General features: G+C 57.1%; 202 protein-coding genes, 8 tRNA genes, 1 other RNA gene and 2 pseudogenes (1 of these 213 running past the window's edge). 118 read left to right on the top strand and 95 right to left on the bottom strand.

Annotated elements, in window-relative coordinates; genetic code table 11:
* The 3 genes from CKV99_RS11705 to CKV99_RS11695 all read left to right on the top strand — a co-directional run.
* Positions 1-137 carry the end of an aminotransferase class V-fold PLP-dependent enzyme gene (locus CKV99_RS11705; protein WP_092258925.1) on the top strand. Its footprint begins 1,108 nt before the window's first position, so only the last 137 of its 1,245 coding nucleotides appear in the window; its start codon lies off the left edge, out of view; it ends in the stop codon at positions 135-137.
* 192 nt (positions 138-329) lie between these two features.
* Entirely contained in the window at positions 330-1,670 is a 1,341-nt protein-coding gene (locus CKV99_RS11700) for an amidohydrolase family protein (protein ID WP_231910239.1), read from the top strand.
* An 11-nt stretch (positions 1,671-1,681) separates the two neighbouring features.
* Positions 1,682-2,938: an MFS transporter gene (locus tag CKV99_RS11695; protein WP_197697189.1), complete on the top strand. Its 1,257-nt coding sequence runs from the start codon at positions 1,682-1,684 to the stop codon at positions 2,936-2,938.
* Positions 2,939-2,948: 10 nt separating this feature from the next.
* Here the strand turns inward: CKV99_RS11695 and CKV99_RS11690 are convergent, their stop codons facing one another.
* On the bottom strand, positions 2,949-3,905 hold the full coding sequence (locus CKV99_RS11690) for an NAD(P)H-quinone oxidoreductase (RefSeq protein WP_092259256.1): 957 nt from the start codon (positions 3,903-3,905) through the stop codon (positions 2,949-2,951).
* 108 nt (positions 3,906-4,013) lie between these two features.
* Here CKV99_RS11690 and CKV99_RS11685 point away from each other — a divergent pair.
* A tRNA-Ser gene (locus CKV99_RS11685) sits at positions 4,014-4,101 on the top strand.
* Positions 4,102-4,197: 96 nt separating this feature from the next.
* Here CKV99_RS11685 and CKV99_RS11680 read toward each other — a convergent pair.
* The 11 genes from CKV99_RS11680 to CKV99_RS11630 all read right to left on the bottom strand — a co-directional run bounded on the left by CKV99_RS11680 (position 4,198) and on the right by CKV99_RS11630 (position 14,404).
* Positions 4,198-5,487, bottom strand: a complete 1,290-nt coding sequence (locus CKV99_RS11680) for a HipA domain-containing protein (protein ID WP_092258934.1) — start codon at positions 5,485-5,487, stop codon at positions 4,198-4,200.
* Positions 5,429-5,728 carry a helix-turn-helix domain-containing protein gene (locus tag CKV99_RS11675; protein WP_092258937.1) on the bottom strand — a complete coding sequence of 100 codons (300 nt, stop codon included), beginning with the start codon at positions 5,726-5,728 and terminating at the stop codon, positions 5,429-5,431. The genes CKV99_RS11680 and CKV99_RS11675 overlap by 59 nt, the downstream gene beginning before the upstream one ends.
* Positions 5,729-6,092: 364 nt before the next feature.
* Positions 6,093-6,650, bottom strand: a complete 558-nt coding sequence (locus CKV99_RS11670; protein ID WP_231910032.1) for an NYN domain-containing protein — start codon at positions 6,648-6,650, stop codon at positions 6,093-6,095.
* 465 nt (positions 6,651-7,115) lie between these two features.
* Positions 7,116-7,976 (bottom strand): prenyltransferase, encoded by an 861-nt coding sequence (locus CKV99_RS11665; RefSeq protein WP_092258943.1) that lies wholly within the window; start codon positions 7,974-7,976, stop codon positions 7,116-7,118.
* Positions 7,976-8,269, bottom strand: a complete 294-nt coding sequence (locus CKV99_RS11660) for a lycopene cyclase domain-containing protein (RefSeq protein WP_092258946.1) — start codon at positions 8,267-8,269, stop codon at positions 7,976-7,978. The genes CKV99_RS11665 and CKV99_RS11660 overlap by 1 nt, the downstream gene beginning before the upstream one ends.
* A complete protein-coding gene (locus tag CKV99_RS11655) occupies positions 8,266-8,574 on the bottom strand; it encodes a lycopene cyclase domain-containing protein (RefSeq protein WP_092258948.1) in 309 nt (102 codons plus the stop codon). The genes CKV99_RS11660 and CKV99_RS11655 overlap by 4 nt, the downstream gene beginning before the upstream one ends.
* On the bottom strand, positions 8,567-10,132 hold the full coding sequence (gene crtI, locus CKV99_RS11650; protein ID WP_092258951.1) for a phytoene desaturase family protein: 1,566 nt from the start codon (positions 10,130-10,132) through the stop codon (positions 8,567-8,569). Before crtI ends, CKV99_RS11655 begins: the two co-directional genes overlap by 8 nt.
* Positions 10,129-11,022 (bottom strand): phytoene/squalene synthase family protein, encoded by an 894-nt coding sequence (locus CKV99_RS11645; protein WP_231910030.1) that lies wholly within the window; start codon positions 11,020-11,022, stop codon positions 10,129-10,131. The genes crtI and CKV99_RS11645 overlap by 4 nt, the downstream gene beginning before the upstream one ends.
* Positions 11,015-12,037, bottom strand: coding sequence for a polyprenyl synthetase family protein (locus CKV99_RS11640; protein WP_092258954.1), 1,023 nt, complete (start codon positions 12,035-12,037; stop codon positions 11,015-11,017). The genes CKV99_RS11645 and CKV99_RS11640 overlap by 8 nt, the downstream gene beginning before the upstream one ends.
* Entirely contained in the window at positions 12,034-12,807 is a 774-nt protein-coding gene (locus CKV99_RS11635) for a glycosyltransferase family 2 protein (protein WP_092259262.1), read from the bottom strand. Before CKV99_RS11635 ends, CKV99_RS11640 begins: the two co-directional genes overlap by 4 nt.
* 97 nt (positions 12,808-12,904) lie before the next feature.
* Complete coding sequence (locus CKV99_RS11630) at positions 12,905-14,404, bottom strand: tryptophan-rich sensory protein (protein ID WP_231910028.1); 1,500 nt, start codon at positions 14,402-14,404, stop codon at positions 12,905-12,907.
* Between the two features lie 134 nt (positions 14,405-14,538).
* Here CKV99_RS11630 and CKV99_RS11625 point away from each other — a divergent pair, with 134 nt between their 5' ends.
* Positions 14,539-15,186: a CPBP family glutamic-type intramembrane protease gene (locus tag CKV99_RS11625; RefSeq protein ID WP_092258957.1), complete on the top strand. Its 648-nt coding sequence runs from the start codon at positions 14,539-14,541 to the stop codon at positions 15,184-15,186.
* Between the two features lie 147 nt (positions 15,187-15,333).
* Here the strand turns inward: CKV99_RS11625 and relB are convergent, their stop codons facing one another.
* The 4 genes from relB to CKV99_RS11605 all read right to left on the bottom strand — a co-directional run bounded on the left by relB (position 15,334) and on the right by CKV99_RS11605 (position 24,258).
* The gene (gene relB / locus CKV99_RS11620) at positions 15,334-15,543 is read right to left on the bottom strand and encodes a type II toxin-antitoxin system RelB family antitoxin (protein WP_169872638.1); all 210 of its coding nucleotides are present in this window, start codon (positions 15,541-15,543) and stop codon (positions 15,334-15,336) included.
* Between the two features lie 131 nt (positions 15,544-15,674).
* A complete protein-coding gene (locus tag CKV99_RS11615; protein ID WP_197697188.1) occupies positions 15,675-19,073 on the bottom strand; it encodes a helicase-related protein in 3,399 nt (1,132 codons plus the stop codon).
* Positions 19,074-19,075: 2 nt separating this feature from the next.
* Positions 19,076-23,233, bottom strand: coding sequence for an Eco57I restriction-modification methylase domain-containing protein (locus tag CKV99_RS11610; RefSeq protein ID WP_092258963.1), 4,158 nt, complete (start codon positions 23,231-23,233; stop codon positions 19,076-19,078).
* Positions 23,234-23,358: 125 nt separating this feature from the next.
* Positions 23,359-24,258: a hypothetical protein gene (locus tag CKV99_RS11605; RefSeq protein WP_092258965.1), complete on the bottom strand. Its 900-nt coding sequence runs from the start codon at positions 24,256-24,258 to the stop codon at positions 23,359-23,361.
* A 658-nt stretch (positions 24,259-24,916) separates the two neighbouring features.
* Here CKV99_RS11605 and CKV99_RS14355 point away from each other — a divergent pair.
* On the top strand, positions 24,917-25,072 hold the full coding sequence (locus CKV99_RS14355) for a hypothetical protein (RefSeq protein ID WP_157728451.1): 156 nt from the start codon (positions 24,917-24,919) through the stop codon (positions 25,070-25,072).
* Positions 25,073-25,579: 507 nt separating this feature from the next.
* Here CKV99_RS14355 and CKV99_RS11595 read toward each other — a convergent pair.
* Genes CKV99_RS11595 through CKV99_RS11580 form a run of 4 tightly spaced genes read right to left on the bottom strand, consistent with a single transcriptional unit; the run spans position 25,580 to position 28,791 of the window.
* The gene (locus tag CKV99_RS11595) at positions 25,580-26,629 is read right to left on the bottom strand and encodes a ThiF family adenylyltransferase (RefSeq protein WP_092258971.1); all 1,050 of its coding nucleotides are present in this window, start codon (positions 26,627-26,629) and stop codon (positions 25,580-25,582) included.
* Entirely contained in the window at positions 26,629-27,102 is a 474-nt protein-coding gene (locus tag CKV99_RS11590; RefSeq protein WP_092258974.1) for a molybdopterin synthase catalytic subunit, read from the bottom strand. The genes CKV99_RS11595 and CKV99_RS11590 overlap by 1 nt, the downstream gene beginning before the upstream one ends.
* Positions 27,092-27,568 (bottom strand): MogA/MoaB family molybdenum cofactor biosynthesis protein, encoded by a 477-nt coding sequence (locus tag CKV99_RS11585; protein ID WP_092258977.1) that lies wholly within the window; start codon positions 27,566-27,568, stop codon positions 27,092-27,094. The genes CKV99_RS11590 and CKV99_RS11585 overlap by 11 nt, the downstream gene beginning before the upstream one ends.
* Before the next feature lie 11 nt (positions 27,569-27,579).
* Complete coding sequence (locus CKV99_RS11580; RefSeq protein ID WP_092258980.1) at positions 27,580-28,791, bottom strand: molybdopterin molybdotransferase MoeA; 1,212 nt, start codon at positions 28,789-28,791, stop codon at positions 27,580-27,582.
* Positions 28,792-28,894: 103 nt separating this feature from the next.
* On the opposite strand from CKV99_RS11580, the gene CKV99_RS11575 reads away from it, so the two are divergent.
* Both CKV99_RS11575 and CKV99_RS11570 read left to right on the top strand, forming a co-directional pair.
* The gene (locus CKV99_RS11575) at positions 28,895-29,152 is read left to right on the top strand and encodes a MoaD/ThiS family protein (protein WP_092259268.1); all 258 of its coding nucleotides are present in this window, start codon (positions 28,895-28,897) and stop codon (positions 29,150-29,152) included.
* A 47-nt stretch (positions 29,153-29,199) separates the two neighbouring features.
* Complete coding sequence (locus CKV99_RS11570; RefSeq protein ID WP_092258983.1) at positions 29,200-29,754, top strand: hypothetical protein; 555 nt, start codon at positions 29,200-29,202, stop codon at positions 29,752-29,754.
* A gap of 175 nt (positions 29,755-29,929) precedes the next feature.
* Here the strand turns inward: CKV99_RS11570 and CKV99_RS11565 are convergent, their stop codons facing one another.
* Positions 29,930-30,955: a histidinol-phosphate transaminase gene (locus CKV99_RS11565; protein ID WP_092258986.1), complete on the bottom strand. Its 1,026-nt coding sequence runs from the start codon at positions 30,953-30,955 to the stop codon at positions 29,930-29,932.
* A 113-nt stretch (positions 30,956-31,068) separates the two neighbouring features.
* Here CKV99_RS11565 and CKV99_RS11560 point away from each other — a divergent pair.
* From CKV99_RS11560 to CKV99_RS11525, 8 genes are all read left to right on the top strand, one after another.
* A tRNA-Ser gene (locus CKV99_RS11560) sits at positions 31,069-31,158 on the top strand.
* A 1-nt stretch (position 31,159) separates the two neighbouring features.
* A tRNA-Arg gene (locus CKV99_RS11555) sits at positions 31,160-31,235 on the top strand.
* 151 nt (positions 31,236-31,386) lie between these two features.
* A complete protein-coding gene (locus tag CKV99_RS11550) occupies positions 31,387-32,880 on the top strand; it encodes an SLC13 family permease (RefSeq protein WP_092258989.1) in 1,494 nt (497 codons plus the stop codon).
* Complete coding sequence (locus CKV99_RS11545) at positions 32,881-34,800, top strand: ATP-binding protein (protein WP_092258992.1); 1,920 nt, start codon at positions 32,881-32,883, stop codon at positions 34,798-34,800.
* Positions 34,801-35,277 carry a response regulator gene (locus tag CKV99_RS11540; protein WP_092258995.1) on the top strand — a complete coding sequence of 159 codons (477 nt, stop codon included), beginning with the start codon at positions 34,801-34,803 and terminating at the stop codon, positions 35,275-35,277.
* Positions 35,278-35,392: 115 nt separating this feature from the next.
* Entirely contained in the window at positions 35,393-36,778 is a 1,386-nt protein-coding gene (gene mgtE, locus CKV99_RS11535) for a magnesium transporter (RefSeq protein WP_092258998.1), read from the top strand.
* 251 nt (positions 36,779-37,029) lie between these two features.
* Complete coding sequence (locus CKV99_RS11530) at positions 37,030-38,616, top strand: SLC13 family permease (RefSeq protein ID WP_092259001.1); 1,587 nt, start codon at positions 37,030-37,032, stop codon at positions 38,614-38,616.
* Between the two features lie 107 nt (positions 38,617-38,723).
* Positions 38,724-38,799: transfer RNA gene (locus CKV99_RS11525), tRNA-Arg, on the top strand.
* Between the two features lie 4 nt (positions 38,800-38,803).
* Here the strand turns inward: CKV99_RS11525 and CKV99_RS11520 are convergent.
* Entirely contained in the window at positions 38,804-39,832 is a 1,029-nt protein-coding gene (locus CKV99_RS11520) for a prephenate dehydrogenase (RefSeq protein ID WP_092259004.1), read from the bottom strand.
* Between the two features lie 39 nt (positions 39,833-39,871).
* On the opposite strand from CKV99_RS11520, the gene CKV99_RS11515 reads away from it, so the two are divergent.
* From CKV99_RS11515 to tgt, 6 genes are all read left to right on the top strand, one after another.
* Entirely contained in the window at positions 39,872-40,360 is a 489-nt protein-coding gene (locus CKV99_RS11515; protein ID WP_092259007.1) for a tRNA adenosine deaminase-associated protein, read from the top strand.
* Positions 40,347-40,823, top strand: a complete 477-nt coding sequence (locus tag CKV99_RS11510; RefSeq protein WP_408607563.1) for a nucleoside deaminase — start codon at positions 40,347-40,349, stop codon at positions 40,821-40,823. The genes CKV99_RS11515 and CKV99_RS11510 overlap by 14 nt, the downstream gene beginning before the upstream one ends.
* Before the next feature lie 78 nt (positions 40,824-40,901).
* The gene (locus CKV99_RS11505) at positions 40,902-41,117 is read left to right on the top strand and encodes a CsbD family protein (RefSeq protein ID WP_092259010.1); all 216 of its coding nucleotides are present in this window, start codon (positions 40,902-40,904) and stop codon (positions 41,115-41,117) included.
* 44 nt (positions 41,118-41,161) lie between these two features.
* Positions 41,162-41,249, top strand: a tRNA-Ser gene (locus CKV99_RS11500).
* A 131-nt stretch (positions 41,250-41,380) separates the two neighbouring features.
* Positions 41,381-43,810 (top strand): MMPL family transporter, encoded by a 2,430-nt coding sequence (locus tag CKV99_RS11495; protein ID WP_092259013.1) that lies wholly within the window; start codon positions 41,381-41,383, stop codon positions 43,808-43,810.
* Positions 43,811-43,812: 2 nt separating this feature from the next.
* Positions 43,813-45,105 (top strand): tRNA guanosine(34) transglycosylase Tgt, encoded by a 1,293-nt coding sequence (gene tgt, locus CKV99_RS11490; RefSeq protein ID WP_092259016.1) that lies wholly within the window; start codon positions 43,813-43,815, stop codon positions 45,103-45,105.
* A 16-nt stretch (positions 45,106-45,121) separates the two neighbouring features.
* Here tgt and CKV99_RS11485 read toward each other — a convergent pair whose 3' ends face one another.
* Entirely contained in the window at positions 45,122-45,796 is a 675-nt protein-coding gene (locus CKV99_RS11485; protein WP_092259019.1) for a queuosine precursor transporter, read from the bottom strand.
* Positions 45,797-45,814: 18 nt separating this feature from the next.
* Between CKV99_RS11485 and gluQRS the strand changes: the two genes are divergently transcribed.
* Positions 45,815-46,744: a tRNA glutamyl-Q(34) synthetase GluQRS gene (gluQRS, locus tag CKV99_RS11480; RefSeq protein WP_092259273.1), complete on the top strand. Its 930-nt coding sequence runs from the start codon at positions 45,815-45,817 to the stop codon at positions 46,742-46,744.
* Between the two features lie 237 nt (positions 46,745-46,981).
* A complete protein-coding gene (locus tag CKV99_RS11475; protein ID WP_094030721.1) occupies positions 46,982-48,781 on the top strand; it encodes a thioester-forming surface-anchored protein in 1,800 nt (599 codons plus the stop codon).
* Between the two features lie 883 nt (positions 48,782-49,664).
* Here the strand turns inward: CKV99_RS11475 and CKV99_RS11470 are convergent.
* Positions 49,665-49,750: transfer RNA gene (locus CKV99_RS11470), tRNA-Ser, on the bottom strand.
* Positions 49,751-49,879: 129 nt separating this feature from the next.
* Here CKV99_RS11470 and ffs point away from each other — a divergent pair.
* An RNA gene (ffs, locus tag CKV99_RS11465) (signal recognition particle sRNA small type) lies at positions 49,880-49,976 on the top strand.
* A gap of 98 nt (positions 49,977-50,074) precedes the next feature.
* On the opposite strand, the gene CKV99_RS11460 is transcribed toward ffs, so the two are convergent.
* Both CKV99_RS11460 and CKV99_RS11455 read right to left on the bottom strand, forming a co-directional pair.
* A complete protein-coding gene (locus tag CKV99_RS11460; RefSeq protein WP_092259025.1) occupies positions 50,075-50,302 on the bottom strand; it encodes a hypothetical protein in 228 nt (75 codons plus the stop codon).
* Positions 50,303-50,344: 42 nt separating this feature from the next.
* Positions 50,345-52,753 (bottom strand): cytochrome P450/oxidoreductase, encoded by a 2,409-nt coding sequence (locus tag CKV99_RS11455; protein WP_092259028.1) that lies wholly within the window; start codon positions 52,751-52,753, stop codon positions 50,345-50,347.
* A gap of 509 nt (positions 52,754-53,262) precedes the next feature.
* Here CKV99_RS11455 and CKV99_RS11450 point away from each other — a divergent pair.
* The 5 genes and pseudogenes from CKV99_RS11450 (at position 53,263) to recR (ending at position 58,785) form a co-directional block, all read left to right on the top strand.
* Positions 53,263-54,537: a PLP-dependent aminotransferase family protein gene (locus tag CKV99_RS11450; protein WP_092259031.1), complete on the top strand. Its 1,275-nt coding sequence runs from the start codon at positions 53,263-53,265 to the stop codon at positions 54,535-54,537.
* On the top strand, positions 54,538-55,116 hold the full coding sequence (locus tag CKV99_RS11445; protein ID WP_092259034.1) for a suppressor of fused domain protein: 579 nt from the start codon (positions 54,538-54,540) through the stop codon (positions 55,114-55,116).
* Between the two features lie 81 nt (positions 55,117-55,197).
* Positions 55,198-57,555, top strand: a complete 2,358-nt coding sequence (locus CKV99_RS11440) for a DNA polymerase III subunit gamma and tau (RefSeq protein WP_092259037.1) — start codon at positions 55,198-55,200, stop codon at positions 57,553-57,555.
* 135 nt (positions 57,556-57,690) lie between these two features.
* The gene (locus CKV99_RS11435; protein WP_092259040.1) at positions 57,691-58,035 is read left to right on the top strand and encodes a YbaB/EbfC family nucleoid-associated protein; all 345 of its coding nucleotides are present in this window, start codon (positions 57,691-57,693) and stop codon (positions 58,033-58,035) included.
* 124 nt (positions 58,036-58,159) lie between these two features.
* A pseudogene (gene recR / locus CKV99_RS11430) lies at positions 58,160-58,785 on the top strand (recombination mediator RecR).
* Positions 58,786-58,997: 212 nt separating this feature from the next.
* Here the strand turns inward: recR and CKV99_RS11425 are convergent.
* From CKV99_RS11425 to CKV99_RS14505, 4 genes are all read right to left on the bottom strand, one after another.
* The gene (locus CKV99_RS11425) at positions 58,998-59,756 is read right to left on the bottom strand and encodes a type 1 glutamine amidotransferase (RefSeq protein WP_092259046.1); all 759 of its coding nucleotides are present in this window, start codon (positions 59,754-59,756) and stop codon (positions 58,998-59,000) included.
* Positions 59,749-61,032, bottom strand: a complete 1,284-nt coding sequence (locus CKV99_RS11420; protein WP_092259049.1) for a MurT ligase domain-containing protein — start codon at positions 61,030-61,032, stop codon at positions 59,749-59,751. The genes CKV99_RS11425 and CKV99_RS11420 overlap by 8 nt, the downstream gene beginning before the upstream one ends.
* A gap of 18 nt (positions 61,033-61,050) precedes the next feature.
* Positions 61,051-62,049: a DNA polymerase III subunit epsilon gene (locus CKV99_RS11415; RefSeq protein ID WP_092259052.1), complete on the bottom strand. Its 999-nt coding sequence runs from the start codon at positions 62,047-62,049 to the stop codon at positions 61,051-61,053.
* 80 nt (positions 62,050-62,129) lie between these two features.
* Complete coding sequence (locus tag CKV99_RS14505; protein ID WP_092259055.1) at positions 62,130-63,692, bottom strand: hypothetical protein; 1,563 nt, start codon at positions 63,690-63,692, stop codon at positions 62,130-62,132.
* 427 nt (positions 63,693-64,119) lie between these two features.
* Here CKV99_RS14505 and CKV99_RS11405 point away from each other — a divergent pair, with 427 nt between their 5' ends.
* From CKV99_RS11405 to CKV99_RS11390, 4 genes are all read left to right on the top strand, one after another.
* Positions 64,120-65,274: an ABC transporter substrate-binding protein gene (locus tag CKV99_RS11405; protein ID WP_092259058.1), complete on the top strand. Its 1,155-nt coding sequence runs from the start codon at positions 64,120-64,122 to the stop codon at positions 65,272-65,274.
* 186 nt (positions 65,275-65,460) lie between these two features.
* On the top strand, positions 65,461-66,411 hold the full coding sequence (locus tag CKV99_RS11400; protein WP_197697187.1) for a FecCD family ABC transporter permease: 951 nt from the start codon (positions 65,461-65,463) through the stop codon (positions 66,409-66,411).
* Positions 66,408-67,214, top strand: coding sequence for an ABC transporter ATP-binding protein (locus CKV99_RS11395; RefSeq protein WP_092259061.1), 807 nt, complete (start codon positions 66,408-66,410; stop codon positions 67,212-67,214). The genes CKV99_RS11400 and CKV99_RS11395 overlap by 4 nt, the downstream gene beginning before the upstream one ends.
* Before the next feature lie 24 nt (positions 67,215-67,238).
* Positions 67,239-67,838 (top strand): class I SAM-dependent methyltransferase, encoded by a 600-nt coding sequence (locus CKV99_RS11390; RefSeq protein WP_092259064.1) that lies wholly within the window; start codon positions 67,239-67,241, stop codon positions 67,836-67,838.
* A gap of 80 nt (positions 67,839-67,918) precedes the next feature.
* On the opposite strand, the gene leuA is transcribed toward CKV99_RS11390, so the two are convergent.
* Both leuA and CKV99_RS11380 read right to left on the bottom strand, forming a co-directional pair.
* Positions 67,919-69,757 carry a 2-isopropylmalate synthase gene (gene leuA, locus CKV99_RS11385; RefSeq protein WP_092259067.1) on the bottom strand — a complete coding sequence of 613 codons (1,839 nt, stop codon included), beginning with the start codon at positions 69,755-69,757 and terminating at the stop codon, positions 67,919-67,921.
* Between the two features lie 291 nt (positions 69,758-70,048).
* On the bottom strand, positions 70,049-70,885 hold the full coding sequence (locus tag CKV99_RS11380; protein ID WP_092259279.1) for a DMT family transporter: 837 nt from the start codon (positions 70,883-70,885) through the stop codon (positions 70,049-70,051).
* Between the two features lie 166 nt (positions 70,886-71,051).
* Between CKV99_RS11380 and CKV99_RS11375 the strand changes: the two genes are divergently transcribed.
* From CKV99_RS11375 to CKV99_RS11365, 3 genes are all read left to right on the top strand, one after another.
* Positions 71,052-72,317, top strand: coding sequence for an aspartate kinase (locus CKV99_RS11375; RefSeq protein WP_092259070.1), 1,266 nt, complete (start codon positions 71,052-71,054; stop codon positions 72,315-72,317).
* 192 nt (positions 72,318-72,509) lie between these two features.
* The gene (locus tag CKV99_RS11370) at positions 72,510-73,541 is read left to right on the top strand and encodes an aspartate-semialdehyde dehydrogenase (protein ID WP_092259073.1); all 1,032 of its coding nucleotides are present in this window, start codon (positions 72,510-72,512) and stop codon (positions 73,539-73,541) included.
* Between the two features lie 212 nt (positions 73,542-73,753).
* Positions 73,754-74,209, top strand: a complete 456-nt coding sequence (locus tag CKV99_RS11365) for a hypothetical protein (protein WP_092259076.1) — start codon at positions 73,754-73,756, stop codon at positions 74,207-74,209.
* Between the two features lie 47 nt (positions 74,210-74,256).
* On the opposite strand, the gene CKV99_RS11360 is transcribed toward CKV99_RS11365, so the two are convergent.
* Together CKV99_RS11360 and CKV99_RS11355 are read right to left on the bottom strand one after the other, a co-directional pair.
* Positions 74,257-75,519, bottom strand: a complete 1,263-nt coding sequence (locus CKV99_RS11360) for a YkvI family membrane protein (RefSeq protein ID WP_092259079.1) — start codon at positions 75,517-75,519, stop codon at positions 74,257-74,259.
* Between the two features lie 126 nt (positions 75,520-75,645).
* Complete coding sequence (locus CKV99_RS11355; RefSeq protein WP_092259082.1) at positions 75,646-76,215, bottom strand: RNA polymerase sigma factor; 570 nt, start codon at positions 76,213-76,215, stop codon at positions 75,646-75,648.
* A gap of 128 nt (positions 76,216-76,343) precedes the next feature.
* On the opposite strand from CKV99_RS11355, the gene CKV99_RS11350 reads away from it, so the two are divergent.
* Positions 76,344-77,918: a catalase gene (locus CKV99_RS11350; RefSeq protein ID WP_092259085.1), complete on the top strand. Its 1,575-nt coding sequence runs from the start codon at positions 76,344-76,346 to the stop codon at positions 77,916-77,918.
* Between the two features lie 242 nt (positions 77,919-78,160).
* Here CKV99_RS11350 and CKV99_RS11345 read toward each other — a convergent pair whose 3' ends face one another.
* From CKV99_RS11345 to CKV99_RS11320, 6 genes are read right to left on the bottom strand one after another with little or no spacing between them, the layout of a single operon-like run.
* Positions 78,161-78,493 (bottom strand): Na+/H+ antiporter subunit G, encoded by a 333-nt coding sequence (locus CKV99_RS11345; RefSeq protein WP_092259088.1) that lies wholly within the window; start codon positions 78,491-78,493, stop codon positions 78,161-78,163.
* Positions 78,493-78,771, bottom strand: coding sequence for a cation:proton antiporter (locus CKV99_RS11340; protein ID WP_169872637.1), 279 nt, complete (start codon positions 78,769-78,771; stop codon positions 78,493-78,495). Before CKV99_RS11340 ends, CKV99_RS11345 begins: the two co-directional genes overlap by 1 nt.
* Before the next feature lie 2 nt (positions 78,772-78,773).
* Positions 78,774-79,175 carry a monovalent cation/H+ antiporter subunit E gene (locus CKV99_RS11335; protein WP_092259091.1) on the bottom strand — a complete coding sequence of 134 codons (402 nt, stop codon included), beginning with the start codon at positions 79,173-79,175 and terminating at the stop codon, positions 78,774-78,776.
* Positions 79,175-80,713 carry a monovalent cation/H+ antiporter subunit D family protein gene (locus CKV99_RS11330; RefSeq protein ID WP_092259094.1) on the bottom strand — a complete coding sequence of 513 codons (1,539 nt, stop codon included), beginning with the start codon at positions 80,711-80,713 and terminating at the stop codon, positions 79,175-79,177. The genes CKV99_RS11335 and CKV99_RS11330 overlap by 1 nt, the downstream gene beginning before the upstream one ends.
* A 3-nt stretch (positions 80,714-80,716) precedes the next feature.
* Positions 80,717-81,211, bottom strand: coding sequence for a sodium:proton antiporter (locus CKV99_RS11325; protein WP_408607538.1), 495 nt, complete (start codon positions 81,209-81,211; stop codon positions 80,717-80,719).
* A gap of 2 nt (positions 81,212-81,213) precedes the next feature.
* Complete coding sequence (locus tag CKV99_RS11320) at positions 81,214-84,219, bottom strand: DUF4040 family protein (RefSeq protein ID WP_092259100.1); 3,006 nt, start codon at positions 84,217-84,219, stop codon at positions 81,214-81,216.
* 129 nt (positions 84,220-84,348) lie between these two features.
* On the opposite strand from CKV99_RS11320, the gene CKV99_RS11315 reads away from it, so the two are divergent.
* A complete protein-coding gene (locus tag CKV99_RS11315) occupies positions 84,349-85,770 on the top strand; it encodes a YhgE/Pip domain-containing protein (protein WP_092259103.1) in 1,422 nt (473 codons plus the stop codon).
* A gap of 54 nt (positions 85,771-85,824) precedes the next feature.
* On the opposite strand, the gene CKV99_RS11310 is transcribed toward CKV99_RS11315, so the two are convergent.
* Positions 85,825-85,901 (bottom strand) — tRNA-Pro (locus CKV99_RS11310).
* 81 nt (positions 85,902-85,982) lie between these two features.
* Positions 85,983-86,894 (bottom strand): metallophosphoesterase, encoded by a 912-nt coding sequence (locus CKV99_RS11305; protein WP_092259106.1) that lies wholly within the window; start codon positions 86,892-86,894, stop codon positions 85,983-85,985.
* A gap of 44 nt (positions 86,895-86,938) precedes the next feature.
* Between CKV99_RS11305 and CKV99_RS11300 the strand changes: the two genes are divergently transcribed.
* On the top strand, positions 86,939-87,388 hold the full coding sequence (locus CKV99_RS11300; RefSeq protein ID WP_092259109.1) for a GatB/YqeY domain-containing protein: 450 nt from the start codon (positions 86,939-86,941) through the stop codon (positions 87,386-87,388).
* A gap of 25 nt (positions 87,389-87,413) precedes the next feature.
* Here the strand turns inward: CKV99_RS11300 and CKV99_RS11295 are convergent, their stop codons facing one another.
* Positions 87,414-89,831, bottom strand: a complete 2,418-nt coding sequence (locus CKV99_RS11295) for a transglycosylase domain-containing protein (RefSeq protein ID WP_092259113.1) — start codon at positions 89,829-89,831, stop codon at positions 87,414-87,416.
* A gap of 230 nt (positions 89,832-90,061) precedes the next feature.
* Here CKV99_RS11295 and CKV99_RS11290 point away from each other — a divergent pair, with 230 nt between their 5' ends.
* The 4 genes from CKV99_RS11290 to CKV99_RS11275 all read left to right on the top strand — a co-directional run bounded on the left by CKV99_RS11290 (position 90,062) and on the right by CKV99_RS11275 (position 92,009).
* Positions 90,062-90,418 carry a WhiB family transcriptional regulator gene (locus tag CKV99_RS11290; RefSeq protein WP_373370007.1) on the top strand — a complete coding sequence of 119 codons (357 nt, stop codon included), beginning with the start codon at positions 90,062-90,064 and terminating at the stop codon, positions 90,416-90,418.
* Positions 90,419-90,436: 18 nt separating this feature from the next.
* Positions 90,437-90,604: a DUF4177 domain-containing protein gene (locus CKV99_RS11285; RefSeq protein ID WP_092259116.1), complete on the top strand. Its 168-nt coding sequence runs from the start codon at positions 90,437-90,439 to the stop codon at positions 90,602-90,604.
* Positions 90,605-91,066: a RidA family protein gene (locus CKV99_RS11280; protein ID WP_092259118.1), complete on the top strand. Its 462-nt coding sequence runs from the start codon at positions 90,605-90,607 to the stop codon at positions 91,064-91,066. It abuts the gene before it with no gap.
* 127 nt (positions 91,067-91,193) lie between these two features.
* Positions 91,194-92,009 carry an MBL fold metallo-hydrolase gene (locus CKV99_RS11275; RefSeq protein WP_092259121.1) on the top strand — a complete coding sequence of 272 codons (816 nt, stop codon included), beginning with the start codon at positions 91,194-91,196 and terminating at the stop codon, positions 92,007-92,009.
* Here CKV99_RS11275 and glxR read toward each other — a convergent pair.
* Positions 92,006-92,689: a CRP-like cAMP-activated global transcriptional regulator GlxR gene (glxR, locus tag CKV99_RS11270; RefSeq protein ID WP_092259125.1), complete on the bottom strand. Its 684-nt coding sequence runs from the start codon at positions 92,687-92,689 to the stop codon at positions 92,006-92,008. The two genes, CKV99_RS11275 and glxR, sit on opposite strands and share 4 nt — an antisense overlap.
* 385 nt (positions 92,690-93,074) lie before the next feature.
* Here glxR and nth point away from each other — a divergent pair, with 385 nt between their 5' ends.
* The 4 genes from nth (at position 93,075) to CKV99_RS11250 (ending at position 96,483) form a co-directional block, all read left to right on the top strand.
* Positions 93,075-93,836, top strand: coding sequence for an endonuclease III (gene nth, locus CKV99_RS11265; RefSeq protein WP_092259128.1), 762 nt, complete (start codon positions 93,075-93,077; stop codon positions 93,834-93,836).
* 17 nt (positions 93,837-93,853) lie between these two features.
* Positions 93,854-94,441 carry a TlpA family protein disulfide reductase gene (locus CKV99_RS11260; protein ID WP_092259131.1) on the top strand — a complete coding sequence of 196 codons (588 nt, stop codon included), beginning with the start codon at positions 93,854-93,856 and terminating at the stop codon, positions 94,439-94,441.
* 31 nt (positions 94,442-94,472) lie between these two features.
* Positions 94,473-95,183, top strand: coding sequence for an NUDIX hydrolase (locus CKV99_RS11255; protein ID WP_092259134.1), 711 nt, complete (start codon positions 94,473-94,475; stop codon positions 95,181-95,183).
* Between the two features lie 106 nt (positions 95,184-95,289).
* Positions 95,290-96,483, top strand: a complete 1,194-nt coding sequence (locus tag CKV99_RS11250; RefSeq protein WP_092259137.1) for a MarP family serine protease — start codon at positions 95,290-95,292, stop codon at positions 96,481-96,483.
* Here CKV99_RS11250 and CKV99_RS11245 read toward each other — a convergent pair.
* Together CKV99_RS11245 and CKV99_RS11240 are read right to left on the bottom strand one after the other, a co-directional pair.
* Positions 96,462-97,406, bottom strand: a complete 945-nt coding sequence (locus tag CKV99_RS11245; RefSeq protein ID WP_092259140.1) for an alpha/beta fold hydrolase — start codon at positions 97,404-97,406, stop codon at positions 96,462-96,464. The genes CKV99_RS11250 and CKV99_RS11245 overlap by 22 nt on opposite strands.
* Before the next feature lie 120 nt (positions 97,407-97,526).
* Positions 97,527-98,039: a phage holin family protein gene (locus tag CKV99_RS11240; RefSeq protein ID WP_092259143.1), complete on the bottom strand. Its 513-nt coding sequence runs from the start codon at positions 98,037-98,039 to the stop codon at positions 97,527-97,529.
* A gap of 130 nt (positions 98,040-98,169) precedes the next feature.
* Between CKV99_RS11240 and CKV99_RS11235 the strand changes: the two genes are divergently transcribed.
* Positions 98,170-98,871 (top strand): hypothetical protein, encoded by a 702-nt coding sequence (locus CKV99_RS11235; RefSeq protein ID WP_092259146.1) that lies wholly within the window; start codon positions 98,170-98,172, stop codon positions 98,869-98,871.
* Positions 98,872-98,972: 101 nt separating this feature from the next.
* Here CKV99_RS11235 and CKV99_RS11230 read toward each other — a convergent pair whose 3' ends face one another.
* Positions 98,973-99,800, bottom strand: a complete 828-nt coding sequence (locus CKV99_RS11230; RefSeq protein WP_092259150.1) for an HAD family hydrolase — start codon at positions 99,798-99,800, stop codon at positions 98,973-98,975.
* A gap of 342 nt (positions 99,801-100,142) precedes the next feature.
* Entirely contained in the window at positions 100,143-100,712 is a 570-nt protein-coding gene (locus CKV99_RS11225; protein WP_157728449.1) for a DUF937 domain-containing protein, read from the bottom strand.
* Positions 100,713-100,912: 200 nt separating this feature from the next.
* On the opposite strand from CKV99_RS11225, the gene ssd reads away from it, so the two are divergent.
* The 11 genes from ssd to CKV99_RS11170 all read left to right on the top strand — a co-directional run bounded on the left by ssd (position 100,913) and on the right by CKV99_RS11170 (position 113,351).
* Positions 100,913-101,980 (top strand): septum site-determining protein Ssd, encoded by a 1,068-nt coding sequence (gene ssd / locus CKV99_RS11220; protein ID WP_231910026.1) that lies wholly within the window; start codon positions 100,913-100,915, stop codon positions 101,978-101,980.
* On the top strand, positions 101,977-103,140 hold the full coding sequence (locus tag CKV99_RS11215) for a TadA family conjugal transfer-associated ATPase (RefSeq protein WP_092259159.1): 1,164 nt from the start codon (positions 101,977-101,979) through the stop codon (positions 103,138-103,140). Before ssd ends, CKV99_RS11215 begins: the two co-directional genes overlap by 4 nt.
* Positions 103,137-103,916 (top strand): type II secretion system F family protein, encoded by a 780-nt coding sequence (locus CKV99_RS11210; RefSeq protein ID WP_231910025.1) that lies wholly within the window; start codon positions 103,137-103,139, stop codon positions 103,914-103,916. The genes CKV99_RS11215 and CKV99_RS11210 overlap by 4 nt, the downstream gene beginning before the upstream one ends.
* Complete coding sequence (locus CKV99_RS11205) at positions 103,913-104,515, top strand: type II secretion system F family protein (protein ID WP_092259162.1); 603 nt, start codon at positions 103,913-103,915, stop codon at positions 104,513-104,515. Before CKV99_RS11210 ends, CKV99_RS11205 begins: the two co-directional genes overlap by 4 nt.
* A 25-nt stretch (positions 104,516-104,540) precedes the next feature.
* Entirely contained in the window at positions 104,541-104,771 is a 231-nt protein-coding gene (locus tag CKV99_RS11200) for a DUF4244 domain-containing protein (protein ID WP_231910024.1), read from the top strand.
* Between the two features lie 47 nt (positions 104,772-104,818).
* Positions 104,819-105,112 (top strand): hypothetical protein, encoded by a 294-nt coding sequence (locus CKV99_RS11195; RefSeq protein ID WP_373370264.1) that lies wholly within the window; start codon positions 104,819-104,821, stop codon positions 105,110-105,112.
* Positions 105,112-105,480 (top strand): Rv3654c family TadE-like protein, encoded by a 369-nt coding sequence (locus CKV99_RS11190; RefSeq protein ID WP_092259168.1) that lies wholly within the window; start codon positions 105,112-105,114, stop codon positions 105,478-105,480. Before CKV99_RS11195 ends, CKV99_RS11190 begins: the two co-directional genes overlap by 1 nt.
* Positions 105,481-105,626: 146 nt before the next feature.
* The gene (locus CKV99_RS11185; RefSeq protein ID WP_092259220.1) at positions 105,627-106,328 is read left to right on the top strand and encodes a hypothetical protein; all 702 of its coding nucleotides are present in this window, start codon (positions 105,627-105,629) and stop codon (positions 106,326-106,328) included.
* A gap of 3 nt (positions 106,329-106,331) precedes the next feature.
* A complete protein-coding gene (locus CKV99_RS11180) occupies positions 106,332-106,997 on the top strand; it encodes a WXG100 family type VII secretion target (protein WP_092259223.1) in 666 nt (221 codons plus the stop codon).
* A gap of 93 nt (positions 106,998-107,090) precedes the next feature.
* Positions 107,091-112,412: a DUF6531 domain-containing protein gene (locus CKV99_RS11175; protein WP_092259226.1), complete on the top strand. Its 5,322-nt coding sequence runs from the start codon at positions 107,091-107,093 to the stop codon at positions 112,410-112,412.
* A gap of 24 nt (positions 112,413-112,436) precedes the next feature.
* Complete coding sequence (locus CKV99_RS11170) at positions 112,437-113,351, top strand: pentapeptide repeat-containing protein (RefSeq protein WP_143063445.1); 915 nt, start codon at positions 112,437-112,439, stop codon at positions 113,349-113,351.
* A gap of 77 nt (positions 113,352-113,428) precedes the next feature.
* Here the strand turns inward: CKV99_RS11170 and CKV99_RS11165 are convergent, their stop codons facing one another.
* Positions 113,429-113,851 (bottom strand): hypothetical protein, encoded by a 423-nt coding sequence (locus tag CKV99_RS11165; RefSeq protein ID WP_092259232.1) that lies wholly within the window; start codon positions 113,849-113,851, stop codon positions 113,429-113,431.
* A 153-nt stretch (positions 113,852-114,004) separates the two neighbouring features.
* Between CKV99_RS11165 and CKV99_RS11160 the strand changes: the two genes are divergently transcribed.
* The 3 genes from CKV99_RS11160 to CKV99_RS11150 all read left to right on the top strand — a co-directional run bounded on the left by CKV99_RS11160 (position 114,005) and on the right by CKV99_RS11150 (position 115,431).
* Positions 114,005-114,388, top strand: a complete 384-nt coding sequence (locus CKV99_RS11160; RefSeq protein ID WP_092259235.1) for a hypothetical protein — start codon at positions 114,005-114,007, stop codon at positions 114,386-114,388.
* 1 nt (position 114,389) lies between these two features.
* Positions 114,390-114,782, top strand: a complete 393-nt coding sequence (locus tag CKV99_RS11155) for a hypothetical protein (RefSeq protein ID WP_092259238.1) — start codon at positions 114,390-114,392, stop codon at positions 114,780-114,782.
* Between the two features lie 160 nt (positions 114,783-114,942).
* Positions 114,943-115,431, top strand: a complete 489-nt coding sequence (locus CKV99_RS11150; protein ID WP_092259241.1) for a hypothetical protein — start codon at positions 114,943-114,945, stop codon at positions 115,429-115,431.
* Between the two features lie 321 nt (positions 115,432-115,752).
* Here CKV99_RS11150 and CKV99_RS11145 read toward each other — a convergent pair.
* A protein-coding gene (locus CKV99_RS11145; protein WP_095114748.1) for an IS3 family transposase occupies positions 115,753-116,999 on the bottom strand; the annotation gives its coding sequence in 2 pieces (ribosomal slippage) (positions 115,753-116,717 and positions 116,717-116,999; 1,248 coding nt in all).
* A 70-nt stretch (positions 117,000-117,069) separates the two neighbouring features.
* On the opposite strand from CKV99_RS11145, the gene CKV99_RS14345 reads away from it, so the two are divergent.
* The 4 genes from CKV99_RS14345 to CKV99_RS11130 all read left to right on the top strand — a co-directional run bounded on the left by CKV99_RS14345 (position 117,070) and on the right by CKV99_RS11130 (position 119,483).
* Positions 117,070-117,504: a hypothetical protein gene (locus CKV99_RS14345; RefSeq protein WP_143063497.1), complete on the top strand. Its 435-nt coding sequence runs from the start codon at positions 117,070-117,072 to the stop codon at positions 117,502-117,504.
* 148 nt (positions 117,505-117,652) lie between these two features.
* Positions 117,653-118,078 carry a hypothetical protein gene (locus CKV99_RS11140; RefSeq protein WP_092261057.1) on the top strand — a complete coding sequence of 142 codons (426 nt, stop codon included), beginning with the start codon at positions 117,653-117,655 and terminating at the stop codon, positions 118,076-118,078.
* A gap of 109 nt (positions 118,079-118,187) precedes the next feature.
* Positions 118,188-118,943 carry a hypothetical protein gene (locus CKV99_RS11135; RefSeq protein ID WP_143063496.1) on the top strand — a complete coding sequence of 252 codons (756 nt, stop codon included), beginning with the start codon at positions 118,188-118,190 and terminating at the stop codon, positions 118,941-118,943.
* A gap of 237 nt (positions 118,944-119,180) precedes the next feature.
* Positions 119,181-119,483 carry a hypothetical protein gene (locus CKV99_RS11130; RefSeq protein ID WP_143063495.1) on the top strand — a complete coding sequence of 101 codons (303 nt, stop codon included), beginning with the start codon at positions 119,181-119,183 and terminating at the stop codon, positions 119,481-119,483.
* 49 nt (positions 119,484-119,532) lie between these two features.
* On the opposite strand, the gene CKV99_RS11125 is transcribed toward CKV99_RS11130, so the two are convergent.
* Entirely contained in the window at positions 119,533-121,875 is a 2,343-nt protein-coding gene (locus CKV99_RS11125) for a DEAD/DEAH box helicase (protein ID WP_092261052.1), read from the bottom strand.
* Positions 121,876-122,128: 253 nt separating this feature from the next.
* Between CKV99_RS11125 and CKV99_RS11120 the strand changes: the two genes are divergently transcribed.
* Both CKV99_RS11120 and CKV99_RS11115 read left to right on the top strand, forming a co-directional pair.
* Positions 122,129-122,332 carry a cold-shock protein gene (locus CKV99_RS11120; protein ID WP_018581751.1) on the top strand — a complete coding sequence of 68 codons (204 nt, stop codon included), beginning with the start codon at positions 122,129-122,131 and terminating at the stop codon, positions 122,330-122,332.
* Positions 122,333-122,442: 110 nt separating this feature from the next.
* Positions 122,443-123,147 carry a class I SAM-dependent methyltransferase gene (locus tag CKV99_RS11115; protein WP_157728447.1) on the top strand — a complete coding sequence of 235 codons (705 nt, stop codon included), beginning with the start codon at positions 122,443-122,445 and terminating at the stop codon, positions 123,145-123,147.
* A gap of 22 nt (positions 123,148-123,169) precedes the next feature.
* Here CKV99_RS11115 and CKV99_RS11110 read toward each other — a convergent pair whose 3' ends face one another.
* Entirely contained in the window at positions 123,170-123,796 is a 627-nt protein-coding gene (locus CKV99_RS11110; RefSeq protein WP_092261048.1) for a DedA family protein, read from the bottom strand.
* 288 nt (positions 123,797-124,084) lie between these two features.
* On the opposite strand from CKV99_RS11110, the gene topA reads away from it, so the two are divergent.
* The 4 genes from topA (at position 124,085) to CKV99_RS14580 (ending at position 129,073) form a co-directional block, all read left to right on the top strand.
* The gene (gene topA, locus CKV99_RS11105; protein ID WP_092261046.1) at positions 124,085-127,051 is read left to right on the top strand and encodes a type I DNA topoisomerase; all 2,967 of its coding nucleotides are present in this window, start codon (positions 124,085-124,087) and stop codon (positions 127,049-127,051) included.
* 6 nt (positions 127,052-127,057) lie between these two features.
* Positions 127,058-127,792, top strand: a complete 735-nt coding sequence (locus tag CKV99_RS11100; protein ID WP_231910023.1) for a hypothetical protein — start codon at positions 127,058-127,060, stop codon at positions 127,790-127,792.
* 92 nt (positions 127,793-127,884) lie between these two features.
* Positions 127,885-128,592, top strand: a complete 708-nt coding sequence (locus CKV99_RS14585) for an ATP-binding protein (protein WP_197697186.1) — start codon at positions 127,885-127,887, stop codon at positions 128,590-128,592.
* A 37-nt stretch (positions 128,593-128,629) separates the two neighbouring features.
* Complete coding sequence (locus CKV99_RS14580) at positions 128,630-129,073, top strand: hypothetical protein (protein WP_197697185.1); 444 nt, start codon at positions 128,630-128,632, stop codon at positions 129,071-129,073.
* Between the two features lie 235 nt (positions 129,074-129,308).
* Here the strand turns inward: CKV99_RS14580 and CKV99_RS11090 are convergent, their stop codons facing one another.
* Positions 129,309-130,835, bottom strand: coding sequence for an adenylate/guanylate cyclase domain-containing protein (locus CKV99_RS11090; protein WP_092261044.1), 1,527 nt, complete (start codon positions 130,833-130,835; stop codon positions 129,309-129,311).
* Positions 130,836-130,932: 97 nt separating this feature from the next.
* Here CKV99_RS11090 and CKV99_RS11085 point away from each other — a divergent pair, with 97 nt between their 5' ends.
* The 4 genes from CKV99_RS11085 (at position 130,933) to CKV99_RS11070 (ending at position 133,879) form a co-directional block, all read left to right on the top strand.
* Entirely contained in the window at positions 130,933-132,213 is a 1,281-nt protein-coding gene (locus tag CKV99_RS11085) for a DNA polymerase III subunit delta' (RefSeq protein WP_092261042.1), read from the top strand.
* A gap of 74 nt (positions 132,214-132,287) precedes the next feature.
* Positions 132,288-132,363 (top strand) — tRNA-Thr (locus CKV99_RS11080).
* Positions 132,364-132,583: 220 nt separating this feature from the next.
* Positions 132,584-133,246: a hypothetical protein gene (locus CKV99_RS11075; RefSeq protein ID WP_143063494.1), complete on the top strand. Its 663-nt coding sequence runs from the start codon at positions 132,584-132,586 to the stop codon at positions 133,244-133,246.
* A gap of 171 nt (positions 133,247-133,417) precedes the next feature.
* Positions 133,418-133,879, top strand: a complete 462-nt coding sequence (locus CKV99_RS11070; protein WP_231910022.1) for a helix-turn-helix domain-containing protein — start codon at positions 133,418-133,420, stop codon at positions 133,877-133,879.
* Here the strand turns inward: CKV99_RS11070 and CKV99_RS11065 are convergent.
* The gene (locus CKV99_RS11065; protein WP_197697175.1) at positions 133,874-135,208 is read right to left on the bottom strand and encodes an IS256 family transposase; all 1,335 of its coding nucleotides are present in this window, start codon (positions 135,206-135,208) and stop codon (positions 133,874-133,876) included. The genes CKV99_RS11070 and CKV99_RS11065 overlap by 6 nt on opposite strands.
* 67 nt (positions 135,209-135,275) lie before the next feature.
* Between CKV99_RS11065 and CKV99_RS11060 the strand changes: the two are divergent.
* The 4 genes and pseudogenes from CKV99_RS11060 to CKV99_RS11050 all read left to right on the top strand — a co-directional run.
* Positions 135,276-135,830, top strand: a pseudogene (locus CKV99_RS11060) (IS630 family transposase); the annotation flags it as partial.
* Positions 135,831-135,853: 23 nt separating this feature from the next.
* Complete coding sequence (locus tag CKV99_RS11055) at positions 135,854-136,105, top strand: hypothetical protein (protein ID WP_092260523.1); 252 nt, start codon at positions 135,854-135,856, stop codon at positions 136,103-136,105.
* Between the two features lie 37 nt (positions 136,106-136,142).
* Positions 136,143-136,304 (top strand): hypothetical protein, encoded by a 162-nt coding sequence (locus CKV99_RS14500; RefSeq protein ID WP_169872634.1) that lies wholly within the window; start codon positions 136,143-136,145, stop codon positions 136,302-136,304.
* Between the two features lie 499 nt (positions 136,305-136,803).
* Entirely contained in the window at positions 136,804-136,995 is a 192-nt protein-coding gene (locus CKV99_RS11050) for a hypothetical protein (protein WP_092260525.1), read from the top strand.
* Positions 136,996-137,711: 716 nt separating this feature from the next.
* Here CKV99_RS11050 and CKV99_RS11045 read toward each other — a convergent pair.
* Positions 137,712-139,388 (bottom strand): AMP-binding protein, encoded by a 1,677-nt coding sequence (locus CKV99_RS11045; RefSeq protein ID WP_092260527.1) that lies wholly within the window; start codon positions 139,386-139,388, stop codon positions 137,712-137,714.
* A 325-nt stretch (positions 139,389-139,713) separates the two neighbouring features.
* On the opposite strand from CKV99_RS11045, the gene CKV99_RS11035 reads away from it, so the two are divergent.
* The 5 genes from CKV99_RS11035 (at position 139,714) to CKV99_RS11015 (ending at position 145,495) form a co-directional block, all read left to right on the top strand.
* Positions 139,714-140,562: a GDSL-type esterase/lipase family protein gene (locus tag CKV99_RS11035; protein WP_092260529.1), complete on the top strand. Its 849-nt coding sequence runs from the start codon at positions 139,714-139,716 to the stop codon at positions 140,560-140,562.
* A gap of 49 nt (positions 140,563-140,611) precedes the next feature.
* A complete protein-coding gene (locus tag CKV99_RS11030; protein WP_092260531.1) occupies positions 140,612-142,657 on the top strand; it encodes a glycoside hydrolase family 3 protein in 2,046 nt (681 codons plus the stop codon).
* A 126-nt stretch (positions 142,658-142,783) separates the two neighbouring features.
* Entirely contained in the window at positions 142,784-143,884 is a 1,101-nt protein-coding gene (locus tag CKV99_RS11025) for an S-(hydroxymethyl)mycothiol dehydrogenase (protein WP_092260534.1), read from the top strand.
* Between the two features lie 38 nt (positions 143,885-143,922).
* The gene (locus CKV99_RS11020; protein WP_092260536.1) at positions 143,923-144,549 is read left to right on the top strand and encodes an MBL fold metallo-hydrolase; all 627 of its coding nucleotides are present in this window, start codon (positions 143,923-143,925) and stop codon (positions 144,547-144,549) included.
* 25 nt (positions 144,550-144,574) lie between these two features.
* The gene (locus tag CKV99_RS11015) at positions 144,575-145,495 is read left to right on the top strand and encodes an NAD-dependent epimerase/dehydratase family protein (RefSeq protein ID WP_092260538.1); all 921 of its coding nucleotides are present in this window, start codon (positions 144,575-144,577) and stop codon (positions 145,493-145,495) included.
* Here the strand turns inward: CKV99_RS11015 and CKV99_RS11010 are convergent.
* The 7 genes from CKV99_RS11010 to uriT are packed head-to-tail and all read right to left on the bottom strand — an operon-like array spanning position 145,492 to position 151,536.
* Positions 145,492-146,322, bottom strand: coding sequence for a DsbA family protein (locus CKV99_RS11010; protein ID WP_231910021.1), 831 nt, complete (start codon positions 146,320-146,322; stop codon positions 145,492-145,494). The two genes, CKV99_RS11015 and CKV99_RS11010, sit on opposite strands and share 4 nt — an antisense overlap.
* 54 nt (positions 146,323-146,376) lie before the next feature.
* Complete coding sequence (locus CKV99_RS11005) at positions 146,377-146,724, bottom strand: DUF2304 domain-containing protein (protein WP_092260542.1); 348 nt, start codon at positions 146,722-146,724, stop codon at positions 146,377-146,379.
* Positions 146,725-147,420, bottom strand: coding sequence for a glycosyltransferase family 2 protein (locus CKV99_RS11000; protein ID WP_092260544.1), 696 nt, complete (start codon positions 147,418-147,420; stop codon positions 146,725-146,727).
* Between the two features lie 18 nt (positions 147,421-147,438).
* Positions 147,439-148,260 (bottom strand): glycosyltransferase, encoded by an 822-nt coding sequence (locus CKV99_RS10995; protein WP_092260546.1) that lies wholly within the window; start codon positions 148,258-148,260, stop codon positions 147,439-147,441.
* 7 nt (positions 148,261-148,267) lie between these two features.
* The gene (rfbA, locus tag CKV99_RS10990; RefSeq protein ID WP_092260548.1) at positions 148,268-149,131 is read right to left on the bottom strand and encodes a glucose-1-phosphate thymidylyltransferase RfbA; all 864 of its coding nucleotides are present in this window, start codon (positions 149,129-149,131) and stop codon (positions 148,268-148,270) included.
* Positions 149,132-149,150: 19 nt separating this feature from the next.
* A complete protein-coding gene (gene uriH, locus CKV99_RS10985) occupies positions 149,151-150,089 on the bottom strand; it encodes a uridine-preferring nucleoside hydrolase UriH (RefSeq protein ID WP_092260550.1) in 939 nt (312 codons plus the stop codon).
* A complete protein-coding gene (gene uriT / locus CKV99_RS10980) occupies positions 150,082-151,536 on the bottom strand; it encodes a uridine transporter UriT (protein WP_092260552.1) in 1,455 nt (484 codons plus the stop codon). Before uriT ends, uriH begins: the two co-directional genes overlap by 8 nt.
* A gap of 311 nt (positions 151,537-151,847) precedes the next feature.
* Between uriT and CKV99_RS10975 the strand changes: the two genes are divergently transcribed.
* Positions 151,848-152,558 carry a hypothetical protein gene (locus CKV99_RS10975; protein WP_092260554.1) on the top strand — a complete coding sequence of 237 codons (711 nt, stop codon included), beginning with the start codon at positions 151,848-151,850 and terminating at the stop codon, positions 152,556-152,558.
* Between the two features lie 278 nt (positions 152,559-152,836).
* The gene (locus CKV99_RS10970) at positions 152,837-153,220 is read left to right on the top strand and encodes a hypothetical protein (protein ID WP_092260556.1); all 384 of its coding nucleotides are present in this window, start codon (positions 152,837-152,839) and stop codon (positions 153,218-153,220) included.
* A 43-nt stretch (positions 153,221-153,263) separates the two neighbouring features.
* Here the strand turns inward: CKV99_RS10970 and CKV99_RS10965 are convergent, their stop codons facing one another.
* Together CKV99_RS10965 and rfbB are read right to left on the bottom strand one after the other, a co-directional pair.
* Complete coding sequence (locus tag CKV99_RS10965) at positions 153,264-154,625, bottom strand: sugar nucleotide-binding protein (protein ID WP_092260558.1); 1,362 nt, start codon at positions 154,623-154,625, stop codon at positions 153,264-153,266.
* 35 nt (positions 154,626-154,660) lie between these two features.
* Positions 154,661-155,635: a dTDP-glucose 4,6-dehydratase gene (rfbB, locus tag CKV99_RS10960; RefSeq protein WP_177178140.1), complete on the bottom strand. Its 975-nt coding sequence runs from the start codon at positions 155,633-155,635 to the stop codon at positions 154,661-154,663.
* A 123-nt stretch (positions 155,636-155,758) separates the two neighbouring features.
* Here rfbB and CKV99_RS10955 point away from each other — a divergent pair, with 123 nt between their 5' ends.
* Positions 155,759-156,892 (top strand): HNH endonuclease signature motif containing protein, encoded by a 1,134-nt coding sequence (locus tag CKV99_RS10955; RefSeq protein WP_143063475.1) that lies wholly within the window; start codon positions 155,759-155,761, stop codon positions 156,890-156,892.
* On the opposite strand, the gene CKV99_RS10950 is transcribed toward CKV99_RS10955, so the two are convergent.
* The 5 genes from CKV99_RS10950 to CKV99_RS10930 all read right to left on the bottom strand — a co-directional run bounded on the left by CKV99_RS10950 (position 156,860) and on the right by CKV99_RS10930 (position 164,665).
* Positions 156,860-158,191: a hypothetical protein gene (locus CKV99_RS10950; protein WP_231910020.1), complete on the bottom strand. Its 1,332-nt coding sequence runs from the start codon at positions 158,189-158,191 to the stop codon at positions 156,860-156,862. The genes CKV99_RS10955 and CKV99_RS10950 overlap by 33 nt on opposite strands.
* Complete coding sequence (locus CKV99_RS10945; RefSeq protein WP_092260562.1) at positions 158,188-159,534, bottom strand: M1 family metallopeptidase; 1,347 nt, start codon at positions 159,532-159,534, stop codon at positions 158,188-158,190. The genes CKV99_RS10950 and CKV99_RS10945 overlap by 4 nt, the downstream gene beginning before the upstream one ends.
* A 19-nt stretch (positions 159,535-159,553) precedes the next feature.
* On the bottom strand, positions 159,554-161,584 hold the full coding sequence (locus CKV99_RS10940; protein WP_092260564.1) for a prolyl oligopeptidase family serine peptidase: 2,031 nt from the start codon (positions 161,582-161,584) through the stop codon (positions 159,554-159,556).
* 63 nt (positions 161,585-161,647) lie between these two features.
* The gene (locus tag CKV99_RS10935) at positions 161,648-162,781 is read right to left on the bottom strand and encodes an alpha/beta hydrolase (protein WP_092260566.1); all 1,134 of its coding nucleotides are present in this window, start codon (positions 162,779-162,781) and stop codon (positions 161,648-161,650) included.
* A 480-nt stretch (positions 162,782-163,261) separates the two neighbouring features.
* Entirely contained in the window at positions 163,262-164,665 is a 1,404-nt protein-coding gene (locus tag CKV99_RS10930) for an alpha/beta hydrolase (protein WP_092260568.1), read from the bottom strand.
* A gap of 134 nt (positions 164,666-164,799) precedes the next feature.
* Here CKV99_RS10930 and lpdA point away from each other — a divergent pair, with 134 nt between their 5' ends.
* Entirely contained in the window at positions 164,800-166,212 is a 1,413-nt protein-coding gene (gene lpdA, locus CKV99_RS10925) for a dihydrolipoyl dehydrogenase (RefSeq protein WP_092260602.1), read from the top strand.
* Between the two features lie 70 nt (positions 166,213-166,282).
* Here the strand turns inward: lpdA and ramB are convergent, their stop codons facing one another.
* A complete protein-coding gene (ramB, locus tag CKV99_RS10920) occupies positions 166,283-167,686 on the bottom strand; it encodes an acetate metabolism transcriptional regulator RamB (protein WP_092260570.1) in 1,404 nt (467 codons plus the stop codon).
* A gap of 451 nt (positions 167,687-168,137) precedes the next feature.
* Here ramB and CKV99_RS10915 point away from each other — a divergent pair, with 451 nt between their 5' ends.
* The 8 genes from CKV99_RS10915 to CKV99_RS14820 all read left to right on the top strand — a co-directional run bounded on the left by CKV99_RS10915 (position 168,138) and on the right by CKV99_RS14820 (position 175,353).
* Entirely contained in the window at positions 168,138-168,896 is a 759-nt protein-coding gene (locus tag CKV99_RS10915) for a succinate dehydrogenase cytochrome b subunit (RefSeq protein WP_092260573.1), read from the top strand.
* A 12-nt stretch (positions 168,897-168,908) separates the two neighbouring features.
* Positions 168,909-170,936, top strand: a complete 2,028-nt coding sequence (locus CKV99_RS10910) for a fumarate reductase/succinate dehydrogenase flavoprotein subunit (protein ID WP_092260575.1) — start codon at positions 168,909-168,911, stop codon at positions 170,934-170,936.
* Positions 170,936-171,685 (top strand): succinate dehydrogenase/fumarate reductase iron-sulfur subunit, encoded by a 750-nt coding sequence (locus CKV99_RS10905; RefSeq protein WP_092260577.1) that lies wholly within the window; start codon positions 170,936-170,938, stop codon positions 171,683-171,685. Before CKV99_RS10910 ends, CKV99_RS10905 begins: the two co-directional genes overlap by 1 nt.
* Before the next feature lie 96 nt (positions 171,686-171,781).
* Positions 171,782-172,153, top strand: coding sequence for a hypothetical protein (locus tag CKV99_RS10900; protein WP_092260578.1), 372 nt, complete (start codon positions 171,782-171,784; stop codon positions 172,151-172,153).
* A gap of 208 nt (positions 172,154-172,361) precedes the next feature.
* Positions 172,362-173,702, top strand: a complete 1,341-nt coding sequence (locus CKV99_RS10895) for a DUF445 domain-containing protein (RefSeq protein WP_408607537.1) — start codon at positions 172,362-172,364, stop codon at positions 173,700-173,702.
* A 150-nt stretch (positions 173,703-173,852) separates the two neighbouring features.
* Positions 173,853-174,416 carry a CGLAU_01105 family protein gene (locus tag CKV99_RS10890; protein WP_169872632.1) on the top strand — a complete coding sequence of 188 codons (564 nt, stop codon included), beginning with the start codon at positions 173,853-173,855 and terminating at the stop codon, positions 174,414-174,416.
* Positions 174,417-174,728, top strand: a complete 312-nt coding sequence (locus CKV99_RS10885) for a DUF2516 family protein (RefSeq protein WP_092260580.1) — start codon at positions 174,417-174,419, stop codon at positions 174,726-174,728.
* A 61-nt stretch (positions 174,729-174,789) separates the two neighbouring features.
* Positions 174,790-175,353, top strand: a complete 564-nt coding sequence (locus CKV99_RS14820; protein ID WP_231910019.1) for a hypothetical protein — start codon at positions 174,790-174,792, stop codon at positions 175,351-175,353.
* On the opposite strand, the gene CKV99_RS10875 is transcribed toward CKV99_RS14820, so the two are convergent.
* The 3 genes from CKV99_RS10875 to CKV99_RS10865 all read right to left on the bottom strand — a co-directional run bounded on the left by CKV99_RS10875 (position 175,350) and on the right by CKV99_RS10865 (position 177,550).
* Complete coding sequence (locus CKV99_RS10875) at positions 175,350-176,147, bottom strand: LmeA family phospholipid-binding protein (RefSeq protein ID WP_231910018.1); 798 nt, start codon at positions 176,145-176,147, stop codon at positions 175,350-175,352. The two genes, CKV99_RS14820 and CKV99_RS10875, sit on opposite strands and share 4 nt — an antisense overlap.
* Before the next feature lie 81 nt (positions 176,148-176,228).
* A complete protein-coding gene (locus tag CKV99_RS10870; RefSeq protein ID WP_092260582.1) occupies positions 176,229-177,041 on the bottom strand; it encodes a class I SAM-dependent methyltransferase in 813 nt (270 codons plus the stop codon).
* A 17-nt stretch (positions 177,042-177,058) separates the two neighbouring features.
* Positions 177,059-177,550 carry a DUF2505 domain-containing protein gene (locus tag CKV99_RS10865; RefSeq protein ID WP_092260584.1) on the bottom strand — a complete coding sequence of 164 codons (492 nt, stop codon included), beginning with the start codon at positions 177,548-177,550 and terminating at the stop codon, positions 177,059-177,061.
* A gap of 105 nt (positions 177,551-177,655) precedes the next feature.
* On the opposite strand from CKV99_RS10865, the gene CKV99_RS10860 reads away from it, so the two are divergent.
* Positions 177,656-178,672: a UDP-N-acetylmuramate dehydrogenase gene (locus CKV99_RS10860; RefSeq protein WP_231910238.1), complete on the top strand. Its 1,017-nt coding sequence runs from the start codon at positions 177,656-177,658 to the stop codon at positions 178,670-178,672.
* Positions 178,673-178,802: 130 nt separating this feature from the next.
* Here CKV99_RS10860 and CKV99_RS10855 read toward each other — a convergent pair whose 3' ends face one another.
* The 5 genes from CKV99_RS10855 to CKV99_RS14340 all read right to left on the bottom strand — a co-directional run bounded on the left by CKV99_RS10855 (position 178,803) and on the right by CKV99_RS14340 (position 183,257).
* Positions 178,803-179,639, bottom strand: a complete 837-nt coding sequence (locus tag CKV99_RS10855; RefSeq protein WP_092260588.1) for a carbohydrate ABC transporter permease — start codon at positions 179,637-179,639, stop codon at positions 178,803-178,805.
* Positions 179,636-180,706, bottom strand: a complete 1,071-nt coding sequence (locus CKV99_RS10850; RefSeq protein WP_231910017.1) for a carbohydrate ABC transporter permease — start codon at positions 180,704-180,706, stop codon at positions 179,636-179,638. Before CKV99_RS10850 ends, CKV99_RS10855 begins: the two co-directional genes overlap by 4 nt.
* A gap of 120 nt (positions 180,707-180,826) precedes the next feature.
* Positions 180,827-182,119, bottom strand: coding sequence for an ABC transporter substrate-binding protein (locus tag CKV99_RS10845; RefSeq protein WP_092260607.1), 1,293 nt, complete (start codon positions 182,117-182,119; stop codon positions 180,827-180,829).
* Positions 182,120-182,243: 124 nt separating this feature from the next.
* Entirely contained in the window at positions 182,244-183,026 is a 783-nt protein-coding gene (locus CKV99_RS10840; RefSeq protein WP_092260589.1) for a sulfite exporter TauE/SafE family protein, read from the bottom strand.
* Between the two features lie 57 nt (positions 183,027-183,083).
* Positions 183,084-183,257 (bottom strand): hypothetical protein, encoded by a 174-nt coding sequence (locus CKV99_RS14340; RefSeq protein ID WP_157728441.1) that lies wholly within the window; start codon positions 183,255-183,257, stop codon positions 183,084-183,086.
* Positions 183,258-183,641: 384 nt separating this feature from the next.
* Between CKV99_RS14340 and CKV99_RS15125 the strand changes: the two genes are divergently transcribed.
* The 3 genes from CKV99_RS15125 to CKV99_RS10825 all read left to right on the top strand — a co-directional run bounded on the left by CKV99_RS15125 (position 183,642) and on the right by CKV99_RS10825 (position 186,483).
* Entirely contained in the window at positions 183,642-183,872 is a 231-nt protein-coding gene (locus CKV99_RS15125; RefSeq protein WP_092260593.1) for a helix-turn-helix domain-containing protein, read from the top strand.
* Positions 183,873-184,394: 522 nt separating this feature from the next.
* A complete protein-coding gene (locus CKV99_RS10830) occupies positions 184,395-185,000 on the top strand; it encodes a TetR/AcrR family transcriptional regulator (RefSeq protein ID WP_092260595.1) in 606 nt (201 codons plus the stop codon).
* A 187-nt stretch (positions 185,001-185,187) separates the two neighbouring features.
* Positions 185,188-186,483 (top strand): MFS transporter, encoded by a 1,296-nt coding sequence (locus CKV99_RS10825; RefSeq protein ID WP_092260597.1) that lies wholly within the window; start codon positions 185,188-185,190, stop codon positions 186,481-186,483.
* 259 nt (positions 186,484-186,742) lie between these two features.
* Here CKV99_RS10825 and CKV99_RS14335 read toward each other — a convergent pair whose 3' ends face one another.
* The gene (locus CKV99_RS14335; protein WP_092260599.1) at positions 186,743-186,934 is read right to left on the bottom strand and encodes a hypothetical protein; all 192 of its coding nucleotides are present in this window, start codon (positions 186,932-186,934) and stop codon (positions 186,743-186,745) included.
* 373 nt (positions 186,935-187,307) lie between these two features.
* Between CKV99_RS14335 and CKV99_RS14995 the strand changes: the two genes are divergently transcribed.
* Together CKV99_RS14995 and CKV99_RS10820 are read left to right on the top strand one after the other, a co-directional pair.
* Positions 187,308-187,430 (top strand): hypothetical protein, encoded by a 123-nt coding sequence (locus CKV99_RS14995; RefSeq protein WP_256232276.1) that lies wholly within the window; start codon positions 187,308-187,310, stop codon positions 187,428-187,430.
* 39 nt (positions 187,431-187,469) lie between these two features.
* A complete protein-coding gene (locus CKV99_RS10820; RefSeq protein WP_095114742.1) occupies positions 187,470-188,570 on the top strand; it encodes an IS630 family transposase in 1,101 nt (366 codons plus the stop codon).
* Positions 188,571-188,589: 19 nt separating this feature from the next.
* Here CKV99_RS10820 and CKV99_RS10815 read toward each other — a convergent pair whose 3' ends face one another.
* Entirely contained in the window at positions 188,590-188,841 is a 252-nt protein-coding gene (locus CKV99_RS10815; RefSeq protein ID WP_092261063.1) for a hypothetical protein, read from the bottom strand.
* 159 nt (positions 188,842-189,000) lie between these two features.
* Positions 189,001-190,050 (bottom strand): ABC transporter ATP-binding protein, encoded by a 1,050-nt coding sequence (locus CKV99_RS10810; RefSeq protein WP_092261065.1) that lies wholly within the window; start codon positions 190,048-190,050, stop codon positions 189,001-189,003.
* A gap of 178 nt (positions 190,051-190,228) precedes the next feature.
* Here CKV99_RS10810 and CKV99_RS10805 point away from each other — a divergent pair, with 178 nt between their 5' ends.
* The 3 genes from CKV99_RS10805 to CKV99_RS10795 all read left to right on the top strand — a co-directional run bounded on the left by CKV99_RS10805 (position 190,229) and on the right by CKV99_RS10795 (position 194,436).
* A complete protein-coding gene (locus CKV99_RS10805) occupies positions 190,229-191,497 on the top strand; it encodes a Fic family protein (RefSeq protein ID WP_092261067.1) in 1,269 nt (422 codons plus the stop codon).
* 179 nt (positions 191,498-191,676) lie between these two features.
* Positions 191,677-193,119: a hypothetical protein gene (locus CKV99_RS10800; protein ID WP_143063499.1), complete on the top strand. Its 1,443-nt coding sequence runs from the start codon at positions 191,677-191,679 to the stop codon at positions 193,117-193,119.
* Positions 193,120-193,200: 81 nt separating this feature from the next.
* Positions 193,201-194,436, top strand: coding sequence for an MFS transporter (locus CKV99_RS10795; RefSeq protein WP_092261073.1), 1,236 nt, complete (start codon positions 193,201-193,203; stop codon positions 194,434-194,436).
* A 233-nt stretch (positions 194,437-194,669) separates the two neighbouring features.
* Here the strand turns inward: CKV99_RS10795 and CKV99_RS10790 are convergent, their stop codons facing one another.
* The 7 genes from CKV99_RS10790 to CKV99_RS10760 all read right to left on the bottom strand — a co-directional run bounded on the left by CKV99_RS10790 (position 194,670) and on the right by CKV99_RS10760 (position 202,826).
* On the bottom strand, positions 194,670-195,260 hold the full coding sequence (locus CKV99_RS10790; protein ID WP_092261075.1) for a hypothetical protein: 591 nt from the start codon (positions 195,258-195,260) through the stop codon (positions 194,670-194,672).
* A gap of 214 nt (positions 195,261-195,474) precedes the next feature.
* Entirely contained in the window at positions 195,475-197,232 is a 1,758-nt protein-coding gene (locus CKV99_RS10785) for an ABC transporter permease subunit (protein WP_092261077.1), read from the bottom strand.
* A 35-nt stretch (positions 197,233-197,267) separates the two neighbouring features.
* Positions 197,268-198,797 carry an ABC transporter substrate-binding protein gene (locus CKV99_RS10780; protein WP_231910016.1) on the bottom strand — a complete coding sequence of 510 codons (1,530 nt, stop codon included), beginning with the start codon at positions 198,795-198,797 and terminating at the stop codon, positions 197,268-197,270.
* Between the two features lie 128 nt (positions 198,798-198,925).
* Positions 198,926-199,690, bottom strand: a complete 765-nt coding sequence (locus tag CKV99_RS10775) for an ABC transporter ATP-binding protein (protein WP_231910015.1) — start codon at positions 199,688-199,690, stop codon at positions 198,926-198,928.
* Positions 199,687-200,388 carry an ATP-binding cassette domain-containing protein gene (locus CKV99_RS10770; RefSeq protein ID WP_157728439.1) on the bottom strand — a complete coding sequence of 234 codons (702 nt, stop codon included), beginning with the start codon at positions 200,386-200,388 and terminating at the stop codon, positions 199,687-199,689. The genes CKV99_RS10775 and CKV99_RS10770 overlap by 4 nt, the downstream gene beginning before the upstream one ends.
* Positions 200,389-200,445: 57 nt before the next feature.
* A complete protein-coding gene (locus tag CKV99_RS10765) occupies positions 200,446-201,510 on the bottom strand; it encodes an alpha/beta hydrolase (RefSeq protein WP_157728437.1) in 1,065 nt (354 codons plus the stop codon).
* Between the two features lie 62 nt (positions 201,511-201,572).
* The gene (locus tag CKV99_RS10760) at positions 201,573-202,826 is read right to left on the bottom strand and encodes an ATP-binding protein (RefSeq protein WP_092261084.1); all 1,254 of its coding nucleotides are present in this window, start codon (positions 202,824-202,826) and stop codon (positions 201,573-201,575) included.
* Positions 202,827-202,876: 50 nt separating this feature from the next.
* Between CKV99_RS10760 and CKV99_RS10755 the strand changes: the two genes are divergently transcribed.
* The 7 genes from CKV99_RS10755 (at position 202,877) to CKV99_RS14330 (ending at position 209,165) form a co-directional block, all read left to right on the top strand.
* Positions 202,877-203,323, top strand: a complete 447-nt coding sequence (locus tag CKV99_RS10755) for a hypothetical protein (protein WP_092261086.1) — start codon at positions 202,877-202,879, stop codon at positions 203,321-203,323.
* 54 nt (positions 203,324-203,377) lie between these two features.
* Complete coding sequence (locus CKV99_RS10750; RefSeq protein WP_231910014.1) at positions 203,378-203,686, top strand: transposase; 309 nt, start codon at positions 203,378-203,380, stop codon at positions 203,684-203,686.
* A 276-nt stretch (positions 203,687-203,962) separates the two neighbouring features.
* A complete protein-coding gene (locus tag CKV99_RS10745; protein WP_095114741.1) occupies positions 203,963-204,460 on the top strand; it encodes an IS3 family transposase in 498 nt (165 codons plus the stop codon).
* 23 nt (positions 204,461-204,483) lie between these two features.
* A complete protein-coding gene (locus tag CKV99_RS10740) occupies positions 204,484-205,818 on the top strand; it encodes an IS256 family transposase (RefSeq protein WP_197697175.1) in 1,335 nt (444 codons plus the stop codon).
* 23 nt (positions 205,819-205,841) lie between these two features.
* The gene (locus CKV99_RS10735) at positions 205,842-206,039 is read left to right on the top strand and encodes a hypothetical protein (protein WP_092261170.1); all 198 of its coding nucleotides are present in this window, start codon (positions 205,842-205,844) and stop codon (positions 206,037-206,039) included.
* Positions 206,040-206,979: 940 nt separating this feature from the next.
* On the top strand, positions 206,980-207,762 hold the full coding sequence (locus tag CKV99_RS10730; RefSeq protein WP_231910237.1) for an ABC transporter ATP-binding protein: 783 nt from the start codon (positions 206,980-206,982) through the stop codon (positions 207,760-207,762).
* A 2-nt stretch (positions 207,763-207,764) separates the two neighbouring features.
* Positions 207,765-209,165 (top strand): hypothetical protein, encoded by a 1,401-nt coding sequence (locus CKV99_RS14330; RefSeq protein WP_143063510.1) that lies wholly within the window; start codon positions 207,765-207,767, stop codon positions 209,163-209,165.
* Positions 209,166-210,014: 849 nt separating this feature from the next.
* Here CKV99_RS14330 and CKV99_RS14990 read toward each other — a convergent pair.
* Genes CKV99_RS14990 through CKV99_RS10710 form a run of 3 tightly spaced genes read right to left on the bottom strand, consistent with a single transcriptional unit; the run spans position 210,015 to position 211,931 of the window.
* Positions 210,015-210,143 (bottom strand): hypothetical protein, encoded by a 129-nt coding sequence (locus tag CKV99_RS14990; RefSeq protein WP_256232298.1) that lies wholly within the window; start codon positions 210,141-210,143, stop codon positions 210,015-210,017.
* 34 nt (positions 210,144-210,177) lie between these two features.
* Positions 210,178-210,630: a hypothetical protein gene (locus tag CKV99_RS10715; protein ID WP_092261164.1), complete on the bottom strand. Its 453-nt coding sequence runs from the start codon at positions 210,628-210,630 to the stop codon at positions 210,178-210,180.
* A complete protein-coding gene (locus CKV99_RS10710; protein ID WP_092261163.1) occupies positions 210,615-211,931 on the bottom strand; it encodes an LGFP repeat-containing protein in 1,317 nt (438 codons plus the stop codon). Before CKV99_RS10710 ends, CKV99_RS10715 begins: the two co-directional genes overlap by 16 nt.
* 442 nt (positions 211,932-212,373) lie before the next feature.
* Here CKV99_RS10710 and CKV99_RS10705 point away from each other — a divergent pair, with 442 nt between their 5' ends.
* The 3 genes from CKV99_RS10705 to CKV99_RS10695 all read left to right on the top strand — a co-directional run bounded on the left by CKV99_RS10705 (position 212,374) and on the right by CKV99_RS10695 (position 215,048).
* On the top strand, positions 212,374-213,279 hold the full coding sequence (locus CKV99_RS10705; protein WP_092261161.1) for a trypsin-like serine peptidase: 906 nt from the start codon (positions 212,374-212,376) through the stop codon (positions 213,277-213,279).
* 551 nt (positions 213,280-213,830) lie between these two features.
* Positions 213,831-214,139, top strand: a complete 309-nt coding sequence (locus CKV99_RS10700) for a transposase (RefSeq protein ID WP_231910014.1) — start codon at positions 213,831-213,833, stop codon at positions 214,137-214,139.
* A 276-nt stretch (positions 214,140-214,415) separates the two neighbouring features.
* Entirely contained in the window at positions 214,416-215,048 is a 633-nt protein-coding gene (locus tag CKV99_RS10695; protein WP_092260149.1) for an IS3 family transposase, read from the top strand.
* 398 nt (positions 215,049-215,446) lie between these two features.
* Here CKV99_RS10695 and CKV99_RS10690 read toward each other — a convergent pair whose 3' ends face one another.
* Entirely contained in the window at positions 215,447-224,710 is a 9,264-nt protein-coding gene (locus tag CKV99_RS10690) for a type I polyketide synthase (protein ID WP_092260151.1), read from the bottom strand.
* Between the two features lie 174 nt (positions 224,711-224,884).
* Here CKV99_RS10690 and CKV99_RS10685 point away from each other — a divergent pair, with 174 nt between their 5' ends.
* Positions 224,885-227,431 (top strand): hypothetical protein, encoded by a 2,547-nt coding sequence (locus tag CKV99_RS10685; protein WP_092260153.1) that lies wholly within the window; start codon positions 224,885-224,887, stop codon positions 227,429-227,431.
* A 47-nt stretch (positions 227,432-227,478) separates the two neighbouring features.
* On the opposite strand, the gene CKV99_RS10680 is transcribed toward CKV99_RS10685, so the two are convergent.
* The 3 genes from CKV99_RS10680 to CKV99_RS10665 all read right to left on the bottom strand — a co-directional run bounded on the left by CKV99_RS10680 (position 227,479) and on the right by CKV99_RS10665 (position 230,448).
* On the bottom strand, positions 227,479-227,739 hold the full coding sequence (locus CKV99_RS10680) for a metal-sensitive transcriptional regulator (RefSeq protein WP_092260254.1): 261 nt from the start codon (positions 227,737-227,739) through the stop codon (positions 227,479-227,481).
* A 74-nt stretch (positions 227,740-227,813) separates the two neighbouring features.
* Complete coding sequence (locus CKV99_RS10675) at positions 227,814-229,439, bottom strand: FAD-dependent oxidoreductase (RefSeq protein ID WP_092260155.1); 1,626 nt, start codon at positions 229,437-229,439, stop codon at positions 227,814-227,816.
* Between the two features lie 625 nt (positions 229,440-230,064).
* Positions 230,065-230,448 carry a roadblock/LC7 domain-containing protein gene (locus CKV99_RS10665; RefSeq protein ID WP_092260159.1) on the bottom strand — a complete coding sequence of 128 codons (384 nt, stop codon included), beginning with the start codon at positions 230,446-230,448 and terminating at the stop codon, positions 230,065-230,067.
* Positions 230,449-230,686: the final 238 nt, after the last annotated feature.

The raw sequence follows: 230,686 nt of genomic DNA, 5'->3' as shown, positions 1-230,686 counted from the left end.
CGGTCACGCCACCAACCGCGCTGCTGGCGGACATGGGTGTCAACGAGATCGGCGGTGCTGTCACCGTCTCTCTGGGGCCGTTCAATACCACCGCCGACATTGATCATCTGGTGCGCGTGGTTGCCTCCCTGGCTTAATTTTCTTGAGCCTTCTGTTTTTGGGGATGAAAACTATTATCTATTAATCAGGTAATTCTTATGAGATTCATCACAAAATATTAGTAGAAATTGGATTGACCTGCACATTTGCAAAACAGCGCCTGAATGTACCCTTTACTGTTCGAAAATCATACTTATGGTGGAGGGTGAAGGCGTGCTTGAGTGAAAACCATGAGTGGCAACGCAGTCTCTGCCCAGGTAGCACGCACGAATTGCCCAGATCACCCGAGTTTGCTAGGAGGCAAACCAATGTCCACCAAAAAGTTCACTAACCTCACCGTCTACCGCCAACCAGAGGCCAATGAAATCCTGGTTGAAGACGGCAAGTTCAAAGAAATTGGCACCAATCTCCCTGACGCCGATGAGACGATCGATCTCGATGGCAAACTAGTCGTCCCGCCATACGTCGATTCGCACCTGCACCTCGACTATATCGGTACTGGTCGCGACGATGAGGCAGCCGATAACCTCACCGGCACCCTCTTCGAGGGTATTGAGCGCTGGTCGCACATCAAGAAGAACCAAACCGTTGATGATGTCAAGCGCCGTGCGCTGCGTGGCATCTACGAAGAAATGATCCATGGTGTGCAGTACATCCGCACCCACGTCGATGTCACTGACCCTGAATTGATCGGCATGCAGGCAATGCTTGAGCTACGCGAAGAACTCAAAGACACTGTCAGCATCCAGATTGTGTCTTTCCCGCAGGAAGGTATGCACAACTACCCGAACGGTGCGGAACTGGTCGAAGAAGGCTTGAAGATGGGGGCCGATGTTGTCGGCGGCATCCCGCACAGCGAGTGGGCCCGCCAGTACGGCGAGGAGTCGGTCCACAAAACCGTCGATCTCGCGCTGAAGTACGACAAGCTGATCGATGTGCACTGTGATGAGACCGATGATCCGATGTCGCGTTTCGTCGAACTGCTCAACGCGCGCGTGCTTGCCGACGACTATGGCACCCGCACCACAGCATCTCACACCTGCTCCTTTGGTTCTGCAGATAATGCTTATGCCTTCCGCATGATGGGGCTGTTTAAGAAGTCCGGCATTAACTTCACTTCCCAAGGCACAGAAAACGCTTACCTGCAAGGCCGTGCCGATTCCTACCCGAAGCGCCGCGGTTTGACGCGGGTGAAGGAATTCCTGGAGGAAGGCATCAACGTGTCACTCGGCCAAGACTCCATCGTGGATCCTTGGTACCCAGCCGGTAACGGCAACTTGATGAACGTGCTGGATAACACCCTGCACTTGGCGCAGACCATGTCTTTCGCGGAGATGGAGGTAGCACTTGATCTGATTACTTACAACGGTGCCACCACCCTGTCCATCCAGGATGACTACGGCCTGGAAGTAGGCAAGGATGCAAACTTCCTGGTGCTCAACGCGCCAGATGCGTTGGAGGCAGTCCGCCAGCGTGCAGACGTTCTTGCGTCGATACGCGCAGGCGAGTACCTGTTCAAGCGTTCCATCACGCTGGAGCAGGATCTTGAACTGCCAGAAGTTGGGGCGTAGGTCGAGCAACGATGGCTTCCCAACCTCATGACAATTCAAGAAATCACACAACTGCGGCTGCTGATGCTGTAAACGCTGGGCCCACCACTGCGCGCACAGGAGTGTCTTTCTTCGTCCTAGTCTCCATGGCAACAGTGACGATGATGGCGATCCTGTCAGAGCTTGTGCCTTCGGGCATCTTGCCGCAACTGATGGAAGGGCTCAATATTACTGAAGCTCAGGCAGGCAACCTTGTTGGCGTTTACGCCATTGCGTCTGCCCTTTCGGCCATCCCGCTCATCGCGTTAACAGTGACTATGCCGCGAAAGCGACTGCTGCTGATCTTGCTGGTTGGGTTTGCCCTGTCCAACTTCATCGTGGCGATTTCCACCACCTATGCTATGGCCCTGGTGGGCCGCTTGCTTGGTGGTGTGTGCGCCGGTGTGCTGTGGCCGATGATCGCGGCCTTCGGCATGAAACTGGTACCCCAGGAACGGGCAGGACAAGCTACCGCAATTATCATGGCCGGTACTACCGTAGGTATGTCGATTGGTGTGCCTGCGATGACCTGGGTCGGCCTCAGCTTTGGTTGGCGGGTGGAGTTCCACACCCTGGGTGTCATGACGGTCCTCATTTTCCTGCTCATGCTGCTCGTCGTGCCTGAGGCCCCGGGTGAGGCCCGCTCCAAAGAAAACTCGGTGTGGACCATCATCCGCAACCGTGGTGTGCTGCTTGTTGTGCTGTTGACGCTGCTTGCAGTGGTGGCAAACTACGCCATTTATGTGTACATCACCAACCTGGTGGACACCATTGAGTTCCCCAGCTTGGCGTTGGCGCAGATCCTGTTTGGTATCGGCTGTTTCATCTCGGTATTCGCCGCCGCGCGCTTTTCGGACTCTCACTTGCGCCAGCTGATTACTGCCATGCTGGGCCTTGGCGGTTTAGCATTCCTAGTGTTCGCGTTTGCTGGTGGCACAGTTGTGCTGGCGCACATCTGCTTCATCGTGTGGGGCTTTGGTTTCGGTGCGCTAGTCTCGGTGTTCCAGGCTGCCACCACTCGCCAGGTGAAAAGCGGTAAAGCTGTGGCCACCTCGATTCAGTCGGCCACCTTTAATTTCTCCATCATGATCGCTTCTGCTGCTGGTGGTGCGATCTTGGCCCAGGCATCGATGATTACTTTGCTGATCATCTGTACGGTGCTGCTGGCGATAGCTGCAGTGATCACCTTTGCTTCCAAGGGTGCGCTAGCGCCTGAGCTTTACGACGAAGCGGAGATGGTCGCAGCGTAAGCACCAGCACCTACACCACGAGCACTAGTTTGCCGGTCACCGTGCCGGAATCTAGCAGCTCGTGGGCGCGTGCTGCGTCGGCAAGCGGAAGTGTCTTGTCGATCGTGGTGCGGATCTTGCCCTGCTCAATCAGTGTCCACACATGCTCCACGGTAGACGCGCAAATTTCCGCCTTCTGCTCCACAGGGCGTGCGCGCAGTGTGGTCGCGTGCACCGACTGGCGCCGCGGCATCATGCGTGCCACAGGCAGCGTACCTTTCGGCCCGCCTTGGACCGCGATGACCACCAGCGTGCCATCAAGACCCAGGCAGCGCACGTTGTCTTCCAGGTAGGGTCCGCCGATGATGTCCAAGATGATATCGCAGGAGCCTTTGAGCTTGTCGACGAATGACTCTTCCTTGTAGTTAATGGTGATATCCGCGCCCAGTTCGCGGGCGTGGGCGAGTTTCTCTGCCGAGCCTGCCGTGGTGGCTACTTCTGCGCCCATCGCCTTGCACATCTGGATTGCAAAAGAGCCAATGCCTCCACCTCCGCCGTGGATGAGCACGCGCATGCCTTCTGTGAGTCCTGCGAGCATGCCGACGTTCGACCATACCGTGGTGGCCGCCTCCACGATGGAGGCGGTGTCAGTAAGACTGAAGCCCTTGGGGATGGGCACGAGTTGGCCTACTGGCACCGCGACGTACTCGGCGTATCCGCCACCGGCGAGCAAGCATCCGACTTCTTCGCCGACTTCGCGTCCTGTGTCGCCGGCATCGGCGATGGTGCCCGCGCACTCCAAGCCGATGATCTCTGATTCGCCCTTCGGGGGTGGGTAGTTGCCCTGGGCTTGCACAAGGTCGGCACGGTTGACACCAGCAGCGGCGACTTTGACGAGGACTTCGCCCGGCTGAAGGGTGGGGGTGGCAACGTCGGCAAGCTCGAGGGAGCGCGGATTGTCCGGGTCAGTCTGGGTGATTGCTTTCATAGTTGTTGGAACGGTTGCTGGGATTGTTTCGCTCATGGGGACCAGATTAGCCATTATGGCGGGGGTGTAGGTTAGAATCTTTCAAGCACTGATTTTGGTCGGTGTTAGGGAGACGTGGCAGAGCGGCCGAATGCACTGGTCTTGAAAACCAGCGAGGGTCACACCTCCAGGGGTTCAAATCCCCTCGTCTCCGCCATATGTGCGCAACACCGCAGGCTGCTTCTGATCCAAGCAGCCTGCGGTGTACTTATCAGGTGCTTGCCGTACGGAGGCTATCGCGGGTATTGCCCCACTAGTTCATGAAGCGCACGGGCGAGAAGCGGGCAATGCCATCAAGGACCTTTTGGCCCAGCTCGTGTTCCCCTAGTGCATCGGCAGCGGCTTCAATACCGGTTGGGATGTTTGCTAAAACGCTGGAGACAATCTCGGCAGCTGTCTCGTCGGAAAGCCCGAATTGTACCCCTGCTTCTACTAGTCCGATTGGTGTCATCTCATCAAAGGCGTAGCTTTTACCAATCTTCATAGGAAAGTAAGCGCGTTTCTCACCAGTAAGCAATGTGGCAGCAGAGATGGAATCATAGAGCGGGGCGATTTCAAGCGCGCCTGCAGTCCCGAGCATGATGGAATAGTTTTTTGCATGAGCGTCCGTACCTAAAATCCCAACATTGTAGACAATCAGCATGAATAAGTCTGCAAGAACTTCCGTGCGATGAGCAGGGCTGACGTTTTTCTGGAGGGCATTCCGCATGTCGGCAAGTCCAGGGCCACCGTAGCGGTGCTGGTACTTCTTATCCGGCATCACACTGAGCGCTTGGCAGAAGTCCTCCTGGTGGAACCGATAGACTATGCCATCATCGGCTAGGTGGCGGTCATAGCGAGTCAAGATCGTGGCTGTTAGATCGCCGGAGGGGGCATGCCATCTACGAGCTTCAGTGGCAGGTAACCCGATGCGAAACGCTGCATCCAGACAGATCACCTCGAGGCTATCGATATCCCTAATGTAGTAGTCACTGCGTGGGTCAGCGGGTTTAATGATATGTGTAGTGGCGTGCTTCTTAGTTGGGGGGAGAAAAATTCCTTCCTGGTCGGCTGTTAAAGCAATTTTCGGTTGGGCTCCTGCGATGCTGAACGTGAAATCTGCGGCGAGGTTGGGTGAAGGTTGGCCGTGGTATCGTCTCAGCGTTCCAGCCAGGATTGTCTCTAGCTGATCGTCGGAAAGGCGGGCAGGGGTGTCAGTAGTGCTTATTCGCGTGGCATCGCGTGAAGCTTCACCTGAGGGCAATAGTTGAAGTGCTCCCGCTACGTCGCCACCGTGATAGTTTAAGAGGCCCAAAACAGAATTGGGCGAGGTTAATGCTTCCTGGGCCATGGCTGAGAGGGCTTCCTGGTTGTCTGGAAGTAAACCCCAGAGAAACGGGTAGGCGGCCCTGTTCTTGTGCTCGGAGGCGCTTAATGGCATGGATAGAGAAATAGGGAACGTTGCGCTTTCTGAGTATCGGAAGGTGATCTGGCCGTTGTGTTCCTCAAATCGGCCGATTGGGTGGCCGTCGACGTGCGCTTCCAGGAAACGGGTTGGGGGCATGGGCTGTCTCTGCCTTTACACTCAGTGTGATTTCCAGGCCTAAGACACTAATGGCATCAAGCACTGGGAGGAGTTCAACGGTGGTTTTTCCTTGTTCGAGGTCAATGACCCATTTCCTGCTGCAGCCGATTTTCTCGGCGAGCTGTTGTTGGGTCCAGTCTTGTTCAAGGCGTCGCTGCCTGATTGCTGCTGCAAGTTCGGCGACTGTTTCTACTGTTCGCGGGGTTGCTCTACGATCCATATGCGGCCCAACTGTAGTGAATGTCACCGAGCGGTGTCAAGTTGTAAAGTTATCGATCGGTGACATTCGGTAAAGTCACTGTACGGTGACTTGTTGGTGGCGGGCGCTTAACGACGATCAATTGACGACGGCCTCAGCAGACAATTTTGTCTTTAACCCGGAGAATTTTTACTCGATGATTTTCTTGAGTCTCAAAGTATTGATCCCCGAGACTATGAACTTAAGATGGCACACGCCGTGAATAGTAGGTAAGCAAGTTCTGGGCGGGCCTATTGGGCCTTGAACTAGACGTATGCAGCTTGTCGCTGATCCCCACAGTTGGAGCGCACTCCTCAAATCTTCTGATTTTAGAGCCGGGAAAAATTTAAAGTTCTTCTTCGTCGAATTCAACTTGCTCCGGGATCTCAACACTATGGTCCAAGGCTTCAGTATCCTCGTGCTCCACATGTAAAGGGTCGGTTTTGTTATTTGGTGGTTTAACGACGCATTGTCGAATCCCGTCGACATGTTCGCTCAAGCTTGGCGTTATGGGATTCCACATGGGATCAAGAATGAAGTCAATTCCCTCTCTTCTAGCATGCTTGGCAGCCGGAACGAAGTCACTATCTCCAGCAATCATCACTATTTGGTTGACGATTCCGCGCTCGGCAAGCGTCGCAATATCGAGACCAAGCCTCATATCGACCCCTTTTTGCACGATGTCGAGAGTGAAGTCAGATTCACGGAGGTCTTCGAGGGAGAATCCGGATTCCGGGTTCAGAAGTTTCTTGAGAGGGGTCGACTTTAACTGGTATTCATTTTGAGATTCCAACTGTTCGCCACGCCGTAGTGCAACTTTTCTTTTCTTAGTTAACTCGCTGAAGAACTCATTCGTCCACGCGTATGTATCAGTCTGGCGAAGATTGACCTGTTGTCGAGTCAAAGGATGGAAGACTACTTTATCGGAGGGAGGGCAGTCGTAGTAATAGATTCGATATAGCGAGCTTTGTGATTTTCTAATGTGTCGGTGACAGTACTTGAGCAACTCATCAGCGCGAGCGGCAGCACTCTTATCGCCGAAAAGGGAATAAGCCCTATAGCGATAAAATCCACCATCTACCAAGACTGAAGTAATTATTGGTCTGAAAGAGCGAACCATCTCTCTCCTAAAGAATATAAAACGCGCCTGTCATCGGCGCTCTCCTGAATAAGTGGAGGGTCAACGGCAGACGCGTTGTCCCCACTTTAGCAAATAGAGCGAGTAATTTAAATTGAATCGCCTAAGAGTTTACACAGTTCTTCCGGTAGCGATGTAAGCAAGTCAGGATTCAAGTTTCACCACAGCGGATCAACGAGACAGAGTCCTGATCGATCGGCAAAATTTATGCCTACCCGGCCACCCAGCGCCCTACCCAGCCAGCGCTGCCAGCAAAGCAATGGTCACTATCGCGCCAACAACGTAGTTGAGCCAAAGAAACACACGCCAGCCCTTGCGTGTGACTTCGCACTTCACATCGGTCACATTCCAAAAGCGTGCAGCATTGGCAACATACCCCAGACCCACCAGCGAGATAATCCACCCCGGAAAAGGCAGGAAAAGCAGCAGAGCAGAAGCAGCGGCATACAACACCACGGTCAAGCGTGTCACTGTGCGCGCCCCCAGCTCAGTTGCTATCGACGATAAACCCGCCTGCCGGTCAGCCGTGATGTCTTGCACAGCCCCGAAGGCGTGCGAGGCCATACCCCAGAGGAAGAATGCGCCAATTGCGCCCCAGAACACTAACCCCGGTGTTGGGACGACCATGGTGGCTCCGACCAGCGCCGGTGTGGTGAAGTGCGCGGAAGACGTCACTGAATCAAGCACGGGTTTTTCTTTAAACCGCAGGCCCGCGACTGAATAAGCAACAACCGAAAACATGGACACTGCAAGCCAAGCAGTAGACATCCACGTGCCCCCAATAACCAGCACAACCAAAAACGGCACGGTGGTGATCACTGAGGCCCACAGCACCGGCTTGTGCCACTTGGGGTGCAGCACAGAGCCTTCAATTCCGCCTTTGCGGGGGTTGCGCAGGTCGGATTCGTAATCAAAAACATCGTTGATGCCGTAGATCGCAATGTTGTAGGGAATAAGGAAGAACAGCGTGCCGACGATCAACTGCCACGTAAACCCACCGCCTACTAAAAGGTAAGCAGCGGCGAAAGGGAAGGCGGTGTTGATCCAGCTGATCGGGCGCGATGCGGCCAGGATAGTGCCAAACAGCGACATTAACGGCGCCTTTCTTGAGGTGGCCACACGGCGGTAATGATGAGGGTGGCAAAGAGTGGGTAGAACAGGTCTTCAATGGGCATCAGGCCAAGGTAGATGCCCAGATTTTGTTCGGTGCCGTAGTCGACGTTGCCAAAAGCAATCATCAGATTGTCAAAAATAATGGTGAGAACCGTGACGATCGCCAGCACGAGCAGAGTCACCGCGGGCTGCCTGCGGTACACATGGTGTCGCTGCACCCACACCAGTACTGCGACTATAAGAAAAGGCAGGGAGATGAGCAGGTAGGTCATCGGATCACCTGCCGGGCCCCAGAAGTTAAGTTCATCAGCAGATAAACCAGGAAGAACAGGAAAATCGGTTCTTCGATCGGCATTTCTGGACCCAACAAAATCCCAGTCATATAGTCAGCATCCCCGCGGTAGAAGGTGCCTGTGGCAATGCCGAGGACATCCCACAGCAGAAACGCACCTACCAGCACCACAGAAAGGATGGTGGCGCGCCGGGCATCGGCGAAAAATGCCAGCTTCCAGCGCCAGTCGCACAGCACCATGCAGCCAATCGTCGCGAGCAGAATAAACAGGTAGGCACTAGCCATTGATACTCTCCATGGGGGCGGCGTCGGTAGTGCCGTCGATACGCTTCAGCACGTTTTCGGCAGAGATCAAACACATGGGCACGCCCACCCCAGGCACGGTGGTTTGGCCCGCGTAGTACAGCCCTCGAACCTTGGATGAGACATTCTTGCCGCGGAAAAACGCCGATTGGCTCAGTATGTGCGCTGGCCCGATGGCCCCGGCGGACCAGGAGTGGTACCTGTCGGCAAAGTCTGCCGGGCCAATGGATCGCTTGACGACGACACGCTGCCCCAAATCTTCAATACCCGCCCACTGGCCGATCTGCTCTAGTGCTTCATCAACAATTGCCTCAACCGCTGGGCTTGCCTGGCCTGTATAGGCATCGCCATGGCCAAGCGAATCATCAGCAGCCACTGGGATGAGCACAAAGAGATTCTCGTGCCCGGTAGGCGCTACCGAATCGTCGGTAGCAGAAGGCTTGCAGATGTAGATGGAGCGTGACGCACCGCTCGGGCGCGTGGCCTGCGGCCCGTCGTAGACCACAGCGAAATCCTGCGACCAATCTTCAGAAAACATCAGCGTATGGTGCGGCAGCTCAGGCAATTCACCGCTGACCCCCACTAGGGCAAGCACAACTCCGAGGCCGGGGTCGCGCCGGGCAAAGTAGCGCTTGTTGTACGTGCGTAGTTTCTTCGGTAACAGCGAATTTTCGGTGTGGTTCAGATCGGCAGCACTGATCACGATATCGGCGCGAAGTTCGGCCACGCCGCCGTCGTTAAGCACCCGCACCCCGCGCGCCTGTCCATCCTCAACAACAATCGCGGTGGCCTCGGTGCCCAGCCGAATCTTGGCACCGTGGCGCACCGCCAACCGCTCTAAAGCACGAATGATCGAAACGAATCCGCCCTGTGGGTAGCGCACGCCCAAGGTGATGTCGGTGTGGCTCATCAGGTGGTACATGCTGGGTGCCTTTTTGGGTCGCGAAGACAGGAAAACCGCCGGGTATTGCAGGATTTGGCGCAGGCGAGTATCCGTAAATCGCTCATCGACGAAGCTTTTGAGCGACTCTGTCAGCAGCACCACCAGGCGCAGCGCTTGGGAAATCACGTCTTTATGCAGGAACGGCCGCAGGGAAGTGAAGGTGGTGTAGAGGAAACGGTCGAGAGCAATCTGGTACACCTCGTCGGCACTGCGCAGATAGTCCCGCAGCGCATCCCCGGCACCCTCTTCGATAGATTCAAACAGCTCGGCGGCAGCATCCACACCAAAGGGCAGGTCAATCGGCGGTTGGCCTTCAGAGTAGACGCGGTACCCAGGATCCAGCAGGGTCAGGTCTAGTTCGTCCTCGGTGGAGGTGCCCATCAGCTCAAAGAAGTGGTCGAAAGCCTCGGGCATCAGGTACCACGAAGGCCCTGCCTCAAAGCGGAAACCATCAACGGTGATCTCATCGACTCGCCCGCCAACATGATCATTCTTCTCAATCACGGTCACATCCATGCCGCGTTTCGCCAGCAGCCCGGCGGTGGCCAGCCCTGCGACTCCCGCGCCAATCACGATGGCAGAGTTTGGGGTTGTCATGATGATGATCCTTTCAGCAGGGGTGCACGCGCTACCGAGCGTGCGATAAGAAGTGCTTTACGACGAGCCGGCACACTGATTCTCGTGCGCACCAGTTCAGTAGCGTCGATATCGTCGATCAGCTCAGTAAGCTCAGTAAAAAGCTCAGTTGCGGCCAAAACCCCAGCTCGGGCAGACAGCGGAAGTTCGGGGATGACCCCGCGTGCAACCACAAGGTCTTTGCGGATACTGGCCACAATCTCATCTTTAGCAGCGTTGTTGAGCTGATGTTCTGTGCCGGGGAAGTAGGTGCGCCCAAGGCTGACGGTGTCCTCGCGGACATCGCGCAGGAAGTTAATCTTTTGAAAAGCGGCCCCCAGGCTGCGTGCCCCGTTTTCTAATTCGGCATATTGTTGTGGGCTGACAGTTCTATCTGCGTAGAACGCGGCCAGGCACAACAGCCCGATGACCTCGGCGGAACCATAGATATAGTCATCCAGGGTTTCATCGGTGTGCTGAGTTTGGGTGAGGTCGCGGCGCATCGAGCGGAAAAATGCGGCGACGTGCTCATCCTTGAACTTGCAGCGCCGCGCGGTTTGCGCGTAGGCGTGAACTACTGGGTCAGTATGAAACCGCAGGTTTGGGGCGTTGCGGATTTGCTGCTCATAGCTATCGAGGGCACGTGATGGGTCGGTGACACCTGCGGCTGAGGCAGTGCCATCGACGATCTCGTCGGCAATGCGCACCATCGCATACAGGTTACGGATGTCCCGGCGCACAGCAGGAGAGAGCAGATTGCTAGACATACCAAAGCTGGTGGAATACTCAGCGATAACGGCGGCAGCAGCGCGGTCAGCCATATCGTCGTAACGGCGCAAATAATCAGTATCAGATAAATCAGAATCAGACATAGGAACGTACCGATCTTTCCACTCGTGCAATCACATTGTCCAAACCAGCCCGGGTGACCGGAGTCAGGGCTGGTGACTGTACCGCCTGGCGGGCGTCAGCGATATGGTCGTAGGCCTCATCGGCGACAGCTTTAACAGCTTCGGTTAGTGACATTGTGTGAAGCCGCATGGTCAGCACCGTCCTGCGGCCCTCGGTGAGATCACCACCAGTAACCTTGCCGGTATCTTCCATCGGCGCGACCGCCCCGGCAATATCATCGGCAGCCTGATAAGCCTGGCCGAGTGGATCCGCCACCGCGGACAGCGCGTCTAAAGTGTCCGGATCATCACGGCCAGCCGCGAGAGCTCCGAGATGGAGCGGGGCAGTAAAAGTGTACAGGCTGGTCTTGAAAAAGTTGCTGGCACGCACGGTATCAAAGCTGGCAGCGCTGTTTGTTTCAGCGACGTCGGCGACGCGGATAGCGTCGCTGCCTCCGCTGGAAGCGGTGCGGTGGGAGACATCAAGCATCTCACCGTAAACCGTTTGCAGCGAAAAGCGGGCCATCATGGCACAGGCTTTCCGCACCATGGCGTCGGAAAGCTCTGAGCTGGATAAGGCTTGGAACATGGCCAAAAGCCCCATGTCTCCAGCAAGAATAGCCGCCGACATTCCCACATTGCGGTTACCACTTGCGGTGGCGATCTGTTCATGCAAGGTCGGTTTCCCACGCCGGTAAGGATCATCATCGATCAGGTCATCATGGACAAGCAAAGCCGCGTGGAGTAACTCCACCGCTCCACCAAAAATCACCGCGGTGGTGCGCTGGTCACCTGAGACATCACCCGCAGCAATATGGACCAAGCGAGGCCGCAGATGTTTGCCGCCCAGAGCATTGGTGCGCAACACCTCCAGAGCACTAAGGAACAGAGGCTCTGAGGAAAAATTCTGTGTCTGAGTGAAGTGCTTTTCTAAAAAAGAGAGTGATTCACTTATTCGCTTATCGACGAAGTCAATATCCAGTTTGTCGTCAGTCACCGGCTTACAATCTTTCCTCGACGTTGGAGACGTCGATGTGGAGGGTTGCTGCGGAAATTCGTGTTCATGGTGTGGAACCCGCGTTGAAAGCGGTGCTTGAGTTGTGAAATACCGCGCACAGCACGCGCATCCATGTCCACGCTCAGATCCGGCTGGTACCAGACGGTTTCATCATCGCGAACCGCAAAAGACAGGTGTAAATCATCATGGACTGCTGTATCAGCTAAATCGATGTTGTCTTTGATGCTGTGCCACCACTGTGTTTGAATTACGCAGTTAGTCCCATAAATCGGGTAGTGCCCCAGCGCGGATCCGGTTGTGTAATAGTAAGCGCCCAAATACAACGCCGAGATTGCGCGCCCAAGACCGCCAGCTAAATCGAAGCAAGCAGTGCCGGTCACAGCGACGACAGTTTTGTCAGCCGCAGCGCAAGATTGGCGTTCTATCAAGTCCCATACCTGATGCACCCGCCGAATATGATCCGGTGGCACCACCACATCAGCATCCGTACGGACAATGAGATCGCCTTGAGCGTGGGAGTAGCCGCAGGCCGCCGCCCACGTAATTCCTTGCCTGGGTTCCCTTACCACGCGCACCCGCGGAAAAGATGCGGCTACCTGCGCCGAGCTATCGGTGCAGTTGTTATCAACCACGATGATTTCATCTGCCAGGACATCTTGGTTGGCAAAAGAATTCAAAGCGCGTTGCAGAAGCTTCGCGTCGTTATAGCAGGGTATAACGACCGAGATTCGGCGAGGCGCTGAAGGCATGACCACGACGATACCAGAGTAAAGACAACCCACCCGGAGCTCAGTGACACACCACCCAAGGCCAAGCCAAGCTTCGTCGATAAGCGGCCCACGGGTGTTAAGCATTACGTTGTGCAATCGCGCCGCTAAGAAATGTCGCGAACGAGGTCCATACCGAGTAGGGCGCAAGAACTACCCCGCGCGCGGGGGCTGACTTCCACGCACGGCGGATTAAATCCCCAGTACTTACAGCCAGGGCCCCAGCCCACACAGTGGCCAACTTTTTTCTTGGTGAGCGGAAGAAAACTCCAGTCCAGCCCGCATTTAAAACGAGATTAGCGCCCAAGGCCAGAGCGTCGTTACGCGCTGCCTGCTTATTGTCTTTCTCCAGGTGGTCCGCTACAACCAGCGAGTTCACCACAGCAATATCGGCATATAACGCGGTCCACACAATCGGAAATAGGGCTGCCGGTGGCTGCCAGCTGGGAAGATCAAGGTGTTGATAATTCTTATTTTTCGGATCAGTCAAGACGGACCCCACGGTGGCACACAACGCAACTGCGGCACTAACCGTGCCAAAAACGCGCCTCCAGCGTCGAGTGTCCAACTTTTCGGTGGCCGCAAGCACTGCCTGTTGGAAAGCCTGGTTACCCCCAGAAGGCGTACCGATATAACCCTCAAGGTCGCGTTCTTTCACCACAGTGTCATGCATCAGGCTGCCGATCAGCGGTTTAGCAATACGCGCTTCCACCGGTGTGACCAAAGAAATCCACTGCGAAGCCAGCCCCGGGGTAGCAACCGGTGCTGAAAGAATCAGACGAGGCCCAAGATCTAAGGCTTTGGCGTACTCCTTCATCATGTCTGCGTACTCGAGAGTGTCTGGGCCCCCGATATCAAATGTTCGATTGACATCTTCTGGAAGATCAGCCGCACCTGCTAGGTAGAACATCACGTCGCGCACAGAAATGGGAGTGATGCGGTTGCGGATCCACTTCGGGCCGATCGCTCCAGGAAGCCGCTCCGAAAGGTGGCGCAGCATTTCAAAAGAGACGGAGCCATCGCCAAGTACAACGCCAGCTTGCAGCGCTGCCGTAGGAACAGTGGAATCTAAAAATACCTCTCCGACTGCGACACGGGAAGCCAAGTGTTCTGAGAGGACTTCGCCTTCTGGGTGCAGCCCACCAAGGTAAATGATGCGTTTAACACCCTGGTCTTCGGCGGCAGAGGCGAAAAGTTCTGCCATTTCAATTTCTGCATCTTTAAAATCCTCATCGTCTGACATGGAGTGCACGAGATACCAGGCCACATCAATGCCCTCGAGTGCTGCGTTTAGATCATCGCCCTGGGAAGCATCTCCCTCGTAGACTTCTACCTGCCCGGATCCCGCGCTTTCACCCTCGGGCACAATACGATCGCCCCACTCCATGTCAAGGGCTTTCTTGCGGCTGCGAGACAAAGTCCGCACAGCCCATCCGCGATCAAGCAGCTCTTGGGTCACGTGTCCACCCACGTAGCCAGTGGCACCGGTAACAAGTGCACGGCGCATTTGAGTGTTGTCGGTGGTGCCTTCTTCAAAGTCGGATTGGTGGGAAGATGGAGTGTCTTTGGGCTTATCCATTGCGGATATCCTTTCGGTTGGGTGGTGTCGTGAGTGAAACTCTGCAATAACTCGGGAGCATGCGTGCGACTTCCACCAGGCTACCCTAATTTTTATTAGCTCACTTTTATATAAGTTTGTGGGAAACTAGCCCTATGCGCTCTCGTTCCACAACGCCTGGCAGAGCACCACTGCTGGTCCGCGTCTTTATTCCCGCCACCCTTGGTGCGTTGGGGCTTCTGTTCTCTGCCCAAGTACCGCCAGCGTCACCAGGTTTCTACGTAGCCACCTTCGCCACGGCAGCGATCTGGTTTGTGGCCTGGTGGTTTTACGGTACCCGCGTGGATCTTCGGGGCAGTGTAAGCATAGAAATGGGGCGTGGTGTGGTCATCGGTGCTGCGTTGATAGCCCTCTTCATTGTTGGCGCCTTGGTTGTGCGCTTAATTCCTTTCCTGGCTGGGCCTGTCGACGATTTACTAGACAATATGCGCACCGGCACTGTACTTGTCACACTGCTCACACTTGTGGTCAACGGGATAGGTGAAGAATTGTTCTTCCGTGATGTTGCGCAGCGCGAATTGGAAAAACGCCTCGCTAGGTGGGGTGCAACTATTGCCCAAGTAGGGCTGTACATGGTGGTCACAGCCGCGATGGGGGTTCCACTATTGCTTGTTGCTGCGTTGCTGGTCGGGCTAAGTGCAACATGGGAATCATCCCGCTCTGGCAACCTCATTTCTGCTATTACCCTCCATCTGACATGGAGTGTGGGCATGGCTTTTCTCTTGCCCTTGTTCATTCACTAGGTGCGCAGAAACTAAGCCGTCAATGAGCTCTCGCTTGGCTTACAGGATCGACGCACTCGCCCAATTTTCAGGGCAACCTACTTGGTTCTGCGATCTGCGATCAGGGTGTGAATTCCGCACTATATCCGAGTGGCTTGGTAGGCATCGTTAAAGCTCGCCGAGAACCTCGTCGATACCGTATCTTTTGCCGTCGTCATTAGCGATTGCGTCGCGGAGCTGCTCAAGGCCGTAAGCATCCTCGATCTTTTCCAAAATTGCGGACCGGGCGAAGTCAGACATTGTCACGTTTTTGGATCCGGCGAACTTGCGGACAAGAGTAGCTTCATCGTCGGACATTCGAACAGTCAACGTGTTCATCGGAGGCTCCTTTCAGTTACTTGAGTACATTGTATTCAGGTAGGATGCCTTTCGATAAGGGGAAAGCTCCCTGCTTCGCTTAGTGTCTTTTGACTATTGGCCGTTTTAAGGTAAGCGCACTGGTACTGCGTCTACTCGGGAGTGATCGCTGTCCAACAGATTAGGTTAATATCCTCTGCATCGATTTTTGGCTGGCGGGTAGGTTGTACTGCGGGCGCAAGGTTATTGCGACGAACTACATCAGCCAGAGCTTGAACTTTCTCTTTATTGTTCTGGTCAGATTTGAGCACGTCCCGCACTTGGCGCTGGATCCGAGAGTTGTGAGGAGCCATAAGCCGGTTGGTGATGTCATTTTGGGCATCGCCAAGTTCTGCCCCGTGGTCGCGTAGCAATCCCATTGCTTCATGCATCACTCGAGGAATTTCGGGCCGAGTGTTTGCTGGGTCTGCCTGGAAGTTCCAGTGTTCGCGAATATCTTCCTGCGCGATTTCCCAGGTTGAAAGCGCCGCATCAACCATCTTGTCGTCGAGGTAGCGCTCTTTCGCCCCCGGATCTGCGTGGGAAAGAGCGGAAAGTTTGTCGCGTACGATGTCGGGCTTTAGTTGACCCGTATCATCTATCCACGTCAGTGGTTCCAGAGTGGCTGGATCTAGGGGAAGGTACCGGAACCACGGAGTGGGATGGTCTGCGATTCGGGCGCAGAATACAATGCCAGCTGTATTGCCCGGGCGTTTGAATCCTGAGCCACTGCCCCAGGGAAGATCTTCGATCAGACCGCGCGTGATGGAATTATCCAGCATCTTCTCTAATTGACGGCGGTAGTCTTCGCCTGAAAGGGCAGCGCCTCCGCCACCAGTGGCGAACAGTCCCGCATCTTCGCTACGGAGTTTCTCGATCTGTGTCCGAGTTTCGGTGAAAGTGCCTTCACGGCCCTCAACGCCTGGCAGGACACCCTTGCCTGCACCAAATGACGCATTGGCCAACTTGAGTTTGTTATGAATCCTTTCCTCCAACCCAAGCATCGCATCGAGGTGCTCGTCGGGAAAGAAGCAACGCATGTACACGGTGTCGTGTGGGGAACCGATGCGGTCGATACGGCCATGCCGTTGGACTAGCCGCATAGGGTTCCACGGAAGGTCGTAGTTAATGATATGGCGCGCTTGCTGCAAGTTCATACCTTCAGCAAGAACATCGGTGGTGATTACCAAGTCATACAGGTCTTCGTCGCCTTCTGAACCAGCAGTTTCGGGTGCGAACTTTGCAATCAGTGTGGCACGATTATCCGCGTTCTTTCCGGTGACAGTGAGGATTCTGTCGCGGAAGTCCGCCAACCGCTCATCTAGCGCGACAGCTTGCTGGATCTGATCACTTAAGTATTCAGCAGTGTCTGCGTAGTAGGTGAAGACCAGAACTTTGCGTTTGTTTCTGCGTTCTTGTTGGGTCCGGCCCTCGTGGTCTGCCTCGGCGGCGATAGTAGCGAGTTCTTCGACGAGTTGCTCTATCTTCGGGTCCTCGAGCTTCTCCAGCTCCAAAGCTTGCTCGTGAAGCTTCTTGAGCAAGCCTAAATCTGCTTTGCAGTATTGCTGTAGCCCGTCGACATCGAATCGCACGGCGGGCTGGAAGTTGCCCTCGTCGTAGTCACCATCTGCTAAAAATTCGTGGAGATCGTCGGATTCGCTTGCTCCCCAATCACGGAGCGCGCTTCCTGTGAGCACCACGCCCTTTGCTAGTGCCGCTAGGAACGTGTTATGGCCTTGGATCAGGGTTTCCAGTGTTTTCCGGTAGGCGATCGACGAGGATTCGAAGCGTTTGAGCAGGGCTGAGCGCAGCAGCCCAGCATTTTGCTGTTGGTATGCCTCGTCTTCGGTTTGTTCTTCCACAGAAAAGCGGGAGGGCACATAACGAGCCATGGTGAGCACTTCGCCTGGCGACGCTTCGATGAATCCGGCTTCGGTGGCGCTGTCGTCGACAAGTGCTCCTAAGGCAACGGCGACTGTATCGAAAAGATTGGGCATGGTCGCGTTGAGGTAATAATCCACGCGTAGGACCCGCGGATCGGGGAAGGTGATTGGGCGCTGTTCGCCATTTATCCATACGGTGTCGTTGGCGTAGTGGTTCTTCACAAACCGCCTTGTGCGTCGCACGGCGACTTGGTCGAGGACATCGAAGAGATACTCAGGCGAGAGCTCGTCTGGGTGGAGGTCGATCGCCGTTTTGAAATACTTCTGCAGCGATGGCACACCGACAGACACGAACTGTGCATCGTTGGTGACAAAGTAAGAAATCAGCGTGTATACGTCCCGCAGGCTGTTATTCACCGGAGTTGCGGTAAGCAGCACGATGTCCTTGGGGGATTTACCTTCGACGAGTTGGCGCATTGCTGCTGCGCGGAGGGAACTGGGATTACGAAGGCCGTGTGCCTCATCAACGACAACCATTGCGTAGTCATCCAGGGCTTGAAGCTTGGAGCTAGTTTTACCAGCTGTGTCGATGCTGTTTGATAATTCATCAAAAGAGACCACGTCTGTTTGGAGGTTGTGTTCGCGGAGGAAGGGCTTCCAGGTGGAATCACGCAGTGTTGCTGGGGCGATGATGAGGACTTTTTGGCGGCGCTCCACTATCGCTTCATTGATAATTTCACCAGCGAGGTACGTTTTTCCAAGGCCTACCTCGTCAGCGATGATCACGCCGTGGAGTTCCCGCAGGATACGTCGCGCGCGCCAAGCACCGTCTGCCTGAAACCGGGTAAGGCTTAACGACGACCCATCCCGGTCTTCTTTTTCTTGCTGTAGTTCGTCGTGGTAAAGCTCCCAGAGCATCCGGCCAAAAACGGTCTGTGGTGTGTGTGGCTCCCAGCGGGCCGAGTAGAGGGAGGCTAGGTCATACGGTTCTGCTTCTTCCCAGATTGAGTTGAACCATTCGGTGACTTCCTCGTGGGTATGAGGATCATACTGGCCTAGATTGAGCTCGCGATTGCTCAAAAGCCCCGCTGCTGTGAAATTAGATGACCCGGCGAAGACAGCGTCTGCGGATCGAGAATGCAGAATATAGGCCTTGCCGTGCAGAAAGTCTTTAGTCAGGCGCCGGACTTCGACGCGGGGCGCGCCATTCTCGTTAGTTGAGTTCAACCATTCCACCAGTTCCCTGGCTGTGCGGTCCGCCTCGAAGGAGAACCCGAGGAGGTTGCTGTCCAACCGGAGTTCCTCACCATGCTGTGCGATGGCGTGTTTCTGCTGCGCTGAGAGACGGTTGCGTACCCGCTGGCGACCCTGGGCCCGGCCATGCAGTGGTTTTACAAAGGGGGCATTGTCAGGTTCAGCTCCAAGCAGCAGGCGCACGTGGGACATTGCGCCTAGCGGTTCCTTCAACGCCTGAAAACCTCCAGGGTTGAAGTAAGCGGAGGCGATGTCCATGGACGGGGGTTCTTTGAGTTCCGCGATTTGGACGTTGAGGTGCCGTGCGAGAGTGCCACCGACCGTCATCTGCCTGGCCGAGTCGTTTGTCAGAAAAGTAGGGCGCTTGTCAGTCATGGTTAGTCTTCCAATGCCTCGAAGTATTCGAGCGTTCGGGCTAGATCGTCCTCATAGTCCCACCCGATGTGGAACGTGTGGAACAACACTTTCAGCTGGTCTGCTGTGAGGCCATAGAGCTTGGCCACGATCGCATCATTCTCCGCAATCAGTGCAGATTTCACAGCAGCATCATTTGCTGTAGCTACACCGACTCCCACCGCAGCTGCCCACTCAGTGAAGCGGTCATCTACTGCCGCTAAACGCCCTGAATTCTCAATCAGTCTGGTCTCGAGAACACCGGTGGGGTCCATTTCGGGGACGGGGAGCGAATTCAGAATTCCTAGGGAGACTTTGTTCTCGATAACTCTTCTCGCGTTCCAATCGAATGGTCTACTGCTCAAGACTCCCAGAAGTAATGCTTCTTGCATGGGGTCACCAGTGCGATTGAAAAGATAGGGCGCTTTCTCTACCAGGGCTACATCCCCTGGGAGGAGGCAGACGAGGAACGTGCGAGTGTCAGTCGCGCGCGCAACATCCCGAAAAGCGATCCGCGGATGTGCAAGCGGTAGCGTGTTGGGGTCTTGTGCCCAGCCTGGTGAGAATCCGCTGAAAGCTCCGTCTTGGCGTTGGATTTGCCTTATCCTGCGGGTTTGTAGGAAGTCCTCAATCTCTTTTCTCCACGCCTTAGCGTAGAGATCCCCCGTTCCCGGCGTCCATATGTTGAACGATCGTCCTGTCCAGATTTCGAGGTCTCGTGGCGAGTTCTCGATGTCGAAGTCGTAGTACTTCTTCTGGGCTGTTGTGTCCAATTCACGTACGAAACGGAAATCGTGGGAGATCGGGGCTTCCTTGAACGTGGGCGATTTCCGCATTTGCAGGAAGACATCGGACGCCTCAGGAGAAGGCACCAAAGGCACAGTCAAGTTGTCGGACCACGAGGCAAAGTCCTCCTCAGGGACATCAACACCGGGGTAGTTATCCCGGGCTTGGGCCTGCTCAAAATTGTCAAGGTTGTGGTACGGGCCGTGGAATCGGAAACGATCACCGCCGCCACGTTCAACAGTTGTGAGTGCGACCGTTGTGCGACCTGTTACGCCTTCAAAGACCCACTCGTTTGTGTTTACCAAGACGCAGATATCTTCGAAGGAGCCGTCGTTAAGCACTGCTCGTCGCCACGACTCGGTGCCAGCGCCGGACAGCGCCGCGCGGGGGACGACAACCCCGATGCGACCATCGTTACGGAGGATATCCCAATCCCTCCAGCAAAAAACCTTGTAAAGGTCCTGATCGCCGGAGCCGATGGGGTAGGGAAGCTTCTTCATCAAGTCCCGCAAATTGTCGGTGCGCTCTAGCTCCTCAGCGAAATTGTGGGCCAAGTCAGGCCGATCCTCTTTTGCTTTCTCAATAGCAGCGTTCTTGTCCTTTTGTGACATGCTGCGCAAACCAGGAATACGGATAGTCCACCAGGTATGTTCTTCAAGCTTGATCTTCTCCCACGGAGGATTACCCAAGACGACATCAAAACCGGGATTATCGCGCATCATCACTTCAGGGAACACCAGCGGAAGATGCAGCCGCCTCTGGCCTTCCAAAACTTCCAAAGGGCCACTGTCCAGGGTGAAGTCTTCATCCTCAAGATTAAAACCTGCCATATTGTTAGTGGTGAGATCCAAAGAGACGGCGAGAGACCAATCGAAAATTGAACGTAAGTGTTCCAGCTCATTCCAGATCGCGTCGTATTCCTCTTGAGCCTGCTTAACCTGAGCGATCGTGCCTTCGGAAGCCATCCCGAGCTTGCGCAGACGGTTGCCTGCCGATGTGAGTGCAGGTTCGATGTAATTCCGGGCGAAAGAGAACTGCGTGCCTTGATCCGGGTTGTTCAGATCCTCTGCGGTGTTGGGATCGAGGATCTCCACGACCTCCTCGTGGTGGGCAATGCCAATCAGTGCGTTGCCGTTGACAAGGCGCTGGCCGAGTGATGCCATCGGAAGGCCAGGGACGAAGGTGCGGATCCAGATAGCAAGGCGGGCAAGCTCCACCGCCATGAGGTTGAGGTCGATACCGTAGATACAACGCCGGGCGACTTGGCGGTTGAGAATGCGGTCGAAACTAATATCGACCGACGACGATTGGCTCGCTTGCATCTGCTCGGAGATACCAACGGCGTCGAGGGCATCGAGTGCCTGATTGCGTAGAGTCTCCAGTTCCCGAGAGACAGACGGAAGCTCATTGTTGGTTAAGAAATCGAGGAAAGCAGCACCGATCCGGTCAACGGCTGCGACAAGGAAATGCGCAGAGCCCATGGAAGGGTCGATGACGCGGAAGTCAAAAAGCATCTCGCCGACCTTTTCCGTCGGCTCACCCGCGTCCAACGCAGCTTTGACCTTAGCCAGATGCCTCTCCAACACCGGCTCAAGGGCATTGTCTAAGAGGTAATCAACAGCAAAGCTCGGGGTGAAATAAGAACCCGTCGCTTTCCTCTCGCCAGAGGCGGAGTGGAAGTAGATCGCTCCCTTCTTCACAGCAGCCTCCTGCGTGCCATCGGGGGCCGGGACATACACGCCCTTCGTCTTACCCTTCTCCGATACAACCAGGTCCTGGGCTGCAATACTCAGCTCAGATTCCAATAGACCCTCGTACAGAGTTCCAAACGCGGTGACATCAAGACTGCGGAAATCAACAGGGCCACGCTCCCCCGAGGATTCGTCGACAAGCAATGCCGAAAGCACAGGCTGCATGAAACTATTCGGAACACGCAGCTGACCGGACCAAGGGTTCTGTGGATCAGGGCCTTCCGGGCGGAACAGGCCGCCGTTATACGCAGGTACATTTAGTTGCGGGTTGCCTTGGTCGATAGCGGACCAAAGAACTTCCATCTGATCCCACAACTCGAACCCGGACGGATTATTGAACGCTTGCGGGTTCTCCGTAAGCTGACGGGCCAAACGGGTGATAGACACCTTGCGGTAGGACGCCGAGAGCGCGTAGGGCAGAAGGCCTTCGTCCTCGGCGTAGGCGACGAAAATGAGGCGGAAGAGGATCACCAAACTCCGGTGGTACGCGTGCTGCAATTCGTCCTGCGACTGAGCGCGAAGTGCCGTAGCAACACCTACCGACAAACCAGGAACCACGTCTGCGTAAACGCGTTCCTTCAGCCGGTCGATGAGATTAACAGCATGATTCTTCGAACTTTCCAGGATCTTGTCCGCAGAGCCTTCCGGCGCAAGCGACTCCGGGGTGAAAAGCAAGGTGAGGTAGCCGGCATCCTTAGGTTCCAGCTGCGCGAGGTCAAGCTGTAAATAACGGTCAGTCAAGGTTCCGCCGGCAACAGGTTGCGTCGGCTGGGTCGGGTACAGTCGGACGCGCTTGCCGCTTTGGACAATCACCCACGCAACGCCTTGCTCACGTGCGGTGGCCTGGGCAAGTCTTACCGGGGACTCCGAATTGAAACGGCTGAGCTGCTGATCAAAGCGCTCATGCCGTTCAAGCAGCGCGGCAACAGCCCGATTCGTACCATCCGCTTTAAGATACGTTAAAGAATTAGGGCCCTGCTCCAATGTAAAGCCCAGACGGGAAAATAGATCACGGCCCTCAAAAGAAAGATACTGCGCCCCTTTGGCGCAGGATTCCTCCCAATCTGGCCGACGCGGCACGCCGTGGGACAGCTCGTGGTTCGTGAACAAACCAGCGTTAATTAGAGCTGGAGCCGTATGCCCATCACGCAAGTTGCCCAGCATTTCCTGGGCACGCAGGATTGCGTTGTTAGGTTCTGTTTGAGCAAGCGTGGCCGCAAAGACATTCTCAGCGTGCCTAGGAGACAGGTCGTAGACAGGGGCATCAGTCTGGGTAGGCCCAGTGATGGCCACCTTCGTGCCCTCCTCATCCCCGTAAAGCACTGCAACAAGAAACCCGGCGGCACTTCGGCCAAGCGTCTTCCACAATTTCTCCATATTGTCGCGAGATGGGCGTGTCGCGGTTGCCGCATAAGCAGCCTCCACGGGCAGTGGCCCCTGGCTCTGAAAATTGGAGAACCGCCACTTGAGGTCGAAGTTGGATGCCCATACTGCATCAACGTTGTGCGCGGCGGGGTTGAACGCCCACTCAGTCTCGGAAATATTCGAGTTGTTCTCAAGAACCTCGCTGAGAAAATCCTCGACGAGACTTGGATCTGGGCGCATTGTGACCTCCCTGGAAGAAAACCTTGTATCGGTAAATGTACAGGGAATTTGCGCGAAATTGGACTTAAGCCACGGGCCTAGTCTTGGAGGCTAAACCCGTGGCTTAGAACAGGCGGATCCGAGGTCTACGCCGCGTCACCTCGCAGGTCATCACTAATCTTCTGGTTCACGAAAACCCGGAACCTCTTGATTAGATCCTCGTCTTGAAGCGCCGCCTCTACAGTCTTTTCGATATTTGCTGGGATCACCTCCTTTGCATATTCCCGGAACGCGGTCTTTGGAGGTCGATGTTGCGGATGAATGTCCTTTGGCAACATTTGGTCTCGAACATAGTCGAGAACCTCGACGCTGTAGTAGCGTCCAGCCCGCAGGGAGACGTCCTTCGCTGCCCAATCCCGAGGCACCAAAAGGAGCGGTTTGCCATTGAGAATGGGTAACCAGAAGTCCTTACGCTTCCACTGGTGGTCCGAGAGATCCCAAACCTCCAGACTAAGCTGCCCCGTCTGCTTTCCCTTCAGAGCGGGGAATTCTCCCATCATGTGCAGTGTGAACTCCGCCAGAACTTCACGGATGATCGCGGTAGTCATATCGGACATCCGATCAGCAGCAAAGCCCCGCAAGAAAAGAGGAAGGCACGCAATGTCAGCCAGCATGCCCACTCGGATAAGAAAGTCGAGGTTCTCGGAGAGTTCTTCCCAGAGCATCTCCGCATAGAAACGCCCGGATCCTTTCCCCGATGTGCTGCGTCGGCTGAACCCAAGTCGAGTTTCAGCTGGCTCGTGGAGACGCAACAGAGCACGAAAGGCCTTGGTTTTTTCGTCATTGTTTTCGCTGATCACGCCTTCTAGAAGGGTGCGGGAAAAATCTGCGATTAGATTCGAAGCCCTCTGCGCGAGTTGGCATTGGTCAGCTAGATACTGAACCCGTGCGGGATCGAGAAAAAGCCTGGTATCTCGGCCTGGGTCAACATCGACGAACGGCAATCCGTCCGGCGACAGGTTGTAAATTTTGGATAGTTTGGACATTTCTGTCCTTTCTCCGCCGACATTCGGCAAAAACCAAAATGAAACAACTCAATGGATGTACACTCGGTGACGAACTCGTTTGAGTTTTCATCAGTCGCCTCCTTCGGCGGTTGTTGGGAAGGGTGACCCGCTCCTCCTCCAAGATTCGTGGGTCACCCTTCTTGCGTTCCCAGAGATCTTTCTCTAGGGAGCCTCGTTTTGAGAACTCAGACATCACTCTACTGGACGTGACCTTCTTTGACGTGAGTGGAATTACATCACTGTTACTTAAATGATTGCCTTACCAGCGGATTTTAAGATTGAGTACATAAATAAGGCTTCGGCCCTGCCTATAGGAGTGATGTAAATCATATTTTTAGAATGATCTGTGGATAACTAAATCTAATTGTCCACAAGATTTGGGTATCATTGCGTGGGTTATCCATAAGCCGATCAATTGGATGACGTTCTCCGTCAACCAGCCACTCTGCCAATTCGGTGTTTAAGCGGTACCCTCGACTTTGCGCGTCTCCTAGGGGTGGGAGACCATCAACCCGGGGGACGTGTCTTCTTGCTCCTGTGTGCGGTTTTGTTGAAAGACAAGGTCAACCGCACCACGGTGCGGTTGATTCCTGCGCGCAGGAGTCTCAACCCACGACAAGGAGAAAGGAGGACCGAAATGCCAGGTGTTTCTAAACGTCCAGAGCACAGCTCTGACAACGGAAAGAAACGGACCCACCCAGCAAGAGCATTCGCTGAGCGGGTCCTGGCCGGAGTAGCATCCAAGTTTCTTGTGGATTTGATCCACAAGATCTGGAACTGGATGACCTCCTAGGTCAACTGAGGGGATCACGTGTTGGTAGCACGTGGTTCCCTCGTTTTGTTGAAGTGCCTGTCGACACACCCACAGCCTAACAGAGCCAGTCGAAAATACCACCGGAATATATGTGCCACATCGCGGCCAGCGAGTTTGTGTTGGTTTGGTGTGAAATATCGACTAAGCGTGCTCTGCCCACAATCTTTATGGACATTATATCTCTGTTCGAGTGCAGCTGGTAACGATTTGTCAAGCGACTCCAGGTTTTATCCCCACCAATCACGAGGAGCATCATGTGGTGGTTTCTCATTGAGTGCCTGCAGTGCCACGATCGGCAGACGGTTTCACGCGTGATCCTGCGGGTTTGGGAATCGGCTGTAACTCCTCCCGTGAACACGAGTGCACGTGGCGGTGGCCGCCGGGGAGTGCGTTGATACGCGACGAGTGGGTAAAACACCTCGAAACAAGCACGGAGATAGCGGAAGTCTAGGCTTGCGCTCTAAGTGCACTTTCAAGGAAAAAGGTTTAAGTGCTCTGCTGTTTATGCCAGGCATCGATCCCGCCACGCAGGCTTACCAAACCGGTAATACCGCGTTGTTCAAGGGCTGCTACCGCTTGTGCGGAGCGCACGCCACCGGCGCACTGCACGACGATTGGCTCCTTGGCAACAACCTCGTCGGGGGTGAAACCATCTAAGATCCGGCTGAGGGGCACATTGATCGCGCCGGGAATATGGAAAAGCTCGAACTCGGCAGGTTCGCGCACGTCGATAATGGTGGCACCGGCGGGAATGGCCTCTACCTCGTCGACTACAGGGGTGTCGCTTGCCTGGCGTGGGGGTGCCTGGTGGAGGATTTGCTCGGTGATCGCCGGATCCGGGGTGACCGGGATGTACTCCCATCGCCCGGACAAAGAATCGTAGTAGCCGAGCGTGCCGACGAGCGGCTCACCAACCCCCATGATGATCTTTAGCGCCTCCATCGCCATTGCGGACCCTGTCACACCCACCACCGGGCCGAGCACACCTGCCTGGGCACACGATGGCACCACGCCAGGGGCTGGTGGGGTGGGGAAGAGGTCCTCGTACACCGGGCCACGTCCGGCCCAGAAGACTGAAAGCTGGGACTCGTAACCCAAAATGGAGGCCCACACGTGAGGCACACCCAATCGGGCCGCTGCGTGGGAGGCGATGTGGCGGGTGTCAAAGTTATCGGCGCCGTCGAGGATGATGTCTACACCTGCCAAGATCTCCTCAGCGTTGTCCCATGTCAGGCGCTGCTCGAGCGGGATAAGTTCAACATCGGGATTCAGTGCTGCTACTGCCTGAGCTGACGAGGTGACCTTTGGGGCACCGATCCGGTCGGTGGTGTGAATCACCTGCCGGTGCAGGTTCGACAGATCAACCACGTCATCGTCGATAAGCGTAATCCTGCCCACACCAGCCCCTGCCAGATACAGCAAAGCAGGGGACCCCAGACCACCTGCACCAATCACCGCTACATGCGCATCGGACAGTTTCTGCTGCGCAGCAGCGCCGGTCAGGGTGATTTGGCGGCGGTAACGCGCGGTATCCATCAGTCCAACCCCACCCAATGCGTAGCACCGTCGATAAGCTCCTGCTCCTTCCAGATCGGCACCTCAGCCTTGACCCGATCAGCCAACTCCGAGCAGGCCGCGAAAGCATCACCACGATGCGCTGCGGCCGCGAGCACTAAAAACGCACCCTCGCCAATCGGGATGGGGCCGGTCCGGTGCGCCGTCCACACACGCACGTTGGGGTGCTTATCGACGATCTCTTGAGCCACGCGCCTTATTTCATCATCTGCGGACGGGTGGCAGCTGTAGCTCAAGGAAGCCACACGCTGGCCACCATCATGGTCGCGCACCACACCCTCAAAAGTAACCAGCGCACCCATCGCACGCGTCATTGTTGCCTCGCGCGCAGCAGGCATGAGATCCTCTAGGCGCTGCTGCGTCATGAACGCGTCAATGACCTTGCCGGTCTGCTCGGCAACATAGGCCGGGTCCTGCACGGGCTTAGTGCTCATGTTTTCCTTCCAACATCTCGCTGATGTGCACCAACAGCGGTTCCAATACGGCGCAACCATCTTTGACACCACCGCGGGAACCAGGCAACGTCATCACAAATGTCTGCCCTGTCACACCCGCGACGGCGCGGGAGATCACCGCTGTTGGCACATTTTTCATTCCTTCATTCCAAAACGCATAAACAATGCCAGGAATTTCCCGCTCAATATAGGGGGTGACATGTTCGACCGTGCGATCATCCGGAGTGATCCCCGTACCACCCGAGGTAAGAATCACATTCGGTAGCTCAGAACGCGAAAAAACCTCGTCGATAGTTGCCTTCATATCTTTGTCCGCCACCACGAGCGCATCCGGGGTGTCATAGCCCTGCGAGCGTAAAAACTCCACGGCAATGGGGCCCGACTTGTCCTCATACACCCCCTGAGAGGCACGTGTCGACGAGACAATCACTAAACCAGTACGCATACGATCAACTCCTAAAGTTCATACACCATCACGCGCCCGCCGGCCTGGATGGTTGAAGACATGGGCACCCGGATTAAACAATCAGCAGGCACGGCCTGGGAAATCAGGTGCGAACCCGCCCCACCTACCGGGGTTGCGTGCACCCGAGCCCCTTCGAGGCGCAGTTGGCCGCGCAGGAACTGGTCGCGGCCAGGCAAACCGGTGACCTCCTCGGTCAGCACCGCTTCCACCGCTTCGGGGGCCTGGCCCAACACCGGTGCAACATACAGCCGGAAACTCACCAGGGTAGACACCGGGTTACCGGGCAAACAGATCACAGGGGTAGAGCTGATCGTCGATAAGCCCTGCGGGCCACCGGGCTGCTGGTCCACATGCCCAAACCAGTCGGCAGGCTCAAGCACCTGGCGGATCACCTCGAACTTACCCGCACTAATACCGCCGGAGGTCACAATCGCATCAGGGGAATATGTGGCCACTGCCTGTTCAAGATCGCGCGTGAGCGCTGCCGGGTCATCATTAGTGCGCACATGGCCTACCACCTCCATGCCGTGATGGTGGGCCATCACCTGCATAAGCGGGGCATTCGCATCGGGGATGACGGCAGCGCCACTATCGCTCGTGCCAGCCGTACCGATTCCCGTACCGATTTCCGCGCCACCAGTCACAGTGACCAGGCGCGCCGGGCGGGTGACCTCCACTTCAGTGATGGACTGGCTGGCAAGCGTGGCCACCACCGGCGCAGTCACTGTCGTGCCCGCCGGAACGATCGTGGCACCCGCCTGAATATCAGAGCCGCGCTGCCGCACGAACTGGCCGTGTGGGGTGGGCGGGACCCGAATAAATTCACCCTCCGCGGCGAAGATGCCCGGGGTGCAATGCTCCACCGGTACGATCGCTGCGGTGCCGTGCGGGACCTTCGCGCCGGTCATGATCGGTACTATCGCGTTAGTAATCCCCTCGGGATACACCACGTCCGGGTCTGTACCAGCGGGAATCGTGGCACCCACGCGAAATTGACCCGGCGTGGCAGCCACATGCTCCACAGACAGCGCGTAACCATCCATTTGCGAGTTATCAAAGCGCGGTGAATCAAACTGCGCAGCAACATCCGCCGAGCTCACAGCCTTCGCACGTGCGGCTTCAACCAACGGAAGGGTCACTGTTGGGCGCGTGCCAACAAGCTTTTGGACCGCCGCAAGGTGTTGTTCCGGTGTGCGCGACATCAGGGATTCATGCCTTTCTTTTTCGACCCACAGTTAAGACAATGCTACCGGGAATAAACAGGGCTGGATTTTGCAAGCAAGTATTGCCATAGTGGGTGCTGATATGAACATTCACTATTTCGCTGCCGCGCGTGCTGCCGCTGGAGTTGATCAGGAAAGCTTGGGCGGCACGTTTTCTACGCTTAACGACGTGTTAACCCACGCTGCCAAGCTTCATTCCGGTACTACCGACGCTGGCATGACCTTGGCCGAAGTGTTCGAGCGCTGTACATTCTTAATCGATGGGTGCCGCGCTGAAGGTGACGCCTCCGTGGCAGGAGCCACCCGCGTGGACGTGCTGCCACCCTTTGCCGGGGGGTAGCGTGCAAGTTCGCTCACGGGAATAAAATGTTGTATCGGGGGAAGGATATGCAGGATTCAAAAGATCTGCCAAGACAAACAAGCGCAGCCACTGTGCGAAAGTATTTGCTGATTTCGGCAGGGATCTTATCGGCGGGGTTTGTTGGGTCCTGTGCTTTGATGCTGTGGTTAACCGATATCGGCTTTGTTCATTTCACTACCCAGTTTTTGCGCTACGTCGTTCCTGGTCTTACCCCGGTCGTAGCAGCCTTAGCGTTGTATTCCACATTCATGTCACTGGACCAAAAACGCGACACGGATGAAAGAAATCGCTACTACTCTCAGCTCCAATGGGCGATCGACAAAGTCGAAAAAGCAGATGATCCCGAAACTAAGGCACAAATGGTTGGATTTGTCACCGCAATTCTTCAATCACGATTGATAGCAGAGGAAGAAAGGCCCTTTGCTGAAAAAGTAGGGAACTATGTTGCGTTCGTAGAAAACGACATCAGGCGGGAAATAGAAAATAAGCTCGCAGAGCAGGATCGGGCATCGCGTGAAGTCGAACATAGAGGTAGACTGACATCAAGCCTGATAAAACTTTGGAGGAGGGGTTCACGTTGACTATGTCTACATGGCGCAGCCACCATCGCACGATGAGCGGTGACAAGGTGACCCTGGCAGAACTTCAGAGGGCTTTGGAGTCGGTCCAGCGTTCCCACCGAGAGGCTAAAGAATTTCTCGACAGCCGATACCCAGACCGGGTTGCGGGAGCCACGAGTGGTGGCGAGACTCACCCTTAGGTGCCCTGCACCGCATCCCATGCGTCGATCAGCTTTTGGGTTTCTTCTTCCGTGGTTACCGTAATCCGCAGGCCTTCCGGGAAGGCGCGAGTGAGCACGCCGTGGCTGGCTAACTTCGCTGCCAGATACTGCGCATCAACCCCGGGCAGCCACACAAAGTTAGCCTGGGAGTGTTGCGCGCCGACATGATCGGCAACCTGATCACGAATCCTCACGGTTTCCTCAGTGCGCTCCAGCAGCTCATCAGCCGCATTCAAGCTGGCCACCGCCCCTGCCTGCGCAACGGCGTTCACACCGAAGGGGATGGCCACCTTATTCAAAGCCGCAATGATCTCAGCAGCCCCAAACGCGTAGCCCACACGCACACCCGCCAGCCCATACGCCTTCGAAAAGGTTCGCAAGCCCACCACGTTCGGGTACTGCTCAATTGCCTCAGTTGCCACACAAGTGTCCTTAGCCCGGTTGAACTCAAAGTAGGCCTCGTCCAGGCCCACCATCACGCTGGCAGGCACCTTGGACATAAAAGAGTCGAACTCATCCTGATTAATCACCTGGCCAGAGGGATTGTTCGGATTACAGAGGAAGATCAGCGAGGTATGGTCGTCGATAAGCGATGCCATCGTGTCAAGGTCATGCTTACCGTTGTCCAGCAGGGGGACAGCGCGGGCTTGGGCCCCAACGACCTGCGCGAAAATGGGGTAGGCCTCGAAGCTGCGCCACGGGAAGATCACATTGCTTTCCGACGTCGACGTGATCTGCACCAACTGTTGGCACAAAGCGGAGCTGCCGTTGCCCACCGCGACCTGGTCGACGCTCACGTTGAGGTGTTCGGCCAGAGCCTCTTTAAGCTGGCTAGCGCCCATATCGGGATAGCGGTTCGCACCAGCGGCTGCCTCCGCCATCGCCTGGGCGGCAGAATCAAGCGGCGGAGTGGCCACCTCGTTGGAGCTTAATTTCAGGGCGGTGTCATTGCGCTTGCCGGGCACGTAGCCGGGGATGGTGTCTAGGTCTGGGCGAATCATGCGTGCAAGTCTAGTGCAGGCCTAATGTAGGCCGGTAGGCTGTGAACCGTGATGAAATTTCGGCCTGTGATTTGGGCCTGTGGTTGAGGTTCGGTAGTATTCTACAAGGCTATGGAGATGTGCCAGAGTGGCCGATTGGGGCTCCCTGCTAAGGAGTTGTCCGTTCACGCGGACCGCAGGTTCAAATCCTGTCATCTCCGCCATGCGCCCGTAGCTCAACGGATAGAGCACTTGACTACGGATCAAGAGGTTGGGGGTTCGAATCCCTCCGGGCGCACCAATTGAAACTCCAGGTTAGGTGGCTATAAAGTCGCACACCTGGAGTTTCTGCGTTTCGGGATAGAAAGACGAACCCCGAACCTCAGATTAGTGTTATCTATGGCACTGTAATTAGGCAGAATAAGATCACGTGGACTCATAGAATAGAAGTCATGTCTACCGCACAGCCATCGTCACCAATGCGCGTTAACCGTCGAGGCAGCGCAACCCGCAAGCCCCCAGCGCTGCAGCGGGCTCAAGGCGCTCGCTTTTCGAGGAAGCAAATCATAGGGTTTGTCCTCGGTATCGTCTTATTTGCCATCCCACTTGTGGTGGATATTCCGAATCTGGCTGAGCCCGGCGAGCGGATGCTGTCTATTTTTCTGCTGGCCATCGTGTTTTGGGTCCTCGAACCCGTTCCGCTGACCGCAACCGCTGTGCTAGTGATTTTCCTCGAAGTATTGATGGTCTCCGAGGGTGCGATTACAGACCCCACCGGCGGGGATCCCGCACTAGCAGACAACATCATCCCAGCTGCAGACTACTTCGCCGCACTGGCAAACCCAGTGATCATCCTGTTTTTGGGTGGCTTCATGATCGCCGACGGCGCGGCAAAATACGGCTTGGACAAGAACCTCGCCGCGGTGATGCTGAAGCCATTTCCGAACAAAGCGCGTCTGATTGTGCTGGGCATGATGATCATTACCGCACTGCTGTCGATGTTTATGTCCAATACCGCAACCACCGCTACTATGTTCGCGGTGGTTGCGCCGTTGCTGAAAATGCTGCCAGCAGGTAAAGCGCGAGCTGGTGTCGCCCTTTCCATCCCGCTAGCCGCCAACGTCGGTGGTATCGGTACCCCGGTGGGCACCCCGCCCAACGCCATCGCCATTGGTGCGCTGCAAGATCAAGGCATTTCCATTTCCTTCGTGGAGTGGATGATCATGGCCGTCCCGTTCATGCTGGTTGTGCTCGTATTTTCGTGGGTATTTCTGTGCCTGGTGTTCATCCCGGCAGACGCAGAGCTCAACATCGACATGACATCGAAGTGGAACACCTCCGGTTCAGCCGTCACCTTTTACGTTGTCGCGGGCCTGACGATCCTGCTGTGGATGACAGAGCCGCTGCACGGCATCTCCTCTAATATTGTGGGCTTCTTCCCAGTGGTCACACTACTGTGTCTGCAGGTGATGAAGGGTGAAGACATTAAGAAGCTGGACTGGCCGGTGCTGTGGCTGGTCTCCGGTGGTATCGCGCTGGGAACCGGAGTGGGCGCAACCGGCCTGGACGAGTGGCTGGTTGGCTCAGTTGATTGGGCATCCATGGGTGGGTTGGCCATCATCGCGATGCTGGGGGCGATCGGTTTTGGCTTGGCCAACGTGATCTCACACTCCGCGGCAGCCAACTTGCTGGTGCCGCTGGCGGTATCACTGGCGATGTCGCTCGATGGTATCGACCCGATCACGGCGGCAGTCATAGTTGCCATCGCAACCTCGCTGGGTATGTCCATGCCGATCTCCACTCCGCCGAATGCGATTGCCTACGCTACTGGCGAAATCAAGATCGGCCAGATGGCCTTGGTTGGCCTAGTCGTCGGAACGCTTGCCACCATCCTGCTGGTGCTTGTCATGCCGTCGTACTGGCAGCTCATAGGCGTGGTGGGATAAATGGTCCCCCATTCCACACTGGCGATCATCGGCAAATCCGACGCCTCCGTCGCTGTGCGCAGCGCCGTACATAAACGGCTCGGGCACATGCACACTGTCATCAGCCCAAACAGCCTCAACGACCTCATGGCCGACGACGCTCACCCAGACTGGTTGGCCAACCTCGCCCTCGTCACGGTCACGGTGCACGACGATGGCCTGGCTGCCGATCATCCGCTGGTGAACTTCATCAAAGATAAACGTTTTGACCATGTGCGCATCGTCGTGTTCACCACCGCCCCCAATGTGGCCGGCCTCGACATGCTGACCAACCTCGGCCGGCTCGACATGCTGATTTACCTCGGTGAAATTAAAGAAGGCGCACTGATTCACAACCTGCGCCACCAGCTACGTCGCTACTGGCACACCAGAGCTGCCACCGAATCAGCGCTGCGGGGAACGTACGAAGAACCCGAAAACTTCATCCTGAACCAAGACCTCGATGATAAGGAGATTATCGACGAAATCATCACAGTTGCCGACGAGCACTTGGGCTATCAGCCACGCATCACCATGCCCGCCGGAACCTACCTGACTCGCGAAAATGACACCGTCGAAGAAATCATCTTCGTGCTGTCCGGCACCGTGCGCCTCCAACGATTGACCGAGCAAGGCCCGAAGACAATGCACCACGCCTCTACCGGCAACGTCATCGGCCTGCTAGCGCTGTCCAACTCCATGGTGTCGTTTTTCACCGCACGCACGTCTAGCGAAGTGGTCGTTGTCCAGCTGCCAGTCGAACAACTCAACTATCTCATCAAAAAGGAGCCCTACCTCGCTCGCGTGCTCACCACACTGGTGGTGCAGTCCTACGATCGTCGCCTGCGCCGCGCCGAACACCTTCAGATTGAACAGTTTGAGCTGAAACGCCACGTCGAAACACAGCGCGCCAACCTCGAAGAAGCGCTGAATAATCTCGAGAGCGCCCGCCAAGAACTCATGGCGCAAGCCCGGTTCGCCTCCCTGGGCGAACTTGCCGCAGGTGTGGCACACGAACTCAACAACCCACTCGCCGCCATCGAAAGAACCGCAGAGCACCTTTACGACGACATCACTAACCTGATGCGCGAGACAAAGAACCGCAAATCGGTGGACAGTGCCCTCACAGCGATGCAGGCAGCCAAGAATTCTTCGTCGATAAGCACAAAAAATGCCCGGCAGCTACGCAATACCTTCGCCGAAATCACCGGAGACCGGGCCTTGGCCCAACGTCTGGTGCTCTCCGGCGTGCGTGACCCTGACTATGTCACAGAGGTTGCCAAATCGCGCCGGGTGAATTTTGACGCGGTGGAAAATGCGGCCGGCATCGGCACCAGCTTGCGCAACCTCAGTACAGCCTCGACACGGCTGACACAGCTGGTGGCGTCGCTGCGCTCCTATGCGCGCCCCGATGGCGACCCCATCTCTGACGTCGACGTGCACCAAGGCATCGACGACACCATCGACCTCATGAATCACAAACTGGGCACCATTGAGATCGTCCGCGACTACGCTGACCTGCCGAAAATCACTTGCACGCCCGGTGAGCTGGCCCAGGTGTGGACCAACCTGATTGCTAACTCGGCGGAAGCAATCACCGACTCAAATACAGGTTCAAAAATCACAATCCGCACGTCGCAGCCCCGTGATGGGTGGATCCAAGTGGAGATTTGTGACGACGGGCCAGGGATCCCCGAGGACAAAATGGCCCGAATTTTTGAACCTAAATTTACAACAAAACAAGGTCAAGTCCGGTTCGGCATGGGCATCGGCCTTGGTGTATGCCGCTCCATCGTGAGCAAACACCACGGCACCATCCAGCTAGAATCGGCGTTAGAAGGTGGCACGCGGGCGATCGTTGGGCTGCCTCTCGACGGGCCACACGCACTCCAGGAGGACTAAATGAAACTGGCACTACTGATCCTCGAAGACGAGACAGAGGTCCGCAACGCCATCGAGCGCGACCTGCTTCCGTTCGCCGACACCATCCGCATCGAACCCGCCTCTGACGTGGATGACGCGTGGGAGGTTGTCGAAGAGATAGACAACGACGGAGACGTGCTTGCCTTAGCGCTATGCGACCACCGCATGCCCGGCACCACCGGCGTGGAATTCCTCATCCAAATGATGAACGATGACCGCACCGCAGCCACCCGCAAAGTGCTGGTCACAGGCCAGGCGCAGCTAGAAGACACTGTGCGTGCCGTCAATGAAGCGGGTCTCGACCACTATGTGGCTAAACCGTGGAAGGTGGAGGAGCTGCACGCCATCGTGCGTGAACAGCTGACCAACTACGTCGAAGAGATGGGTATTGACCCGCTTCCGCACTACGCGGCGCTGGACTCGCAGCGTGCCATGGAGCTGTCGCGCGACCTATAGCTGCTTTGGCCTATCCTTACCGGGGATCCTTACCGAGGATCGTCTGCGGGGGCGAACCCCGCGGGGACTCGTGGAATGGTAGGGTTCCGCGGATTGGGTATAGAGAGGTCGAACCATGGCAGCTACGAACGCCGCACACGCCGCACACGCCACAAGCATTGACGCCCTGGTCAAAGAAGTTACGCGTGTCAACGGAAACGCTGACCCCGAGGAGCTGACCCAGCTGCAAGAACAGCTCGAGCAGCTGCGTATCAGTGACCTCATCCGCATTGTGGAGCGCACCAACGCTAACCGCGGTGCGATGGTGATGCGCCTGCTTAACCGCGCGCGATTCCTGGCCGTGTTCGACGCTTTGGACCCGAACCACCAGGCAGATATCGTGCAAGCGCTCGGTTCCGAGGCGACTGCCGAGTACTTTGACCAGTTAGGCCCGGAGGATCGGGCGCAACTTCTCGACGAACTACCCGCCGAAATCGCCGAAGAAATGCTGCTTGCCCTCGACCCGGACGAGAAAGACGCCACATTTACCGTCCTCGGGTATGAAAAGGGCACTGTGGGCCGTTACATGTCTCCTGAGGTGCCTGACATTTACCCCGAGTACACCGTCGACGAGGCCCTCACCTTGCTCCGCGAGATCGCCGACGAAGTGGAAACCATTTACACACTTCCGGTTGTCGAACATGACCGTAAACTGGTTGGCGTTACTTCGCTGAAGCGATTGTTTACCGCACAGGGTTCGCAGACAGTGGGTGAGCTTATCGACGACCCCGTTTTTGCTTACGCAACCGATGATGCGGAGGAAACCGTTCGCTGGTTCTTGCCCTTGGATCTGCTGGCGATGCCAGTGGTGGATGAATCTGACCGGCTTGTCGGCATGTTTACCTTCGACGACGCACACGACATTCAAGAACGCGAGGACTCAGAAGACTCTGCGCGTTCCGGTGCCTCAGAGCCTTTGAACCGCCCGTACTTATCCACGCCGGTGCTGGCCCTAGTGCGCTCACGCATCGTGTGGCTGGCTGTACTGGCTGTCTCAGCCCTGCTCACCGTCCAAGTGTTGGATACCTTTGAATCCACCCTGGAAAAGGCGGTGGTGCTCTCGCTGTTTATCCCGTTGTTGACAGGCACCGGTGGAAACACAGGAAACCAGGCGGCTACTACGGTGACGCGTTCGTTGGCATTGGGCGATGTGCGCAGACGTGACATCGCGCAGGTGATGTGGCGTGAGGTGCGCGTCGGCCTGGTGCTGGGCACCGCGCTGGGGGTAGCCGGATTCCTCTTGGCCTGGGCGGTGTACGGGCTACCGATCGGTATCGTGATCGGCTCGACGTTGGTGCTGGTGTGTACCATGTCTGCCACGGTGGGCGGGGCCATGCCAATCATCGCCAAGACTGTCGGGGCTGACCCGGCCGTGTTCTCGAACCCTTTCATCACCACTTTTTGCGACGCAGCAGGGCTAATTATCTACTTCCTCATTGCGAAGTCTGTCCTGGGCCTCTAGCCAAATGCGGTAGCGCCACCTAACTAGGCGATGTTTTATTGTGCGAGAAGCCCCAATTAGGGGGTGAATTTGAGTGAAGTAGTTAACTATCCGGAACTAAAGTAGTCAGAATGGTTCATTTTCCGGTTCCCGGAATTCCTGGGGGCAGGGTTACACGATATTGTCAGAGTGTTGACTGTTTTACGTGAGCAGGCGCACACCAGGCCAGCTGGGGCTTCTGCCACACAGAAAAATCGAAGGAGGGGATCAACGTGTCCACACCAGTAATTCACGACAGCACCGCGCAGGCGCAAGGCGAAGACACCGAAATCCGTGAACAGCGCGAATGGCACCGGCAAGCGTTTGGCATCATACTCGGGCTGGTGCTTGCTGCTTTGGTGTACTTCATCTTCCCGGAGAACGCGCCAGAAACTGTACTGGAATCGGCTGGGGCAGACCCGGAAATCGAATACAGCCACCAAGCGATGCGTGTCGTGCTTGCTACCACGGTCTGGATGGCTGTGTGGTGGATGACAGAGGCGATCCCGCTGGCAGCCACTGCACTGATCCCGATCGCCGTCTTCCCGCTGGCAGGAGTGGCATCCTTCTCCGATGTTGGCTCGCCCTACGCATCATCGACCATCTTTCTGTTCCTCGGCGGCTTCCTGCTGGCCTTAGGGCTGCAGCGGTGGAACGTGCACCGGCGCATCGCACTGCGTGTTGTATTGCTGGTAGGTACCTCCCCGAAGCGATTGATCCTGGGCTTTATGATCGCCACCGGGTTTATGTCTATGTGGGTTTCTAACACGGCTACTGCTGTGGTGATGCTTCCCATCGGTGTCTCCGTGCTGGCCTTGACCGCTGAGACCGTGGGCGGATGGCGTTACCAAAAGAAGTTTGCCACCGGCTTGATGCTGGCCATCGCCTATGCAGCCTCAATCGGCTCACTGGGCACCCTGATCGGTACTCCACCTAACGCGTTGCTGTCTGGTTATATGAAGGAAGCGCACGACATCACCATCGGCTTCGGCCAGTGGATGCTCGTAGGCGTTCCTGTGGCCTTCATTTTCACCATCATTGCGTGGCTCGTTTTGATCACCGTGTTCAAGCCAGAAATGAACGATATCCCAGGTGGTAGGGAATTGATTCGTGGCGAGATCAAAAAGATGGGTCCGTGGACCACGCCACAAGTCATTGCAGCGATCATCTTTGTGTTGGCCGCACTGGCCTGGGTGGTGGTCCCGCTGATCGTCGACAAGTACGCTCCCGACTTCCCCTACAATGACGCCATTGTGGGCATTATTGCCGGTCTGCTCATGTTTACCCTGCCCGCAGACCGGAAGACCGGCGTGCGCGTCCTCGACTGGAAGACCGCCAACGATGTCCCATGGGACGTGCTGTTGCTTTTCGGCGGTGGCCTCTCCCTGTCCTCGATGTTTACCGCAACAGGTCTGTCCCTGTGGATCGGTGAGCAAGCAAAAGCATTAGAGGTCTTGCCAATCTTCCTGCTGATCGGCGCTGTCGCGCTGCTTGTTTTAGTGCTGACAGAGTTCACCTCAAACACCGCAACCGCTGCTACCTTCCTGCCCATCATGGGCGGTGTGGCCGTGGGGATCGGCTTGACCGGCGACGGCAACGACATGAACGTGCTGCTTCTGACTATCCCAGTGGCACTGTCTGCAACCTGTGCTTTCATGCTGCCTGTGGCAACGCCGCCCAACGCAATTGCGTTCGCTTCCGGGTACGTCAAGATTGGCGACATGATCAAAGGTGGTATCTGGCTCAACATCATCGCAGTGATACTGATCACCCTGGCTACCTACTTCATCGCAGTACCGGTGTTCGGATTAGCGTTCTAGACATCCGGGAAACACCACGCAAACGGCTGGTCCCGCCAGCCGTTTTTGTGTTGAAGTGAACTGGGTGTAAACTAGTCATTCGTTGCCAGCAGAGCTGGTAGCGGTTAGCGCCCGTAGCTCAACGGATAGAGCACTTGACTACGGATCAAGAGGTTGGGGGTTCGAATCCCTCCGGGCGCACCACCATTTAGAAAATCTCGATGCGCCCACCCAAGTCTTCCGCCTGCACAAGCTGGCGCACCCAGCCCGGACCACCAGGATGCAGGCGCATCACGGGGCGAGAGGAAATCTTAATCGGAGAGACTGACTCACGACGAGCGCCCGTGCGGGCCTCCAAACGAGTGTGGGCGCGGTGGCCGGCGTCGACAAACTCTGAAATATCCGGATCGGCAGAGTCGAGGTTGTCGCGTGCCTCCTGCAAGATCTCAATCATCTCGTCGAGGGAGTACACCAAAGCTTTCGCATTAGTCTCGCACATAGCGCGCACCAGCTCAGGGGCGGTGCCGGCTACACGGGTCGCGTCCTTAAAGGAGCCTGCAGCCAGCGATTGGGCCAATGTTCCACCATTGTCACCCACGATGGATAGTGCTTCTGCCACCACATGCGGTAGGTGGGATACCCGGCCTACCGCCTCGTCGTGCGCGCGGACCGAGACGGGAATGGCCTCCGCTTTGGCCCCAAGGATGATCTGGACCACGTTGGTGAATAAATCAATCCACTCGGCGGGTACCGGCTGATCCTTCTTTTCGCATTCCAGCGGGTAATCGTAAGTGACAACCCAAGCAGCGCCCTCAAATAAGCCTTCGTGGGAAGCACCCCAACCAGACTTCTCGGTACCAGCCATGGGGTGGCCACCTACGTAGCGGTTTTCCAGCCCGCGCTCCAAGATAAGGTCGTAGACGGGCTTTTTCACGCTCACGACGTCGGTGATACCGCAGCTTGGGGCGTGTTCGACAATAGCGTCAAGGACTTCCGCAACAGCATGCATGGGCACGGCCACGACGATGGTGGCGGCAACCTCTTCTGCGTGCCTCAGCACCTCTTCTAAATTGCCGGAAACTTCGAAGCCTTCCTTGACCGCGGCGCGGGTGCCGGAGACGGATCGGTTGTAGCCGAAAACGGTGTGCTTAGCGTTGACGAGGTCGCGCATCAGCGAACCACCAATCAACCCAAGGCCCACGATACAAATAGGACTGGATACAGGTCGAGAACTCACAGTGACAATAATGTCACATACCGGCTATTCTCACTAGACATGGACACTTCAACGGGCTACCCCGAGGGATTTGCAGTCACCGTTTCCTGGGTGGACGGTGGGTGGAACGTGCGTTCCTTCAAGGACACATTCACCCGAATTTCTCACGCTGTGGAAACCGTGCGTAATTTACGCAGCGAAGGCGCCGCGTTTGCCCTGCTTAACGTTGAGGAAGAGTATTTCGTCATTGTTCGGCCTGGGCCTGACCGCGTCCACGCGTTGTTATCGGATGTCACGATGGCCGTCGATGATGATTACGCTGCCGATATCTGCGATGAGTTGAACATTGGCATCCCGGATGTTGATCCGGACGAACTGGACCACATCGACGGTTGGGCAGACGGTGACTTCGATATCCTCGATGATCTTGGTGTGTCGGAGGAGCTTTTGAGCGTGCTTGCCGACGATCAGGACTCCGACCCGTCTGAAATGATCGAGCGTATCGCCGAGGAACTTGGAATTGTCGACCAGCTTGATGCAGTTCTCTAACAGGTCCCAGCCGCAGCGCCGTGCCGATCAGCGAATGGCCCGTGCCCTCGAAGTGGCGGAAACAACCCCGGAGGGTGATATCCCCGTCGGCGCCGTCATTTTCGGCCCTGACTCCACGGAGGTGGCGTGCGGGGTGAATCGTCGTGAAGCGAATAAAGATCCCACAGCCCATGCCGAGGTTGAAGCGATCCGGGCGGCAGCCAAGGCCCTTGGGACGTGGCGGCTGGATGGCTGTGAACTGGTGGTCACCCTGGAGCCCTGTACGATGTGCGCTGGGGCGATCGTGGGCGCGCGAATAGAAAGCCTCATCTTTGGTGCGTGGGAACCTCGCACGGGTGCGGTGGGTTCGATTGTGGACGTGCTGCGCGACGTGCGACAGCTGCATCAGGTGCAGGTCCGCGCCGGGGTGCGTGCCGACGAATGCGCCGCCCTGCTGGGTGATTTCTTTGACAGCCTGCGTTAATAAAATTGTTATCATGCGGTGACCTAGATCTAGGTACCATGAATGGGGAACTGAAAGTTTTAGATAAAGGAGCACATCATGGCAGATGTAGATAACCAGTTTGAGAAGGCAGGCGGCAAGATCAAGGAAGGCGTTGGCGAAGTTACTGACAACGATTCCATGAAGGATGAGGGCAAGGCTGACCAGACCAAGGCCGATCTCAAGGACAAGATTTCTGAAGCAGGCGACAAGGTCAAGGATGCCGCGAACAAGGTCATTGGTTCTTTCCAGAACGATGACAAGGATAACAAGTAGCGCCAATTTGGAGCTGCAGGCACTGAACCGTTAACCTAGTTGACGGTAGTGTGTCCGAGCGGCCGAAGGTGTTCGACTCGAAATCGAATGTGGGTAAAACCACCGCGGGTTCAAATCCCGCCACTACCGCCAATCGAAAGAAAGCCTCTGACCTGCAGGTCGGGGGCTTTCTTTGTTGAATCCCTTAGAATGGGTTCTCGATTAGACAGACACCCCACAATAGACATACCAAAGACATACCAAGTGAGGAAGTTGAATACTTCGTGGCTAAACTTCTCTTCCGGCTCGGTCGCTGGTCGTATAAACAAAAATGGCGCCTAGTGATCGCATGGCTGGTGCTGCTCATTGCTGCTGCAACGGCGGGTGTGAGCCTGGCTAAGCCATTCACCTCGAACTTCTCCATCTCAGGCACACCGTCGATCAACGCCTTGTACAACCTGGCGGACAACTTTCCTCACCAGACAAATCCGGTGAGTGCACCGGGGGTGAACTTGGTGTTCAAAGCACCCGAAGGTGAAACGCTGGCTGATCCGGCGAACTACGCGGCCATCAACGAGGTCATCGCTTACCTCGAAGATAATCTGGTGATGAAGGATACGGAGCGTTTTGGCAACCCCGTTGATGTTTCGCCTGCCCAGACCGAGGCCATCGTCAAGTTGGAAACCGACATGGGCCTGCCAGAGGAAACCGCACGCCAAGACGCCGCTAATGTGGCGTTGCTTTCCGACGATCAAACAATCGGCTACACCACGTTCAACTTCGATGCGGAGACCAACTACACGGTGGAGCAATCTGATCGTGACATCGTGACAGAGGCGATGGAGATCGGCCGTGACCAGGGCCTGCAGGTGGAGGCCGGCGGCGCCGGTTTTGGTGAACCCATCGAAATTAAATCCACCAGTGAGATCATTGGGCTGATTGTGGCGTTCTTTGTGCTGATTTTCACGTTCGGCTCGCTGATCGCCGCATCCATGCCGGTGATTACGGCCGTCATTGGGGTGGGGATCGGTGTGTTGCTGATCGTCATGGCTACCCACTGGGTTGAGCTCAATGAGATTACCCCGGTGCTGGCAATCATGATTGGCTTGGCTGTGGGCATTGACTACGCCTTATTTATCCTGTCGCGTTATAGGCAAGAGCGACAACGCATGCCCGGCCCCGAGGCCGCCGGTATGGCTGTGGGTACTGCAGGTTCTTCCGTGGTCTTTGCCGGGTTTACGGTGTTTGTGGCCTTGGTGGCACTTGCAATTGCCCGCATTGAGTTCTTGACGTGGATGGGTCTTTCCGCCGCTGTTACGGTGGCGATCGCGGTGCTTGTGTCATTAACCCTCGTGCCTGCTTTGCTTGGCATCTGGGGTGACCGAGCATTTGGGGTGAAAGTACCCGGTGTAGCTGGTAACCCTAGGCGGGGAAAGGCAGAGGGCAAAGATCTCAGCACAGATTCTCTTGGCCGTAAGTGGGTTAACTTTGTGCGGCGCTTCCCTGGGCTTGTCATGGCTGTGGTGGTGCTATTGCTTGGTGCGGCCTCAGCTCCTGTACTAAACATGGAACTATCACTACCTTCGGATTCGACAAGCAATAGGGACACCACCCAGCGCAAGTCGGCTGACATCATGGCTGAAGGTTTTGGTGAAGGTGTCAACGCGCCGTTTCTCGTGATCGTCGATGCGCACAATATCAACCCTGAGGCGCCAGTGTTGCAGCCGTACATGTCTGCGATGGAGGGCACAGAGCCGGTTGAGGCTGCTGCGACAAGTTCGTTCATCTACACCGTGGATGAAATGAAAACTGTCAACGGTGTGAAACACGCCCAGCTGATTGCTGCGAACGATGATATGACGGCCGCACAGGTTCTGGTCACCCCTACTTCTGGGGCGGATGACCAACACACTGTCGCTGTTGCAGAGGCTCTGCGCGCCCAAGGCGAGCAGGTAGCTGATGCCACCGGCGTAGATCTTGGGCTGACAGGCCTGACGGCTGTTCAGATGGACATTACAGAAGAGCTCGAAGACGCTATGCCCCTCTACCTTGCGGTGGTTGTTGGGTTGGCGATCATCTTGTTGCTGTTGGTCTTCCGCTCCATCATGGTGCCGATCGTGGCTGGTCTTGGTTTTCTGCTTTCTGTGGGTGCAGCCTTCGGCATGACAGTGTTGGTGTGGCAGGAAGGTTTGTGGGACTTGGTCAACACCCCGGCCCCGCTGTTGTCATTTATGCCAATCTTCCTGATCGGCGTGACCTTTGGTTTGGCCATGGACTACCAAGTGTTCTTGGTCACGCGGATGAAGGAGCAGTACACCGCGCGCGGCGGTGCCAACTATGAAAAGGGCGTGCTCAAGGCAGTCGAGGAGTCCACGGTGGAGGGCTTCGCCCAGGGTGCCCGCGTGGTCACAGCCGCCGCTGTGATCATGATTGTGGTATTTGTTGCCTTCATTGACCAGCCCTTGCCTTTTATCCAAATCTTCGGTTTTGCCCTGGGCGTAGGAATTTTCTTTGATGCCTTCTTTATCCGCATGGCCTTGGTGCCTGCCACGATGTTTTTGATGGGGCGGGCAACGTGGTGGATCCCGAACTGGTTGGACACGATCTTGCCTAATCTTGATGTTGAGGGCGCTGCTCTGGAAGAAGAGTACGAAGAAAAACTTTTAAGCCAACAGGAAACGAAAGAGCGCGCGGGCCTTGTCTACACTGGTTAACTATGACAAACCAGCCCACAGTGCCCACCGAGCCGACAGCGTCGCTTGACGACGATCTCTCGTTCACCATTGGCGATCGCCTTGAGCAGGGCCCCGGGCGCCATGGCCGAACAGGTGTGATCCACACCCCGCACGGTGAGATCCATACTCCCGCGTTTATCCCCGTAGCCACTAAGGCAACGGTGAAAACATTGACACCTGAGCAGATCCGCAACACCGGCGCGCAGGCCATCTTGTCGAACGCCTACCACCTCTATTTGCAGCCGGGGCACGACATTGTGGATGAGGCAGGTGGCTTGGCCCGGTTCTCAAACTGGCACGGGCCCACCTATACAGACTCCGGTGGTTTCCAGGTGATGAGCCTGGGTGTGGGGTTCAAAAAGGTGCTGGCCATGGACACTGCAAAACTCAGCCACGAGGACATTCGCGCGAAGGATAAAGAGCGCATGGCGCATGTCGACGATAACGGCGTGGATTTTAAGAGTTTCATTGATGGTTCCTCACACCGCTTTACCCCTGAGGTGTCAATGCAAATCCAGCACGGTTTGGGTGCTGATATCCTCTTCGCATTCGATGAGCTGACCACTCTCGTCGATACGCGTGAATACCAGGAAGAATCGGTGGAACGCACGCGCCGTTGGGCCAAGCGCTGCATTGACGAACATACGCGGCTGACACGATTGCGCAGCGCACGGCCAAAGCAGTCCCTGTGGGGTGTGGTGCAAGGCGCGCAGTACGAGGATCTTCGCAGGCAAGCAACCCGGGGCCTGCTTGAGCTGGATCGGCAGGCGCGCATGGAGGGCAAGCGCGGTTTCGGCGGATTTGGGATCGGTGGGGCAATTGAGAAGGAAAACTTGGGAACCATCGTGGGATGGGTCACCGATGAGTTACCGGAAGATAAGCCGCGCCACCTACTAGGGATTTCTGAGCCTGATGATATTTTCGCTGCTGTTGAGGCAGGGGCTGATACTTTTGACTGTGTAGCGCCGACACGCCTGGGCCGTCACGGCGGTGTTTATACGTTGGATGGTCGGCTGAATCTGACTGGTGCGCGTTTCAAACGGGATTTCCGCGGTGTGGACGAGGAGTTCGGTGGCTATGTTTCGCAGAATTATTCGCGGGCCTATATCCATCATCTGCTTAAAGCGAAGGAATTTTTGGCAGGCACGTTGTGTACTATGCACAATCTGGAATTTATGATCCGCCTGGTAGATAATATTCGCCAGTCGATCCAGCAGGGCCGCTTTGAGGAATACCGCGATTCCTTCCTTGCGCGTTACTACCGCGCGATATAAATATCGCGCGACAGGTTTAAGCGCGTGCTACAGGTGTGTGCGGCCCTACCTCTTGGGCTGCCTGTTCGCGTGTGCGTACCCAGTTGATAACGGCGTAGGTCAGCGGCAGAAGCACTACTTCAAGCAGGGTTTTCCACAAGAAACCGACAATTACGAAGTTGAGGAAGTCTGCGGTGGTGGAAATCCCGATCACCGGTGCTGCGATAGTGCAAAAGATTAATGTATCGCCAAACTCGCCCACCGCTGTGGATCCAATCAGCCGGGCCCACATATTGCGCTGCCCAAGTTTTTCTTTCATCTTCACCAACACCCATGCATTCAGCAGCTGGCCGACGAGGTAGCCGGCCAGTGAAGCTGCGACAATCTGGGGTACCAGCCCAAGGATGAGTGCGAATTCCTCCTGGTGCGGGTAAAACTTAGCCGCTGGCAGCCAAATGGCGATATAAAAGGCCGCAACCGCCAAGAGGGTGGTGGCAAAACCGGTGAGGATGGCGCGTCGTGAAGCGCGAAAACCGTAGACCTCTGCCAGCACATCGCCCAGAATATAGGACAGTGGGAAAAGGAAGAAGGCGCCGTCTGTGACGAAGGGGCCAAGCTCAACCCCTTTGGAGGCGGTGATATTGGAGATCAAGAACACCGCCACGAAGATGGAGACAACAACCGGATACGGTGAACGCGTCACATACTGCATGGGGCTATTGTGGCACACATGGTTGCGGATTCTGCCGGGCGCTACGCCCCTTCACCCAGCGGCGATTTACATCTGGGTAATTTACGCACCGCCGTGGTGGCGTGGTTAGTTGCGCGGAGCAGCGGGCGGAAGTTTGTGCTGCGGGTAGAAGATATTGACACGGCGCGTTCCTCACAAGAGTCCGCGCAGCGCCAGATTGAGGATCTGCAGGCACTAGGGATTGACTGGGATGGGGAGATACTGTACCAATCTGATCGTTTTTCGGCTTACCAACAAGCCCTGGATTTTCTGAAAGCGCGCGGTTTGGTGTACGAGTGTTATTGCTCCCGCAAAGAGATCCGGGAGGCAGCGTCGGCTCCTCATGTGCCACACGGAATGTATCCGGGAACCTGCCGTGACCTGAGCCAGTCCCAGCGCCAGCGGCGCCGGGCCGAGTTGGAGCAGCAAGGCAGAGTACCTGCGTTGCGGTTGCGTGCGGAGGTAGATACGTGGACTGTGCACGATGAGTTTGCAGGTGAGCTGACTTCGCCTATCGACGACGTGGTGTTACAGCGTGGGGGAAACCGTAACCAAGCGCGGGACTGGGCCTACAACTTGGCTGTTGTGGTCGACGATGCGTTTCAGCATGTTGATCATGTGGTGCGTGGCGACGATCTGCTTAGCCAGGCGCCTGCTCAGGGTTACCTTGCTCATGTCTTAAGTGTTCCACAGGTTAGTTATGTGCATGTTCCCTTGGTTCTTAATGTTCAAGGGCGGCGTTTAGCAAAGCGGGACGGGGCTGTTACCCTCCGCGAGTTGGTGCCTAGTGTTGGGGTCTCTGGTGTTGTCGAGTGGATTGGGGAATCTCTCGGGGTTGCGGGGGCGCGCACGATTGAGGCTATTGCCAGCGGGTTTGAGCTGGAAGCAGTGCCTCGCGCACCGGTAATATTCGATGTTGAGGCTGTGTGAATTCCTGGCGGGCTAGGGGGTTGATGGAGGTAAGGTTCCGTCGGGAACTAATTTTGTCATATACCCAGGGGGTATAGGGTCTGTTTTATAGTTAAACCATCATTAGCCTACCCCCATTTAGAACACAGGCTTTTCACAGAGATTGACCGCGTTGGAAAGTTGTTAGATGATCGAGAACGTAAGAATCCGGTGAGTTTTCCTTCAGTGAGAAGGTAGAAGGAAAGAAAGGGAGAGAAATTGGGATTTTTAACCCAAACAACCACGAGAAGGAAAGGGCTAACGGCTGTCATCGTCGCGCTGATAAGCGTCGTAGCCCTTTTTACGAGTGTCCTGTCCGCGCCCCAGGCTTCCGCGCAAGAGGTACAGTACAAGCTGTACGCTCTAAACTCCTCTGAGTTTCAGGGCTACGGTAAAGCTCGAATCATGAGAGTAGATGGCACCATCGTCTACTGTTACAACATGAACCAGCTGGCCCCAGTTCACTTGTTCCTGGCGAAGAAGATGATCGCCACGGGTAATGTGTTCACTGAATCAGCTTCAAATCCGCGTATCGGGGGCGAAGAGCTTGAGAAGAACATTCTCGAAGTTCTGGAAACAGGCTTCGGTAATGACAAGTTGGGCCTGCAGCAGCGGTACGGGCTAAGTGACTTAGAGTTTTATGGCGCAACCCAGTATGCGGTGTGGTACTACACCGACTCGCACGGACCGCACTATTTTGAAGACAGCAAGGTGCAAAAGGTTTATGAGATTCTGATTGGTGGGGGTGGTGAGGCTCGCGCGTCAGTGGCAAGCCACCAGGCGTTAGAGATCTACCTTACGAAGCGGAGAGTGCACCAGAATCTTCTGACAGTCACCCGCGTTGACAAAGATACCGGCGAAGAGATCGAAGAAACCGAAACGCCAACACCAGAACCGACTCCGGAACCAACACCAGAACCAACACCAGAACCAACACCGAAACCAACACCGAAACCAACACCGAAACCAACACCAGAGCCAACACCAGAGCCAACACCAGTTGGTTCTTCTGGTGAATCCTCAAAGCTTCTTGGTGCCGGATCCTCCCTCGGAGTAGAAGGTGAAGGTAAAGGTATGTCCTCCGGGCTGATCGAAGATGGCGATGCGCAGGGTTCAGCAACGGTAGCAGGCTCCACAGCTTTAGGTAGCTCCCTCCTTCCAGGCGGCCTTATCGCTCTACTCGTATCAGTGCTCGGACTCTCAGGAACAACCTCTCTCGTTTCCAGCGTTGATGGTGGCAATGACGACACCTCCAAGGACGGCAAAGATGACTCCTCCAAGTCTGGTTCTTCCGGTACTGAGAGTGGGGATGCAGGCTCTGCTTCATCTCTCGGTTCCTCTAACGAAACCGGTGGCAAGGGGCAGGTTGGCTCCTCCGTCCTGCAGTCCTTGACAACACAGGGTGGCTCATCTGGCGAAACCGGTGGCAAGAGCGAAGGCGGCATTTCTGGGGGCGGCTCCAAGGGCGGCTCCTCCAAGTCTGGTTCTTCCGGTACTGAGAGTGGGGATGCAGGCTCTGCTTCATCTCTCGGTTCTTCTAACGAAACCGGTGGCGAGGGGCAGGTTGGCTCCTCCGTCCTGCAGTCCTTGACAACACAGGGCGGTTCATCTGGTGCTGCAAAGTGCGTAGCAGGCGGATCAAGCTTCGATGGTCCATTCGCGTTCTTGATTCCTCTAGGACTGCTTGTTGCACTCGGCGGATCGACTGTAGGTATGTTCGCACCACAGATCAATGCGCTGATTGCTCAAATTAACTCTCAGTTCCAACAGAACATGCCTTCCATCGATACCGGCGGTAGCTCTGTTGACACCGAAATTGCAGGCGGTTCCTCAGGCGAGCTCGCTGCAGTCGCACAGCAGCTTTCTAAGATCAACCCAGCACTCGGTTCCACTGCCGTCGGCGCGCTGATGGTGGCGATCGGTGTCGGGTCCTCCAGCCTTGATTGGAATACACCTGGCTGTGAAGCTGTATTTGAGGGTGAATTCTCCAAGACAGATGGCGCGGACATTAAAAGCTAAGCACGGCTAACCCCAAATCAAAGCAAAAAATTACGCATGGTTCCGGTCTTACCCCGGACCCATGCGTTTTTCTAGTTTAAATTGAATTATGAAGGCTCCGATATACGATTACGGGCTGCCGTCGACAACAATTTCTTTGCTTTGGGGAGGAGAGGACCTTCTGACAACGGTATCTTAAAGTAGGGCCGGTGGGTCTCTGAACCGACAGTGGCCAGGGTCGGCTCCTTGATCCGATGACTGCTGTGCGCTCCGGTAGCCCTGCAGAACTACCAGTAGAAAACTTTATGTCTAACCTGACCTATGTCATGAGGGTGTGGCCAATTTAACTCTTGATATGTAGGTCTGGGGTTTGATACGGAGGTCGGCCTGGCTGTCGCACTTTTCGGAACTAAGAAGACGTGAGTCGGGAAACGATTCAACAACACACTCAGCACAATGTCACATTCGGCCGACAAACAGGCCTTCTGCCCAGGGGTACCGCGTGGTTTGTCGGCCGTAAAGAGCATCCGGGGCTGTCGCTCTAAGTAGCCAAGGAGGCCTTGAGCGCTGCGATTATCTCTTCTCCGTACCACTGGGAGTAACCCAGGTACCTGATGTCTAACGACGAACCGCGCTGATGCAGTCTCATCAGCCTTTGGAATGCCTCCAATGAGCTTCTCTATGTCGGAGCCACCGTATCTGTCTAATGGACCCTTCGTGGAGCAGGTTTGGCCCAAAAGAGAACGATATGCTGGGCTAAGCCCTTGAGCTCCTTACAACCGAGCGGTGACAGACACAATCCCGAGTGGCAAAACACCGCATAGCAGGGCTTAAAACTTGCTATGCGGTGTTGGAGCCCAGCCAAGCTATGACAGGGGTTCGCGTCCTGACTGGCCATCATTTGCGGAGGATGTGGGATTTGAACCCACGAGGGGATCGCTCCCCGCACGCGTTCCAGGCGTGTGACATAGGCCGCTAGTCGAATCCTCCAAGCGACGATAACGTCGGATTCTTACTCTAGTTCACGGCCGAAAGAATAACAAAAGACCAGTTTAATCACTATTTTTAGGAGGTGCGTACCAGTATTTGGCAATGCTGGCTAGCTTGACTAAAGTGGTGGCTAGGATCTCACGCGGTGTGTATCTTGTGAACTCCCCCAGGGCAGGAATGCAGCAAGGGTCAGCGAGCTCTAACAGGTGCGTGAGGTCCCTTAAATTTTCTCCCACTGTGCAACCTGGGGAAGCAAAAACCCGGACCCTCAGAAACGATCCTGAGCATCCGGGTTACGTCTTGCCACACCGGTGGTATTAAGCGCTAGCCATCGTGGCGTAGGAACTTCAGTGCGTAGTCAAAGATCTTTGTCACTGTGAAGTCGTCCTCAGCACCGGTAGATGCAGTGATCAGCAACTCGCGGAGTTCTTCGGTGGACTTGCCCTCAATAAGGCTCTTTTCATCACTGTCGTCGAGGTAAGTCTTGAAGTGCCCTACAAGCTTCTCCGCTGGAACATCTTTGAAGATATCCCACAAATCAACGTGTGCCATAAAAACTCTCTTTCTTGTGGTGTCAGCCCAGTGGCGTGGTAATTAAAGGTCCAGAACAAGCTTCTTGCCGCCACAGCCGCGGGAGACACACGTCATGATGGCATTATTCGCCTTCTTTTCCTTCTCGGTGAACACCGCATCACGGTGCTCAGCCTCACCAGAGACAATACCCACCTCGCAGGTACCACACAGGCCTTCACGGCATTCCGCGTACAGCTCAACACCGGCGTTCTCAAGAGTTTCTAGCAGAGTCATATTCGCTGGAACCTCGTACTCAACGCCAGTCGAGTTCAGCTCTACCGTAAACGGTTTATTCTTCGAAGGATCCAGCAGGGTAGTCGCAGTGAAAGACTCGCGGCGAACGGTATCCTCAGGCCAGTGTTTGGTTACTTCAAGAACCTCGTTGGTGAAGCGGTCTGGGCCACAGGTCAACAGCTGGACACCTTCCTCGTAGCGGTCTGCGAACTGCGAGATATCCATGCGGTTATCTTCATCGGAGATGTACAAGGTGGAGTTAGAACCATGGTCGCGGACAATGTCCTCGATATAGCTCATCTTCGTCTTCGAGGAGCCCGAGTAGTGCAACTCGTAATCAATGCCCTCACGCTTAGCCTCATCAGCCATTGCCAGCATAGGGGTTACGCCGATACCTGCACCAACCAGAATGAGCTTCTTGGTGTCTACGCCGAAACGGAAGTTGTTACGGGGGCCACGGACTCGGACGATCGAACCTTCCTTGACGTTTTCGTGGATCCACTTGGAACCGCCACGAGATTCGTCTTCCAGCTGCACCGCGATCTCCCAAGATTTTGGTGTCATACGAACAAGGGAATACTGGCGGTTAAGTTCACCGGCTTCAATTTCAATATGGGCACCAGAGAATGCCTGTGGAAGATCCACATCATCGGTAGGTTCGAGAACAATCTTCATAATCTTCTCGGTAACCTTCTCTACCTGAGCAACACGCATCTCACGGGTCTTCAGCTCACGTGAAGGGCCGTTGTAGATGATCTCTGGATCATTCTCATTATCAATCGGCGCGGTGCGCTCTGGGTTCTTCTCTGGGTCCCAGGTGACCATGATGGACTGTGGGCCACGGAAGGACACCGATGGCAGGCGGCCGAAGTCTTGGTTCGGATCCATCTCCATATGTGGCAGGCGCTTAAGTAGCTGCTGCATCAGCATCTGAATCTGCAGACGTGCCAGGTTGCGGCCCATGCACAGGTGCATACCGTAACCAAAGAGCAGGTGCTTGGTCACATTATCGCGGTACAGGTCGAAAGTGTGAGGGTCCGGGAACATTTCCGGGTCACGGTTGGCTGCAGAAGTGACCAGCAAAACACGCTCACCGGCAGGGATGGTCACGCCACGGACTTCAACGTCCCTAACGGTGCGGCGGCGCCATGCGTGAGAACCACCGTTGAGGCGGAAGGACTCTTCAATCGCGTTGGGAATCAGTTCCGGCTTATCTTTTAGCAGGTTCCAGATATCTGGGCGCTCGGTGAACAAGTAGATCAGCAGGTTCGATACCGAGTTAGCGGTAGTATCGTGCGCTGCGGTCACTGCAGACATGGTCTTGGAACGCAGATAGTACATGGGAACAGACTCTGGGTCCTCGCGGTGGGCGCGGATGGAGTGTGGTACCCAACCGGTGCCTGGCTCCTTCTCTTCTGCCAACAACAGCTTGTTCAAAACGCGCTGAGAGTGCTGCCAGAACTTGCCGTTGGTGATAGCCACCTGAGTCTGAGTCTCCGGGGTGGTCTTCCCCCAGGTTGCTGTTGCATGGCCCATGGAGTACTCATGGATCTTCTCCATATCGTCGGCTGGAACACCCATGAACTGCAGTGCCACGGTCAGCGGCGAGATGTACAGCAGCTCCTTGAAGATATCCACTTCACCTTTATCAATGAAATTATCGATATAAGAATCAACGGTTGCACGCACAGTTGGCTCGAGTTTACGCAGCTCTTCGACCATAAAAGGCTGTTCTAGGGCGCGACGGCGTGGGTTGTGGACAGGCTGGTCTGTGTTCACGATTGTGTCACGGAAGTCGTAGCCGTAATCATCCAGAATCTTCTGGTTATCTGGGGTGATCGGAACTGCCTTCTCCAAGGCTGTGTGTGCGGAGAAGTTGTCAGTGTCCTTGAAGATCTTGAGGCAATCCTCGTAACGGGTAACAACCCAGTAGCCAGACTTGTGGGAGTAGAAAACCGGCTGATTTTGGAAGGCCCATTCGGAGTGCTTCCATGGGTCATCGACGAATTCCTGGCTCAGGAAGTCGAAATTCTCGTCGGCACCGTCACCTGGAGTGCCGAAAACTTCTAGGGCCTCCTCGCGGGTCAAGGTGTCCATCTCGCCATTGAGGTATGGGCACTTGGTCTCGGCGGCGTTGGGGTCGTCTGCTTGACCTGCTTTATTCAGCTGGTCAATCATGTTATTCACATCGGTCATGATGTCTCCCCTCCTACTGGGGTTGTGTTCCGTAAGCCAAGAAGGCGAACGTCTGTGTCCTGAGTTACATGTTCGACACTAAGGTGAGGTGGGGGGCTTTACAAGACGATATTCCCTACCCCACCAATAGATTGCCCCCTTTCGGGTCTGGATTAGAATTACCTTTACACGAGGCTTCTATTCATGGGGGTAATCGCAAATGGTAAACGCCCAGTTTAGGCTCATGAAGGGCGGAAAAATCTCCGCAAATCGGACATTTTGGCCAGGGGCAGGTTGGTTTCATGCCCTAGGGTTAAGCCTGGGGTGTGGGCAAGGGTTGGGAGTGGTCTTGGTCTGACCATTTTTCGCCACTGGCAGCGTTTAAACGAGTTTCAATTTGGTGGCCCGCTGGGTGTGGGGGAGGGGAAGCGTCAGATCGTCGATTAGCTTCTTCCCTCGCCGGAGTAGGCCTCCCGACGCTACGATGGTGTCCAGATGCTTTTAGACGAAACTCAAAGGAAAACCATCACATGTCTCTGTTAAACCTTGACGCCAATGCTCTAGAGGAGCTATCCACCCAAATCCGCCAGCAGTATGAACAGCTGAAGGCAAGTGGCCTGAAGCTTGACCTCACCCGTGGGAAGCCGTCTGCAGAGCAGCTCGACTTTTCCGAGGAACTGCTGAACCTACCCGGCGCTGGTAACCACACCGCAAGCAACGCTGAGGATGTGCGCAACTACGGCAATGTGGCGGGAATCGTCGACATCCGCGCCATCTGGGCAGAATTGCTCGGGGTTCCAGTCGAGAATGTCTATGCGGGGGATTCCTCCAGCCTCAACATCATGTTTGACCTGGTCACCTGGTCTTACTTGTTCGGCAACAATGATTCTGAGCGTCCGTGGCACGAAGAAGACACTGTCAAATGGGTCTGCCCGGTTCCTGGATATGATCGCCACTTCACAATCACGGAGCAGCTCGGCTTTGAGATGATAACGGTCCCGATGCTGGAGGACGGCCCGGATATGGATGCCGTTGAAAAGCTCGTTCAGGACCCGCAGGTCAAGGGCATGTGGACCGTCCCGGTCTTCGGCAACCCCACTGGTATCTCCTTCTCGGAGGAAGTCACCGACCGGCTGGCTGCGATGGAGACAGCGGCGCCTGACTTCCGAATCGTGTGGGATAACGCTTACGCAGTTCATACGCTTACCGACGAATTCCCCGCTCTTTATAACGTGCTCGAGAAGTCTGCTGCTGCTGGCAATCCGAACCGTTTCTGGGTGATGACATCCACCTCGAAGATCACCCACGCTGGTTCCGGCGTGTCTTTCTTCGCTTCCTCCGAAAAGAACTTGAAGTGGTACTCCTCCATCGCCGGTGTGCGCGGCATTGGCCCGAACAAGGTCAACCAGCTGGCTCACGCGAAGTTCTTTGGCAACGCCGAGGGTGTGCGCACCCACATGCGTAAGCATGCGGGCAACCTTGCCCCAAAGTTCAAGGCGGTCCTGGAGATCCTGGAAAACCGCCTCGGAGAGTATGACGTGGCACGGTGGACTAGTCCTGCAGGCGGTTACTTCATTTCGTTGGATGTGATCGACGGTACTGCAACGCGTGTGTGGGAGCTGGCCCGAGATGCAGGAATTACTCTTACTCAAGCTGGTTCATCCTTTCCGCTCAAGGATGATCCGAATGATCGCAACATCCGCCTTGCGCCTTCTCTGCCTCCTCAGGAGGAAGTGGAGCAGGCTATGGACGGCGTTGCCACCTGTGTTCTTTACGCGGCTATCGAAAAGCTGCAGGGTAAATAGGTGACCGGCGAGGAGATTGCCGTTTGGCTATCAAATATCTTCGGTGAGCTTGGCTTCTCCGATATCGAAGGGCGCAGGCTGGCTTTCACAACGCTTGACGACGACACCAGGGCCGCAATGACCTGTGGCTTCTCAGGGGTGGATACCGGACTGGTGCTGGAGGCGGAGCAGGAAACGGAGGTGCGTGCTGAACTGGTCGTCGTCACGCGCACGGCACCGGATGTGGAGCTTGCCTCTGCACTCTTAGCTGCGTGGGATGAACTTGCCGGGGCTTCGGGTGCTCTCGCTGCCCAGCCCGGCACGTTTTTGCCGGATCTTGTGCAGCGTTCCCACCTAGCCGAAGTTGTGGAGCACAAGGGTGCGGAACCAATTACGGTGCGCCATGGGGTGCTGCGGGAGCCACAGCTGTTCGAGCAGGGCACACCACACTTCACGGAGCCGGGCCGCATGACCTTATTGCTGGAGTTGGTGCTGTTAACCGATGAAGAGTTTGAGGTGGCTCGCGAGCGGGGCCTTGATGGCTTGGACACGCGGCTGCGCCGCCGAGCTACTGACCTGGGGAACTGGCGCCGTGGGTAGGTCGCCTCGCGGCGACGGAATGAAGCCTTACGGCGGCGGGAAGAGGTTTCGCGGCGGCGGTGAACAGGTAGGGTAGATCCCGTGGCTTTATACCGGAAGTATCGTCCCGCATCGTTTGCGGAAGTTGTCGGCCAGGAGCAGGTAACCAGGCCCCTGAGCACCGCTTTAGACACTGGGCGCATCAACCATGCGTATCTGTTTTCCGGTCCGCGAGGCTGCGGCAAGACGTCGTCGGCACGCATCCTCGCCCGTTCCCTGAACTGCGTTGAAGGACCGACCTCAACCCCGTGTGGTGTGTGCCCGTCGTGTGTTTCTTTAGCGCCTGGCGGCCATGGAAACCTTGATGTGACGGAGCTTGATGCGGCCTCACACCGCGGTGTCGACGATATGCGCGAGCTGCGTGATCGGGCCTACTTCGCGCCGGCCGAGTCACGCTACCGTGTGTTTATCATCGACGAGGCCCACATGATCACCACCGAAGGCGCCAACGCTTTGCTGAAGATTGTGGAGGAGCCGCCGGAGCACCTCATTTTCATTTTTGCGACGACGGAGCCAGAAAAGATCATCGGCACGATTCGCTCGCGCACCCACCATTATCCGTTCCGTCTGCTCACGCCTCAAGCGATGCGACAGCTTCTGGAACGTACAGTAGAGAGCGAAAGTGTCCGTGTCGACGACGATGTTTACCCGTTGATCATTCGTTCCGGCGGTGGATCCCCGCGCGATACTTTGTCGCTGCTCGACCAACTTCTTGCAGGTAGTGGGCCAGACGGGCTGACCTATGATGAGGCCCTGCCACTGTTGGGTGTCACTGATCTCGGGCTTATCGACGACACCGTGAATGCTCTTGCCACAGGTGATGGGGCTGGAGCTTTTCAGGCTGTGGACGATGTAATTGAGGCCGGCCATGAACCGCGCCGCTTCGCGTTGGACTTGTTGGACCGATTGCGAGACCTCATGGTGATCCAGGCCGTGCCGGACGCTTTCGGGCAGGGGCTTGTGGAAGCTCCGACAGATCGGGCCCGAGTCTTGGCGGACCAGGCCGCACAGTTTACGGGTCCACGTTTGGCGCAGTTGGCTTCAGAAGTCAACGATCGGATCTCTAGCCTGCGCGGTGCAACTAGCCCCCGCTTGCTGCTGGAAATCATGGTTGCCCATCTTCTTGCAGTGCCCGCAACCCCTTCCGTTCAAGCTGCACAGCCAGTCCAGGCGCAAACTGCGGGTAGGACCGTGCCAGGGGGCACCGGTGAGGGTGTATCTCCGCAGACCGGCAGGCAGGACACCCCAGCACAGCGTGGAGGGGCAGCGGCGGCTGCTCAAGCTGCTGCTGCGGCAGCGGCGGGACGAACCAAGAGCTCCTCAACACCTGCACCTCGCCAGGCTCCGCGCCCAGAGCCAGCGCCGAAACCGGAGCTTGCGCCGAAACCGGAGCCTGCGCCGAAACCGGAGCCTGCCCACCATGCAGATTCTAGTGAGGAGCTGTTCGCCACGATCAAGGAGACGTGGACCCACTTGCGCCAATACGTTGGTGGCCGTAACAAGGTTGCAGAAATCATGCTGACCGAGGCACGTCCGCTTGGAGTGAAAGACCAAACGCTTGTTATCGGGCACAACACGGGTGCTTTGGCGCAGCGCATTAATTCTGAACGCAATAAGGCCGACATCGTCGCTGCATTTTCGGAAAAATTAGGAACACAGGTGTCGGTGAAATGCGTCGTGGGAACGGATCCAGCGGCGGCTGGTTTTCACCACGTGGATAAGCAGCCTGAAGTGTGGAACCCGCAGGCGCAACAGCACAACGCCACTGCGGAAAACCAATCCACTGAGCCAGAACCAGAACCAGAACCAGAACCTGAGCCAGAGCCAGCACCAGCTCCGGCCGGAGAAGCTCAAACGGCGCCTACACCTGACGAGGTGAAGACACCGTCCAACCCAGAACAGGCACAAGAGACTGCACAGACCGGTTGGGGTGCTCCTGCCCGAATTCATGGGCAGCAGGCGGGCGGGGATGAGTCTGCCTCTGTAGAGCCGGTGGCGGTTGCGCAGCCACAGACCGCGCGGCCCTCTCAACCTCAGTCCTCTGACGCGCATGACTGGAAATCCATCGCGAGGGAAGCAACCCAGCGAGCCGGTCAGCGCCAGAAACGCGAACGCGACGAGATCCCGCTGCCACCAGAACCGGTGGATGATGATGCTCCGCCACCGCCAGATCGCTTTGACTCGCGCCCTGCCCAGGGCTCGGCCCACTTTCAACCAGCAGGAGCCCCTGCGGTGCAAACGCCATCACAAGGACCTGTGCCTGAACAGCCCTATTCCCGTGAAGACGAGGAGCAAGCCATGGCTGATCAAGCACAGGAGCCAGGCGTAATCGATCGCCGTGACGCAACCCAGGTGGCGATGGAATTACTTCAGAAGGAGCTCGGAGCGAAGCCACTGTAGAGAAAAAGGCCAGTTCAGACGATTGTATGATTTGATCATGCTGCTGTTCGCTGAGGGCGCACGTGTTGGGTAATCACCGGGCGAGTTAGCCCGGTAGACTAAGAACAAAACAACACCGAGCGAAAGGTTTTTAGCATGACCAACCCACAGCAGCCAGACATGAATGAACTGATCAAGCAGGCCGCAGAGGTCCAGGCGCATCTCCAGAAGGCCCAGGAGGAGCTGCTCGCTGCTACTGTGTCTGGTTCCGCGGGCGGTGGTCTGGTGAATGTCATCATGACTGGTGGTGCAGAGATTACCGATATCCAGATCAAGAAGGAGGCTGTGGATCCGGAGGATGTTGAGACTCTCCAGGACCTCATTCTCGCTGCGTACCGTGATGCGCATACCAAGGCGGGCCAGTTGGCGCAGGAGAAGATCGGTCCACTAACTCAGGGCCCACAGGGTGGCGACGATTTACTCGGGGGACTGTTGAGTTAATCCCACGGTGCTGATTCGCACTCCGCGAACACGCCACTCCAACGCCCGGTGTATGCCGGGCGTTTTTGTATGCTTGGCAGTTGGGCTTGAGCAGGCCAGTGCGTGACGACGAAAGGGGCATTACGTGTTTGAAGGACCTCTCCAGGACTTGATCGACGAGTTTTCTCGCCTGCCTGGGGTGGGCCCAAAAAGTGCGCAGCGTATCGCTTTTCACCTGCTCAAGACGGACCCTGAAGATATTGACCGTCTGCGGGCTGCCCTTGCTGCAGTGCGTGATGGGGTGACGTTTTGCCGGATCTGCAATAACGTTTCGCGTGACGATGTGTGCCGTATCTGTGCCGATTCGGGGCGCGATACCTCTGTGGTGTGCGTGGTGGAGGACGCCAAAGACATTCAAGTTATTGAGCGCACCGGTGAGTACAATGGCCGATTCCACGTTCTTGGTGGCGCGCTCGACCCGTTGGCGAATGTAGGTCCGACGGATTTGAATATTTCTTCGCTGCTGCAACGTATCGGTGGTGTTTTACCTGATCGTGATGGGGAGGACTCGCCTGAGATCAGCGAGGTTATCCTCGCTACTGATCCTGATACCGAGGGGAGGCAACCTCCAGCTACCTTGCGCGTCTGCTCAAGGACTTCCCAGATCTGGTGGTCTCCCGCCTTGCATCAGGCATGCCATTGGGTGGAGACCTTGAGTTTGTCGACGAGCTTACTCTGTCGCGGGCATTGTCGGGGCGGTTGCGCCTCTAGTCTTAGGCAACCAGGTCAAAGGTACGCCAGTTGCTTTGCTTAGCACGGCAGGGGACCATCTCAGCTCAACAGCATCTTCCTCTGCTAGCGCTAAAAACAAGCATGCAAGGTCATCAAGGTCATAAGGAACGAGAATATTTGCGTCAAAAAGAGATCTCAACATGAAAGGGGATGCATGAAGAGCCCCGGCCCAGCGGAGCGCGGCTTCAGCGCTACTTCAAGCGCTCGAGGCGCAGCCGGTCCACTGTGGCAAGCTCCAAAGGTTCCAGCTCGCGGAGTTTGATCCCCATAGCGTTGGACAAAAGTAGATCAGCAAGCTGCGGGTTGCGTGCAAGCACGGGCCCATGCATGTAGGTGGCAATCACGCTGCCCTGCACGGCTCCTTCGGCGCTGCGCTGGCGGGAGCCGTCAGAAAGCATGTCCGCGGTACTTGCAGCATCGGTATTGCCAGTGCCGCGGGTCAACCGGCCCAGCGGTTCAGCACCAGTGCCCAAAACGGTGCCACCCAAGTGGTTCTCAAAACCAGTCAAGGGCTCTGTCAGTTCCTCAGTAATGCCGACATGGGTAGGGTGTGAGGTGACCTCCCCGATGGCGCGGGATGCCATGGGGAAGGTGGTGGCGTCGATAAGCCCGATGCCGTCTACCTGCTTACCTGAAGCGCGGAAAGACTCGCCAAGTACCTGCAAGCCGGCGCACACCGCGAAGATGGGGCGCCGATTGATAGCCGCTCTCACCAGGCCCTTATCCTTCGACAGGTGGTCCGCCGCCAAAATCTGGGCGGAGTCCTCCCCGCCACCAACACAGTAAATATCGAGATTCTCCGGGATAGCGTCGCCTAAACGGAGACGAAGGATCTCCGCCTCCATCCCGCGCATGCGTGCACGCTGACGCAGCACAAGCGCGTTACCATCATCGCCGTAGGTACCCAGAACGTCGGGCAGCACCAGGCCAATAGTCAGTGAATCAGTCACGGTAGTCCTCCTGCTTCGCAATATTGCGTTTCAAGTCACGAAACGCGGTGTAATTGGCCAGCACCTCGACGCGCCCGGGCGGGCACGCACGGATTGCCTCAACGGGGTCGTGAATGAGCTCATAATCTATCTCGGCGTACAACAACCGCACGGCAAGGTCGGTGCCACGTTCACCGGCGGCTTTCACCGACACACCTTCGAAATCCTCAAAGCGCACATCCCATAACCAGGAAAGATCCTCGCCGTCAGCAACCTGGCCATTGACCGCAATCACTAACCCATCGGCATCACGGTGCAGCATGCTCAGTGCTTCCTGCCAACCGGCGGGGTTCTTCGCCAGCAAGAAGTGAACCTCGTGGTCGCCTAAATGCACGGTAGAGTAGCGGCCCGCAACATCGTCTACTGCTTCGGCGGCACCCACCGCGGCATCAAGATCCACGCCGAACGCCTCAACAGCCGCAGCGATCGCCTGGGCTGCGTTACCACGGTTCGCTTGCCCCGGCAGAATCAGATCGAGATCAACCAGCTGACCCTCCGGAGTGGTAATCCCCTCAGGGGTGACCACCCAGTCCGGCGTGGGGCGTCGGAAAGTGCTGCCATTAGGCAGAGGTTTCACCGCGTACCAGTCGTCCTCGGTGCGTACCACGTGCCCGCCACCGCGCGGATTAGACACAGAATCACCCAACCATCCCGCACCGGCCGAGACCCAAATCACGTTCTTGGCGTCCCACGCCACCGATGTCATGAGCACGTCATCACAATTGGCAATCACAGTCATATCGGGGTGAGCAGTGACGGCTGAGCGCAAAGCCCGCTCAATCGAGTTGATCTCGCCGACGCGGTCCAACTGGTCACGCGACAAGTTCAGCAACACCAGGGCCTGCGGGTTGATCTTGTCCGCCACAGACGGTACGTGTAGCTCATCGACCTCCAACACAATGTGGGTAGCATCTGGGGATGCCATGAGCGCCGAAATAATGCCGGCGTCCATGTTGTCGCCGCCGTCGTTGGTAGCAACGCTGTACTTGGTGCGCAGGGCAGCAGCCAACATGCGGGTGGTGGTGGATTTGCCATTGGTGCCGGTAACAAGCACGGCAGGGCGATCGTCGGCAAGCGACGACATAATATTTGGATCGATCGCGCCAGCAATTAAGCCGCCGATCATGCCCCCGGCACCACGCCCTGTGGCGCGCGAGGCTGCAGTTGCTGCTTTAGCGGCAGTAGTAGCTACGCGCGAACGCAGCGACGACAACCGGCTTAGTGGTGATGAACTCATGCGTCCACGATAGCGAAATTATCTGCCCGCATTGAGTTGTGCCACTGCTGCCAGGAAATCTTTATCACTCACAAGGGGGATGTCTTTCCGGTGGGCATGCATCGCCTTGCCCCGCAGGTCAGAGCGAAGGTTTGTGACCACGAGAGATGCCGTCCGGGTCAGCTTTTCCGTATAGGTAAGGCCCGCTTCACGCCCTGCTGTGATCAACTCATCAGGGGCGATCTCGACGTCATCGCTGACAACAAACTCCATCCCCGCAGCCAGTCCTTTCTCACGGGTGTAGGTGCCTGGGTTGTCGTGCTCAGGTTCCGCCTTTTCAGCAGCGACCCGCGCGTGGGTACGCTGCAACCCGAAACGGTCAGCTGTTAACTCCTTCGGGCTAAAAGAGACAACGGGGCCACTTCTAGAAAGGGTGCGATAGAGCTCGACGAGCACCAGTGTGGCCTCACGTGATGTTTCTGTCTCCGGACGCTGGGCACGCGCCACACTGGCCACCGGGCTTGGCGCAGCCACCTGGACTTTTTCGGCAACGGCGTAGAGTCGAGCGTCGGTCAGCGCAATCCCACGGCGCCGGGTTGTTGCGAGCGTATCGACGATCGCCTCTGGTTGCGGAACGTGCCCGACTCGTTGGCGGCGTCGGCCACGCCCACGATTGCGGGAACGGTTCGCGCGTGCCGCAGCATTCATTGCACGCCGGGCCTCGGACACGACGAACCCCCAGACCTGAGGGGCGTCGTGCACAATCAGTGTGCGCCCGTCAATCAGCCGGTCCAGGGTTTTGAGGTGGCGAGAAAAGCGTTGCGCCTGCTCAAACTCGTCGTAAGGAACGCCGTGACGGTGAACAGGTCCAGGATCTCCACCGGTGTTGAAGATGGTGTGAAAGTCTTCGCCGGTGGAACCAGCGTTGTCAAAGGTAACAGCATCGAGAGTGAGCAAGCGCCCAGTGGACGGGTGGATCCCCGTCGACTGCACATGCACCGCGACGAACGGGTGCGACAGTTCCTGCTCAGTGGTCATTGTTCAGATTCTAGCCAACTAGCGATACCGCCATGCCATTGCCTTAATTTGTGGCACGCGACTTCACGCGGTGCCCTAGGCTAGAACGTTAGCTGCCACGGGTTCACGCCGAGCGGGATATTCGTTTGAATCTGCACGCCAGGCACTTCATGCACATAGTAGCCATCTGGTGCGGGCGCGGGAGCCGGTGCTGGTGCGGGAGCCGGTGCTGGTGCGGGAGCTGGAGCCGGTGGCGGAGCTTGATATCGCGGAGCTGGTGCCGGCGGGGGAGCTGGTGCTGGTGCTTGGTACTGCGGGGCCGGCGGCTGGGGTGCAGGGGCCGGCGCCGGTGCTGGAGCCTCGGGTGCTGGTGCGGGTGCTGGCGCTGGGCCGGACTCGCCCTCATTGTGCTCACTGTGACGGTCAGCGGGATTTTCCGGGGCGGGGCCGGGGTCCGCTGTATCGGAGTTTCCTTCCTCTTCCTTTTCCTTGTCGGTAGCGTGCTCAGCAGTGCCCGAGGAGTAGGGGAAGAGACGATCACGCTGGTTCCGATCGGGCCCACCGAATGTCGCTGCGATGTTATCGGCAGTCATTGGGAGAGAGCCTGTCATGCCAAGGACCGCGGTACCTGCAAGAGCCACTGCGCCGACAGCTGCGGTAACGCCTAAGAAGCGGCGCCGTTGTTTCTCTGTAGCTACAGTTCCGGCAACTTCCTCGTCGGCAAGCCGAGCGGCCTCTTCAGCATCTTGATCAGCCTTGAATGATGTATAGGCTGTGGCAGCAGCGGCCGAGGATTCAGGGGTTGCGTCCGGCGCTGGCAAAGCGTCAGGCAGGTGAACCACGTTTGTGCCAGCTTCAACAGGAACGGTGTGCTCTGGCTCCGCAACAGACACCGGCATCACCGTGGTGGGAGCACAAGCGTCCTCAGCGATGGCAGCTTGCCGCTTTTCGACGACAGGCAACGGTGAAATTTCCAATTCGCCCAAGGCCACAGACCCATCAGAAGAGGCGGCGTACACCGTAAGTTCGGGGGTGCCAGCTACGGGGGAGTGGTAGGACCGAGCCATCGTGATCAATCCGCGCTGAGACAACTCTGAAACCAGAGGCCACAGGGCGTGTGCATCGGCGGCTGTCAGCGCACCGACCTTACGTTCATGAATGTAGGCCGCAAGACCTTCCGGCCCGTCAGGGCGCAGCTCGACGAGGAGATGCATGCGGTCTTTCATTTCAGCTTCCACCGCGTCGGCAGAGTAGGTAACTGCGCGGGCGGGGCCATCGTCGAGAAGCACCCACGGTTGCTCTGGGGGATCGTTGAGCGGGAGACAAAGCCCCGGACGGGGGAGACGTAGCGCGATCGAGGGCCCGAGCCCCTCGCCTAAATTAGAAACACGGGCCTTCACTTGAGGGGTGAGACCAGTGGAAACTATCCACTCTAAATCCGGGTATTCGTGGCGATTGTATTCGCTCACAGACCCGAGGATCTGGCCATCGAAGTGAAGGTGGAAGCCTCCGGTACGTTCTGCTGGAATCAAAGAAGTAGCAACATCGGCTACGGAAGAGCCTGCATCCTCCAGTAAGGAGCTGGCAGCGCGCGCATTGACGTTTTCTACTGGGATATTTCGAACAGCACCAAGACCGTGGTCGGGCACCACATAGTGTGTCATTGGACTATTCCTACTTTCATTTCTTCGTCTCGCCATACCCGGCGATGCTGCGGTGTAAAATCCCCGGTCTCACCGTTGTATGAGCAGTGTCGAGTACATGGTCAACATCCAGTGTAGGGGAACGAACCACTAAGTGTAGAAGAAAGATATGCGAAAGTATAGCCAAGAAAAAGATTAATGCAGGCCAAGAGGTATGGACAAGTTGTACAATTCGGGTGAACATGGGGGCGTGAGTTCGGCCGAACAATGCTTGCCCGGGGTTATCGGTACAAGCCCCCAGGCCCAGACTCTTTGAATCAATAGATTAATTGATTATTAGATAGTAGGGTGTTTGCCAATAGGCTGGGACGTTAGGTTGAGATAGGTAGGGATGTGCCTAGTGGAGCGGTCTCCTAGCCGAGGGAAGCGTGCACGTGAGGATAATAAAATGAAGAAAAGATTGAAAAACACCGTGGCATTCTTTGCAGCATCGCTGCTCGTTGTTGCTCCGTTGGCTGCATGTTCGTCAAAATCACCCAATGCAGAAACGTCAACAACAAGTACAGCGTCTGCCGAAACTACCGGGGCTGTGAATGGTAGTGAGACCAGGACAGTCGTTGATGCTTATGGGCGAGAAGTGGAGTTGCCCCAGGTTGTTGAGACCAGTGCGTCCGTGGGGTCTGCGGCGCGTTTTGCAGTGTACGCAGGAGCAGCAGACAAGTTAATCGCGGTCACTGAAATGGAGACTCCAAGTTCACCTCTCAGGCCATATACCGTGGTCCACGAAAAGCTCTTTTCCTCGTTGCCCACTACCAGCAACGGTAATCACCTGCTGGAGACGGCAGTGGACGAAGAAGCATTATTGGGACTAAATCCTGATGTAGTGATCTCTAGCCGTAGCGCTGATGAGTGCGATCTTTTACAAGACACCACCGGAATCCCTGTCGTGTGCATTTCCTACCAGAATCAAATCTTTAGTGAGGATGTATATAAGTCAATCGAAGTAATCGGAGAGACTCTCGGAACCGAAGACCATGCTTCCGAGGTGGTGGCCCAGATGAAGGAATGGGAAGAAGATTTAGATTCCCGGACCTCGGCAGTTGAAGAAGATGACAAGCCTTCGGTCTATGTCGGCGCGGTCAACTTCAAGGGGGCTAAGAGTTTTGGAGGCACCTACCAGCAATATGCCCCGTTTGTCGTATCGAATATTAAGAACGTCGCTGATGAATTAGGAGGTCATGGATCGGTTGATATCGACTTAGAGCAGTTAGGTCAGTGGGACCCAGACATAATTTTCCTCAATCCATCGAACATGGACCTCATGAAAAAAGACTACGCTGACAATGCCGCATTCTTCAACCAACTCACGGCGTTCCAAAATGGGGAGATCTATACTCAACCCGCGTTCAACTTCAACGGCACCAATGTAGAGATGGGAATCGCTAACGCGTATTTTGCTGCGGCGACGGTCTATCCCGAAAAATTCGAAGACGTTGACCTCACCGAGAAATATGATGAGATCTTCCGAACCATGCTGGGCTCCGAGTACTACAGCCACATGCGTGAACTTGGTATGGACTTCACTTCGCTCGATTTCTCCTAGCAGGGGTTCGATGTAGCTGTGAAGTCTCTGCAACCAGTTTTCGCCACTTACTCCCCCAACGTGGAACTAGGGCGGGAGACCTCGCCCCCAAGGCCGAGCCTTCAGTACACGGGGATGGTGCGGCGGAGGTGGATAGTTATTCTCGCTACTTTCGTCCTCCTGCTATTTCTCATTCTCGCAGCACTTATGACTGGATCATCAGATCTGGGGTTGGTTGATGTTCTACGGGCAGTGACTGGAGGAGGCGACGAATACAGTGAAATTGTCGTGTGGCGGATGAGGATGCCACGAATCCTCATGGCTGTCCTGGGCGGTATTGGATTAGCATTGGCCGGTAGTGCTTTTCAGGCAGTGCTGAGAAATCCACTGGCCTCAGCGAGTACCTTAGGTATTTCCCAAGGTGCTGCCTTCGGTGCAGCAGTATCGATTATCGTGGTGGGCGGTTTGACAGGCGCCTCGCTGCATGAAGGAGTAGCCTCGGGAAATCCTTATGTCACAGTCGCGTGCGCGTTCGTGGGGGCGATGGCATCGACCCTTGTGATTCTGGGTCTCTCGCGGCTTCGCGATATGACCTCGGAATCCATTGTTCTGGCCGGTGTTGCGATTTCTGCTCTTTTTGCCGGCGCGACCGCAATGATCCAGTATTTTGCCGAGGATACTCAAGTTGCAGCAGTCGTATTTTGGACTTTTGGCGATCTTGGGCGCGTTAACTACCAAGAATTAGCGATAGTCACCTTGGTGGTCACAGCAACGTCAATATATTTTTGGCGAAATCGATGGAATTACAACGCAATGGAATTGGGGGAAGGCTCCGCCCACGGTTTAGGTGTCAACACTGGGCGTACTCGGCTGTTAAGCATGCTCGTCGGTGCAGCAGCGTCGAGCGTTGTTATTGCATTTTGCGGGACGATCAATTTCGTCGGCCTCATAGCTGCTCACATCATGCGTCGCTTGATCGGAGGCGATTACCGTCACCTCCTCCTCGCGTCAGCTCTGACTGGTTCCTGTGTGTTGCTTGCTAGCGATTTGTTGGCGCGGATCATTATTCCGCCGGTGATTTTGCCGATTAGTTCCATCACATCGTTTATCGGCGCCCCGCTCTTTTTATACCTACTGATGCGAAGGTCGAAGCGATGACTTCAGATCTGCACATCGGCGACACTATGGACAAACCAGGAAGGCTTCTAGCCGACGAGATTGGCTTCTCGTTTACCCCAGGTGATGCAGTTCTTAGCAAAGTCTCTGCCGAGATTCATGCTGGCTCGTTTCTGGCGGTCTTGGGTGTAAATGGCTCGGGGAAATCAACCCTGCTTAATTGTTTAGCCGCAATACTTAGGGCCAAACATGGAAAAGTCCTTCTTTACGGCCAAGACATCGCCACCATTAAACGGACGCAACGCGCCCAACAATTGGCCTATGTTGCCCAAAAAAATTTCACGAATCGCTCGAGTGTTTATGATTCCTTGTTGATAGGACGAAAACCCTTCATCACTGGCGTCCCGACGGAGGATGATTACGCAATAGTTGATGCCGTCATTTCAGCTATCGGGCTTGAGAGACACGCCTTGACATACATTGATGAGCTCTCCGGGGGCGAATATCAGAAAGTGGTACTCGGCAGAGCCCTAGTCCAGTGCACGGGAGTGTTACTTCTTGATGAGCCGACCAACAACCTAGACATTGCAGCTGAGCACTCAATTTTGAGTTTGGTGAGGAAACTAGTCGATACCCAAGACGTGGCCGCCGCTGCCGTCATGCATGACATCAACTTAGCCTTGGACTACTGTGACCGCTTCCTCGTGCTTTCCGACGGCAGGGCTTGTGCTCACGGGGGCCCAGAGATCATCACAGACGCGCTAGTTTCAGAAGTCTATAGAATTAGTGCCACGGTACACACCGTGGCTGATCGCAAAATAGTGCTCGTCGATAAGCCCATCTAGAATAACCAAGAAAGTGCCCCCTTTATGACACATTCAAAGTTTATGGCCACATACTTCGACAGCAGGGCGCAGGAGTGGGATCGCCAACAGCAGGCAGACCCCATGAATAGGGTAAAGGCGCTGAGCGTAGCGTGGCTGGCGGGGGTTGGGCCGTCTTCATCAGTGCTCGATGTGGGCTGCGGTACTGGTGTCATGGTACCTGGGTACCTAGAGTTGGGTGCTAGCCGCGTTGTGGCAATCGATGTATCACCCCGCATGATTCAGTTGGCCTGCGACCGTTACGGCGACGAAAAGCGCGTCGAATTCCATGCGCTAGACATCCTAGACTACGAGGCGGACGAGCCATTTGATGCCGTTGTGATTTACAACGCTTACCCGCATTTCCTCGATAAAGAGCGCTTGGTAGAAAAGGTGGCGTCTGTGTTGCGTCCGCAAGGCAGAGTCACTGTCGTCCACGGCCTTTGCCGTGAAGAGATCAACTCTCACCACGGGGTCGTACCGGAAGAAGTGACGACGGGTTTGGCGCCGGTGGCGGAGTCCGCGCAAGTCTGGCGCTCACATTTCGTGATCGATGCAATGGCAGATACTGATCACTACTTCTTCTTCAGTGGCACACTTAGGTAGACCGCCCTTTTCCCGCATGGGTGAAAACGGAGACCTCTCCCTTGAGTGCGCCGAGAAGACTTGCGTCGTAAAGCGATAACTTACATTCCAGGCGAAACCTGAACCTTCAAGCCACGATTGACGGCCGAAACAATCGCCTTCACGGATGCGCGCGTGGTGGAACCAGCGATGCCCACACCCCATGCCTTTGCTCCGTCAACCTCGGCGTAGATGTAGCAGGCGGCATCAGCATCATCACCTGCGGAACGGGCCTGTTGCGAGTAATCCTGCACCTCAACGTCGATACCCACCTTCTCCAGCGCGTTGGCGAAAGCCGAGATCGGGCCATTACCCTCACCAGTGATGGTGCACTCCTCCCCATTGAAGCGAACATTGGCTTCAACGGTGGCGTTTTCATCATCGGTCTCGGCATTGGTCACGCGCATGGAGACCAACTCCAGTGGCTCCTCAAGGTCTAAATACTCACCCGCGAAGATATCCCACATGTTCTTGGAATTGACCTCGCCGCCCTCAGCATCGGTGATGGCCTGAACAACCGACGAGAACTCAGGCTGCATACCTTTCGGCAGGTTGATCGCATGGTCTGTCTTCATGATGTAGGCCACGCCACCCTTGCCGGACTGAGAATTTACGCGAATTACAGCCTCGTAGTTGCGACCGACATCCTTCGGGTCGATCGGCAGGTACGGCACCTCCCACACGGTTTCGCGCAACTCTTCCCACGCAACCTCAGTGGAATCCGCACCTGGGCGCACCTTGGCCGCCAAGGCATCCAGGCCCTTATTTACGGCATCCTGGTGGGAGCCGGAGAACGCCGTAAAGACCAGATCGCCGCCATAGGGGTGTCGCTCGGGCACGCGCAGCTGGTTGCAATACTCCACGGTTTCACGGATCTTGTTGATATCCGAAAAATCGATCTGTGGGTCCACGCCTTGGGTGAGCATGTTCAAACCCAAGGTGACTAGGTCAACGTTGCCGGTGCGCTCGCCGTTGCCAAACAGGCAACCCTCAATGCGGTCCGCGCCAGCCAGGTAGCCCAGCTCTGCCGCCGCGATGCCCTCGCCACGGTCATTGTGGGGATGCAGCGACAGAATGATCGAGTCACGCTTGGCCAAGTGACGGTGCATCCATTCAATCTGGTCTGCGTAAATATTGGGAGTGATCATCTCCACGGTGGCCGGCAAGTTAATGATCATCGGGTGCTCTGGGGTGGCCTCCATAATGTCCACCACCGCGTCGCATACCTCAACCGCGAAGTCGAGCTCAGTGCCGGTGAAAGACTCCGGGGAGTATTCCCAGCGCCAGTTGGTATTCGGGTAATCCTTCGCGATCTCCTTGATCAGCACGGCTGCGTCAGTAGCCAACTTCTTAATCGCAGGACGGTCCTTGCGGAACACAACCTCGCGCTGCAACTTCGAGGTGGAGTTGTAAAAGTGGATGATCACGTTCGGTGCGCCTTCGCACGCCTCGAAAGTACGGCGAATCAGGTGCTCGCGCGCCTGCACCAGCACCTGGATTGTCACGTCCTGAGGGATCATGTCCTTTTCGATAATCTCGCGCACGAAGTCAAAGTCCGTCTGCGATGCGGACGGGAACCCTACCTCGATCTCCTTGTATCCCATCTGCACCAGCAGGTTAAACATGCGACGCTTGCGCTCCGGGCTCATGGGATCAATCAGTGCCTGGTTGCCATCACGCAGATCAACCGCACACCACTGTGGTGCCACGGTGATCTTCTTATCCGGCCACGTGCGGTCCGGCAGCTGCACGTCTTCTACTTCCTGAGCGAAGCTCAGGTAACGCTCGTGCGGCATCTGGGACCCACGCTGCTTATTCCAGGCAGGCTGGCCTTCGTTGCGAGGGCCGTCGGGAGTGCGAATTTCAGAAGGCGCGGAGATGAAAGAATCAGAAGGGGTCATGTCGTTGATGTCCTTTTCTAGGTTACGTTGGTGTTGATTGTAGGCTGACCATTCAGATCGATCCTGATTAGTCCACGGCCGGCAACACAAACTCCGCGACGGGGTGCCGGCCGTGAGTTAGACCTAATTCCCGCCGCGGCCTAGAAGGAGAAGCCACGCGCTCGCGTAAAATACGCTGCGTTCAACGATAGACATAGAACACACTCTAAACCCCGTTATCGGCTGTGTCCACCAAATGCCCGAAAACTGCGTGAGGGGCATGTTCCTGCGGGCCAGCGGACAGCTAAAACTTCACACTTGCGTGGAGGCCAGCACAATGGTGGCCACAAACATGGCCACCAGTGCCACAATCATGACTGCGATTCCGGCACCGGCGTTAACGGCAAACTGTTCCCCCAGCACCGCGTGTCCCAGGATGAGTGCCACCACAGGTTCGAAAACCTTCATGGCTGGCAGAGACTTTTCTAAAGGCCCGGAAGCAAAAGCGTACTGTTGCGCCGCCGTGCCAGCAATAGCGGTAGCTACCAGGCCATACAGTGGCCACGAGGTAAGAACAGCCGACAAGCCACCAGAAGCAAAAAGGTCCGCCACCGTCTTCGACAGCACCGCAACATAGCCGAAAATGATGCCGCACACCGCCCCTAACACAACAGAAATGGTGCCAGGCGAGCGTCGATAAGCAACAAACAAAGCCACAGCGCAGACCAATGCGCCACCGGCCACCGCAACCCACCAGGTTTCCAGGTTGGCTGAAGACGTGCCCGGTACGGGCCGCCCCACCACCAACAACACGATCACTGCCGCTGTCAGGATTAAAGACCAGAGCGCTTCACGACGCCGCATGCCCCCACCACTGATGTACGCACCCAGCATGAGCGTGAACATGAGGGACAAAACGAGGATGGGCTGCACAACAAGTAATGTGCCAAAGCCCAGCGCGACCACCTGGAGCAGGTAAGCCACAAACGCCGAAAAGATAGAAATCCACCACAGGGGGTTCGTTAGGCCACGCGCCAGAACGGATTTGTGGCGGGGCGCAGACACAATGCGGTGGCGCGTGACCGTGCCCCAGGCAATAGTGAACGCGGAGGCGAGGGCGAAAAAGACCGCGAGAACATCGCTTCGCACGACCACTACTATATGCTCTGCAAAAAAATTGTGCACTTCAACGTGTTGGGTGAGGGTACTCGGGGTAACATAGCGGGTTGAGTTACATTGCATGGCGGCGAGTAAGACGTTGAGCACAACGTTGATTACTCACGTTCCCCGACCTCGACGGAAAGGTGGCCCACCTGTGGCACTGGTCGTACAGAAGTACGGAGGCTCTTCCCTGGAGAGCGCTGAGCGCATTCGCGCCGTAGCCGAGCGGATCGTCGCACGAAAGAAACAGGGCGATGATGTTGTGGTGGTGTGCTCCGCAATGGGTGACACCACTGACGAACTGCTAGACCTGGCCGCCCAGGTCAACCCCGTGCCGCCGGCACGTGAGATGGACATGCTGCTCACTGCGGGCGAGCGCATCTCGAACTCGCTGGTGGCTATGGCGATCGCATCGTTCGGCGCCGATGTCCAGTCCTTCACCGGCTCCCAGGCTGGTGTGCTAACCACGGAGCGCCACGGCAACGCGCGCATCGTGGATGTGACTCCGGGGCGTGTACAGGACGCTCTCGATGCCGGCAAGATTGCCATCGTCGCAGGCTTCCAGGGCGTTAACCGCGATACCCGCGACGTGACCACCCTGGGCCGAGGAGGCTCCGATACCACCGCAGTGGCGCTTGCAGCGGCGTTGAAGGCTGACGTGTGCGAGATCTACTCGGACGTCGACGGCATCTATACCGCAGACCCGCGCGTTGTCAAAGACGCGCAGAAGATTGAGCAGCTCTGTTTCGAAGAGATGCTGGAGCTGGCCGCCGCCGGTTCCAAGATTTTGGTCTTGCGCAGCGTGGAATACGCTCGCGCATTCAATGTTCCCATGCGAGTTCGCTCGTCTTATAGTAATGACCCCGGCACCCTAGTAACCGGATCGATGGAGGATATCCCCGTGGAAGAAGCAGTCCTGACCGGTGTAGCAACCGACAAGTCCGAATCAAAGATCACCATCCTGGGTATCCCAGACCACCCGGGCGAAGCAGCCAAGGTTTTCCGCGCGCTTGCCGACGCTGAGATCAACATCGACATGGTGATCCAGAACATCTCCTCCCTAGATGACAACACCACCGACATCACCTTCACCCTGCCCACCGGTGACGGCCCGCGCGCCGTGGAACTGCTGACCAAACTGCAGCAGGACAACGGCTGGCAAAACGTTACCTACGACGACCAGATCGGCAAGGTCTCCCTGGTCGGTGCAGGAATGAAGTCACACCCAGGTGTTACCGCAGAGTTCTCTGAAGCGCTGCGCGACGCGGGCATCAACATCGAGATGTTCACTACGTCTGAAATCCGGATCACTGCGGTTGTGCGCGAAGCTGACCTGGACAAGGCCACCAAAGCTATCCACGACAAGTTTGAGCTTGGTGGCGAGGAGGAAGCCCAAGTGTACGCGGGTACCGGGCGGTAGCCTCGCAAGCTCGCGGTAGCCTCGCAGGCTCGGCTACCGGCTAAGTAGTGTCGCAGGCTCGGCTACCGGTAGAGGGACTCGCAAGCTCGGCTACCGGCCGAGTAGTGCCAATCACCCATGCGCGTGACGACGAGCCAATACGCGGTACGCTGGGCCAAGATCAAAAATCTAATGAAAGTGAGTTAAAAGGATATGACCACCATCGCAGTTGTAGGTGCCACCGGCCAGGTTGGCCAGGTGATGCGCGAGATCCTTGCTGATCGTAACTTCCCCGCAGACAAGGTGCGCTTCTTCGCGTCTCCTCGCTCTGCAGGCAAGAAGCTGGAGTTTCAAGGCCAAGAGATCGAGGTCGAGGACCTGACCCAGGTGACCGTTGATTCGGTCAAGGACATTGACGTTGCGCTGTTCTCGGCTGGTGGCTCCACGTCCAAGGAGTGGGTGCCGGTGTTCGCGGAGGCGGGCGTGAAGGTTGTAGACAACTCGTCGGCATGGCGCAAGGACGAGGACGTTCCTCTGGTCGTGTCTGAGGTGAACCCTGACACCGTTAAAGATCTGAAGAAGAACATCATTGCCAACCCGAACTGCACCACCATGGCGTGCATGCCGGTGTTGAGCGCATTGCACGACAAGGCTGACCTGAAGGTGCTGCGTGTTTCTTCTTACCAAGCCGTTTCTGGTTCTGGTCTGGCTGGCGTAGAGACTCTGGAGAACCAGATCAAGGCTGTAGGCGATAATGCGGAAGACTTGGTTTACGACGGTTCTTCCCATGATCTTGGCGATTTGGGCCCGTACGTCGCGCCGATCGCGTACAACGTTCTGCCTGTAGCCGGCGCTTTTGTCGACGATGGTAGCTACGAAACTGATGAGGAGCAGAAGCTGCGCAACGAGTCGCGCCGTATTCTTCGCATCCCAGACCTGAAGGTTGCTGGTACGTGCGTGCGTGTTCCTGTGATGACCGGCCACACCATGGTTGTGCACGCGGAATTCGCTAACCCGATCACCCCGGAGGAGGCGAAAGAGGTACTCGAGGCTGCCGATGGTGTGACTGTCACCGAGGTTCCTACTCCGCTGGCCGCCGCGGGCAAAGACGATTCCCTAGTGGGGCGGATCCGCCAAGATCAGACCATTGACGGTAACCGCGGCTTGGTCTTCGTTGTCTCCGGCGATAACCTGCGCAAGGGTGCAGCGCTGAACACCGTTCAGATCGCGGAGCTGCTGGTGTAAAGCAGGCTTCAAGCTTGTTCGGCAGTCGGCTGGAAAACACTGCGGCAATCTCGCTCAGTTTTCATTAATATTCGGTCTCAAAGCGGTAACACTGGTTGCGGGCTGTGCAACGCAGAGCCACAATGGAAAGAGATCAGTTTTCACGTGGTTTCCACCTCTTTAGGTAAAGCTTCGTTGGAACAGACGAAAGTAGATCCGAATACATTGAGGTAGTGATTGTGCGTAACATCCAAGGCAAAGGCTGGGCGGCGGCCGCCACCGTGGTCGCGCTCGCGTGTACCGTCGCCCCGGCTGCTCAAGCACACACCAGCCTGAAATGGGACGATGAGACGGCCTCTCCAGGCGAGACAATCGTTCTGGAATCTCGTGGCAACCACTCGGTGACCGGATCACACCGAGTTCGGATTAGTGACAGCACGACGCTGCCTGCCGGTTGGAGTGTCTGGGGCTACGGAAGCACCTTCCGCGTGGCAGTCCCCGCAACTGCCGTCGACGGCGAAACAGTCACGCTTGAGTTCGTCACTGACAAAGGTAAGCGTATCGACGACGCCAAGATTACGGTCGAAGAAGAAAAAGATGCTGCACCCAGTAAGCGATCTGCTTCTTCATCGCACTCCTCCCCCTGGTTGACCAGCTTCTTGGCAACTCTCGGCCAACTCCTCGGTTAAGCGCTCCCTTAGCCGGCCAGCACCCAATTGTGTTGAAGGGTAAATATTTACCGGGGGTCCTCCACGATAGTGCGACGTCGCGCACGCAACTCCCGTTCCACCTCCTGTTGGACTGCGTCGAGAAAAGCATCATCTGGCAGATGTGATGAAGCGGCGAGTTCTGCAAGCTCGCGCTGCTGAAGAGATGAGAAACGTAGAGTGGAATCGAGCTTGCGGCGTGTGAGGTCGAGTGCTTGGATCCGGAGGCGTTGCTCCGTCGATAAGCGAGATCGGCCCCGCAGCCACGCAACTGTGACCACCGCGATCAGGAACAATCCAAGGTAGCCCAACAACGGGTAGATAAACCCGATCAATTCCTTAAAGCCCACGAAAGACAAAATGAAACCCACCAGGCACGCCACCACAAACACTGGGTAGAAACGCTTCGGGCGGCCTTTAGTGAGGCGCTTGCCAAGGGCGTAAAACATGGAGATCGCAGTGTTGAAAATCATGCCGTAAATCACTACGGCCATAGCAACACCGAGGGCCGGATTAATCTGGTTAATCAGGGTAAGCGCAGGCAGATCATCCCCGTTGACTAGTTCAACCTCGAAAAAGAGGCTGACGGCAAGCAGTAAGAGCAAGGCCAAATAGATCAGGCCACCGAAGAGGCCGCCCCACCCAGCCACCTTCGTGTCGAGGAAACTACCGCCAATCACAATCGCCATCGAAGTCGCCGTGATCACGTTGAAACCGGTGTAGTTCAACGCCGCGACCCACCAGTTGGGCAACGTGGTGGAGACCTCCTGGCTGGCAACGTTAAGGGCTGTGATGTCGGGGCTCGCATTGGCGATCGCCCAACCGGTAGCGATCAGGATAAACACGAAGATAAACGGGGTGATAAACCCAATCACATAAGTCACCCGGTCCACGTCAAGAAGACCTACCACTAACACCAAGGCCAACATGAGTGCGGCGCCCGCCCACAACGGCCAGCCGAACTGCTGGTTCAGGTTGGAGCCTGCACCCGCGAACATGATGAAGCCGACCGCGAACAGAGTAACTGTGGTGGAAACATCCAAAAGGAGAGTGACAGCACGGCTGGAAACATTAGCTAGCGCGCTCATATGCTCTTTCGCTTGGTAGTAACTGCCAAGCTGCATGAGAGAAACACCAGCAATGATCATGATGAGCGACGAGACTATCGCGCCGACAATTCCCCACGCGCCGAACGCCACGAAGTACTGCATCGTTTCCTGGCCAGAGGCGAAGCCTGCACCGATGATGATGCCGACAAAAGCCAACCCAATTTTGACCACTTGCTTCAACATGGAGTACCTCGATAAATGGGGGAAAGGCGCTAGCAGAAAGGCGCTAGCAGCGCCCTAGATTACATGAGGGAAAAGTCTATCGCGTCGATCGCTTTTATCAAATGAGGGCTACGACACAGGGCGTCGTCAAGCGCCGTTCTTTGCGTTGCGCGAGTCACCCTCCATCGTGGCAATCAGGTCGCGCCGGGCCCGGGCCACCCGCGAACGAATCGTGCCCACACGCACCCCGGCGATCCCTGCAGCTTCTTCATAGGTGTAGCCGAGCACTTGGGTTAAGATGAGCGCTTCACGACGTTCCACTGGCAGCTCATCAATCATGGTGCGCAGGTCAATCATGTCGCTCCACATGTTCGGATTATCCGTGGTGGGTGTGGTGGCGGCCACGTCATCGTACTCGGTGGCGGACTTGCGGGGCCGTGCCATATCGTGGCGCACGCTGTCCACCCATACCCGTCTGGCCAGGGATAACAGCCAGGTGCGTGCCGACGATCGGGCTGCGAAGCTGGGTAGTGCGCCCAGGACGCGGAGATAAGTTTCTTGGGTGAGGTCATCGGCGTGTTCGCGGCCAGCGAGGTGTGCAAGGAGGCGCCAGACGTCGTCGTGGGTTTCCTCGATGAACTGGGACAACGCAGTCTTGTCACCTCGGCCAGCCTTTAGGGCCAGGGAGGTGACGTAGTCGTCGTTGCTCCTGCTCACGAAACTAAAGGTTACCAGCTGTTATTTTTCGGTACGCTGGGGCACACGCACGCTTGCCAAACCCTATCGGTTAGCGTAGACTATTAATTGTAATCAATTAATAGCCAATATCCTTGGAGGAGGATGTCATGACTAACAACCCATCTGATCAGTCAGCAACACAAGACATCGTCAATCGCGGCGAACGCCCAGCAGGTAACACCACTACCACTCGCCTTAACGGCGCGCCTGTTCCGTCCGAGAACATTTCCGTTACCGCAGGTGCACAGGGCCCTAATGTGCTCGACGATATTCACCTGATTGAGAAGCTCGCACACTTCAACCGCGAGAACGTTCCAGAACGCATCCCGCACGCGAAAGGCCACGGCGCGTTTGGTGAATTGCATATCACCGAAGATGTTTCCCAATACACCAAGGCGAAGGTCTTCCAGAAGGGCACAGTAACCCCCATGGTTGGCCGTTTCTCCACCGTTGCTGGTGAGGCTGGCTCGCCTGATACCTGGCGCGACGTTCACGGTTTCGCCCTGCGCTTCTACACCGAAGAAGGCAACTTGGACATCGTGGGCAACAACACCCCAACCTTCTTCCTGCGCGATGCGATGAAGTTCCCAGACTTCATCCACTCGCAGAAGCGCAACCCAGCCTCTGGCCTGCGTGATGACGAGATGCAGTGGGACTTCTGGACCCGTACCCCTGAGTCCGCCCACCAGGTGACCTACCTGTTGGGTGATCGTGGTACTCCGAAGTCCACCCGCCACCAAAACGGCTACGGCTCCCACACTTTCCAGTGGATTAATGAGGCTGGTGAACCATTCTGGGTTAAGTACCACTTCCTGTCCCAGCAGGGCGTAGAAAACTTCACCGATGAGGAAGCAACCGAGAAGGCAGGCACTGACCCCGACCTGCACCGTCAAGACCTCTACGACGCTATTGAGCGCGGCGACTTCCCGAAGTGGGACGTCTACGTACAGGTCATGCCTTTCGACGAGGCAGAGAACTACCGCTGGAACCCATTCGATCTGACCAAGACCTGGTCGAAGAAGGACTACCCACGGATCAAGGTCGGTTACTTCGAGTTGAACCGCAACCCGAAGAACTACCACGCCCAGATTGAGCAGCTGGCTCTGGACCCATCCAACATCGTTCCAGGTGTTGGCCTGTCCCCAGACCGCATGCTGCAGGGCCGGGTCTTTGCGTACGCTGACCAGCAGCGTTACCGCATTGGGCCGAACTACCGCGACCTGCCGGTTAACCGTCCGATCAATGAGGTGAACACCTACTTGGAGCGTGGCAGCATGGCTTACTTCTTCAGCCATGAGGGTGAGCCAAACTACAGCCCGAACCGCACCGACAAAGGTGCCGGCTACCTGGACAACGGTGAGGATTCTTCCTCTAACCACACCACTTACGGCCAGGCAGAGGACCTGTATGTGAACTCGGATCCTCACGGCAGCGACATGACCCGCGCGGCCTATGTCAAGCACAAGGATGACGATGACTTCATGCAGGCAGGCATCCTCTACCGTGAGGTGTACGACGACGGTGAGAAAGAACGCCTAGTTCACAACATCACCAACAAGATGTTGTCCATCAAGAACAAGGACGTCGAAGAGCGCGTGTACGAGTACTGGGGCAAGGTAGACGAGAACCTTGGCCAGCGTGTGCGCGACTCCCTCGCACAGAAGCGCGCAGCTCAGCAGTAGGCAGGCAAGTCCGCCATGAAAGCGCCGGGGCAGTCTCCCTATGTGGGAGACTGCCCCGGCGCTTCGTCGTTAAGCCCGACACTGACCCAGCCCCTCTGGCAGGTGCTCTGTTCGGTCGACAAATCTGTCGTTCGTCTGGGGATTCGGCTTGTTTGTCGACCAAAAAGTGCGCAGCGTGGCGCAGCAGCCCGACCAGCCAACGACTTACGTCATTTTCGTCTGAAGCGAAAAACTAAGGCGACCTAGTGGTCCTCGCGGATGCCAGCCTTGGTGTCCACGATGGTCACACCGTACATGGCGCGTCCCATGATGAACGATCCCACCGCAGCCACAAACCACATCGCGGCAATTGCGATAACAGCACGGATGAACAGGTGCCACTCGAATCCGACGGTGGACCAATCAATCACAAGCTTCGCCACGATCAGCAGGGGGATGCCCACACTAGTCAGTGGTCCCATCAGGTTGACGCGTGTTAGTGCGTCAGGTGCGCGGAACTGCAGGATTGTGGTGGACACAGCCATTAGTGTCGCGATGATCACCAGGATGGAAGCGATAATTTCTGCGATCGTCATTAGCGCCGTCCCTTCGAGATGATGCGCGCCATCGACATTGTTGGCAGCACGCCACCCACGACCGCAGCCAGCAGGGCAACATCGTAGGTGATAAGTGAGTCGTTGAACAATGTCCACGACAGGAAAATCGCAATCATCGAGTAGAACACCAGGTCCGAAAGAATTGCCTTAGTGAAGTTGTCTTTGGTGCGCACCAGCAGGTACAGCCCGGCGACAAGGCAGCCAGCCATAATCCCAATGCACACGGTCACGATTGCGGTGAATATACTGGTAAACATTGCTAAACCTCCTTGCCCGAAGCAGTGATATCTTCAGCCGGGTACTCGTAGTACACCTTGGTGGCGTCAAACGGGATGTCTTTCACGCCGGGCGCCAAGCGCTCCTCCATGTCAGCGAACGACTCAATGTCAGAAACAGGGTCAGAGCCGAACGCGGACTGCACAATGAGAATCCGCGGCTCTCCCTCGTTGACGGGTTCACGCAAACCGAGTGAGAGTGTGGTTGGCGTTGCCGTAACTGAGCTGGCAAACCAGAAGATCTCCCACTCCCCGGTGACTCGCAAAGGGTAGTAGATCACCACGGGGTTAAGCTCATTGGTGGGCTTCAAACCCTTCCAAGCGGCACCAAAACCGGCCACGAAGATTTCTTTGATTAACCAGAAAATGTAGCTAATAACGTGCATCAGTTACCTCCCTGTAGTTCGGCCACGTCGGGGATGCCGATGGCGTCGTCGCCAAGCACTGCCTGCACGTAGGAGTCTACGTCTAACAGCCCGTCAACACTGGTTAACACGGACTGCCAAAGGAAGCCCGCGCCGCAGAACATCACCAGAGATACCACCATGAGTGCCGCAGACGGCAACCACAGCGAAGTGCGCACGCGCAGGTCTGCAGGGAAGCGCTGCATGGGCTTGCCCCAGAACACTTCGCGCCACACACGCATCATTGCCAGCAGGGCACCGAAAGACGCCACGATGATCGCGGTGATCACTACCCAGCTACGCGCATCGCCTGGTTGGGCGGCAGCGAACACGATAGTGAGCTTGCCCCACAGGCCGGAAAATGGGGGGAAGCCCACCACAGAAAATGCGCCCGCGGCGAAAATCGCGGATGTCATCGGGTCGCGGCGCATCAGACCTGCCAGTTTGTTGATGGTGCCGGTGCCGTACGTTTCTTCGATAGCGCCCGAGTTGAGCACCAGTGAGCCGACCGTGACCATGTGGTGCAGGGTGTACATCAGGCCACCGGCCAGTGCGTAGCGCGGGTTGTCGGCAACAAAGGCCAGCATGATCAAGATGAAAGGCATGCCGTTGACCATCTGGTAGGACAGGACCCGGCGGATGGAATTTTCCGCAAGCCCGGCGAACGCGCCGATGAGCATGGAGATCACCATGATCACGATGATCAGCCATTCCCAGCGGCTCTCCAAGTCGAAGATGACTACGTAAATGCGGAAGAGCATGTACACCGCCACCTTGGTGTGCAGGCCGGAAAACAGGCCCATCACCGCGGCAGAAGTGGAGGGGTACGTGCGCGGCAGCCAGGTGTGCAGCGGAAACACGCCGGCCTTGGCGGCGATGGCGATCATGATGATGCCCACCGCTACCGTCACCTGTCCGCCACCCGCCGCGGCGCCCGCCAGCGAAGCGATATTCACTGCGCCGGTCACGCCGTAGATATAGCCCACGCCTAGCACCAGCAGGGTGGAGGCAGCTAGGTTGACCAGCACGAAAGTGCGTGCCGACGCCAGCCTGTCGCGCGTACCCGTCATAGCAATAAGGCCGTAGGACGGGAGGAGCATGACCTCGATCATCACGAAGAAGTTGAACAGGTCGGCGGTGAGCAGCGCACCGGAAACACCGGTGATGAGCACGAGGGTGAGTGCCGTGTAGAACCTCTCCTGCGTTTCGCCGGCCACAGCTGCGAACCAGTTGGACACCAGTGCGATGAGCATGGTGAAGATGATCATGATGGCTGAGAACTCGTCGGCCGCAAATGAAATACCGGCCCCGCCCTGGTACAAGCCGATCACGTGCGCGATCGTGCCGTGGGTGGAGGTATACCAATAGAGCCAGATACCGCCGGCCAGATTCACCGCCGGGATCAACAGCCCCAAAAAGTCATGGACGAGCTTGGATTTCGCCAGGGCTGCGACAGCGGAGGTAATCAGGGGCACAGCCACAAAGAGTGGTAGCAGGGATGCTGCAGTTGTTGTATCCACGGTTTAGGCCTCCTTCTCGTCGTTATGCGCGGAGCGTGTAGCCCAACCTCGCGTGAGTCGTGCCCGTACAGCCTGGGCTGTGCGGCCGGCTGTGGTCAGCGGGCTTGGGCCTTTGGCGTGGGCGTCTGCGTTAACATGGTCAACTAAACTAATACGCCCAGCTAGCGTCTCGTCGACTTCGGTGCGTGAGGTATTTGAGTCATCATCATTGGTGTCGTCGTTGCTGCCCAGGGCCGCCAGCATCAGCAAGATGGTGGTGGTGGCCATTGCGATCACAATCGCGGTGAGCACGAACGCCTGGGGCAGGGGGTCTGCCATGTCTTCCACGTCTGTAGTGGAGGGAAAGACTTGGCCGCGCCATGCACCGACACCCGCTGCAAGAAGCGTGAGGTTAGAGGCGTGCCCGAACAGGCTCATGCCAAATACGATGCGGACCATGCCGCGTTGCAAAATGAGGTAGACAGAGCCTGCCACTAGCACTGCAATTGTTAATGCCATGATCATTGCTGGTCCTCCTTCGTGGCGGGATCCGCATTGGGTGTTGCGTTGCGTTCACCTTCTGCGTGAACCAGGTGGGCGGTGGTTTCGCCGCGAGCGTTGATGGCGCGCGCGGACACCGCAACCGGGTTGTCGGCCGGGTTGATCGGCTCCGGGTAATCCGGTGCTACGTTTTCTGGCTCTTCAGGTTCCGGCACTTTTGGCAATGGGTTGGCCGGGTCACCGCGGGTGTAGCTGAGCTCGCTGGGATCGACACCGGGGCGCAGGTAGCCGCCAAGCGCGTTGATGGCCATTGTGAGCATGCCCAGCACTGCCATGTAGATACCCGCATCGAAGATCAGTGAGGTGGTCAGGTGCTCCCCGGCGACGGTGCCGTGGATGGCGTACAGAAACCCGCCTTCGATGTAGCCTAGGAACCCGGCGCTGATGGCGACGATAATGCCAATTCCGGTGAGCCAGATGGGCACTTGCTTGCCGACGACATTCCCATCCGCACCCTTCGAAATGTAGGACAGGGCGAAACCGGTAGCCAGGATTAATGCCGCGACGAAGCCACCGCCGGGCAGCTGGTGGCCACGGTAGAACACCAGGATGCTGAGGACGATCAGGACCGGCCAGATCAGCTTGATTAGTTTGCGCAGCGGAATCGAGTTGAGTTGCGACTGTCCGAAGGGGCGTGGGCGCAGGCCCTTTTCGAAGCGGTGGCGGGGCATCGAGGAGGTCACAGCCGCAATCACTACGGCGGCCATGCCGAGCACGGAGAGCTCGCCCAAGGTATCGAAGCCACGGAATTCCACGATGATCACGGCCACAATATTGTCCGCCGATGCCAGCGGCCCGCCCTCGTTGATGTACCACATCGCAAGCTCCGAGCGCTCGCGTCGGCCGAGTAGGGTGAACACGCCCAAAAATGCGGTAATACCGGCGAGGATTGCGATGATAGCCGCGACCGCTTTCCGGCGGGCATTGGTGTCTGGGAAGAGTCGAGGCTGGTAGCGCACCACCATCATGATCACTACGACGGTCAGCGATTCCACGAGGAATTGGGTCAGCGCCACATCTGGCGCACCCAGCAGCAGCATCTGCAAACTCATACCCACACCGGCGGTGCCGATCAACACGGCGGCCGCAAGCCGGTGGCGGGTGGTCACCAGCCCGATAACGGAGATGGTGATGATGGCGAACGGGATGATGTCCCACCAGTTGTCTAATCCTGGTGCGCGGTCTGCCAGAGGCATGCCGTCAATACCGGTGGACAGGAAGAGAGTACCCATGCCCAGTGCAATAACTGTGAGTACCAGCCACACTAGGTGGCGTGAGGGGTTGAAAGTGTTGGCCATCGCACCGACACCACGGCCCAATGCCGTCATGCCACGCGCCAGCCCATGGAGCACATCGTTGCCAGAAGCCGGCAGAAGCTCCTTATTTTCTAACGCGTCCCAGACAGGCTTGCGCACAGATAGGAACGCGATGCCAGCGGCGAGCACGATCATCGACACGATGAACGCAGTGTTGATACCGTGCCACACCGCAAGGTGAGACTCGTACTCGGTGGTGCGGGTTATGGCGTGGACTGCCGACTCAACAGGAGTGTTGACCTGCGCCAAGAAGAAGATGAGCACCAGTGACATCCAGCCAGGAAGTGCTGCTGGCAGCCACAGGGAAACCGGTGCTTCTTTCACACCCGACATATCGCGCGGGCCATCCACGAAGGCACCGAACACGATTTTCGCGGAGTACACAAAGGTCAAGAAAGCGGCGATACCAGCCACAGTCACCAGCACCCCCGACGCCGGTGCCTGCATAAACGCGCCCAGCATGCCTTCCTTGGACACAAAACCAAACAGTGGTGGCACAGCCGCCATCGAGGCCGCCGCCACCAGCACTGAGGTAAAGGTGAACGGCATCTTGTCATAAAGCTTGCCCAGGCGGCGGATATCACGCGAACCGGCCTGGTGGTCTACCACGCCGATCAACATGAACAGTGAGGACTTAAACAGTGCGTGGGCCAATGTGTGCACCACAGCAGCAGCCAGAGCGAACTGCGTGCCCACACCAATCGTGGCCACGATCCAGCCCAGGTGAGACACCGTGGAATAAGCTGTCAGCTGCTTCAAATCTGTCTTGGTTATCGCAAACGCTGCCGAGATCAAAGCAGTGCCCAGACCAAACACAATTAATATCGTGTTCCACACGGCGACGTCATGGAAGATCGTCGAAAAGCGCAGCAGCAGGTAAATGCCGGCCTTTACCACGGCAGCTGCGTGCAAGAACGCCGACACCGGGGTCGCAGCGGCCATTGCCTCTGGCAGCCAGAAGTGGAAGGGGAACTGAGCTGCCTTCGTAAACGCAGAGGTGGCAATCAGGACGGCCACGATCGTCGTTAAGCCCGGATCTTGTGCCCACACGTCGGAGGCGAAGATGCCTTGCAGGTTGGTGGTCCCAGCGTTGACCGAGGCCAGCGCGAGCGCTGCCAACAAGGTCAACCCCCCAATGAAAGTCAGGGCCAACGTGCGGTAGGAACCTGCCTCGCCGCTGGAACCGGACCGTGCGATCAGCATAAACGATGCGATGGAGACCAGCTCCCACGCGATGAACAGCACAACCGCATCATTGGACAACACAAGAAGCAGAACCGACAGCGTGAACGCCGTCATGATCGTGTAGAAACTTATATTGCCCTTACCCACAGGCAAGTAAGCCGCGGAGTAGATGAACACAACTGCGCCGATGATAAGCGCCAAGAGGGCGAAGAACACGCCTAACCCGTCGCCGTTGAGAGAAAAGGCGACCTCGGTGCCGGGGCCCAGCAAATCGCGAGCCCACACCACCCGATAAAGCACCGGTTCGCCGTTAAAAACCGCTGGTAGTTCACGTCCGATCACTACTGCTGCAGCGATCAAGAAAGCGGCCAGCGGCCAGCCAGCTCTCCGGTCGAACAGGCGCACTGACAGTGGGGCGAGGATCACCGCCACTGCTGTCAATGCGACTGCGATGAGCAATGCCACGGTGAATCACACCCAACTAGTAGGAAACAAACAGGAAAACATTGTGCGATGATATTTTCAGCGTACCAACTGGGGGTATAACGGTGTGGCTACACGTGTTAACCAGCCGAAAACTGTAGGTTGCAGATCATGAAAACCCGTCTGCTCCTCGCATTGGTAATCCTTGTCATCGGTGCTTTTGTGCCCATGAGTCCGGCTGAAACCTGGACCACAGGCGATGAGCCAATGGGTGCCCCCGCCACCTACGCCGGACCTGACAACCTCGTCGACGCTCGACGCGCGGCTGGCGAAGCACACTCGCAGGCAGGTTTCCTCACCAATGGCACAACCCAACTCAAGGAGGGCTCCGAAGACCTCAAAGACGGAATGCAAGAGCTTGCCGACGGCGCCGAAACCGCCCGATCCGGTGCTGAATCCTTGGCGGGTGGCATGAATGAACTCAACGCCGGCATGGGGCAACTCGGCGGTGGGGCAAACCAGGTTGCCGATGGAGTAAGCACAGCTGTTGACACAGTGGTGGGTTTTGAGGCTGTCAAGGGACAAATCTTGGGCACCATCGACCGCACACTCGAAGAAACAGAAGGCGCCACCGACCCAGACATTGTGGATGCCCGCAACGCGCTGAGCGATCTCCGCGGCCAAGTAGAAACAGCGCAGCTTCCCGAAGACATCGTCGACCAACTCAATCAGCTTCGCGACGGTTCCCGTGAAATCTCTAACCAGCTGACTACGCCAGGTTTCGCGTTCTACGACGGGATGAGCTCCGCCACCAGCGGAGCCACCGACCTTTCCAACGGAATGACTGAACTACGCGACGGGGCTAATACAGCCCGCGACGGATCCCAGGACCTTTTCGATGGGGCCTCCCAGGTCGATACCATGGCGGGCAATACTAAAACCAAGATTGAAGACATCCAGGGTGCTATCCCCGGCCCGACACCACAACAGCAACAAGCGATGGCCGGCCCAGATAAGGTCACTGCAAGCGCTTTGTCGCCACTGGTGGCTATGCTCATCGCGGCCCTCATGGTGCTTGGTGGGCTGGCGCTCGCCCTTGCAGCATTTGTGGTTGATGGGTCACGGCGAGCCATCATCGGGTTTGGTACCGCGTTTTTAACTGTGGTGGGCCTTGTCCTCGTCATGGTGTTGGGTGTGGGGCTGTCGCCGCTGGCCATGCTGATGATCGGTGCGGGCTTGGTACTGGGTGTTCTGGCCTCAGCTGGTTTGAGCTGGATGCTGCTGGCAGCGTGTGGCCCGCGCGGTGGCGCCACTGTGGCAGCATTGTTCGCCGCTGTGCAGGTAGGCGGGGTGGGTTGGCTGTGGAAGTCTGCCTCTGTGGCTTCGGTGAGTGGGGCCTGGAAGGTTGCAGTTGGGCTCATGCCGTTGCACTGGACCACGACCACTTTGTCGTCGTCAGGCAATGTTGGCTCAAGCCGGGCGTTGTGGATCTCCCTGGCGCTGGCCACAGCGCTTGCAGTGCTGGGCGTGGTGGCGATGGCGCGCGGGCGAGTGGCACCGGCTGGTGTAGTTGAGATAGAGCAGGAAAAATAATCCCCGGCTGAAAATTAATCCCCGGCTGAAAATTTCAGCCGGGGACCTTCCACCTGGTCGGGATAACAGGATTTGAACCTGCGACCCCTTCGTCCCGAACGAAGTGCGCTACCAAACTGCGCCATATCCCGTTGCACTCGCAGTACCATCTGTACCATCGGTACTGTCGGTGCACCGAAAAACTATACTCCTTGCCCCGGAAGGAGCAAAAATCATTGTTGCTCCGTAATCCTCAGCAGGGCAGCGGACGGTGGGCAGAAAATACGCACCGGTGCATATTTTGAGGTTCCCAGCCCGTTGGTCACGTGCAGCCACATCTCACCATATTTATGCAGGCCCGAGGCGCGCTTGCGGTCGATGTCAGAATTGGACACCAGAGTTATTTCTCCGGGGAGGCAGATCTGGCCGCCGTGAGTATGCCCGGCCAACGTCAGGTGGTAACCGTCGGCTTCGAAGGCATCCAGCACTCGCCGATACGGTGCGTGCACCACACCGATAGATAAGTCCGAATCTGCGTTTGGTGCGCCAGCGACCGCGGAATAATCGTCGAGTTCGTGGTGTGGGTCGTCCACGCCTGCGAGCGCCAGCTTTAGTCCAGAGGCCATAAACTCCAGCCGGGTGTGTGTGGCATCCTGCCAGCCACGCTCGATAAAAGCGGCCCGCATGCCTTCCCAAGGAAGGTCAACGTAACTCGGTTTCCGTTTGCTGCCGGTCAGGTATTTGACTGGGTTGACCAAGCTCGGCGCCCAGTAATCGTTGGTGCCAAACACGAACACGCCTGGGCGGCTGAGCAGCGAACCCAGCGCCTGCAACACGTCGGGCACGGCGCGCTTATCGGAGAGATTGTCGCCGGTGTTGACCACCAGGTCTGGCTCCAGCGAATCCAGTGCAGACACCCAGGCTACTTTCCTATCCTGCCCGGGGATCATGTGCAGGTCAGACAGGTGCAGGATGCGGAACTCATCGCGTCCGCGTAGTGTGCCCGGTTCCAGCAGGGGCAGTTCGTAGGTTTTTAGGCGGAAGTTGTTTAACTCGCGCACGCCGTAGGCCAGCATGCCGGCGCCGGCCAGCGTGCCAATGCCAGCGACAATGCCGAGTCCGCGCAGAATCTTGTAAATCTTCACTCTGCACACTCTACCGACAACCTCAGTGGCGTAGTCTTGGCTGCATGAGTGAGTTGAAAAATAAGATCCGTGAAGACATGAAGGCTGCTATGAAGGCTAAGGAGAAGGAGCGCCTGGGTGCGATCCGCATGCTCTTGGCTGCCATCCAGACGGAGGAGACCTCTGGTACGAAGCATGAGTTGACCGACGAGGACGTGCTTAAGGTAGTTGCCCGGGAGATCAAGAAGCGTCGCGAGTCCGCCGAGATTTACCAGGAGAATGGCCGCGATGATCTCGCTCAGGCCGAGCTGGCCGAGGTTGCGGTGTTGGAGGACTACCAGCCCGCGCAGCTTTCCGACGATGAGCTGAACTTACTTGTCGACGAAGCCATCGCCGAAACCGGTGCAACGTCCATGAAGGAGATGGGCCAGGTCATGAAGGTTGCCACTGAAAAAGCCGCTGGCCAGGCTGATGGCAAGCGGCTTTCTGAGGCGGTTAAAGCCCGTTTGGGCTAGTTGTGAGGCGGTGCGAGGCGGGCTGCTAGAGGCTGTTGAAGAAGTCTTCGAAGTCTCTGATGATTTGCTCGGCCTCTGGTGGAATAGCAGGTGCTTGTGCTGGATCACCATCGGCGCCTGGTGTGGGGGAGGGCGACCGGTTGGAGCCGTCCCTGGGGTTTTCAGACTGTGTTCGGGGGCGTGCGTTCGATCCATCGGACAGGTACATGGTAACTGTGGATCCGCGAGATAGTTGGGGGTCCTCAGCCTTGACGTACACGACGTGGTTGCGGGGGATGCCATTGCCGAAGGTGGTGCCGGTTTTGACCACGAAGCCTTGATCTTCGAGGCGGGTGCGCGCATCCTGCTCCGAAAGCCCGGTGACATCGTCCAGGGCGGTCTTGGACTCACCTTGGTTGTACAGCGCGTCGTGGGCGGGAAGTCCCGCACCAGGTGCCCCGGGGATGTTGTTGGCAGTGTTGAACCACATTTGTGCGGGTTCGCGTCCGCCGTAGAGGGACCCGCCCTGGCATTGTCGCACTGGCGAGGTGCACAGGGACATGGTTGTGGTGCCGTCGTTGAAGATGTACGGTGCTGCCGCGATGGCGTTGTTATAGCCTAAGAAAGCGGAGGACTGGTGAGACTCGGTGGTACCGGTTTTTGCTGCTACCGGGGAGTTCCATCCGTAGGCGTTGGCGGCGCCGGCAGCAGTACCTGAGACCGCGTCCTCGGAGAGAGCTTGTGAAACGGCGTTGGCCACCCCTGGGTCTAGCACAGTTTCGCACTCAGGGCGGTCTAGGAAGACTTCTTGCCCGTCGCGGTCAGTGACTTGGGCGATTGGGTTTGGTTCGCACCACCGGCCGTGCGAAGCCAGGGTGGCACCCACGTTGGAGAGCTCTAAAGCGTTGACCGCGGTGGGGCCTAGGGTGAATGAGCCGAGGTTGGCTTCCTTGAAATATTCCGCGATGGAGCTATCGCCGTAGGTGCCTGGCTCGGCGTAGGACCGCAGGCCGAGCTTGACGGCCATATCCACAGTTGGGGCCACACCAACTTGTTGGATTAGTTCGATAAATGTGGTGTTCGGCGACTGTGCTAGTGCGTCCTTTAGGCTTAAGTGGGCGGGGTAGACGCCTGCGTTTTCCACACAGTAAGCGTTGGGTGGGCATCCTCTAGCGCCACCGGTGCCCATTCCGTAGACCTCGGTGCGGGTAGGTACTGGCAGCATGGTGTCTAATCCCATGCCCTGTTCAATTGCCACGGCTGCGGTGAATACTTTGAACACGGAGCCTGCGCCGTTGCCCACTAGGGTGGACGGTTGGGGCAGGTACGTTTGGCCTGCTTCGAGGTTAAGCCCGTAGTTGCGTGAGGAGACCATGGCTGCGATGTCACGGGAGTTTTCGCCGGGCTTTACGACGTTTAACACGCCCGCTACACCTGGGGTTGAGGGATTAACGGCGTTGTTCACTGCGTTCTGGGCTGCTTGTTGGGTGATGGGGTCCAGTGTGAGGCGTACGGTATACGCATCGTTTTTCAGCTGTTCTTCGGTCATCCCTTTGGCCTGCAGGTACTCCATGGCATAGTCGCACAAGAAGCCTGCGCTTCCCGCGCTGATGCAGCCGTTGGGCAATATGGCAGGAGACTCGAGCACGCCGAGTGGCCCTTGGATGTACGCGTTGGCTTCTTCTTGGGTGATATAGCCGACCTCGGCCATTGCTTGCAAAACGGTGTTGCGCCGTTGGGTTGCGCCATCCGGGTTGGTGTATGGGTTTAAGGCTTCCGACGATTGCACCATGCCCACCAGCAGCGCAGCTTGCGGAACGTTTAACTCGGCGGCAGAAATGCCGAAGTACGTGCGCGCTGCCGCTTCGATGCCGTAGGCGTGGTTCCCGAAGGGGACCACGTTTAAATATCGTCCGAGGATCTCGTCTTTGGTGAGGTTCTTGTCCAAGTCTGAGGCCATGCGCATCTCGCGTAGTTTGCGGGGAACGGACTGCTCGGTTGCTGCTATTTGCTCGTCGGTGGATTCTGCGTCGACAAGTAACAAGTAGTTCTTGACGTACTGCTGGTGGATCGTTGAGGCACCCTGTTCCACTCCGCCTGCCGCCAAATTCGCCAGCAGGGCGCGGGCGGTACCTTGAATATCCACGCCGTCGTGTTCGTAGAAGCGCCGGTCTTCGATAGCGACCAGGGCGTCTTTCACCGGCTGCGCGATCTGATCCGGCTCAACTTCGTGGCGGCGTTGGTTGTATAGCCATGCGATCGGCTCACCGTTGATGTCGGTGATCGTCGTCACGCCCGGCGCTGTGCCATCGGTGAGATCGGCCAAATTGGATTGCATCGTCGCGGTTGTTCGGGCCACGGCCACGCCACCGATACCCGCGAAAGGGGCTAGGCTCAGTGCGACGAGGAGCGCGGCCACTAGGACGGCTCCAACTAGTTTTCCCAGGGATTTCAATGAACTCACGGCTTATACCCTACGGTGTTGACCCCGCGCTTGGGAATGGAACCATCCCCCCGGTAGTGTGACGTGTTCGACAAAGCCGCGAATCCGTGAATAGACTTACAGACATAGCTAATAAGTCTGCCTCGGTCATACCTTTTACGTGAGGGGTTCATGGAAGCTTCCTCATGAAATCGTGTGACGATCCCGGCAGAGCGCGTGAGCGCACCGAAATCCTCCCGAAAGGAGATCCCATGACCGCCACTTTGCCCCGAGGAGTCGTCGCCTCCAGCGATGCAACCCCAATGAAAAGTAATTCAGCCGGGCAGATGGAATTTGACCGTGGTGAATGGGTGACTCAGGCTAAGTGTCGTGCAGGTGACCCAGATGCACTGTTTGTCCGTGGGGCAGAGCAGCGTAAAGCAGCAGTGATTTGTCGGCACTGCCCTGTGCAGCTTGAGTGCCGTGCGGATGCTTTAGATAACAAGGTCGAATTCGGCGTATGGGGCGGACTAACTGAACGTCAGCGTCGCGCACTGCTGCGCAAGAATCCACATATCAAGGACTGGGCTGCATATTTATCAGCTGGCGGTCCCCTCGAGGGCATTTAAACCGCTAGAGTGGTTCCCATGAAGAAATGGGAATACTCTACCGTGCCTTTGCTTACCCACGCGACGAAGCAGATTTTGGATTCGTGGGGTGAAGAAGGCTGGGAGCTGGTCACCGTCATGCCAGGGCCTAACCCCGAAAACGTCGTGGCTTACCTCAAACGTGAGATCTCCGGGGGTGAGCACTAAATGAGGAACTGGACTGCACGGCTCGAAGAGCTTGGGATTAAGTTGCCTGCGGTAGCTGCTCCGGTTGCCGCTTACGTGCCAGCTATCCAGGTGGGAAATCAGGTGTGGACATCAGGCCAGCTTCCTTTCGTGGATGGTGAACTGCCAGCGACCGGTAAGGTCGGTGCGGAGGTTGACCAAGATACTGCCTATGATCTGGCGCGCACCGCTGTCCTTAACGCGGTCGCTGCGGTCGATGATTTGGTGGGAGTGGACAAGATTTCCCGCGTGGTCAAGATTGTCGGCTTCGTGGCATCTGATGTGGACTTCCACGCTCAACCCGCCGTTGTTAACGGTGCCAGCGAGGCTATCCAGGAAATTTTCGGTGACCAGGGTGTGCATGCTCGGTCTGCCGTCGGTGTTGCAGTTTTGCCACTGAACTCCCCGGTAGAAGTTGAGCTGATCGTCGAGGTTGAGGATTAAAACTCCTGGCTTCGTCGCCCCTGCCGTGCCGTAACTCGAGAATTGGCCCGAAGTGGCCTGGCACCCATCTGTGCGGGGAGCGCGAATCAAGTTCGAATAATTGTATCGGCCCTGTAGGCTGGGAGCCATGGAGCACCCAGCCTATAGTCAGTTGCGACCTGTTACGAACTCCGCTGCCGTCGTTTTGGCGCCGAACCCCAGCTACGCCGCGCTAGAGGGGACCAACTCGTGGATCGTTCGAGATCCCGAAGATGAGTTCAGCATTGTTGTTGATCCGGGCCCAGGCGATGAGGGACACCTCAATGTGCTTGCGGCCAAGGGGGAGAAAGTGGGGCTCATTTTGCTGACGCACCGCCACTATGATCATGCCGATGGGGCGCAGCGATTCCGCCAGCTGACCGGTGCCCCAGTACGGGCCTTCGATTCCCGTTACTGCATCAATGGCGATCCGCTGACTGATGGTGAACTGATCACCCTTGATGGGGTGACACCAACGGTGAAAGTCGTTCACACCCCAGGGCATACTGCAGATTCGGTGTGCTTCTTCGTGTACACCCACGATGAGGACGATGCGCAACTGGAAGGCATCATCACCGGGGATACGATCGCAGGGCGCCACACAACGATGATCTCCGAAACTGACGGAGATCTTGGTGATTACTTAGCCTCCTTGGAACACCTTGAGCAGGCGGGCAAGAATATTGCTCTGCTTCCCGGCCACGGCCCTGATGCGGACGATCTGTCAGCGTTTGCCCGGAAGTACATCGATCGCCGCAACTTTCGCCTCGATCAGATCCGGAAGATCTGGGCGGAGCGGGGACAGGACGTTGATATTAAAACCCTCGTTGACCTGATGTATGACGATGTGGATCCCGTTTTACGGGGCGCGGCCGAGCAATCGACTCGCGTGACACTGCGCTGGCTACAGGAAAACGAAGCCTAGCGTGCGCGCCGTGCCAGGTGCTCGGTGTCCACGATGAGAACTGACTTACCTTCGAGACGGATCCAGCCACGGTGAGCGAAGGTTGCCAGCGCTTTGTTCACGGTCTCTCGGGACGCGCCAACTAGTTGAGCAATCTCTTCCTGGGTGAGGTCGTGATTAACACGGAGCGCGCCACCTTCATGCTGGCCGAAGCGGTTCGCAAGCTGCAGTAACGTCTTTGCCACCCGTCCGGGGACATCGGTAAAGATGAGGTCTGCGAGCGAGGCGTTGGTTCGGCGCAGGCGTCGGGCCAGAACGCGTAGAAGCTGTTGGGAAATCTCCGGGTGGTCAGTGATCCACTTGCGCAGCATGTCCGAGTTCATTGTCGCTGCTTGAACCTCGGTGACACACACTGCCGAGGAGGTGCGTGGACCCGGATCGAAGATTGAGAGCTCACCGAACATATCGGAGGGGCCCATCACGCTGAGTAGGTTCTCGCGCCCGTCGGACGCGTGCCGTGCCAGCTTAATCTTGCCGGAAATGATGATGTAGAGGCGATCTCCAGGTTCGCCCTCGTCAAAGATGGTGGCGCCACGCGGGTAGCGCACGGTTTCCATATCTTTAGTGAGGTTCGCCACAGCGACAGGATCAACGCCCTGAAAAATACCTGCACGAGAAAGTGTTTCTTGTACACCTTCCATTAGTGCTCCTTCCAATCATGCTAGTTCCCTGCACACTATGGGTGGCAGTGCGGGGGTCTGCGACCAGCACCACGACAGACGGTGACTGCAATGTGTGCTGATAACCACATTACCGTCGAAGAGGTTACACTGTCTTGCGGTAAGGTTATTGATCACACTTCCCGAGTGTAACATTGGCCACGGCGTGGTGGGTGGGTTTCATCTGGAAGCTCGATGCCAGATTGGAGACAATTTAGAAAGACTAGTGCCCGATCGCGCTTGCTTCCAACTTCTCCATCAAGACGGGGAAAAGGGCAAGGCCGAGTGGGGCAATCAAAACGAGAATTGCTGTCATGGCACCCATCTTAGAGAAGGGGCAGCAACGGGGCAGACTAAGGTGGAGACCATGCCCTCACTCACACCGCAGAAGCTCCGGCGCCCCGGTTCACATCCTGCCGCGAAAGGTGCCGAAACTGCTCTTGGGCGCACTCGACGAGCGCGGCGTATCAACCGGACACTTGCGGTAGTGTTTCCTAATGCGCGCGCAGAATTAGACTTTGAAACACCGTTGGAGCTGCTTGTAGCCACAGTCTTGTCAGCGCAGACAACAGATGTGCGCGTCAACCAAGTCACTCCCGAACTTTTCGCGACATACCCGAGCGCCCAGGCCTACGCCACTGCGGATCAGGCCGACATCGAGGAAATCATTCGCCCAACAGGTTTTTTCCGGGCTAAGGCCGGAAACCTAATCGGGTTAGGCCAAAGGTTGGTCACCGAATATGGCGGAGAGGTTCCCGTGGAACTCCAAGCCTTGATCACCCTGCCGGGGGTGGGCCGTAAAACGGCACACGTTGTCCGGGGAAACGCGTTCGGGCTGCCAGGGTTGACGGTGGATACCCACTTTCAACGATTGGTCCACCGGCTCATGCTCACCGACGAGAAAGACCCAGTGCGCATTGAGCACGCCATCGGGGAACTGCTGGACAAGCAGGACTGGACGATGTTTTCCCACCGCATCATTTTCCAAGGCCGCCGCGTGTGCCACTCCCGCAAGGCCGCATGTGGGGCATGCTCACTGGCCTATGACTGCCCCTCATTCGGCCAGTTCGGGCCCACAGAGCCAGAGGCGGCAGAAAAGCTGATACGCGGCGAAGTAGTAGAGCTATGACAAAAGGGGGCACAGGAATGAAAAAAACGGTAATTACCAGCGTGATTGTGATCATTGCCGCCACCGTTGTGCTGGTGGTGGGTGCAATGAGCATGACGCGTTCCGACGACCCCTCCCAGGCTTCTGGCCCCACGGAAGGTCAGGGGCAATCGTCGATAAGCGAGAGTGCAGTAGACGTTGCCGACAGGCCCGACTGTCCGGCAGCTGGAGCTGGCGGTGTCGAACTGGAGTGTCTCGGTGGAAGCCAGGGCCCAGCACAGGCTGACCCGGAGCACATTACGGTGGTCAATGTGTGGGCGTGGTGGTGCGGCCCGTGCCGCGACGAACTTCCCTATGTTCAGGAGTTTTCCGATGCGAACCCGCAGTACACGGTGGTGGGCGTGCACGCGGATGCAATCCCGGGCAACGGCGCGGCCATGCTCAATGAGATGGGGTTGTCGCTGCCCAGCTACTCGGACACGGACAACTCGTTTGCCGGTGCGCTAGGGCTACCCAATGTGATTCCGATTACTGTGGTCTTTCGCGGCGAGGAACAAATCGGGTTTTTCCCCACGCCTTTTGGCTCCGCTGCTGAGATCAACGCCGCCGTAACCTCGGTACTATAGCCAGAGCTTAACGACGAACGGAGGTGTACCCATGACGTTTCCCAATGATCTTCCGGTGCACCCGCATAAAGCTCCCGAATGGTTAAGCGATATCGCATGTGGTGCGGACATGGTGTCGTCGCGGCTGTCTAACCGCACTACCGCGCCTGTCCAGGAAGGTGACAAGCAAGCCGCCGTGCTCCTGCTGTTTTCAGGCGATGCTGCTGCCACAACCTTGCCGGATGATGCCGGCATCCTGCTTACCCATCGTACGCCCACGATGCGCACACACTCCGGGCAAATGGCGTTTCCTGGTGGCCGCATCGACCCAGAGGACTTAGGGCCTGTCGACGCCGCCTTGCGCGAAGCGAAAGAAGAAACTGGACTAGACCCGGCCACAGTCACCCCGGTGGCCACCCTTGATACCGTCAGTGTGCGCTCCAACGGATACCCCGTCCACCCCGTTGTTGCCTATCAACACGAGCCAGCACCGACGTGGCCAGCCAGCGAATTCGAAACTGATGATGTCTTCGAGGCACATGTGCACGAGCTTCTCGACGAGACAAACCGCATCACCGTCGGCTGGCGGCAATGGACCGGGCCGGCGTTCCGGATCAACGGATACCTCGTGTGGGGTTTTACCGCAGCCCTTCTTGACGGCCTCTTTTCGGCCGTCGGATGGGAGAAGCACTGGGCGCACGAACGCGTCTACGATCTCGGTGACGCGTTGGCCCAATCACGTAACGGTGAACGACACCGATAACGATTCTCAGGTAGGGCCCCGGCGTGGGTAGGCTATGCCACAACCACACCGGGTTATTCTCGTTTTCTTAGCCCACGCCCATCTACCTGAAGGGACCTTAGCCACCGTGACTGCCGCGCTTATCGTCGACGCGATCATTGTCGCGTTGGTTATCGCAGCGTTGTTCAGTGGCTGGCGCCAAGGTGCTTTCGCATCGATCATGTCCGCAATCGGTATCATTGCCGGCTTGGTGATTGGATTGGCAGTGGCCCCGTTCATCGTGGAGCTGGCCGAGGCATCCGTGTGGCGCTTGCTACTGCTGATCGCGGTCATCATCTTGTTTGTTGGGCTAGGAAATCTGGTAGGGGCTACGATCGGGGCCGCATGGCGTGATCGGATGCGCACGGTATCGTCGCTACGCGTTGATTCCCTTATTGGTGCCATCCTGCAGTCACTGGCAACGCTGCTGGTCATCTGGCTGATCTCCATCCCGGTGGCGGCGAACGCGCCGGGAACAGCGGGGCAAGCCATCCGCAACTCCACGGTGCTGAGCGTGATCGACGAGGCGGTTCCGTCCTGGGCGTCCAAAATACCTGCCCAGCTATCCGCACTACTCAACGAATCGGGCCTTCCACCCTTGGTCAGCCCTTTCGACGCCGGTACGAGCCAGCACGTCGATGCGCCTAATGCTGCGGCGATTGATTCGGACATGGTGGAGAAATCCCGCGAATCTATCGTCCATGTGCGCGGCGAGGCCGAGTCTTGCAAACGCCGCCTCATGGGGTCAGGCTGGGTTGCTGCCAAGAACTACGTGATCACTAACGCGCACGTGGTCGCAGGCACTACCGACGTGATCCTGGAAACAGTGGTGGGGATGAAACATGCCCAAGTGGTCTACTACAACCCCGACGTAGACATCGCCGTTTTGCATTCGCCCGAACTGGGCCTCAAACCGTTGCCGATCAGCGACGAGCCAGCCGAAACCGGCGACAACGCTGTGGTGATGGGTTTTCCCCAGTCCGGCCCATTCGAGGCCGCACCGGCCCGTGTGCGCGACCGCATCACCATTGCGGGCCCCGATATCTACGCCACCGGCCGCGTCGAACGCGAGGCCTACACCGTGCGTGGCACCATCCGCCAAGGCAATTCCGGGGGCCCCATGACCAACACCGACGGCGAGGTCATAGGTGTGGTGTTCGGTGCCTCCGTCGACTCCTCCGATACCGGCTACGCGCTGACCATCCGCGAGGTTCAGCAGCAAATCGGGGAGATTACGAAGCTTACCGCCCCCGTAGATACTCAGGAATGTGTGTCTAAATAACGCGTCTCTAAATAACGCGCAAGCGTATCGACGAACGCCCCAGGGTTTTCCACCTGCGGAAGATTTTTCGCCTGCGGAATACTCACCTCAGCGACCGGTGCTTGAACCCGGGCGCGTGAACGCTTCGCCACATGATCCCACGCACCCTGGGGAGGGTGGATCAACAATGTGGGGGCGTGCACGGTGGCATCGCTTCCCGAAGGCAGCGGGAGCTTCGGAGTAAGCAGCCGCGAATTGTGCACTAGATGGGGCATGGCATTGCCGATGCTTGCCGCCTTCACGCGCAGCTCAAGGAGGTCGTCGAAAAGCGTGCTCTGCTGAAACTGTGGGGCGGTGTTGAGTGTCAGCTCGCTGCGCCACACTCTGCGACGCAAGGCGGTAAGGCGCTTCAAAACCCCGGACGGCAGCCGGCCAACGAGGATGCGAATAGTCATCGGCATGAAGTTCCAAGGGCGGCTATTGATGGATGCGCGTAAATCGGTGGGGTGGGCCGCCGACACCGAAACTAGCGCGGTTGTCCGCTCCGGGTATTGCGCGGCGAACGCCCACCCCACAGCACCACCAGTGTCATGGCCGACAATGATTGCCTCCGAATGCCCCAGCGACGAGATCACCCCAGCAATATCGCCTGTAGCAATCCGCATCTCATCACCGGGGACGGCAGGAGGTTTATCGCTCATCCCATAACCACGCATGTCCAGCGCCGCCACGTGGTAACCGTGTGCAGCCAGCGGGGCGATGCACTCCTTGAAATCAAACCAGCCACCGAACGTGCCGTGAATGAGCAGGATAAGCGGGTTTCCGGGGTCACCAGCTGTGGCGGTGTGGAGGCGAATGCCACGGGCGTGCACCATACGGTGGGTGAAATCACCGTCGAGCTTGACCACCTCAGGGGAGGTTGCGTAGCGATGCCTCGATTTCATGTTGTGCGCAAGCCTCCTTAGGTGATCGTCGTTAAGCGAACTCCGAATATAAAATGCGGAAAAACGTCCGCCACGCGTGCTGCGCGGGGGACGTTTTTCAAGAGTAGTCGAGAAACCTGGCTAGGTGTACAAGTGCGACTGGCCCTTCTCCAAGTTGTGCTGGGCCTTACCTGGGACCAAGTTTTTCATATTTGACACTGAGTCGATGGTGCGTTGTGGCTTCTGGATGGTCTTGACCTTGCGCCAGCCAATCAGGGCCGCAGCAGCGGCGATGACCAGCATGATCATAAACACGATCAGGAATGCGGACCACCGTGGCAACCACTGCGCCAGCAGCTCTGCCAGGAAGAAGAAAAAGAAAAAGGAGGAGTACAGCGCCACGATGCCAGCAACGCCGAACGCACCGCCGCCGATTGCGCCCTTTTTGACCTCACCAGCAATTTCGGTCTTTGCGAGTTCGATTTCGGAGCGCACCAGCGTGGACATCTGCTCAGTCGCGTTGGACACGAGCTCGCCCAGCGAGTTTTCCCCCGGGCGGGTCGAATCGACATCGCTTAGCGGGATGGAGTTGACCTTAGCGGAGAAGGACTCCGAACCATCAGTGTAAAGACCTTTGTTGCTCTGTGTGCTCACGGTGTAAACCTTCCTGGGGCGCCTCTAGCGGGACACTGCAGTTTTATTGTTGTTGTCTGGCAACCACAGTAGTCTCAACTTTTTCATAATGCTCGTTTGTTTATTGTTTTCGGAAGCTATTGTAGAGGATATGCCAGCTCACAGCCCACTTTCCCCCTACCTTGAGCTCGGCGACGTGCCATCGCTTGTGGGCGAGGCAACGTCCACCATTGCTCGAGCCCACCGCCGCCCCGCTGCTTTGCGCAGGGCGGGCGTGATTGTCAGCGAGTCGGTGTTGCGGGGCGCAAAGTTGTCCGCACTGCTGGATGGTGAGGAGATCGAGACACATATCAGCCCGTATGCGATGCTGTCCCCCGAGACTGCGGAAGCTGCCGCGCGCACGTTCCGACGAGCACCGGCGCAAGTATTCGCCCGCCTCGACGTGGCGGCTGGAGGGCCCGGACGATCGCTTGCCGACGACGGCCCTGCCCGACTGACCGCGTTAGCACGTCTGATCACCGGCTCTGGAGGTTCTGGTGGCTCCGCATTGGACGACGGCCTGGTTCTAGCCGCAGTGGTGCACTGCGAGATTGTTGGAAGGGAACTCTTTGGGCCACGCAGCGGTGTGGTGGGTCGGGTTGCTGCCCGGTGTGTGTTGCTGGCCAGTGGCGTTGATCCGCTGGGGATCGCAGTGCCCGAAACCTATTATCACCGCCATAAAGCGGACTATGCTGCAGTGGCACGAGGCTGGGCGACTAGTTCGGCGGTGGAGGTGACCGATGCCTTGGAGTTTATGCTGCGGGCGTTCGCAGCCGGCGGGGTAGAGGCTGACGGGATTGCACAGGCAGCGTGACTGCCATCCTCAGCATGGTTGAGGGCTGGCGGGGCTACACGGAGGCAGGTCTGCCGGCACTGTTGTATTCCCACCACTATGAGCCTGTAATCAGGCAACGATTACGCCGTATCGTTGCGGCGACGCTGCGCCACCCAGACCCCGCCGACGGTGAGGGCGGCGATACCCGCAATCACACCAGCACCGATTGAGACTTCTTTCGCAGAGGGGGTGTGGAAAAGGGGCTCGGGGTTTTTGAAGGTAGCGATGCTCCAGCCGTGCTCAAGGGCGTGCTTTTTCATCGCGCGGTCCGGGTTTACTGCCACGGGGTTTCCTACCTGGGCCAACATTGGAATATCGGTTGCAGAATCAGAGTAGGCGTAGCTGTTGTCCAAATCGAGGTTGTAGCGCTGGCCAAGTTCGATGATCGCGTCAGCTTTGGCGTCCCCTTTGAGGTAGCGGGTGATGTTCCCGGTGAACTTGCCCTCTTTTACCTCCAGTTCGGTGGCAACGACGTGCTTAATCCCTAGTTCCTTAGCGATTGGCTCGACGAGCTGGATGGCGGAAGCGGAGATTATGACCACCTGGTGGCCTGCTGCCTTGTGGAACGCGATGAGTTCGCGCGCCTCGGTGTAGATCGCGGGGGTAACCACGGTGTGCATCGTCTCGTTGGTGATGCGGCGGACCTCGTCGACGGACCAGCCAGACACGAGTTGGCTTAGTTGATCTCGGGTGGAGTCCATCTCTGAGCTAGACATACCACCAAACATGTACGAGGTTTTGGCCAAATACATTTCGAATGCTTCTTGCTTGGAGATCAGTCCGTTGTTCATGAACTCGCGGCCGAAGGCGAAAGCAGAGGAGGTAGCGATGATGGTTTTGTCGAGGTCGAAAAACGCGGCGACGGGCCGCACCTCAGGCGCGGGTGAGGCGACGTTGTTCTGGTGCATGTGCCATATCCTAGTCCTACTCGCCACCGAAAAGTTAAGTGACAGGTGTGAATGTTGGGGAGGTTGGGGCTAGCGTCGTGTTTGTACCTACATAGGTGACACTCGTGCATAACCGCAGCTTGAAGGCTTGCAGATACATTTTCGTAGATTTGTGCGAAATCCGTCTTGTCAATTTTCCGTCACCTATGCCATAATCGTTGGTGCAAGGCCCCGATATACAGTGTGGCCTGCCCCGGCTCGCCCCCCGAGGCCGGGTTACTTGACGGCCCGCGCACACCCCCCGAGGCGCGGGCCGTCTCTAATTTTCAGTTCAGAAAAATTCGGACCGGCAAGGTCTGAACTCTAGCGACGCCCACCACCGAGTAGGCCACCAAGAACATCTTTCAGCATTGAGCCGACGTCCTTTTGGGCAGCTGCTGGCTGCTCTGGGGCCGATTCCCCTGTGGCCGTCTGATGATGGCCACCGGTGACCTGCTGCAGAATCTGCTGCAACATGCCACCCTGCGGAGAATCACTCTGCTGCATACGGTTGGACAACCATGACAGGGCTAGTGGTGCAAGTAGTGGCAGCAGCTGGCGCACGAGGTTGGAATCGCCGAGGGCACCTCCAAGCTGCTGGGTGACCTGGTCTTTGTTCTGGCCGAAGATGTGGGTGGCAATTTTTTCGCCATCGTTGGTGTCAATGTCGTCAACGTTGACTTCGCCTTCAACCAGCTGCGGGTCGTGGTCCTTCACTGCGTTTGCCAGCGATTCGCGGCCAGCTGGGTCTTCGGCGTTGGCGCCCATGCCCAGCAGGAGTGAATTGAGGATACCCTCCGCTGTGGTGCGTACCTTCTGTGGGTTTTCGCCAGTTTTCTTGGCGAGGTCGTCGTAGGGGAGTTTGGACAAGAGATCTTTGATATTGATGGTCATGCGCTTAAGCATATTCTGGGGTGGCGCGGTGAGTCGAAACGTCTGCGTTCCCGGCGTCCGGTTCACGCTATGTCATGACAGGGCTTAACGACGATGGGTTATCCACAAAAATACGGTGATGTGTCAGCGAACGTGGCGAGTTATCCACAGGAAGAAAACATGCTGCGTAAACCTTGTGTCGGTGGGCCATCATCACAGACATGAGACCAACAAAACCTACTCACGCACCCATGGTGGTGGCCGTCGAGGACCCAACGTTGCACCCCGAGGCACTGCACCTCGCCGCAGCAACGGGTAGGCCGATCGTCGATACGTGCGATCCTGCGACAGTAGTGCAGCACTGGTCCCGCGCTCACGCCGTTGTCATCGATGCCGCCACTGCAGCTGCCGTTAACGCACCACCGCGACGTGACGCGGTGTACTTTGTCACCGCTGATCCTGCCATGATTGACTACGAAGCTGCCCTGCAGGTTCATGCGAGCGGAGTGTTCATCGTGCCGGCGCAGGCCGGCGAGTTGTTGTCCGCGATTGGGAAAGTGGCAACCGCTGATCATGCCGCCGGCACGGGGAGCTCTTCTGAAGCGACCGTGCTCACGGTCTTGGGCGCAGCCGGTGGGGCGGGAACATCGACCTTCGCTGCTGCCCTCGCGCGGGCCGCTGGCCCCACCCACGCACCCACGCTGGTTGATGCGCACCGCTACTCTGGCGGGCTCGACTTAGTGCTGGGAATCGAGGAACAGACCGGAGCACGCTGGGGTGAAATCACAGTAGGGGATGGAGACGTCCTACGCGGCGACATCCGGCGAGCCCTACCCGGCACAGCCGATGACATCAAGGTTCTTACCAGCACCCGCACCACCGTCGCCGACCCTTTCCACATCACTGCAGATGAACTTGAGGCTGTGCTGCAACCATTGAGCACCAGCGGAGTCACCGTGGTGGACGCCCCAGCGCACATGATCCCGGCGCGCAGCACCTCGGTGGTGATTGTGGTGCCGGCGGAAGTGCGTGCTGCCGCAGCTGCCGCCCGCATCGTCGCCGAATGCCGTTCCGTGAGCCTGCAGGTGGGGCTGGTATTGAGGCACCGCAGCTGGTCCGGAATCGCGGCTAAGGAGCTGGAAAAGATTGCGCGTGCCGACGTGATCACCGAGCTTCCACATATCTCGAGGCTTACTCGCACTCTGGAAACTGCTGGCCTTCCGCAGCGCTTGCCGCGCGGGTTGGCGTTGGCGGCCAACAAGGTGTGGAAGGCGGTGGGGCTGCTATGACGGTCACCCCAGAAGTACTTGAGCGAATCCAGCGCAGGCTTGCCGACGACGCCGACTCCGCTTCCCCGACCACCGATGCTGCCGAATTGGCTCGGATTATCCGGGAGGAAGCCATGGTGATCAGTGATGTCGATGTGCTTGAGACGATGCGTATTGTGCGCAACTCCACGCACGGCCTCGGCCCGCTCGAGGCACTTGTGGCCCGCCCACAGGTCACCGACATTTGTGTCAACGGCCCCGACCAGGTTTTTGTTGATTCCGGCGGCGGGCTCGAAGTAGCTGACGTGTGTTTTACCAACGATGACGAGGTCCGCAGACTTGCCACGCGTTTGGCCACTGCGTGTGGCCGCAGGCTTGATGATGCCCAACCTTTTCTAGATGGCCACATCACCCGCCCGGATGGCACCTTGGTGCGGATCCACGCGGTGCTTGCACCACCTGCCTCCCAAGGCACCTGCATCTCGCTACGCGTTTTGCGCCACTCGGCGACCACGCTTGCAGAGCTTGTCAACCGTGGCACTCTTCCCGCACAGGTGGCAGACGTGTTGCGCGGCATCGTTCGTCGTCACGCGTCATTCCTCGTGGTCGGCGGGACCGGGTCAGGAAAAACCACGCTCCTGGGCGCGCTGCTGGCGGAAGTACCTGCGCACGAACGCATCATCGCGCTGGAAGACACCGTGGAACTTGCGCCCGACCACCCGCACGTGGTGAACCTGACCACGCGCGGTGCCAACACGGAAGGAAGTGGTGCGATCACGATGAGTGACCTGCTGAAACAATCGCTGCGCATGCGCCCAGACCGCATCGTGGTCGGCGAGATCCGTGGCGGGGAAATTGTGGACCTGCTGGCTGCGCTCAATACCGGCCACGAAGGTGGCGCAGGAACGATCCATGCGAACACCCTGGCGGAAGTCCCCGCGCGGATCGAAGCGCTCGGAGCATTGGGCGGATTGGAACCTACTGCGCTGCATTCGCAGCTGGCGGCGGCGGTCAATGTGGTGCTGGTGATGAAGCGCGGCACCGACGGTGTCCGTGTCTTGCACCAGATCGGACTGCTGCACGGCAACCCCGTGGTCGCCTCTGCTTGTTGGTCTGCCGCGGACGGCCCGGGCGAGGGCTTCGACGAACTGTGCCGTATGGCAGGGGTGAGCACCACATGACTGGCATGACCGCTTTACTTGCGGCTGCGGGCCTGCTGATCGCGCCGGGCTCTCCGGCCACGCGAATCCTTACGGCGCAGCGTAATTTGTCCTCCCGGCACCTGATCACCGCAGGTGCAATCCTTGCTGCGCTGGCTGCGGTAGCAACAGACAAAATACTGGTCACGGTATCTTTCACCCTGGCTGCCATGACGGTATTGTGGGTGTTCAACGACCGCCACCAGCGCTCCCAGCGCGCACGCGAACAGGCCATGATCGCCGACTTCATCGGACACATGCTGGCCGACCTGCGTGCTGGCGCCACCATCGCACATGCCTGCCAGCATGCAGCATCGCGCTTATCGACGACTACTGCTCCCACCGTGCAACGCGCAGTAACGCGTGCTGCGGCACATGTGCGCCAGGGCAGCTCGGGGGCGGCAGTGTTCCTGGAATCGGATCATGCTGAGCTGCGCCACGTGGGCCATGCGTGGGCCCTAGCCGAACGCCACGGCATTCCGCTGGCCACATTGCTGGAAAAATCCCGCGACAGAATCGATTCTGCTCAACGGCATCGGGCTGCTACACAGTCGTCGCTGGCAGGGCCCCAGTCCACCGCGCTGGTATTGGCGGTTCTTCCTGTCGCTGGGATTGGAATGGGTGCGTTGATGGGGGCTAATCCGGTTGGGTTTCTTACCACCACAGCCCTCGGAGGGGTGCTGCTGCTCGTCGGAACTGTGCTGACGTGTGCGGGCATCGTGATCTCCCATGTGATCGTGACGAGGGCAGCATCATGACACTTACTCTTCTTCTTGTTGGGCTGCTGCTTCTCACCGCCCCGAATCCTGCCGGGCGACTTGCCGGTGCTGCAGGCGGAACCGGCGGTGGTTCACCGCGTACCCGTGGAAAGACACCGCGCGATGGGCCCTGGGACTTGTTAGCCATTGCCGCTGACATCGACCTGTTCGCTGCCTGCTTAACAGCGGGGCAACCAGTGGCCACGGCTATTGCTGCGGTGTCGGCAACACATCAACCACATTCTTCCTCAAGTGCACCAACAGCACTGGGCGAGGCCTGGTCCACCGTGAGTGCCTTGACCTCACTCGGGGTAGAACCCGAACGAGCCTGGGCGCACACTGCTGAGATTCCTGGCCTGTCGGATGTGGCCGGTGTGGTCGTGTTATCCAGCACTACCGGTGCTGGGCTGGCGCAGGGCTGCGAGCGAATCGCTACTGCCTTGCGCGCCGAGTGCGTGGACAATTCCACCGCACGCGCTGAACGCGCTGGTGTGATGATCTCCATCCCGCTTGCGCTGTGTTTCTTACCCGCCTTCTTCGTCTTAGGCCTTGCCCCTGTGGTGATCAGCCTGGGATCTGAACTACTACCTACGTACTAACAACTCTTAGTTAAGGAGAACAACGATGAACACCTTTCTTACCCGCACCTACGTCCGCTTCTACACCAATTTCCACGCTCGTTTCCATGACCTGACCAGTAACGATCGGGGAATGTCCACGATTGAATACGCCATGGGCTCACTGGCAGCGGCAGCGCTTGCAGCCGTGCTGTATATGGTGATCAATGGCGACGGCGTGGTCGATGCCATTGAGGGCATTATTACCGACGCGCTGAGCAACTCGCCGGGCGCATAATGGTGCCCACCAGACTGCGCAGGAGACCATGGGGCACTGTGGCGCGCATCCTGGGCAATGACCGCGGGTCCGTCACTATCGAGGCTGCGTTATCGCTGGCCACACTCATGGTGGTGGCCGCGGGCATTGTGGCAGCGATTGCCACCATGGCTGCCCACATCAGCGCGATCGACACTGCTGGGGCTGCCGCCCGAGCCCATGCGATAGGGGTGGACTTTGACCCCGGCACCGCCACTGTCACGGTCAGCGAGTCCGGTGGCATCGTCGTGGTCACCGCGCGTGTGCCAGCGGCGATCGGCACTGCCGAAGCGACCGCCTCGTACCCAGTGGAGTACCGCTGATGAGACGGCGACCAGCCCCGGGTTGTTCGCCCAGCTTGCTTCGGTTGCGCAGGGTGCTTGCCGACGATTCCGGCTCCGCTACTGTGGCCTCGGCCGGAATCATCACGGCTGTGACAGCACTGCTGCTGGTGGTCGCTGGTGCTGTGGGGCAGGTGGTGGGCTCGCACCGTGTTCAGGTGGCTGCGGATCTTGCAGCGGTGTCAGCAGCTACCGCGCTGTATTACGGGCACGACCCATGCGCCACAGCGCGCGAGACAGCAGAGCTTAACAACGCCACTCTTTCTTACTGTGAACAGGCAGAAGGGGATGTAATCGTTACGCTGACTGTGCCGTTGGCGGAAGCGACCTCACGGGCTGGCCCCCTCTAAGACCAGCTCCGCTCCAAGATAAGTTCCGTCCTAAGCGCTATGTCCTTATCAACGTAGTACCTCTTTGGCGGGCGTGATTGGTTATCTTGATATATCCCTAGTGTGCTGTGAGTAACTATTAATAGTTTTAGTAAGGGTTTAGGGGTATGGCAGGTTCATCGACCGAGGTGGCTGTTGAGTATGATTCGGGGGTTCCGCGACCGCCGTTTATGTGGACTATGGAGCTGCCTCCGACGTTTTTCGTGCTTGATATTCATCCGCAGACGTGGCGTGGCAGGATTGATCGCAGTGTTGATAGTTTAGTGCCGGGGTATCGGATGTCTGCTGCGCAGAAGCGTCAGGCAGGATTAATTCTGACTGAGACTGTGTTGGCTGCCCAGAAAGCTCAAGCGGTTGCTGTGTTGTTGAAAGGCGGTGTGATTGATGGGCCGTTGATTGCGGCGACGTCGCTAGTTTTCCGGTGGGCTGATGCGTCACCACGGTTGGCTTCCCTGGGGGCTGTGAAGAAGGCGTTTAGTGGTCAACATGTCGAGGAGCGGTCAACCCCGGGTGGTATGGGCTGGGTTCTTGTTGAGTCTGTTGAGCAGGCAGGGCCTGTGACTGATCGTCGTGCGGTGTTTGTGTATCAGGGTTTCCTACCGATTCCTGGTACGTCGTGGATGCTTATTGTGACGGCATCAGCTCCAAGTGAAGACACTAAAGACAGTGTGAAAGATATTGTGATTCGTGTTGTGGATAGTGTGGGGATCTTTGGTGATTCTGCAGGTTACACTGTCGATGATGTGGCTAGTACATTCGGGCAGGATTCTGCCACGGTTGTTATTCCAGATGGGCAGGAGCAGGGGTAAGTAATGTATAGCGATCATATTCGAGTTCCGTTGGCGCAGATGCGGGCCGTGGCGTCGTCGTTAGATACCGTTCACACTGATTTAGTGGCGGCGGAGGCAGGTGCTGAACCGCTGTATGGGGCAGATGTTGTGCCTAATTCTGGTGAGAATGTCAGGCGTGCTCTTCAACGGTTTTATGATGAGTGGAAGCAATCACGACAGAATCTGATTGAGAACGTGAGTGTGTTGTCCGAGGTGACGACGAAAATTGTTGATCATGTTCAGGATTTTGACTTCAAGGTTGCTGATGAGATTAAGCCAGCAGCGGATAATTTGTGGGTGTTGGCGCATGGTCAAGGCCCGCGTGCGGGGATGGCTGTAGGAGAGACGGACGTGTATGCGTTTCGTGATTCAGCGGCGGATACGTATCAGACTGAGATTGGAAATATTCAGACTGCGATTTATCAAACACTGGAGGCGATTGATTTATCGGTGGAGTCGCTTCGTGAATCGTGGGAGGGTACGGAGTCGGATCAGTACCAGGATTTTATTTATCAGTGGAAGTCGGGAGCGGCTGAGCTGACTGGGGTGTTAACGTCTGTGAAGAACATGTTGGAAGGCATCCAGCAGGCTAATACTGAGATGCGGGGGCCGGTGAATGAACTTCTTGATGAGCAGACAAACAGGTAAGTAACACATCGGTACGTATGTGTAATTTTGTGAAGAGGTAGGACACGACGATGCCAGTACCACAGTTGCCGTTTTTTATGAAGTTTGAGATGGATGATTTCCTTTTGGGGGGGATCTCCTAGTGCCATTGCTACGGTGTCTGCCGAATGGACGAGGTTTGGTAAAGCAGCCGAGCAGGCAGCGGACGATTTTCGTGCGGTGAATGATGCCGGGTTTGACGGTACTGAGGGCGAGAAATATGCCCGTATTGTGCATGCTGATTTTCCTGAGGATTTAGATACTACTGGTGATGCTCATAGCGCTGTTGGGCGAGCCTTGATGAATTACTCGGAGATTCTGCAGGCGAAGACAACACAGATGTCTACCTTGATGAATACTGCACGGGTGACTCATGGTGCTCACCGAAGCGCTGTTGCTGCTTATAATACTGCTGAGGCGAATGCTATTCGTGCTCGTGCCACGGCGACTGCGGCGACGGCAACAGCGTTGGGTTCTGCTTTGATTCCTGGTGTTAATGCGGTGACTGCGTCTGCGGCGGCAACGGCCCAGTCAGAAGCTGCGGCTGCGGAGGCTGCGTTTGCGGCGGCGAAGACTGAGTATCACGCGGTGAATAAGACGTGGTTAGGCCATCTTGAATCTGCGGCAGGGATTAAACGTGCTCTCGTTGCTGAGGTTGAGGTGGTTGTTGCTGATATTGATCGTCAGACGCAGGAGCGTTTTGCGCCGAATAAAAACTGGTTGCAGCGTGCTGGTGTAGCACTTGATAATTGGTTTGATGACAATGCTGAATGGTTAAAGACAGCTGCCGGTGTTCTTGCCGGGGTCGCCGCTGTTGTGAGTTTTTTCTTCCCGCCTGCGGGAATGGTTCTTGGTGCGGCGAGTTTGCTGTTGACAGTTGGGCTTGCTGCGACTGGTAATCAAAGCTGGACAGAGGTGTTAATTGATGTTGGTTTAAGCGTGATTCCGTTTGGCAGAGCGTTTAAAGCAGCAAAAGGCACACGTGCCGGGAAAAACATTGCCAATGCGGTAGACCGTGCGACACCGAAGTCGGTGCGTAATGGTCTTAAAAATATTCAGAGTGCTCGCCATGGGGTGGCAGAAAATATGATGCGTCGTGCTGATGCTGCCCGCGGTCCTCATGGTGCTGACACCTGGAAATCTCGCGCTTATGATCGGATGGCCCAGGCGATTGACCCGGTTGATATTGCTACTGGCGCGATGGTACACGAGCATACTGATGTGTTGATTCCGGGTACGCTGCCGTTGATTGTGGATCGGACAGCCTATTCTTCCCACAATGTTGGGTGGGCGTTGGGCCCGCAGTGGGTCTCACGGCTGGATGTGCGTATTGAGGTTACTGACGATCATGTGTATATGCTGACCCCGACTGGTGCGATGATCGCGTTCCCGTCTGCGCCGACGGATGGTTCTGAAGTTCAAGGTGATGGCCGTCCGTGGTTGCTATCGTATTCGGATGGTGCGTACCGGGTTCGTGACGTTGCACAGGGTGTCACGTATGTGTTTGCTGTGGCGGGTTCTGCTGACACGTTGGATCATGATGGTCCACTGCCAGATCAGTCACCTGCGGTGGATGGTTCCTATGTGGGGGTGGGTATCCCGACTGGTTCGCTGGCCGATGACTTCGGGTTAGGCATTGAGGTCGGTATTTCGAGTATGATCCACCATACTGGTCACCGGATTGACTATTTCTATGACCAGGCAACAGGCCATATGGTGCAGATGCGCCGCAGTGATGATACCCGGCTGGATATTGTGTGGGATGCGGCTGTTGATCGGGCTGCCTCGGTGTGGGTGTCGAACCCGACAACGCATCCTGATGATCAGCCGATGCGCCTGATCTCGTATGAGTACGATCCGTTGGGGCGTTTGGTTCGGGTGGTGAACTCGAATGCGGGTTCCTTGCGCTACTACTACAACGATGCTGGCCTGAATTGTGGCTGGACGGATCGCAATGGTGTGTCGTATCACCACGTGTATGACACCAGTGGTCGTGTGGTTGCCCAAGCAGGTACCGGGGGTATTTATGCCAATGCGGTGGTCTACCTCACCGATGAGGGTACTGATGCACCTGCTGGCGGCACGGTGTCGGTCACGATTGAAACAGTCCGTGAGCTTGACGGTGATCCTTTAGAGATTGGTGATGATGGTGTTCCGGAGATTTTAGAGCGTTTGCAGACCCTGCCGCTGGTTGAGGCGTTGAAGGAGCATGGTCTATCGGGTGTTGGTTTAACCGGACGGGGGCGTACTGGAAGCCGTGATAATGAGTCGTGGACGATTGATCCGGCACTGCTTCATGATGAGGTGTTAGGCCAGCTTCGTCCGACTGTGTATCGCAGTACTGTTCATGGTGATGTCTGGCGAGTCATTTCTGCTGAAGGTGGTGTGACGGATCAGACCTTTGATGAGCATCATGCGGTCACCTCGGTAACGAATAGTGCAGGCGCGACAACGACAACACGGTTTGATGAGTATGGCAGTGTTGTTGAGGTCACGTATCCGGATGGGACCAGTACGCATGTTGAGCCCGGTTCGTGGGGTGCGCCGGTGCGGGTGGTCGGGCGCGACGGGCAGGTTACCGAATACGAGGTGGATGGTTGTGGCTTGACGACGGGGGTGGTCGACCCCACTGGTGCTCGTGTATCGATGGATTATGAGATCCGACCATCTGGTGCGGTGCTTTCTGTCACGACGAACCCAGAAGGTTTAACCACAACTGTTGAATGCGATGATGCTGGACGCCAACTAGCGGTTGTTGATCCGGCGGGTCGTCGTAGCAGTGTTGTGCGTGATGTGCGTGGTTTAGTTACTGAATCGATGGATCCGGAAGGTCATGCCACCACGATTGCGTATTCGCCGGAGGGGTGGCCGATGGTGGTGACACACCCGGATGGTTCTGCGGTGTCGGTGACTTATGACGGTGAGGGTAATCGGCTGTCGGTGACCAATGAGATTGGTGTGACGAGTACTACGCAGTACACGGTGATGGATACACCGGTTGCTACGACCGATGCATCGGGGGCGACGACCAGGCTTCGGTATAATTCGCAGCTTGAGCCGGTGGCGTTGACGAATGCGGATAACAACACCTGGAGCTATGAGTATGACCGTGATGGGATGATTGTTCGTGAGGTGGATTATAACGGGATTGTGACTGAGTCCTCACTGAGTGCGGATGGTTTGGTCAGTACGACTATCACTCCGGCAGGTGTGACAACAACGGTGCGTAACCCGCTTGGTTTGGTTGAGGAGATTATCGACGGGGCTGGTTCTACCGTGTTGTCGTATGACCATTTGGGTCGTGTTGACACGATTATCAACCGCGATACGACGGTGTCGTACGTGCGGGATGATTATGGTCGGATGGTTGGTGAAACAGTTACGCTGGCCTCGGGTGAGTCTACGTCGTATTCGGTGTCGTTGACTGCGACGGGGTTGGTGGCTAGCCACGAGATTGGGTTGCCGGGTGGTGGCTCGGTGACTACTGCGTTTGAGCACAGTGAGGTCGGTGAGATTGCTTCTTCGGCTATTGCCCATGTGGCAGGTGGTTTGTCGGTAGGTGTGCCGGTAGCCGATATTACGTATGGGCGTGGGGTTGGTGGTCAGCGTGATCGGATCAGTGTGGGCTCGTTGGTGCGCTCGTTTGAGTATGATGTGCGCGGCCGGTTGGTTGCTGATCGTACCGGGGTGTTAGATAGTCGGGCTCAGGCTGGTGTGCGTGGTGTTGTGGGCCGTGATTTTTCCTGGCGTGCTGATACTGTGTTGACCTCGATCTCCGATCAGCTACGGGGTTCTACAGTGTTTGATGTTGATGTGCTTGGTCGTGTTACTGGTGTTAGGCGTGATGCGTCAGGCCGCGGTGACAGTTCTTCGTCCGCGGTGGTGTCTGGGCGGCTGGGCCATCCGGAGAACACAGCAGCTACCGCAGCTGTGACCGAGTCGTATGGGTTTAGTGCTGCGGGTGTGTTGAGTAGTATTGCTGCCCCGACCGGTGGTGCAGTAACAGGTGCTGCTGGGACTGGGGTGTCTTCGGTATCGCCGGCATCGTCGGGGTTGGATGCGCAGGTGGAGTTTGCTGGCACGATGCCAACTCGTGTGGGGCGGACTACCTACACGTATGACAAGGCTGGGCGTGTTGTTCAGACGGTGACGAAGAGGGTGAGTCGAAAGCCGTTGGTGAAGCGTTTTTATTATGCGACGTCTGGTCAGCCGATGGGGTTTGATTCTTCTGATCAGTCGGGTGTGGGGTTCCGGTATGTGTATGACGGGTTGGGTCGTCGTGTGGCGAAGGAGCAGATCGATACTACTACTGGTGAGGTTACTGGCCGGACTGTGTTTGGGCATGTGGGTGACCAGTTGGTTGCTGAGCAGGCCACTGTGGGTAAGGATGCTGGGCGTGGTTTTGTGTGGGTTCAGGATCCGGCTACAGGTGAGACGACAGGCCAGATCACACTGACCAACGCTAAAGCCGGTGGTGTGGCTGGTGGCGGTAGCAGGCCTGCTGCTGGTGCCGAAAGTGATGGTCGTGGGAGACCTGCTGCTGGTGGTGTGCGTGATTGGGATCAGGATCGGGTGGATGCGGAGTTCTTCGCCCTGGTTGGTGATTTGGTTGGTGCACCCCATGAGATTGTTGATCCTGTTTCTGGGCAGGTGGTAGGTCGTTCGTCTCAGACGTTGTATGGGCAGCGTTCTTGGCGTGGTGAGCAGGCCTCACCGTTGTTGTTTGCTGGGCAGTATTATGATGAGGAGTCTGGGTGGGCGTATAACCGGTTCCGTTACTACAGTCCTGAGGCAGGGGTCTATAACGCCCAAGATCCCCTTGGGGTAAGTCCACGGGTTGCTTCGGCCCAAGGCTATGTCGACCACGCTGGAATCAGAATAGATTTCTTCGGGCTTCACGACTGTCCTGCGAGCAAGCTAACCGGATTCAGTGATAGAGACACAGAGGTGTTTAATGACGTTCGAAAGCGCTTACTTGGTCATCGTGACACCGTCATCGAGAGGTGGAATAACGGTGAAATTGATCTATCCGAAAGCCAGGAAAGGCACATAAAAGACACGCTTAAGCAAGGCCGGTGGCCACGATCTATGCACCGAGGAACCGCTTTAGATATGGAGCTTAAGGGACTGGTGGAGAGCGACCGCGTTCTTAAGCAGAAGTATGGAGTTCAATATGCTGTGCAGGGGCAGAAAGGTGCTGATTTCATATTTACGTTGCCTGATAGTGGTACGCAGGTGTGGATGGATTTGACGACTCCAGGGCAGTGGTCGACGCATGTTCGAAAGTATGGCACGATCGAGGGGATTCCGACTGATCTGCAGTTAATTGGTTATCAGAATGCGGGTTTTGCCGGGATGGAAGATTTCTATGGCACCGTGGCTGCGGCTGGTGTGTGACGATGAGTGGGTAGGAGTTGTTGTGTGATGGATGTTGAATTGACTACTCGGTGGGATCGGGTGGATGGGGTGTTGGATCCGTTTGTGGATTCTTCTCCGTTTGGTGAAGTTGATGGGCGGCAGGATTTCCGTGGTTATGTGTTGTCGCCTGATGCGCCGACGGACTTTCAGGCGTATCTGGATGGGGCTCACGTAGGGAATTGTGATGTGTCGGGTGCGTCTGGGTTGAATGTGTGGTTAGAGCCTGGGTGCGTGATGGAAAATGTGGTGGCCGACGGGACGCACTTTCGGTTGTGTACGGCGATTGAGTCGGAATTGATTGATTGCCGGTTTGTTAATGCAACGTTGACGAGAAGCTCTGTTTTTTCTGGTTCTGTGGTGCGTGGGTGTGTGTTTGATGGGTGTGATGCGCCGAGCATTTTTGAAAATGTTGCTGCTGTTGTGGGGTGTGATGTTCGGAATATGCATTTGTTTGCTTTGGGTAATGGGCATTCGAAGGCTTTTACTGTGGTGGAAGACTCGGTGTTTGCTGTGAAGGTGGATACGGGGTTGCTGAAGGCTGTTGCTGGGGGGCGTCAGGCTTCGGGGTGTGATTTTAGTGCTGCGCAGTGGCGTCATGTGGTGTTTAGGGGGGTGGATGTTAGTCGCACGAAGTTACCGGCTGCGTCGGCTGGTTTTGTGGTCGAGGACTTTCCTGTTGAAGACATGATCCAGCTGGCTGTTCAAGTGGGAAATGAGGGCGATGAGCGGATAGCGTCTATGGGGCGAACGCTTGAGCGTATGCTCAAGCGTGATCTGGAGGTGCGTATTCAGGCTGGGCTTGGGTCTTCGTATACGCGGTATTGTTGGGAGGCTGATCCGGTTGGCCAGTATGGTCGCGATTCAGAACTTGCCCGGGAGATTTATGCTCGTGGTGGGATCCGTTTCGATGAAAGCTAGGGTAGGGCCCGGCTGGCGTGGGGTGGCTGCTGGGCCGGTAGCGAGGTTTGTGTCGACACAGCCCAGTGTTCGTCGGTTTAGTCTGCCGGTTCGATAAGTGGTGGTGGGGGTGTGATGTCGAGGGTGGTGCAGAATTCGATGATGAGTTCTGGGCCGTCTTGTTGGTCGTTGAGGTAGGTGGTTGTGGTGTCGGTGGGTTGGCTGATGTAGGTGGTGAAGAAGTTGGTGATTTGTGTGCGTCGGTGTGGGTAGCGTGTTGCGAAGAATTCTATGGCGTTGTCGGGGTTGGGTGTTGGTAGGTCTGCGGGGTCAACATCGTAGATGATGCTGGGGTTGGCGCCGAGGAAGTATTTGGTGGAGCCGTTCTTCTCGTCGTGGGTGGTGATGAAGGTCAGGAATGTTTCTGCGACGCTGATCATCCATTCATGTTGGGGCCCTACTCCGGGTTCGGAGAATTGCCATTCGTTGTTGATAAGTTCCCATCCTGCGAAATAAGCCATGGGCTAAGAATACATTGGTGATGCTCTTCGGGCCGGTCGATCCCGGGGGAAATGGGGCACTTTCCGGGGGTCTGGCCGATTCGGTTTAAGGTTTGTTTGATTCGAGTATCGTTTTAAGCGAACCTGCCGTTGGGTCGGAAAGGCGGAGTGCGAATGAAGAATTTGGAAATGGTTGATACTGCGGTGACGAACTTTGTCCGCGAAGTCAGGAAGGTGCACCACAGTGGGGTGGCTTCTACGTCAGCCGAGTGGTGGGAATGGATACAGCACGGTGGTGACGTTTCTGAATATGCACGCGTGGTGCTTGTGGCGGTGCTCGAGGATTTTGCCGGGAAGTTTGAGGCTTATGATCGTGAAGAAACTCCTGGTTCGCTTCGAGTGCATATCGACGATGGGGCCCAGAAAATCGGAGATCTTGCGAGCTTTCTTGATCCCATCGCTGGAAGCGTGCTCGTCGATAAGCAATACCTACCTGGGCATGTCCGGGCCCCATTACCCGAGCAGGAAGATCTATACGCGCATCGATATAGGAGATGACATGTGGATTGATAGTTATGTAGATAACACGGCGGTTGATGCTGACGCATATGTTACATTCCGAGAGCTTGTAGGACGTTTCTATTCTGCTGCTTATGATGAAACCTATAGCGAGACAATCGCAAAGATTGCTGACGGGGCCACCCCAGAAACGGAAGAAGATCTGGTTTCCCTGGCCAGCTGGGTTAGTGGCACCGCGCTAGTGAAGCTACTGGAACTCCTGGCTGATTCGTGTGATTCGTCTGCGGGGCCTCGGATTTGTGCTCATGTTAATGTTGACGGTACGTCTTTTGTGGAGAATCCGACCCTATTAACGTCTGTGTCTGGGGAGCTTCGTGAAGCAAGTCAACAGATTGGGGATGGTATTAAAGTTCCCAAATTCCTGTCGGGTTAGCCGGAATACCTGATATTACACGCTGCCATTGCCGCTTATCGCCATGTATCGTGGGCGAGTGAAGCTTAAACGAAGAGAATAGTGTGGGAATCTTCACGGCGGCCGGGTAGGGTGTGAGATCGAGGTGAAGGGATGTACGGGAGTGCGGGCTTTTACGAGTATGCGTACAGAGTTGCGACAGGGCACACTGCATCTTAATGGGCTGACGATTGAGAGTCGCATTGGGATTGAGTTGGATCCTCATACGGAGTATGTTGTTGGTCTTGAGTTTCAGGTGCGTGAGGGGACTGTCCAGACGGCGATGCGCTTGAAGTCCTACAACGCGGAATTTGGTACTGATGATGGTGAAAAGCTTGATTCGATTCGTTTGACTGATGGTGTATCAAATACGTTTAGCATCAGGGTGTGCACCGGCAAGAAACCTGGTTTACTCAGTGTGTTTAACGAGTATCTTCATTCTTATCACGAGCACGCGGCTCCTGTATACGAGTATATGACGGGTGATGCGGGCATCATTGTTGAAGAAGAGGGTGGGATGATTCGTTTTCGTTGTAATAATCGTGACCCTCGTGAGCAGTTTGCTTTTGAGGATGTCACCGGTGTTCTGACTGTGTCTAAGGTTGTTCCAGAGGTCTATAACCCGAGTTAGGTGCACCGTTGTGGCTGTCATACTGACATGTACGGTGATTGTTCTACTGCTGTAGCCGGAGTGGCCGTGCTGGTTTTGGAGTCAGTGGCATTGGTACTGGTGGGAGGATAGGATGACGTATTTTATGCGTTTCGGGCCTGATTTTAAGGCTATTCGTCCGACGGACGGTACTAGGTTGGCTATGCCGACTTCTGGTGGGAAATTGGAAGTGCATCTGTATAAGAAGACATTTTTTCATGGTGCGGGGCCTTTGGTTGCGGTTCCTCAAACTGCTCGTAATCTAGTAGTTTTGAATCGGCCTGGGTTTTTGAGAGAGGCGTGTTAGGCAGCCTCGAGGGCTGATAGTTGAAAGTGGTTGGTGTATTTCTCGGCTGGTGGGATATTCCCGATCGACGAATGCAACCTGTGCGTATTGTACCAGTGGACCCAGTCGATGGTAGAGGTTTCTACATCCTGAATGTTTCGCCAGGTCGCAGCATCAAAATCAATCATTTCAGACTTGTAAAGCCCGATAGCTGACTCCATTAGCCCATTATCGTATGCATCACCAACGGTACCGATCGAACCGTCCATCCCGTGACGGAGCAGAAGTTCTCGCAGATCACTCGAGGTGTATTGAGAACCTGCGTCAGAATGGTGGATGACCCCAGCGGACTGGAAGGACGGATCCTGGCGTTTTCGTATCGCCAGTGCCTGTTCTAAGGCACGTGTGACCAGGGTATTATCCCGGATGCTATCGACCACAACACCCAAGATTTCGCGGGTGTAGACATCCTCAACGAAGCTGGCATACACCCAGCCCTGGGAGGTGTAGACATAAGTGAAGTCCGCCACCCACCACTGGTTCGGGTGTGTGGCATCCTTCCACGCGCGTTTAATCCGGTCTGCGAAACGTGGATCGCCGTTGTTGCGCACAGTCGTGCACCGGGTCTTTTTACGCAGCACACCCGTGATTCCCACAATGTTCATCAACCGTTGCACCTGGTCACGCCCGATATCCCAGCCTGAGCGTCTGGCGGCATGCCACAGTTTGCGTCTGCCGTAGACGCGCCTGTTCTTTTTCCACAGGTCATACAACCTGTTGGCGGCATAGGCGTCTTCAAGATCGGCGTGAGTCGGACCGAAGCCACGGTCACGATACCGGTAGTAGGTTGCAGGACAAATGTTGTATTCATGCTCATTAAGCACCTGTCTCATCCGCTCGATGGAATACAGGTGCCGATGACGGTGGAGAAACTCCACAATCACTTTAGTTTGCGCTCGCACTCCGCCTGGGCGAAAAAAGCTGATGCCAGCTTCAAGATCTCGTTAGCTTCTTTCAGCTGGGCGTTTTCTTTGCGCAGCTTCTTCAACTCGGCATCTTTATCGGCCTCGCTGACCTCTATCGCTTCTTCATTGTCGTGTTCGGCCTTGCGTGTCCAGTTACGCAGAGTGGATGCCTTGATTCCTGTTTTGGCTTCGACATCACGAATCGCGGCCGCCTTCGATGGCACCCCATCGGAAAGGATATCGAAGTACATCCTCACTGCACGCTCGCGGGTTTCCTGATCATAAGGGCTGATAGCCATGGTGTAACCTCCTTGGGTACATCATGCCCTCTCACAAACCCAGTCCGCTTTAGTTTTGGGGTTGGAAGATGTGGATGTCGTTGAATCTGATTGGATTGTTCCTCCTTTTATTCTGGATAGGTCCGGTTTTGTTGCGGGAGGTCCCTTTAGGCGGGCAGGGAAAATCAGTATTCCGTTTGATCCTGAGAAAATTGCGGTTTTAGGAGACTCGGTGGTGTATCAGCCGCGCATCGCAAGGTTTGTGCCGGATTTTGAGGATCTCAACAGCGGTGGGGTATCAGGGATAAATGGTGGATATGATACTTCGAGTTGGAGTATTAAAATGTGGGTAGGTGGAGTGGGAGTACGACCTGCGTCTTCTGAAGAACGACAATTCCCGCATGTTCCATGGGAAACCTTTTCTTTGGCTTTGTTGGATTTGTGGCTTGAACAGTTCCGGTGTTGTCAGCTGGGTGAGTCAATTCCTTCCGAGATTAGTAAGCCGGAAGGTGAGATAACTTTTTAAAGACCCGGGTAGATCCGTCATCTCTCACAAACCCAGACCGCTCCAGTGGTGTTGCGGGCTGGGTTTGTGAGAGATGACGGATCTACCCGGTATTTTCAACCACCACCATGAAAAACCCGGGCTAACCTACGAGAGCGGAGGATTATTTGTGATTGATGACAGTGTGTTTGCCAATTCTGAGGGCGTGGAATTGACGCGGCATGTTTTGCCTAAGGCTGATGTTGATGGGGCTATGCGTAATGTGCCGAGTTGGGTTCCTGGTGAGTATAGAGAGTTTTTCGATCACTTTTGTGACTTTATTGCGCCGGGATTCGTGTTGTTTTCCCCCGTGTATCCGCCGAGGGAGTTTTACAACATTGATACAGGCTATAAATCGTTCCAGGAAACACTGGAGGTTTTAGGTTTTGACCCTGAACGGTGGTTTCCGGTGGGGCACTCTGACGGATTTAGTTATGCTGTGTATCACTTGAAGGATGACGGTACGGTGGAGTTTGGTTCGTATGATTTTACTGACCAGGATTATTTTGAAGGACCGTTTGGCTCGTTCGTTGAGTGGATGGAAGCACAGGCCTAAACCGGCTTCATACATGCCTGACATGGTGTGATGGGGAAGCGTCGTTTTGTGAGGGGGTTGTGAGGCAGAGGCAAGGATCGAGAAGAGTGATGGACCTGAAGGAGGTTGTGTGATGGGCGTCAAAGTGCAGGGTGTTATTGATGCTGAGCATTATGAAAACCATACTTTTGAAGGCCAAGATTTTGATGCGTTAAGGTTTCAGGGGTGTGTCTTTACCCAACCACGGTTTGTGGACTGCACCGGTTACCACGTTGATTTCCGTGACTGTATTATCGAGCAGCCCGTATCTGTTGGAACGACATGGGACAAGATTAGGTTATTTAATTCCACGCTGACTTATCCTGCCGTGCTGCTTCGCGCTAGGGATCTCAACACAATTAGTGGTAGTACTCTTATCGATGTTCATATCGTTGGAAGTACGTTGCCCACGTCGTCTTCCCTTGTGATTACCGATTCTCGCATTACAGGTTCCATCAGCAACGTTGTTTTCGTAGAGAATACTGACCACACCCAGTGTGTTCAGGTTGATCTTACTGAATGTCAGCTTACTAATGTGTGCTTTGTTGGTATCCCCGCCGAGCGCTTGCGTCTGCCTAAACACCTTGAGGGTTTCATTTGTCCGGACTGGCAGGAAGTAGCCGCCACGTTGCAGCCATATGTTCGGCATGTTGTCGAATCCGCGCCGGTGAAGTCACCCGAATATGAGGCGGCGACTCGTGTCCGTAGAGCACTAGAGTTGGACGAATATTACGGCCGAAATCTTTCTGAGCGTGGTGCCCGATTCATATCTGAGCTGGCTTTTGCTGACGACTCTCCGGTTAGTCAGGCCGTGAAAGAAATATATGCGAAGAGCATTGATATTTGATGAGCTGCTAATTGAGGAGTAATCCTCTTCGGCCCGCTTCCTGGCTATCCTCCGGCCTGGGTGCCCGGTAAACCCGGAGGGATGCAAGCGCCGATTTCATCGACCCGGCCATCAGCCGGGGTGACGCTGGTGTCCACATTCCTGATCATCGAGAAGCTATAAGCCGTTGCTCTTGAATGTCTCCTGCTTCAGGGTAATCTCATGGCTGAAAGTGTGTGGAGATAGAGGGTGGTCGGTGTGCCGTCGGAGGTGTCGTTTGAGCCGAGTTTCTTGCCCGAGATGGATTTTACGGATTGTGATTTCTCGGTATTAGAGGACGATCCTGAGTTTGAGGTCCAGCGGGTGATATCTCAGGGTGTTGAGTATGTGCATATGACCGCTGAGTTTGGCGTGCAGAACTACGTTCCCAAGTCGTTGTGGACGATTGTGGATGGTGTTATTGCGGAGAGGACGATGAAGTGGGCGTTGTCGTTGCCGTTGGTTGATGGGCTTGATGTGACTGATCCGTACCGGTTTGTGGAGCAGTGGAACAAGCAGTAGGAGGGTCGGTTGTCTGTGTTTGCTGATGATCGGTTGGAGGCAGGCCAATCTACGCCGTCATCGTCACCAGAGCACCCAGCAGCTTCAACGCTGCAGCTTTGTCTAAGGGCTGGTTGCCGGTGCCACACTTCGGTGATTGCACACACGACGGGCAGCCGGACTCGCACCCGCAAGCCTGTACGGCCTCAAACGTGGCGGTGATCCACTCGTGAAAGCGGGCAAAACCCTCATCAGCAAAACCCGCACCACCAGGGTGGCCGTCATAGACAAACACAGTGGGCAACATCGTGTCTTGGTGCAACGCGGTTGACACACCACCAATATCCCAACGGTCACAGGTAGCCAGCAATGGAAGCATCCCGATCGCGGCGTGCTCCGCAGCATGGAGGGCACCCGGAATTTCGCCTGCGGAAATGCCCATGGCCTCCAGTGCTTGTGGGTCGATGGTGTAGGCCACCGCGCGGGTAATCAAGGTTTGTTCCGGCAGATCAAGAGGGATGTGGTCACTGACGGTGCCGTCGGCAAGGCGCACCACATAGCCGGTAACACGGTCGGTCACCTCCACATCCACATTTGCCACCCACAGGCCAGGGGAGTAGTTGACCAGGTGCTCGTCGTCAAGCTCACCCGGCACAATCCGGATAGTGGTGGTCGAGCGTGCCTGGGTGGAGTAATCGACAGCCTCAGGCTTAGCCAAAGCGATATAACCCTCAAGATCAAGTTCTTCAATCACGTAGTGTTCGCCCTGGTGGATGTACACCGCGCCCTCGTGCACCTGGGCACCGGCGCGCGCAGAATCGATGGTGCCCAACAAGCGCCCGTCGGAGATGTCGACGATCATCACCTCCTCGCCAGACCCACCACGTAAAGACACCGCCGAGTGCGCGGACTCCGGGGTGACATCGCCTTCAAGCTGGGGCACCGCAAACCAACCGTGCGGCCGCCTGCGCAGAAAACCGCGCGCGGAAAGATCATCAACCACGTCCTGGGCCCCAAACGCCTCGATATCGGCCTGCGTTAGCGGGGCCTCCACCGCAGCGCAATACATATGCCCCCACAACACATAGGGATTAGTGGGGTTAAATACAGAATTCTCCACAGGGCGCCCCAACAACGCCTCAGGATGATTGACCAGATAGGTATCCATCGGCTCATCGCGGGCAACCATCACCACCACCGAACCCTGGCCCCGCCTCCCCGCACGCCCGGCCTGCTGAGTAAACGAGGCCACAGTACCAGGGAAACCGGCCATCACCACAGCATCCAACCCGCCCACATCAATGCCTAACTCCAACGCATTCGTGGTGGCCACCCCCACCAGCTCCCCCTCGTCCAGCTTGCGCTCCAGTTCGCGGCGGTCCTCTGCCAAGTATCCGGCACGGTAGGACGCGACGCGGGAAGCGAAGTCCGCACGCCCAGCAACCACCAGCTCTTCGGCAGCGCGCATAGCGACGATCTCTGCCGCACGCCGAGAACGCACAAACGTGAGTGTGCGCAACCCCTCGGCGACCAGCACGGCCATGATCTCAGCAGCCTCAGTGGTAGCCGCTCGGCGCACGGGCGCACCGTTTTCCCCCTCAGCGCCCTCGATGAAGCCGGGCTCCCACAACGCAATGGTGCGCTCGCCTTGTGGGGCTGTGTCCTCCGTGACCGCAACAACGTCGCGCCCAATCAGTCGCGAGGCCTGGCCAGCCGGATCCGCCACAGTGGCAGATGCCAGCACCACTACCGGATCCGCACCGTACAGCTTGGCAATCCGCAGCAGCCGACGTAGCACCAGGGCCACGTTAGCGCCGAACACGCCACGGTAGGTGTGGCACTCGTCCACCACCACATACTTCAGATGGCGTAGCACCCTGGCCCACCGTGGGTGCGCCGCCAACATGCTGGCGTGCACCATATCCGGGTTTGAAAACACAAAACGGGTGGTCTCACGGATCCCGGCCCGGGCCTCCGTGGGGGTATCGCCGTCATACGGGGCGGGGTGCACGCCACCTAAATCCTCAACCTCGCGCACCAACCTTTGCACGGAATGCAGCTGGTCCGAGCCCAACGCCTTCGTGGGAGTCAGATACAGCGCACACGCGGTTGGGTCAGCGGCGAGTGTGCTTAACACCGGCAACAGATACCCCAGCGATTTGCCCGATGAGGTCCTCGTCGCTATGACCACATCGTTGCCCGCCCATGCGGCCTCAGCACACTGCATTTGGTGCACGAATAAACGGTCCACGCCCTCGTCGTTAAGCACTTTCCGAAGCCCCGGGTGCACCCAGGCAGGCCACTGGCCGTAGCGCGCGGCCACCGGCGCCGAGGTTGCGGCGTGCGTGATCGTTGAGCTGGGGAAACGTCGCTGAATCTCGCCGATGATCTCGTGGCCGAAGCTAGTAGACATCCATCCTCCACCTTTTAGGGTGTAGCCAAACCTCTAATAAGCTAATAATTATTGCTCTTACCCTGTCAAAACTTATGATTTCGTGGCACACTGAGGGTGGTCGCAGATTCTGTGCGCGCCCACAAGGTGCTCGCGAAGGAACTTTATCCGCGGGCACCAGGTTTAATTGCTAGACCTGGTGATTCGGAAAGACCCGTTGTTGATAAAACGTCAACGGCGTAACACTACCGGCAACCAAGGAAAGGTCTACACAATGGCTACCGGAACAGTCAAATGGTTCAACGCTGAAAAAGGCTTCGGCTTCATCGCACCGGACGACGGCTCCTCTGACGTCTTCGTCCACTACTCCGAAATTCAGGGTTCGGGCTTCCGCACCCTCGAAGAAAACCAGAAGGTCGAGTTCGAGATCGGCGAGGGCGCCAAGGGCCCACAGGCACAGCAGGTCACTGCTTTGTAAGAAACGCTGCACATTGCGCTTAACGACGAGCACCCGCGGGATCATCTCGCGGGTGCTTTTCCATAGGCGCAGTCAACTTTGGCAACAACCAGAAAGGATGGGCAATGGACATGGTGCAAAACAAGCTCGACCAATACTGGGATCAACGAGCCCAGACATATCACGCCGACCAAACACGCAAAGAGCGCGCCGAAGCGGAACGCGAAATCTGGGTGAAATACTTGCGCCGAATTTTGCCTGAAACACCAGGACAGGCTTTAGACGTTGGTACTGGCACCGGCTACTTAGCACACCTTGTTCACTCGCTGGGCTGGGACACCACCGGTATCGATACCTCGCAAGGGATGCTTCGCATTGCGGCAGCTCAAGGTGCGGGCCCACGGTTCGAGATTGGGGACGCAACCACCAATTGTAACCGGTTTGGCACTTTCGACCTGGTGATCAACCGGTATGTGATGTGGACGTTGTCAGACCCGCTGAAAGCTGTGCGCCATTGGAAAGAAATTCTGAACCCCCAGGGCAAGATTGTCATTATCGACGCGCTGCATTTTCCGCACGGGATGAAAACGATAGAAAAGAACTCTACTGGCGAAGGCACCGGGGCCTTTGCAAGATTCTATAGCCCCGACGTTGTTGACCAATTACCCCTCGCGCTAGCGCGCACCGTCGACGACTACACCGACGTGTTCCACACCGCAGGGGCCAAAGAAGTGACTGTCACTCCCGTCCCCGAAATTGTGGAGTTGGGCAAGAAAATCGGGGTTGCGGAAGGCCATGACCTCGTCGAGCCCTTCATCATTGCTGCAAATTTCTAGTGCTAATAAACGTCGTTAAGCGCTACAACCGGGAATAGCCGCGACGTTCGTCGACCCACTCAAAAACCCGTTCCTGGGACTTCTGAATCAGCGCACCCACCGCGGTACCTAAGATGACACCAACGATCATGCCAAGCAGTGGGTTTTCTTGGAACAAAGAGCCACCAAGATAGCCAATCAACACTGTCTGGAACGCCCACAAAGTAGCGCCCAGGGTGTCGTAGATAAAAAACACCGGCCACGGGTAACGCACTGAGCCCAAGATGATGGTGGCCACCCAGCGGGCCCAGGGGAGGAACCGGGCCACGATAATGGTCACGCCCGCACGTCTGCGCATATTGCGCCGTACCCAGGTCACCGATTGTCCAGCTTTGGACTCTGGGTCAAGTCTGTCCACAAAGGTGACAAGACGGGTTCCCATGAGATAACAAATATTGTCGCCGATCACGGCACCAAGCAGAGAGAACGCGATTAGGAGCCACACGTTTGGCACACCTTGAGAACCCGAAAATGCGCCAGCCAAGTTCAACACCGTCTCTGAAGGCACGATGGGGGCAAGGGCATCCAGGATGATCAACAGGGTGACCAAAGGGTAGAAAATGGGCATCGTCATGAGTTGTTCGAGCCACAAAACGATGGAATCAGCCACTGCTACCTACCTTTTTTCAAACCTGTAAGAAACTCTATTGGAAGTTCTGTTTTCGTGCTTCGCTCGGAGATAAATGATGGGCAAACGCGAGCAGTGTTAAGGTCAAAAAGATAGGCACCGTATTAATTAATCCCCCCGCCGGCGAACAAATGTGCTAGGTTTCCCGGCAGATAAATATTTACATGGTGTAAGCCGAATTGTGACATTCTGCATAAAGTTTGAATATGGTAAGGCACTATGCCAGTAAGACACACAGGCTTGCACCTAACGAATTGAGGTACACACACCGTGGCGGATGGAAGCGGATCAGGTAAGACCCTGGTCATCGTCGAGTCGCAGACTAAGGCGAAGAAGATCCAGAACTACTTGGGCGACGACTACCTTGTCGAAGCCTCCGTGGGGCACATTCGTGACCTGCCCGGGCGTGCAGCTGACATTCCGGACAAATACAAAAAGCAACCGTGGGCCAAGCTCGGCGTGAACCCCGAGAAAGACTTCGAGCCTATCTACGTGGTTAGCCCGGATAAAAAGAAGAAAGTCGCTGACCTGCGCGCCAAGCTGAAACAGGCCGACAAACTGCTGCTGGCAACAGACCCGGACCGCGAGGGCGAGGCCATCGCCTGGCACTTGCTGGAAACGCTCAAGCCGAAAGTACCGGTCGAGCGCATGGTGTTTAACGAGATCACCAAGTCCGCCATCCAAGAAGCCGCAGAGAACACCCGTGAGCTCGACACAGATCTTGTCGACGCCCAAGAGACCCGCCGCATCTTAGACCGGCTCTACGGCTACGAAGTCTCCCCGGTGCTGTGGAAGAAGGTCATGCCACGTTTGTCTGCGGGACGTGTGCAGTCCGTTGCCACGCGCGTGATCGTGGAACGCGAACGTGAGCGCATGGCGTTTATCTCCGCAGAGTACTGGGACCTCACAGTATCGACGTCGCAGGCCCCGTCGACGGAGCCTGCAACGTCGACCTTCGATGCTAAGCTCTCAGCCGTTGACGGCAAGCGCATTGCCCAAGGACGCGATTTCGACGACCGTGGCCAGCTCAAGAGCAGCGAAGTATATGTCGTCGATAAGCAAGCGGCGGAAAGACTGGCTGAGGCCTTAGACAAGGCCGATATGAGCGTGGACTCGGTGGAGGAAAAACCCTACACCCGCCGCCCATACGCTCCGTTTATGACGTCGACGCTGCAACAGGAGGCCGGCCGTAAGCTGCATTTCACCTCGGCGCGCACCATGCGGATTGCGCAGCGACTCTATGAAAATGGCCACATTACGTATATGCGTACAGACTCGACCTCGCTGTCCAAGCAGGGGTTGAGCGCTGCACGACGCGCCGCCACCGAGCTGTATGGCGACAACTACGTCTCGCCCAGTCCACGCACTTATGACCGGAAGGTGAAAAACTCGCAGGAAGCCCACGAGGCGATCCGCCCGGCGGGCGAGCGTTTTGCCACCCCTGGCCAGCTGGCGGGCCAGCTTGATGCTGAGGAGTTCAAGCTTTATGAGCTGATCTGGCAGCGTACCGTGGCCTCCCAGATGGCGGATGCGAAGGGGACTTCGATGAAGGTGACCATCTCCGGTACCGCCACCACCGGCGAGCACGCCGAGTTCAGTGCGACCGGCCGCACAATTACGTTCCCGGGTTGGTTGCGTGCCTACTCGGATTCTCAGGATGCGAAGGAATCGCACCTGCCGCAGCTGGCCAAGGGTGATGCGTTGATTGCGCAGAAGATCACCGCCGACGGGCACTCCACCAATCCACCGGCCCGTTATACCGAGGCCAGCCTGGTGAAGAAGATGGAGGACTTAGGGATTGGTCGCCCGTCGACGTATGCGTCGATCATCAAGACCATCCAGGACCGTGGCTATGTCTTTGTCCGCGGCAACGCCCTGGTGCCAAGTTGGGTCGCATTCTCGGTGGTGGGCCTGCTGGAAGAAAACTTTGACGCCCTGGTTGACTATGACTTCACCTCTTCCATGGAAGACGAGCTGGATGAGATTGCCGCGGGCAATGAAGATCGCACCGAATGGCTCAACGGCTTCTACTTTGGCGATGCCGAAGCTGACGAATCCACGGCCGAATCCGTGGCGCGTCGCGGTGGCCTGAAATCTTTGATTGAGACCAACCTTGAGTCCATCGATGCGCGCGCGGTGAACTCTTTGAAGCTTTTCGACGACGCGCACGGCCGCGCCATTAATGTGCGTGTGGGCCGCTATGGGCCGTACCTGGAGCGCCAGGTCGGGGTGACAGATGAGGGTGAGCCGGAATATCAGCGCGCGAACCTGCCGGAATCAGCAACGCCTGACGAGGTCACCCTCGAGATGGCTGAGAAGCTGTTTGCCACCCCTCAGTCTGGCCGCGAGTTGGGTGAAAACCCTGACAACGGCCGCATGGTGGTGGCGCGCGAAGGCCGCTACGGCCCGTACGTCACCGAGGTTGTGCGTGACGACGAGCGCGAAAAAGCCGAAGCTGAGGCAGAAGACATTGTTGCCCAAGAACGCAAGGCTGAAGACGAGCAGCGTGCTGCCGACGGCATGCGGGCGAAGAACTGGGAAACCAAGACTGCTGCCAAGCAGAAAGAAAAGCGCATCGCCGAGTATGTTGATGAGAAGCTCAAACCTAAGACGGCGTCGCTATTTAGCTCGATGGAATCAGCGAGCGTGACCTTGGAGGAAGCACTCAAGCTGCTCAGCCTGCCGCGCGAGGTTGGTGAGGACCCAGCCGACGGTGAAATGATTACTGCTCAGAATGGTCGCTATGGCCCGTATCTGAAGAAGGGCAACGATTCCCGTTCGCTGGCCAGCGAGGAGCAGATCTTTGAGATCACGCTGGAGGAAGCCCGCCGCATTTACGCGGAGCCGAAGCGCCGTGGCCGCCAAGCTGCGAAACCGCCGCTGAAAATGTTGGGCGACAACGACGTGTCCGGCAGACCCATGAGTGTGAAGGATGGCCGCTTCGGCGCTTATGTCACCGACGGTGAAACCAACGCATCACTGCAGCGTGGCGACACCCCGGAGACCATGACTGACCAGCGCGCCAACGAGCTGCTGTCAGCTCGGCGCGCCCGCATGGCCGAAGAAGGTGGGGCACCGGCGAAGAAGGTGGCCAAGAAGGCCAAGAAGGCGACCAAGAAGGCCACGAAGGTGGCCAAGAAGGCCACGAAGGTGGCCAAGAAGGCCACGAAGAAAACCGTAAAGAAGCCTCCGCAGACCACCAAGCGTGTGGTGAAGGCGGGCTCACGGAGAAAGTAGGACACCATGCCAGCAGAACTCGGAACCGGTCAGTGTGTCCAGCGCACCGCCCAGGGGATGGAAGCGCTGACACAGTCAGTGAAGAAAGCTCTGAAGCGTCCTGAGCGCCTCGCGTACCTCACCGTCAGTGAGATTGCCTGCTGGCTGCGCGTCTTTGATAAGCAGACCGCTTTGCGGGTACTCGAGCCAGTTATTCTGCCCCTGCTAGCTGGTCAGCCGTTGCGCTCGTCGTTACGCACCGGGCAAAAGGCAGCCCTGGCCGCCGGTGCATTCTCTGGGGGCGTCGCGGCCTATGAGCAGGTGCGCGTGCCGACGCAGTCTTCTGGGCTCGGCGTTGCTGCTGTTGTGGGCGAGCACGCAGGATGGATCACGCGCCTCGTCGATAAGCGTGCTGCTGTCAACGCACGCGACGCTGCCCTCGGTGGCGTACTGGTTGCAGCGGGTGTGGGGCTGGCAGCCTGGAAGAATCGGAAGCTGATTCCGGCTGTAGCACTGGGAGGATCCGCTGCCGTGGCCACCGCCGCGCTTGCCGACGATGAACGCTTCCGCCACAGCACCACCGCTGAGGGTGGCATTGGGCACGGGGCGAACCTGATGCTGGCAGGTGAGGGGCTGCGCTTAGTGCGCAACACTCTGCTGAAAGATAAGCAGCACAACTTCTGGATCGGCATGCTCGAAGGCGTGACCCTGGGGGCAACTAGTGTTGGGGCGATGTTGCTGGTGGATGGCCTTACGCAGTGAGGAAGTGAGCGATTTATCCATAATTATCTAGCCGTATTCAGTTTTTTAGATACGGCCAGATATTTTCAGATAAACCGGATATGGCGGGCTACATGGATCAGACGCTCAACCCATATTTCCCAGGCGCGGGGTTGCGCCCACCCGCTTTGACAGGGCGTGAAGCAGAACTTGACCTCATCGATTCCATCATTACGCGAGCCGAGCTTGGTATGCACAACCGGGGCGTCATTTTGTCGGGACTACGCGGAGTAGGCAAGACAGTCTTGCTTAATGAAATGGCCGCCCGGGCAGAACAAGCCGACTGGCTGATCGTGCAGTTCGAGGCAAGCGCTGATAACGCCGGGAAGAACCGTGTGCGTGCACGGTTGGCTCGTGAATTGGCCTTATGCGCCCGCAAAGTATCACTGCGTAAGAAGTGGGCGCATTTCCGGGAAGCGTTACCAGTGATTTCCTCTTTTGCCCTGCATGTTGGAGGTGTTGATGTCGCCCTTGATGTGCCAGCCCAAAAAGGGGTGTCGGATTCGGGTGACATCGGCATGGACTTGGAAGAGCTCGTGCTGGGAGTTGCCGAATCTGCCCGTAAGGATGGGAAAGCAATTGCCTTCTTTATTGATGAAATGCAGGACTTAGATTCTGAACTCATGGCAGCGATCATCACAGCGCAACACCAAGCCGGGCAGAAGGGTTTGCCTTTTTACGTGTTTGGGGCGGGCTTGCCGACGCTACCTCAGAAACTCGCAGAATCTCAGTCTTATGCGGAACGGCTCTTTGAGTACCGCAAGATTGGCCCCCTAATCTGACCTCGCCGCAGCTGCAGCTTTGGAAGAGCCAGCGCGCTTGCAAAATGTTTCCTACCGGCCGGAAGCGGTAAATGAACTGGTGAGCACCGCCCTGAATTACCCGTACTTCCTCCAGGAATATGGAAAAGCGATCTGGAATGTTGCGCCGAGTTCGCCTTTTACATTAAAAGACGCAGAACTTGCGGTTGCAGAGGGGACAGAAGCCTTGGATGCTGGGTTCTTTCCTAACCGATGGGAGAGAGCAACACCAGGTGAGAAGCGATTTCTCGTAGCAATGGCAGAATTAGGAACCGAACAAATTGCCACCCGCGATATCGCCGACCACCTTGGAGCAACCATTGGCTCGCTGAGTAATAACCGAAAAAATCTGACTGATAAAGGGCTAATTTTCGCCCCTGAACATGGGATAGTCCAGTTTACAGTCCCAGGAATGGCGGCGTATATCAGCAGGATGGAACACGGGACAACACCGGAGAGCTAGGTCAATGCTAGAAGAGCCCATGTGAGAAGAGCCTCCCTGCATTCCTGCCGATTTACACCGATTTATCTGAAAATATGTGGCCGTATTCAGTTTTTTAGATACGGCCAGATAATTTCAGATAAGGTGTGATAGTTGGCATCACCGGAACGGCAGCCGGGTACTTCCCACATCCGCTGCACCGGCTATTTCCACTCTCAGCGCAGATGGGCTGATCAGCCAGGGCCCGGGACGGGGTCTAGTAGCGGTCGGCCATTGTCGAGCGCACCGGGCGGGCCAGCTGCGTCATCTTGTGGCGGCCGCGCAGCTCGATCGACTTCATCAGCGTCCAGCGGGCCTTTTCCGCCTCATTAGCACCACGCAAAGTGGCGGCATTAGTGAGCACGCGGCCAGGAGTGTCTTTAGCCATGTCCGTAAGGCGTGCCGCTGAGTTCACGGCATCGCCGATCACGGTGTACTCGAAACGGTCGTGGCCCCCAATGTGGCCGGCAACCACATGGCCGGCTGCCACACCGATACCAGCCTGCAGCTCCAGGCCACGCAGCTCAGTGCGCAGCTCACGGGCGGCCTGCAAAGCATGGGAGGTGGCGTCGTTCAGGTTCGCAGGAGCACCAAACACAGCGAGTGCCGCATCACCCTGGAATTTATTAATCACGCCACGGTTGCGGTGCACAACCTCCACCACGATCTCGAAGAACTCGTTGAGGGCCTCCACAACTTCTTCGGGAGTGTGGTTCACAGCGAAGGTGGTCGACCCGATCACGTCAATAAAGAGCACGGCCACTTTGCGGTCTTCACCACCAAGCTCAGGTTTCTCTGCTAGTGCGCGCTGGGCTACTTCGGCGCCCACGTAACGGCCAAAGATGTCACGGACACGCTTGCGTTCACTCAAGCCACGCATCATCTCGTTGAACCCAGCCTGGAGCACACCCAGCTCAGAACCGTCGTAAATATCCACCTGGGTATCATTCTCACCGCGGCGCACCCGATTGATCGCTTGATGCAGCTCGTGGATCGGGTCCACCACAGATGAAATGGCAAAGGCCATACCAACAAAACCAGTGACCAGCGCCGCACCCGCCAACGCCACAATCGCAGGCATCAACTCGCCGGCATTACCAGTGAAATAGCCAGCATGCTGGGCCCACAACAGCAAAACAATACCGATCAGAGGCACCGCCGACGTTGTTAGCCACGTCATATACAGGCGGTATTTAATTGGTGGCTCCAGGGTGGAATCCTCAAACCGGCGTGCCAACGCCGCAGCTGCCACCGGGCGCACCAACCGCTCAGCCTGCAGGTACGTCAACAGTGCCACAACAAGACACGCAAGCGCCGTCGAAAAGCCAACAACTACAGCAAAGCGTGAACTGACCTGGCCCGCTGCAACCACCGCGATGACTATGCCAATCACCCACACGATCACCACCACAAGTGTCTGCATCACCGGCACCCGCATCACCAGGTTGCGCACCATATTCGGGTCATGATCATCAGGGTGACGTTGCCAGTCAAACACCGGACGCAGCATAAACAAGGTGGCAATAATGCCCACCAGCACGGCAAAAATTACGTACACAATGCCGATCGTCGTCAAGCTCGAGGCTTCCGACGCAAACGTCAACACCTCCGGCATGGGGATGAGGTAGCGCACAAACAACATGATCGCAACCGCACCCAAAAGGTTGGTAACCAAAAGGTTTGCGGCGTACAAAGGCCACGAGGTGCTCATAAGCCACTTCAGGGCGAGCCACAAACGATTCATGGTGTATTACTCTATCGCTCATTCAGCCTAAGCGGGGCCAAGGCAGGACTTAGTTGGTGCTTGGTGGTACCCACGCAAGATGAAGTAGGGTAGTGGAGTGATCACTCGCAGCGTTACGGCACGGCTCGCGGACAGCCCCAAAGTCCGCGACACCGTCTTGTCCGCCGCCGCTGCAGCCCGTGCAAAAGCAGGGCACGGTGCCTCCTCCGTCGGTGCCCCCGCCGGCGGTGCCTCCGCCGTCGGTGCCTCCTCCGTCGGCACGACAGATATCGATACCCGCGCCATGACCCACTCCTGGCTATTGACCGGCCCTCCCGGCGCCGGCCGCTCCACCACCGCCGTAGCCTTTGCCGCCGCGCTCGTATGCACCGACGCGCACGAGACCGGCTGTGGCCAATGCCAAGGTTGCCGCGACGCGTTCGGCGGATCGCACACCGACATCGTCCACATCGTGCCCCAGGAGCTTTCCATTTCGAAGAAGACAGTCGACGAGGTGGTAGCGCAAGCAGCACGCTTGCCGACGATCGCCCCGTGGCGGGTGATCATCATCGAGGATGCAGACCGCCTCACCCCCGAAGCAGCTGACGCACTGCTCAAAACTGTGGAGGAGCCGCCAGCGTCGACCGTCATCGTGATGTGTGCGCCGTCGACGGATCCGGAGGACTTTTCACAGACACTGCGTTCGCGCTGCCGCCACCTGTATATTCCGGCTCCTTCGACGGCAGAGATCGTACGCCTCCTCACTGAAGAAGAAGGTGCCACCGAATCTGACGCACGGCTGGCAGCAGCAACCTCCTTACACCACGTTGGCCGTGCTCGCGCCTTGGTCAAAGAGCCGAGCATGCAGCAGCGCCGCGCTCAAGTGATCAACCTGGCCGAGCTCATCTTCCACGGCGACCAGGCCTTCCAGGCCGTCAGTAGCCTTCTGAAGGCAGTGGACAAAGAAGCCATCGACTCCCACGCCGAGGCCGATGCTGAGGAACGCGCAAAGCTTGAACAGGCCTTGGGGATGGGGGCCAAGGGAAAAGGCGCAGCGAAGGCGCTGCGCGGAACAGCCGGTACCTTAAAGGAGCTCGAGTCGCGACAAAAAGCCAGAAGCACCCGGCGCAAACGTGATGTACTTGACTTGGCGCTGGTGGACTTGGCCGGTGTATACCGTGACGCGCTAGTGGTCAAGACCGGTGCAGGTGTTGGGCTGACCCACCCCGACTTCGAAGGATTAGCGCGCGAGATTGGCGCACGCGTGTCGGTAGAAGGATTGGTGGCATGCCAAGATGCGATAGCGAAATGCCGCACCCACCTCGACCAGGCGGTGACCCCCACCATTGCTTTCAACGGCATGGTCGGGGCGATCCGTCGCGCATGTGGCGTGAAATAACCCAACCGTCATAACCAGCCGTTTTCTGGTTTCTGTGGCTGTGAGTTAAGCTGGTTGTCGCATCTTTTGTGTAGGCCGCCTTAGCTCAGTCGGTAGAGCGTTTCACTCGTAATGAAAAGGTCACGAGTTCGATTCTCGTAGGCGGCTCCACTAAAACCCCAGGTTAAACACTGTTTAGCCTGGGGGTTTCTTTCACGCCCAAAGCAGTCAAGATGTGCCAAGTTGTCTCAGGTTGTTCCTTTTATTAGCGCACACAGAGTGCACGCCCAGGGCACGAATCAAGGGGCGAAGAACCTCGCGCCCCGGCCTCCCCGATTGGGTTTTGTATCTTCGTCGATGGGGGCTGGCCCTGTTCGCTAATATGACTGGCGTGAACCTAGGCGAAGAATCATTAGACAACGAACCTGAGAAATGGGCCGAGGACGAGGTAGTGGTCCGCGAAAGTCCTCAATGGGCCGAGACACTGTCTAAAGCGCCAGAATGGGCTACCACGATCCTTTTCATGCTGGCCGGCGCTTTCCTTAGTCCGATCTTTACAGCCCAAAATTTTTGGACGTGGATACTTCTAGCTCTGGCTGTCGTCTTAACGTCCGTAGCCGGATTCCTCACCGCTGTTCGAAACGAAAGAGAAAATGATCTATCGGAGTCCTATACGAAACGCCTTAAATCAGAGAAACAAGCTTTGAACGACGAACAAGAGGAGAAGCTACGACGCCTGGACGCAAGCTACATGGCGTTACTCGAAGAGATGGCTCTCTCTACGTTTATGGTTGCCGGAGCGCTCAAAGACATGCGAAAAGAAGCTCTGGCCCACAGTATGGAAATTGTGCAGAAGGCAGTCCTGCAGACTGTACGCAACCGCCTAGGGCCAGAAACGGGAGTGCGATCTTGCCTATTCGTCGTAGATCCCGAAAACACCACACAACTGAAAGCGTGGCGATTGGGCGAAGATGGACGACTGGAACCGCCCTCCACGAGAGTGTTCAAGGCAGGAGATAAGACCTTCGATCTAGCTATCGCCAAACTAGTGTAGGGTCCTGTAAATAGGTTTGTGGTGTGGTAGTTTTGGTGTATGTCACATGCTGCTGCCGCGCTTGAGGTTACTGAACAGCAACGTCAGGGTTGAGAAGAAATCGCGTCATCTCCGTCTCGTCCGTATCGGGAGGTGATTCGTGCTAAAGCCTTGCTTGCTGCCTGTGATGGGGTGGCTAATCTTGAAATTGCCAGGCGGTGTGATGTTTCGGCGGTCACTGTTAGGGCGTGGCGTCGGCATTTCCAGCAGCACGGTTTAGATAACTTCGGTGCGGTAGCACCTGGCCGGGGACGGAAACCGACCTATAGTAACGAGGACTATATCTCCATGCTGGAGATGCTGTTTAACTCAGAACCACCGGGTGGTGATAACCGGTGGAGTGCACGAACCATGGCCGCTGCCTGCGGGATGAGTAAGTCAACAGTAGCCAAGATCTGGAAATCCTTAGGTATTACACCGCATCGTACCGATATATTTAAACTGTCGAATGACCCGGAGTTTACTGAGAAACTCGTCGATATCGTAGGTCTTTATCTTAATCCCCTGGAGAAAGCTGTCGTGTTGTGTGTGGATGAAAAATCCTCTATCCAAGCGAGGGTGTCAAGTTGTTTGTGTGTGGGGTTGATTTTATAGGTAGTTTTGGAAGCGGTCGGGGTAGGCTACGGACATTTGGTTGATGGCTTGTTTCCACCCTGCCACGCGTGCACCTTCTATGAGGCGTCCGGCTGTGGCAGCAACCTTTTTGCCTTCTTTGGCTCGTTTGGCGGCACGGCGATCTTCGATATTGCAGATCATCAACCACAGCGTCTTGACTGCGGATTCATCGTTAGTGAACTGCACCCTATTACGGGTGGCTTTACGTAGTTGATTGTTAAACGATTCAATCGAATTCGTCGTGTAGATCACCTTCCTCGCTGCTGGCGGGAACTGTAGAAACGGTATAAACCGATCCCACGCATCGCGCCACACTTTCACTGATTGCGGATATTTCTGCCCCAGCTCAGTTGCAGCAAAGTGTTCTAACGCTTGCGCTGCCTGGTCCTCATCAGCAGCGGTGTAGATCTGCTTTAAAGCCGCTGATACTGCTTTACGGTCCCCGTACGCAACCCACCGGTTGGCTGCCCTGATCAGGTGGACGATACAGGTTTGAACCATCGAGTTCGGCCAGGTCGCTTCGACTGCTTCTGGCAGGCCTTTCAACCCATCACAGCACACGATGAAAACGTCTTTAACACCCCGGTTAGCCAGGTGGGAACAGACCTGTGCCCAGAACGAGGCTCCTTCTTCTTTGGCAATCCAAATACCCAGGATGTGCTTAATACCGTCCATATCCACCCCGATAGCCAGATAAGCAGACTTGTTGACCACTCGCCCACCATCACGGACTTTGATACGCAGTGCATCGAGGAACACCACGGGGTAGAACTCATCTAGCTGGCGGCTTTGCCACTGCAGTACTTCGTCGAGCACTGCATCAGTAACCGCAGAGATCGTCTCATGCGACACATCGATCTTCAAGGCTGTGGCTAGGTGGTGTTGGATATCACGGATGGTCATCCCACCGGCATACAAACTAACGATCATGTCATCGACATCGGTCAGGCGACGTACTCCTTTAGGCACCATCGTCGGAACAAACGTCCCCTGCCGATCACGGGGCACATCAATGGTGACAGGCCCATAGTTAGAATCCACGGTCTTTGGATAGCTGCCATTGCGGTGGTTATCAGCCCGAGCAGCGTTTTTGGCTGCCCTGTCACCAGACTGATAGCCGAGGTGGACATCCATTTCCGCCTGCAATGCTGCCGATAGCGAGGCTTGCAGCATGCCCCTGACCAGTTCATTGGCATCCGTAGTAGAGGTTGCAAGCTCCTTGATGATTTTAGCTACCTCAGGATTGGCAAGCAGTTTCTCCTCAATAGCATCAATCCGAGCTTTATCCTCTGGATCACGTCGCGTCATAGTCGTCATTGTGGTTCATCTCCTCATGCAGGATCGGTATCCCACACACAAACCATCTGACACCATCATCCAAGCCTTAGATCGCACACAACCATCACTACCATTAAAACCGGGACGTGCAGGAACAATGACCCATGACTACAAACGACATGGCACCTCCACCCTGTTTGCAGCACTAGATACCGCCACCGGAAAAGTGATCGCGCGAACCACCAAACGACACCGTAACCAGGAATTTCTCACCTTCCTCCGCCAGATTGATGCCACAGTGCCAGACGAACTCGGTGTTCATATCGTGTTAGATAACTACGCCACTCACAAACACTCCAACATCAAAGCCTGGCTCGATAAACATCCACGGTTTATCTTCCACTTCACCCCCACCTCCTCATCATGGCTTAACCAGGTCGAACGATTCTTCGGCATCCTGACCGACAAAGTCATCCGCAATCAAGCCTTCCACTCGGTAGCCGACCTCGAACACAAGATCATGGACTGGATCAACCACCGCAACATAAACCCCACACCTTTTACCTGGGTTAAAGACGCAGAAACCATCCTGGCCACAATCAACCGCGCACGCACCACCCTTGAATCCACCACTAACCAGAAACACAATTAAAGGACTCTACACTAGAGCGGTTCGTGGAGGACGTAAATGAACTTAAGGACGCGGCAGGACTTCAAAGGCCGTTACGATATGAAACCTTCGCAGCCTACCCGGTATCAACGGACGAAAAACTCTACGGAATCCTCACTATTGACGCGCCACAACCGGGGGATATTGGTGGCCGGGACCGCGCATTGCTAGGATTCTTCGCAGCGATTCTAACCATTACGTTCTCGGCGCAGAAAGATTCACGGGCAATTCCGCGCGACAGCGTGCCCGAGATATGAGACAATAGACACACTAAGAAACAACAGGAGGTGCGAAATGACTGAGAAGCCAAAGACCACCGATGCGCTGTACTCCGACCGAATTCGTCTCCTACAAACCGATCCGGAACGATACTTCGAGGTGTACCCGCGCCTGAAGTTCGGATTCCAGCCGTCGCCGAAACAGGGAAACCAGCCTACCAACCGACCATCTACATAAACGTCAACACACACTAAACGTGAGATTTTTTAGCTCGAGTTTTTCATGGTGGGGGTTTAAGTATCGGGGGTATGGGGACAGGAAAGGTGCTTTTACCTGCTAGGATCTTGTTAGTAACGACGAAAACAAGAGTAAGGAAAGAAGCACCTACGCGATGAGGGCTACCACAGTTACTGTTGTTGAACCCGCCAAGAAAAATGTGTGTTCTCATGCAGGGGCGATGATGCCAGCGTTGGTAGCAACCGAATCCAGGATGCTTCATTTTGAATCAGGGCCACTATAGCTCCGAGGGCCTCTCGCGTAGTCGGTGGGCTTCGGAACCGGAAAGGGGGTCAGAACAGCAGAGCTACCTTCGGACGCCGATCTTGGGATGAATCCCCCGCTCGGGAGGTATTTTGGAATGGGTAACTAGTTATGTCCATGGTTCTAGTGTGTTTTGATTTTGGGGAAATGAGAAATCGTTTTCACAGGAGAATCCTGAGATGGCGCAAACGAAATCGTGGCTGAGATGAACGTCAACCTCGTTCACCACAACTTCGAACTGCTTGTAGAGTCCCTGGCCTTGCTGGCATGGTTGATCGAAGAAATTGCATCCGAAGGACGTGGGCGTGTGGCTGACCTGTTTATCGGTTTGCCGGACGCTGCACGTCGCACCAGTGAGATCGTTCGGTATGCGGAGGTCGAGTCCTAATGACATACAACGATTAAACCAACTGGGACACCTGGAATACCTATAATGGGGTTTCGTCGGGTTACTACGGCAACCACTTTGACAGGAGCCTTACGGTCGAGCACTAGCGGAGTACGTCGAACAGAACGCGAAAACAAGGGACAATATCGCTTTAGTTTAGGTTAGTGTCCAAGAATCCTACGATGCCTTGCACGAGGGCGAATGGGTGATCCCCTCCGTGACTTAGCGGAAACGGAGGGGTCATGTTGAAATTGCCGGACCAGATTCTACCTTTCAGAAAACACGGCTGCAGTTACGCGGTCAAGCACCAGAACTAGTGGCTACATTTGGTAGTGAAGGGCTTTGAACGGGGGAGAAGTAACGCGTTCAAGTTTGAAAATTAGCCTGGAGTTGCTGAAGCTCTTGCCTGTGTGTGGTAGGCCACAGTTCATTGGCGCCCCAGTCAATTCCGGCCTAAAAGGACAGAATGTGTGTCTGGTTGGTGGCTCAGACATAATTGAACTGGTAATCCGCGAGTTCGGTGCTGAACTTAAAAGGTTGAGTGGGGTGTCCTGAGCGTCGGGTTTAGTAGATATGTGTGGGCGTGGGGGCGTTCAGTACGAGCGTGCGAGCCTGCGAGCGCGAACCCGCAACCGCAAGCCCGCCCGCGCGAGCTTGCGAGCGTTAGCACTGTGTTCGTCCGCTCGCCCGCCCGCGCGAGCCTGCGAGCGCGGGCCTTAAGCCCCCGGAACGGATTCCGGCAGGAAGCGGGGCACAACTTTGCCAACGGCATTACGGGGCAGTTCGTCCACAAAGTTCACGTCGCGTGGGATGGAGTGGCTGGCCAGGTTGTCGCGGACGTACTGGCGCACTTTGTCACCGGTCAAAGCCCGGCCAGCCTCGTCGTCGGAACGCACGATCCACACGGCGATACGGGCGAATGTCTCTTCATCCTCCACGCCCCCGGCGTACAGGTCGGCCACGCCGGGCATAGACTCCAACACATCCGATACTGAGGCGGGGTAAACGTTTTCGCCGCCGACGATGATCATGTCGTCGACACGCCCCAGCACGTGGAGACGCCCCTCCTCATCGAAATAGCCGAGATCACCCATCTCAATCAGCCCGTCGATTTTCACCATGGGGGTGTTGGGGTTGGAGTAGCCGATGAGGGAGGTGGAGTTGTTTAAGAAGATGCGGCCTACCTCGCCTTGGGGGACTTCCTTGTCGTTGTCGTCGTACAGCTTCAAGATGGTGCCGGAGGAAACATGTCCGGCCACGGTTGGGTCGGCGGCAACCTCTGCGCCAGAGGCGGCTGCGGCCAGGGTCAGCTCGGTGGAGCCATAAATATTGCACAGGATCGGGCCGAAGCGGTTCACGACGCGTTTGACGATCTCCGGGGTCAGCGCGTGGCCGGCCGAGGCGATGAACTGCAGCCGCGAGGTGTCGTATCTCTCGTTGCCGTCCAGCTCAAGCAGTTGCTTGAAGAAGATGGGGGAGGAAACATGCGCGTCACATTTGTAGTTGACGATTTGCTCGAAGACGCGCTGGGGGTCGTAGTTACGCATGGTCACCACGGTGTTGCGCGCACCGAACGCGATGTTGGTGGCGGACCAGCCCCAGGTGTGGAACATGGAGCCGCTCATCTGCACTGTCATGCCAGCCTTCCATGGAATCTTTTCCAGCAGGCCAGCCAGAACCAGAGGCAGTTTCGGCTCGGGTCGCAGGATGCCCTTCGGAATGCCGGTGGTGCCCGAACTCATCAGGACGATATGTCCGTGCTTCGGCCACGCGGGCAGTTTCATACCGTTGTCACCGCGGCCGATGATCTCCGCCAGGCAGGGATAGTTGTCGCGAGAGGCGTCGTTACGCGTATCGACGTGCGCGTACGCAACAGTGAGCGCGGGGTGGTCCTGCGGGATCACGTGTGAGAATTCATCGTCAACGATGAGCACATTTATGTTGTTTTCCTCGATAATGCCCGCAATCTGCTCGGGTGAAGAGCCCACATTTAGCAGGTACAGGTGCGCGCCCGCGTAACCCTTGGCCGTCATTGGCAAGAGAATGCCGCGGCCGTTGCGTGCCATCACGCCAACGTGGAGTTCCTCGAGATTTTCGCGCTTTTTAATCTCCAGAAGCCACTTCGCCAGCAGTTTGGACTGGTCGCGCATCTGGGCGTAGGTGAGCACGCCGTCGTCGTCGATAAGCGCGTTGCGGTGCGGTGTTTGAGCCGCGCCCTGTTCAATCTCGCGGGCGGTGGTGAACCAGTAGCGCGCCAGGGTGGCGGTCAAGGTGGCAACCCCGGCCGGCCCCCCTTCCGTTCCGACGATGCCGGAGCGAATGACGGCAGGGACGAACTTGGCGAGGGCCTGCGCGTTGAAGGCGAGTTTGCCCACGGGGGAGAGTGTCGACATGGAAAATCCTTATAAACGTTGTGTAGCAGTGGGAGCAAAGAGGAAAGCGGGCCAGGACCGCACTCATTTAGCTCTATCGGCAGGGAAGCGGAAAATGTTTCAGGAGCAAAAGTATCGAGCGAAAGGCTTTGATTTCGCTTACAATACCAAAAGCGCGCTCGTAATAAATGATGAATTAGAGTTAAATGGGCTGTGCATGTGAAAAGCTTGGCGCGTTGAACTCAGTAACCCTCTCACGTTTGCGAAGGTATACCCCCTGGGTTTATCGTGGCTGAAGTATAAATACGTTAAGAACCCCGCACGATTTTGGAAGAAAGCAGGCTGCATGCTGATCACCGCCACCCGCCGCACAGTCACCGCCCTGGTTGCTACTTTGCTCGCCGCCATCGCCGTGGTGGCCGCCCCGACCCTTCCTGCCGCACAGGCGCAGGAGCGCAACCTGGTGGTCTTCGGAGACTCCTGGGTAGCTGACCCACCGCTTGAACAGTGGGCTGCCGGCAAGTTCGGCCTCAGTGCCCAGGGCTCGTCGAACGTGACTACCTGGTGCCCTAGCTCGGGCAACAATTTCGGAAAGATTGCTGCACGCCAGCTCGGTTTGGCCGCGTATGATTATTCCTGCAGTGGTACCGTGACTATTTCCCGGGGGCCACAGTTATTCTCCCAGGTCACTCGCGCCATCAATACTGGTGGCCTGAACCACGGCACCCAGCGCGTGCTTATCTCCGTGGGTTTTAACGACACCTACAACAATGATGGTCGCCCCCATGCGGATATCCGCCGCGACTTTGTCAACTACATGCGCCCACAGGTCGATCGCATCCGTGCGCACGCCCCGAACGCTCGCATTCAGTTCGTCGGCTACCCACAGATCACCGACGGTCGTGGCAATGTCTGCCTCTTCCATGTCGCACCAAACGTGTACGAAACTACCCACTTTGCCAAGATCACCGAGTGGGAGAACCTGGGCCAGTGGATGCTTGTCGACGCAGCCCACGCCACCGGTACCGAGTTCGTTGACTTGAAGCCAGCCACCCGCGACAACCACATGTGCGCCCCGGACCACATGCGTATGTGGCCTGGCCTGATCGATTTCTATGCAGGCGACGGCAACATGCCATTCCACTTCACTCAGCGTGGACACAACTACGTTGGCGGCATCGTCGCTCGGACCTAACTGGCCGAAATACCACCAAGGTGCTGCTTGGTAGGCCTACACTGGGTGTATGACACCTCAACGCACACTTTCAGCATGCACCAAAAACCTCATCACCGTCGACGGCCTGGAATTCAAGGACCTTGACGGTGACGGGCAACTCACCCCCTACGAGGACTGGCGGTTAAGCCCCCGCGAGCGCGCCGAAGACCTTGTCGCGCGCATGACCGACGACGAGAAAGCGGGCCTGATGATTATCGGCTCGCACTACCCGGCCAACTCCGCCTTCCTGCCCAACGCGCAGGAAGGAAAAGTACTTCACGACGAAGACTTCTGGGCCGATAAACATCCCATGACTGGTCTGGAATACCCAGAACCGATGCTGCTGGGCCCCGCGACAGATAAGTCCATTAATGAGCGCCACCAGCGCTTCTTCATCTACCGTGACAACTTGCCTGCCCGCGATCTGGCTGTGTGGACCAACGCCGTCCAAGAAATCGCAGAGAGCTCTCGCTTAGGTATCCCCGCCGTTTTTGCCTGCAACCCGCTCAACATCTTTTCCGTGGTGCCGGCGTTTGGCGATAAGGACACCTCGGGTGTGTTCTCAGGGTGGCCATCTGAACTGGGCCTGGCTGGCCTACGGGACGCAGATCGCGTCGAAAAGCTCGCAGCCGGTGCTGCTGCCGAGTGGCGCGCCGCCGGCATCCACAAAGTCTACGGCTACATGGCCGATGTCGCCTCCGAGCCACGCTGGGCCCGCTTTGCCAATACCTTCGGGGAGGACCCACAGCTCGTGGCCGATTATGTCACCGCCACGGTGCGCGGCCTGCAGCAGCTCCGCACAGGTGAAAGCGGAAGAAGAGCCATCGACGGGGTGGCCTGCACCGTCAAACACTTCCCAGGTGGTGGGGTGCGCGAAGACGGCCATGACCCGCACTTTGCCTGGGGCAAGTTCAACAACTATCCCACTGAGAATGCCCTATACACTTACCACATCCCGCCATTTCAGGCAGCGATCGAAGCGGGCGCCTCGTCGATCATGCCGTACTATGCGGTTCCGGTCAACGAGTCCGCAGACCAGCTTCCGCGCCAGTACTGGCAGTCCGAGGGCACCCAGTTTGAGGAAGTCGCGTTTGCCTTCAACAAGACCATGATCACCGACATCCTACGTGGACAACTCGGCCACACCGGCTACGTTAACTCTGACTCTGGCGTCCTCGATGCGATGCCGTGGGGAGTAGAAGACAAAACCCAGCCGGAGCGCATCGCCGCCGCAGTCAACGCTGGCGTGGACATTTTCTCCGACGTGTCTGACCCATCTGCTGTACGCGAGGCGATCGCCGACGGCCTCAACGTCGATGAATCAGTCACCCGCCTGCTGGTGGAAATCTTCGAGCTTGGGCTTTTCGACGACCCCTTCGTAGATGAGGATGCCGCAGCCTCTGTGATCGGCAACCCACAAGCTGTCGCGGCCGGCCACAGCGCCCAACGCGACTCAGTCACCCTGCTGCGCAATAGCAGCGACGCAAGTGGCGCAGGTGACGGCCCCATACTGCCTTTGGATCGGGGGGCCACCCACAAGATCTACACCTGGGTCACCGCGCGCACCAAACCTGAGCTTGCCCACGAACGCTTCGCCACTGCTGTCCGTGAGGCGTTCCCGCAGGCTGTGTTCGTCGATAAGCCCGAAGATGCTGATGTGGCCATCGTGTGGGTCCGCCCAGAGATCGCCCTGTTTACAGACGATAAGGAAGACCAGCCGCTGTCTATCGACCCGCGTGACAACCAAGTCGATGTAGACCGCGTGATCGAGATTCAAAAGAGCGTGCCGACGATCACCCTGATCAACGTGACAAACCCGTGGCTACTGGGGGAGATCGAACCGCACGCTGCGGCACTGGTGGCCACCTTCGATTCCTCCCCGCGCGCGATCATCGAAGCGTTGTGCGGCGTGGATGGTGGCCCGAAGGGACAGCTGGCGTTTTCCTTCCCGCGCGATGTGGCAGCCTTCGCGGACTCCCCGCGTGATGTGCCGGGCAAGTTCCTCGGCGAGGACTACGCCTACGTTGATCGCGACGGCAATGTCTACCAGTTTGGTTACGGCCAGCGACTGTAGCGCCAATTCTCCTGGCACTGAGCCGGTGCCGGGAGTTCCAGCCTCCAATGCACCCGGGAGAGACCCATTCCCATTGGGAATGTTTATCAATAAGCGGGAATTGTTTAAAGTCGATAGCCTGGGGCCATGACCGAAACAGTAAAAGGTGTAATCGCCCGCTCCAAGGGCGCCGATGTAGAAGTAACCAACATTGTCATCCCAGACCCAGGCCCCAACGACGTTGTGGTCAAGGTCCAAGCCACCGGCGTGTGCCACACCGACCTCGCCTACCGCGACGGTGACATCGCCGACGAATACCCCTTCCTGCTCGGCCACGAGACCGCAGGTGTCGTCGATAAGATCGGCGAAGACGTCACCCACGTTGAGGTCGGCGACTTCGTCGTATTAAACTGGCGCGCCGTGTGCGGCGAGTGCCGTGCCTGCCGCAAAGGGGACACGAAGAACTGCTTTAACACCCACAATGCTTCCCAGCCGATGACGCTGGAGGACGGCACTGCTTTAACCGCGGCGCTCGGGATCGGCTCATTCGCAGAAAAGACCCTGGTTCACGAAGGCCAGTGCACCAAGGTCAACCCCGAGGAAGACCCGGCTGCCGCCGGCCTACTGGGCTGCGGCATCATGGCCGGCGTCGGTGCGGCAGTCAACACCGGCGACATCCAAAAAGGCGAATCCGTCGCCGTCTTCGGCCTAGGAGGCGTAGGCCTAGCAGCTATTGCTGGAGCAAAGCTGGCGGGCGCCACCACAATCATCGCGGTCGACCTAGACGAGCGCAAGACCAAAGCAGCCGTCGACACGTTCGGCGCAACTCACGCTATTACCTCCAAAGATATGGAGGAACAAGAGATCATCGATAAGGTCCGCGAGCTAACCGACGGCTTCGGCGCTGACGTCACCATCGACGCCGTGGGCATCATCCCCACCTGGCGCCAGGCGTTCTACTCCCGTGACCACGCAGGCCGGATGGTCATGGTAGGCGTGCCCAACCAGACCAGCGAGATCCAGCTGCCCGCTATCGACCTGTACTCGCGCGGCGGCTCCATCAAACCTGCCTGGTACGGCGACTGCCTGCCAGAGCGTGACTTCCCCATGTATGTTGACCTGCACCTCCAGGACCATTTCCCACTCGGCGAGTTCGTCTCGGAGCGGATTGGCATCAACGATGTGGAAGAGTCCTTCACCAAGATGAAACACGGCGACGTGCTGCGCAGCGTCGTCGAATTCAAATAAGCGCATCAAATAAGCGCATCAAGTAAGGAGCCATACCAATGACTTTTCGCATTGACAACGTAGTCACATCCGGAAAATTTAAGCTCGACGGCGGTGAGTGGGATGTGGATAACAACGTCTGGATCGTCGGCGACGACTCCGAGGTATTCATCATCGACGCAGCCCACGACGCCGACGCCATCGCCGCTGCTGTAGGTGACCGCAAGGTCAAAGGCATCATCGCTACCCACGGCCACAATGACCACATCGATGCCGCACCGCGGTTGACCGAGCTTGTCGACGCCCCCATCTACCTTCACCCAGCCGACTCCATGCTGTGGGAAGAAACCAACAATGGCCTGAACTATCGCGACCTCGAAGATGGCCAGACCTTCCAGATTGCTGGTACCGATATCAAGGTCTTAAGCACCCCAGGCCACTCGCCGGGTTCGTGCGTGCTCTACGTGCCTGAGGCCGCGGAGCTGTTTTCCGGCGACACCCTCTTCCAGGGTGGTCCCGGTGCAACGGGCCGTTCTTACTCCAGCTTCGACACCATCATTGAGTCCCTGCAGAAGTCCGTTTTGGACCTGCCCGCAGAGACAGTGGTGCGCACCGGGCATGGTGATCACACCACCATCGGTGATGAGGCACCGCACTTGGAAGAGTGGATTAAGCGCGGCTACTAGCGAATACCTATTAGACTGAGTAACTATGCGTACTCTTGTCACCGGCGGCGCCGGATTCATCGGATCCCACCTCACAGACCTCCTCATTGAGGAGGGGCACCAGGTTACTGTGGTGGACAATTTGTCGCATGGCAAGAGATCCAACCTGAATCCCGGCGCCGAATTTGTTGAAGCAGATATCCGGACTTTAAACTTCGATGAACTGCTGCAACAGCACACCCCGGAAGTGGTGTTCAACTTGGCGGCGCAGATCGACGTTCGTTCCTCCGTCGATAACCCAGTCTTCGATGCTGAAACAAATATTTTGCCGGTGATCCGCCTCGCCGACGCAGCCCGCAAGGCAAACGTGCGCAAGATCATCCACACTTCCTCAGGCGGGGCGATCTACGGTGAGCCCGACCAGTTCCCTGTCTCCGAGGACACCCCCGTCAACCCCTATTCCCCGTACGCGGCCTCGAAGTACGCCGGCGAGGTCTACCTGAACACTTTCCGCAACCTGTATGGGTTGGAATGTTCACACATCGCACCTGCAAATGTGTATGGCCCACGCCAGGATCCGCACGGCGAGGCCGGGGTGGTTGCGATTTTCTCCCAGCACCTGCTTTCAGGCAAGCCGACCCGCGTGTTCGGTCAGGGCGATAACACCCGTGACTATGTCTACGTGGGCGATGTTGTACGCGCCTTTTACCTTGCGGCCGGCGACGTCGGCGGGGGAGAGCGCTTTAATATTGGCACCGCAATCGAAACGTCTGACCGTGAGCTGCACACCCTCGTGGCCAACGCCGCTGGTGCCGCCGACGATCCGGAATACGCCCCCGCGCGTCTCGGCGACCTGCCCCGCAGCGCGCTTGACTATTCGAAGGCCAAGCGCGAGCTGGGCTGGGAGCCGAAGGTGCGTATCGACGAGGGCGTGGCCCGCACCGTCGAGTACTTCCGCACCGCCTAGTTCTGCGCCTTGACTAGCTCGGCGTTAATCACCTGTTCGAACTGCTCGAAAGGCAGCGCCCCGGAGATGATTTGGGTGCCAATCACAAAGCTTGGCGTGCCGTTGATCCCCAGGCCTGCGCCGAACTGGCGGGAGCCGTTAATCGCCTCGTCGTATGTGTCGCTGGCTGCGTCGGCCGCGAATTTGTCGAGGTTTTCCACACCGGCTTCTTCGGCGTAGCGGAGGAAATCATCGGCGGTGAACTGGCCGCCGCGGGCTTCGAAGTCTGCGAATAGGGCGTCTTTGAACTCGAAGAACTTGCCCTGGGCTGCGGCGGCGCGGCCTGCGCGTGCTGCGTCTTCGGAGTTGGGCCCGTTGATGGGCAAGTCGTTCCACTCCAGGCGCACCAGCCCGGTGTCGACGTATTTGTCGATAATGTGCTGCTCGGTTTGGGTGTTGTGGCGTGCGCAGTACGGGCAGCCGAAGGAGGAGAATTCGCTGATCACAATCGGCGCGTCCACGGCACCGATGCCCAGCGGGTCATTCGCGTTACGACGCCCGACCTCGCCATCGTCGCCCCCACCGTAGATGGTGGCGTCAATGTTGTCACCTACTGAAAAGTCGGTGCCGGGCTCAACATCGGAAATATCGGCGGGCTGCTGGGCTTGTGTGTTTTCTGCTGGTGCAGCTACTGCTGGTGCGGGCGCCTGGTCGCGGCCCTCGTTCAGGCCAATGAGATAGCCACCGAGGGCAGCGCCGAGCGCGAGCACAATGGTAAACGCCCACATGAGGGCTGGGATTTTCGTTTTTGATTCGTTAATTGAGGAGTCGTTTCTGGTTGTAGACACGGCACTAACGGTATCACTTGCGGCGGCATGTGGGGATCGGGGTGCTAGGACAAGCTAGGTGCGGTCGGTGCGGTCCTCGGGGGCTTCGGCATTCTGCACCGCGATCGAGCGGGCCAGGCGCGCGTAGCGCAGTTCTTGTTCACGGAAGCGGACCCAGGTGGACATCGTCGTAAAGAAAAATGCGACAACCAAAGCGTAGAGCATCAGGTCGGTGCCGCGGTCGACGCCCAGCCAGTTGGCTACTACGGTGAGATCGTCGGGACGCAAAATCGCCCACACCGCAGCGACAGCAAGCAGCACGAACCCAATCTTGACCCACGCCTTTGCGCGCGCTTTCTTCCGGTTGAGGAAAAAATACGCCACCATCACAACCGCGGCGATCAGCAGCAAAATTTGGATCATTTACAGCCTCCTTGCCACAATGCCATCGGCGAGAATATTCACGCCGTTGATCAAGGATTGGCCCTTGCTCATGGAGTACTCGGTGTACAAAATGTCCACGGGCTCTTCGGCCACGCGCCAGTTCTTCTGGTCTATCATGCCCACGATTTCGCTGGCATGCGACATCCCATTCATCCGGATATCCATCTCATCGGCGACCTTCTTGTTGAACACGCGCAGGCCGTTGTGGGCATCAGTGAGCCCCAAACGCTTCGTGCGAGGGCTCAGCAGCACCACCGTTTTCAGCACGACGCGCTTGATCCAGGGCACTTGCGAATTGTCTTGGCCCGCAAAACGCGTGCCGACGATAATATCCACCGGCTCGCTGCGCAACCTTTCAAGCATGCGTACCACATCTTTGACCTGGTGCTGCCCGTCGGCATCAAAGGTGACAAAATATTGCGCGCCAGGCTGTTGGCGGGCGTATTCCACACCGGTTTGAATCGCCGCTCCCTGCCCCAGGTTGACCGGGTGGTCCACCAGGTGCGCCCCGGACGCGCGGATTTCTTCGCGCGAATTATCTTTCGACCCGTCGTTGACCACCGCGATGTTGGGGAACGTGTCGCGCGCATGCTCGACCACCTCGCGGATGACCTGCCCTTCGTTGTAGCAGGGCACGATCAGCCACGTGTCGCTGAAATCTGTGGTGGCGTTCATGATTTCATATCATAACCGCTACCGGTGGAATAGCAGCCCATTGACTTTGCGTAGCACTGCCGTGGGCAGCATGCGGTAGGTGGTGCGCACCACCAGGTTCGCCGCCGCGCGCGGGGGTGACACCAGCCCGTAGCTGGCCAGATTTTTCTGGAGTTGGATCTCAGACCGCAGCATTTTCTTGTTGGTGCGTCGTGCCAGCTGTGCGTCGCTAACCCGGAAATAGGTCAGCGGTTCGGCCATATTGTGCAGCTTTTTACCGTCCGCAAGCAGCCGGGCCCACAGGTCATAGTCCTCAATAAACGGCAGGTGGCGGTAGCCACCCACGGCGCGGACGTCGGCGGTACGCATCATCACCGACGGATGATTCAGCGGTGAATTCAGTTTCGCATACGCGCTTGGGTCTTCCGGAAGCCTCCGGATCTCGCCTAACGACGCCTCCAGCTGGCCAGTCGCACTAAAAATGGTGTCGTCGAATTCCTGCACCGCTGTCCCCACCACCGCGATGTCTGGGTTGTTGCGCAGAAACTCCACCTGCTTCTCAAAACGGTCAGGAAACGCGATATCGTCCGAGTCCAGGCGGGCCACAAACTCAGTGTCTACCTGCTCCAAACCTGCAGCCAGCGCCGCCCCAAGGCCTTGGTTGTGCTCGAGTGGGTGGGCCACAGCGTTGGGGTATTCGTCGATAAGCGTGTGTAATTCGTCGGGTACGGGGCCGTCGATCACCACGATGATCCGTGCCGCAGGCAGAGTCTGCGCCGCCAGGGAATCCAGTGCCGCGCGCAACTCGGCGGGCTGGGTACGCGCGTAGATCGACATCAGGGCCGTAACGGGGGAGACCATGGCACCACTATAGATCGATCGCTTCGAGCAGGTATACCCCGTAGCCTGACTTCATCATCGGCCCGGCCAGCTTTTCTAGCTGGGCGGCGTTGATGAAGCCCTCCCGGTAGGCGGCCACCTCCGGGCTGCCGACGATCGAACCCGTCCGCTTCTGGATCACCTCAACATAGGCGCTGGCCTCCGCCATCGAATCAATCGTTCCGGTATCCAGCCACACATCCCCGCGCTGCAGGCGCTGAACCTGCAACCGGCCCTGCTCCAGGTACGCCTCATTGACAGCGGTGATCTCCAACTCACCGCGCGCGCTGGGCCGGATCTGCTTCGCAATATCCACCACGCCGTTGTCGTAAAAATACAGCCCCACCACCGCAAAACTGCTCTTTGGGTGCTCTGGTTTCTCCTCGATCGACAAAGCCGTGCCGTCGGTGTCGAACTCCACCACACCGTAGCGCTGCGGGTCCGACACCTCATACGCAAAAATCATGCCACCGTCCGGGGCCTGGCACCGCGCTGTTGCTTGGCTGAGACCTGCGCCCTCGAAAATATTATCCCCCAGGACTAGTGCCACAGAATCGTCGCCGATAAACTCCTCGCCAATAATGAACGCCTGCGCCAACCCCTCAGGTTGTGGCTGCACCGCGTAATCGAGCATGAGCCCCCAATCCGAGCCGTCACCAAGCAATCGTCGAAAAGCGTCCTGATCCTCCGGGGTAGTAATAATCAAGATCTCCCTGATCCCCGCGCCAATCAGCGTGGACAGCGGGTAGTAGATCATGGGTTTGTCATAGATGGGCATCAGCTGCTTCGAAATGCCCTTCGTGATGGGGTACAGCCGCGTGCCCGATCCGCCAGCGAGAATAATGCCCTTCATGCTTAGCGAGTCTAGCGCGCTAGCCGATAGCGCGAATTGCTGCGGCAACCAGATCCCAGAACTTCGGCGCATCCAACTTCGTGGCCACCTGAGTGTTGCAATCAGCAGGGGCCGGAGCCCGGAAGTCCGCCACCGTCATCCCGGTGGTGAGTGTGCCGTTGAGCTCCACATCGAGTGGCACCTTTCGGGTTTCCACAATCGACGGATCCACGAGGTAAGCAATGGTGCAGGGATCGTGCACGGGAGGATTTTCAAACCCTTGCGCGTCCTGATAATTCTTCCGGAAAGCGCCGAAAAGCCCCACAACAAAGTCGGCGGTGTCCGTACCAATCGACTTGATCTCTGCTTCAACCTCAGGGGTGGCCAAAGCCTGGTGGGTGAGATCCAGGCCCACCATGGTCAGTTTCCACGGCTCATTGAACACGATATGGGCAGCTTCCGGGTCGATCTTAATATTGAACTCGGCCACAGCGGACCAGTTCCCAACATGGTAGCCACCACCCATCAGTACGACTTCCTTCACGCGCTCCACGATGCGTGGCTCCAGCCGGGCTGCGAGGGCAATATTGGTCAGCGGGCCTGTGGGCACAAGGGTGACGGTACCGGGTTCGTGCGACATCACGGTGTCGATGATGAACTGCACGCCACTGCCCTCGTGCGTATCGACGGTAGGTTCCGGTAACTCATAGCCGTGAATTTCCATTCCGGTATCACCATGAATGTCTTCAGCAACTTCAACGGGGCGCACAAGTGGGCGTGTTGCACCTGCGTACAGGGGAACGTCGCTCATGTTCGCGATCGTCATCACTTGTCGCGCGTTAAAGGTGACCTTTTCAAGTGTCTGGTTGCCGCCGACGGTTGTGATGCCGAGCAGGTCGATGTCGGGATTGCCATAGGCCAACAGCATCGCCACGGCATCGTCATGGCCGGGATCGCAGTCGAGAATGATTTTATGCATTGTGAGTGACTCCTTCGGTCTTACGGGCAGCTTCTGCTGCCAACGTATCGGGAATTGTTTCGGGTTGAGGGATGAGAAATGAGGTAAGGAAAGCGCACGCGAGCAGGATTGCGCCTGCGACCATGCCTGCTGCGTAGCCGCCTGAACTATCGACGAAAATAGTTGCCACAGCGAAGAGGACCGCAAAAGAAACACCGGCACCCAAATTGAACGCGCCGGCATTCATACCGGGAAGATAGCCTTGGTTATCGGCAGGGGAGAGTACCACTCCGAGCCCGTTCAACATGATGTTGGCGGTGCCGGCATAAGTTATACCGACGAAGATCGAGATGATAAGCAGTGTCACAGGGGTAGGGGAGGCCGACATGAAGATCGCCCCAAGAACGCCGAGGAACGTGCCTGCAATACCGACTTGGAGAATTTTCTTGTATCCAAACTTGGCGGCGAGTAAGCCAGCGACCGGCCCGAAAACCAAACCTGCTAAGGCATATGGAGTAAGTGTCCACCAGGAAACGATGCCGGCGGACATTCCGGGACCATTGACAGGGTCTTGGGCGAGGTTCGGGATCAGCCCGTTCATGATTGCGAAGACACCGGTCATGGTCAGCAGTGTGGTCAGCAGCAATGCCCAGGTTCGGCGTTGTTTGAGGTAATCCACGGTGACAAGCGGGTGGGCTACTTTCTTTTCAACATTCCAGAAGACAACCACTCCGATCACACCAACCGCAACTAGGAGAACAACGAGCCACCAGTTGGCGTCTTGAATCTTGCCCGCCTCGTTGAACGCGGTGAGGAGGGCACCGATTGCAATGGCCAGTGGTAACACACCGGCCCAGTCCATTGGCTGATGTTCCTTCGCGCGTGATTCACGGGTAAAGAACTGCACTGCAAAGACTGCTGCAACACAAAACCCGGCCATCACCCAGAAAATAGAGCGGAAACCGAAGGTGCCAGCAAGCCATCCGCCAGCCAACGCATCAACGCCACCAATTCCGCCGTTGACAGAGGTGAGAATGCCCATATATAGGGCGTATTGCTTTTCGTTTGGCACCTGCTGGCGCAGCATAATCAAGCACAGCGGAACCGTCGGGCCTGCCACACCTTGGATCACGCGGCCGATGAAAAGGACCGTAACGTTTGGGGCGAGTGCTGCAACAACACAGCCGATACCAGTAACGAGCATCATTCCGACGAGAACTTTACGACGACCAATGAGGTCGCCCCACCGCGGAAGAAAGAGTGAGAACAACGCTGCAGCCGTAAAAAATGCGGTTTGCGTCAGGCCAATCTGGGCTGCAGTGGCGTTAAGTTCTGCCTCCATTGTTGCCAGGGCCGGAGACAGCATAGACGCGTTGAGCTGAAACGCGAACACTGCCACCAAAAGAGCGAGTAGGAGTGAGACTGCTTCCCCTGTCGGTGTTCGTCGCACATCCGGTGTTGATGACATTGGTTTACCCCTTCTTGGCTATTGCGGCAGCTCAGCTTGCATACTTTTACACTGGGAGCTTTCCGGGTCTTGTTTGTCGTCGATAAGCCTGCCTCCGCATGTTCCCTCCGCACTCGACGAAAACGACTATATCGGGGAGATTAACGCTCTGAATCACTCCAAGTCAATGGATGTGATCAGAACCATAGGTCACTGGTCTTGTGTGTCTTGCTGGATAATGATGAAACCTGTTCGCGCGTAAAGAAGTCGTGCAGTGACGCACGGCGGTGCGCAGTGTAAGGTAAACTGCAACGCCAGTAACAGGAGGTAACATGCGTTTCAAGAAAATGGTCGGGGCTGCGTGCGCTTGGCTGCTCAGCGTCGGCGTGATTGGGGCAGGTTCGCTCGGTGTCGTGCCGGAGGCGCATGCGTCGTCGGTGCCTGTGCAGGGATCCTCAGCGGCGGCACCTGCCCTCGGCCTGGCAGCACCGCGTGGCACTACTGTTACCCAAGGTGACGAAATCATGGGCTTCCGCGGCCACATCTGGAACACGTGCACCTTGGGCTACGTCGACCGAGCAGCACGCGTCGGCTACACCGCTGCCCACTGCGCGTTCCCCGGAGAACCTGTGTTTAATTCGCACGCCCAGCTGATCGGTTTCGTGGAGCACTCCAATATGCTCGACCTGAACGCTGGTGCCACAGATGTGGCGAAGATCCGCTTCGTCGACGGCATTAATATTGGTGCGAACATCCACACCGGGGATGCCCGCGTCCCGCACCACACCGTACGACCAGGCGAGCAGCTCTGCGCGTGGGATCGCACCGACCACCGCGTCGTGTGCGGCCGGGTTACTGATGTTGGAACCGGCCCCAACAATAACAAGAACGTGCATAGTCACCTTCCCGGTGTAGGCCCCGGTGACTCCGGCAGCCCCGCATGGATCCCGGGCCGCGGCTTTGTCGGCGTGGTTTCTGGTGCGGACACCAACCACCCGCAGAGGGTGTTCCGGGAACGTATTGCTAGCCCTGACGGTCTTTAGATTTCGTTTTCGCGAACGTTGTTGAAGAGAAGAATCTTACAGTTAGGTATGAGAGTTTTCACCTCTTGGGCAACCCGGGAGGATGGAGTATCGAGAATATCGGATTAAGGGAGATATCCTGACGCTGAGATACTCCAAAGAGCTTGGACTCACACCTGAATTGATTGATGGGATGGTCGCTTCTCAAAGAGGTTTTGACTCCAACGCATCCACATCCTGCCCACGCTGCAATAAGCTGTTGCAGTGGATGTGGAATGGTCGTATGTTTGGAAAGGAATATGAAGGTTCCGGCTTATTTTCTTCTGCTGACTTTCACTGCGGCTGTCTTCATCTGGAAAACGGTCGCTGATGGTGAGTTCTTTGCCGTCGCTACGGCAGGACTGTTGATCGTAGTCGGTGTTTTTCGTGGATTCTTGCTCCGTGAATCGTTGAGCGGAGCGTATAACGAAGGGTCCGAACTTGCGCGGTCTGTGCAGTCGATCCGCAACCTCGTCTCGTACTTCGAAGTGGCCTTGGGTGCAACGCTTGTCACTTTTCTCCTTGGGTTCTTGGTGAACGGGAGTATGGCGGGCGGTGGGCAAGCAATTGGCCACGGTGCAGCACTCTTGATTCTGCCTGCGGGAGTTGTTGCTGCTTTTGCCGCTTTCCGGCTTCGCGCGTAAAGCTTCGCGCGTAAAGCTTCGCGCGTGAACACCCGCAGTGCATTCAGAGCGTAGCAAGGTACAACGCAAGGGCTGCACGCCAGTTGCTCGGACGGAAACCGGTTGCTTCGATCTTCGACAAATCAAACGCCGAATTTTTCGGGCGCGCAGCCTCCCGGCCCACTAGCTGCGCATACTCCTCGGTAGTTACCGGGTGCACCGAAGACGGATCATGCCCGAGCCCGATGAACACGGCCATGGCAATCTCGTCGCGGCCCACCACATCGCCTGCCGACGACACGTTGTACACCCCATACTCCGCCCCCACATCCAGCAGGTGCTTAATCCCTTTGGCCAGATCTTCGGCGCTGGTGGGGCGGCCGCGCTGGTCGTAAATCACCCGTGGTTCGACTCCGCGCGCAGCAAGATCCGCCATTGTGCGCATAAAATTCTTGCCCTCGCCAAACACCCACGAGGTGCGAATCACATAGTGTTTGGGCACCACGCGTGCCGACGCTTCCCCCGCCGCCTTCGACGCCCCATACAGGCTCAAGGGGCTGGGCACCTCATCTTCGGCGTGGACCTCACGCGTGCCATCAAACACGTAGTCACTGCTGACGTGCACAAAGGTGAGGTTATGCTCCGCTGCGATCGAAGCCAGACGGGCCGGTGCCTCAGCATTAACAGCCCACGCGGTGGCGCGGTCGGTTTCAGCACCGTTGACATCGTTATAGGCAGCAGTGTTAATGATCGCCGAGTACTGCGACCAGTCCCGCGACCGCTGCAACTGCGCCCGAGGCGCGGTAATGTCGAATTCCTCACGGCTGCAATACTCCCACCCCGGTGCAATCACCTTCAAAGCCCGCCCCAACTGCCCATGTGCACCGGTCACCAGCACTTGGCGCGGTGGGACTGGGGTGGCATCGGCAAGCGCGGGATGCGCGATGTCCTTATCAGAAACCTCCGTGGGCTCCAGAGGCCACTGAACTTCGTCCAAGTTCACAAAAGAATACTGCGCATCCGGCGACCAATGCGCGTTGACAAGATACACGTAGGCGGTGTCGTCGTGAAGTGCCTGAAAGCCATTGGCCACCCCGCGCGGCACAAACACCGCAACCGACGGGCTGATCTCGCAGGTCACCTGTGCGCCATACGACGATGAGCCCTCCCGCAGATCAATCCACGCCCCGAAAACCGCACCACTCGCCACCGACACGTACTTATCCCACGGCTCTGCATGCAACCCGCGCGTGGTCCCCCGCGACGTGTTGAAGCTAATGTTGTTTTGCACCGGCGAAAAATCCGGCAACCCGGCCGCAACCATTTTCTCGCGCTGCCAATTCTCCTTAAACCAGCCGCGCGCATCACCGTGCACATCTAGCTCAACAATGAGAAGCCCGTCAATCGCCGTGGGAGAAACCTGCATGGCACCTAAGCTTACTTACTAGCTTGCTTGCTGGCTCACTGATTGGTGCGAGCGTAGCGCGCCTCCACGGCCGCCTTGTCCGCCGCCCACCAGGTTTCGTGCGTACGGTACCAGTCGATCGTGCGGGCCAGCCCATCGCGTAACGACGAAGTGTAGCGCGGCTCCCACCCCAACTCGCCCCGCAATTTTGAGGCGTCAATGGCGTAGCGCTGGTCATGGCCGGGACGGTCGGCGACATGCTCGTATTCACCACCCATGAGTTCGCAGATCAACTCGATAACCTGCTTGTTGGTAGCCTCCCCGCCGGCACCAATCAAATAGGTCTCGCCGATCGTGCCGCGCTCCAGGATGGCAAGCACGGCATCATTGTGGTCATCGACATGAATCCAGTCGCGGATCTGCTCGCCGGTGCCATAGAGTTTCGCTGGCCGCCCAGAAAGCAGGTTCGTGATCTGGCGCGGAATAAACTTCTCAATGTGCTGGTACGGGCCATAATTGTTGGAGCAGTTCGAAATCGTCGCCTCCACACCAAAGGAGCGCACCCACGCACGCACCAGATGATCACTACCCGCCTTCGACGCCGAATACGGAGAACTAGGCTGGTAGGGGGTGTGTTCGTCGAAACGCGGATCAGTGGGTGCTAAATCCCCAAATACCTCATCGGTAGACACGTGGTGGAACCGCACCCCATACTTGCGCACCGCCTCCAACAGCGTGAACGTGCCCACCAGATTCGTCTGAATAAACGGCGACGGATCCGCCAAAGAATTATCATTGTGCGACTCCGCCGCAAAATGCACCACCGCGTCCGCGCCCGCGACCACCTCGTCGACAAGCCCGGCATCAGTGATACACCCCTGCACAAACTCCACATCCAACCCGTCGAGGTTGGCCCGGTTGCCCGCATACGTGAGCTTATCGACGACCGTGATTCGCTGCCGCTGGTCACGGGAGCGAACGAGACGCACAAAATTAGCACCAATAAACCCGGCGCCGCCAGTAACAACCATCGAACCCATAAACGTTACTATACTTCCGCCCGCCCCGTTTTTGGCCTGTGGACAACTCCGAATTATCCACAGATTTCAAACTAGGGTGAGCAAAAAGTTGCGCCTTGTTTTAGCCTCAGAAACATGACCACATATCAGACATTCGCAGCCGGCTGGGCCAGCGCAATCTCCATCCTGGAGGGCGCATACGGCAAGTCGGTCATTGATATGTGCAAAGACGGCCTAGACACCACCATGGCGAAACTGCTGCAAAAACTCGCCACCGTCTACTACGGCTCCACAGGGCACACCCGCTACCAAGAACGCTCCCGCCGCACCGCCGCCGAAAAACGTCACACACTGCACACACTCAATGAAATTGAGAAGCAGATCAACAAGCTCAACAACAAAAAGCACTCCTGGAAAATGCGCGAGGAACTAACCAAACAGCCACCAATCCTGCGCACCATCCGAGCACGCGGAAACGAGCTCCTCGCCAAATACAACGGCCCCGAAAAAGTCACGAACGAAACGTCGATAAGCGCCCGTGCACTCCCAAACTCCACCAACATGCGCCTGACCGCCACCGCGCCCGGCCACCTCGTGCGCGCCGCCATGGACTCACTGGCCAGCGTGCCCGAAGACCAACGCGCCGAAGAAGCCATCAAACGCATCTTCGGTGGGGGCGAAGCCACCGAACCGAAACTTGCCGCCCGCGTGATCGTGCGTGCCGACGACGTCGCCTCCATCGGTGAAGAACTTCCCGACGGTGATGTGATCCTGTCGCTGACCAACGGCACCCGCGTGCTGTCCTCAGACCTGGCGCGCGAAAACCTTGCCGAACACTGCCGCATCGTCCTAGTCTCACCCATGCTGGGTGTACTCAACGTGTTCGAAGGCCGGTTCGCCACAGACAAGCAGCGCGAAGCACGCGCCGCCGTCGAACCCGTATGCACCTGCGACGGGTGTGGCACCGGTGCCGACTACTGCCAAATCAACCACAACGTACCGTACTCGCGCGGCGGACCCACCTCTAACAACAATCTGTCCACCGTGTGCGACTACGACAACGGCAGGATGAGCGACACCGACATCTACGGCCACATCGAACAACGCGGCGGCGAAAACTACCACGTCTCACCGTTTGGGCAGGCGAGGCTGAATGATCACCCGGTGGCCCGGGGCGGGGCCATGCGGCTAGTCAAACACGGCCCGCCGCGCGCCGCGCCCAGTCCCGCCGCAGAATCAGCTGCGAGCGATCCGGCGAGCACGACCTAACCCCAGCAGGTGCACCACAGCACCTGCCATTGGGCCTGCCATCAGCGACACAATCACCGCCGGCAACAGCCCCAACGGTGCAAAGAACAGGATCAGGTACGCCACTGCGGATGCCACCAGCCACCCCGCCACATACCAGCCGTGCTGCTCCAGCGCGAGTACTGCCGTGCCGGTGATCATCAGGCTGCCAGTCAGTGCCGAAGCGAATGTGAGCAGCCCAAGCGTTAGCCCGTTGACAAACAGTTCCGGTTTGAACGCGATCTTCAGGATCCACGGACCCACCAGCCAGGCAGCCACAAACCCGAGAACGCCCAGGCCCAGCACTGCGGCCACAGGTTTTGCGAGCGCCCGGTATATTCCGCGCCCGGCTTCAACGAACTTAACGACGAGCATAGATTGGAACCGTTGCAGCGGGACGAGGATCGGGGCGCGGGTGAGTGTCACGGCGTTGATGACACCGGCAATCGTGATCGTGGTGGTGGGGTCCTCTTGTGGGAACGCCGCGTTGAGGAAAGTAGGGTAGCCGGTGATCAACGCAGCATTTGCCCCGGAGGCCAGCATGGCTTGGAGTACGCGCCGGGCGTAGGGGCCGGGTGCGACGTCAAGTTGCGCCCCGATCGCCGCGCGTGCCGACGACGACGACCCCACCAGCACCGCCACCCAGCTCAGCGTACCGATCACCGTGATCAGCAGAAACGCCTCCAACCCCCAGCCGAACCCCCACGCCACCAGCGCCAGCGCCAGGCGCACACCGGAGTCGAGCGCGACGAGGCTGGCGTATTGCCCCCACAGGTTCGCTCCCGACAAAATGCCCGACAGCACCGCCTGGAACACATAGCTCACCAAGCCGAACGCAAGCAGCCCGGTGGCTAGGCCCGGGGAGGGTGGAACCACGCTAGTCATGATGAAGAAGCTGGCCACCAGCACCACAGTGAACACTACTGTGGCTACCACCGCGCCGAACCGCCACGGACTGGCGGACTCGGCCCCGCCCTCCTTAGCGATCTGGCGGGACGCTGTACATTCTCTGGCCTCCGCGGACTGAGCCTGCGAAGTCCGCGCTTGCGAGGCCCGCGCGGCCACGGCACGGGTGGTTTCTTGCGTAATCCCATCGATCACACCGGCAGAGGCGAAAAACAAACCCCAGTAGGCCTGGAAATACCGCAATTGTGTTTCGGCGTCGAGGGGCCATTGCGCCACCCAAATCACCACAAACCCTGACAACGCAGCGAAGATCGTGGCCAGCGACAGCGCCTTCACACCGCCGGCTTTCCCATCGCCAGGGTGAGGGCCAGTCATCGAGGACACTCCGGCAGCGACATCTCAAAGAGCCAGTCGTGGAGGATGTCGTCGATACGCGCGCGCCCAACAGCCGTAGCCTCAGCGGCGCCATACAGTTCACGCTTCAAATCCTGCGGCTCCACAACACTATGGGCTCCGGCGGCAACATAGCGGCGCAACGCGTCGAAAAAGGCGGAGCTGCCAAGTGCTCGTCGTAAAGCGTGCAACGCCATGGCGCCACGCTTGTACACGCGGTCGTCGAACATGTCGCGCGGGCCCGGCGAACCCACCACGATATCCTTCGGTTTACGCTGCAAAATCGCGTACTCGCGGTCCACATTGACCTGGGCGGGTGTGCCACGATGCTCGAACCAGAGCCACTCGCAGTAGCAGGCAAACCCCTCGTTGAGCCAAATATCGTCCCACTGCGCCACGCCCAGCGAATTGCCAAACCACTGGTGGGCGAGCTCATGCGCGATCAGTCGTTCCCAGCCAGTCATGTGGTTCACACCAAAAATGCTCAGGCCTTGCGCCTCCAGCGGGATCTCCAACTCATCGTCGGTGACCACCACCGTGTACTCAGCAAAAGGGTAGGGGCCAAAAAGCTGCTCGTAGAAGTCGAGCATGGCCTGCTGGTCGCGCAGCGCGGTGCAGGCGGCGGCAGCGTTCTGCGCGCTGACCCACACGTGGGTGTTGCGGCCCAGCTCGTGGCGTTGGTACTCGCCGACCTGCACGGTGGCCAGGTAGGTGGCCATGCGATGGGTGGTTTCGTAGCGCCAGGTGGTGCGTGAACTACCACTTCGCTTATCGACGAGCCGCCCGTTGCACACCACAACATAAGGATCATCCGCGCTGATGGTGAGGGTGTAGGTGGCTTTCTCGTCGGGGGTGTCGTCGCACGGGAACCAGGACGGTGCACCATTGGGCTGGCTGGCTACCAGCGCGCCGTTTTCCAGCTCCTCCCAGCCGATATCTCCCCAGGAGGTGCGGCGTGGGCGGGGATTGCCGCCGTAGGAAATGGCGAGGCGGAACTCAGAATCCACGGGCACTTCGTCTGCGAATGTGATGCGCAGTTTGTTACCGGACTGTTTGAACTTGGCCACCGTGATGTTCAGGCCTGCGCTGCCGTGGGCGACAACGCGGCGGGCGACCATGTTCTGCATCAAATCGAGAGTGAGGCCGCGCAGGGGAGCCCAGTTATCCATCAGCAGGGTGGCGGTGCCTTCGAGACGGTTGGGGTCCACACGGTAGGTCAGGTCGAGGTCATAGTGCCTGATGTGGTAGCCGAGGTTGAAGTCGACGCCGGTGTACCCGTCGCGGTTGCCGGGGATGGGTGTGGAGCGCAGCCTGTTGCTAGTCATCGTGGATTCATCTTACTTTCTAGCCAAGCTGGCGATCTAACCAGGAGTAGATCAGTGCCTCCACGCGCGCGGTCTGGGTGTTGTCTGCAGCCCCTGCGTGGCCGCCGACAGTGTTTTCGTAGTAGTCCACGGGCTGGCCTGCCTGGTGCAGGGCGAGCGCAAACCTGCGGGCATGCGCTGGGTGGACGCGGTCGTCGCGGGTGGAGGTGGTGACCAGCGCCGGAGGCAGCGGCGAGTTCGTTCCTCCGGGGATGTTGTGCTGTGGGATGTTGTGCAGCGGTGACCATTTTTCAATGGCGGCGCGTTCGGTGGGGTCGTCGGGGTTGCCGTATTCCGCCATCCATGACGCGCCGGCTGACAGGGTGTGGTAGCGCAGCATGTCCGTCAACGGCACCTGGATCACGGCGGCCCCGAGTGCGTCGGGGTACTGGACTAAAGCTCCGGAGGTGAGCAGCCCGCCGTTGGATCCGCCGCGAATCCCGATCAGTTCGGGCGTGGTGTAACCGCGACGCACTAGGTCATCGAGCGTAGCTCGATGGTCTTCCCACACTTTGTGGCGGTTGGTTTTGACCACCTGGGAGTGCCACTGCGGTCCGAATTCGCCGCCGCCACGAAGGTTGGGTTGCACGTAGTAGTACCCGCGTTCCAGCCATGCGCGTCCCCGCACTGCGGAGTAGCCGGGAGTGAGTGAGACCTCGAACCCGCCGTAGCCCCCGACGAGTGTGGGGCGCGGTTCATGGGAGTCACCGCTAGAGAAGTTACCGGTAATGAAGTACGGAATTTTCGTTCCGTCGGCAGATTCAACCCAGTGTTGGCGGGTTTCAAGGCCAGAAGCATCGAATAGTTCCGGCGCCCGCTTCACCTCGACGACCTCTGTGCCGGCGACCGACCCTCCTCCGGAGCCGCGGAGCAGGGTGGACGGTTGGGTGAAGCTGGAGGTGTTGATCCAGTACTCGTCGCCGTCGAGCGGGCTTGTGGCAACCACGCTTGCCGACGACGCCCCCGGCAACCCCACCTCCCGACACTCCCAGGTGCCCAGCCGGTAGGAGTGGATTTGGGTGGCCACGTCCACAAGAGTGGTCACCAGCAGCTCGGAAGCAGTAAATGCGAGGGACTCCACTGAGGTGTGCTCATCAGGCTCTACCAGAAGGGTGAAGTCTCGGGAGCCGGAAAGGTAGTCGTCGTAAAGCATAACGGCTAATGCTCCGGCCGGGATGTCTGAAAACGTGGTGCGAGGTTGGAGGAAGAGCCACTGGCGGTGCGCGGTGGCCTCGCAGTCGGTGGGGATGTCGAGGCGCACCCCGTCGATGAAGGTTTCGGAGTTGTAGAAGTCGATCGCGCGCGTGACGACGGTGCGCTCAAAACCTGGAGTGGGGTCGTAGGAGCCGACAACCAACACGTCGTCTGGTTGGCCGGAGAAGATCACTTGGGCGTCGGAAAGCTGCTGGCCGCGACGCCACAGGCGGACTTCGCGCGGGTAGCCGGATTCCGTCAGGGAACCCGCGCCGGTGTCGGTGCCCACCAGCACATCATCGCCGGCCCAAGAGACGTAGCTTTTCGCTTCCGGAAGTACAAACGCGGCGCTGCTGCCGAGGCTGCCATCGAGACTAGCCAAGTCGAGACTAGCCATATCGAACTCGCGCACCACGGTTGCATCGGCACCGCCGCGGGAAAGTTTGATCAGCGCACGGTCATACTGCGGGGCACGTACCACGGCGCCCTTCCACACCCAGTCCTCATCTTCCGCGGCGGCTAGGGCGTCAACGTCGATGAGTTCCTCCCAGGTGGGGGAGTCGGTGAGGTACTCGTCGATAAGCGTCCTGCGCCACACACCGCGCGGGCGGTCGGCATCGCGCCAGAAGTTGTACAAAAATTCGCCACGCCGGGTGACATACGGGATGCGGGCATCGGTGTCGAGCACCTCCAAGATCCGCGACTGCAGCGGTTCCAAGTCGAAGGCGGCGAGGGTGTCATCGGACCAGGCTTGTGCCCACTCTAGGGCTGGTTGGCCGATGATGTCGTCGAGAAGTTCAGGATCAATATCGCGCATAGACCAAGCATAAAGGCCCCGCCGGGTGACGGGGCCTGAGGCGCACCATGGTGCTTATCGACGCTACATCCCAAACGACGGGGCGATGGTGGTAAACCAGGACTTCTCCAAGTCGGTGCGCCAGCCTGGCCAGGAGTGGGTGCCAGCGTTGCGCAGCTCGTAGTGGGCTGGGATGCCCTTGGAGTCGAGCTTCGCCTTCAAATCATGGGTGCACGCGTTCATCGCGCCCTCAATCACGCCACCTTCGAGTTGGAGCCGCAAAGCGTTTGCAGATCCAACAGCTGGGTCTACGCCACGGGCGGTGTAGTACCCCATCATGTCAGTCTCTGCTGCAAGACCGGTAGCGGTGGAGATGTAGAGGTCATGGCCACGGAGTTTCTCGGCGTTGACAAGAGCATCGTTGTAACGGTTGTAGCCACCGCCCATGGGGCCGTACATCATTTCAGGGGTGACCATGTTGAAGTCATTCAACGTGCCGGAGCCACGCTGCACGGTCAGGCGCAGGAACTGGTACGGGATTGGGGTGGACGTTGCTGCACACCCCGAGAAGGATGCGACCGAATCGTAGAAGCCCGGGTTGTGCTGTGCCATGAGTAGGGCCGAGGTTGCGGACATGGAGAAGCCAACGATTGCACGTCGGTTGTCTGCCTTCAGATGCGACTCGATGGGACCTGGCAGCTCTTTGGTCACGAAGGTTTCCCACATCTGGGGGCCCTTCAGGTACGGGGTGTTCAGATCTTTCTTCAGCCAGTCGGCGTAGTAGGTGAACGCGCCGGCCTGCGGGATTACGACGTTGACGCCCTTGTCCTGGTAGAACTTGAGCTTGTTGGTCATCTTCAGCCAGTCAGAATCCTGCTCGGCACCGCCGGCGCCGTTGAGCAGGTACACGGTTGGTGCGTTGTCGATGTGGTTGCCTTCGGCATCGCGTGCTGGGATGACAGCGACAGGAACTTCACGGTCCATGGATGGCGAGTACACGGAGTAGGCCTGGATGGTGTGGCCATCAACGTAGGTGAGCCAGGTCTGTGGTTTACCAGTGGTGACTGCGCGTGGTTCCCAATCAAGGGGCTTGACTGTGCCCACTGCGACATCGCCGGCGACCTGCTGTGGGGTCAGCTCAGCTGCGGTTGCTGGGGTTGCACCGAGTGCGATGGCGATGGCAGTTCCAGCTGCCAGTACGGAACGCTTCAGCTTCATTGAGGAACGCTTCCTATTCTTCTTGTGCTTATTGGCAGGCGCTTCACGGGTGCGCCACATGTCGAGTATCGTATCTAGAGTAAACGATGTTACGTCTCTGTGTGCACCTTAAGCCCCAGTTTGTCGTTAAACAAGCCGTACTTGTGACAATCTGCGAGTTAACGTTAGCTGGGAACCTGGCGATACACTTAGCGTACATACAGCGTAAAAATGCGCCTTCACACGATTCTTTATTAGGAAGGGAATTGACTATGTCTCCTATCGAGCAAGCACAGCTTTTCATCAACGAGTTTCTGGGCCAGGTGCTCCATGCCGGTTCTTCTACCTCGTCGACCATCGCGCTAGGCCTGGGCATGTTCTAGCTTTTGGTATGCATTAAGGGCACCCGTTGTGGGTGCCCTTTTTGTTCGCTTGCCGACGTTCGCTTGCCGACGACCGGCCCTGCCGGGCCGGAACGCGCTGCTCTAGTTCACGGCTGCTCTAGTTCGCTGATGAAAATTCGGCGGAACCGGTGTTGGTGGCTGGTGCGTTGCTTTCGCTCAAACCGAGTGCGGGTTTGATTACGTGGTTCCAGGACTTTTTCAGGTCGTCGCGCCAGCCTGGCCAGGAGTGGGTGCCGGTGTTGCGCAACTCGTAGTGGGCCGGGATGTTTAAGCTGGTGAGTTTGGCGCGCAGGTCGTGGGTGCAGGCGTTCATCGCTGCTTCGATTGCGCCACCTTCAATAGTCAGGGTGGAGCTGGATTTCAGCGCTGCTTCGACTTTGCCACCGTTTCTGTCCAGCAGGGAGCTCAGCATGTCGGTGTCGGATTGCAGTCCGGTTGCCGTCGAGATGTACAGCGCGGTGTTACGAAGACCCTCGGCATTAACAAGGGCATCGTTGTAGCGGTTGTACTCGGAACCCATCGGGCCCCAGATGCTTTCAGGAGTCATGCCGTTGGCGCCGCGGTTCACGGTCAGCCCGGCGTAGAAGTAGGGCAGTGGGGTCGATGTTGCAGCACACCCGGAAAATGAGCCGACGGCGTTGTACATGCCCGGGTTGTGTTCGGCGGCCAGCAGCGCGGAGGTTGCGGACATGGAAAAGCCCACGATTGCGCGGCGGTCATTTGCGTTGAGCTGCTGCTCCATGGCACCGGGCAGTTCCTTGGTGAGGAACGTCGACCACATTTGCTTACCCTTGTAGTAGCCCCGCTGGCCTGGGTCAGTCAGCCAGTCCACGTAGTAGGAAAACGCGCCCTCCATTGGGATGACCACGTTCACCGACTGCCCTTCAAAGGTCTCGTAGACGGTGGAGTCAGCCAGGTTGATCCAGTCGGTGTCCTGTTCGGCACCGCCGGCACCGTTGAGCAGGTAGACGATGGGGGCGTCGTCGACAAGCGCACCGGCAGCATCACGCGCGGGCAGAACCGCTACTGGGATGTCGCGTTCCATGGCTGGCGAGTACACGTTGTACGCGTCCAGCTTTTTGCCTTCGCCTGTGTGGGAGAACCACTTTTGGGGCTTCTTATTCGCCGTGTTCAGCGGAGCTTGCGTCAGTGGAGTCACGGTGACAGCGCCCGCGTCGGTCTGGTGCCGCTGGTCCGGCATATTGTCCAGCTCTTCCTCGGTTGCTTCGCGAGCTTGGATTTCGGGGATCTCTGGAGTGTTGTCGGTGACCTCGTCTGATTCCTCCGGACGGATCTCGCCGGCCTCGGGCTCCGCAGCTGCCTCCGCAGCTACCTCAGCGTCCGTTGCTTTGGGCGTTTCGACGGTCGTGTCGTCGTTAAGCGTGTGCGTATCGACGACCGGCTGAATCTCTTTGTCGGTGTCTTGGGCAATGACGGGTACGGCACCGGCGGCGATCGCAATCGCGGCGGCGGAGGCCAACAGGGGGCGTGTGATCTTCATCTATGAAGCCTTCTCTAGTTGTACGGGAAATTTACTGCTTTGCACTATATCTCGATCTGGCGGAGTGTGGGAACCTGCCCCCACAGGGGTGAAAACGACAACGAGAGCACCGTCACATGCGTATCCTTGTGGGCATGGCTAATGAACACTATGACGTTGTTGTACTTGGTGCGGGCCCTGGCGGCTATGTCGCCGCGATCCGCGCTGCTCAGCTGGGCAAGAAGGTAGCGGTTGTTGAGAAGCAGTATTGGGGAGGAGTCTGCTTGAACGTGGGTTGCATTCCTTCGAAATCGCTGATTAAGAACGCTGAAGTGGCGAATATCTTCAACCATGAGAAGAAGGTCTTCGGCATCAAAGGTGATGTGGAATTTGATTACGAAGACGCGCATAAGCGATCGCGTAAGGTCTCCGAGAAGATCGTTGGCGGTATCCACTACCTGATGAAGAAGAACAAGATCACCGAGATCAACGGCCTGGGATCCTTTAAGGATGCGAAGACCATCGAGATCACCGAGGGTGACGATAAAGGAAAGACTGTCACTTTCGACGACTGCATCATCGCCACCGGCTCTGTGGTGAACACGCTCAAGGGTGTGGAGTTCTCCGAGAATGTGGTGTCTTTTGAAGAGCAGATCCTCAATCCGAAGGCGCCGGAGAAGATGGTTGTTGTTGGTGGCGGTGCGATTGGTATGGAGTTCGCGTACGTACTTAACGCCTATGGTGTCGATGTCACGGTGATCGAGTTCATGGACCGTGTGCTGCCAAATGAGGACCCAGAAGTATCCAAGACCATTACCAAGGTGTACAAGAAGCTCGGCGTGAAGGTGCTAGCGGGCCACGCTACTACTGCGGTGCGCGACAATGGTGATTCCGTCGAGGTGGACTACCAGAAGAAGGGCTCTGACAAGACTGAGACCATCGCCGTTGACCGCGTGCTGGTGTCTGTTGGTTTCCGCCCACGCACCGAGGGTTACGGCCTGGAGAACACCGGCGTGGAGCTGACTGAGCGTGGCGCTATTGCTATCGACGAGTACATGCGCACCAACGTCGACGGCATCTACGCCATTGGCGATGTGACCGCGAAGCTGCAGCTGGCACACGTTGCTGAGGCGCAGGGTGTTGTTGCGGCGGAGGTCATCGCGGGTGCGGAGACCCAGACTTTGGGTGATTATCAGATGATGCCACGCGCTACCTTCTGTAACCCGCAGGTCGCATCCTTCGGTTATACCGAGGAAGCTGCGAAGGAGAAGTGGCCTGACCGTGAGATCAAGACCGCGACCTTCCCATTCTCCGCGAACGGTAAAGCTGTGGGCGCGGCGGCGACCGAGGGCTTTGTCAAGTTGGTTGCGGATGCGGAATTCGGTGAGCTGCTCGGCGGGCACATGGTGGGCGAGGGTGTTTCCGATATGACTCCGCAGCTGACGTTGGCGCAGCGATATGACCTCACCGCTGGCGAGATCGCACGCAACGTGCACATTCACCCAACGATGTCTGAGGCGATGAAGGAAGCAGCCCACGGCATTGAGGGCCACATGATCAACCTGTAGAGCGCGCTTCGTGCCTTTTTATGGTCGTTCACACGAGCGCGCTTCGCAAGCTCAGCGCGGCTAGCTACGATTAGTAGGGGGCGATGTGGGTGGAGTGCGGGTCAATAGTTAATGGCATGTGGACTGCGGGGAAGGCGCGCTGGGCACAGCTTTGTCGTGGGCAGACGCGGCACCCCGCACCGATCGGGTCGGCCTGGTCGGCGTGGTTCAGTGGGAGGCCCTGGGCGTAGATGGTGCGTTCGGCGTGCCGGGTTTCACAGCCTAGGCCGATGGCGAAGAGTTTCTCGGTGTCCTGGAATGTGCGGCGGTGGTGGCGCACTGTTCGCGCGACCCACAGGTAGGTGCGTCCGTCGGGCATTTGGGCGTGTTGGCGCACGATTTCGCCGGGGGTGTTGAAGCTGGCGTAGAGGCCCCACAGGGGGCAGGTGCCGCCGGAGGTGGAGAAGTGGAATCCGGTGGCGGATTGGCGTTTGGACATGTTGCCGGCACGGTCGACGCGCACGAAGGTGAACGGCACGCCGCGCAGGTTCGTCCGTTGCAGGGTAGATAGGCGGCTTGCAGCGGTTTCGTAGCCCACACCGAATATATTTGCGAGGTATTCCACGTCGTAGCCAGCGTGCTCGGCTTCGGTGTGAATCTGCGTGTACGGCAGGATGACACCGGCGGCGTAGTAGCTGGCCAGTCCGCGCCTAGCCAGGTTGATGGAGGCTTCGGAGGTGAATGGTTCGTTGCCGATGGCGTCGTCGATAAGCGTGCCTGCTTCAAGGTGTGCGAGTTCGGTGGCCATGCGGAAGGCGCGTTGGCCGGTGGAGAGCAGGGTGGACAGTTCGATCAGGCCGCGGTCAGCATGGAAAGAGTGGAGGGTGCCGTCGGTGCTTAACGACGATTCCACCTCAATATTGTGCTTGTTGCGAAGGCGTGCCCGGATGGCTTCTTCGGTGTCGCGGATGGAAAACTGTGTCACGTTCAGGTCGGTGGCGAGGCCTTCGGCGGCGTTGTCGATGGCGTCGAAGTAGTTCTGGTTGGCGTAGAAAAAGTCGCGCACCTCGTCGTGGGGCATCGAGATGGCCTGGCCGGTTGTGATGCGGGTGTCGGTGGCCATGGTGAGTTTGTCGCGGACGTTGCGGTAGCGGCGGTGCATGTCCACCATGGCGCGTGCGATGGTGGGGTGGTTGTAGACGAGCTCGGAGAGTTCTTGAAGCTCGACATCGTGGGCGGCGATTTCTTGGTCGGCGACTACGTCTTTGAGTTCGGCAAGGAGGCGGGAGTCGTCGTCACGCGAAAAGAAGGTGGCGTCGACGCCGAAAGCTTCGGTGATGCGCAGCAGGACGGGGACGGTGAGGGGGCGGACGTCGTGTTCGATCTGGTTGACGTAGCTGGCGGAGAGGTCGAGGGCTGTGGCGAGGGCGGCTTGGCTTAAGTTGCGCTCGCGGCGGAGTTGGCGCAGGCGGGAGCCAACGTACGTCTTACTCATGGTGTGTATTCAACCAAAAAGTGTGAAGAATTGTGTGGGTTGGGTTGTGAAGTTCGTTAACTGTGCAGCACAGCCAAGGCGTTCGGCGGAGAAAGTGCACTAGTTTAAACGAAAGATTGACACCTTAAGGGGTGACTTGGGTGAAGGTGCTTATTTCAAAGCCCCGCTGGTGGTGAAAATCACAGTACGGGCGTTTTGCTTGAGCGGGGCGGAAGAAGCGCATGAAAAGTTGGGGGTACCTCGGAGTGAAATAACGCAGGGTGTGCCATGACCTGCACGCATTCTTCGCAGCGCTGCAATCAAAAGGTTGCGAAGGGAAGGGCGTCGTTAAGCGCGTGCCGACGAACCCACCGATCCTGTGGGATAACTGAAAAAATGGTGGGGAGGCTGGGGTGAGAAGTGGGAAGTCCGGGCCTGAACCCCGTAGAGTTATATCGACACTGGAGGTGCCATGACTGTACAAAACGCAGACCGTGATGCAATTCGTCACGGCAAAATTACTGAAAAGCCGCTGCGCGAGCGGCCAGGATTCCCAACCTGGGCAATCAAGCTGATAATGGCCATCACCGGCCTGATTTTCGCGCTGTTCGTTCTCGGCCACATGGTCGGTAACCTGAAGCTGTTCCTACCCGCACATGACGGTGTGCCAGCGCTGGATGCCTACGGTGAGTTCCTGCGCACCATGGGTGAGCCCCTGCTCCCACGTGAAGGCATGCTGTGGATCATCCGCATCGTCCTGCTCGTAGCAATTGTGCTGCACGTATATGGAGCTTTCGCCCTGCACGGCCGCTCCAAGCGCTCCCGTGGCAAGTTTAAGCGCACCGACCTTATGGGCGGACTACAGTCGCAGGCCGCGCGTTATATGCTTGCCACCGGCGTAATCCTGCTGCTGTTCATCATCTTCCATATCCTGGACCTCACCATGGGTGTCGCAGTTGCGTCTGACGAGTTCGTCCACGGCGCTGTGCACAACAACATGCTGGCCACCTTCGCCCCCGAGCGCTGGTGGGTCACCCTGATTTACGTCATCGCTAACCTGGCGTTATTCCTTCACCTGACCCACGGCATCTACCTGGCCGTCAGCGATTTGGGCTGGTTGGGCGAGCGCGGCCACGCGATCATGGTGATCCTGGCGTACTGGCTGCCTGCGATCGTCGTCATCGCCAACATCATCATGCCGTTGTCCATCACATTCGGTTTGGTCTCGTAGGAGGAAGCCCCAATGACTACCGCACACAACACTGAGCGCAACGAAAGCGCTGAGCGTGATACCTTCACGCAGCCGGCATCCGTCTTCGAGGATGTCACCCCGGGCAAAATCCTTGAGAGCAACGAACCTAAGGGCGTGCCCACCAAAGACATGTGGGAATACCAGAAAGACCACATGGAGCTGGTTTCCCCACTGAACCGCCGGAAGTTCGACGTCATCGTCGTCGGCACAGGCCTCTCCGGTGGCGCAGCAGCAGCCGCGCTCGGCGAACTCGGCTACAAAGTGAAGGCCTTCACCTACCACGACGCGCCACGTCGTGCGCACTCTATCGCCGCACAGGGTGGCGTGAACTCCGCCCGCGGCAAGAAGGTGGATAATGACGGTGCGTACCGCCACGTCAAGGACACCGTCAAAGGTGGCGACTACCGTGGTCGCGAGTCTGACTGCTGGCGCCTCGCCATCGAGTCGGCCCGCGTCATCGACCACATGAACGCCATCGGCGCACCATTCGCGCGCGAATACGGCGGCACCCTGGCAACCCGCTCCTTCGGCGGTGTTCAGGTGTCTCGTACTTACTACACCCGTGGACAAACGGGCCAGCAGCTGCAGCTGTCTACTGCGTCCGCGCTGCAGCGCCAAATCCACCTGGGCAACGTGGAAATTTTTACCCACAATGACCTGGTAGACCTGATCGTCACCGGCGAAGGTGACCAGAAACGCTGCCAGGGAATCGTGACCCGTAACCTGATCGATGGCTCCATCACAGCCCACACCGGCCACGCAGTGATCCTGGCAACCGGCGGTTACGGCAACGTGTTCCACATGTCCACCCTGGCGATTAACTCCAACGCCTCGGCCATCATGCGGGCATACGAGCACGGCGCGTACTTCGCATCTCCGTCCTTCATCCAGTTCCACCCGACCGGCCTACCGGTCAACGCGACTTGGCAGTCGAAGACAATCCTGATGTCCGAATCGTTGCGTAACGACGGCCGGATCTGGACTCCGAAGGAAAAAGGCGACGACCGCGACCCGAACACCATCCCAGAAGAGGAGCGCGACTACTTCTTGGAGCGCCGCTACCCGGCGTTCGGCAACCTGGTCCCACGAGATGTGGCATCGCGTGCGATCTCCCAGCAGATCAACGCAGGCTACGCGGTTGGCCCGCTGAAGAACTCCGCATACCTGGACTTCCGCGACGCCATCGAACGCCTCGGTGAGGACACCGTGCGTGAACGCTACTCGAACCTGTTCACCATGTACGAGGACGCGATCGGCGAAAACCCATACACCACCCCGATGCGCATCGCTCCAACCTGCCACTTCACCATGGGTGGCCTGTGGACCGACTTCAACGAGATGACTTCCATCGACGGCCTGTTCGCAGCTGGCGAGTGCTCCTGGACCTACCACGGTGCGAACCGTCTGGGCGCAAACTCCCTGCTTTCCGCATCTGTTGACGGCTGGTTCACCCTGCCGTTCACTGTTCCGAATTACCTGGCAGGCCACCTGAACGAGCCGGTGCTGGCGGAGGATTCGCCGGAGGCACAGGAAGCTGTCGAGCGTTCACGTGCACGCCTGGACAAGCTAATGAATATCCAGGGCCCAGACCCGCACGGCCCGGACTACTACCACTCCAAGCTGGGTGAACTGCTGTACAGGTACTGTGGTGTTTCCCGCAACGTTGAGGGCCTGCGCCAGGGTATTAAGGAGATCCGTGCACTGCGTGAAGACTTCTGGACAAACGTGCGCGTACCTGGTGGCACCGACTATATGAACCAGACTGTGCAGGATGTGCAGCGCGTCGCTGACTACATCAACCTGGGTGAGCTGATGTGCGTGGATGCCCTCGACCGCGATGAGTCCTGTGGTGCACACTACCGCGACGACCACCTCTCCGAAGACGGCGAGGCAGAGCGTGACGACGAGAACTGGTGCTTCGTCTCTGCGTGGGAGCTATCGGCTGACGGTAAGTTCGTCCGCCACGCAGAACCGCTGTACTTTGAATCGATCCCGCTGATGACAAGGAACTACAAGTAATGAAACTGACACTTGAGATCTGGCGTCAAGCCGGACCCGAAGCAGAAGGCGCATACGAGACCGTCCAGGTGGACGACGCTGTTGAGCAGATGTCCATCCTGGAGCTGCTCGACCACGTCAATAACCGTTTCGTCGAGGAAGGCCGCGAGCCGTTCGCCTTCGCCTCTGACTGCCGCGAGGGCATTTGCGGTACCTGTGGCCTGACCGTCAATGGCCGGCCACACGGTTCCGGCCAAAACACCCCTGCCTGCCAGCAGCGCCTGATGCAGTACTCAGATGGCGACACCCTAAAGATTGAGCCATTCCGCTCGGGCGCGTTCCCAGTGATCCGCGACTTGACTGTGGACCGCTCCGCGCTCGACCGCGTCATGCAGCAGGGCGGTTACGTCTCCATCCACGCCGGTACCGCACCTGATGCGGACACCCTGCACATGAACCACTACGACGCTGAGAAGTCTCTGGACTTCGCAGCGTGCATTGGCTGTGGTGCATGTGTGGCAGCCTGCCCGAACGGTGCAGCTCACCTGTTCACTGGTGCCAAGCTGAACCACCTGAAGCTCACCCCTCTGGGCAAGCAGGAGCGCGGCAAGCGCGCACGCCAGATGATCGACGAGCTGGAGACCAACTTCGGCCACTGCACCCTGTACGGCGAGTGTGCCGACGTGTGCCCGGCTGGCATCCCTCTGGAAGCAGTCGGTGCGATCAACAAGGAACGTGCCCGCGCAGCATTCCGCGGCAAGGACGACTAGAATTAACCGCAGTTACATGGGTGGCCCCACTGGCTATGCCTTCACGGCATGTGCCGGGGCAGCGGGCCACGATGATCACGAAAGAGAGACAAGGCTATGAGCGCTCAGAACTCAGTGTCCGACATTAAGGCTGAGTCCTTCCCGGAGTACTCCGGCGGCAGGCTGCACGACAGCTATATCGATGGCTACGACCCAGTGTCGTTGGTTGCCCCCCACTCCTCCCTCATCCGCACCTCCACGTGGTTGGGCGCGGGCTTGCTGATGGCCGGCATCGCTGCGACGGGCATCCTCATTTACGGTGTGGCCACCAGTATTTGGGGTGTTGGCTCTGCTGACGACTACAGCCAGCCTCTCATTATCATCGGCGCGATCGTAGCTGCGGTGTTCTACATCGGTGGCTTCGGCCTGATCTGGTACGGGCGCCGTTACTACCGCCAGTACCGCGAAGAGACTGGCCGCAAGAACTAACACGCTTATCGACGAATCCCTCGGCAGCTCAAGAGTTGCCGGGGGATTCTGTTATGCCAGGGGCGTCTAGGATGGCTGCTATGCGCGGAAATAAAATCATCATCGTTGTGACGGGTCTGATCACTGTGCTGACGGCGTGGGTCCTGTTCGACTACGCCCTCACATTTTTCTAACGCCTACGGATCTAAACGAAAGAATGACTTCTAAAATGGGTAAACATTCTCAGATTTCCGAGCCCGGTGAAACACCAGCCAAGGCGGACACTTTACCAGCAGCGATGCCGGGAATGAGCGCGGAGGCCGAGGCTGCTCGTCGTCAAGCGCTGCGCAAACACCAGGCGTTTGCCACGGGCCTGCTGATCCTCGCAGCGATTATCTTTTTGGCGTGTTCCTGGTGGCAATCCACCGGCGCGGCGCCCGGTTGGATCGGGTACGTACGCGCGGCTGCGGAAGCAGGCATGGTGGGAGGCATTGCGGACTGGTTCGCTGTTACAGCACTATTCCGTCACCCGTTGCGCATCCCGATCCCACACACGGCTTTGATCCCGAACAAGAAGGATCAGCTAGGTGATGCGCTATCAGGCTTTGTTGGCGAGAACTTCCTGAACGCGCAGCTGATCACAGAGAAGGTCAACCAAGCCAATATCCCAGAAAAGATTGGTGCCTGGCTGTCGCAGCCGGACAATGCGGAGAAAGTTTCCCGCGAGGCGGGGCGCCTGACCATCAACGCGCTGCGCGCCCTGGATCCGCGCGACGCCGAGGACCTGATCAACTCCCAAGTGATTTCACGGTTGGCCGAACCGACATGGGGCCCGCTGGCCGGCCGTGCCCTCGAGGGGTTGATCGCAGACGGCAAAACTGAGCCGCTGATTGACACCACCATCACTTGGGCACGCCGCAAACTCGACGGCATGGAAGACGCTGTGGTCACGCTTGTCGACGAGCGCATGCCGGCCTGGGCGCCTGAGTTCACCCGCAAAATCGCTGGCACCACTGTGTACAAACAGTTGGTGAAGTTCATGGCGGACGTCGATACGCAACCTAACCACAAGGCACGCCAAGCGCTACGCACCCAGCTGAATCAACTGGCGCAGGACTTGCAGTTTGATGCTGAGATGATCACCAAGGTGGAGCAGTTGAAGGCTGACGTGATGGGTTCTGACGCGGTGCAAAGCGCGGCAGGGGAGCTGTGGGCCAGCATGTCCGCCTCGTTAATCGACGCCGCCGGCGATGAAAGCTCTACCCTGCGTCGCCGCGTCGCCGAACTATGTGTGCATTGGGGCACGCGCCTGTCGACGGATACCGAGCTGCGCACCGCCTTAGACGACCGCATTGAGTCTGCCGCGAGTTTCTTGGCTAATAATTATGCAGGCGACGTTACTGACATTATTTCTGAGACTATTCAGCGCTGGGATGCTCACGAGGCCAGCGAAAAGATCGAACTTCTGGTGGGGAAAGATCTGCAGTACATCCGCGTTAATGGCACCGTCGTCGGTGCGCTGGCTGGATTAGTTATTTACACTGTTAATCAGCTGCTCTTCGGGGTTTAAACCTTGGGCGGAGAGCCCGGGGAGGAGAGCCTGGGGCGGAGAGCCCCGCAGAGCTAGAAGATAGACAGACCTCAACAGACCTCAACAGACCTCAACAGACCTCAACAGACCTCAACGGTCCTCCACGGGCCTACTAGAAAAGGACACTGCATGACTGAGTCGAATGACAATCACTCTTATGAAGCCAACACTTCTGCGAACAATGAGTCCCCGCGCGAGGAGGATGACAGCGTGTTGGATCAGGTAAAGGATGCAGTAAGTCGCGCTCGCGAATCGTTTGGACAGGCTTCGGCTACGTTTGCTGGTGATGCGGAAAACATTGTCCGCGATCTGGCCGGTTCGGTGTCTCGCGCTGCGCAGGGCGCGAAGGATTCCAATCGTGTCGACGAGCTGATAACCCAGGTGCGATCCGCTTTTGACCAGGCTGTGGACCAGGTTCGCGAGCGTGCTAATTCTACCGGTGATGACTCCACGAAGGCGGAGAGCGAAGGCATTATTGCCGATATGCGCACTCGCCTTGAGGGGCTAATCGGGCGCGTGTCCGATGGGTTCAGCGATGGTCACAGTGCTGCAGGTGCTGCAGGTGCTGCTTCGCGGGACGCTGATGGTGTTGCGGACGAGGCAGCGGATATCATTGACGGCGAAGTCGTTGACACACATGACACACCCGACACAGATGGCCCAGCCAACAGCCCGAAGGAAGATAGTCACTAAATGTTTGAGCCCGTCAGTACAATCACTTTGATCAGCAGACTGCCACGTCTTGTGGAGATGCTGCTTTTCGCGATCGTCGGCATTTCCGCCGTGGTCGGCGCATTCATGGTGGCTAATACTCGCCCTGATGCGTTTGATGCTGCCAACCGCCAGTCGAAAACCATGTGGATCCTGATTCTCGCAGGCAGCGCCTTTTCTTGTCTGTTGAGTTTGCCTCTTTTGGCGTGGATCGGTGCGATTGCCACGGGCGTGTACTACTTCGACGTGCGCCCGCACATCCAGCGGATTCTGCGCGGGGATTTCGGCTATTAGCACTGCATCTGACCGTGAGTGGCTCGCCACCCGAGTTGGCACCTTCGGTGCCGGACGTTCGGTGGCGGGCCTTTCCGTGTTCCCGGCTGGGCTGGTCGTGGAGTCGTTGGATGTGGCTTCCGCGGTGTCGCTTTACGACGAGCACTTGACCGGTGTGGCCCCCAATTCGGCTGCTGTAATCGCCCTGGTGGGCTGGCCTACGGGCAGGCACCACAGCTTGGTGAAGGCCGCTGAGGCGCGCCTTGCCGGTGAAATGGGGGCTTCTGAGGTGTGGTTGGCGCTTCCGCGTGAGCCTGCCCCGCCGTTGTTAGAGTCCGCGGGCACGGCTGCAGATACTGTGGCTGGCCGTGATTCGGCGGTGCTGGCCGATATGATCGCGGTGGCTCAGGCCGTGCCCGAGGGGGTGCGCTTCGGTGTTCTTGCCACGAATAGTCGTGAGGCAGCGCTTGCAGACAAGGCGGGCGCCGCAATAGTGGCTGTTGATGCAGCAGGTGGGGTGGTGCCCGCAGTGTCGGCAGAGGTTGCGGTGTTTGGTGAGGTCGCGTCCATCGATGACACCATTGAGTGGTTATCGCGGGGTGCTGGACGGGTCTTCGCCACTAGTCCGGAGCGTGCAGTGCGCTAGGAACTGCTTGAAACCTGGCCTGCAAGCTCATTAAAGTTCACGTTCTCGCCGGTGGCTGTGATACGGAAACCATCGGGAATCACAGTGAATTCCTGGATACTAAGTTCCGAGGTTACTTCTTGCTGGAATGCCTCGGCGAGCATGCCAGTGACCATTTCGGTTACACGAGAAGGCAGTTCAAACGAGAACAGTGACACCGAAGCCGCTTCGAACGTGAGCTGATCATCAACCATGACCGGCTGTAACTCCAGCGACAAAACACCGTCAGTAAAAACCACGTCAAACGTGTTTTCGGCGGGGTTGGAGGTCACGTCAGTAATCGAGATAAGTTCGGTCAAGATCCCCGTGACTTCACTGTCGGCCTCGCCAGAGTCCAGGGCCTTGTTCAATTCCCTGTGCAGGATTTCCTCAACGTAGTCGTCGGGAAGCTCCGTTGTGATCAGCAGCCGGCCAGCCACCGGGTCATGAGACATCGACAGGTCTTCTATCTCGATCTGGGCCGCCGGAGAACCTGTAATTGGCTCCTGGTCCAGTTGCAGGGTTGATGGGGTGGTCATCTCTATCGACGGAATATTGCCCATCAGCGGGCTAACCACCAGCGGGTAGGGGCCGAAAGACACCGTCGGTTCCTCCTGGACCACTGCAGTGTCTGGCGCTGCTTCTTCGAATTGGGAGCGCAACTGGCTAGAGATGAACCAGCGGAGCCCAATCTCTACGACAAGGACGAGGATCAGGATGCCCACCAAAACTGCAAGAATTACTTTCCAGACGGTGGAAGTCGACGATTTACTCATTGGTTCATTGTCTCCCAAAGGCACATCATGCGCCAATAGTAATGGTTATTCAAAGGGGGTAGCTGAGGGTAGGCACCACAGTCACGGGGCTACGAATGCCCAATCAACAGACAAAATATTATCGCGAATCGCACGCCTCTGGGGAAGAAGCGGGATTCCTTCAGCGGTGAGTAGCTTCCGCGCCTGCCTCCAACGAACGCGTGGCCCATACGATTCCCAGCCTGCAGCACGGTCCCACGCCTTATCGGCAGCCTGCAACAGATCGAAAATCTTCTCGCCGGGCCGATTCAAATGGATGAGCTTTTTGGGCAGGCGCTCGGCCACATCACTGGGGCGGTCCACAGCGAACGGAGCCCACGCCAATGTCAATGAGCGAGGACCAGCAGCGTTAAGAAGTATCCAGGCGGCGCGTCGCCCAATCTCATCGCACGTGCCCTCCAAAAATAAACCACCAGGTGCCAGGCGAGAGCACACTTCGGCCCACACCATATCGACTTGGTCCACGTCGTACTGGCGTAGCACGTTAAAAGCGCGCACGTAGTGGGGCCGGTAGCCGGCCAGCTCGAAGCCGCCAAGCTCAAAACGCACCCCGTCACGCGGTGGAAGTACGCGTTCCGGGTCGATCTCAAGTCCCACCACCTCTACTGTGGGGTTGAGCTTTCTTAACCAGCGTGCCCACTCGACAGTCGTCGTAAAGCTCGCTCCGTAGCCCACGTCCACCGCAAGCGGGGCTGGCGTGCCACGCAGAAGAGCGGAAATCTGGGGGTGGTAGAACGACCACCGGTCGGAACGGCGCAGACGGTTGAACCCAGTTGTGCCCCGGGTAATAACGCCAAAAGGCCGACCATCCCCGGCACCAGTGGGTGCACGCAAATTGTGGGCGTGGTCGGCCATCGGTAGAAAAGAGCAGCTTAGAGGTTTTCGGAGATCCAGGTCTCGGTGAGCTTGCCTTCGTTGGTGAAGATCTCAGCCAGCGCTTCGCCAACTTTTGGCTCGATAGCTGGGCCCATGAACGGAATGTCCACGGTCACCTCATTGTCGTAGGCCAGGGTGGTCACGTCGCCGTCGCCGGTGAGCTTGATGTCACCCTTCATGTCCACAGGAGTGCCCTTGACATCGCCGGTGTAGGACAGGTCTGCGCTTTCGCCGTTGAGCTCGCCGACGGTGACCACGCGCTTGAGTTTCAGTGCCTGGGAGACCATGGCGCGCACTGCCTCAGGCAGGACGTCTAGCGGCAGGACCTCGAAGAGGGTGGCGGAGTTGTTGCTAAAGTCATTCAGCTCGCCCGGTTCAGGTGACAGATTCTCAGCGATGTAGGCCCAGTAGTCAGCGTTGGTGTACGCCTCGTGGACCTTCTGCGCTGGGTGGTTAATAGTTACGGTGTTTTCGCTACGGTTTGCCATAGCAAACAGACTACCGTTAGTAGGGTGTCTGATTCATCTCAAGCCCGCATTGAGGGCCAAGTTCTTGCCTCTGTCCTAGCCACTTTGACCGCAATCGACGGCATTATGCGTGACGACGATTTCACTTTCGCGCAGGCCACCACGTTGCATGTGGGTGGTACTCCGGTGGCTGCGGTGCGTGCGGAAACCAGTGAGGCGTTGGCTGCGGCGGTGCAGCTTCTCGACGAGCACTGCGTTGATCTGTTGGTTGTGGGCGGTGGCTCAAACCTTGTGGTGGCTGATGGGCAGCTGGATCTTGTTGCGGTGGTCGCGGCCAATGATGCTGTGACGATCCACCCGGACGGCGTGGTGAATGCGGAGGCCGGCGTGGTGTGGGATGAGCTGGTGGCGGCCACGGTGGAGGAAAAGCTGGCCGGTATCGAGGTTTTGAGTGGTATTCCTGGTTCGGTGGGTGCGGTGCCGGTGCAGAACGTGGGCGCGTACGGGGCGGAGATTGCTGATGTGTTGCGCCGCGTGAAGCTGTATAACCGTGAAACCTGCGAGGTGGAGTGGGTTGATGCTGCAGCACTGGAGCTGTCTTACCGCTTTTCTAACTTGAAGTTCACTAACCGTGCGGTGGTGTTGGAAGTGGAGTTGCAGCTTGACCCTACTGGTGTTTCGATTCCGCTGCGTCACATGGACAACCGCCAGGTGCCGGTAGCTGAAGCCCGCGAGTCTGTGTTGGAGCAGCGCCGGGGCAAGGGGATGGTGTTGGATCCGGGAGATCACGACACGTGGAGTGCTGGCTCGTTTTTTACGAATCCGATCGTCGAGAAGCGGCTGGCAGACGAGATTGAGGCGAAAGTCGGTGAGGAGAGCATGCCTCGTTTCCCGCAGGATGATGGCCGCGAGAAGTTGTCCGCTGCGTGGCTGATCGAACGCGCCGGTTTCGCTCGCGGTTATCCGGGTGAGGGTGCGCCGGTGCGCTTATCGACGAAGCACACCTTGGCTATCACCAACCGGGGCCAGGCGAAGGCTGCTGATGTTCGGGCGTTGGCCCGCCAGGTGCGTGCCGGGGTGGAGGAGGCGTTTGGGGTGCGCCTGGTGCCGGAGCCGGTGTGGGTCCGAATGGATATTGGGTAGGGCCTTAACTTTTGGGGCCGCTTTACTAGGCTGATCCTTATGCTCCTGATGCTGTTGCCTGATTGCCTGATATTGCACCGTGTTTACTGAGGTGGGAGCGTGGGTTTAGTGCTTTCGTGGCGTTTCTGGTTTATCCTTTCACTCCACCGGCGGTCAGCCCGGAAACGATGCGGCGCTGGAAGGCGAGCACCATCAGGATCAGAGGCACGGTGACTAAGGCGCCTGCTGCCATGGTGGCGGCGTACGGGTATTCGAAGGCACTCGGGCCTGCGAAGCGGGCGATCGCCACGGTGACAGGCTCGGTGGCGGTGGTGGATAGCTGCTGGGCCAGCATGTACTCGTTCCAGGCGGCGATAAACGCCAGGATCGCCGTGGTAAACAGTGCTGGTGCGGCGAGGGGCAGCATGACTAAACGGAACGCTTGGGCGCGGGAGGCGCCGTCGACACGCGCGGCCTCCTCCAACTCCCACGGCAGCTGCCGGAAAAACGAAATGAGCGTGTAGACCGTCAGAGGCAGTGCGAAGGAAATGTTGGGCACGATCATGGCCTGGTAGGTGCCAATCCACCCGATATTGGAAAATAGTTGGAATAGTGGGGTGACCAGCGCGATGCCCGGGAACATGGATGCTGCCAGCACGATACCGGTGATCAGCGTTTTGCCGGGGAAGTTCAGCCGCGCCAGGGCGTAGCCTGCGCCAACGCCGACGATCACGGCGATCAGTGTGGTGGCTACCGAGATGATCAGCGAGTTCAGGATTGCTCGGCCGAAGTTGTTGCCTTTGTCGGTGGCGAGGGCGTCGCGGAAGTTGTCTAGTGTGACGTGGGTGGGCCAGGGGGTGGTGTCGAAGGTGAATGCTGAGTCGCGTAATGCGACCACAAGCATCCAGTAAAACGGTGCCAGCCCCCAGATCAGGATGAAGGCGACTCCGATGTAGTGCAGGATGGTGGCTCTGCGTTTCGCTTTCATACCCGTGTCTCCTTGGTGGTCTGGTTGGGGGTTGCCTGGACGTCGGTTTCGTGTGCGGTTTCGTGTGCGGCTTTGCGTGCGCGTTCGTGTCGCGCTTGTCGACGCCGGGCCTCCCGCTCGTCTTTGCGCTGTTGCCCTTTGCCGGAGACGTCTGCACCGAGGAACCGGATCAGTAGGAACGCGACGGCGAAAACGAACAGGAAAATCAAGGTGGACATGGCGGACGCTGAGTTGAAGTTGCCCTGGCGCATGTCTTGGACTACCAGCTGGCTGACCACGGCGGTCGGCGAGTTGGCGGAGGCGGAGATCATGATCACCGGCAGGTCGTACATGCGTAGCGCATCGAGTGTGCGGAAGAGAACTGCGACCATCAGTGCTGGGCGTACCAGTGGGAAGGTGATCAGCCAGAATTGTTGCCAGCGGCTGGCGTTATCCACGCGTGCGGCTTCGTAGGTCTCTTTCGGGATCATTTGCAGTCCGGCGAGGATGAGCAGTGCCATGAAGGGGGCTGTTTTCCACACGTCGGCGATGACCACGGCAAACCGGGCGGCCCACGGGTCGGTGGTCCACATGATGTTGGTGCCTAAGATCGAGTTGACCACACCTTGTGGGGCGAACATGAACTGCCATAGCTTCGCGGTTACCGCGGTGGGGATGGCCCAGGGGATCAGCACGGCGGCGCGAACAAGGCCACGACCTTTGTAGTTGCCGGCCATGATCAGTGCCATGATCATGCCCAGAATCGTTTCGAGAGTGACGGTGGTAATGGTGAAGAAGACGGTGTTGCGTACTGCTGGCCAAAAATCGGTCGCCAATGTTCCGGGCGGGCATGTGCCAACGTCGCCGGAAGGTGTAATGCACCGTTGAGTCAGCCAGTACAGGTAGTGGTCGAAGCCAGCAAACCCGCCCTCGACGAAAAGCCCGGTGTCGGGGTCGAGGTGCCTGTCTGCCTGGAAGGACAAATAGATCGCGCGCAGGACCGGGTAGCCGATCACAACGGCAAGCACCACTAGGGCAGGCGCCAACAGGAGGGCTGCGCGCTTGGTGCTTTGAGCTTTAGTGAGCATGGTGGACGCTTTCGAAATGATCCGAAAAGAAGGAAGAAACGGGGACAACACCTACCCCGGTACACAAGGGCAGGTGTTGTCGCATAACTTGTCAGCCTCACGGGCGTGCGAGCGAGGCTTTTATCCGGCAGCGTTCTGGATCGCAGCCTTCATGTCCGCGGTTGCGTCGTCGACGCTTTTGCCGTCGGTCAGTGCTGCGTACGCGTTGTCTTGGATTGCTTTGGAGATCTCGGTGTAGAACGGGGAGACTGGGCGAGGTGCCGCATTCTCCAAAGAGACCTTGAGCGCAGGCAGGTAGGGGAACTGCTCAACCAGGGTCTCGTCGTCGTAGACGGAAGCCAGGACAGGTGGGAAGGATGCTTCGGCGAAGCTCATCTGGTTGTCTTCGCTGATGATGAACTCGATGAAGTCACGCGCGGTCGCTTTGTTTTCGGAGTTGATGTTGATGCCGTTGTTGTAGCCACCCAGGGTAGATACGCCCACGCCGTCTTTGCCCACGAGTGGGGAGACCTCGACGTTGCCGGCGACATCGGAGGCTTCACCTTCAGCATTTGTGTACATGTACGGCCAGTTGATGGCGTAGGCGGTGCGACCTTCGACGAATGCGAGATTGGTCTCTTCCTCGGTGGCCGCGGTGGATTCTTCGGTGATCACGCCGTCCGCGTAAGCGTCGACAAGCGCCTGTAGGCCTGCCTTGGATCCCTCAGAATCAACGGTGACTTCTTGGTCGTCTTCGTCGAGGATGGAGCCACCCCAGCCCTCCATGAAGCCGGCGGTGTTCACAGTCAGGCCTTCGTACTGCGATAGCTGGGTGGTCAGGCAACCAACCTCGTCGTTAAGCTCCTGGCACGAATCGATCAGTTCCTGGAAGTTGGCGGGTTCTTCTGGGATGAACTCGGTGTTGCGGAACAGTAGCTGGCCGTTGGTGTTCTGCGGCAGTGCGTAGAGGGTGCCGTTGTAGGTTGCGGATTCCACAGTGGCATCGAGCAGGGCGGAGGTGTCTACTTCAAGTGCGCCCTCGAGTGGTGCAAGGTACTGGTTGGCGGCGAACTCGCCGGTCCAGACAACGTCGAGCGCCATCACGTCGTAGTCGGAGTTGCCGGCCTGCAGCGACTGGATCAGGGTTTCGCGCTGTGCGTCGGCCTCGCCGGGGAGCTCTTTGAGGGTGACTTCCTCGTCGGGGTGCTCGGCGTTCCATGCTTCGATGATGGGGACGAGCTTGTCGGTGTCGTTAGCGCCCATGGCAAACGTGATGGGGCCGCGTGCTTCCTCGGTGCCGTCTTCGACTGCGGAAGCACCACCGTCGGAGGAACCACCGGAGGACTCTTCGCCGGAGCAAGCTACCAGGCTGAGTGCGGCGATCGTGGTGGCTGCGATGGTGCCGGCGGTGCGTCGGTTGAAGCGTATCGACATGTGTTTGGCCTTTCGGTCAAGGAACAAGATTGCTTTTACATTAATGAGGTTGGCAACCACAATGGGTCGAAGTGAATCAAGTCACCCCGGTTGGGGGTAGGTTTGCATGCTTATCGACGCTTGCTCACAGCAGCTGCCGCACTAGTGCCACCAGCGCGACGACTACGATGAGGAGACGGAAAACCCCGTTGGGAAGGCGTTTGGCAATGCTTGAACCCAAGAAACCTCCGATCAGCCCGCCAGCGGCAATAACCAGCACATAACCCCATAGCACCTGTGCTCCCATGAAATAGGCGATGATGTATACGGCTGCGGCGGTGACGTTGACAAATAGCGAGAGATAGTTTTTTACTGGGTTGACGTCTTTAAAGCTGCGCCCTGTTCCCACACCCAAAATCGCCATGTAGAGAATGCCTTGGGCGGCGGTGAAATACCCGCCGTACACAGACGCGAGTGACATGGGGGCGATGATGGAGGGGCGTCGATAAGCGTTGCCCACCGGCCCATGTTCCTGCACCGTTTTGTCTTTATTCGCCCACCGTGCCAGCCGGGGCTGGAATATCACCATGAGCAGGGCCACCACGATGAGGATCGGGATGACAAAGTCGAGGGCTTCCGAAGGTGAAAGCAGCAGCAGAATCGAACCCGACGTGGCGCCAAGGATGGTGAATAGCGTGATCGGGGTCAGGTGCGGAAGCTCGCGGGCAATTTCCTTGCGGTAGCCCAACACCGAGCCGATGGAGGTGACAGTCATGCCGATGGTGTTGGTGCGCACCGCAACCCCGGGTGGTACACCGAGGCTGAGCAGCACCGGAAGGGTCAGCAGTGAACCGGAGCCGATAGCCGAATTGATGATTCCGGCAAGCATCGCCATGGTGAACAGGAGGGGAGTGGTAAGGGCGTCCATGCGCTGGAAGTATAGTGTGGAAACCGGTGTTACCGGTTTCTGTTGTATAGCGATGGTTTAGGTATCTCTTCTGTCCAATTCCTTCGATATCTTCTCGACATCTTTCGCGATCCGTTGGACATCGCTTTGAAGATTGGCCAGTATCTTCCCGCCTCTAAAGACAAGAAGGACCACGAGGACGATGATAATGACAGGAACGAAGAGAGTCGCACCGATGATGAGTATTTCCATGAGTCTGACCTTAGCCTTACAGGAGAACGCTTCCACATGCGTCTTTATTGGTGGATACCGGTGCGAGGGCTGTTGGCAACGCTATGAATAGGGGTGCGGGCGCAACTTTAACTGTGGATCCTAACTTATTCATGACTTTCTCCTTACGGGGCTTGGGGGACATCAGTATGTCCCGGTCGGAGTACCGATCCGCCACTGTGGGCGCTTGGTTTCCGGAGTGAAAAGCACGTTTTGTGCTTGCAGGAAATTTTAACGTTCCTGACATTTTGCTGTCAATGGTTTAGACATTTATAGACTGACGAGGGTGGTGACGTAGTGAGTGTTAAATCTGTTGCTAAAGTGCTCGATGGTCATCAGGGATTGAAATCGGGGTCATCGTGGGTGATGCTAGCACTCGCTTATTATGCGGATGAGCGCCACTCTTGCTTTCCAGGCCAGGGCAAGATCGCTGCTCGTACCCGGTGTTCGAAGCGCTCGGTGGTCTCGTACCTGAAAGAACTCGAGGAGATAGGTCTAATCTCGATTTACGTCGGACTTACAACAATGGAACTGGCAGTATCCGACGGACGTCGAACCGGTATGTTCTGCACCTTGATCAAGTCTTTCCTCTCGTAGATGCAAGATCTGCACCGACGAGAGAAACCGCAGGCCAGGGCAAACGTGCAAATAGTCCATTATGTTTTTAGGTGCTCCACCTGAGGGTCCCGAAGATTCATTGCCTGTCCCCTCACATTGGGGCAGGCTATGTTTGTTTCCGTTCCTTCATTTAGAGGAACACACGTCGCTGGCTTCGGTATGGCTAATTACTGTCCCTGTCTGGAAATGATCCGGGGGTGATGCCGCCGAAGGCAGTGACATACTCCAACTACTGATAGGAACCTGACCGCACGATCCAACTGCGTGAAGTCTCAAAGTAATGTGGATGCCAGTGCACACTATGTCTGACTACCAGCGACGAATCGATTACCCACTATTCATCGCAAGGAGGTCACCACGATGGCATTCGAATATGGTCCCCACCGAGAACCGTAGTACTCGCCTGGGGGTCGCCTTGGGCCGAAGGCTTCGGCAACACGCGTCCGGCGCGGTTGAAGCTGATCGAGTTGGTTCTGGTCCCGATGAGCTACCCTGTAAGTTATGAAGCGAACGGCCGAGGACGCGTGGAAGACGAAGCAAGCGATCCTGGAGGCTTCGCTAGGCGCGTTCGCGGAGCATGGTTGGCGAGGGGCGACATTTGAGGTCATCGCACGTGCAGCCGGAGTATCGCGCGGGGCGCTGAATCATCACTTTGCCTCCAAATTCGCGTTGCTCTCTGAAGCGCTCCAGTACGGCTGGTCAAAGTTCGGAGACAGACTCTTCGCTGAGGACACCACCTCGGACAGCGCGACCGAGAACCTGCGGGTCTTGCTACGACGCTACATTCAGTGGCTCCAGGGCGATCCGAAGTTCCGTGCCCTCGTGATCACAACGGTGATCGTGGCACCGCAGGCATCAAGCAGTGACAACGCCGAGAAGAGCGACGCCCTAGCTTCCTGGAAAAGGCAGATCGAGAACAGTCTAAATGCTGAGGAAGATCTCCCAGTACCTCGAGACCTCGTCGCTCGAAACGTGGTGGTGTTCCTTCAGGGCCTAGCCGTCACTGCCATCACAAACCCCGGCGATCTTCCGGCAAGGTCTTCGCTCGACTCCGACATTGACTATCTGGTTCATGGCTTCCTAGGTACGGGATTCGGTTCCGAGTAGACCGGCCCGGCATTTCCAACTTCGCGGGGCGGTTCGCCCTACGTCCTTCATCGGAACCCCTGTGCGACGCTGAGGGCAAGGCCCCATCATAACCGATGCATCGTGCACGGCACTGCCCGCGAAGACTTGCTACCACTTTACATACAAGCTAGCCTGTATGCCAACCTGCGCATTTTAAGGAGACATTGTGAGCAACTCCCCGCCAAACGCCCTTCCCCCTAGAACGCTGTCGGTCAGGGCGCTCGTTGTAGCCTCACTCGCATTATTCGTTGATAACCTCGTCATTGGCTTGGCGGTCCCTGTCCTTCCCCTACTGCCCGCAGTCGTCGAAGCGGGACCAGCCATGACGGGTGTCCTGTTCGCCTCGTACGCCATTGCACTTGTCCTTGCCGCATTACTAAGCGGCCGCCTAGTTGATCGGGTAGGCCCGAAAACCCCCTTGCTCATCGGCATGGTCGGACTGGCAGCAGCAACTCTCATTTTCGCGATCGGAGAGCCTTACTGGCTGCTCCTAGTGGCTAGATTTGCCCAAGGCGTTGCTGGCGGAATGTCTTGGGTCGCCGGACTCGCACTAATCGCTGCCACCACCAGCTTTGATAAGCGCGGAATGGCAATGGGCATTGCTATATCCACAATTACGCTCGGCGTCCTCATCGGCCCCCCTGTTGCTGGCTTCATGGTCGAAGAGTTTGGAACAGCCTCCCCGTTTATCCTCGCAGCCTGTGTGGCAATTCTGGACGGCATCCTTCGAATCACCCTAGTTCGCAACGTCCCACGTACCACTGACGACACCGGCGGTCCCTTGACGGTGCTTCGAGTGCCAGGCTCCTGGTCCATAATTATTGCCATAGCAATAGGGGCAGCCGTGATAGCCGCTCTTGAACCGGTACTGCCCGTGCATCTAGATGCAAGTCCGCTGCTTATCGGCCTACTATTCGCCCTAGCTGCGCTTGTCGGAGTTATTGCCAACCCGATCGTAGGGGCGATGGTTTCACGTGTTTCCCCCCGCCTACTTATCGGTCTCGGCATTGCCTCAGTAGTGGCCTCGCTGCTGCTGGTTGGGTGGTCTACACCGATCTGGCTGATTGCGGTCGGAATGGGCTTGCTTGGGGCTGCGGCAGCGTTCCTTCAGGCCCCGGCAACAGCCCTAATAAGTGTTCAAGGCTTCCGCTCTCAGCCTCCTACCCTCGGTGGATCATACGCACTCTACACGCTTGCGTACGCGGTCGGACTCGCAGTCGGCCCTCTCCTAGCGGGATTCGGTGTTGAGCAGCTCGGGTTCGCTGGCGCAATGACCGTGACGGCAGCCCTGCTTGCAGTCGTTGGTGTCATCTCCTTGGGTCGCCTGCCAGGAATGCCGACTGGCCAGCGTCAGATGCCTACGCCTCAGCCCCGACTCAAGCTTGACCCAAGGTGCCGATACGCAGAGAGCCGCATCCCGGGAACTTGCGAAAGCCCTGCTGGTCTTTCGGCTCGGGGATGACGGCGTCGCTCCGGTGACTGCGCTGATGCGCGCGATTGGCCTGCAAAGAGTATGCCTTATCACGCAGCAGCACTGTCGGCCGGGTACGCGCGGTGCCGGAGCCGGGACGCTGGACCCACAGCTGGTCCATGAGCCGATGAGCATCAGAAAGTCACGGTCTTGGCCGGCGGTTCACATGGTCACAACCAGCAGGCCGTGACCGTCGACGAGCTGGTGCGTTGTTGTCGACAGCTCAACCCAGGACCGGCCAAATGTGTGGTCAGATGGCTCGACGTCCGGATTCGTATACTTCGATGAATCCCTTTTCTAACCGCGTGATGTCTGTAGCGTGCAGGTGAGCCCGCGCGATCGTGGAGACCACCGACTGTGAGAAGTCGGGCAGGCCGGTAGCGTCAGCGTGGCTGCTCAGGCGGGCCAGGACGGTGTCCCAGGTGAGGAGATCAGCGATCAAATCCCACAGAGTACGGAAAGCACCTGAAACCGAGGCATGCGCTCAGCTTCTAAGTCACCGAACCACATCATTATCAGACACGACCTAGGTCGAGTTTTGCCCGTTCACGCTTACAGCACCCCTGACGTTGTTGGTGTCATCGTAGAGGCAGGGCTCAATGACCGGCCTTGGCTAGTCAACACATGGCTAGTCAACACATGGCTAGTCAACACATTGCGTCAGCTTTCATGTAAACCTCTCGCAGGCTCTGCAGTTCCAGAAAAGATTAGGGACGCGGCGGTCGCGAGAGTGTATCGCGCATCATCAGAGACTTCGGCGCTTTTCAACCTGGTCCTCCGCAAGCCACAGGTACTCGATTACTATTGAGGAACGGGTGACAGCAATCGAAACCAGTGAATTTTCGGAAATCCAGCGGATCATTGATGAGCACAGCAAGATCTTCGTCGCCGTTGGCAAAGGGGTTGAGAAACCCGATGGCGTTCGGTCACTAGTGTAGGGTCCTGTAAATAGGTTTGTGGTGTGGTAGTTTTGGTGTATGTCACATGCTGCTGCCGCGCTTGAGGTTACTGAACAGCAACGTCAGGGTTTAGAAGAAATCGCGTCATCTCCGTCTCGTCCGTATCGGGAGGTGATTCGTGCTAAAGCCTTGCTTGCTGCCTGTGATGGGGTGGCTAATCTTGAGATTGCCAGGCGGTGTGATGTTTCGGCGGTCACTGTTAGGGCGTGGCGTCGGCATTTCCAGCAGCACGGTTTAGATAACTTCGGTGCGGTAGCACCTGGCCGGGGACGGAAACCGACCTATAGTAACGAGGACTATATCTCCATGCTGGAGATGCTGTTTAACTCAGAACCACCGGGTGGTGATAACCGGTGGAGTGCACGAACCATGGCCGCTGCCTGCGGGATGAGTAAGTCAACAGTAGCCAAGATCTGGAAATCCTTAGGTATTGCACCGCATCGTACGGATATATTTAAACTGTCGAATGACCCGGAGTTTACTGAGAAACTCGTCGATATCGTAGGTCTTTATCTTAATCCCCTGGAGAAAGCTGTCGTGTTGTGTGTGGATGAAAAATCCTCTATCCAAGCCTTAGATCGCACACAACCATCACTACCATTAAAACCGGGACGTGCAGGAACAATGACCCATGACTACAAACGACATGGCACCTCCACCCTGTTTGCAGCACTAGATACCGCCACCGGAAAAGTGATCGCGCGAACCACCAAACGACACCGTAACCAGGAATTTCTCACCTTCCTCCGCCAGATTGATGCCACAGTGCCAGACGAACTCGGTGTTCATATCGTGTTAGATAACTACGCCACTCACAAACACTCCAACATCAAAGCCTGGCTCGATAAACATCCACGGTTTATCTTCCACTTCACTCCCACCTCCTCATCATGGCTTAACCAGGTCGAACGATTCTTCGGCATCCTGACCGACAAAGTCATCCGCAATCAAGCCTTCCACTCGGTAGCCGACCTCGAACACAAGATCATGGACTGGATCAACCACCGGAACATAAACCCCACACCTTTTACCTGGGTTAAAGACGCAGAAACCATCCTGGCCACAATCAACCGCGCACGCACCACCCTTGAATCCACCACTAACCAGAAACACAATTAAAGGACTCTACACTAGCACCTCACTTGTCTCGAAGGTCGGAGGAAGATGTCGAGCTTCCGACGGAGGAGGCGTTCAGTATCCATTGGACTTGATGCTCGACTGCAACAACGGGAGCGGAACTCTGATCTTCGCAGCAGTGGAGGTGAAGGCCGTCGAGACGCTGGTCTGCTACATCGTCAGCAAATCCGTTCCATGTTCCCATCACTAGCGCTGACGTGAGAGCCGCCGTGTCTGCCAACGGCTCTTCGGATAGCGACGAAGTCAATGCCATTCGCTTTCTCCTTTCTCCAGGTGAAGCGCTGTGCTGTGGACACTCGGTGCCAGTGCGGTCGAACCGTAGGTCGGACGCAACCGTTGTCCCGTTACATACGAGTCATTCTGTATGAGTGCTCGGGAGGTGGACCATCAGCCGAGCAATGAGCAGCAAGCGCTAAACGACGATACGTTGACCCGTCTGCTTGGAGAACCGGTGGGCTTGAGTGCTGTCAAAGGCCACTGTCGCGGTCTCGCCCATCCGTGGGACGTGGCCCTGTGGCACCTTCGCAACATAGCGGACACCCTCGGAGGTGACATACACATAAGCCTCAGAGCCCAGCTCCTCCACCAGCTCCACTGTGCCCGTGCGGGTGGACCAACCCGGGCGGGCAGTTTCCGATGCGCTGCCAGTCCCGGCGGGGGAATCGTCGATAAGCAACTCCATCGCCTCAGGCCGGACCCCGATGCGAACGGATGGGTTGGCCGGGTCGTCGAAAATGTTCATAGCGGGCGAGCCAATAAACCCGGCGACGAACTCGTTGACCGGCTCGTTATACAGCTCCTTTGGTGGGGCGACCTGCTGGAGCTCACCATGGTTTAGCACGGCGACGCGGTCGCCCATGGTCATGGCCTCCACCTGATCGTGGGTGACGTACACCGTGGTGGTGTGCAAACGACGCTGCAGGGCGGCAAGCTCGGCGCGGGTTTGCACACGCAATTTCGCATCAAGATTCGACAGCGGCTCATCCATGAGGAAGACTTTCGGTTCGCGCACAATCGCCCTGCCCATTGCTACGCGCTGACGTTGGCCACCCGAAAGGTCTTTCGGCTTGCGGTCCAAAAACTCGGTAAGGCCTAGCAACTCGGCGGCCTCGTTGACCTTGGCATCAATCTCGGCCTGGGGCAGCTTGGCCAGTTTCAGCGCAAACCCCATATTTTTTGCCACCGACAAATGCGGGTACAGGGCGTAGTTTTGAAACACCATCGCCACATCACGCTCGCCCGGTTCCAGGTTGGTCACGTCGGTATCGTCGATAAGTATACGCCCGTGGCTGGTCGGCTCAAGGCCTGCCACAGACCGCAACGTGGTCGACTTCCCGCAGCCAGAAGGGCCCACTAGCACGAGGAACTCGCCGTCGTTGATGTGCAGATCAAAATCCTTCACACTCGGCTCATCCGCGCCGGGGTAGGTGATGGAGACGTGGTCGAAAGTAATCGCTGCCATGAAGCGAAACTTTAGCAGGAATGAGGCGGTAGGCAGGTGGTTTATTGGGCGGAATGCCATTGTCTGTCTGGCAAGGGCAATCTTGGCGGACCAGCCGAACTGGAAACTAACTTTAACGGTTAAACTTAGCTTTGAGTGTTGGTGGACAAAGGTTAAGCCTTAACCCTAAGGAGGGGCCGTGGCGCACATACAGCAACAGTGGGTGCCCCGCGACGGGCCTGGTATTGGAAGGAAAGCGCGACTAGGTGGGCAATATTTAGCGTACGTTCCAGAACCTCTGGAGGAAAGTAAATTCACCTTTTCCACGGCGCTTTCGCTCCGTGCTGCGAATCTGGAACGAAAGCTCATACAGCTTCGCCACAATGAAGGTGCTGTGGGGGTGGAGGGTGTCTTCCGTTTCCTCATGAGATCTGAGGCGATCTCCTCGTCCCGAATTGAGGGGCTCGCCCCAGCGGCGGATAAAGTTGCGATCGAAGAGCTCAAAGGCCAAAACACTGCAAATGGGGGCAATCGTCCTGCACAGCTGGTGGCACGTAACGTGACTATTCTGCGACAACACGTAACGGCTCTGGCGGATAAGGAGTTCATAGAACCGGATGACATTATCGCGTTGAACACCCGGCTACTTGCGCTTGATAGCCGCGCTGGTTTTCGTGCGGTTCAGAACTGGACTGGTGGAGATGGATCATCACCAATCAATGCAGATTTTGTTCCCCCACCAGCTAATAAGGTCGCCGACCTCATGACAGATTTGTTGAAGTATGCTTCGGGCGCGTTACACGGTGGGCTGATTCAGGCAGGAATTGTACACGCCCAGTTTGAAACGATTCATCCCTTCGAGGATGGCAATGGACGCATCGGTAGGGCGCTGATCCAGCTGATCCTTATTCGTCGAGGGCTTCTGCGTTCTCCATCGTTGCCAGTCAGTCTGGTGCTTGGTACTTGGTCTGATCGTTATGTTCGTGGGCTGACGGCTTACCGGGAAGAGGGCAGCGGCGGAGTAGAAGAGTGGTTGACGGTATTTTTCGACGCTGTCGAACAGGCCATCGTCTTGTCTGAGGAGATCTCCACCGAGGTTACGTCTATCAAACAGCGCTGGATTGAGGAAATTAATACATTCCGGGAGGGGCGGGGGAAGCGGAAGCTTCGTATCGATTCGACCGAGTACCGGTTAATTGATTACCTACCAGCAATGCCTGCGGTAGATGCGCCGTTTGTGGCAAAAGCCCTGGGTGTCAGTGGGGTAGCGGCAGGTTCGGCGCTCCAGGCTCTTGAATCAGCGGGAATTGTTCGTAAACGCTCTATTGGTAAAAGGGCGACAGCGTACGTTGCCAGTGACCTCATTGACGTTTTGACTTGGGCCGATCGGCGCATGGCAAGTACCCAGTTTGATACCGCTGTCTCCCCTCCACAGGGCAGGGCGGTACCGCAGCCTCCAAGCGGATAGCTCAAGTCTTCTCCCGGGAAATAACTAGTGGATCCACAGTTTTTGGACTAGATTGGCCATTGTATTCCCCTCCACACATAAGTCACCCGTTCAGCGGACTGGCTGTGGAGGGGTTTGCTTTCCTCAAGGACCGTGAAGAGGGTCTTGACTGTGAATGAGCGGAGCTTGAAACTCATCCCATGGAACAAACACAGAAGACTCAATCCAAATCTCCAACAGTGCGTGATGAAGAGCCGACCGACTGGTGGCAGTCACGGCTAGGAGGATTCGCTGCGAGATTTAGCTTTTTTACTTTGGTCTGCTTAATTAGCGTCCTGAATGGTTTTCCTCTTCTGGATTTGGTGTGGTTTCGAGTTTCTGAAGATGCGAGTCGACTTAAGCCCGCTCATGTTTCAGCAATATTTACCTTGGCAGTAATCACGGTTGGAGTAGCACTACTGGCACATTGGTGCATTCCTGCGCGCCATCTGCCCCCGGCTCGGACCACCGTAGTTCTGCTTGGTACGTTGCTTGCTGTTGAATTTCTGAGATGGCAGATTGGTTACTGTGACATGTTGGGGCAGAAAAAGAGTGCCGTTCTTGGTCACTTTTTGTGGGTAACATCATTTTTTATCATCGTGGTGTGGCAACTGAAATTGCATCCACGGCAAGCGCAGGGGTCGACAAGGGAAAAAATACGATGGCATAACGATCAAGTTGAGAAGTTCCGGAAAAGGTCCGAAATATACCAGCGAGTTATTGTTCCTTACGTGTCAGCAATCCTGGCAGCACTCATTTTAAATTTTGGCCCAGTTTTACAGATCGGCTTGGAAGCTATGGTTCCGCAGGAGCGATTAGTCGGATTGAATTTAACGTTTTCCTTGCTGATGGCTGTCCTCTCCGCTTGCTGGTTCTTCTTGAGAGTAGGAAAAAGAAAACACCAACGGGTGCTTATTGATGCGTCGAATGAATTCTGGAAACTCTTATTTGTGATCATAGTTTCTAGTTTGTTGACAGGTCTTGGAGTGTTTCTGCCGCCACAGACATCTGTCATCGGGGTACTTTTATCGCAGGTATGGCTTCTTTTTGCCGCAATGGTCACTGCCGTTGTCACAACGTCCATCGACCGGACCGATGGAAAATCCGTGCGCTACCAGCAGGAGAATGACGGGGTTATATCGTATTTTGCTGGTGATCAGCGGTTTTTCGAGGTTGACCGCCTCAAGGGGCTAATGTCAATTAGTTCACACCCCGTTGGAGTTAAAGTCAATACGAAAGTTTTCCTTAAAGTCCTCGACGGTGATCTAGACGACGCATCACTATCACTCAAGCTCAAGAGTGATACCGAAGGAAAAGTCTCTGTCGCGCGTGCAGTCTATTCTCAGCGAGGAAGTACGTACCTCATGCTTGGACCAGCTATAGGCTGGCCTGTTCTATTGTGCAAGATCAGGTACTTTATCGGCTATTTTACCTGGTTAAAAGCCGCTAGCGAAGCACCTATCATTTTAGGCAGGGAACAAAATGGCCAAGGTCATGCACCGGTAGTGATTTCTCCCTCGAATGTCCCTGTGGAAGGGGCGGTAGACACGGAATCTGGCGGCGATGATACGTGTGAACAAGAAGAGTCTAGCCGGGTGAAATAGGCAGGTTTGAGTAACCCGGTTCAGGAGGGGGTAGGTAACTCTAAACCCCTCACCTGCGAATCTGCTAGGCTGCGGAGTACAATGCATGCTCTTCGACAATGGGTGAATTTGCCTGCCACGGTGCAGTTGCTGTTGGTCACCCAGATGCTGTTTAATATCGGGTTCTACCTGGTTGTGCCGTTTCTTGCTCTGTATATGACGGACTCGTTGGCCGCTTCGGCCGCCATGGTGGGTTTTGTGCTGGGGTTGCGCACATTTTCTCAGCAGGGCATGTTTTTCGTCGGCGGGGCACTGGCGGACTGGTGGGGTATCCGCCCTGTCTTGCTTACCGGTATCGCCATCCGCATTGCCGGTTTCGCGTTGGCTGGCTACTCGACGTCGCTGCCGGAGTTGATCGTTGCTGTTATCTTCATCGGGTTTGGGGCAGCTCTGTTTTCTCCCGCGATGGATACTGCCTTGGCGTTTTATGGTGTCCGTCTGGAGGGGGTCAGCCGCCAGGATCTGTTTGCTATGGACGCCTGGTTTTCCCGCATCGGGGAACTGGTTGGGCCAGTGTTAGGCACCGTGCTAATTCCGTTGGGGTTCCAACTAGTTGCCTATAGTGGTGCGGCACTTTTTGGCATCATTTTTGTGCTGCATCTGCTGATCACACCAGCTATTGAGACACCCACGCGCCAGTCCGCGCTGACTGGTTTTAGGGAGGTGTTTTCAAACAAGAAGTTTGTTATTTTCGCTGTGGCCTATTCGGTGTATTTGGTGGGCTATAACCAGCTGTACCAGGGGCTTCCGGTGGAAGTGGAGCGGGCCTCCGGCTCGCAGGCGGCGCTTGGCTCCATGTTTATCATCGCCTCGGTTGTCAGTGTGTTTGGCCAAATGCCATTGAATGGTGTGGCGGCGCGCATGGGCCGCAGCCGCGCGATCGGGGTGGGGTTTGCCATTCAGGCCGCCGCGTTTGTGTGGGTGGCGGTGACGAATTGGTGGGACAGCCTGGCGGTGGCTGTGGTGTTCGTCGTTACGCTCAGCGTGGGGCAGATGCTGGCTGTGCCCGTCTCGCGGGACCTGGTTGGTGTGCTGGCGCGGGAGCGTCGCTTGGGTACGTATTTTGGAGTGCTGAACTCTTTCGGCGGGTTGGCTGTGCTGATTGCGGCGACCGCGGTGGGCCCGCTTTACGACGACCCATCGAGCTCGCGCGCTTGGTGGGCGATTGCTGTGGCGTTGTTGATTGCTGGCGTGGTGGCAGTGTTGGTGGCTCGTACTGTTCCACCCGCCAGCTCTGCCTACCCGGACGAGCCGGACGAGCCAGACGAATCAGCATAAGGCGTAGCTAGTTTAATGTCCTTTAGTTGAGTTTCTGTTTCGTGCTGGACTCAAAAGTGGTGCCTGTGTGGGCTATTTTCTTCAGGATGGTTTCTGCGTCTGCTACCCAAGTTAAAGGGGAGAGAACGGTGGCGTTATGAGGTGGTGAAAGATAGCGTGGCGGTGGTGGTCACGGTGTAACCTGGACTCCCTCCCTGCAGGTTGACGGCAAAGGACAATAAGGTTGGTTCGTGCTAGGATTCGCCAGTGTTTTTCGGTTTTTCCGATGATCGGGGCGAATTGCTAAATATAGCTGCGAGTCCAATGATGTCGATGGCTGTAATCACCCCTGCGAACCACGGATGGTCTAGATATAGGGCGTATCCAGCAATTATTAAGACACCGATGACTGCAACCAAACCATACCTCCGGCCTGCGTTAGCATTCTTAAGTGGCTCTGTGTATGGGTACGTGCGCTGGATATAATCTGCTTGCACCCCTTTTTTCATAGAGTCAATGTAGAACTCATATAATTCAGGGGTCTCCTCACGCATTTTCGCCATGGTGGCTTGATCTGGAGTTAATACCGGTAAGTGAAGATGGTTCTCCTGAAGATACGCACTTATTTTTGCGAGGAGGACGGGATCTTGGCGGGCTTTATCGAGATCGAAGCCCTCAACAGGGTCTCGTTCAAATTCCCTTCCAGCTTCGGTGGAGGCATCAGTTTGCGAATCGCGTCCATCGTCCAGGTTCCCTCCGTGTCGAATAGGGAAAGAATTCCCACGCGAATTCCCGGCCATTTCGGAATCTGTGGAACTGGTACGTTCAGGATTGTCACTTGTCACTCCCTCCTTTTCCTTTCTTTTCGCAGGCTATAAGTTCTTTTCGTGGGCTAGCCCCATCATAACCAAACCAACATGTCCTAGTTGCGTCGTTGATCCACGCTACAGTAGTTTCGCGATTTTCCCAAAGCTCCGGCTCTAAGTATGAAAAGGACTTCGGCTTGGCGCAGCAGTAGCATGTGACTTACACCAAAACCACCACATCACAAACCTATTTTTAGTGCGCGGCTAGTTTAGGTTCAGCCTGATCAGCAGGGGTTGCAACGACTGTTTTAGGTGCTCGGGGCGGAAGCGAGGAGAGGCTAACCGCCAGGATGGAGACCAGCACCAACGCGCTTGCCGCAGAAGCTGTGGCCCACGGTGCGCTTTCTGCGTAGTTCACTGCCCCGGAAAGGATCAAGCCCCATTCCGGGGTTGGTGGGCTGGCACCCAGGCCAAGGAAACCAAGGCCAGCGATTGATAAAGCCGTGCCAGGGAAGCGTAGTGCGGCGTGCCGGATGAGGGCGGGAAAAACATCGGGGATGAGGTAGTGGGTCAGCGTGCGCGCTTTCCCGGTTCCTAGGATTGGCAGCATTTGAATATATGTTCGTGATTTGGCCTCATCAAGCAAAGCGACGGTATGAGAAGCCAGTGGGGCCCACCGCACCAGCATGACAGCAAGCGCTGCGCCTGCCAGGCTGGGCCCGGTCACAGCGGCCATAATAAGTCCCGCGATCGTCGCCGGTGCCGCATTGGCCACCTCGATGAAACCCACCCCGGCGCGCCCCAATAAACCGAAGAGAAAACCAATAAGTAAACATCCCAGGGTGACCAGCAGCGCCATTCCGACGGTACCGAATGTGCCGTGGGCGACTCGTGCAAGCAGGTCACGCCCCGAGGAGTCTGCGCCGAAAGGTAGATGCCAGCTAGGGGTTTCTAACCTGCCGTGGGCGGTGGAGTAGGGGTCGCGAAAAAGACCTGCGATGACGATGGCTGCTAATAGTCCACCACTGACTAGTGGCACGATCAGGTCGCGGCGCTGCCGGTAGCGGCTGGGTGCCGGGACTGGAGCGGACTGTAACTTGTGGGCTGGCCCCAACAAGGCTCGGCGCACCAGCTCTGAGCCGATGCCGGCGAGCACGGCGATAATCAGTAGCAGGAGTACCCCGGCCTGGAGCGCCGGGATGTCTTGAGAGGAGGCTGCCGACAGGGTGGAACGCCCCAAGCCGGGGATGGCAAAAATTTCTTCTACCGCCACGGCCCCGCCGGTGAGTCCCACTATAGCTAGGCCTATCTGGCTGAATACTGAAGGTAGCCCGCGGCGCAGTACTGCAAGGCCGAGTCTGGTGTTGCTGGCACCGGCTTGGCGCCAGGTTTCTACCCAGGGTTCGCGGAAGGTGTCGTGCAGCGCGTCGGAAAGCAAACGCCCCAGGTAGCCACCGGTGGGGATACCTAAAGCCAGCGACGGCAGCACCGCATAATCAAGACCGCGCCACCCAAAGGGTGGAAACCAGCCCAGCCACAACGCGCCGATAATCAGCAGGAATGTGGCCAGCAAGAAGCTTGGCAGCGAGGTCAGCAGAACCGAGACCAGCCCAGACCCGCGAGAGGACCTCCCGCGCAGGCCCGTGACCATAATGGGCACACAAACCAGCGCGGCAATCACAAGAGACACGACGAGAGCAAAACCCATCAAGGTCAAGGACACACCCAAGGCACGAACCATGCCGGGGCCGATGGGTTGGTTACTCACCCATGACGTTCCCAGATCACCTGTGAGCAGGCCGAGGAACCAGTCAAGGAAGATCTGGACAGGCCCTTGGTCAAGGCCGAGTTCTTTGCGGACTGCCGCCAGATTCTCTTCTGTGACCGGCAGCTCTGCGTAGCGGGTGCGCAAAATGGTGTATTCGGGGCTGGCGGTGCTCAACCAGGGCAGCAGCCCGATGAGCACCAACAAGCCCAAAATTGCGACGAGGCGGGAGACAATTGTCATCATCGAAACGCACTACTGAATCGAGATACTGGGTCGACTTACTGATTCGACGCGGTCGTTGTGGTGGACTCTGTAATCAGGCGGCGTGATAGCGGGTCGTGGACCACGCCGTTAACTCGGTCAGATTCGCCATTAAGACCAACCTCGTTGACTAGGGGCAGGCTTGCCAAGCGACTGAGCAGTGCTGCCTCAACATCCATGATTGCCTTCTGGCGGTCCGGGCCGACTTCGGTGCTCGCAGCTGTGTCGATGAGTTGATCTACCTCCGGATCGCAGAACAGTGAGAGGTTGTAGGAGCCATCGCAGCCGTAGTCGGAGGTAAGGAAAGCTACCGGGTCGCCGGAATCCAAAATGGTGTTGCGTGAGAGGATGAACAAGTCAAATTTTCCGTCGAAAGCATCTTGTTCGATGTAGTCATAGTCGCGCACTTCCTGGGTGACTACAAAGCCGGCATCTTCTAGGTATTGCTCAATGCGTACTGCAAGTTCTGGCAGCTCCGCACGATCGGTGTAAGTGGCTAGCGTGATCTCGGTGCCTTTAACGTCTTCTGGGGAAGCTGCTGGTACGCGTTTTTCAAGCTCCTTGGTGTAGTCATCCTCGGAGCGCAGTGGCTGTGCCCACGGTAGTGCGGGCCCGAAAAATCCTTCGGCCACGTCCCCGTAGCCCTCAAAAACAGTATCTACCAGAGTGGATGTGTCAATAGCTTCTGCGGCTGCGGTGCGCATTGCCGGATCGGAGAACACACCAGAATCAGTGTTGAAGTGCAAGGTGGTGGTGCGTGCTGTTGCTACCTCCACAATGCGTTCTGGGTCAACTTCTGTCAGCGTGGTCGGTGAAAGACTTGTCACCACGTCGGTGCCGGTGCGAACAGCCGCGCTACGTGCCGTGGGGTCAGGGATGAATTGGGCTTCAAAGCCTGCCAGTGCTGCGGGCTCGCCCCAGTAGTCGTCGAAAGCTTCCATTGTGGCAGACGAGTTGCCATCAACAGCAACAAGTTCGAATGGTCCGGTTCCGTGCCCGATGGGATCGATGGTGCCATCACCGTAGGCGGCCTCCGCCAGAATCATGAGATTGGGGGAGGACAGCATTTCGGCGACCAAGGGGTCTGGCTGCGCACTTTCGACGATCACATCTGTGCCATCAGCGCTGAATGTGTAGTCCACACTGTCAAGCACGCGGGGCTGCGGGGAGGCGGTGTTGGCGAAATTGAGCGCGTCAGCTGCTTGCTGTGCTGTCAGCTCGGTTCCGTCGTGGAACTTCACACCGTCTCGGATGGTAAATCGCCAGGTGGTCTCGTCGATTTGTTCCCAAGACTGCGCAAGTAGTGGTTGGGCAACATTGTCCTCGTCAAGCCGGGTGAGTGTTTCGCCGACTGCCCACTGTGAGAGCATCAAAGCATCGTCGGAAAGCGGGCTGAGGTTGGAATCTGGGGAGGACATTCCTCCGATGGTGATCCGGTTGCCGTCTGCTGCCTTATTACCTGCGCTGTCTTCGGCGAAACAGGCGGAGGTAAATAGGACGCTGCTGACGACAGCGGTAACCGCGATCTTTTTGAGTACAGGGTACATTGTGTCTCTTTTCTCGAGGATAAAGATTGTAATTATTTAGTTGTATCACAGAAAAGAAATCATTTTCATCTAGTTGGGTGTTAAGCAGAGGCCCGGATTGCTCTCAGCCACAGCACCGGGCCGCGCCGCTAGATGCGCGGCATTGCTGAGACAAGCCGAACCGTTTCGTCGTGTTGGGGATCAGACACGATCTGGCTGGTCGGGGCCCGCTCGACCACTCTCCCTTGGTGCAAAACTATGGCGTGGTCACATAAAAAGTTGGCGGCATCAAGATCGTGGGTGACCAGGACGATGGACACGCCCTCCAATCCTGCGAAGGCAGATAAGACTTCATTGCGGAGGGGCAGATCGAGCCCCGAGACCGGCTCATCCGCCAAGATCGTCGTAGCACCCGTGGCCAATGCGCGGGCGATAGCCACGCGCTGCGCTTGACCTCCGGAGAGCTGATGTCGTCGACGAGCGAGAAATTCCTGCCCCAGCTGCACCTGCTCCAGCGCGCGCGACATAGCAGCCTCATGATCGCCTGGTACTTTCAGCTGGCGCAAAGGCTCAAGGATCAGCTGGCGTACCGTCATCCGGGGATCAAGAGAGGAAGCCGGGTCTTGCGGGATGTATTGCACGTGCCGACGATAGTCGCGTAACGACGCCACTGGCCCCGGTTCAATCGGGGTGCCCTGGTAGGTCACCTGCCCTGAAAAGGGAGCTAGTTGGGCTAAGAGCACCTTGAGCAGTGTTGATTTTCCGGAACCGGAGCGGCCGATGATACTGACTCGTTGGCCCGGTGCTACCACGAGATCGACGTTGTGAAGAACAGGGTTGTCGGCGCGATACCCTGCCACGATGTTGGTGGCCCGTAAACCGTTGGTAGTAGAAGTGCTGATTGAAGTTGTCACGCTGGAACCTCGTGGCGTGAACGTGCGATGTCGATCAATTCTTGGGTGGCGGCATGTTGGGGAGCGTTGAGGATCTCTTCGCGGCTACCGTGCTCCACTATCATTCCATGATCGACTATGTAGAAATTCTCGCAGCAGGCAGCCGCCAAAGCGATGTCATGGGTGATAAACAAAACCGTGGAGTTGTGGATGGAAGCGAGAGCGTTGACCACGGCTTGCTGGTTGATTGGGTCGAGGGCACTGGTGGGTTCGTCGGCGACGATTAACTCTGTGCCAGCGAGTACACCCATGGCGATTGCTAGGCGCTGGCGCTGCCCGCCTGAGAGCTCTGCCGGGAAACGTTGAAGCACGTCCTGGGGTGAGTCGAAACCGAGCGTTGCCAGGGTGTCGAAGACTTTCTGGCGGTCTGGTTCGGCGATAGAAAGCTGGTGGCCCATCCGTACTACGGGGTTAAAGGCATCAGCCGAGTTCTGGTGGATCAATGTGGCCCGCTTCGGGGCGTTGATAGTGCCACTGAGCTTCAAGGTTTGCGGAACGCGTGACGTCAGGGCTGCCGCGATGAGAGATTTTCCGGAACCGGAGCGACCCAGGAGGGCGGTGTGAGATCCGGGCAGTTCGAGCGAAACATCATTGAGGAGGGTGACACCATCGTGCGTGGTAACGGTCACCCCGGCCAGAGAAATAGGATTTTGGCGCACACAATCAATCATAGACCAGAATGTCTGCGCGCGAGGCCCGATTATGCCCAGGCTGGTTTAGGTCCCGATGGCAGGCCCAATCACCTTCCACGATTCACGCATCGACTCCTCAAACAGGAAGAAGGAGTGTGCCCCGTGAGTCGGGGTATAACGGGTGACATGGAGGCCAGCGTTACGGGCGTGCGTCGTAAAGTACTCGGAACATGCGTGAGAGCCAAGCTCCACCAGGCGGGGACCGATCCAGATCGGCTGCAGGTCGCGCTCACGTGCGCTGGGGATACCGTGGGAGGAGGAAACAAACAGGGCCGTATTGCGCAGGCGATCCAGATTGCGCACAGGGTTATGGGCGTTCCAATTCGGGCTGTCCGGCAGGCCCCACGCGTTATGCGACGAGCCACCCGCAGTGCCAGTAATCACGGACGCGTACGCCCACCCGAACGCCCCGCCAGTCGACGGGCACCCAGAATAAGAGGCTGCCGCCTTAAACCGGCCAGGGTTGTGGGCGGCCAGATCCATCGCGCCACTACCCGAGGCAGAAATCCCGCCCACTGCATCGCGTCCGTTGCCGTGGAACTCTCGGTCAATCACGCTGGGCAGTTCGTAAGCGATGAAAGTAGTCCACTTGTAGTTGCCTAGAGCGGGATCAACGTTTTCCCAATCCGAGTAGAAGGAGCGCTGCCCACCCAGCGGAGTGATCACATTAACATGCTTGTCGGCGAAGAATTGCTCGTAATTGGAGTTGATGGCCCAGTTCTGCCCGGCTTGACCACCTTCTGAGCCGGACAGAAGGTAAAAGGTAGGCCGTGGTGCATGACCAGGAGCGATCAAGGCCATGCTCGTAATGGTGGTGCCCATCGCTGGGGAGTAAACGTCGATCTCCCATCGGTTTCCGTGCAGGTGGCGTTTAGCGACAAGGTGCGCGCCGGATACATCAGGGGCGGTGACATGAGGCCCGCGTGGGCCATGGCCGGAAGACATGTTGGCCTGCGCCAGTTCGTGGCCGATGGTGCTGGACATGGCGGCCTCAGGCGGGGTTGCCAGGGCGGCGGAGGGGCCGATGAGGCTTGCAGTGACAACAGCGAGGGCGGTGGCTATGCCCGTCACCATGCGACTAATTTTCATGCGCTGAACTTTACCCACTAAAAGCATCCCCGGCAATTGACAGGATCCTTGTCGGTTAAGCACTAAGGTCCCAATGCATTAATCGGTACGACGAGCACTCCGTCAGGCCGTCGATAAGCGACATCGCCTACGGTCACCACAATTAACGCAGCTGGTTCACCAACTCTCGTCGTGTCGATCGTCTCAGCAAAATGGTGCAGATTTGCCGCAGCCGCATCAATTTGGCCCTGGCCCAACTTCACCTTGACAGCGCACCAGCGCCCACGCCGGTCCTGGACAATAGCGTCCGCCTTTCGTCCGGAAGAATCTCGGTAATGGTACACGGTGGCATCTGCGATCTGGGCATAGATACGCAAGTCACGCACCACCAAAGATTCGAACAGGAATCCGGTGGTGTTGAGGTCATGCAGTAGCGTCTCGGTCGATGCGCCCAACGCTACTGCGGCAAGAGACGGATCCACGAAATGTTGTTTTGGCGATGATCGAAGAGTTGCTTTGGAGCGCAGGTGAGTTCGCCACGCTGGCTGTTCCTCGACCAGCCGTAACCGATGGAGGGCGTCAAGATAGATTGGAATTGTATCTCGATCCACACCCACGTCCTTCGCAATTTCTGACACCTTGACTTCGGTTGCCGTATTGCGTGCGATGGACTGCATCGTGGCGGTAGCGGTATCGGGGCTTCGCCGGGGGCCGATCAGTGTTGGAACATCAAGGTGTGCGGTGTTCGCCAGGTAATCGCGGAGGTACTTCATCGCACGAGCCTCATCCGCGTCAAGCAACGCCGGCCATCCTCCGATCACGATGCGTTCTACCATCTCAGGCACAGTCATCGGGTGGGATTGGTGGGTGGAAAAATCACCGCCGAGAATCTCGCGCAACGATACTGCTCCCGATGAGTGGTGGGTTTCGAACAGGCTCATTGTGCGCTGGGCGATGACCGAAATCCGGCCTGCCCCGGAATGCCTGCGAACCTCGTCATTTGGGGTGGAAGACCCCGTCAAAATGTACAGACCGGGTGTACCAGTCCTGTCGTCCACGGCGCGTCGCGTGTGGTTCCACAACTTTGGAAATTCTTGCCACTCGTCGAGCAGGACCGGGGGTTCATGTGAAAATAGGATTTCGGGTGCCACCTCAGCAAGCGCGCGAGCCTGGGGGTCCACGTCTAGCCGGTAAATTGTGTGTGCCACTTGGGAGGCGGTTGCGGTTTTGCCGCACGCCTTCGGGCCTTCAATGAGCACCGCGCCGTTCGATTCGAGGGTTTGCCTTAACTCGGAATCGGTAACTCTAGGCTGGTAGCTTCCTGTGGTTTGTGACATGCGCTTATTCTACATGTTCGGCACTTTGTGGACCTGAGATTCGGCACTTTGTGGAGCTGAGCTTCGGCACTTTGTGGAATCGGGGATTGGGCACGCGGGTTCCAAAACACCAGAAGAATCGCTTAACGACGAAGCGCCCCTCGGAAACCTGGGATGTGTTTTATCCGGGGTACTATATCGTCGAAGAAGGGGACAGCGCTTTAGGGGCCGAGCCGGTTGGTAAACATTATCTCAAGAACGAAGGCTGGCACTTTGATGATATCGGATTTGATCTGCTCGCTCGGGATGTGGAATACCTTTCCGCCGGAAGGTGGGTTTATCGAGGTAAGCCAGAGTTGCTTATTGCCAATGCCTATTTGGGCGCTGGCTCTTCAGTAACGGTTGACTGGGAGTCTTTGCAATCTAAAACTCTCTCGCCCGACAACCTAATTGATCTGCCGGAAATAATTGAGACCGTTACCAGGGACCTAGAACACGGGTATGAACAAGCCAACTGAGGTGTCATGATTCTTTTAGACGTTGAAACCTTAACGATCTGGAAGGATAGTTTCATGCCTCGTATGTATTCTCCTCAGTTCCGGCAGCAGTGTGTCGATGCGGTGTTGACGCTCGGTAAGAAACGCGCTGATGTTGTCGCTGAATACGAAATCGCTAAGTCAACCCTGGATCGGTGGATCGCCCAGGAAACAGGGACACTTGGTACCGGTTCCGGCAGTCACCGCAAGGCTGGTGATCCTGATTCTGATGACCCGCAAGAGATGGCGAAAATCATTGCTGAGCTGCGTAAAGAAAACGAGTTTTTAAAAAAAGCAGCAGCCTTGCTTGCCAAGGAGATCGAACCGAAGACAAATTCGAAGTAATCTACCACTTCGACGAAGAAGGCCGCCCCAACCCCACCTACACCGTGACCATGATGTGCACAGCCTTACAAGTCTCCCGCTCAGGCTATTACGCCTGGCGAGCACGCCTTGACTGCCCACCAGCACCATCCACTCCACGTGGACACCGACAGGCAATCGCCCTACTAGTCAAGCAAGCCTTTGCCAACCACAACGGCTTTGGTGGGGTACGCACCATCTACGCTGATCTGCTCAGCCGCAAACATCAAGACCACCAAATACGCGGTAGCCAAGGTTATGGCAGACAACAACCTGGTCACGAAACGCCGCCGCGCATTCAAAAAGACCACCATCGCAGACCCAAACGCCAAACAGCGCAGTGACCTGCTCCAACGCCGCTTCAACGCAGCGATGCCGACGACACACCTATGTGGGGATATCACCTACCTGCGTACCGGCCAAGGGTGGATGTATCTCGCCACCGTCATTGATTTAACCACCCGGATGATAGTTGGTTGGCAAATCGGCGAACGCATGACCACTAACCTCGTTGAAGATGCACTGGTCATGGCACATAAGGCTGGGTATGTTGCTGGCAACGCCATATTCCACACGGATCGTGGTTCGCAGTACACCTCGAAGCAATTTGCCGCTGCCGCCTGTCGGATGGATGTGCGTTTAAGCATCGGTGAAGTCGGAGTGTGCTGGGATAATGCGGTAGCAGAGTCGTTTTTCTCCACACTGAAACTGCGATGGTGTCAGATGGTTTGTGTGTGGGATACCGATCCTGCATGAGGAGATGAACCACAATGACGACTATGACGCGACGTGATCCAGAGGATAAAGCTCGGATTGATGCTATTGAGGAGAAACTGCTTGCCAATCCTGAGGTAGCTAAAATCATCAAGGAGCTTGCAACCTCTACTACGGATGCCAATGAACTGGTCAGGGGCATGCTGCAAGCCTCGCTATCGGCAGCATTGCAGGCGGAAATGGATGTCCACCTCGGCTATCAGTCTGGTGACAGGGCAGCCAAAAACGCTGCTCGGGCTGATAACCACCGCAATGGCAGCTATCCAAAGACCGTGGATTCTAACTATGGGCCTGTCACCATTGATGTGCCCCGTGATCGGCAGGGGACGTTTGTTCCGACGATGGTGCCTAAAGGAGTACGTCGCCTGACCGATGTCGATGACATGATCGTTAGTTTGTATGCCGGTGGGATGACCATCCGTGATATCCAACACCACCTAGCCACAGCCTTGAAGATCGATGTGTCGCATGAGACGATCTCTGCGGTTACTGATGCAGTGCTCGACGAAGTACTGCAGTGGCAAAGCCGCCAGCTAGATGAGTTCTACCCCGTGGTGTTCCTCGATGCACTGCGTATCAAAGTCCGTGATGGTGGGCGAGTGGTCAACAAGTCTGCTTATCTGGCTATCGGGGTGGATATGGACGGTATTAAGCACATCCTGGGTATTTGGATTGCCAAAGAAGAAGGAGCCTCGTTCTGGGCACAGGTCTGTTCCCACCTGGCTAACCGGGGTGTTAAAGACGTTTTCATCGTGTGCTGTGATGGGTTGAAAGGCCTGCCAGAAGCAGTCGAAGCGACCTGGCCGAACTCGATGGTTCAAACCTGTATCGTCCACCTGATCAGGGCAGCCAACCGGTGGGTTGCGTACGGGGACCGTAAAGCAGTATCAGCGGCTTTAAAGCAGATCTACACCGCTGCTGATGAGGACCAGGCAGCGCAAGCGTTAGAACACTTTGCTGCAACTGAGCTGGGGCAGAAATATCCGCAATCAGTGAAAGTGTGGCGCGATGCGTGGGATCGGTTTATACCGTTTCTACAGTTCCCGCCAGCAGCGAGGAAGGTGATCTACACGACGAATTCGATTGAATCGTTTAACAATCAACTACGTAAAGCCACCCGTAATAGGGTGCAGTTCACTAACGATGAATCCGCAGTCAAGACGCTGTGGTTGATGATCTGCAATATCGAAGATCGCCGTGCCGCCAAACGAGCCAAAGAAGGCAAAAAGGTTGCTGCCACAGCCGGACGCCTCATAGAAGGTGCACGCGTGGCAGGGTGGAAACAAGCCATCAACCAAATGTCCGTAGCCTACCCCGACCGCTTCCAAAACTACCTATAAAATCAACCCCACACACAAACAACTTGACACCCTCGAAACTGCACCTGCTGTATGAACGGAAGCAATTCGCGACTAAATTTGACGCCCGCTACGAAGTTGGCCACTGGATCGAAACCTACTACAACCGCCGCCGCATCCACTCCTCCACCGGAATGATCCCCGCCCAAGCAATGCGCCAATTCATCACCCGCTGCAAACACGCCACCAACCCCGCAGCCTAACCCCCCACAACCAACAATAAAACAGTTTAACCGTCTAAAAAACTTGACACAGCCCAGCTGGGGGTGAAGCTAATTCGGTAGACGGTAGGCGTTTCATCGATCTGGGTTGGGGCAGGACCATTTTGGCTCAAGTTTGGTTTCCCTTTCTATTTTGGGCGCTAATTTTGCCATCACAATTTTTCTTAGGGCAACCTCTTGACGAGTCATGGATGATTTGCAAAAATCCTACACAAGGTGTATGAGAAGCGACGCTAAGGGGTTGCCTGAGCATCTATTCGTAGCCCATTGTGTAGCTTGGCTACAACTACCAGAAAGGGTACTGATGAAGAAACTACTCGCAACGCTTGCTGTCGTACTTTAGCGCTTACCAGCTTGGTGTCGCCCGTGCACGCAGCTAGTGTTCATGATGATGTGTCTTGGGTGACGGCTAACAATCCCTCTACTGGACCAGACGATACTTCCGGAGGAGTTGGTGGCATTCAGCCTTTAGGGATGACTCCAAGCGCACCTAGTGGATGCAGGTTTATTGTTTGGGAGGTCAGTCAGAATGCAAACGGCCCCTGGCTGGGGGCGCGAGGCGGACGTGAGGGGTGCAGTAACTGGGCCACTTACAAGGTTAAAATTATGAAGCATGTTCGCTTTGCTCCCGATAAGGTTGTCGCTGTTGCAGATGGGGCAGGTAACTCTACGGCTGTAGCAGTGGGGAGGTGTGCTGGTCGAGGAGCCTATTATACTCGGGTTGAAAGTTCGACAGGCAACAGTTTCGACAAGGGCGAGCGTAGGGTTCTGTGTTAGGTATTCCTGTAGAACCGCTGTCCGTGAAGACAGCATGACACGACTACAGGCAAGTACACATCTAGTAGAAACGTATCACTGAAACCCTGATTGATTTTGTGATACGTTTCTTTAATTTCTATAAGGAGGGGTTTGGTTGATAACGGTGAAGGGCGTAAGCCATGTATACGGAAGGGGTGGAGGTGCAGTAGAAGCCCTTGACAATATCAGCGTTACTTTTTCTTCCGGCACCACGGCTTTACTGGGTCCCAATGGTTCAGGGAAATCGACGCTAATGAACATCATTGGAACCAGTATCTCACCAACTCAAGGAGACGTATTTTACAACGATACTCGCGTAGATCGGGCAACGGTCGAAGATTATCGGGCTCAACTTGGTGTAGTTCCGCAGCATATTTCATTGCCTAAACGGATGCGCTTGTCTGAGGTGTTGAGCTATCTGTGTTGGGTTCACAAAGTGCCCGCAGCTCGTAACCGGCAACTGATTGATTCTGTGCTCGAACGACTGGATCTAGCGGAGAAACGCAACTCTCGCGTCGGGGAACTTTCGGGTGGTCAGCTTCGACGTGCCGGTTTCGCATGTGCGTTGTTACACGAACCATCAGTGCTGCTGTTAGATGAGCCGACAGTGGGTCTTGACCCGGAGGTGCGGGTAGAGATTCGCCGATTGATAGCGGACATTGCTACGTCCGCAACCGTATTGCTTAGTACCCACTTGTTGGAAGATGTCCGTTTTCTTGATCCGGAAGTTGCGATGATCAAGGCCGGTCAAATAGTGTTTTCCGGAAGTTACGCGCAATTTACTGCTACTCTTCCCAATGGCAAAGCTTCACGTGATTCCTCCATAGAACAGGCATACCAGCAGATGCTGCATGCGCATCCTTCTGTGTCGACGGTTGTCAAACAGAAATGTGATCCAAGGCGGTAGCAATGGACCATTCTCAACGAAGCTCCATTGGCTTACACAAGCCATCGCCAGAGAAACACCGCGCTTCTCGTTCTCAAAATCACGGCAGTATGTCTTCGACTTTGACTGCCCCGTTGCTTCTCGACGCTGGGTACTCCGTAATAATCGGGCTTATTATCTCGTTCTCCTGTGCACAGGCCATTCGCTTAGCGCGCCTGCCTTGGGCTGGATATGAGGATTTTGATATTTCACTGCGAACGGTAGGCTTGGTCGCAGGTGTGTTGGCCACCATGGGGGCAGCATGGCGTTTCAGTCGCTACTCTCCACATAGCATGTTAATGAGTCCGTCAGGAAAACAAGCAATTGCGGTTCGTTATAGCTACATAGCAGGTGTAAGCGTTCTAAGTGCTCTTACCGCGCTTGTTATAAGCGCAGGTATACTACTTCTTCCCCTTCTAGGGGAGAATTCACTGGATATTCGATTCTTCTTTTCGTCTCTTATCGCAGGCGCAGGATTCGTTGTCGGAAGCACAGCTTTAGGCATTGTGGTCGCCACTCTCACTCGTCGTATTCAGCTCATCGCACGTGTTATTTTGTCTGGCGGTATCACTTTGCTTTTCGGCGCGTACAGTGCCACTTTTAGTTTCCTGTGGCCACTAGGGATTCAAAGGTATTCAGACATGGCTCCCTCGCCCGCCAAACTGTGGGCAGTGAGTCTAGCCCTCATGCTCGCTGCGGTGGCATTGGTGGGAGCAGTTTTCCTGGCGAGCCGGGCTGCAGATCCTTACACACCAGGCCGTGCTCTAAGCGCCTTGCCGTTTGTGGCTGCCGGTTTAGGTTTCGCAGTCGGTATAGCAACCTCTTCGTTGCCTGAGTATGAGCAAGAGTTAATGTGTGACAGTACTCAAAGACCGAACATTTCGGTGTGCGTAAATACAGCTAATGAGCCTGCGTTGCAGCGCAGTATTGACAGTGCAAATCAGGCGCTTGATGTGGTCGGGGAAATCGTGTCGCCAGAGCAAATAGTCTATACCCCAGTCTTTGGCAAAACAGACAGTCTCGGGCGTGAGATCATCTACCAGCCCTGGCAGCATCGCACGGGTCTCGGAATCAGTGTGATTGAATCGGTCGTCAGTACCGCCGTTTGTAACGGCAATGAACATCCAGAATCCGTGCGACTGAATAGCGAATTAAATACACATCTACTCGCTGTGGCAGGGTTAGAGCAGCATGTTGGGCTGGCCCGTGATTCCTCGGGACGCATTGTGCGAGATAGTGCAGCGGAGGGCGGATCGCTTTATGGGCAAGAGGATCCTTTTGCGAACACCCCGTTGGACGTGATCATTGCGGGGATTGCTACGCACTCAGACGAAATCGCTAGCTGCACAGCACAGTGGGAGTGGTTTGGGGTGGTTTCGGAGTGATGAGAGCTCTTATTCCGGCCCCCTGGCGCACGATTTTTCTTCTTCTGTTCAGTGCAGCACTCGTTCTAGGGGTAATTGGTGGCTACACATTTGGGATCCCAAGTGTAACTGGTGAAAAATATTTCACCATCGCCGAATGGTGGATGTACACTGCGACAATCGCAGCAATCGGAGTATGTGTGCCACGCTTACGATCGATTGACTTGGGCTGCCGACGAGCGCGAATGGCCTCTTTATCGCAAGGGTTGGCCGTTACATTTATAGCCTTAGTGTGTGCGAGTGTCGGGGTGGTAGCTATCAATGTGCGACGTGCAGCGCGGGCAGCGAACTATATCGGTAGCAGCGTTCCGCCAGGTAGCGAATATATCTTAGTTGGCACCTTAACTGCCGCAGGACTCGCTTTCATCTCGGTTACTTTGTGGGGGCAGGCAATTGGTACTGCGGTGAGCTTGGTGGCATTAATTGGGATTGCATCACTCCATATGCTTATACCGGAGGGTTTCCCGCTTCCGGTACCTGCTCAGCCCTATGAAGGTGCGTGGTGGGAACCGATAAGTTTCGCTGAGTCTTTAATAGTTTTTCTAGTTGGCATCATGCTATGGGGTAGGTTCGGAGGCTCCCGTGAGTCCCGATTAGAGAAGTATCGCTGATTAGAGGCATGATTCCGTCAAAGCACGTGGCAGCACCATTTTCTACACGCCTTCAAGGAATCTTTGACCAATTACGGAAACCGTCTTACTGACTTGAGCCACGTCAGGTGAAAAATCCCTCCGTTTCCGCTTAACGACGAAGCGCCCCTCGGTTACCCTCACTGGTAACCGGGGGCGCTTCCCCTAACAAGCTGGAATCTTACTTAATTGGGTAGGTGCCGTCCTTACCGAGGCGCGCGTTTTCGTCGAGAAGCAGCGCGATTTCAGAGTCATGGGTGTGGCCCTCGGCGAAGCGGCGGTTCTCGATCTGCTTAAACAGTTCGGTCAAGTACCTTCGTGACGATAGTCAAGAGGAAAATCCTTTAATCCTGCATCCATATTTGATTCGAAGCATGATTAAAATCGAGCAAGTCGTTCCATGTAGAAGGAACGAAACTTTTCCTATCTGTTTTCAACCAAGTGATACGATCCGGATCCTCAAAATCGAGTTCTTTAAGAAATGATTCACCAGCAATTTCGTATGCCCACAAGTCGTGGACATTTTCATACTCAACCGAGTATTCTTGAAAAGTTCCCTCAGGGTGGAAGATGGTTTCAAACCCCACAAAGGCTGTGCCGTTAGATGTTTCTACTTTCAAAATGATGTATAAGAAGGTATTGATCCAAGCAGCGGCGCCATGAAATTTCGGCAATGATGTAGCGGCGTCATCCCTAAATCTATTTTCACTCAAAGCATCCTTATTAAGGATCTCTGCCAAGGAAAACGCGGCAGCCTTTAAATCAAAATGATGCTCTGGGGTTACTGCCATTTCCATAAATCCAAAGTGGGAATATCTGTACTAAACCAGCTGGGGGCCTTGTCGCTCATTCCGTGAGTACCAGTATTGTGAATGGGATACATAGTAGTAATTCCGCGTGGCTCTGAAGCGTTTCCACGAGGTTTCGGCTCAACAATCGCACGGTATGCAAAAGATTTACCAGTGAGCTGGCAAACTGCTCCTACCGGATCAGAGCATTTGACTTGATAAACCATTTCTTCATATCTCATAGAAGGGCCCTGAGGCTCTCGTATACAAGAGTTATTAAGCACGGTTTTTATAGACCACAAACTCCAAATGTTGTGCTTATAAACAATTTTGTCATATCCCCATGGAGCTTTGTCCGTCGTATTAAACCATCCACGTCGCAGCAGTATGGGTTTACCACACATATCCCTAGTCTCCAGAAGAAGTTCATCGGTGTAGTCATTGCCTCCAGCAATTCCGCTGCCTTGTAGGGTAGGTGTATCTTGTTCGAGTCCTGCTCCGGGGAGGTATTCTGGGAAAAATTTTTCTAGCTGGAAACCATAAATTTTTCCTTTTTCAAAGGGCTGCTGCTTCCACCCCTCTTGAAAATCTTGCGGATCTCCGGTGGGATACCCCTGACCTTCTCCGATTGCTTCTGCATACACCCATTGGAGTAGCACATCGCCTGTTATAGCGTGAGCGCCGAATTTGGGGTGCCAAACCATAATTCCTTTTTGGAAAAGGTTGTATCGCCCAATCCCATCAGGTGTTTTCTCTTCGCTGCTGATAGGGAAACCTAAGGTACTCTTTTCGGCCCCCATGTCCTGCCATTTGTCATAGATTCGCCCCTGAATTCCTGCTTGTACTGCTGGAATGGAGTTTCGTGTGTAGATGTAGCCACCTTGGTATTTTTGTTTATACCAACTATCTCCGAGAGCGATATCATTAGTCATTGGGTACCCGAAGTGCCCGCGTTCCCAACCATGCTTTGCCCACACGACGGTTGCAGGAACGCTAACAGTATGAGCACCTGTCTTTGGATGCCAATAGATAAACCCGTTGACGAATTCAGACCTTTTACCAACACCGTCAGGATTAGTTAGTTCGTTGCTTTTAGGAAACGTCAGAAAGCTTTTCGGTCCGCCCATGGAATCATAAAGTTCCCGGATTGCACCGCATACTTCAAAAGGAGAAGGCCAGTAAACTTTGCAACCTGGGGCAGAATTTAGGGTCGGGTTATCTTCTTCTTGCAGCTGTGCTTCTTTTGTTTCTGCAAGATCCGCCTCTTCTTTGGTGAAATCACCCGGTATTTCTTCCCTATCGCTACGCATTTCTCCAGGGCGTACAGTAGATTTAGGAGATTTCGTCGGAGTCCACTCGGAGACTTCTTCCGGTGGAAGTTCAGTCTCTATAGTTTCAGATGAGGCTCCTTTAGCCCACTCTGGCAGTACTGGAGTGGGGTACTCATCTGACGTTTCTTTACTGTCGATTTCCTCTACGGAACGATCACTAGGATCAGCAGGAAAAGCACCCTGTGACACTGATGACGATAACGAATCAGAAAAAGATGATTGCGTGGCTGCAGTGCCGGGAGTGGTACTGATTAATAAGCTTGCTGAGACGAAAGCAAGTAGTTTGCGTGAGACAGCTTTAATGGCGGATCCTTAGATGAGAGTGAAACAAGGAGTTGTTCTATTAGGTCAGCTTATAGCCTGGTGGCAGGCTACGCTGGTTAAGTGAAAAAGTTCTCCTTTCTAATCTCGTGGGGTACCGATGAAAATAGTTAAACTCGGTCTTTCTTCTCTAGCCTGCGCATTTACTGCTCTAGGGGTTTGTTCTGCTGTGGCCTCCGCTGCAGATAATGACTTCGCTTCACTGCAGGCAAGCAGTACTGTGCCGGTGAATGATAATCGTATTGCGGCTTTGTGGTCAGTAACTCCGAGCTTGGATGACTCACAGCAACAACGTATTCGGCGTGATTGCACGGCAAGCTATGTAGGGGACAATTTCTGGTTGACCGCGCATCACTGTGTTTCTAATTCACCTTTTATGGATGGTTTTCTCCGCCAATCAGATGGGGAAGTAGCAGGTATCGCTGCTATTTATACCAAGTCTTCTACTGAAGATGTTGCACTTATTAAAGTCGGTGACGGAATCAATGCCGATTCATTTACCGTGGCCACAGAGCCGTTGAAGATCGGGGATCAAGCCATACTTACTGGTTATGGTCAACCCCATGAGTATGCTTCTTCGGCGGAAACAGTCATTTCCGAGAAAGTAGACTCTTTGAACTTTGGAAACGTTACGTATACCGATCTGTTCAAAGGAAAATCGTCAACGGACTCACGATCCTGCGGTGGAGATTCAGGAGCACCTGTCTACAAAAACAACACTCTCTACGCAGTACACACTGCCGGCGGATTTAACCCAGAATGCATCGATGGGCAAGATAGGCCCATGTGGCATACAAACCTCCCCCCGAGGGCTCACTGGGTACATGAAACCATCCACTCTAACGTGGGACTTTCCCCTCAAGAAAAAGTTAAAGCACAAAACGGCCTTAAGTATGCTCCCCCTGTAACTCATTCGCCCGTTGACCCCCGTGTCCCAGATACTCATAAAGAAACACGAAAGAGCTCTTCTGAGATGTCCTCGCTATCAAGCTCGAGTCATTTTTAAAACATCATGTCCTGAGTAAGACAAACATTCTTCAGAGGCTAATAACGTAGATAGGCCTAGGAACATAGTAGCTTTTTGCTGAACTTGAGCTAGTCATTATTGGCAAGCTTTGGAAGCTGTACAGCGCCCCAAATACTTCTCTTAACTGACCAATTACGGAAACCGTCTTACCTGAGTTGGGTCATTTTAGTACGACAGTTTAGGTAGTTTTCGAGGAATTCTTGGATATTAGCTGGATTTGATGTTTCAGCTTGCATTGTTTGGCCTGCGACCTTGATGGTGCAGCTGTGATATTTCTTGAGAGTTCGCACGATTCGTTTCAGCAATAGGCCGGAGATGTGTTATCCGCACAGGATTATGCGCGTTACCTGTGCCCACATCAACTCCAAGACCAGCACGATCAAGTGCCAGTTGGGTTTGCTCACCGTCAGTAACACACTGCGCCTTTGTTTTAGCACCGCGACATCATCGTCATTGTGTGCTTATTCATTGTTTGAGGTGTCATGATTCTTTTAGACGTTGAAACCTTAACGATCTGGAAGGATAGTTTCATGCCTCGTATGTATTCTCCTCAGTTCCGGCAGCAGTGTGTCGATGCGGTGTTGACGCTCGGTAAGAAACGCGCTGATGTTGTCGCTGAATACGAAATCGCTAAGTCAACCCTGGATCGGTGGATCGCCCAGGAAACAGGGACACTTGGTACCGGTTCCGGCAGTCACCGCAAGGCTGGTGATCCTGATTCTGATGACCCGCAAGAGATGGCGAAAATCATTGCTGAGCTGCGTAAAGAAAACGAGTTTTTAAAAAAAGCAGCAGCCTTGCTTGCCAAGGAGATCGAACCGAAGACAAATTCGAAGTAATCTACCACTTCGACGAAGAAGGCCGCCCCAACCCCACCTACACCGTGACCATGATGTGCACAGCCTTACAAGTCTCCCGCTCAGGCTATTACGCCTGGCGAGCACGCCTTGACTGCCCACCAGCACCATCCACTCCACGTGGACACCGACAGGCAATCGCCCTACTAGTCAAGCAAGCCTTTGCCAACCACAACGGCTTTGGTGGGGTACGCACCATCTACGCTGATCTGCTCAGCCGCAAACATCAAGACCACCAAATACGCGGTAGCCAAGGTTATGGCAGACAACAACCTGGTCACGAAACGCCGCCGCGCATTCAAAAAGACCACCATCGCAGACCCAAACGCCAAACAGCGCAGTGACCTGCTCCAACGCCGCTTCAACGCAGCGATGCCGACGACACACCTATGTGGGGATATCACCTACCTGCGTACCGGCCAAGGGTGGATGTATCTCGCCACCGTCATTGATTTAACCACCCGGATGATAGTTGGTTGGCAAATCGGCGAACGCATGACCACTAACCTCGTTGAAGATGCACTGGTCATGGCACATAAGGCTGGGTATGTTGCTGGCAACGCCATATTCCACACGGATCGTGGTTCGCAGTACACCTCGAAGCAATTTGCCGCTGCCGCCTGTCGGATGGATGTGCGTTTAAGCATCGGTGAAGTCGGAGTGTGCTGGGATAATGCGGTAGCAGAGTCGTTTTTCTCCACACTGAAACTGCACCTGCTGTATGAACGGAAGCAATTCGCGACTAAATTTGACGCCCGCTACGAAGTTGGCCACTGGATCGAAACCTACTACAACCGCCGCCGCATCCACTCCTCCACCGGAATGATCCCCGCCCAAGCAATGCGCCAATTCATCACCCGCTGCAAACACGCCATCAACCCCGCAGCCTAACCCCCCACAACCAACAATAAAACAGTTTAACCGTCTAAAAAACTTGACACAGCCCAGTTGTGACCACGCACGGGTTTACGATACCGATATCCCTACACGGTTTTGGACAGCTATAGCACTAGAGGCATTGGTAAACATACGGGTCTTCGGTGACATAGTTAACAGCTTAAACCTACCCCCATGAATACCCTCTTAGTACGACATTTCGCACTAATCCGACGTAAACCTGCCGGTCACAATGTCAATATGATTTACCACACCCCAAAATGAGCCAAGTCAGATCTTACTGACTTGAGCCACGTCAGGTGAAAAATCCCTCCGTTTCCGCTTAACGACGAAGCGCCCCTCGGTTACCCTCACTGGTAACCGAGGGGCGCTTCCCCTAACAAGCTGGAATCTTACTTAATTGGGTAGGTGCCGTCCTTACCGAGGCGCGCGTTTTCGTCGAGAAGCAGCGCGATCTCGGAAGACTTGGTGTGGCCTTCGGCGAAGCGGCGGTTCTCGATCTGCTTAAACAGTTCGGTCCTGCCGATCATGCCGGCCTCCAGGTGGCCTGCACCACGGCGCAGGCGTTGGGTCGCCTGCTCGCGCCACCTATCGGCAGCTTCTTCGCCACGCTGCTGGCGCAGGGCTGCGTAGAACACACCTGGGTGTGCCAGGACAACCAGCGCGCCCACATGCCCGAAGCCCAGCGACGTCAGCGCCGCCGCCTTCACGTTGCCCACACCCAGATCGAGGGTGTTGCGCAGCCACACCAAGTTCTTCGACTTTGGCTCCAGCAGTGGGTCCACACAGTCCAGCGACGCGTTCTGTGGCAGCACGCCGGTACGCAGAACGTCGATGATGCCGCCGATCTGGAACAGTGCCGCACCCGCCTTGGAGTGGCCGGTGAGGGTCTTCTGGGAGATCACGTACATCGGCTTCTTCGCATCGCGACCAATGGCCGGCCACAGGATGGAGTGCAGCTCGGACTCGTTCGGGTCGTTCGCATTGGTGGAGGTGTCGTGCTTGGACAAAACGCTGACGTCGTCAGGGGTGAGGCCCAAAGACTTCAGGTTCTTGGCCAGCTTCGAGTTCTCGCCACCGCGTGCGGCAGCCAGCACACCCAGGCCAGGGGCCGGGATCGAGGTGTGCGCGCCATCGCCGAATGACGAAGCGTAACCCAACACCGCGTGGACCGGCAGGCCCAGCTCCACAGCAAGGGAACCACGGGCGATGAGCACTGTACCGCCACCTTCAGCTTCGAGGAAGCCACCACGACGGCGGTCGTTCGCACGAGAGATGAAGCGGTCATGGATGCCCTGGTCGGTCATCTTCTTGGTCTCGGCGGTCGCATTCATATCGCCGAAGCCCGTCAGTGACTCGACCTGAACGTCGTCGATACCACCGGCGACCACGAAGTCTGCCTTGCCCAGTGCGATCTTGTCCACGGCTTCTTCCACGGACACCGCGGCGGTTGCACACGCGCCCACAGGGTGAATCATGGAGCCGTAGCCACCGACCAGCGACTGCATGACGTGCGCTGCCACCACGTTCGGCAGTGCCTCCTGCAGGATGTCGCTTGGGCGTTCCTCACCGAGGAAGCGGGTGACAAAGACCTTGTGCAGCGATTCCATACCGCCAATACCGGTGCCCTGGGTCGAGGAGACCTGGGACGGGTGAATGGCCTGCATCAACTCTGCCGGGGTGAAGCCGGCGGAGACAAAGGCGTCGACCGCGGTGACCAGATTCCACACAGCAATCCGGTCCAGGCCGTCGATCATCTGCGCTGGGATACCCCAGTTTTCAGGGTTGAAGTCGTCTGGCATTTGGCCCGCAACAGTACGAGTCAGGGTTGCCTTACGTGGCACGCGCGCGGTGGCACCCGCCTTGCGGGTTACCGTCCACTCGCCGTCGACCTCAGCGACCTCGGTCTTGTCCGGATCAGCTTCTTCGATGTCCCTAGCCTCTTGCTCGTTTGCGACAGCGAACGTGATGTCGCGGTCGAGGAAGACTTCGGTGGCGTCGATCGAGCCTTGATCGGTAAGGAAGTACTTGTCGGTCAGCGTACGCACACCGGAGCGCGCCACAACCTCGTCGCGGAAGCGGTCGTAGATGTCTTCCTCGGCAACGACGTTGCCTTCAGCGTCATACCAGCCTGGGTTTGGATCTTCAGCCCATTCCACGAGGTTCATCATCCACGCCAGTTCCAGAACGCCGGCTGCGGTCAGTTCCACGTCGCCGTCGCGCTGGATGCCATATTCCGCTTCACGACGAGTCCTTCCCAGACCCCACGAGGAAACCTCACCCAAGCCGACAACAACAATCATGTCATCAAGATCGCAGGTGACATCGCCAACCTCAGTATCAACTGGCTGGGTTGGGTGGGCGATATTCGGCAGCGCCTTAATCGTAACCGGCGCAGATGCTGGCGCATCTGCGGTGGAAGCAGACGCCGACGTGTCGTCCGATCCCTTGTCGGCGTCGGCGTGAGCCGACGCCGCCGCTTCGCGCGCCAAGTCTGGCAGGGAGATTGGGGAATCGCCCAAACCACCGGTGAGATCCAGCTCAAGCGGTGCTTCCGCAGCCTTCGCACGGTTTTCCTTGGAGGCCAGGCCGATCAGCTCGGAGGAGATTTCCTCGGGGCTCCACACATGGATGCCTGCCTTTTCGGCCGCGGGCACGAGGCCATCGTTGCCACCCATCAGGCCAGTGCCGGCAACCCAGCCGATCTTCGCCTGGGCAAGAGTGACACCAGCTGGCCATCCGGCCTCAGCACCCCACTTCGCCAAGATGGCGTCCAGGGCTGCCTTGACCTCGCCGTAAGCGCCGTCGCCGCCGAACATGCCGCGGTTCGGGGAACCGGGCAGCACGATGTGCGCGCGGGTGGCAGGGAAGTCATCAGACTTCTGGGCCAGCTCCGACAAGCCGGCGATGGTGCGCTCCACGGACCACAGCAGCAGCCGTGTTTGGTTCTCGGCGGCAGGGCCAGCGTCGGCAAGCGAGCCGGACACCGATGGCGCCGCAAACGGGTACGCCAACGTCGGGGTGAGCGCCGGCTTGGTGATCTTAACCTCGTTGCCCACGGTCTCGCGCTGCTCGGAACCAATCCAGTCGATCAGTGCGTCGATGTCACGGTAGCTCGACAGGTTGGCCGGTACAACCCACAGCTTCGCGTTCGCGGAAGCGTGGTTCAAGTACAACCGACGCGCGAATTCCTTGCGTGCTTGGCTGACATTGGACGCAGTCATGATGACGGTTGCGCCGGAGCCAAGCAGCTTTTCGACGACCGCTGTGGCAATCGAACCAGGTGCAGCACCGGTGACCAGTGCTACATCACCTGCGAACTCTTCGTCGGCCTTGCCGCGGGCTGCCCACGCGATTTCCTTGAGCAGCTCTTGGTTCTCGTAGCCGTTGTCTGCATACCATTCTGCCTGCTCGGCAACAGTTTCACCGGTGCCTGCGTACCGGTAGTGAGCCGTCTTGTAGACAGGGGTTTCAGGGGTGAGCTCACCCAGCGCGATGCGTGCTAGATCCTCGCGAGCCTGAGCCCAACGGTCGTCGAAAAGCACCGCACGGCGCGCATCGAAGACCGGGGTGACCAGCTTGACCCAACCGGAGCCCAGCTCCGCCTCAACAGTATCAATGACGGTGGTATCGGCTGGCTCGGATGTATCAGCGACAGCGACATCCACGCCCAGCTTGCCCAGCAGGGTGCGGGCGGTAGAGACCAGGGTGTCCTTCATATCGTCCGCGTACGCGTCAAGCGCGGCCGAATCGACCACACCACCGCCACCGCCAGCGCCGCCAGCAGCGGCAAGAGAGACAGACACGCCATGGCGCGACGCCACAGACTGGACAGCAGCGTCGACAAGAGCATCAACGTCTGCCTTCGACGATGCGGAGGTGGGGACGGTAGCCAGGGAGCCGCCACGGACGGATTCTTCGTCGCGGGAACCCATCAAGATCTCCGCCTCAACACGCGGTGCCCAGGACGCGGGAAGGCCCCATGTGTCGGTGACGCGCTCGCCGATGTACGCAGGCTTCACACCTGCCGCACCCGTCAGCTGGCGCACGCGGGCAGTGATCGCCTCGGCCAACACAGAACCGAAGGGCTGGTAGCCGGGGGCTGCAGTCTTGACCTTTTCGCGCAAGGTAGCAACGTCAGCGTCAGCGGCACCATCGATGGCAGGAACGCCGATCTCGGCAGACATGTCCATGAGCAGCTGGTTACGGCGCGAAGACACGCCGTTGGTCAGCTCCTCGACAGTATCCGAGTCATTGATCTGCTCCAGGCGCATCTTATTCTGGAAGGAGAACAACACCATGATCGCATCGGCTGCGGTAAATGGCAGATCCGGTGCAGGCGAGCCCGCAGGCTCGTTCGCAAGCTCACGAGCCTGGCTTCCGGCCTGAACTTGACTGTCGGTCTGAACCTGATTGTCAGCAGGAGCAGGTGAGCTCGCAGGCTCGCTCGCCTGATTGTCAGCCGGAGCGGATTCAGTTGGGGGTTCGTCTACAAGCGGTGCCTCGACCACATCCTGCAGCATGACCTGATCCTGGTTCGCCTCAACGTTGAACACTGGGATGTGGTGGCCGATCACGTCCATCTCGCGCTTTGCCAGGTTCGTCAGTGTCGGGCTGGACGCCAGGCCAACCTCGATCATCTGGTCGCATTCGCGCAGCAACAGGTCCTGGGTTTCAATCCAGCGCACCGGAGATGCAAACTGCCACGCCAACAGCTCAATGAGCAGGGTGCGTGCCAGAGTGTTGGCATCGGTGTTCTCTGGGGTGACGTTGGCAAGGCGCTCGGTAGGCACCTCGGCCTTGATGGCGTCGATGAAGTCCTGGGTCAGCTCGAATGGGCGAGCAACCAGGTTTGGCACGTAGCGGTTCTCCAACGCCTCAATGTCGATCTCGGCAGGCAGCAGCTCGTCGAGCTTCTGCGCGAATGCTGGCACACCGTCGCGGAGCACAGACGAGTGGAATGGCACGTCAATGCCGGGCACGGTGACATAGGCGCGTTCATTGATCGCGTTCGCTTCAGCTTTCAGGGCGCTCAAGCCCTTTTTGGTGCCGGCGATGGAGTACTGCTGGCCTGCGATGTTGTAGTTCACAATCTGCAGGAACTCGCCGGTCTTCTCGGAGACCGACGCAACGTAGTCGTCTACTTCGTGGGGCGCCAGCCCCACCATGTTGGGGCGCAGGGCACCCATGCCGTAGTCAGAGTTGCCCTCCTCGTCGCGAGGCACGAGCCCGCCCATGGCGGAGCCACGGGAGTACACCACGTCGATGACAGCCTCGAGGTCGAAAATATTCGCCAACGATGCCAGCGCGGTGTACTCGCCCAAGGAGTGGCCGGCGTACATGGAATTTGATGCCAGAGCGTCCGCCTCGCGCAGGCGTTCGGTTTGCGCGTACGCGACCACAGCCAGGGCCACCTGGGTGAACTGGGTCAGGTGCAGCACGCCCTGTGGGTGACGGAACGTTGTGCCCTTAACGACGAGCTCCGTTGGGTTCTCGTCGATAATGCGCTGGATGCTAAAGCCCAGGCTCTCGCGGGTGTGGCGGTCCGCACGACGCCAGATCTCGCGCGCAGCAGGAGATGCGTCGCGGTCGCCCTTGCCCATGCCCTCGGTCTGGATGCCCTGACCTGGGTAGACATACGCGGTCTTAGGTTGAGCAAGCAGTGCCTGGCCAACAGAGACGACCTCGCCGTCGATACGGCAAGTAACCTCGAGGGCTGCGTGGATCCCCTTGCGGCCGACGCGCTCGACGGTGATTTCCACCTCGTCTTCGAGCTGGACCATGCCGTACATGGAGTAGGTCCAGCCAACAATCCGTGCTCCCTGTGGCGCAGCTCGTTGCGCCGCGTGCTGGGCGGTGGCGGACAGCCACATGCCGTGCACCAGTGGTGCTTCAAGGTTGACCAGGCCGGAGGCGTTGTAGGAGGTGTGGATCGGGTTATAGTCGCCCGAAACCAGCGCGAATGGGGTCATATCGCTTGGTGCGGTGACGGTGGTGCGGTCCATGAAGGAACGCGGGGTTGCCTCGATCTTGGTCGATGACTTGCCGCCGCCGAACTCTGGAGCAGGCGTGGGCTGTGCGGTACCCGTGGCGCGGCCGCGGATAGCGAAGCGCTGCATTTGCGTTGCGACAAGCGTCCCATCGCAGGCTCCGGGACTGGAAGAATCGGAGAAGAGTTCGAGCTCGACGGTGACGATGCGCCCGGAAATGGACTCGTCGATCGCGGTGCACTTAGAGATCACGTCGATGCGGCGGCCGTCGGCAAGCTCATGCAGAGGCACACGCAGGTCGACCACGTGGTTGAGGTGCACCGCGTTGAGCAGGCCCTCGATGACGGGGTAGCCGTCGGCAAGCTGGCCGGAGCCCAGTGCGGTGTAGATTGCTGGCCAGCATGGGCCGACCAAAACGTCGGGCGTTCCCACCGGGGTTTCGTCGCTGCCTTTTCCGCCGCTGCCTTTTCCGCCGCTGCCAGAGCTTGCGAGGGCAGCGCCGGTGACGTTGGTGTGCGCGGTCAACAGGGACGCAGGCAGGGTGAAAGAGTACTGTGCCACACCGAAAGGCGCATCCCCGTCAGGACCGGTTTGCGAACCTTCGATGATTTGTGGCATCTCGGTAATCTCGTCGCCGCTTTCCGAGGTAGAGCCGACACCTGCCAGGCCCTGGAGCAGCGCGAAGACCGAATCAGGCAGGCGCTCATCGGAGACCACAGGGGAGGCGCCGGTGGCAACACCCTCGGACAGGTCCAAAGGAATGGTGACCTCGCGCACGTAGAACGGGCGCTGGTCTTCTGGCAGGTCATCCCAGTAGGAGTCAGAGTTGATGCGGATCGACCAGGCTCCTTGCTCATCCTGGATCAAGTCATAGGCGTCGTCGTCCATTTCGTAGGCGGGGTTGGCCATCAGGTGACCATGCCACACGATGGTAGGAGCAGCCTTGATGAACTCCTCGGCATCCTTCGCATCAGCCAGGCGGGAGAATTGCTCCTCAGGTTCCTGGCCGGCGTCGACAAGCGCCTGTGTTGCGCCGGCTTCGAAGCGTCCAAGCAGGTCAGCGACAGGTTCGTTTTTCTTGGTGATGCCAGCAACGGCCAGCGGGCCGGGGATGATGCGGACCTCGTCGGCGTCGTAACGCTCGTCCTGTGCCTGCCACAGGGTGTCTTTGCCAAACCACGTCTTCAGATCACCATCGATGGCTGGGACCCACGGCATTGGTTTGACATGCTTGTAGTGCAGGGAAATCCACCATGCAGCATCGCGTGGGGAAACGGTGATCTCGCGGGCCTCAGGGTAGGCCTCGAGGAGGCGGGTGACCATCGCAGGAGCGTCGGCAACCTCATCGATATCAGGGAATAGGGTGTCGATCTCGCCGTGGTCTGCTTCGTTGAGGCGGGCCTCCACGCGGTGCAGCAGGTCGAAGAAGCGGTCGTCCCAGGTGGGGTCGACGAATGGGTGAGCCAACTCAACAAAGCGCTCGACCCACTCGGCGTAGGTCATGGTCTCGACGTCGCCGAAGTACGGCTTGGAAGTCTTGTTGATTGCCTCGATGATGTCGTCGCGGCGCTCCTCATAGTCGGCGATGTCAATCGCCGTGATCAGGCGGGACGCTGCAGCAAAGGAGTTGTCGAGGTCGTGGATGTCAGCCAACAGGTGCGACTGGGAGGACGCAACACCGTTGCGGCCGGTGCCACGGGCAACCCAGCCGCCGTTGTCGTCGGCTGCGATACCGGGGGTGTTCACCAGGAGTTCTTTTACCGAGTCGGTGGCTTTAGCTTCCTTTGTAGCCATGGCAACGGTGCCGATGAACACAGCGTCGACAGGCATAGGTGCCAGGCCGTACTTCTCAGACCAGGTGCCGGTGATATATGTTGCTGCAACCTCAGGCGAGTAGATGCCACCGCCGACGGCGAGCAGCGCGTTTGGATGCTTCCGCACCTCTGCGTAGGTGTCCAGCAGCATGTCATCCAAGTTGGTCCAGGAGTGGTGTCCACCAGCATGCCCGTCTTCGACTTGGATGATCACTGGGAAGTCAGGGTTCGCGGCAGCGATCTTGACTGCGTCGCGGATCTGCTTGGACGTCCCCGGCTTAAACGAGATATAGGGGAAGCCATCTGCCTTGAGCTGGGTTAGCAGCTCGGTTGCTTCGTCGACCTCGGGGATGCCAGCAGAGATGCACACGCCATTGAAGGATGCACCTGCCGCACGTGCCTTGGGCACGATGCGTGCCTGGCCGAAGTGGAGATTCCACAGGAAGCGGTCGAAGAACATGGTGTTGAACTGGGCGGTGCGGCCCGGTTCCATGAAGGACTCCATATCGTCCTTGTGGGCGGTAAACACCTCGTCGGAGTACATGCCACCACCGGCCAGCTCCGTCCAGTAGCCAGCGTTAGCGGCGGCTGCCACGATCTCGCCATCAGCAGACGTCGGGGTCATGCCACCCAGCATGATGGGCGACAGGCCGGTCACGGTGGAGAAACGGGTCTGGGTGTAGGTCTTCCCGTCTGGCAGGCGCACCAAACGTGGCGCGAACTCGGAGTAATCCACAGCCTCAGGCAGTTCCGTGCCCGGGGTGGCCAGTTTATCGCGTGTCGACGCAGAATCGGCCGTCAGTACTGCAACATTAGAACCATGGGTGAGCTTCGATGTGATGGTGGCAATCGACTTGTCTAGCGCCACAATGTGGGAGACGCCAGATTCGAGCAGCGTAGAAACCTGAGCTGGCCAGTCGTGCTGGTTGTGCAGAATGTCTTCTGCCAGCTGGGCAGCGGAGAACTCGCCCAAGTCGATGCCACACTCGTCAGCCCACTGGGCGGCCAGCTCGGCAGCTTCCTTGGTTTCAGCAGTGTTTCCGTGGAATGGGTAGGCCACGGGCAGCTCGTCGAAAAGCGGGTTCATTTCCGCGCCACCGAACTCGGCGGCTTCGAGCTGAGCGTTGAAGGACTCGGCGGCAGCTTCGATAGCTGAGCGTGCGGCCTGGAGTGCCTCTGGGGTGCCGGAGAGGACCACGTGGCGTGGACCGTTGATCACGGCAATAGGGGCTGCTGACGCAGCCGAATCGGAAGCGTCAGCCAAGATCTCGGTGACCTGGTCTGCGAACAGGCCACGAATGGAGAGCATGTGTGGGCGATCATCAGTTGCGCCATGCACGTGGGAGGCGGCGGTGCCCAGCAGCAGGGCAAATGCGAGCGCCTGCTCAGGGTGGCGGGCCGCGACAACACCCAGAGTGCCCTGGGAATGGCCGGCTAGGGCGGTCTTGTTGATCTCGAGGCCCAGGTCGCGCAGCTGCTCAACAGCTGCGATCTGACCTAAGACGATACCGGGGACGGAAACAGCAGGGTGTGCGTCGATCGCAGCAACCTCCCGAGCTCCGTCACCGGCGACGCCCTCATCTCCGGCGACGTCGCCGCCTGCGACGGTGCCGCTTGTGACATCGCCGTCGCCGATCAACTCGCGCAGACGCTCATTGGTACCTGGCACGGTGGAGGCTAGCAGGCGGGCGACAGGGCCCGTGGTGGTGCGTGCGCGGTCCAACAGGTCGCTGAGGCGGCTGCGGGTCAGTGGAGATGAAGCGGCATCAGAAAGCGCGTACTGCCAGTTCGAACCCTGGCCCGCGAAGATGAGGGCAGGTTTCGTCATGGCAAGAAGTGGCGTCAAAGTCATGCGTATGTTCCTTCAATGCTTGTTAGGGGGTAGAAACAGTACAAGTTAAAGACCGTAACCTATGCACCAGCTGAAGTTCATCAACACGCCGACTATTGTGAGGGAACTCTCATGTTTTGGGTGGATTGGTCTTCGGCAAGCGGGAAGCTGAGAAATTCATTATTGTAAGACGCCATGGATCTCTACGAGCTTGAACACGAATTTCTCCAGGCGACAGACGCATGGCACAGCGACGATATCTCCAACGCCACACTGATCGACGTGGGGGAGCAAATCGTCGAAAAGCTCCGTGCCATCGGTGGGCAGGATGCTGAAACACTGGCCTACCGGGTCCGCCTTGGCACTTTGCCGGCACGCAGTCTTGGCCATGGAATGTCGCATTACACTGAGCTGAAAGAGTTGTTGGCGCTCCACGAGTCTGACCCTGCGCGGTATCCAGCGCACCCGAACGCAGCGGCAGGGCAGCAGGAGCTTGTCGACGCAGACGGCAAACCCCTGCATGACCTGCTCCACGGTGAGCTGCACCAGATCGTGAACATCCCCCAGGACGTAAACGTGCCCGCTGAGACCATCATGGAGGCACTTGCACTAGCCGATCGGTATCTTTCAGACGACGAGGCACGCCACATCCGCATCACCGTGCTGCAGGTCATGGACCGCGCCGATGAGGTAGTAGGTATGCTCGGCAGCTACCTCACCCCGTATGATCAGCTCGACGACGACGCTGATCTATCACGCTGGCTGCATAAACACGACGTAGCCGCGATGGCCTACCTGGAAACCTCCAACTGGGAGTACGCCAACCTTGTGCTCGACGAGATGGCCAAGGCAGGAAGTGGCACCGGTTATATGCCAGCGGTCTGTTTTGCGGAATCGCTCATCCCGATGGCCGAGCACACCAGCCTGGAAAAATCCGTCAACCGCGCCCGCCACGTGTTGCGCAACTGCGCTGGCTGCGGCGGACTACGCGCAGCCCCCATGGTGCAAACTGCCACTTTCTTGATGTTGGGAGGGCTAAACGACAAAGCACTGGCCCTGCTGGAACAAACGGAATCCACAATTGAGCAACCAGCCACGGTGCTGAATGACTTACTGCATTTCTTCCGGGCTGCGGTCCAGATGGGTTCTGGTGACGTGCGCATGCCACGCTTTGGTTCCCCACGGTGGCAGGAGGCCGTAGGTATTGATCCACAGCGTGTTACCTGCGCCGAGCTGGCCGAGGCCTGTGCTGTCCCCGCGTATCAGCAGGCTGAGGCGTTCGATCGTCGTAACGGCACGACCACGCGGGTGGCGTTTCTCAACCGGACGCTTAGCGCACCTGCCTTGGAGCCACACTACTTTGACGAGACCTGTCTCGAAGGGCTTGCCCCGCTGGCGCAACCGCCAGCGTACCCACGGATGGACGAGGACCTCGACCCAGACGTGCAGACAATCGTCGATGTGTTCACCACTCCACGTGACGATGATGAACCCTACCCAGAACTGCCCGACTTTATGCGTGACGACGACAAGTACATGCGTCTGCGCGGCGAGATGATGGACGACGACCAACTGCGTGGCGAGGACGCAGCCCAACAATTGGCGGCCTATGCTGATGACCCTTCACTTGATCCCCGTTTGCGGTCCGTCATTGAGGTAGACCTGCTCAACGCAGCCCGCTATTTGAATCGCCCAGTTCACGCCACTGCGATGCGAGCATTGCCCACAGTGACACGGTTAAACCCACAGTTCGCGGTGATCATGGGCATGATGCTGCTGATGGGGCTGCATTCCCGCAACGAGCTTCGCACTCCCGCAGCTCAAGCCATCGGTTCCTACACTGCGGGACTGATCGCCTGCGGGTATGGCAACTTTACGGCGGGGATGCGCATGGATGCACTCCTTTCCCAAGCCGGGCGCCTCATTGAAGCAAAATCAGCCCTCGACGATGCTGCCCGCTGCCTTGCCGCCGACCCAGACGTTGTCGATGATCCCCAGGTCGCACGCATAGATATTGCCCGTAGCAGTTCCCTTGACCTCGCAGCATTGAACAACTTCGCAGAAGCTGGGGCAGAAGCGGCCCAGGCTGCGATTGTGGCGCATTCAATCGGTGACGTGGACTCCACCCAAATCCTGATCGCATACGCGGTAGACAACTACTATTATGCGGGCGAGTATCACACCGCCCTGGACTGGTACAACAGGACCCAATTGGAGACAGACCCCGCGCCGAGTGCCGAGGCACAGTTCGAGGTGTTGGCGGCGGGCTTGCGCATTGTCACCCTGATGGACAGCGAGGTCTTCGACCAGATGTGGCCCAGCCTCAGCGAGATGATCAAGCAGCCGGCGCAGCAATGGGCCGAGGCGGACGAGAATATCTTGTTCTACAACCGGCTGTCGCGCCTTGTCGACGATGTAAGTGAACCACTGGCGCGCATCGGCAAGCTCAAGGAGGCCCGCGAGTTCACCGCGTGGGTTGCTCAACATATGACTACTGCTCCCCATGTGAGTTATCAGGGCGATGCTCTGGTGCAGCAGGCCGCTATTTTTGCGTCCTCGGGGATGCACCATGAGTCAGCCCTAGTACTGGAATCACTGGTGCAACGCGCCCAAGCAGCAGGTGATCTGTCTACGGCACAGCGCGGTCATGCCGTGTTGGAGTTCTTTGCTGGTAAACATGCGCAAGCGGCGGGGTCCATCTACACTGATGCCCTCGCCGCTAACCCCATCAACCCTGCATAATCAACCTTGCATAGCCATGCCGTATGTAAGCCGCTTGGGGCAAGCGCTTACGCCAGCGACAGGAACAGCTTTTCTAGGCGCTTCTCGTCGAGGGAGTCAGCGCCCTCTTCGGCCATGCATTTCTTCATGCCCTCGGAGATCACCAAGAAGCCTGCGCGGGAGACGGCGGTAGACACCGCCGAGATCTGGGTGGCTACCTTCTCGCACTCCACGCCTTCTTCGAGCATGCGGATGACACCATCGAGTTGCCCACGGGCACGCTTCAGCCTGGTGATGGCAGCCTTGGATTCCTCTGGAGTAATATGCATACTTTTAACTGTACCGGTTACAGTACCGGTTCCTGTACCGGGTACCGCATGGTCGGTTGCGCCATCTGCTGCTTTTACTGCGCGAGCGACCACGTGAGGTAACCTCCGTCCAGATTGGCAACCTCTACATCATGGTTGCGCAATAGGCTGGTCGCGGTGTGCCCGCGCAAGCCAACTTGGCAATGCACGATGACTCGCTTATCTGCGAAGTCGCTCGCCACAAGTTCTGCGACGTTGTTGCGGAGCTGGTTGAGTGGAATATTGACGGCCCCCGGGATGTGGCCCGCAGCAAACTCAGATTCCTCGCGCACATCAATAAGTACAGCACCGCCTGCGAGCTCGTCGTTAAGCTCGTAGAACTGGATGGTCTGCTCGCCGTTGACCATATTGTCATTGATAAACCCGGCCATGTTGATCGGATCCTTCGCGCTGCCGAACTGTGGCGCGTAGGCCAACTCGAGGTCCGCCAGATCAGTGGCGGTCAGGCCTGCGCGCATGGCAGTAGCCAGGACATCGATCCGCTTATCCACACCGTTTTCACCCACGGCCTGAGCACCCAGGATCAGGTCCGTATCGGCGTCCACCACCAACTTGAGGTGGATCTGAGTCGCGCCGGGGTAGTAGCCCGCATGATCGGCTGGGTGCAGGTGGATAATACGCAGGTTCTTGCCGGCAGCCTTCGCGCGGCGTTCATTCCAGCCCACCGACGCAGCAGCCAAGCCAAACAGGCCCACAATGGAGGTGCCTAAGGTAGCGGTGCGTTGAGTGTTGCGGCCAGTGATGATATCGGCGACGAGGCGACCGTGGCGGTTCGCCGTTTGTGCCAAGGGAACCAGGGTTGCTTCGCCAAAGTTGTGGTCGCGTTTTTCGGCGGCGTCGCCCACGGCAAAAATCTTCGGGTCATTGGTGCGCTGTTGCTCATCTACTGCGATGCCACCGCGGGCACCAACCTCGAGGCCTGCCTCACGGGCGAGGTCCGAGGCGGGTTTTACGCCTACAGAAGAAATGACAAGGTCAGCGGGGATAACGGTGCCGTCGGCGAGGCGGACGGAGGTCTCGTCGATCAGCGTCGTGTCTGCGTCGGTAAGCACGCGCACCCCGTTGGCCTCAAGGTGTGTGCGAACGATGCGGGACATCTCAGTATCCAGCGGCGCCATGATTTCTGGTGCGCGCTCAATCACGGTGGTGGTGATTCCACGGTGCGTGAAGTTTTCCGCTAGTTCGAGGCCGATGAATCCACCGCCGATGATGGCGACTGTCTTTGCGCCATCGAGCTTATCGACGATCGCGTCGACATCTTCGACGGTGCGCAGCGTGAGTGCTCGCTCAATACCTTCGATGGGCAGCTCGATGGGGGTGGCCCCAGGGGAAAGGACCAGGTAGTCGTAGTGGAGCGATTCCGTCTCACCGTTGGGGGTGGTGATCGTGACGGTCTGGTTCCTGCGATCAATGCTGGTTGCGGTTGTGTTTACGCGAACATCAAGGTTGAAGCGGTCTTTCAGAGCCTGCGGGGTTTGGAGCAGAAGCTTGTCGCGGTCTTTGATAATCCCGCCTGCATAGTAGGGCAGACCGCAGTTGGCAAAGCTGACGTTGTTGGAGGCCTCGAGGACGATAATCTCCATGTCCTCGTCGTTGCGGCGCAGCCGTGTTGCGGTGGACATGCCACCGGCAACCCCGCCGACGATCACTGTGGTTGTCATAGTTTTCTGTTCTCCTGATTCATAAACGGTATTCGGTAGCGGCATTCTTTCGCGGCATTCTTTAGCGACCGAAAAGGGAAGCGAAGAAGCCTTTGGGCTGTTCGCGTGGGCAGGTGCACCACTGTCCAGTTGGCACAGTGGCCTTGACTTGGTCGACGTGTTGGCCGCATCCGGCCCAAGTGGTTTTGCTGCACTTCTTACAGGTGACTGCTCGGCACATGATGGAGAATCCTTTCTTTTGATTCCTGTGGTGGAGAGTGACTAGCCCCACCCACTATACCCCCTGGGGTATTGGATTGGTCAAGAAGGGACATGTGTTAGGTGGAAGATCGGGCATGCAACGCGAGTCGGAAAGTGTTGGCCCGCTGCGTTTAGTGCAGGGAAAACCGCAACGCCTAAACGTTATCGCAGGGCCCAACAGGTTCGGGGAAACGTATCTTGCGCACGCCTATTTTTCGGTTCTTCTCGATTTGACCGAATACATGCCTTTCTTCAGGGCAGAGAATCACTCTGGGGGTGCACGGAAACCGAAAAATATTACCCTGTGGAAGTGAAAGTGGCCACCCCAAAACCTTGTCGATAAAAGGTGGGGCGGCCGTTGTACTGGGGGTCCGGGGGGGACGCTTTAAGCAGCTTGATATTCGAATGCTGGGGCGTGGGCCATATCGATAGCATGATCGATTGCAGTAATGGGGTCTGCGTCGGGCTCAGCAACAGTAAGCAGGAAGCTCTCGGAATCGACCACGGAAATGATATGGGTCTCATTCTCGTAGCTCATCACGATGGTTTTCAGGCGTGAGGTAGAACCCAGCTTGGTCAGCGTGCGCAGCTTTTTCTTGAGCATTACAGCATAATGTCCGCCGACGAGGTCCATGTTGGAAATGGTGCTATTGCTTTGGTCGGTCAGTGCAAGACCGAGTTCCAGGTCGATGATGGCAGCGCCACGGACGCCATCAATGTCTTCTGCGACGGTGTGGGTCAAGGAATTCAAGGTGTATGGGTTGAACATAGTGCGTCCTTATCTAGGTGGGGAAGATGTAACGAAGTTCACTGTAGCCCACTGGGGCTCATGCTAACGGCAGTGACACGTGTGACAAGCGGGATTTTGTTAATTTTGTTTGTTCATTGTTTTGGGCGGGCTTTTGCGCTTCACGACGACAAATATTGCCCAGTAAACTCTGAACGCAGCGTGGGATCGATTCATCCGGTCACAATCCATGTAGCGTCATAATTCCGCTAGCAGCGGA

This window comes from Corynebacterium cystitidis, from assembly GCF_900187295.1.
GTDB classification, from domain to species: domain Bacteria; phylum Actinomycetota; class Actinomycetes; order Mycobacteriales; family Mycobacteriaceae; genus Corynebacterium; species Corynebacterium cystitidis.
The sequence above is the reverse complement of the archived record's forward strand: the minus strand, read 5'-3'. Positions and strand labels throughout refer to the sequence as shown.

Coding starts and splice junctions, on each gene's coding strand:
- CKV99_RS11700 (WP_231910239.1), top strand. CDS start 330: ATGAGTGGCAACGCAGTCTCTGCCCAGGTAGCACGCACGAATTGCCCA.
- CKV99_RS11695 (WP_197697189.1), top strand. CDS start 1,682: ATGGCTTCCCAACCTCATGACAATTCAAGAAATCACACAACTGCGGCT.
- CKV99_RS11690 (WP_092259256.1), bottom strand. CDS start 3,905: ATGAAAGCAATCACCCAGACTGACCCGGACAATCCGCGCTCCCTCGAG.
- CKV99_RS11680 (WP_092258934.1), bottom strand. CDS start 5,487: ATGCCCCCAACCCGTTTCCTGGAAGCGCACGTCGACGGCCACCCAATC.
- CKV99_RS11675 (WP_092258937.1), bottom strand. CDS start 5,728: ATGGATCGTAGAGCAACCCCGCGAACAGTAGAAACAGTCGCCGAACTT.
- CKV99_RS11665 (WP_092258943.1), bottom strand. CDS start 7,976: ATGTCGCTGTTTGGCACTATCCTGGCCGCATCGCGCCCGATCAGCTGG.
- CKV99_RS11660 (WP_092258946.1), bottom strand. CDS start 8,269: ATGACCTACCTGCTCATCTCCCTGCCTTTTCTTATAGTCGCAGTACTG.
- CKV99_RS11655 (WP_092258948.1), bottom strand. CDS start 8,574: ATGGCTAGTGCCTACCTGTTTATTCTGCTCGCGACGATTGGCTGCATG.
- crtI (WP_092258951.1), bottom strand. CDS start 10,132: ATGACAACCCCAAACTCTGCCATCGTGATTGGCGCGGGAGTCGCAGGG.
- CKV99_RS11645 (WP_231910030.1), bottom strand. CDS start 11,022: ATGTCTGATTCTGATTTATCTGATACTGATTATTTGCGCCGTTACGAC.
- CKV99_RS11635 (WP_092259262.1), bottom strand. CDS start 12,807: ATGCCTTCAGCGCCTCGCCGAATCTCGGTCGTTATACCCTGCTATAAC.
- CKV99_RS11630 (WP_231910028.1), bottom strand. CDS start 14,404: ATGGATAAGCCCAAAGACACTCCATCTTCCCACCAATCCGACTTTGAA.
- CKV99_RS11625 (WP_092258957.1), top strand. CDS start 14,539: ATGCGCTCTCGTTCCACAACGCCTGGCAGAGCACCACTGCTGGTCCGC.
- relB (WP_169872638.1), bottom strand. CDS start 15,543: ATGAACACGTTGACTGTTCGAATGTCCGACGATGAAGCTACTCTTGTC.
- CKV99_RS11615 (WP_197697188.1), bottom strand. CDS start 19,073: ATGACTGACAAGCGCCCTACTTTTCTGACAAACGACTCGGCCAGGCAG.
- CKV99_RS11610 (WP_092258963.1), bottom strand. CDS start 23,233: ATGCGCCCAGATCCAAGTCTCGTCGAGGATTTTCTCAGCGAGGTTCTT.
- CKV99_RS11605 (WP_092258965.1), bottom strand. CDS start 24,258: ATGTCCAAACTATCCAAAATTTACAACCTGTCGCCGGACGGATTGCCG.
- CKV99_RS14355 (WP_157728451.1), top strand. CDS start 24,917: ATGCCAGGTGTTTCTAAACGTCCAGAGCACAGCTCTGACAACGGAAAG.
- CKV99_RS11595 (WP_092258971.1), bottom strand. CDS start 26,629: ATGGATACCGCGCGTTACCGCCGCCAAATCACCCTGACCGGCGCTGCT.
- CKV99_RS11590 (WP_092258974.1), bottom strand. CDS start 27,102: ATGAGCACTAAGCCCGTGCAGGACCCGGCCTATGTTGCCGAGCAGACC.
- CKV99_RS11585 (WP_092258977.1), bottom strand. CDS start 27,568: ATGCGTACTGGTTTAGTGATTGTCTCGTCGACACGTGCCTCTCAGGGG.
- CKV99_RS11580 (WP_092258980.1), bottom strand. CDS start 28,791: ATGTCGCGCACACCGGAACAACACCTTGCGGCGGTCCAAAAGCTTGTT.
- CKV99_RS11575 (WP_092259268.1), top strand. CDS start 28,895: ATGAACATTCACTATTTCGCTGCCGCGCGTGCTGCCGCTGGAGTTGAT.
- CKV99_RS11570 (WP_092258983.1), top strand. CDS start 29,200: ATGCAGGATTCAAAAGATCTGCCAAGACAAACAAGCGCAGCCACTGTG.
- CKV99_RS11565 (WP_092258986.1), bottom strand. CDS start 30,955: ATGATTCGCCCAGACCTAGACACCATCCCCGGCTACGTGCCCGGCAAG.
- CKV99_RS11550 (WP_092258989.1), top strand. CDS start 31,387: ATGTCTACCGCACAGCCATCGTCACCAATGCGCGTTAACCGTCGAGGC.
- CKV99_RS11545 (WP_092258992.1), top strand. CDS start 32,881: ATGGTCCCCCATTCCACACTGGCGATCATCGGCAAATCCGACGCCTCC.
- CKV99_RS11540 (WP_092258995.1), top strand. CDS start 34,801: ATGAAACTGGCACTACTGATCCTCGAAGACGAGACAGAGGTCCGCAAC.
- mgtE (WP_092258998.1), top strand. CDS start 35,393: ATGGCAGCTACGAACGCCGCACACGCCGCACACGCCACAAGCATTGAC.
- CKV99_RS11515 (WP_092259007.1), top strand. CDS start 39,872: ATGGACACTTCAACGGGCTACCCCGAGGGATTTGCAGTCACCGTTTCC.
- CKV99_RS11510 (WP_408607563.1), top strand. CDS start 40,347: ATGCAGTTCTCTAACAGGTCCCAGCCGCAGCGCCGTGCCGATCAGCGA.
- CKV99_RS11505 (WP_092259010.1), top strand. CDS start 40,902: ATGGCAGATGTAGATAACCAGTTTGAGAAGGCAGGCGGCAAGATCAAG.
- tgt (WP_092259016.1), top strand. CDS start 43,813: ATGACAAACCAGCCCACAGTGCCCACCGAGCCGACAGCGTCGCTTGAC.
- CKV99_RS11485 (WP_092259019.1), bottom strand. CDS start 45,796: ATGCAGTATGTGACGCGTTCACCGTATCCGGTTGTTGTCTCCATCTTC.
- gluQRS (WP_092259273.1), top strand. CDS start 45,815: ATGGTTGCGGATTCTGCCGGGCGCTACGCCCCTTCACCCAGCGGCGAT.
- CKV99_RS11460 (WP_092259025.1), bottom strand. CDS start 50,302: ATGGCACACGTTGATTTGTGGGATATCTTCAAAGATGTTCCAGCGGAG.
- CKV99_RS11455 (WP_092259028.1), bottom strand. CDS start 52,753: ATGACCGATGTGAATAACATGATTGACCAGCTGAATAAAGCAGGTCAA.
- CKV99_RS11450 (WP_092259031.1), top strand. CDS start 53,263: ATGTCTCTGTTAAACCTTGACGCCAATGCTCTAGAGGAGCTATCCACC.
- CKV99_RS11435 (WP_092259040.1), top strand. CDS start 57,691: ATGACCAACCCACAGCAGCCAGACATGAATGAACTGATCAAGCAGGCC.
- CKV99_RS11420 (WP_092259049.1), bottom strand. CDS start 61,032: ATGAGTTCATCACCACTAAGCCGGTTGTCGTCGCTGCGTTCGCGCGTA.
- CKV99_RS11415 (WP_092259052.1), bottom strand. CDS start 62,049: ATGACCACTGAGCAGGAACTGTCGCACCCGTTCGTCGCGGTGCATGTG.
- CKV99_RS14505 (WP_092259055.1), bottom strand. CDS start 63,692: ATGACACACTATGTGGTGCCCGACCACGGTCTTGGTGCTGTTCGAAAT.
- CKV99_RS11405 (WP_092259058.1), top strand. CDS start 64,120: ATGAAGAAAAGATTGAAAAACACCGTGGCATTCTTTGCAGCATCGCTG.
- CKV99_RS11400 (WP_197697187.1), top strand. CDS start 65,461: ATGACTGGATCATCAGATCTGGGGTTGGTTGATGTTCTACGGGCAGTG.
- CKV99_RS11395 (WP_092259061.1), top strand. CDS start 66,408: ATGACTTCAGATCTGCACATCGGCGACACTATGGACAAACCAGGAAGG.
- CKV99_RS11390 (WP_092259064.1), top strand. CDS start 67,239: ATGACACATTCAAAGTTTATGGCCACATACTTCGACAGCAGGGCGCAG.
- leuA (WP_092259067.1), bottom strand. CDS start 69,757: ATGACCCCTTCTGATTCTTTCATCTCCGCGCCTTCTGAAATTCGCACT.
- CKV99_RS11370 (WP_092259073.1), top strand. CDS start 72,510: ATGACCACCATCGCAGTTGTAGGTGCCACCGGCCAGGTTGGCCAGGTG.
- CKV99_RS11360 (WP_092259079.1), bottom strand. CDS start 75,519: ATGTTGAAGCAAGTGGTCAAAATTGGGTTGGCTTTTGTCGGCATCATC.
- CKV99_RS11350 (WP_092259085.1), top strand. CDS start 76,344: ATGACTAACAACCCATCTGATCAGTCAGCAACACAAGACATCGTCAAT.
- CKV99_RS11345 (WP_092259088.1), bottom strand. CDS start 78,493: ATGACGATCGCAGAAATTATCGCTTCCATCCTGGTGATCATCGCGACA.
- CKV99_RS11340 (WP_169872637.1), bottom strand. CDS start 78,771: ATGTTTACCAGTATATTCACCGCAATCGTGACCGTGTGCATTGGGATT.
- CKV99_RS11335 (WP_092259091.1), bottom strand. CDS start 79,175: ATGCACGTTATTAGCTACATTTTCTGGTTAATCAAAGAAATCTTCGTG.
- CKV99_RS11325 (WP_408607538.1), bottom strand. CDS start 81,211: ATGGCATTAACAATTGCAGTGCTAGTGGCAGGCTCTGTCTACCTCATT.
- CKV99_RS11315 (WP_092259103.1), top strand. CDS start 84,349: ATGAAAACCCGTCTGCTCCTCGCATTGGTAATCCTTGTCATCGGTGCT.
- CKV99_RS11300 (WP_092259109.1), top strand. CDS start 86,939: ATGAGTGAGTTGAAAAATAAGATCCGTGAAGACATGAAGGCTGCTATG.
- CKV99_RS11290 (WP_373370007.1), top strand. CDS start 90,062: ATGACCGCCACTTTGCCCCGAGGAGTCGTCGCCTCCAGCGATGCAACC.
- CKV99_RS11285 (WP_092259116.1), top strand. CDS start 90,437: ATGAAGAAATGGGAATACTCTACCGTGCCTTTGCTTACCCACGCGACG.
- CKV99_RS11280 (WP_092259118.1), top strand. CDS start 90,605: ATGAGGAACTGGACTGCACGGCTCGAAGAGCTTGGGATTAAGTTGCCT.
- CKV99_RS11275 (WP_092259121.1), top strand. CDS start 91,194: ATGGAGCACCCAGCCTATAGTCAGTTGCGACCTGTTACGAACTCCGCT.
- glxR (WP_092259125.1), bottom strand. CDS start 92,689: ATGGAAGGTGTACAAGAAACACTTTCTCGTGCAGGTATTTTTCAGGGC.
- nth (WP_092259128.1), top strand. CDS start 93,075: ATGCCCTCACTCACACCGCAGAAGCTCCGGCGCCCCGGTTCACATCCT.
- CKV99_RS11260 (WP_092259131.1), top strand. CDS start 93,854: ATGAAAAAAACGGTAATTACCAGCGTGATTGTGATCATTGCCGCCACC.
- CKV99_RS11255 (WP_092259134.1), top strand. CDS start 94,473: ATGACGTTTCCCAATGATCTTCCGGTGCACCCGCATAAAGCTCCCGAA.
- CKV99_RS11245 (WP_092259140.1), bottom strand. CDS start 97,406: ATGAAATCGAGGCATCGCTACGCAACCTCCCCTGAGGTGGTCAAGCTC.
- CKV99_RS11235 (WP_092259146.1), top strand. CDS start 98,170: ATGCCAGCTCACAGCCCACTTTCCCCCTACCTTGAGCTCGGCGACGTG.
- CKV99_RS11230 (WP_092259150.1), bottom strand. CDS start 99,800: ATGCACCAGAACAACGTCGCCTCACCCGCGCCTGAGGTGCGGCCCGTC.
- CKV99_RS11225 (WP_157728449.1), bottom strand. CDS start 100,712: ATGACCATCAATATCAAAGATCTCTTGTCCAAACTCCCCTACGACGAC.
- ssd (WP_231910026.1), top strand. CDS start 100,913: ATGAGACCAACAAAACCTACTCACGCACCCATGGTGGTGGCCGTCGAG.
- CKV99_RS11215 (WP_092259159.1), top strand. CDS start 101,977: ATGACGGTCACCCCAGAAGTACTTGAGCGAATCCAGCGCAGGCTTGCC.
- CKV99_RS11210 (WP_231910025.1), top strand. CDS start 103,137: ATGACTGGCATGACCGCTTTACTTGCGGCTGCGGGCCTGCTGATCGCG.
- CKV99_RS11205 (WP_092259162.1), top strand. CDS start 103,913: ATGACACTTACTCTTCTTCTTGTTGGGCTGCTGCTTCTCACCGCCCCG.
- CKV99_RS11200 (WP_231910024.1), top strand. CDS start 104,541: ATGAACACCTTTCTTACCCGCACCTACGTCCGCTTCTACACCAATTTC.
- CKV99_RS11190 (WP_092259168.1), top strand. CDS start 105,112: ATGAGACGGCGACCAGCCCCGGGTTGTTCGCCCAGCTTGCTTCGGTTG.
- CKV99_RS11185 (WP_092259220.1), top strand. CDS start 105,627: ATGGCAGGTTCATCGACCGAGGTGGCTGTTGAGTATGATTCGGGGGTT.
- CKV99_RS11180 (WP_092259223.1), top strand. CDS start 106,332: ATGTATAGCGATCATATTCGAGTTCCGTTGGCGCAGATGCGGGCCGTG.
- CKV99_RS11175 (WP_092259226.1), top strand. CDS start 107,091: ATGATTTCCTTTTGGGGGGGATCTCCTAGTGCCATTGCTACGGTGTCT.
- CKV99_RS11165 (WP_092259232.1), bottom strand. CDS start 113,851: ATGGCTTATTTCGCAGGATGGGAACTTATCAACAACGAATGGCAATTC.
- CKV99_RS11160 (WP_092259235.1), top strand. CDS start 114,005: ATGAAGAATTTGGAAATGGTTGATACTGCGGTGACGAACTTTGTCCGC.
- CKV99_RS11155 (WP_092259238.1), top strand. CDS start 114,390: ATGTGGATTGATAGTTATGTAGATAACACGGCGGTTGATGCTGACGCA.
- CKV99_RS11150 (WP_092259241.1), top strand. CDS start 114,943: ATGCGTACAGAGTTGCGACAGGGCACACTGCATCTTAATGGGCTGACG.
- CKV99_RS11125 (WP_092261052.1), bottom strand. CDS start 121,875: ATGTCTACTAGCTTCGGCCACGAGATCATCGGCGAGATTCAGCGACGT.
- CKV99_RS11120 (WP_018581751.1), top strand. CDS start 122,129: ATGGCTACCGGAACAGTCAAATGGTTCAACGCTGAAAAAGGCTTCGGC.
- CKV99_RS11115 (WP_157728447.1), top strand. CDS start 122,443: ATGGTGCAAAACAAGCTCGACCAATACTGGGATCAACGAGCCCAGACA.
- CKV99_RS11100 (WP_231910023.1), top strand. CDS start 127,058: ATGCCAGCAGAACTCGGAACCGGTCAGTGTGTCCAGCGCACCGCCCAG.
- CKV99_RS14585 (WP_197697186.1), top strand. CDS start 127,885: ATGGATCAGACGCTCAACCCATATTTCCCAGGCGCGGGGTTGCGCCCA.
- CKV99_RS11090 (WP_092261044.1), bottom strand. CDS start 130,835: ATGAATCGTTTGTGGCTCGCCCTGAAGTGGCTTATGAGCACCTCGTGG.
- CKV99_RS11065 (WP_197697175.1), bottom strand. CDS start 135,208: ATGACGCGACGTGATCCAGAGGATAAAGCTCGGATTGATGCTATTGAG.
- CKV99_RS14500 (WP_169872634.1), top strand. CDS start 136,143: ATGACTGAGAAGCCAAAGACCACCGATGCGCTGTACTCCGACCGAATT.
- CKV99_RS11045 (WP_092260527.1), bottom strand. CDS start 139,388: ATGTCGACACTCTCCCCCGTGGGCAAACTCGCCTTCAACGCGCAGGCC.
- CKV99_RS11035 (WP_092260529.1), top strand. CDS start 139,714: ATGCTGATCACCGCCACCCGCCGCACAGTCACCGCCCTGGTTGCTACT.
- CKV99_RS11030 (WP_092260531.1), top strand. CDS start 140,612: ATGACACCTCAACGCACACTTTCAGCATGCACCAAAAACCTCATCACC.
- CKV99_RS11025 (WP_092260534.1), top strand. CDS start 142,784: ATGACCGAAACAGTAAAAGGTGTAATCGCCCGCTCCAAGGGCGCCGAT.
- CKV99_RS11020 (WP_092260536.1), top strand. CDS start 143,923: ATGACTTTTCGCATTGACAACGTAGTCACATCCGGAAAATTTAAGCTC.
- CKV99_RS11015 (WP_092260538.1), top strand. CDS start 144,575: ATGCGTACTCTTGTCACCGGCGGCGCCGGATTCATCGGATCCCACCTC.
- CKV99_RS11005 (WP_092260542.1), bottom strand. CDS start 146,724: ATGATCCAAATTTTGCTGCTGATCGCCGCGGTTGTGATGGTGGCGTAT.
- CKV99_RS11000 (WP_092260544.1), bottom strand. CDS start 147,420: ATGAACGCCACCACAGATTTCAGCGACACGTGGCTGATCGTGCCCTGC.
- CKV99_RS10995 (WP_092260546.1), bottom strand. CDS start 148,260: ATGGTCTCCCCCGTTACGGCCCTGATGTCGATCTACGCGCGTACCCAG.
- rfbA (WP_092260548.1), bottom strand. CDS start 149,131: ATGAAGGGCATTATTCTCGCTGGCGGATCGGGCACGCGGCTGTACCCC.
- uriH (WP_092260550.1), bottom strand. CDS start 150,089: ATGCATAAAATCATTCTCGACTGCGATCCCGGCCATGACGATGCCGTG.
- uriT (WP_092260552.1), bottom strand. CDS start 151,536: ATGTCATCAACACCGGATGTGCGACGAACACCGACAGGGGAAGCAGTC.
- CKV99_RS10975 (WP_092260554.1), top strand. CDS start 151,848: ATGCGTTTCAAGAAAATGGTCGGGGCTGCGTGCGCTTGGCTGCTCAGC.
- CKV99_RS10970 (WP_092260556.1), top strand. CDS start 152,837: ATGAAGGTTCCGGCTTATTTTCTTCTGCTGACTTTCACTGCGGCTGTC.
- CKV99_RS10965 (WP_092260558.1), bottom strand. CDS start 154,625: ATGCAGGTTTCTCCCACGGCGATTGACGGGCTTCTCATTGTTGAGCTA.
- rfbB (WP_177178140.1), bottom strand. CDS start 155,635: ATGGTTGTTACTGGCGGCGCCGGGTTTATTGGTGCTAATTTTGTGCGT.
- CKV99_RS10955 (WP_143063475.1), top strand. CDS start 155,759: ATGACCACATATCAGACATTCGCAGCCGGCTGGGCCAGCGCAATCTCC.
- CKV99_RS10950 (WP_231910020.1), bottom strand. CDS start 158,191: ATGACTGGCCCTCACCCTGGCGATGGGAAAGCCGGCGGTGTGAAGGCG.
- CKV99_RS10945 (WP_092260562.1), bottom strand. CDS start 159,534: ATGACTAGCAACAGGCTGCGCTCCACACCCATCCCCGGCAACCGCGAC.
- CKV99_RS10940 (WP_092260564.1), bottom strand. CDS start 161,584: ATGCGCGATATTGATCCTGAACTTCTCGACGACATCATCGGCCAACCA.
- CKV99_RS10935 (WP_092260566.1), bottom strand. CDS start 162,781: ATGAAGCTGAAGCGTTCCGTACTGGCAGCTGGAACTGCCATCGCCATC.
- CKV99_RS10930 (WP_092260568.1), bottom strand. CDS start 164,665: ATGAAGATCACACGCCCCCTGTTGGCCTCCGCCGCCGCGATTGCGATC.
- lpdA (WP_092260602.1), top strand. CDS start 164,800: ATGGCTAATGAACACTATGACGTTGTTGTACTTGGTGCGGGCCCTGGC.
- ramB (WP_092260570.1), bottom strand. CDS start 167,686: ATGAGTAAGACGTACGTTGGCTCCCGCCTGCGCCAACTCCGCCGCGAG.
- CKV99_RS10915 (WP_092260573.1), top strand. CDS start 168,138: ATGACTGTACAAAACGCAGACCGTGATGCAATTCGTCACGGCAAAATT.
- CKV99_RS10910 (WP_092260575.1), top strand. CDS start 168,909: ATGACTACCGCACACAACACTGAGCGCAACGAAAGCGCTGAGCGTGAT.
- CKV99_RS10905 (WP_092260577.1), top strand. CDS start 170,936: ATGAAACTGACACTTGAGATCTGGCGTCAAGCCGGACCCGAAGCAGAA.
- CKV99_RS10900 (WP_092260578.1), top strand. CDS start 171,782: ATGAGCGCTCAGAACTCAGTGTCCGACATTAAGGCTGAGTCCTTCCCG.
- CKV99_RS10895 (WP_408607537.1), top strand. CDS start 172,362: ATGGGTAAACATTCTCAGATTTCCGAGCCCGGTGAAACACCAGCCAAG.
- CKV99_RS10890 (WP_169872632.1), top strand. CDS start 173,853: ATGACTGAGTCGAATGACAATCACTCTTATGAAGCCAACACTTCTGCG.
- CKV99_RS10885 (WP_092260580.1), top strand. CDS start 174,417: ATGTTTGAGCCCGTCAGTACAATCACTTTGATCAGCAGACTGCCACGT.
- CKV99_RS10875 (WP_231910018.1), bottom strand. CDS start 176,147: ATGAGTAAATCGTCGACTTCCACCGTCTGGAAAGTAATTCTTGCAGTT.
- CKV99_RS10870 (WP_092260582.1), bottom strand. CDS start 177,041: ATGGCCGACCACGCCCACAATTTGCGTGCACCCACTGGTGCCGGGGAT.
- CKV99_RS10865 (WP_092260584.1), bottom strand. CDS start 177,550: ATGGCAAACCGTAGCGAAAACACCGTAACTATTAACCACCCAGCGCAG.
- CKV99_RS10860 (WP_231910238.1), top strand. CDS start 177,656: ATGCGTGACGACGATTTCACTTTCGCGCAGGCCACCACGTTGCATGTG.
- CKV99_RS10855 (WP_092260588.1), bottom strand. CDS start 179,639: ATGAAAGCGAAACGCAGAGCCACCATCCTGCACTACATCGGAGTCGCC.
- CKV99_RS10850 (WP_231910017.1), bottom strand. CDS start 180,706: ATGCTCACTAAAGCTCAAAGCACCAAGCGCGCAGCCCTCCTGTTGGCG.
- CKV99_RS10845 (WP_092260607.1), bottom strand. CDS start 182,119: ATGTCGATACGCTTCAACCGACGCACCGCCGGCACCATCGCAGCCACC.
- CKV99_RS10840 (WP_092260589.1), bottom strand. CDS start 183,026: ATGGACGCCCTTACCACTCCCCTCCTGTTCACCATGGCGATGCTTGCC.
- CKV99_RS14340 (WP_157728441.1), bottom strand. CDS start 183,257: ATGGAAATACTCATCATCGGTGCGACTCTCTTCGTTCCTGTCATTATC.
- CKV99_RS15125 (WP_092260593.1), top strand. CDS start 183,642: ATGCTAGCACTCGCTTATTATGCGGATGAGCGCCACTCTTGCTTTCCA.
- CKV99_RS10830 (WP_092260595.1), top strand. CDS start 184,395: ATGAAGCGAACGGCCGAGGACGCGTGGAAGACGAAGCAAGCGATCCTG.
- CKV99_RS10820 (WP_095114742.1), top strand. CDS start 187,470: ATGTCACATGCTGCTGCCGCGCTTGAGGTTACTGAACAGCAACGTCAG.
- CKV99_RS10815 (WP_092261063.1), bottom strand. CDS start 188,841: ATGGCATTGACTTCGTCGCTATCCGAAGAGCCGTTGGCAGACACGGCG.
- CKV99_RS10810 (WP_092261065.1), bottom strand. CDS start 190,050: ATGGCAGCGATTACTTTCGACCACGTCTCCATCACCTACCCCGGCGCG.
- CKV99_RS10800 (WP_143063499.1), top strand. CDS start 191,677: ATGGAACAAACACAGAAGACTCAATCCAAATCTCCAACAGTGCGTGAT.
- CKV99_RS10795 (WP_092261073.1), top strand. CDS start 193,201: ATGCATGCTCTTCGACAATGGGTGAATTTGCCTGCCACGGTGCAGTTG.
- CKV99_RS10785 (WP_092261077.1), bottom strand. CDS start 197,232: ATGATGACAATTGTCTCCCGCCTCGTCGCAATTTTGGGCTTGTTGGTG.
- CKV99_RS10780 (WP_231910016.1), bottom strand. CDS start 198,797: ATGTACCCTGTACTCAAAAAGATCGCGGTTACCGCTGTCGTCAGCAGC.
- CKV99_RS10765 (WP_157728437.1), bottom strand. CDS start 201,510: ATGAAAATTAGTCGCATGGTGACGGGCATAGCCACCGCCCTCGCTGTT.
- CKV99_RS10760 (WP_092261084.1), bottom strand. CDS start 202,826: ATGTCACAAACCACAGGAAGCTACCAGCCTAGAGTTACCGATTCCGAG.
- CKV99_RS10750 (WP_231910014.1), top strand. CDS start 203,378: ATGCCTCGTATGTATTCTCCTCAGTTCCGGCAGCAGTGTGTCGATGCG.
- CKV99_RS10745 (WP_095114741.1), top strand. CDS start 203,963: ATGGCAGACAACAACCTGGTCACGAAACGCCGCCGCGCATTCAAAAAG.
- CKV99_RS10740 (WP_197697175.1), top strand. CDS start 204,484: ATGACGCGACGTGATCCAGAGGATAAAGCTCGGATTGATGCTATTGAG.
- CKV99_RS14330 (WP_143063510.1), top strand. CDS start 207,765: ATGGACCATTCTCAACGAAGCTCCATTGGCTTACACAAGCCATCGCCA.
- CKV99_RS10715 (WP_092261164.1), bottom strand. CDS start 210,630: ATGGAAATGGCAGTAACCCCAGAGCATCATTTTGATTTAAAGGCTGCC.
- CKV99_RS10710 (WP_092261163.1), bottom strand. CDS start 211,931: ATGCGTAGCGATAGGGAAGAAATACCGGGTGATTTCACCAAAGAAGAG.
- CKV99_RS10705 (WP_092261161.1), top strand. CDS start 212,374: ATGAAAATAGTTAAACTCGGTCTTTCTTCTCTAGCCTGCGCATTTACT.
- CKV99_RS10700 (WP_231910014.1), top strand. CDS start 213,831: ATGCCTCGTATGTATTCTCCTCAGTTCCGGCAGCAGTGTGTCGATGCG.
- CKV99_RS10695 (WP_092260149.1), top strand. CDS start 214,416: ATGGCAGACAACAACCTGGTCACGAAACGCCGCCGCGCATTCAAAAAG.
- CKV99_RS10690 (WP_092260151.1), bottom strand. CDS start 224,710: ATGACTTTGACGCCACTTCTTGCCATGACGAAACCTGCCCTCATCTTC.
- CKV99_RS10685 (WP_092260153.1), top strand. CDS start 224,885: ATGGATCTCTACGAGCTTGAACACGAATTTCTCCAGGCGACAGACGCA.
- CKV99_RS10680 (WP_092260254.1), bottom strand. CDS start 227,739: ATGCATATTACTCCAGAGGAATCCAAGGCTGCCATCACCAGGCTGAAG.
- CKV99_RS10675 (WP_092260155.1), bottom strand. CDS start 229,439: ATGACAACCACAGTGATCGTCGGCGGGGTTGCCGGTGGCATGTCCACC.
- CKV99_RS10665 (WP_092260159.1), bottom strand. CDS start 230,448: ATGTTCAACCCATACACCTTGAATTCCTTGACCCACACCGTCGCAGAA.